The 168,925-nt window shown below is 65.0% G+C and carries 147 protein-coding genes, 1 tRNA gene and 4 pseudogenes (1 of these 152 cut by a window edge); 69 read left to right on the top strand and 83 right to left on the bottom strand.

Going from position 1 to position 168,925, the window contains the following annotated elements; genetic code table 11:
• Positions 1-46: 46 nt before the first annotated feature.
• Positions 47-667: a LysR family transcriptional regulator gene (locus ACM0PK_RS07005; RefSeq protein ID WP_414606906.1), complete on the bottom strand. Its 621-nt coding sequence runs from the start codon at positions 665-667 to the stop codon at positions 47-49.
• A 276-nt stretch (positions 668-943) separates the two neighbouring features.
• Here ACM0PK_RS07005 and ACM0PK_RS07000 point away from each other — a divergent pair, with 276 nt between their 5' ends.
• The 3 genes from ACM0PK_RS07000 to ACM0PK_RS06990 all read left to right on the top strand — a co-directional run bounded on the left by ACM0PK_RS07000 (position 944) and on the right by ACM0PK_RS06990 (position 5,016).
• A complete protein-coding gene (locus tag ACM0PK_RS07000; RefSeq protein ID WP_008266446.1) occupies positions 944-2,008 on the top strand; it encodes an SDR family oxidoreductase in 1,065 nt (354 codons plus the stop codon).
• 75 nt (positions 2,009-2,083) lie between these two features.
• Complete coding sequence (locus tag ACM0PK_RS06995) at positions 2,084-2,818, top strand: SDR family oxidoreductase (protein WP_414606907.1); 735 nt, start codon at positions 2,084-2,086, stop codon at positions 2,816-2,818.
• A gap of 146 nt (positions 2,819-2,964) precedes the next feature.
• Positions 2,965-5,016: a TonB-dependent receptor domain-containing protein gene (locus ACM0PK_RS06990; RefSeq protein ID WP_080347466.1), complete on the top strand. Its 2,052-nt coding sequence runs from the start codon at positions 2,965-2,967 to the stop codon at positions 5,014-5,016.
• A gap of 282 nt (positions 5,017-5,298) precedes the next feature.
• Here ACM0PK_RS06990 and ACM0PK_RS06985 read toward each other — a convergent pair whose 3' ends face one another.
• The 9 genes from ACM0PK_RS06985 to ACM0PK_RS06945 all read right to left on the bottom strand — a co-directional run bounded on the left by ACM0PK_RS06985 (position 5,299) and on the right by ACM0PK_RS06945 (position 14,500).
• Positions 5,299-5,544, bottom strand: a complete 246-nt coding sequence (locus ACM0PK_RS06985; protein ID WP_008267212.1) for a hypothetical protein — start codon at positions 5,542-5,544, stop codon at positions 5,299-5,301.
• A gap of 39 nt (positions 5,545-5,583) precedes the next feature.
• On the bottom strand, positions 5,584-6,225 hold the full coding sequence (locus tag ACM0PK_RS06980) for a hypothetical protein (protein WP_032961297.1): 642 nt from the start codon (positions 6,223-6,225) through the stop codon (positions 5,584-5,586).
• A gap of 16 nt (positions 6,226-6,241) precedes the next feature.
• On the bottom strand, positions 6,242-6,940 hold the full coding sequence (locus ACM0PK_RS06975; protein ID WP_008264906.1) for a HupE/UreJ family protein: 699 nt from the start codon (positions 6,938-6,940) through the stop codon (positions 6,242-6,244).
• A gap of 29 nt (positions 6,941-6,969) precedes the next feature.
• On the bottom strand, positions 6,970-10,107 hold the full coding sequence (locus tag ACM0PK_RS06970) for an efflux RND transporter permease subunit (RefSeq protein ID WP_032961302.1): 3,138 nt from the start codon (positions 10,105-10,107) through the stop codon (positions 6,970-6,972).
• A gap of 9 nt (positions 10,108-10,116) precedes the next feature.
• Entirely contained in the window at positions 10,117-11,349 is a 1,233-nt protein-coding gene (locus ACM0PK_RS06965; RefSeq protein ID WP_040006894.1) for an efflux RND transporter periplasmic adaptor subunit, read from the bottom strand.
• Positions 11,346-12,596 carry a TolC family protein gene (locus ACM0PK_RS06960; protein WP_075075812.1) on the bottom strand — a complete coding sequence of 417 codons (1,251 nt, stop codon included), beginning with the start codon at positions 12,594-12,596 and terminating at the stop codon, positions 11,346-11,348. Before ACM0PK_RS06960 ends, ACM0PK_RS06965 begins: the two co-directional genes overlap by 4 nt.
• Before the next feature lie 88 nt (positions 12,597-12,684).
• Entirely contained in the window at positions 12,685-13,050 is a 366-nt protein-coding gene (locus ACM0PK_RS06955) for a hypothetical protein (RefSeq protein WP_075075811.1), read from the bottom strand.
• A gap of 129 nt (positions 13,051-13,179) precedes the next feature.
• The gene (locus tag ACM0PK_RS06950; protein ID WP_008264806.1) at positions 13,180-13,830 is read right to left on the bottom strand and encodes a hypothetical protein; all 651 of its coding nucleotides are present in this window, start codon (positions 13,828-13,830) and stop codon (positions 13,180-13,182) included.
• 19 nt (positions 13,831-13,849) lie between these two features.
• Positions 13,850-14,500, bottom strand: coding sequence for a HupE/UreJ family protein (locus ACM0PK_RS06945; RefSeq protein ID WP_223224807.1), 651 nt, complete (start codon positions 14,498-14,500; stop codon positions 13,850-13,852).
• 379 nt (positions 14,501-14,879) lie between these two features.
• Between ACM0PK_RS06945 and ACM0PK_RS06940 the strand changes: the two genes are divergently transcribed.
• Complete coding sequence (locus ACM0PK_RS06940; RefSeq protein ID WP_008264507.1) at positions 14,880-15,203, top strand: hypothetical protein; 324 nt, start codon at positions 14,880-14,882, stop codon at positions 15,201-15,203.
• Positions 15,204-15,314: 111 nt separating this feature from the next.
• On the opposite strand, the gene ACM0PK_RS06935 is transcribed toward ACM0PK_RS06940, so the two are convergent.
• The 10 genes from ACM0PK_RS06935 to ACM0PK_RS06890 form a co-directional block, all read right to left on the bottom strand.
• Complete coding sequence (locus ACM0PK_RS06935) at positions 15,315-16,649, bottom strand: MFS transporter (RefSeq protein ID WP_008267238.1); 1,335 nt, start codon at positions 16,647-16,649, stop codon at positions 15,315-15,317.
• A gap of 97 nt (positions 16,650-16,746) precedes the next feature.
• Positions 16,747-19,992, bottom strand: coding sequence for a CusA/CzcA family heavy metal efflux RND transporter (locus tag ACM0PK_RS06930; protein ID WP_008266162.1), 3,246 nt, complete (start codon positions 19,990-19,992; stop codon positions 16,747-16,749).
• Positions 19,992-21,161 (bottom strand): efflux RND transporter periplasmic adaptor subunit, encoded by a 1,170-nt coding sequence (locus tag ACM0PK_RS06925; RefSeq protein ID WP_197573148.1) that lies wholly within the window; start codon positions 21,159-21,161, stop codon positions 19,992-19,994. The genes ACM0PK_RS06930 and ACM0PK_RS06925 overlap by 1 nt, the downstream gene beginning before the upstream one ends.
• Positions 21,162-22,385: a TolC family protein gene (locus ACM0PK_RS06920; protein ID WP_008266451.1), complete on the bottom strand. Its 1,224-nt coding sequence runs from the start codon at positions 22,383-22,385 to the stop codon at positions 21,162-21,164.
• 87 nt (positions 22,386-22,472) lie between these two features.
• Positions 22,473-23,036: an RNA polymerase sigma factor gene (locus tag ACM0PK_RS06915; protein WP_049400889.1), complete on the bottom strand. Its 564-nt coding sequence runs from the start codon at positions 23,034-23,036 to the stop codon at positions 22,473-22,475.
• 14 nt (positions 23,037-23,050) lie between these two features.
• Positions 23,051-23,479 carry a periplasmic heavy metal sensor gene (locus ACM0PK_RS06910; RefSeq protein WP_087786541.1) on the bottom strand — a complete coding sequence of 143 codons (429 nt, stop codon included), beginning with the start codon at positions 23,477-23,479 and terminating at the stop codon, positions 23,051-23,053.
• Between the two features lie 17 nt (positions 23,480-23,496).
• On the bottom strand, positions 23,497-23,784 hold the full coding sequence (locus ACM0PK_RS06905; RefSeq protein ID WP_133308083.1) for a CnrY/NccY family anti-sigma factor: 288 nt from the start codon (positions 23,782-23,784) through the stop codon (positions 23,497-23,499).
• Between the two features lie 203 nt (positions 23,785-23,987).
• Entirely contained in the window at positions 23,988-24,434 is a 447-nt protein-coding gene (locus tag ACM0PK_RS06900; RefSeq protein WP_226053690.1) for a cyclin-dependent kinase inhibitor 3 family protein, read from the bottom strand.
• Positions 24,435-24,621: 187 nt separating this feature from the next.
• Positions 24,622-25,077, bottom strand: a complete 456-nt coding sequence (locus ACM0PK_RS06895) for an NIF family HAD-type phosphatase (protein WP_032961321.1) — start codon at positions 25,075-25,077, stop codon at positions 24,622-24,624.
• A 68-nt stretch (positions 25,078-25,145) separates the two neighbouring features.
• On the bottom strand, positions 25,146-25,730 hold the full coding sequence (locus ACM0PK_RS06890) for a hypothetical protein (RefSeq protein WP_141097639.1): 585 nt from the start codon (positions 25,728-25,730) through the stop codon (positions 25,146-25,148).
• Positions 25,731-26,042: 312 nt separating this feature from the next.
• On the opposite strand from ACM0PK_RS06890, the gene ACM0PK_RS06885 reads away from it, so the two are divergent.
• The gene (locus tag ACM0PK_RS06885) at positions 26,043-26,312 is read left to right on the top strand and encodes a helix-turn-helix domain-containing protein (RefSeq protein ID WP_075075810.1); all 270 of its coding nucleotides are present in this window, start codon (positions 26,043-26,045) and stop codon (positions 26,310-26,312) included.
• Between the two features lie 174 nt (positions 26,313-26,486).
• Here ACM0PK_RS06885 and ACM0PK_RS06880 read toward each other — a convergent pair whose 3' ends face one another.
• The 3 genes and pseudogenes from ACM0PK_RS06880 to ACM0PK_RS06870 form a co-directional block, all read right to left on the bottom strand.
• The gene (locus ACM0PK_RS06880; RefSeq protein WP_414606908.1) at positions 26,487-27,656 is read right to left on the bottom strand and encodes a lytic polysaccharide monooxygenase; all 1,170 of its coding nucleotides are present in this window, start codon (positions 27,654-27,656) and stop codon (positions 26,487-26,489) included.
• A 175-nt stretch (positions 27,657-27,831) separates the two neighbouring features.
• Positions 27,832-29,001, bottom strand: coding sequence for a lytic polysaccharide monooxygenase (locus tag ACM0PK_RS06875; RefSeq protein ID WP_414606909.1), 1,170 nt, complete (start codon positions 28,999-29,001; stop codon positions 27,832-27,834).
• A 233-nt stretch (positions 29,002-29,234) separates the two neighbouring features.
• Positions 29,235-29,721, bottom strand: a pseudogene (locus ACM0PK_RS06870) (DUF1203 domain-containing protein).
• 296 nt (positions 29,722-30,017) lie between these two features.
• Here ACM0PK_RS06870 and ACM0PK_RS06865 point away from each other — a divergent pair.
• Genes ACM0PK_RS06865 through ACM0PK_RS06855 form a run of 3 tightly spaced genes read left to right on the top strand, consistent with a single transcriptional unit; the run spans position 30,018 to position 33,468 of the window.
• The gene (locus tag ACM0PK_RS06865) at positions 30,018-31,544 is read left to right on the top strand and encodes an alpha/beta hydrolase (protein WP_414606910.1); all 1,527 of its coding nucleotides are present in this window, start codon (positions 30,018-30,020) and stop codon (positions 31,542-31,544) included.
• Positions 31,541-32,287, top strand: a complete 747-nt coding sequence (locus ACM0PK_RS06860; protein ID WP_072168034.1) for an ABC transporter ATP-binding protein — start codon at positions 31,541-31,543, stop codon at positions 32,285-32,287. The genes ACM0PK_RS06865 and ACM0PK_RS06860 overlap by 4 nt, the downstream gene beginning before the upstream one ends.
• A complete protein-coding gene (locus ACM0PK_RS06855; protein WP_069138817.1) occupies positions 32,284-33,468 on the top strand; it encodes an ABC transporter permease in 1,185 nt (394 codons plus the stop codon). Before ACM0PK_RS06860 ends, ACM0PK_RS06855 begins: the two co-directional genes overlap by 4 nt.
• A gap of 72 nt (positions 33,469-33,540) precedes the next feature.
• On the opposite strand, the gene ACM0PK_RS06850 is transcribed toward ACM0PK_RS06855, so the two are convergent.
• Both ACM0PK_RS06850 and ACM0PK_RS06845 read right to left on the bottom strand, forming a co-directional pair.
• Positions 33,541-33,969, bottom strand: coding sequence for a DUF7832 domain-containing protein (locus ACM0PK_RS06850; RefSeq protein WP_414606911.1), 429 nt, complete (start codon positions 33,967-33,969; stop codon positions 33,541-33,543).
• Between the two features lie 67 nt (positions 33,970-34,036).
• Positions 34,037-34,822, bottom strand: coding sequence for an AraC family transcriptional regulator (locus ACM0PK_RS06845; RefSeq protein ID WP_414606912.1), 786 nt, complete (start codon positions 34,820-34,822; stop codon positions 34,037-34,039).
• 78 nt (positions 34,823-34,900) lie between these two features.
• Between ACM0PK_RS06845 and ACM0PK_RS06840 the strand changes: the two genes are divergently transcribed.
• Complete coding sequence (locus ACM0PK_RS06840; RefSeq protein WP_061478998.1) at positions 34,901-35,155, top strand: hypothetical protein; 255 nt, start codon at positions 34,901-34,903, stop codon at positions 35,153-35,155.
• 82 nt (positions 35,156-35,237) lie between these two features.
• Here ACM0PK_RS06840 and ACM0PK_RS06835 read toward each other — a convergent pair whose 3' ends face one another.
• Both ACM0PK_RS06835 and ACM0PK_RS06830 read right to left on the bottom strand, forming a co-directional pair.
• The gene (locus ACM0PK_RS06835) at positions 35,238-36,251 is read right to left on the bottom strand and encodes an energy transducer TonB (RefSeq protein WP_061478999.1); all 1,014 of its coding nucleotides are present in this window, start codon (positions 36,249-36,251) and stop codon (positions 35,238-35,240) included.
• Between the two features lie 200 nt (positions 36,252-36,451).
• On the bottom strand, positions 36,452-37,072 hold the full coding sequence (locus tag ACM0PK_RS06830; RefSeq protein ID WP_065177871.1) for a TIGR00645 family protein: 621 nt from the start codon (positions 37,070-37,072) through the stop codon (positions 36,452-36,454).
• 112 nt (positions 37,073-37,184) lie between these two features.
• On the opposite strand from ACM0PK_RS06830, the gene ACM0PK_RS06825 reads away from it, so the two are divergent.
• From ACM0PK_RS06825 to ACM0PK_RS06810, 4 genes are all read left to right on the top strand, one after another.
• Positions 37,185-37,874 (top strand): glutathione binding-like protein, encoded by a 690-nt coding sequence (locus tag ACM0PK_RS06825; protein ID WP_061479000.1) that lies wholly within the window; start codon positions 37,185-37,187, stop codon positions 37,872-37,874.
• Positions 37,875-38,031: 157 nt separating this feature from the next.
• Complete coding sequence (locus ACM0PK_RS06820) at positions 38,032-40,257, top strand: S9 family peptidase (protein WP_414606913.1); 2,226 nt, start codon at positions 38,032-38,034, stop codon at positions 40,255-40,257.
• A 25-nt stretch (positions 40,258-40,282) separates the two neighbouring features.
• A complete protein-coding gene (locus ACM0PK_RS06815; protein ID WP_134955886.1) occupies positions 40,283-40,798 on the top strand; it encodes a cytochrome c oxidase assembly factor Coa1 family protein in 516 nt (171 codons plus the stop codon).
• 67 nt (positions 40,799-40,865) lie between these two features.
• Positions 40,866-42,665, top strand: coding sequence for a DUF885 domain-containing protein (locus tag ACM0PK_RS06810; protein ID WP_414606914.1), 1,800 nt, complete (start codon positions 40,866-40,868; stop codon positions 42,663-42,665).
• 105 nt (positions 42,666-42,770) lie between these two features.
• Here ACM0PK_RS06810 and ACM0PK_RS06805 read toward each other — a convergent pair whose 3' ends face one another.
• Positions 42,771-43,229: a hypothetical protein gene (locus ACM0PK_RS06805; RefSeq protein ID WP_005420187.1), complete on the bottom strand. Its 459-nt coding sequence runs from the start codon at positions 43,227-43,229 to the stop codon at positions 42,771-42,773.
• A gap of 186 nt (positions 43,230-43,415) precedes the next feature.
• Here ACM0PK_RS06805 and ACM0PK_RS06800 point away from each other — a divergent pair, with 186 nt between their 5' ends.
• From ACM0PK_RS06800 to ACM0PK_RS06785, 4 genes are all read left to right on the top strand, one after another.
• Positions 43,416-43,664 carry a hypothetical protein gene (locus ACM0PK_RS06800; protein WP_005420185.1) on the top strand — a complete coding sequence of 83 codons (249 nt, stop codon included), beginning with the start codon at positions 43,416-43,418 and terminating at the stop codon, positions 43,662-43,664.
• A gap of 123 nt (positions 43,665-43,787) precedes the next feature.
• Positions 43,788-44,705, top strand: a complete 918-nt coding sequence (locus ACM0PK_RS06795) for a bestrophin family protein (RefSeq protein WP_353080475.1) — start codon at positions 43,788-43,790, stop codon at positions 44,703-44,705.
• Between the two features lie 19 nt (positions 44,706-44,724).
• Positions 44,725-45,714 carry a porphobilinogen synthase gene (hemB, locus tag ACM0PK_RS06790; RefSeq protein WP_414606915.1) on the top strand — a complete coding sequence of 330 codons (990 nt, stop codon included), beginning with the start codon at positions 44,725-44,727 and terminating at the stop codon, positions 45,712-45,714.
• Between the two features lie 32 nt (positions 45,715-45,746).
• Positions 45,747-46,016, top strand: coding sequence for a hypothetical protein (locus tag ACM0PK_RS06785; RefSeq protein ID WP_072168028.1), 270 nt, complete (start codon positions 45,747-45,749; stop codon positions 46,014-46,016).
• Positions 46,017-46,098: 82 nt separating this feature from the next.
• On the opposite strand, the gene ACM0PK_RS06780 is transcribed toward ACM0PK_RS06785, so the two are convergent.
• Entirely contained in the window at positions 46,099-46,962 is an 864-nt protein-coding gene (locus tag ACM0PK_RS06780; protein WP_414606916.1) for a TolB-like translocation protein, read from the bottom strand.
• Between the two features lie 49 nt (positions 46,963-47,011).
• Between ACM0PK_RS06780 and aroE the strand changes: the two genes are divergently transcribed.
• From aroE to dinG, 3 genes are all read left to right on the top strand, one after another.
• A complete protein-coding gene (gene aroE, locus ACM0PK_RS06775) occupies positions 47,012-47,857 on the top strand; it encodes a shikimate dehydrogenase (protein ID WP_414606917.1) in 846 nt (281 codons plus the stop codon).
• 3 nt (positions 47,858-47,860) lie between these two features.
• Positions 47,861-48,214 carry a hypothetical protein gene (locus tag ACM0PK_RS06770; RefSeq protein ID WP_069138801.1) on the top strand — a complete coding sequence of 118 codons (354 nt, stop codon included), beginning with the start codon at positions 47,861-47,863 and terminating at the stop codon, positions 48,212-48,214.
• Positions 48,215-48,369: 155 nt separating this feature from the next.
• The gene (gene dinG, locus ACM0PK_RS06765) at positions 48,370-50,472 is read left to right on the top strand and encodes an ATP-dependent DNA helicase DinG (RefSeq protein WP_180883687.1); all 2,103 of its coding nucleotides are present in this window, start codon (positions 48,370-48,372) and stop codon (positions 50,470-50,472) included.
• A 57-nt stretch (positions 50,473-50,529) separates the two neighbouring features.
• On the opposite strand, the gene ACM0PK_RS06760 is transcribed toward dinG, so the two are convergent.
• Together ACM0PK_RS06760 and ilvD are read right to left on the bottom strand one after the other, a co-directional pair.
• On the bottom strand, positions 50,530-51,138 hold the full coding sequence (locus ACM0PK_RS06760) for a hypothetical protein (RefSeq protein ID WP_058979311.1): 609 nt from the start codon (positions 51,136-51,138) through the stop codon (positions 50,530-50,532).
• Between the two features lie 139 nt (positions 51,139-51,277).
• Positions 51,278-53,116 (bottom strand): dihydroxy-acid dehydratase, encoded by a 1,839-nt coding sequence (ilvD, locus tag ACM0PK_RS06755; RefSeq protein ID WP_414606918.1) that lies wholly within the window; start codon positions 53,114-53,116, stop codon positions 51,278-51,280.
• A 462-nt stretch (positions 53,117-53,578) separates the two neighbouring features.
• On the opposite strand from ilvD, the gene ACM0PK_RS06750 reads away from it, so the two are divergent.
• From ACM0PK_RS06750 to ACM0PK_RS06740, 3 genes are read left to right on the top strand one after another with little or no spacing between them, the layout of a single operon-like run.
• Positions 53,579-54,151: a DUF1190 domain-containing protein gene (locus ACM0PK_RS06750; RefSeq protein WP_005420172.1), complete on the top strand. Its 573-nt coding sequence runs from the start codon at positions 53,579-53,581 to the stop codon at positions 54,149-54,151.
• 7 nt (positions 54,152-54,158) lie between these two features.
• Positions 54,159-55,337, top strand: a complete 1,179-nt coding sequence (locus ACM0PK_RS06745; RefSeq protein ID WP_414606919.1) for a glutathionylspermidine synthase family protein — start codon at positions 54,159-54,161, stop codon at positions 55,335-55,337.
• On the top strand, positions 55,337-55,984 hold the full coding sequence (locus ACM0PK_RS06740) for a hypothetical protein (RefSeq protein ID WP_414606920.1): 648 nt from the start codon (positions 55,337-55,339) through the stop codon (positions 55,982-55,984). Before ACM0PK_RS06745 ends, ACM0PK_RS06740 begins: the two co-directional genes overlap by 1 nt.
• An 85-nt stretch (positions 55,985-56,069) precedes the next feature.
• On the opposite strand, the gene ACM0PK_RS06735 is transcribed toward ACM0PK_RS06740, so the two are convergent.
• From ACM0PK_RS06735 to baeS, 10 genes are all read right to left on the bottom strand, one after another.
• The gene (locus ACM0PK_RS06735) at positions 56,070-57,368 is read right to left on the bottom strand and encodes a DUF58 domain-containing protein (protein ID WP_414606921.1); all 1,299 of its coding nucleotides are present in this window, start codon (positions 57,366-57,368) and stop codon (positions 56,070-56,072) included.
• On the bottom strand, positions 57,365-58,351 hold the full coding sequence (locus ACM0PK_RS06730; protein WP_414606922.1) for an AAA family ATPase: 987 nt from the start codon (positions 58,349-58,351) through the stop codon (positions 57,365-57,367). The genes ACM0PK_RS06735 and ACM0PK_RS06730 overlap by 4 nt, the downstream gene beginning before the upstream one ends.
• A complete protein-coding gene (locus ACM0PK_RS06725; protein ID WP_188241440.1) occupies positions 58,348-59,532 on the bottom strand; it encodes a DUF4350 domain-containing protein in 1,185 nt (394 codons plus the stop codon). Before ACM0PK_RS06725 ends, ACM0PK_RS06730 begins: the two co-directional genes overlap by 4 nt.
• Positions 59,529-61,145 carry a DUF4129 domain-containing protein gene (locus tag ACM0PK_RS06720; RefSeq protein WP_414606923.1) on the bottom strand — a complete coding sequence of 539 codons (1,617 nt, stop codon included), beginning with the start codon at positions 61,143-61,145 and terminating at the stop codon, positions 59,529-59,531. The genes ACM0PK_RS06725 and ACM0PK_RS06720 overlap by 4 nt, the downstream gene beginning before the upstream one ends.
• Complete coding sequence (locus ACM0PK_RS06715; RefSeq protein ID WP_065177881.1) at positions 61,135-62,127, bottom strand: stage II sporulation protein M; 993 nt, start codon at positions 62,125-62,127, stop codon at positions 61,135-61,137. The genes ACM0PK_RS06720 and ACM0PK_RS06715 overlap by 11 nt, the downstream gene beginning before the upstream one ends.
• Positions 62,124-62,813 carry an RDD family protein gene (locus ACM0PK_RS06710; protein ID WP_088497023.1) on the bottom strand — a complete coding sequence of 230 codons (690 nt, stop codon included), beginning with the start codon at positions 62,811-62,813 and terminating at the stop codon, positions 62,124-62,126. Before ACM0PK_RS06710 ends, ACM0PK_RS06715 begins: the two co-directional genes overlap by 4 nt.
• A gap of 124 nt (positions 62,814-62,937) precedes the next feature.
• Positions 62,938-63,468, bottom strand: coding sequence for a gamma carbonic anhydrase family protein (locus ACM0PK_RS06705; protein ID WP_414606924.1), 531 nt, complete (start codon positions 63,466-63,468; stop codon positions 62,938-62,940).
• A 140-nt stretch (positions 63,469-63,608) separates the two neighbouring features.
• Positions 63,609-64,430 (bottom strand): nucleotidyltransferase domain-containing protein, encoded by an 822-nt coding sequence (locus tag ACM0PK_RS06700; RefSeq protein WP_414606925.1) that lies wholly within the window; start codon positions 64,428-64,430, stop codon positions 63,609-63,611.
• Between the two features lie 131 nt (positions 64,431-64,561).
• The gene (locus ACM0PK_RS06695; protein ID WP_065196827.1) at positions 64,562-65,251 is read right to left on the bottom strand and encodes a response regulator; all 690 of its coding nucleotides are present in this window, start codon (positions 65,249-65,251) and stop codon (positions 64,562-64,564) included.
• Positions 65,248-66,639, bottom strand: coding sequence for a sensor histidine kinase efflux regulator BaeS (gene baeS, locus ACM0PK_RS06690; RefSeq protein ID WP_414606926.1), 1,392 nt, complete (start codon positions 66,637-66,639; stop codon positions 65,248-65,250). The genes ACM0PK_RS06695 and baeS overlap by 4 nt, the downstream gene beginning before the upstream one ends.
• A gap of 128 nt (positions 66,640-66,767) precedes the next feature.
• Between baeS and smeA the strand changes: the two genes are divergently transcribed.
• The 3 genes from smeA to smeC are packed head-to-tail and all read left to right on the top strand — an operon-like array spanning position 66,768 to position 72,538.
• A complete protein-coding gene (smeA, locus tag ACM0PK_RS06685; protein ID WP_065185874.1) occupies positions 66,768-67,964 on the top strand; it encodes a multidrug efflux RND transporter periplasmic adaptor subunit SmeA in 1,197 nt (398 codons plus the stop codon).
• Between the two features lie 12 nt (positions 67,965-67,976).
• Positions 67,977-71,126, top strand: coding sequence for a multidrug efflux RND transporter permease subunit SmeB (gene smeB / locus ACM0PK_RS06680; protein ID WP_414606927.1), 3,150 nt, complete (start codon positions 67,977-67,979; stop codon positions 71,124-71,126).
• Positions 71,123-72,538 carry a multidrug efflux transporter outer membrane subunit SmeC gene (smeC, locus tag ACM0PK_RS06675; RefSeq protein WP_414606928.1) on the top strand — a complete coding sequence of 472 codons (1,416 nt, stop codon included), beginning with the start codon at positions 71,123-71,125 and terminating at the stop codon, positions 72,536-72,538. The genes smeB and smeC overlap by 4 nt, the downstream gene beginning before the upstream one ends.
• Positions 72,539-72,671: 133 nt before the next feature.
• Here the strand turns inward: smeC and mnmG are convergent, their stop codons facing one another.
• The gene (gene mnmG / locus ACM0PK_RS06670; RefSeq protein ID WP_005420137.1) at positions 72,672-74,561 is read right to left on the bottom strand and encodes a tRNA uridine-5-carboxymethylaminomethyl(34) synthesis enzyme MnmG; all 1,890 of its coding nucleotides are present in this window, start codon (positions 74,559-74,561) and stop codon (positions 72,672-72,674) included.
• Between the two features lie 549 nt (positions 74,562-75,110).
• Positions 75,111-75,602 (bottom strand): hypothetical protein, encoded by a 492-nt coding sequence (locus tag ACM0PK_RS06665; protein ID WP_049415731.1) that lies wholly within the window; start codon positions 75,600-75,602, stop codon positions 75,111-75,113.
• A 160-nt stretch (positions 75,603-75,762) separates the two neighbouring features.
• Here ACM0PK_RS06665 and ACM0PK_RS06660 point away from each other — a divergent pair, with 160 nt between their 5' ends.
• Complete coding sequence (locus ACM0PK_RS06660; protein WP_235646034.1) at positions 75,763-76,725, top strand: pyridoxal-phosphate dependent enzyme; 963 nt, start codon at positions 75,763-75,765, stop codon at positions 76,723-76,725.
• Positions 76,710-77,354, top strand: coding sequence for a YdcF family protein (locus ACM0PK_RS06655; protein ID WP_414606955.1), 645 nt, complete (start codon positions 76,710-76,712; stop codon positions 77,352-77,354). The genes ACM0PK_RS06660 and ACM0PK_RS06655 overlap by 16 nt, the downstream gene beginning before the upstream one ends.
• A 110-nt stretch (positions 77,355-77,464) precedes the next feature.
• Here ACM0PK_RS06655 and bioC read toward each other — a convergent pair whose 3' ends face one another.
• From bioC to bioB, 5 genes are all read right to left on the bottom strand, one after another.
• Positions 77,465-78,349 carry a malonyl-ACP O-methyltransferase BioC gene (gene bioC / locus ACM0PK_RS06650; RefSeq protein WP_111201612.1) on the bottom strand — a complete coding sequence of 295 codons (885 nt, stop codon included), beginning with the start codon at positions 78,347-78,349 and terminating at the stop codon, positions 77,465-77,467.
• Between the two features lie 12 nt (positions 78,350-78,361).
• On the bottom strand, positions 78,362-79,141 hold the full coding sequence (locus tag ACM0PK_RS06645) for an SDR family oxidoreductase (RefSeq protein ID WP_414606929.1): 780 nt from the start codon (positions 79,139-79,141) through the stop codon (positions 78,362-78,364).
• A gap of 29 nt (positions 79,142-79,170) precedes the next feature.
• Positions 79,171-79,950, bottom strand: a complete 780-nt coding sequence (gene bioH / locus ACM0PK_RS06640) for a pimeloyl-ACP methyl ester esterase BioH (RefSeq protein WP_072168004.1) — start codon at positions 79,948-79,950, stop codon at positions 79,171-79,173.
• An 18-nt stretch (positions 79,951-79,968) separates the two neighbouring features.
• The gene (gene bioF, locus ACM0PK_RS06635; RefSeq protein WP_414606930.1) at positions 79,969-81,192 is read right to left on the bottom strand and encodes an 8-amino-7-oxononanoate synthase; all 1,224 of its coding nucleotides are present in this window, start codon (positions 81,190-81,192) and stop codon (positions 79,969-79,971) included.
• A 67-nt stretch (positions 81,193-81,259) separates the two neighbouring features.
• Entirely contained in the window at positions 81,260-82,303 is a 1,044-nt protein-coding gene (gene bioB / locus ACM0PK_RS06630; protein ID WP_414606931.1) for a biotin synthase BioB, read from the bottom strand.
• Positions 82,304-82,462: 159 nt separating this feature from the next.
• On the opposite strand from bioB, the gene ACM0PK_RS06625 reads away from it, so the two are divergent.
• The 6 genes from ACM0PK_RS06625 (at position 82,463) to ACM0PK_RS06600 (ending at position 87,586) form a co-directional block, all read left to right on the top strand.
• Positions 82,463-82,726, top strand: a complete 264-nt coding sequence (locus ACM0PK_RS06625) for a hypothetical protein (protein ID WP_414606932.1) — start codon at positions 82,463-82,465, stop codon at positions 82,724-82,726.
• A gap of 369 nt (positions 82,727-83,095) precedes the next feature.
• Positions 83,096-84,421 carry a chloride channel protein gene (locus ACM0PK_RS06620; RefSeq protein ID WP_414606933.1) on the top strand — a complete coding sequence of 442 codons (1,326 nt, stop codon included), beginning with the start codon at positions 83,096-83,098 and terminating at the stop codon, positions 84,419-84,421.
• Positions 84,422-84,567: 146 nt separating this feature from the next.
• Complete coding sequence (locus tag ACM0PK_RS06615; protein ID WP_414606934.1) at positions 84,568-85,737, top strand: L-dopachrome tautomerase-related protein; 1,170 nt, start codon at positions 84,568-84,570, stop codon at positions 85,735-85,737.
• An 88-nt stretch (positions 85,738-85,825) separates the two neighbouring features.
• Positions 85,826-86,509 (top strand): ComF family protein, encoded by a 684-nt coding sequence (locus tag ACM0PK_RS06610; protein WP_414606935.1) that lies wholly within the window; start codon positions 85,826-85,828, stop codon positions 86,507-86,509.
• Between the two features lie 58 nt (positions 86,510-86,567).
• Positions 86,568-87,119 (top strand): HdeD family acid-resistance protein, encoded by a 552-nt coding sequence (locus tag ACM0PK_RS06605; RefSeq protein ID WP_414606936.1) that lies wholly within the window; start codon positions 86,568-86,570, stop codon positions 87,117-87,119.
• On the top strand, positions 87,116-87,586 hold the full coding sequence (locus ACM0PK_RS06600) for a SecDF P1 head subdomain-containing protein (RefSeq protein WP_088496591.1): 471 nt from the start codon (positions 87,116-87,118) through the stop codon (positions 87,584-87,586). The genes ACM0PK_RS06605 and ACM0PK_RS06600 overlap by 4 nt, the downstream gene beginning before the upstream one ends.
• Before the next feature lie 52 nt (positions 87,587-87,638).
• Here the strand turns inward: ACM0PK_RS06600 and ACM0PK_RS06595 are convergent, their stop codons facing one another.
• From ACM0PK_RS06595 to ACM0PK_RS06570, 6 genes are all read right to left on the bottom strand, one after another.
• Positions 87,639-89,417, bottom strand: coding sequence for an MFS transporter (locus tag ACM0PK_RS06595; protein ID WP_072167996.1), 1,779 nt, complete (start codon positions 89,415-89,417; stop codon positions 87,639-87,641).
• Positions 89,418-89,609: 192 nt separating this feature from the next.
• Positions 89,610-90,725, bottom strand: a complete 1,116-nt coding sequence (nagA, locus tag ACM0PK_RS06590) for an N-acetylglucosamine-6-phosphate deacetylase (RefSeq protein ID WP_072167995.1) — start codon at positions 90,723-90,725, stop codon at positions 89,610-89,612.
• Complete coding sequence (locus ACM0PK_RS06585) at positions 90,722-91,498, bottom strand: DeoR family transcriptional regulator (protein WP_049417055.1); 777 nt, start codon at positions 91,496-91,498, stop codon at positions 90,722-90,724. The genes nagA and ACM0PK_RS06585 overlap by 4 nt, the downstream gene beginning before the upstream one ends.
• Positions 91,499-91,531: 33 nt before the next feature.
• Positions 91,532-92,866, bottom strand: a complete 1,335-nt coding sequence (locus ACM0PK_RS06580) for a D-tagatose-bisphosphate aldolase, class II, non-catalytic subunit (protein WP_072167994.1) — start codon at positions 92,864-92,866, stop codon at positions 91,532-91,534.
• A gap of 16 nt (positions 92,867-92,882) precedes the next feature.
• On the bottom strand, positions 92,883-93,821 hold the full coding sequence (locus tag ACM0PK_RS06575) for an ROK family protein (RefSeq protein ID WP_414606937.1): 939 nt from the start codon (positions 93,819-93,821) through the stop codon (positions 92,883-92,885).
• Positions 93,814-94,968 carry an SIS domain-containing protein gene (locus ACM0PK_RS06570; RefSeq protein ID WP_188240531.1) on the bottom strand — a complete coding sequence of 385 codons (1,155 nt, stop codon included), beginning with the start codon at positions 94,966-94,968 and terminating at the stop codon, positions 93,814-93,816. The genes ACM0PK_RS06575 and ACM0PK_RS06570 overlap by 8 nt, the downstream gene beginning before the upstream one ends.
• Positions 94,969-95,290: 322 nt before the next feature.
• On the opposite strand from ACM0PK_RS06570, the gene ACM0PK_RS06565 reads away from it, so the two are divergent.
• The 4 genes from ACM0PK_RS06565 (at position 95,291) to ACM0PK_RS06550 (ending at position 103,658) form a co-directional block, all read left to right on the top strand.
• Entirely contained in the window at positions 95,291-98,650 is a 3,360-nt protein-coding gene (locus tag ACM0PK_RS06565; protein WP_414606938.1) for a TIM-barrel domain-containing protein, read from the top strand.
• Between the two features lie 134 nt (positions 98,651-98,784).
• A complete protein-coding gene (locus ACM0PK_RS06560; RefSeq protein WP_414606939.1) occupies positions 98,785-101,760 on the top strand; it encodes a TonB-dependent receptor domain-containing protein in 2,976 nt (991 codons plus the stop codon).
• A gap of 65 nt (positions 101,761-101,825) precedes the next feature.
• On the top strand, positions 101,826-103,181 hold the full coding sequence (locus ACM0PK_RS06555) for a Gfo/Idh/MocA family protein (protein ID WP_227836788.1): 1,356 nt from the start codon (positions 101,826-101,828) through the stop codon (positions 103,179-103,181).
• A gap of 120 nt (positions 103,182-103,301) precedes the next feature.
• The gene (locus tag ACM0PK_RS06550; RefSeq protein WP_072167989.1) at positions 103,302-103,658 is read left to right on the top strand and encodes a hypothetical protein; all 357 of its coding nucleotides are present in this window, start codon (positions 103,302-103,304) and stop codon (positions 103,656-103,658) included.
• Between the two features lie 28 nt (positions 103,659-103,686).
• Here the strand turns inward: ACM0PK_RS06550 and ACM0PK_RS06545 are convergent.
• Positions 103,687-103,763: transfer RNA gene (locus ACM0PK_RS06545), tRNA-Arg, on the bottom strand.
• Positions 103,764-103,912: 149 nt separating this feature from the next.
• Here ACM0PK_RS06545 and ubiA point away from each other — a divergent pair.
• From ubiA to ACM0PK_RS06530, 3 genes are all read left to right on the top strand, one after another.
• On the top strand, positions 103,913-104,806 hold the full coding sequence (ubiA, locus tag ACM0PK_RS06540) for a 4-hydroxybenzoate octaprenyltransferase (protein WP_005411493.1): 894 nt from the start codon (positions 103,913-103,915) through the stop codon (positions 104,804-104,806).
• A 161-nt stretch (positions 104,807-104,967) separates the two neighbouring features.
• Positions 104,968-106,392 carry a short-chain fatty acid transporter gene (locus ACM0PK_RS06535; protein WP_170944951.1) on the top strand — a complete coding sequence of 475 codons (1,425 nt, stop codon included), beginning with the start codon at positions 104,968-104,970 and terminating at the stop codon, positions 106,390-106,392.
• A gap of 272 nt (positions 106,393-106,664) precedes the next feature.
• Positions 106,665-106,829 (top strand): hypothetical protein, encoded by a 165-nt coding sequence (locus ACM0PK_RS06530; protein ID WP_005414774.1) that lies wholly within the window; start codon positions 106,665-106,667, stop codon positions 106,827-106,829.
• A 54-nt stretch (positions 106,830-106,883) separates the two neighbouring features.
• On the opposite strand, the gene ACM0PK_RS06525 is transcribed toward ACM0PK_RS06530, so the two are convergent.
• Positions 106,884-107,510: a YiiX/YebB-like N1pC/P60 family cysteine hydrolase gene (locus ACM0PK_RS06525; RefSeq protein ID WP_065186583.1), complete on the bottom strand. Its 627-nt coding sequence runs from the start codon at positions 107,508-107,510 to the stop codon at positions 106,884-106,886.
• Positions 107,511-107,715: 205 nt separating this feature from the next.
• Here ACM0PK_RS06525 and ACM0PK_RS06520 point away from each other — a divergent pair, with 205 nt between their 5' ends.
• From ACM0PK_RS06520 to ACM0PK_RS06505, 4 genes are all read left to right on the top strand, one after another.
• Positions 107,716-108,240, top strand: a complete 525-nt coding sequence (locus ACM0PK_RS06520) for a hypothetical protein (RefSeq protein WP_072167986.1) — start codon at positions 107,716-107,718, stop codon at positions 108,238-108,240.
• Between the two features lie 52 nt (positions 108,241-108,292).
• Positions 108,293-108,865, top strand: a complete 573-nt coding sequence (locus ACM0PK_RS06515) for a hypothetical protein (protein ID WP_227836791.1) — start codon at positions 108,293-108,295, stop codon at positions 108,863-108,865.
• 122 nt (positions 108,866-108,987) lie between these two features.
• On the top strand, positions 108,988-110,712 hold the full coding sequence (locus tag ACM0PK_RS06510) for a peptidoglycan-binding protein (protein WP_072167985.1): 1,725 nt from the start codon (positions 108,988-108,990) through the stop codon (positions 110,710-110,712).
• A gap of 139 nt (positions 110,713-110,851) precedes the next feature.
• Entirely contained in the window at positions 110,852-112,264 is a 1,413-nt protein-coding gene (locus tag ACM0PK_RS06505; RefSeq protein WP_414606940.1) for a TPM domain-containing protein, read from the top strand.
• A 1-nt stretch (position 112,265) separates the two neighbouring features.
• Here ACM0PK_RS06505 and ACM0PK_RS06500 read toward each other — a convergent pair whose 3' ends face one another.
• Genes ACM0PK_RS06500 through ACM0PK_RS06490 form a run of 3 tightly spaced genes read right to left on the bottom strand, consistent with a single transcriptional unit; the run spans position 112,266 to position 114,912 of the window.
• Positions 112,266-112,937 (bottom strand): VOC family protein, encoded by a 672-nt coding sequence (locus ACM0PK_RS06500; protein WP_414606941.1) that lies wholly within the window; start codon positions 112,935-112,937, stop codon positions 112,266-112,268.
• 54 nt (positions 112,938-112,991) lie between these two features.
• On the bottom strand, positions 112,992-114,071 hold the full coding sequence (locus tag ACM0PK_RS06495; RefSeq protein ID WP_414606942.1) for an alpha/beta hydrolase family protein: 1,080 nt from the start codon (positions 114,069-114,071) through the stop codon (positions 112,992-112,994).
• 13 nt (positions 114,072-114,084) lie between these two features.
• Positions 114,085-114,912, bottom strand: a complete 828-nt coding sequence (locus ACM0PK_RS06490) for an AraC family transcriptional regulator (RefSeq protein ID WP_414606943.1) — start codon at positions 114,910-114,912, stop codon at positions 114,085-114,087.
• Between the two features lie 200 nt (positions 114,913-115,112).
• Here ACM0PK_RS06490 and ACM0PK_RS06485 point away from each other — a divergent pair, with 200 nt between their 5' ends.
• Positions 115,113-117,515 carry a TonB-dependent receptor plug domain-containing protein gene (locus tag ACM0PK_RS06485; RefSeq protein ID WP_414606944.1) on the top strand — a complete coding sequence of 801 codons (2,403 nt, stop codon included), beginning with the start codon at positions 115,113-115,115 and terminating at the stop codon, positions 117,513-117,515.
• A complete protein-coding gene (locus tag ACM0PK_RS06480) occupies positions 117,515-118,816 on the top strand; it encodes an aminotransferase class V-fold PLP-dependent enzyme (protein ID WP_414606945.1) in 1,302 nt (433 codons plus the stop codon). Before ACM0PK_RS06485 ends, ACM0PK_RS06480 begins: the two co-directional genes overlap by 1 nt.
• 233 nt (positions 118,817-119,049) lie before the next feature.
• On the opposite strand, the gene ACM0PK_RS06475 is transcribed toward ACM0PK_RS06480, so the two are convergent.
• Together ACM0PK_RS06475 and ACM0PK_RS06470 are read right to left on the bottom strand one after the other, a co-directional pair.
• The gene (locus ACM0PK_RS06475) at positions 119,050-119,628 is read right to left on the bottom strand and encodes a DNA breaking-rejoining protein (RefSeq protein ID WP_414606946.1); all 579 of its coding nucleotides are present in this window, start codon (positions 119,626-119,628) and stop codon (positions 119,050-119,052) included.
• Positions 119,628-121,394 carry a S8 family serine peptidase gene (locus ACM0PK_RS06470; protein WP_414606947.1) on the bottom strand — a complete coding sequence of 589 codons (1,767 nt, stop codon included), beginning with the start codon at positions 121,392-121,394 and terminating at the stop codon, positions 119,628-119,630. The genes ACM0PK_RS06475 and ACM0PK_RS06470 overlap by 1 nt, the downstream gene beginning before the upstream one ends.
• 251 nt (positions 121,395-121,645) lie before the next feature.
• On the opposite strand from ACM0PK_RS06470, the gene ACM0PK_RS06465 reads away from it, so the two are divergent.
• The 4 genes from ACM0PK_RS06465 (at position 121,646) to ACM0PK_RS06450 (ending at position 124,664) form a co-directional block, all read left to right on the top strand.
• Positions 121,646-122,056, top strand: a complete 411-nt coding sequence (locus tag ACM0PK_RS06465; RefSeq protein WP_258392233.1) for a hypothetical protein — start codon at positions 121,646-121,648, stop codon at positions 122,054-122,056.
• A 108-nt stretch (positions 122,057-122,164) separates the two neighbouring features.
• Positions 122,165-122,605 (top strand): DUF2231 domain-containing protein, encoded by a 441-nt coding sequence (locus ACM0PK_RS06460; RefSeq protein ID WP_041863928.1) that lies wholly within the window; start codon positions 122,165-122,167, stop codon positions 122,603-122,605.
• Positions 122,598-123,908 (top strand): PQQ-dependent sugar dehydrogenase, encoded by a 1,311-nt coding sequence (locus ACM0PK_RS06455; RefSeq protein WP_414606948.1) that lies wholly within the window; start codon positions 122,598-122,600, stop codon positions 123,906-123,908. Before ACM0PK_RS06460 ends, ACM0PK_RS06455 begins: the two co-directional genes overlap by 8 nt.
• Before the next feature lie 75 nt (positions 123,909-123,983).
• The gene (locus ACM0PK_RS06450) at positions 123,984-124,664 is read left to right on the top strand and encodes a PDDEXK family nuclease (protein WP_146257827.1); all 681 of its coding nucleotides are present in this window, start codon (positions 123,984-123,986) and stop codon (positions 124,662-124,664) included.
• 66 nt (positions 124,665-124,730) lie between these two features.
• Here ACM0PK_RS06450 and ACM0PK_RS06445 read toward each other — a convergent pair whose 3' ends face one another.
• Entirely contained in the window at positions 124,731-125,387 is a 657-nt protein-coding gene (locus ACM0PK_RS06445) for an exopolysaccharide biosynthesis protein (protein WP_111201392.1), read from the bottom strand.
• Positions 125,388-125,536: 149 nt separating this feature from the next.
• Between ACM0PK_RS06445 and yidA the strand changes: the two genes are divergently transcribed.
• The 4 genes from yidA (at position 125,537) to ACM0PK_RS06425 (ending at position 129,834) form a co-directional block, all read left to right on the top strand.
• Positions 125,537-126,370 (top strand): sugar-phosphatase, encoded by an 834-nt coding sequence (yidA, locus tag ACM0PK_RS06440; protein ID WP_414606949.1) that lies wholly within the window; start codon positions 125,537-125,539, stop codon positions 126,368-126,370.
• 13 nt (positions 126,371-126,383) lie between these two features.
• On the top strand, positions 126,384-126,671 hold the full coding sequence (locus ACM0PK_RS06435) for a colicin immunity domain-containing protein (RefSeq protein ID WP_065197195.1): 288 nt from the start codon (positions 126,384-126,386) through the stop codon (positions 126,669-126,671).
• A gap of 281 nt (positions 126,672-126,952) precedes the next feature.
• Complete coding sequence (locus ACM0PK_RS06430; protein ID WP_414606950.1) at positions 126,953-129,271, top strand: TonB-dependent receptor; 2,319 nt, start codon at positions 126,953-126,955, stop codon at positions 129,269-129,271.
• Between the two features lie 176 nt (positions 129,272-129,447).
• Entirely contained in the window at positions 129,448-129,834 is a 387-nt protein-coding gene (locus ACM0PK_RS06425) for a hypothetical protein (protein WP_095378955.1), read from the top strand.
• A 124-nt stretch (positions 129,835-129,958) separates the two neighbouring features.
• Here ACM0PK_RS06425 and ACM0PK_RS06420 read toward each other — a convergent pair.
• Together ACM0PK_RS06420 and ACM0PK_RS06415 are read right to left on the bottom strand one after the other, a co-directional pair.
• Positions 129,959-130,468: pseudogene (locus tag ACM0PK_RS06420) on the bottom strand (magnesium chelatase subunit ChlI family protein); the annotation flags it as partial.
• On the bottom strand, positions 130,461-130,715 hold the full coding sequence (locus tag ACM0PK_RS06415; RefSeq protein ID WP_088479528.1) for a helix-turn-helix domain-containing protein: 255 nt from the start codon (positions 130,713-130,715) through the stop codon (positions 130,461-130,463). The pseudogene ACM0PK_RS06420 and the gene ACM0PK_RS06415, both read right to left, overlap by 8 nt.
• Before the next feature lie 962 nt (positions 130,716-131,677).
• Here ACM0PK_RS06415 and ACM0PK_RS06410 point away from each other — a divergent pair.
• The 3 genes from ACM0PK_RS06410 to ACM0PK_RS06400 are packed head-to-tail and all read left to right on the top strand — an operon-like array spanning position 131,678 to position 136,645.
• Positions 131,678-134,986 (top strand): hypothetical protein, encoded by a 3,309-nt coding sequence (locus ACM0PK_RS06410; protein WP_495498519.1) that lies wholly within the window; start codon positions 131,678-131,680, stop codon positions 134,984-134,986.
• Positions 134,967-135,428 carry a response regulator transcription factor gene (locus ACM0PK_RS06405; protein WP_088479532.1) on the top strand — a complete coding sequence of 154 codons (462 nt, stop codon included), beginning with the start codon at positions 134,967-134,969 and terminating at the stop codon, positions 135,426-135,428. Before ACM0PK_RS06410 ends, ACM0PK_RS06405 begins: the two co-directional genes overlap by 20 nt.
• 5 nt (positions 135,429-135,433) lie before the next feature.
• Complete coding sequence (locus ACM0PK_RS06400; protein WP_240504234.1) at positions 135,434-136,645, top strand: phosphorylase family protein; 1,212 nt, start codon at positions 135,434-135,436, stop codon at positions 136,643-136,645.
• 1,376 nt (positions 136,646-138,021) lie between these two features.
• Here ACM0PK_RS06400 and ACM0PK_RS06395 read toward each other — a convergent pair.
• From ACM0PK_RS06395 to ACM0PK_RS06375, 5 genes are all read right to left on the bottom strand, one after another.
• On the bottom strand, positions 138,022-138,480 hold the full coding sequence (locus ACM0PK_RS06395) for a hypothetical protein (protein ID WP_141097641.1): 459 nt from the start codon (positions 138,478-138,480) through the stop codon (positions 138,022-138,024).
• A 2,179-nt stretch (positions 138,481-140,659) separates the two neighbouring features.
• Positions 140,660-142,000 (bottom strand): hypothetical protein, encoded by a 1,341-nt coding sequence (locus tag ACM0PK_RS06390; protein ID WP_141097642.1) that lies wholly within the window; start codon positions 141,998-142,000, stop codon positions 140,660-140,662.
• A gap of 429 nt (positions 142,001-142,429) precedes the next feature.
• Positions 142,430-143,521 (bottom strand): YifB family Mg chelatase-like AAA ATPase, encoded by a 1,092-nt coding sequence (locus ACM0PK_RS06385; protein WP_414606951.1) that lies wholly within the window; start codon positions 143,519-143,521, stop codon positions 142,430-142,432.
• A 642-nt stretch (positions 143,522-144,163) separates the two neighbouring features.
• Complete coding sequence (locus ACM0PK_RS06380) at positions 144,164-144,694, bottom strand: cold-shock protein (protein ID WP_111201386.1); 531 nt, start codon at positions 144,692-144,694, stop codon at positions 144,164-144,166.
• 45 nt (positions 144,695-144,739) lie between these two features.
• Positions 144,740-145,096, bottom strand: coding sequence for a hypothetical protein (locus ACM0PK_RS06375; protein ID WP_111201385.1), 357 nt, complete (start codon positions 145,094-145,096; stop codon positions 144,740-144,742).
• 648 nt (positions 145,097-145,744) lie between these two features.
• Between ACM0PK_RS06375 and ACM0PK_RS06370 the strand changes: the two genes are divergently transcribed.
• Complete coding sequence (locus ACM0PK_RS06370) at positions 145,745-146,347, top strand: DUF998 domain-containing protein (protein ID WP_111201375.1); 603 nt, start codon at positions 145,745-145,747, stop codon at positions 146,345-146,347.
• Between the two features lie 96 nt (positions 146,348-146,443).
• On the opposite strand, the gene ACM0PK_RS06365 is transcribed toward ACM0PK_RS06370, so the two are convergent.
• Positions 146,444-147,598 (bottom strand): hypothetical protein, encoded by a 1,155-nt coding sequence (locus ACM0PK_RS06365; RefSeq protein WP_414606952.1) that lies wholly within the window; start codon positions 147,596-147,598, stop codon positions 146,444-146,446.
• A 232-nt stretch (positions 147,599-147,830) separates the two neighbouring features.
• On the opposite strand from ACM0PK_RS06365, the gene ACM0PK_RS06360 reads away from it, so the two are divergent.
• The 3 genes from ACM0PK_RS06360 (at position 147,831) to ACM0PK_RS06350 (ending at position 149,295) form a co-directional block, all read left to right on the top strand.
• Positions 147,831-148,025 (top strand): hypothetical protein, encoded by a 195-nt coding sequence (locus ACM0PK_RS06360; RefSeq protein ID WP_423170726.1) that lies wholly within the window; start codon positions 147,831-147,833, stop codon positions 148,023-148,025.
• 107 nt (positions 148,026-148,132) lie between these two features.
• On the top strand, positions 148,133-148,717 hold the full coding sequence (locus tag ACM0PK_RS06355; protein WP_111201373.1) for a hypothetical protein: 585 nt from the start codon (positions 148,133-148,135) through the stop codon (positions 148,715-148,717).
• Between the two features lie 143 nt (positions 148,718-148,860).
• A complete protein-coding gene (locus ACM0PK_RS06350; protein WP_111201372.1) occupies positions 148,861-149,295 on the top strand; it encodes a DUF4279 domain-containing protein in 435 nt (144 codons plus the stop codon).
• 4 nt (positions 149,296-149,299) lie between these two features.
• Here ACM0PK_RS06350 and arr read toward each other — a convergent pair whose 3' ends face one another.
• Together arr and ubiK are read right to left on the bottom strand one after the other, a co-directional pair.
• On the bottom strand, positions 149,300-149,734 hold the full coding sequence (arr, locus tag ACM0PK_RS06345) for an NAD(+)--rifampin ADP-ribosyltransferase (protein WP_111201371.1): 435 nt from the start codon (positions 149,732-149,734) through the stop codon (positions 149,300-149,302).
• Positions 149,735-149,860: 126 nt separating this feature from the next.
• A complete protein-coding gene (gene ubiK, locus ACM0PK_RS06340) occupies positions 149,861-150,112 on the bottom strand; it encodes a ubiquinone biosynthesis accessory factor UbiK (RefSeq protein WP_005419983.1) in 252 nt (83 codons plus the stop codon).
• A gap of 155 nt (positions 150,113-150,267) precedes the next feature.
• Between ubiK and ACM0PK_RS06335 the strand changes: the two genes are divergently transcribed.
• On the top strand, positions 150,268-150,606 hold the full coding sequence (locus ACM0PK_RS06335; RefSeq protein WP_005411374.1) for a P-II family nitrogen regulator: 339 nt from the start codon (positions 150,268-150,270) through the stop codon (positions 150,604-150,606).
• A 164-nt stretch (positions 150,607-150,770) separates the two neighbouring features.
• Here ACM0PK_RS06335 and ACM0PK_RS06330 read toward each other — a convergent pair whose 3' ends face one another.
• Together ACM0PK_RS06330 and ACM0PK_RS06325 are read right to left on the bottom strand one after the other, a co-directional pair.
• On the bottom strand, positions 150,771-151,418 hold the full coding sequence (locus ACM0PK_RS06330) for a hypothetical protein (protein WP_258392232.1): 648 nt from the start codon (positions 151,416-151,418) through the stop codon (positions 150,771-150,773).
• A gap of 116 nt (positions 151,419-151,534) precedes the next feature.
• A complete protein-coding gene (locus ACM0PK_RS06325) occupies positions 151,535-152,194 on the bottom strand; it encodes a protein kinase family protein (protein ID WP_414606953.1) in 660 nt (219 codons plus the stop codon).
• A gap of 436 nt (positions 152,195-152,630) precedes the next feature.
• Between ACM0PK_RS06325 and ACM0PK_RS06320 the strand changes: the two genes are divergently transcribed.
• Complete coding sequence (locus tag ACM0PK_RS06320; protein WP_032954620.1) at positions 152,631-153,536, top strand: aspartyl/asparaginyl beta-hydroxylase domain-containing protein; 906 nt, start codon at positions 152,631-152,633, stop codon at positions 153,534-153,536.
• Positions 153,537-153,660: 124 nt separating this feature from the next.
• On the opposite strand, the gene speE is transcribed toward ACM0PK_RS06320, so the two are convergent.
• Positions 153,661-154,515, bottom strand: coding sequence for a polyamine aminopropyltransferase (speE, locus tag ACM0PK_RS06315; protein WP_414606954.1), 855 nt, complete (start codon positions 154,513-154,515; stop codon positions 153,661-153,663).
• 191 nt (positions 154,516-154,706) lie between these two features.
• On the opposite strand from speE, the gene speA reads away from it, so the two are divergent.
• Both speA and ACM0PK_RS06305 read left to right on the top strand, forming a co-directional pair.
• A complete protein-coding gene (gene speA / locus ACM0PK_RS06310; protein WP_049417051.1) occupies positions 154,707-156,596 on the top strand; it encodes an arginine decarboxylase in 1,890 nt (629 codons plus the stop codon).
• Positions 156,597-156,632: 36 nt separating this feature from the next.
• Positions 156,633-156,953: a DUF6122 family protein gene (locus ACM0PK_RS06305; protein ID WP_061480251.1), complete on the top strand. Its 321-nt coding sequence runs from the start codon at positions 156,633-156,635 to the stop codon at positions 156,951-156,953.
• A 132-nt stretch (positions 156,954-157,085) separates the two neighbouring features.
• Here ACM0PK_RS06305 and ACM0PK_RS06300 read toward each other — a convergent pair whose 3' ends face one another.
• The 3 genes from ACM0PK_RS06300 to ACM0PK_RS06290 are packed head-to-tail and all read right to left on the bottom strand — an operon-like array spanning position 157,086 to position 159,351.
• Positions 157,086-158,405 carry a sensor histidine kinase gene (locus ACM0PK_RS06300; protein WP_111201368.1) on the bottom strand — a complete coding sequence of 440 codons (1,320 nt, stop codon included), beginning with the start codon at positions 158,403-158,405 and terminating at the stop codon, positions 157,086-157,088.
• A complete protein-coding gene (locus ACM0PK_RS06295; RefSeq protein ID WP_072167932.1) occupies positions 158,402-159,061 on the bottom strand; it encodes a response regulator transcription factor in 660 nt (219 codons plus the stop codon). Before ACM0PK_RS06295 ends, ACM0PK_RS06300 begins: the two co-directional genes overlap by 4 nt.
• Positions 159,061-159,351 carry a PepSY domain-containing protein gene (locus ACM0PK_RS06290; protein WP_072167931.1) on the bottom strand — a complete coding sequence of 97 codons (291 nt, stop codon included), beginning with the start codon at positions 159,349-159,351 and terminating at the stop codon, positions 159,061-159,063. The genes ACM0PK_RS06295 and ACM0PK_RS06290 overlap by 1 nt, the downstream gene beginning before the upstream one ends.
• Before the next feature lie 155 nt (positions 159,352-159,506).
• Here ACM0PK_RS06290 and ACM0PK_RS06285 point away from each other — a divergent pair, with 155 nt between their 5' ends.
• Entirely contained in the window at positions 159,507-159,941 is a 435-nt protein-coding gene (locus ACM0PK_RS06285) for a PepSY domain-containing protein (RefSeq protein ID WP_111201367.1), read from the top strand.
• An 83-nt stretch (positions 159,942-160,024) separates the two neighbouring features.
• On the opposite strand, the gene ACM0PK_RS06280 is transcribed toward ACM0PK_RS06285, so the two are convergent.
• The 3 genes from ACM0PK_RS06280 to ACM0PK_RS06270 all read right to left on the bottom strand — a co-directional run bounded on the left by ACM0PK_RS06280 (position 160,025) and on the right by ACM0PK_RS06270 (position 162,348).
• Positions 160,025-160,507 (bottom strand): hypothetical protein, encoded by a 483-nt coding sequence (locus ACM0PK_RS06280; protein WP_061480247.1) that lies wholly within the window; start codon positions 160,505-160,507, stop codon positions 160,025-160,027.
• Positions 160,508-160,632: 125 nt separating this feature from the next.
• Entirely contained in the window at positions 160,633-161,841 is a 1,209-nt protein-coding gene (locus ACM0PK_RS06275) for an NAD(P)/FAD-dependent oxidoreductase (RefSeq protein ID WP_414608081.1), read from the bottom strand.
• A 12-nt stretch (positions 161,842-161,853) separates the two neighbouring features.
• Positions 161,854-162,348 carry a lipocalin family protein gene (locus tag ACM0PK_RS06270; RefSeq protein WP_414608082.1) on the bottom strand — a complete coding sequence of 165 codons (495 nt, stop codon included), beginning with the start codon at positions 162,346-162,348 and terminating at the stop codon, positions 161,854-161,856.
• A 182-nt stretch (positions 162,349-162,530) separates the two neighbouring features.
• On the opposite strand from ACM0PK_RS06270, the gene ACM0PK_RS06265 reads away from it, so the two are divergent.
• Both ACM0PK_RS06265 and ACM0PK_RS06260 read left to right on the top strand, forming a co-directional pair.
• Positions 162,531-162,779 (top strand): hypothetical protein, encoded by a 249-nt coding sequence (locus ACM0PK_RS06265; protein ID WP_005419952.1) that lies wholly within the window; start codon positions 162,531-162,533, stop codon positions 162,777-162,779.
• Between the two features lie 89 nt (positions 162,780-162,868).
• Positions 162,869-165,286 (top strand): DUF3772 domain-containing protein, encoded by a 2,418-nt coding sequence (locus ACM0PK_RS06260; protein ID WP_414608083.1) that lies wholly within the window; start codon positions 162,869-162,871, stop codon positions 165,284-165,286.
• A gap of 529 nt (positions 165,287-165,815) precedes the next feature.
• Here ACM0PK_RS06260 and ACM0PK_RS06255 read toward each other — a convergent pair.
• A pseudogene (locus ACM0PK_RS06255) lies at positions 165,816-167,920 on the bottom strand (phosphoglycerol transferase I).
• A gap of 244 nt (positions 167,921-168,164) precedes the next feature.
• A pseudogene (locus tag ACM0PK_RS06250) lies at positions 168,165-168,925 on the bottom strand (ABC1 kinase family protein) (its annotated part continues 886 nt past the right edge of the window); the annotation flags it as partial.

The raw sequence follows: 168,925 nt of genomic DNA, 5'->3' as shown, positions 1-168,925 counted from the left end.
GGCATGGTTCCGCTGGCGGCATGTCACCGGTAGAGTTCGAAAAGCGCTACGCGCAGAGCGGCGACTGAGTGTCTATGGAACTCTGGTCGGTCCACAGATCGCTTGGATTCTCAGGTCTCCCAGCATGTTGCAGATAGCTGGGCGCTGCCACGACCACCCACTTAAGCGGATGTGTAAGCTCCAGACCAACCATCCCCTCTGGCACTCGGTCACCGTATCGAATGCCGCCGTCAAAGCCTTCCGCTACTAAGTCCACCAGGCGTTCTTCTATCACTAGATCAAGATGGACGTTAGGCCAGCGTTGCTGAAAGCTCCACAGCACTGGCCAGAGTAGGAGGCGCGCCGCATCGTGTGATAGCGAGATCTTGAGCATCTGGATCTCTGACTGCTTCCGAGCCCGAATCGCGGCTAGACCCTCTCCAATTGTATCTAGGCCAGTGGCTACATAGCGTTCCAGTTCGCGTCCTTCAACGGTGATCGAAAGCGCACGGGTCGTACGATTAACGAGACGCACACCCAGTCGATCTTCCAGCCGCTTTAAGGCGTGACTTAGAGCTGAGGCAGATAAGCCAAGTTCGAGGGCGGCGGCGCGCATTGATCCATGCCGAGCGATCTCGATGAACGCAGCTAGATCTGAAATGCTTATTCTCTCTAGATCACCTTTCAAGACACTTCACCCGGGTATCGATTACTAAACGTGCCAATGATCCGCCGCACAAAGCATGATTTATGGATCGAACGCAGTGCAGATGCTTCCCCATTATCGCCGAGGATGGCATGGCAAGAAGCTGCGCCGTCGACGCTTTCGATCATTTCTGAATTGAAAGAACTTCAGCAATAAAATTGCTACTTGCGCATGTTCGCCGCAGTAAAGTTGCGTCTCCTCCACGGTCGCTGTACTCAAATTTGCTTGGGCCAGAGTGACCAATCAACTGGGATGAACATGTCAAATTCGAATAGTGATTTGCCTGAGCACGACGATGAAGCCACGCCGGTCATCGGCCGCAGACAGTTTATTGCGGGAAGCAGTGTGGCCATCGCCAGCGGAATTGCTGCTTCCTCGGCATTCGGTGCTGTGCCCGCTGCGGTACTCTCGGAGGCGCAGGGTCAGGGCCGCCCGCGAGCCGGCCTGATCGACCCTCGGCAGGCATATCCTCGGCCACCCTACCCGCGCCAAGAACAGCCTTGGCCGGGGCTTGCGTCGAAGATGCGTCCGCTGCCGGACCACGGTGAGAAAACCTATCGAGGCAATCGGCGCCTTGAAGGCCGCAAGGCACTGATTACGGGAGGAGACTCAGGAATCGGTCGGGCCGCTGCCATTGCATACGCCCGCGAGGGTGCCGATGTGGCCATCAACTATTTGCCTGAAGAAGAGGAAGATGCGCGTGAAGTTATTGCGCTGATACGCGCAACCGGCCGTCAGGCATACGCTTTACCTGGTGATATTCGCAGCAAAGACTTTTGCCTGGATCTTGTGCGCAAGGCGGCATCGGCCTTGGGCTCGATCGACACCTTGGTGCTGAACGCGGCGTATCAGCAGCAGGAGCCGGACATTCTAAAGATTACCGACGAACACCTCGAGAACACCTTCCTTACCAACATCAATGCAATGGTATGGATGACCCAAGAGGCACTGCGTGTGTCTCTTCCGCCTGGAAGCGTCATCATCGTTACTACGTCTGAGCAGGGCTACGATCCGTCCCCCTACCTGGTCGACTATGCGATGACGAAGAGTGCGCAGGTTAGCTACGTTCGCTCGATGGCTAAGCAGCTTGGCCCTAAGGGGATTCGGGTAAACGGAGTTGCTCCAGGTCCTATCTGGACTCCGTTGCAGATCAGTGGCGGGACTGCATCCGAGAAGATTCCGAACTTCGGGGGGGACAAGCCGCTAGGACGCGCAGGTCAGCCTGCTGAGCTGGGTTCAATCTTCGTCCAACTTGCGGCAAGCGACGCCAGTTATGCGAACGGCCAGGTGTATGGGGCCGAAGGTGGCGCTGCACGCCCCTAACTTGCGTCACAGACGACCCCAACTCCTTTCATGACTCAACTACACCTGGTCGCCAACGAACGTAGGAGATAGACCTTGACAGAAGCAAGTTACAGCCTTAGAAACCGCTGCGTTGCCATTACTGGCGCCGGTTCGGGGATCGGACTGGCAACGGCGGAGATGATCTTACGCAGTGGTGGAAGCGTTCTTGGAGGATCCAGGCGTTTAGGTGACTTCAAGCGGCTACAGGATGAGTTCGGCGCTGATCGCGCCTACTGGATGCGTCTGGATGTGCGCGATCCGGATAGCGTGGGTGCCTTCGCATCTAGCGGCATTGATCACTTTGGAAGCGTACATTCGGTAGTGGCCAACGCCGGGGTTGGCTACTACGGCGGAGTCGCTGACGCAAGCGATGATCAAGTCATCGAAATGTGTGAAATCAACTATCTCGGAACGGTCCTCACGGTACGTGCTTTCCTCCCTCATCTTCGTAGCGTTGGTGGCGGGGATATTTTGATCGTATCGAGCGTCGCAGCTCATCGCAGTGGGGCGGACGAAGCCGTCTACGCAGGTACCAAGGCCGCCCAGCTCATTTTTGCGGGCGGCTTGGACCGAGAAGTAAGGAAAGATGGGATTCGCGTGAGTGCCATCTGCCCCGCAGGTACTCATACATCTTTTGCCGTGGGTCACGGTCGCACGGCCGACGATCCCCGTTTGAGCGAATTCATGGCCGCGCAGGATGTAGCCTCGCAGATTGTCTATTGCTTGCAGCAACCGCGGACCTTGCGGACCGGCGTATGGACGACTTGGAGCATGAGCCAGTCCAGCTGAGGTGCTGCCCAGACAGCATCGGTCGGCCACAGTTTGATACCTGACCTCAAGACGCAAGCCAGCCCTCGACCCGATATGGGCGTTTTCCGGAATCAAGCGAGGCAGCCATTCCCCAGCAATAATGCCCGTTACCGGATTACCCCGAGATGTCGCACACATACCTGAAGTCACGACTTGCTCTTCCCACGCTGACAGTTGCTATTGGTCTGGCCCTTTCTTCGCATGCCAGCGCTGAAGCTTTGACGCATGCCTCCTCCGTCAAGCAGTTGGACACCTTGGTCGTTACCGCCACCGGTGCCCAGCAGTGGATCAGGGATGCGCCAGCCAGCATTAGCGTTATCAGCCGCGAGGAGATCGAGCGTAAGCCGGTCACCAGCATCGGCCAGCTGCTGAGTACCGTCCCTGGAGTGACCGGTGGCTATGCACTGTCCGGAGCGCAGTCGAAGATCCGCCTGCGTGGACTGCCCGAGCAGTACACGCTGATCCTGATCGACGGCCGCCGCCAGGGCAACTCCTCCGGCGTGAACTACCGCGACGACCTGGGTCCGCAGGATCTGAACTGGCTGTCGCCGGACATGATCGAACGAATAGAAGTGGTGCGCGGCCCGATGTCGTCGCTATACGGTTCGGATGCGATGGGCGGCGTGATCAACATCATTACCCGCAAGATTTCCGACCACTGGGGCGGCTCGGTCACCTTGAACCACAGCGTGCCCGATTCATCCACCCGCGGTGATACCACGCAGATGGGTGCCCTTTTCAGCGGCCCACTGACCGACAACCTGGGGATCCGCATCGGGGCCAACGTGACCGACCGCAAGTCCGATCGCCTTGAGGGCCAGACTCCGGGCAGCAAGGCGGAGAATGCCAACCTGCAGTTCCACTGGCGCCTCAACGATGACCACGCACTGACCATAGAAGGGTCGCGCGGCGTGCAGCGCAACACCGGCAGCGGTGATGTATATGCCTGGGGTCTGTCCAAGCTGGTACAGACCGGTTACGTGCTGGGCCATGATGGCCGTTACGGCGACTCCACCACCTCCAAGACCACCCTTGTGCGGAACGACTACCAAGACAAGGGCAGTGCGGTGGGCAACCATTCGAAGGAAACGGTGTTCGATACTGCCTTCACCACCGCTTTCCATTGGGGCTTCGAGCACAGCCTGAACGTGGGTGGTCAGTGGAAGCGCGAGCAGCTGGAAAACAGCGACACCATCGGTACCGTACCTGTGACTTGGACCGGCAGCAGCCGCATCAGCCCGACCAGTGAAGCGGACTCATGGGCCTTGTTCGCCGAAGACCACATCACCCTGCACGAGCGCTTCGTGCTGACTCTGGGCGTGCGCTGGGACAACACCGACAACTACGACGACAACGTGAGCCCGCGCATCTACGGCGTGTGGCACCCGGCAGACGCATGGACAGTACGCGGCGGTGTCTCCAAAGGGTTCCGCGCGCCCAATCTTAAGCAGGGCACCGCTGGTGCGGCCACCCAGTCTCTGGGACGCGGCTGCGGCAGCCTGACCCCGGAAGGCTGGAACAGCCGGCTGATCAACGCCGACGGCACGACCGGCTGCTACATGGCCGGTAACCCGAACCTGAAACCGGAAACCAGCACCAACTATGAGCTTGGCGTGGGCTTCGACCAGAACGGCTGGTCCGCATCGGCCACCTACTTCCTGACCAACTTCGACGACAAGATCGAACAGGTGCCGCTGCGCGAGATCCCAGGCCAGAACACTAGCTTCGTAAACGGCTTCTGGTGGACGGTGGCGCAGAACATCCAGAAGGCTCGCACGCGAGGCGTGGAAGCCAGTGTGACCGTGCCGCTGCACGAGCGACTGAGCTGGACCACCAACGCCACACGCATGTTGGAATCGAAGAACCGCACCACCGGCGCCAGCCTGCTAGTGGTGCCGAAGATCACCGCCAACACTTCGCTGAACTGGAGCGTGTCCGATGCATGGTCGCTTAACCTCAGCGCGCAACACATCGGGAAGCAGCTTGTGTCTTCGTCCAGACCTACCTTCGCCAAGGCATACACCACGGTGGATCTGGTCACCGCTCTCGATGTGAACGAAAACCTGACCTTGCGCGTCGGCGTACTGAACTTGGGTGATGTTTCCACGCTTGAAGAAGGCAATAATTACGACGGCGGCGCACGCACGCTCTTTGTGGGCGCGACCGCGCGCTTCTAAGGCGGGTTGATCAGGTCAGGAGATTGCGTTCGGTTCAGCACGTTCGATCACGTCGATGATTGCAAATGAACTTTGCCGCACTCGGGTTTGGAGAATGTAAGCCCGAGTGCGGCTCTAATCGCAATCCTCCGGTCAAACGCTAGCATTCGAGAGCGAGCCTGTTGGAAGAATGAGGGTCTAACCGAGGTCTATTTGTAGGACGACGCTGGCACTATTCGCTTGGCTCAAGGGTAAAGACGAATGGTCCGACTTCACCCAAGCCGGACCATTCGCCGCAATCAATTACTTCTTCTTCGCAGCCGACTGCGCCTGAGCGTCGCACCTGTCCTTCAGCGCCTTGGTCTGAGGATCGGCAAGATCCACCTTGAACTTCGTCCGGTCAGCCAGCTGTTCACACGTAGCAGGCTTTGCCTTAGGCGCCTCCTTCACTTCCGACTCGGCATGAAGCGCCGGATCATGTGCGAAGGCCGATGCGGACGCTGCAATGGAAGCGAAAAGGACGCTGATGAGGGCAAAACGATTCTTCATGTTGCTTCTCCTAGGTTGATTTCGGCGTTATGCCGGGTGTCACGGCTGGTAGAGGTCGGCTTGGTAGCCGGTAATTTGCACCTCGATGATCACGGGGGTGCTGCCGCGGTTCTGCCAGTACCACCCATGGGTACCTTCAAAGGGAGCAATGAACGTTCCCTCGGCCTGACGCTGGGCGCCTTCAACGGCGTAGCTGGTCCAGGGGCCCTTCACGTCGGGACGCTCGCCGTGCATGTCCACGGCAACATCAGACGTGGCCTTCCAGCTGAAAACCATCCCAGCGCCCTGAGCCATATGGGCCTTCACCTCCTGGCCCTTACCAGGGGCAAGCTCGATCGTCAGTGAGTCCTGCCGTAAAGGAGTGCTGGCGAGAGAGACAGCGGCGGGTTCGAAGGCCTGCTTGCCATTGCTCCCGAAGGCAACCTTGGCCTTCTCGAACAGCGCCGAGACGGCTTCGGCGCTGCCAGCAGATGCCGGAACTGGGGGAGCTACGGCCTCTACCTGGTCAGTGGAGGCTAGGGCGTCCAGACCCAGAACCTTACCTACGCCCGTAGGGTCGATTCCGTACTCCGCGGGAAGCACGGTGGTGAGCAGAATCACCCCTGCAACGGCAGCGGCCAGGGCGGTGGATTTCAGCAGCTTGCGAGTGCTGGGCAGCTGATTGGAAAGCGTGATGGACATGAGTACCTCTGTAGATTCAGGAAACGAAGTAGCCGGTGAGCTGCATGCCAACAAGCACGAAGCCGGCGCACATAAGGGCGGTGTTGATGCTGTACGCCTGTCGATGGAATGACGGCAAGCGGCGCCAGAAGCCCATCACGATCAAGATGCCTGCGAGCGCGAGCAGCTGTCCGATCTCGACCCCCACGTTGAAGGCGAGCATGTTTGGGACAAGCCCGTCAGGTGAGAGCGAGAAATCCTGCAGCTTTGTCGCTAGACCAAAGCCATGGAAGAAGCCAAAGATCAGCACGGCGGCTTTGGTGTTGGGCTGTACCCCAAACCAGCGCTTGAACGCGCCCATGTTGTCCAGCGCCTTGTAGACAACCGACAGGCCAATGATTGCGTCGACCAGGTACGCATTCACATGCAATCCGCCCAGGACACCTAGCAGCAAGGTGGTGCTGTGGCCGATCGCGAACAACGTCACGTAGATGCTGACATCACGCATCCGGTACAGGAAGAAGATCACCCCGAACAGAAACAGGAGGTGGTCGTATCCAGTCACCATGTGCTTGGCGCCGAGGTACGTGAACGCGATGAGCTGCAGGCCGGTACTGTCTTCCAGGAAGGCCTGGTCGCCTTCACTGACGCCATGCGCCCAAGCAACGCAAGGCAGAAGGATGGCTGCAAGCAGGTAGAGCCACGCTTGGGTTCGTTTGGAAATGGTCAACTGCATGTTCCTGGGAGGGGTTGAGATGGACGGGTTCACGCTGCGTCCTCCTTCCGCTCATCCCCTTCGCGGTGGATGAGGCGATAGAGCGCCGGCAACACCAGCAAGGTCAGCAGCGTGGAGGAGATGATTCCGCCGATAACGACCGTCGCCAGCGGGCGCTGAACTTCCGCGCCAGCCCCAACGTTTAGGGCCATTGGCAGGAAGCCCAGGCTGGCAACCAGGGCCGTCATCAGCACGGGGCGCAGCCGGGTCAGTGCACCTTCGGTTACCGCTTGGTGCAGGGGAGTGCCCTGTTCCCTAAGGCTCTTGATGAAGCTGATCATGACCAGGCCGTTGAGCACGGCGACGCCCGACAGCGCGATGAACCCCACGCCTGCAGAAATGGACAGGGGTATGTCACGCATCCACAGAGCCACCACGCCACCGGTCAACGCAAGTGGAACGCCGCTGAACACGATGGCAGCATCCTTGCCCGAGCCGAACGCCATGAAGAGCAAGCCGAAGATCATCACCAGGACGACCGGCACGACCACGGACAGCCGCTTGCTGGCAGAGATGAGCTGCTCGAAGGTACCGCCATACTCAATCCAGTAGCCTTCCGGCAACTGCACCTCCTGACCAACCTTCTCTCGCAGCTCCTCTACGAACGAACCAAGGTCGCGACCACGTACGTTGCTGGTGATGACGACGCGACGCTTGCCGTTCTCGCGACTGACCTGGTTTGGGCCTGGCGCAACTTCAACTTTAGCCAGCTGCCCCAGCGGAACGAACGCTCTCTGTTCGCCGGAACTGGCCCCGACGGCGACGGCTACCGGTAGCGATGCGAGCGTCCGGGTGTCCTGACGCAGGTTCTCGGGCAGACGAACGACGATGTCGAAGCGACGATCACCCTCAAAGACCTGACCGACCGCCTCACCGCCCAGCGCAACAGAGATGGTCTTCTGGACCTCGTCGATCGAAACGCCATAGCGGGCCAAAGCACCCAGGTCAGGCGTGATGGTCATAAGAGGCAGACCACTGATCTGCTCTAACTTCACGTCTGCGGCGCCTGGGATGGAACCTGCGGCGTCCTCGATCTGGCTGCCGATCTGCGCCAGCTGATCCAGGTCGTCACCGTACAACTTCACCGCCACCTCGGCGCGTACACCGGCAATCAGCTCGTTCATGCGCATCTGCACGGGCTGGGTGAACTCGTAGTTGTTGCCGGGAATTGCTCGGACAGCCTTCTCCAGCTCAGCAATGAGCTGCGCCTTTGGCTTGCGGGGATCAGGCCATTGGTCGCGATCCTTGAGCATGATGAAGGTGTCTGCGACCGACGGTGGCATGGGGTCGGTCGCTACCTCTGCTGTGCCGATCTTTGCGACAACCTCATCCACCTCGGGGAACTTCTTGATGGTCGCTTCAAGCTGGCGCTGCATGCCGATGGCTTGCGTCAGACTAGTGCCGGGAATGCGCAGCGCGTGAAGCGCAATATCACCTTCGTCCAGATTCGGAATGAACTCAGTGCCCATGCGACTGGCCAGAAGACCCGCCAGTACGGTGAGGACGGCTGCACCACCCACAACCAGTTTGCGAGCACTGACTGCCCGCTCCAGCATCGGGCCATACAGCTTGGTTACGCCCCGCATAGCCTTGGTTTCCTTCTCCGAGACCTTGCCCGTGACAAACTGAGCAACCGCAGCGGGAACGAACGTGAGGGACAATGCCATCGCACCAGTCAGCGCGATAACGACGGTCAGGGCCATCGGGTGGAACATCTTTCCTTCCACGCCGGAGAGCGCAAAGATCGGGATGTAGACGGCGGCAATGATGAACAAGCCGAACAAGCTGGGCTTGATCACCTCGGCACTGGCGCTGGCGGCCAAAGCAAAGCGCTCATCCCGGGTCAACAGACGCCCCAGGGCGTGCTGACGCTCGCCGAAGCGGCGCAGACAGTTCTCAACAATGATGACCGCGCCGTCGACGATCAGACCGAAGTCCAGCGCACCCAAGCTCATCAGATTTGCTGAGACACGGTTCTGGACCATGCCGGAGATGGTCAGCAGCATGGTCAAAGGAATGACCGCGGCCGTGATCAGTGCGGCGCGAAGATTTCCGAGCAGAAGGAACAGCACCGCAATGACCAGCAGGGCACCTTCCAGTAGGTTCTTCTTGACGGTTTCAATGGTGCGGTCGACCAGCTCCGTACGGTCATAGACCGCATGCGCGCGGACACCTTCTGGAAGCGTCTCGTCGATCTCCTTCAGCTTGGCAGCGGTTCGCTGAGCGACTTCGCGGCTGTTCTCACCAATGAGCATGAATGCAGTACCAAGTACCACTTCCTTGCCATCTTTGGTCGCTGCACCCGTTCGCAGTTCGGTGCCCTCGTGAACGTCTGCGAGGTCACCGACGCGAAGCGGCAGCCCCTCGCGATTGGCGACCACGATCTTGCGCAGGCCGTCCATGTCCGCCACTTGGCCAGGAACGCGCACAAGGTACTGTTCACCACTCTTTTCAATGTAGCCGGCACCCACGTTCGCATTGCTGCGCGCCACGGCCTCCATCACATCCTGCATGGTCAGCTCGTACGCCTGAAGCTTGCGCGGGTCAGGCGTGATGTGGAACTGCCGCACATAGCCACCGACGGTGTTGACCTCTGTAACACCTTTCAGATGTCGCATCTGGGGGCGTACCACCCAATCCTGGAGGGTACGAAGCGCCATCGGCGTCCAGGTCTCTTCAGCACCCTTCTCGGCTTCCACGGTGTACATGAAGATCTCACCGAGACCGGTGGCGACCGGGCCCAGCGTTGGCTTCAGCCCAGTTGGGAGCTGGGATGCGGCTTGCTGCAAGCGCTCGGCCACCTGCTGCCGCGCGAAGTAGATGTCGGTACCGTCTTCGAATACAACGGTGACCTGGGAGAGACCATAACGCGAAATGGACCGCGTGTACTCCAGCTTGGCTAAGCCGGCCAAGGCTGTCTCGACGGGGAACGTTACCCGCTGCTCTGCCTCCAGTGGAGAGTAGCCCGGTGCTTCGGTGTTGATCTGGACCTGGACATTGGTGATGTCAGGGACGGCGTCGATTGGCAGCTTGCTGTAGTTCCAGATGCCCAAGCCTGACAGCGCCAGGACCAGAAGCAGCACAAGCCATCTATGCGCGATGGACGCGCGAATGATTCGCTCTAGCATGATGGATCCTTAGTGGTCGTGGCTGGCGCCAGACTTCTCGATGTCTGCACGGATCAGATAGCTCTGCTCGGCGACGTACCGCGTTCCGGGCTTCAGTCCGCCAAGAACCTCTGCCCACTCGCCATCACGCTTTCCAAGCTCAAGCATGCGCACCTCATAGGTATCGCCCACCTGCGCAAATACGACGGTAAAGTCGCGAAATCGCTGGAGCCCTGACTCTTTGACGGCCAGTGGAACAGGTGTCTCGGCAATGATGACCTCGGCCGAGACAGCCATTCCTGGACGCCACTTGCCGTCACCATTGGGGATACTCACGCGCGCAACCACGCTTTGGCCGCTGCTTGCCAGCGGAAGCAGGCTTTGGAGCCTACCTTCAGTCTCCAAGGCACCCGTGGCGGAACGGATCCGCACTGCTTGACCTGGAGCGAGACGCTCGGCGTCAGTGCCCAGAGCTCGTAGATCGACCCAGACCTCTGACAGATCGGCAACGTCGAACAGTGTGTTGTCGGCGGCCACATCACCAACACTGGTGTTGCGCGCAAGAACGATGCCGCTGAAGGGAGCAATCACCGCGTAGGTGCGCATGCTGTCATTGCCTTCAACCGTCGCCAGCGTCTGCCCTGCGGAAACGCGTTGGCCCATCTCGACCGACACGCTGCGGACAATACCTGGGAATCGTGCTTTGACGGCGGCCTGGCGGCCAGTGTTGACCGCGATGTTCCCCATCAGCGTGACCGTATCGCGGATAGTGCCAGCGGTAGCCTCTTCCACCACCACACCCGCATCCTTGGCAGCGCTTGGCTCGATGGTGGTACGGCCCTCATAGGACTGATAGGACCAGGTGTGTGTCTTTCCTCCTACCACTGCGTCTGCCTTCACGTCGAAAGAATGAGGTTCCACGACCTCGCCGTTCCCCACGAGATAGTCGTTTTCGGCGGTGAAAGTGAAATCATTGACCTCACCGTCGAGGCGCTTCAACTGCATTGTTGCCTTCACCTCATTCGGTGAGATCGGCTTGTCATTTCGATAGGCGTAGAGGCGGAACTGAGGAGGCGTGTTGGTTTCATAGACGGTGACTTCAAGTGCGAAATCACCATCGCGGAGCATGCGACCGCGGTTGGGGCCGCGCTCGTAGTCGCCGGCCGCGGCGGTGGACTCTGCGGCTTCTTTCTCAACCGGCTTTTCACCGCCACAGGCGGCCAGTGCCAGCGGAAGCAACATAAGAAGGGCGTAACGATTCATGGGCGGATATCCTGGGCGGAGGCGGTGAGGCGATCTGCCTCGACCAGCAATCGGAGATAGAGTGCGGCGGACTCGACTTCGCGCTCACGAAGGTCGAACAGCGTCTTCTGCGCCTGGCTCAATGCGAGATAGGAGAATCGACCCTCCTCGAAGCCACGACGGCTCTGATTCATCGCCTGCTCCGCCTTGGGGAGCTGCCGCTCACGAACGGAGGTGACCTCCAACTGCGCTTGGCGCAGCTGTTGATAGACTCCGAACAGCTCCTGGTTGAGCTCCAACATTTGTGCTTCACGGCGTGACTTGAGCGCACTCAGTTCGTAGTCGACTTCGGATACCGAGTAGGCTGATCGACGCCGGGTTCCCAAGGGAACCGAGATCGACATGACCAAGCCACTGTCCTTCGTTGCTTCAAGACGGCGAAGTCCAAATCCAACACTCACGTCAGGCTTCGCGCTGGAAACGGCGACATCGCGGCGCGCGGCAAGAATTCTGGACTGGGCATCGAAGGCACGTTGCTGTGGCGCGTTCTGAAGGCGTTCGGACAGCGTCTGGTAGTCATCCAGCGGGGGGAGGATGTTTGTATCGCCGGCGACGGTGTCGAAGTCAGCGGTGAAAGAGCCCCAGGAAGACGCAAGCGCCATGCGCGATGCCTCCAACCGCTGGACTGCTTGATCACGCTTGAGCTCTGCATCGGCCAGGGCGATTTCAGCGGCCCTCAGGTCTGAGTCCGGGTTCCGTGCCGCAGAGACCCAGCGGGCCACCTCTCGCTGGAGCGCGCGGGCCATACGAATCCGCTCTTCCGCATGCTCGACATGCTCCTGCGCCGCAAGCACGTCGATGAATCGACCAGCGGTGCGTGTGGCGATGGCCACCCGGGTCACATCAGCCTCTCGCTGGGCTGCATCGACCTCCGCGCCGCCAAGCGCTTGGCGGGCCGCCCGCTTGCCACCCAGTTCCAGAATCTTGGATACCCGGAACGTTGCCTCGGCAGCGTCCATACCTCGCACGCTGCCACTACCGGCCACGTTCTCCAGTTCTCCGCCGAGCACCAACGGGGCTGCTAAGCCCTCTCGCGCCGCACGGTTCTTTGTCGCCTCTATTTGTGCGGCATCTGCCTGCACGCTTGGGTGAGTGCCAAGGGCGCGGGCAACCGCATCCTCCAGGCGCAGCACTTCGGCGGCGTGGCCAGGAAGGGCCACACCGCAGGCGCCGGCAACAGCCAGCGCCCACACACTACGGAATTTCACGGAAGCCTCCGGAAAGAAAGTCAGAACGACGCGCCGCGTCCCGCTACACGGGAGGCGCGCTCAGGCTGCTAGAGCGCAGCTAGGGTCGTCAGACGATCGGAGGTCGGAAGGGTGACGCCGGGTGCCCTGCAGGCACCCTCAGAAGTCGCAGAGCATGGACTTCACCGGCCAGCGGTAGTGAAGCCAGGTAGACGTGGGGCGTGAACAAGCTTCCAGCGAAACTCGCGTCTGCCTGATGCAGTACCGCATGAGCGCCAGTGGCGTGATCCGGGTCCAGATTGTCGCCCGCACCGCCGGCATGTGAATGGCCATGATCCACCGCTGCTGCGATGTCATGTTCCAATCCGTGCAGTTCGCTGAGCTGGATCACCATCGGCCGCGCAACGACACTCAACAGCATCAGCGCAAAGAAGCTGATCCTGAGGGCAAGGCCGTGGCGGGCGGAAAGACGCATATGGGTTAGCTTAAGCGGGGCTGGCTGGGGTTGTCGAGGGGCCGAAACTGGGCGCAGCCCATCGGAAATACCCCACATAGGGCGGTGGCCGGGCCTTAAGCGCACCCGGCCACCGCTCACCGCTGCGGTTTACATCTTCTTGATCAACTCGTACTCCCCTCCGGTGCGGAGCAGAAGCGTTACGGGCTCCTCGCCCCTGTTGCGCCAGAACCATCCGTGGTTGCCATCGAAGGCAGCCAGGAGCACCCCCTGCTTGGTGGCTTCCCCTCGACCCTTCTCATAGCTGATCGCTCGACCGCCGCCGTCTCCGTGGGTGTCGAAGTTCACGACGCCGCCTTCAACAGACCACTGGTAGCTGGCGCGCTCGCCCGCCTTCATGACGAGCTTGATCTCGGTGCCCTGGCCCGGCGTCAGGACAACCTGTTCTTCGTCCCGCCATTCGGCAGCGGTGGCCGCATTACTCGCGGCAGGCTTCTGAGCAACTTCAACGGTCTTACGGTTCTGCGTGGACACCTGCGTCAGCAGGGCGGCTGCCTCGTCTTCGGCGGCCTTTGCGTCCATCGCAGCGTCAGCTGCCGCTTCCTCGGCAAGCTGTTCCTTGATCTCCCCCATTTCCTTCAGACCAAGTACCCGACCAACACCAGTGGGATCGATTCCGTACTCAGATGGCATCACCACTCCAACCAGGAGGATGATGGCGATGCCGGCGGCAATTGCGGTGGTGCGTCCCAGCTGGCGGCTGGTGGGAAGGTCGCCTTCGGCGGGCTTACTGTTGTACATGATGTAGTTCTCTTGAAAGTCAGGAAACGAAGTAGCCAGTGAGCTGCATGCCGATCAGAATGAATCCGGCGCAGAGCATGGCGGCATTGGCGGTGTAGGCGTGCTTGAAGAAGCTGGGCGTGCGGCGCCAGTAGCCCATTGCGATCAGAATCGCGCCAAGCGAGAGGATCTGGCCGATCTCCACGCCGACGTTGAACGCAAGCAGGTTGGGCAACAGACCATCGGGTGAGATGTCGTACTCGATGATCTTGGTTGACAGACCAAAGCCGTGGAACAGGCCGAAGATCAACGTCGCAACCTTTGTGTTTGGCTGGAAGCCGAACCAACGCTGGTAGGCGCCCAGATTGTCCAAGGCCTTGTAGACCACAGACAGACCAATGATTGCGTCGATCAGGTAGCTGTTGATGCCCACGTTGAACAGCACACCCAGCAGCATCGTTGTGGAGTGCCCGATCGCGAACAGCGTCACATACAGCGCGACATGCTTCATCCGGTACAGGAAGAACACCACGCCCAGGAGGAACAGGATGTGGTCATAGCCGGTGGCCATGTGTTTCGCGCCCAGATAGGCGAATGCGATCAGATTTACTCCAGATATTTCCTGGATGTAGCCCTTGTCGCCTTCGGCGATCGCGTGAGCCAACGCCCCGTCAGCTGTGAGTAGCAGCATGAACAGGGAAAGCAGTGCGAGTAGAGTTCGCGGCCAGTGCGACAGTAGTGGGGGTTGGAGAAGGACGCGCGAGAGCGTCCCGGATTCAGAACTGGGGATCATGATGAGGATCTACGAATGCGGTCAGCGGACCTCCGCCAAAGCTATCCGCTACGACACTGGGAACCGGCGCAACGTGCTACGAGTGCGCAGAAGGCGCGCACGGCACGTCACACGGATCACTGCGCGTAAGCGGGGTCCGGGCGGGGAACGAATGAATAATTTCTTGCAGCGACGAACGTCCAGTAAGGATTGACTGGACGGGCGCTGCCAAGCCTCTGCTCAGTGCGAGCACGATGCCTGGGTCTCAGGCGATAGGAGGCCTGAACAGGGATGAGCGATGATGCTGAAGCTCTGCCGCTGGCTGGTGCCAGGGATGGATATCGCTCAGATCAACTCGAGCGGGTCCAGCAAGGCTGGCCAAGATGCCTACAGAAGCCGTCAGATCGGCCTGGTGCAACAGGCTGTGCAATCCAACCGCGTGTTCAAGATCACGGTCTGCGGCATCACTCACCCCAACATGGGGGTGACCATGTTCCACCGCAGCCTGCACGATGTGCTGCAAGCCGTGCAGCTCACCCAGATGATTCAGGACGGGTCGCACGAGCAGACTCGCCACCAGCATCATGAAGATGCAGCTGCGCAACAGCACGCTGGTTGGTAGACGAAGGGATCGCACGGGCAAAGACTAGAGGCTTGTTCTGGCAAAGTCGATATGACAACGTCGGGCGCGAGCGGTGAAAATGCCCTCTCGCGCCCCTTGTTCAAGTTTCCGTCATCCAGGCCAACGAGGGTGCACGTCGTCGATGACATACCGATGTGAATGCTTGCCGTTGGAAGAGGCGTGTTCCGCCCAGTGGGGATGGTCCGCAGCCAGATCGTCGTGACCGTGGGAAATCTCGTCCGGGTCATGGGCGGGCCAGATTCTCCAGGCGAACACGAATCCGGCGATGCCGACTACTGCCAGTGCCATGATCGCCACTGGCATTCCAAACTTCGCACCCACGGTTCCCGCCAGAGGGTAGGCAATCAGCCAACACACGTGGGAGAGAGAGAACTGCGCTGCGAACAGGAATGGCAGATCGGTGGATTCCGCTGATCGTCGCAGCAATCTGCCGCCAGGAGTCACCAGCCCCGCATAGCTCATCCCCAACAATGCCCAGCCGGCGAGCACGATGGGCCAACCTATGGAGGAGGGCGAGAGCAGCCAGGTAAGACTGAGGGTCACAAGTACAATGCACATTGCAAGGGCTGCGGAGAGCATCACACGCCTGTCAGCCACCCGATCGAGAACCTTGGGGAGGACAAGCGCCGTCAGCATCGAACCGCCACCGAAAGCTGCCAGCGCCCATGCCACCTGTGACTCTGCTCCGCCGAGAACGTTGCGCACCACGACGACAGTGTTCACGAACACCATGGCGCCGCCGGCGGCCGCACACAGATTAAGGGCAAGCAACCCTTTCAGCCTGGGCGTCTTCAGGTAGATCCGCATTCCTCGAATCGCGCGGGCGTAGGGACCGTCCTTTCTCAGGGAAGGAGCAACGAAGGGGAATGCAGTTGAGAACACCAGCATGGCGGATATCACGAAGCCTACGGACGTACCAGCGAACAGGCCGTGGAAGCTGATCAGCGTCAGCAGAGCAGCGGCCAACGCGGGACTCAGCAGGCTCTCCAGGTCATAGGCCAGGCGCGACAGGGACAGTGCTCGGGTGTAGTCGCGTTCCTCCTTCAGGATTTCCGGGATCGTCGACTGGAACAGAGGGGTGAAGCACGCCGAGGCCGACTGCAGCAAGGCAATGAGCAGGTACACCTGCCAGATCTGGTTGACGAACGGCAGACAAAGCGCCGCGCCCGCCCGCACCAGGTCGAGGGCAATAAGCACCGGTTTGCGTAGATTTGCCGGGACGATCGCTCCGGACAGAGGGGCCAACAGCACGTAGACAATCATCTTGATTGCCAGAGCCGTACCTAGCACAGCGCCCGCCTCAGCCCCCGCCAGGTCATAGGCCAAAAGAGAGAGCGCCACGGTAGCCAAGCCCGTGCCGATCAGCGCGATAACCTGCGCAGCGAACAGGTTCCTGAATGTTGGAAAGCGTAGGACCTCGATCATGGCTCACCTCTAGATGGAACAGTGGAAAGCGCCGCTGCCCTGCGGATCGTAATCCGATCCGTAGGGCAGGACGTGAAGCCGTGGAAGGGGCTTGTGCTCAATCGACTTCGGGTACCGGCAGGGGGTCTTCAATGCCCGCGGCCTTCCTGCGCGCAGTTCTTCGGAGTACCAGCCCGCACAGCGCAGGCAGCACGAACAGCGTCAGTACGGTTGCCGTGGCAAGACCCCCGATAACCACTGTAGCCAGTGGCTTCTGCACTTCGGCGCCCGTACCCGTTGCAATCGCCATCGGGACGAAGCCCAGGGAGGCAACCAGCGCGGTCATAAGAACCGGTCTGACGCGCTCCATTGCACCCAGTTCGACCGCCTCATCTGGCGGAAGCCCCTCGTGCAGGCGTTTCTTGATCGCGGAGATCAGAACCAGGCCGTTGAGCACCGCGACACCAGATACCGCGATGAAGCCCACAGCGGCTGAGATCGAGAAGGGGATTCCTCTCAACGCCAATGCGAAGAATCCACCGGCCAGAGCAAGTGGCACTGCAGTCAGTACCGTACCTGTCAGCAAACCGTTGCCAATCGCCATGTAGAGGACGGCCGCAATGAGGATGAAGCAGAGAGGCACAATGATCGCCAGTCGCTTCGTTGCTGCCTGCAGATTTTGGAACTGCCCGCCCCATTCGATCCAGGAACCGGTGGGCAACTGCACCTGCTGGCCAATAGCCGCCTTGGCGTCGTCAACGAAGCTACCCAGGTCACGCCCGACCACATTCGCTTCCACATAGATTCGACGTTTGCCATTGTCGCGGCTGACTTCGTTCAGACCCTGCGTGAAGCGGAAGCTGACCAATTCACGAAGCGGAACAGACTGACGGCCTTCCTGACTGCCTGGCGGCAGCATGACCGGAACGGCTCCCAGTACATCGAGATCGCTGCGGTCCACACGGGGCAGACGAACCACTACGTCGAAGCGCCGATCACCTTCGAAGATCTGGCCCGCCATGCGACCTGCCAGCGCAGCAGACACTGTGTCGGCCACTTCCTTGACGGTCAGTCCGTAACGGGCGATCGCGGCCCGGTCGAATGCCATGTCAAAGGTCGGGAAGCCTCCCGTTTGCGCCACACGGACATCCGATGCGCCCGGAATCTTCTTGAGGACGCTCGCAATCTTGTCAGCGCTGCCGGCAAGCGCCGTCAGGTCTTCGCCATAGATCTTGACTGCAACGTCGCTACGAACGCCGCCGATCAGCTCATTGAAGCGCATCTCGATGGGCTGGGTGGCGTCATAGTTGTTACCAACAAGAAAGGCTGTCTTCTCTCGAATCCTCTCGATCACCTGCTCTTTGGTCTTCACTCCATCCGGCCATTGGTCCTTGGGCTTGAGGATCACGTAGTTGTCGGACGCGTTGGGCGGCATGGGATCTGCGGCCAGGCTTGCGGTACCGGCCTTGGAGTACACCGTCTGTACCTCCGGCAACGTCATCAGTGCCTTCTCAAGAGGAAGGTCGATGGCGACGGACTGCTCGATCGATGTGGACGGGATGCGAACGGAGGACAGGTTGAGATTCTGCTCATCCAATGTGGGCATGAACTCCCGACCCACAAAGCCAAAGGCCACAACGCCGGCCACCAGGACGCCAAGACCACCGGCCAGGTAGGGCATGGGTTGGCGGATTGCGCTGCGAAGCATCGGCTGATAGCGGCTCTTGGTGGCAGCGACTACCCGTACTTCTTTCTCGGAAATGTGGCCCTTGAGCATGACCGCCACCATCGCCGGAACGAAAGTGAGGGAGAGCACGAATGCAGAGGCCAGCGCCAGCATCAGGGTAATTACCATCGGGGAGAACATCTTTCCCTCGACGCCCTGGAAGGTCAGGCATGGCACGAAGACCAGGAAGATGACCGCCTGCCCATACACGGTCGGGCGGACCATCTCCTTGGACGAGGCGATCGTTTCATGCAGCCGCTCCGATAGATTGAGTGGGCGCCCAAGTGCATGCTGTCGCTCTGCCAAACGGCGCAGCGCGTTCTCGACGATGATGACCGCGCCGTCGATGATCAGGCCAAAGTCGAGCGCACCCAGACTCATCAGGTTGCCAGAGATCCCGAGCTTGTTCATGCCGATCGCGGTGATCAGCAGGGACAACGGAATCACCAATGCAGCAATGACAGCAGCTCGCCAGTTTCCGAGCAATGCAAATAGGATGACCACGACTAGAAGAGCGCCTTCGGCCAGGTTCTTGGCGACGGTCTTGATCGTTGCGACAACCAGCTGGGATCGGTCCAGCGTGGGAACAATCCTCACGCCCGGCGGCATGGTCTTGCCGATCTCCTGCAGCTTGTCACCCACTGCGGCCGCCACAGTTCGGCTGTTGGCGCCAACCAGCATGAGTGCGCTGCCAACGACGGTCTCGTAGCCATTGCGGCTGGCGGCACCGCGGCGGAGCTCACCGTCAACGACCACACGTGCGACGTCTCCCACTGTTACGGGAACTCCGTTGCGATTGCCCACAACGGCACGGGCAATCTCGTCCACGGAGCGGATGCGGGCGTCTGCGCGCACCAGATAGGACTCGCCCGACCTCTGGATGTAGTCTGCTCCGACCGACAGGTTGGCATCCTGCAACGCGTCGGCTAGGTCGGTATAGGAGAACCCGTACTCTGCGAGCTTGCTCGCATTGGGCTCAACGACATACTCCTTGACGTAGCCGCCGAGGCTGTCGACGTCTGCTACGCCCGGCGTCGTGCGCAGCTGAGGCCGCACAATCCAGTCCTGGACTGTGCGCAAGTAGGCCAGACGTGCCATGTTGTCCGTCAGCCGTTCCCCCTGATCAGTCAGGAACGAACCGTCGCTTTGCCAGCCAGGCTTACCATCATTTCGCGGGGCATCTTTGCCATCTGGGTGGGTGAATTCAACGCTGTAGTGGAATACTTCGCCCAACCCGGTCGAAACCGGGCCCATCAGCGGTTCGGCACCCTCCGGCAACTGGGGCCGAGCCTGAGTCAGTCGCTCGGTGACCTGTTGGCGCATGAAGTAGAGGTCTGCGCTCTCATCGAAGATCACCGTGACCTGGCTGAAGCCGTTGCGCGAGAACGACCGGGTGTTCGCGACGCCCCGAAGTCCTGCCATTGCGGTCTCGATCGGGTAGGTAACGCGCTTCTCGACCTCCACTGGACTCAGCGTCGGGATGACGGTGTTGATCTGGACCTGCTTGTTCGTGATATCCGGAGTCACGTCGATCGGTAGCAGGTTCAGTTGCCACCCGCCGATCACCGCAATCACCAGTGTGATGAACAGAACCAGCCAGCGGTGCCGTACGGCACCCGTAAGTACTTGCTCGATCATTACTCGTCTCCGCCCGACTTTTTCATCTCGGCCTTCACCAGAAACGCATTACGGGTAGCAACCGGGGTTCCCGCAGTGACGCCAGAAAGGATCTGCGCCATACCACCGCTACGGAGGCCAATGAAGACCGGCTGTGCAGTGAACCCCTTACTGGTTCTGACGAAGAGGACGTCTTTTCCGTCGATGTTCTGGACCGCCTCTTCCGAGACAGACAGCCCCTCACCCGATCCGGAAGCGGTGACCAGCCGGACCTGCACACCGTCACCCACAACCAATCCGTTCGCCTCTGCGCTCGGGGTGATTACGACTGTGGCAGCCCTTGTCAGCCCACCTACGGCGGCAGCAACTGAACGGACCTTGCCTGAGGTGACGCTTCCGTCGGAGCGGGTAATGGACGCGCTGTCGCCGGCCTTGATCCGACCGGTGTCACCCGCACGAACGGAGGCCTGAATCTCCACGCCATTGGAACCTGTGACCCTATAGAGGGAGGCCTGCGGCTCGACGAAAGCGCCCAGAGTCACTTGCGAGCTGCTGATGGTTCCATCGATAGGGCTGATGACGTTGACGCTACCTCCTCCATCCACATTGGCGGTGCGTGCCACCAGGGCAGCGCGTTGTGCTTCTGCTTGCGCTGTGAGATAAGCGGCGCGACTCGCCTCGGCCTCTTGTCGTGCCAACACGCCCTGTGCGAGCAACGACTCATCGCGCTTGACGTTCTTTTCGGCGAGGGAGAGGCTGGCGCTGGCCACACGAAGGTCAGCCGCAATACGGGCCCCATCAGGGCTGGCTACGCGTGCCAGCACTTCGCCCTTCTTCACCTTGTCGCCCACCTGCCGGATGACATCGGTGACGTTACCGGCCGCACGTGCCACCGCGACGGCCTCACCACCGGGGATTGCCACGACCGAACCCGATGCGGTGATGTTCGCCGCTACCTGAGCGGAAGTGACGGGCTCCACCGAGATCCCCGCAGCGGCAACATACTCCTTGGGAATCGCGACTTCCTGAGCCGCCTCCGCCGGCGCACTGGCGCTGGCTTCGTCTTTCGCGGGGTCGACCACCGTCTCTGAAGGGGCGGATAAGCGTGCAATGCCAAATCCTGCGCCAAGCGCCAAGGTAGCCACGCCGATCATCGTCAGGGTGTTAACAGCCGGAATACTTCTCTTCATCTACATGTCTCCAAAGGCAATCTGACCGCTGGCCACGGCGAGCGATGCGTAGGCGGCAACGCGTGCGAGTCGTGCATCCACCACGCTCAGCCTCGCGTCCGTCAGCGTGCGACGGCTAAGCAGCAGCTCAACCAGTGGGGTTCTACCGGCCTCGTATCCCAAGCGCGCCATTCGGTAGGCTTCCGTGGCTGCTTCCTCTCCCTTGGAGGCAGCGATCAGTCCTCGCTTGGCGGCGTCAACACGCGCAAGCGCAGTCGCACGGTCCGCCTGGCTCTGGAGGCGTGCGGCATCCAATCGAGCACGGGCGGCGTCGCTCCGTGCTCGAGCCGCGCTGATCCCGCCACTGTTCCGGTCAAACAATGGGATGCTCAGAGACACGCCGACGACCAATGCGTCCCCACCGGCGGCGAAGTTGCGACGGCCTGCGGTGAGGTTCAGGTCCGGTGCCCGCTTGAAGCGTTCAGTGCGCAGAACCGCATCGCTCGCGTCGACGTCTGCCTTCGCAGACAGGACAGATGCCGAATCGACGTTCGCAATTGCGGGCGCAACCCACTCGCGCACCAGGAGTGACTCGGACGTGCCTGAGTAGGGTTCCGCTCTTCCCGCCAGTACTGACAGTTGCTCGAGAGCTGCAGCCGCCTCTGCCTCTCTTGAGGCGGCAATCGCTTCTGCTGAGCTCAAGCCTGCCTGGGCTTGTGCTACGCGCAGGCTGGCCTCCTTTCCTGCGTCAACCAGCGCCTGAGCTGCCTTCAGGTCGCCTCTGGCGCGATCAACATCTTCGGCAGCAATGTCGCGCCGTATCAGCCCAGCTTCGGAAGACGCGTAGGCAACAGCCAAGGCTGCGGCGAATTCGACTTGCGCCTGGTGCTGGCGAGCTTCGGCCGCCTGCAGCCCTTTCTCTCCCGCCTGGATTCGAGCCCCACGTTGGCCAAAGATCTCGAGTGGCTGGCTGATGGTGTAGGTCGTCTGCCGCTGGCTCGCGCCATTGCTGGGGGGAGCGTTGAGATTCTCTGCGAGGGCATCAATGGTGGGGTTACGTAGCGCTCGCGCTTGGCGGGCTTCGCCCGCAGCGGCAGCTGTGTCGAACCCCTTTTCCTGAAGGAAGGGGGATTGGGCCCTGCTCTGCTCGAGCAACGCGCTGAAGTTCGGGGCGTCCGAGGCATAGGCCGCAGAGATACTGGTCAGGGCCAGCATCACCGTCAGGGCAAGCAATGATGGTTTCATGAGGATCCGGTGCAGTGGGGCCGCAATCTCGGCCGTCTTTCTGCACTACGCGGCCTGCGCGGCCTTCCCCTCGAATCCGGCGAAAATTTATTTCCCGCGGCTCAGTGCATCTGTCAGTTTGGCCCGCGCTCTCAGGACGCGACCCTCTATCGTTTTGAGACTGATACCCAGGGCGGAAGCTGCTTCAACCTGGGAAAGGCCGACGAAGGCAGTCAGAACCAGAGCTTCACGCAGGCTCGGGTCGATCGTGTTGAGAACCCTTCTTACTTCTGCGAGCTCAAGCTGAGAACCGGCAACCTGCTCTGGCCCGGCCTGCTCGGAATGCAGGGCGCGTCCTTCCTCATCATCCAAAGGCTTGGCCCGAAACAGGAAGTGGCGGACGCGTCGAAACCGTTGCGTATCACGAACCTTGTTGATTCCAATACGCATCAGCCAAGGAAGTACCGAGCGCGTCGGATCGTACTCTGACAGGCCTCGCCAAGCGGCAACGAATGTCTCCTGCACGACATCATCGACGTCGGTTTCGGGCAGACCCATGCCTCGAACCATCTGCTTGATTGCTGGCGAGTGACGGCGGACCAGGCGAGCGAAGGCCTCAGCATCACCCGCCGCAGCTTCAACTGCCCAGTTGTTGTCGTCCTCGATGGTCACAACGTTTGTGGGGCTCAGGGAGAGTCGGTGCGAAGTGCTTCAAGGAGTGCCTTGTCGTAGGCCGGCCGGTGCTCGGGTTTCAAGCCCTCGCGCATCTCGAACACATGCTCGAGCGTGATGCGCTGGAGATCGCCCGCAGCCCGCTCCACCTCACGACTTGCACGTTCCACCTGGGGGTTCCATTTGGGGTCAGCCGCGATGGCGTCCGCCAGCTGGCGGTTGGCAATCCGCAGGCGCGCTTCGATCTCACCTCGCCTTGTTGCGAACAGCTGTTCCTTGGCCTGGAGGATCTGCTTCTCCGAGTCGTCCAGAGGCACCACGGCGTGAAGGCGTTCATGGAGATCGCTGTGCCCAGGATTGAGCGAGTGCCAGATCCAGCCGATAGCCAGCGCGCACACTACGCCAATGATGGCGCCAGCGATTGTTGCCAGCGGCAGCCTCATGAGGGGTCCGATTGCCATCAGCGTTCCACCAGTAGAGCGTATGGGGACATGGAAGCTGGGGCCGCGACCCATGTCGGGCGCGAGGGTGCCTGGGTGACAAAGAAGGCGGAGCCTACTCCTCCGCAGGTAAGCACCGCCGCGAGCGCCGCGCATGCGAGTGCCCGGCGGAACTCTCGCTTACCGGCCCATTGCGAAGGGGAAGCTTCCTGGGACAGGCGTCGGACCAGGCTATCGGTGGCCCGATCATGGCCGTCTGGCCTTGTAGCTGCCGAGGCTCTGGACAGCCAATCGTCTAGATCATTCATGTGGAGATCTCCTCATCCTTCCCTACTTATACGCCTGCCGTGGGGAGATCCCCTCAAACCTCTGATTGCTGACCTCCCCGCGGGTTCTCAGATTCACCGATGAGCACCGGGGCGAAGCTGATCCGGCACTGGGAGGTTCACAGGTCTGGACGTGATTAGTGCCGTGTCAAGAGTTCAGAACGGATGCTTCAGCGCACACGGTTCTAGAGCATCCGAGAAGCCCAGTGAAGAAGGAAGCGCTCTTGCTCCGCCGTTTCCACGGCTCCGGGACGAGCACTCCGAACTCTGGCCATAGCTTCTTCAGCGCTTAGGCATGATCTGCTCTCGAGCAGTAGCATCGAAGCCACGGTGCCCGCTCTGCCAAGCCCTCCTTTGCAATGAACGACTACTTTGTCACCGCGGAGCAAATCGTCAGTGAGGACGGGGCCTAGTCGTGTCCACTCGTCCAAGAACTGAGGATCCGGCGCTTCTCCATCACGAATCGGAAGACCATGCCAGTGCAGGCCATGAGCGCGCGCGCGTTCGGGTAGCGACCCTATCCCGAGATCGTCGAACTCCCACGGTTCAATCAAGGAAAGCAGATGGCGACATCCCCAAGCTGAGACGGACGCTAGATCGAGCTCGAGATCTCTACACCACGAGCCCGTCATTGCAACTTTCTGATGCTTACCGGGGGCAAAGGTAACGCCTATGGTTCCTCCGTTGGCACCGACGGAAAGTCCCGCAATCTGCAACGGATGAGACAAGCTAGTTCTGTGCACAGAATCCTCGAGTATTGGGGGCTGGCGGTGTCTCACTGCGGCGTCCGAAGATTGCATCCACGGCACACTCCATCCACTAAGGCCGCGCCTTGGGCTTTGTGCTGCCTGGATTGAGGCGCTCCTCAAGACGCTGGATCACCAGCTGCAGCCCCTCGTCTCCATCAGAATATGGTGCAGCGAAGAGAGGGGCTTCAATCCAGAGGAAGTGTTGGCCGGGATGCACGTAGGCCCCGTGATCATCCAGCAACAGTGCCTCGCCAAGTTCTGCCGAAACGAATCGAAGGTCCTTCGTCGGACCGTCCCATTCGATGTATGGGAGATGTTGAGACCATTCGGGAGCGCGTCCCTCCAGCACCAAGAGGGATGTAATCTCTGCAACAACCTTTTGGGGTACAGAGGTGAACATGACGATCCGATTGAAGGTGCTGCTGGCATAGTTTAGGAACTCCATCAGGCCGGGTCGGGGTATTTGACTGACGGCATTGGAGATAAGTGTTCCCTCAAGGTCCAGTGCAAGAATGATTGGACGCATCTATCAAGTCTCGTGATTCTTGGTTCAGCTGAGCCAGGGAAGTGGGTAATCGAGGGCCTCTGTTTTGACTAGATTTCGCCCAAGGATGGAGCTGCAAGCCAGTAGTCATCGCCTATCTTCAGTATGCTTTCCAGCGCTACATCGATCATCAGTGGTCGTCGCCAACCTGTGTCAGGAAGGAAGCAATAGTCGGTTCTTCGAAGTTCACCCGCGGCCGCCTTTACTACCAGCCAGCGCGTCCTCCTTCGCATCTCTCGGGAAAGCACTTCTAGTGCGGCGTCCTCGTTGCCACCGCTACTAAGGAACTGGCTCGCTGCTCCCCTTACAGATGACCAGAGCACGTATCGTTTCCGCCCCAGGCTCAGACGAGTCCACTCCTCATCCTGACTTCTCAGGATTTCATCTACGCGGTGCACTCCGATACGGTGACGGCGCAGCAATGATGTGAGATAGGCGCTTGCCTCTCGATCCGCTAGCTGGCGCCAGATCCAAAGTCTTGCGTGTTTATCAAGCGTCGGGCGCCAAGCATCAAGCATCCCCTTGAGCGCTGCATCAAGGTCATCAGGAAGAATCAGGTCATCGACGTAGGACCAACTGACCGGTTCGTAGAGAGAGCGCTTAACGGCTCCGTTGCCTGAACTGGAACCGGTCACAACACCTGCGCTTTTTAGGAATTGCAGGAGTTGCTGGGCGACAGCAGGGTCTGAGGAAACGGGCGCGCTAACGGAAGTGGAGCGTTCAAGCGCACACCAGGCGCAGGTGTAGAAAGGACCAAGCGATACGACAAGTGAGTCGAGCTCGGGCCACGAAGGAAGGAGGGTCTGTTGGCTACGGCCATAGATCACTCGATCCCCGGCAAATTAACCAGTCCGGATGCTACCAAGGCGGCACGATGTCGTCTACATGATTTTCATGTATGCCGTGCCCCGGTCATAGATTTCCATCCGCTCCTTGAGGCGGACCGGATGGCTACGAAGACGATCTATCAGAACCCGTACCTCCGTTTGGTCGGAAAGCTTCGGGAGCATCGGGAGATCTTGGGCATCAGTCAGACTCAGCTTGCTGCCCATCTGGGGTGGCCCCAACAGCGCATTTCTTCAATAGAGTCTGGATCACGTCGTCTAGACGTTCTCGAATTCTGCCAAATGGCATCTGCGCTGGGTGTCTCTCCAGCTGAGGTGTCTGATCTGATCTGCAAGGCTCTAAAGGCAGTGCGAGTCTCGAGGATCAATTGACAAGGCTCACATAAGTCGAAAGTCTTATTTCAAGCATAAGTAATTGATTTATATGCTTTAAATAATTTTTCCGTTGTTATTTGAGCTCTCAGCAGCAAGTAGGCGGGGCGTGCCGGCCGCTGGCCGGCAACCCCGCGAACCGGAGGCGGCACCCTGCCGCCCCCGGTGCCTGCCTCAGTACGCGACCCAGGCATCACGCCAGGCATAGCCGGTGCCCGGGCGATAGGCATCGGCATTGATGTTGCACCACGCGCCTTCCGGGAACGGGCGGCAGGCGTACAGCTTGCCGTCGGTGCCCTTCACCACGGTCTCGCCCGGCGTGTAGCTGCCGAGGCCGGCCGGATACACGAAGTCGAAATCGCCACCCGGCGGGTCGACCGGATCAACCGGGCCCGGCACCTGGGTTTCCAGCTGGAAGCGATTGCCCGGCTTCAGGTACACGCGGTTTTCGGTGGCCGATGCGACCGGCGTGATCACGCCGTTCTTCATCACACCGACGCGGGCGTGCTGCGCACTGGCATTGACCTTGCGGGCCAGCGCCAACGGCCACTGTGCGGGAGCGGTCTGGCCGGCCGCCAGCGTGGTCTCCACGCGCTCCAGGTCATTGCCGTTGGCATTGAACACACGCAGGGTCACGGTGCTGTCCACGTCCAGTGCACCGTTGGCGGTCACAGCGCCGGCATCCTGCCACTGCGGCGGCGGAACCACGCCATCGCCGCCTTCGAAGCGCACGTCCATGCAGGTATAGAACGCCTCCTGCGAATCCGAGCGCTGCCAGGTGTTGTAGATGATGTGCTGGCCACTGCGCTTGGGCAGCGGGCAGTCCAGCTTGTAGACACCGCCTTCGGACAGCGGCGTGTTGCCCAGCGTGCAGAATTCCTGCAGGTCGGCCCAACGCAGCGGGCTGCCCGGCTGCCAGCCATCGCGGGTGACGTAGAACTTCCATTCGCGGGTGGCGTGCGGCGCCGGCGCGCGGAACTCGAAGGTGTAACGGCCACGGGCGTCGGCGCGGATCGGCGTGGTCGGCCAGTCCGTGCGGTTCAGGTCGAGCCCGCGGTACTTGGGAATGCTGGCACTGCACAGTTCGCCATCGCGCACCAGTTCGCGATGGTTGCCATTGGCATTGCCGTGGGCAATCGCGCTCCAGTCGTAGAACGGCTGCGAACCACCGATGGCCTTGGCGGCGGCGCAGGCCGGGTTGGTCGGGTTTTCCGGATTGCCCTCGTGGCACTGCTTCACGCGGCTGAGCGGCTTGGTCATGGTGCCGTGGGCGAAGGCGCTGCCGGACAGGGCCAGGCCGGCAACGACGGACAGTGCGAGGACTGCCCGATGGAACAGGTGCATGCAGAGACTCCTTTGCGAGGTATGGGAAACCCCATGAAGTCTTCACATGCAGACAGGCCGGCAATATCGGACAAGTTTGATTTCAGTGGCTGTCGTGCCTGATCTGCAGCACGCTGCTCAAAGCACTGCGGCTCAGGCAGAAGGCGGCGCGACGCGCACCGCCTTCTACAACGGGTCAGTACGGCACCCAAGCATCGCGCCATGCACTGCCCATACCGGGGCGATATGCCTCGGCATTGACGTTGCACCACGCCCCTTCCGGGAATGGGCGGCAGGCGTACAGCTTGCCGTCGGTGCCCTTTACCACGGTCTGGCCGGGGACGTAGCCGCCAATGCCTGCGGGGTACACGTGGTCGAAATCACCGCCCGGCGACGGCGTGCCCGCGTCCGGCACCCGGGTGTCGAGCTGGAAGCGGTTGCCGTCCTTCAGGTACACCCGGTTGTCGGTGGCCGAGGCCGCCGGCGTGATCACGCCGTTGCTGAGCACGCCCACGCGTGCGTGCTGCGCACTGGCATTGACCTTGCGTGCCAGCACCAGAGGCCACTGTGCGGCGGCAGTCTGGCCGCCGGCCAGCGTGGCTTCCACGCGTTCGACATCATTGCCGTTGGCATTGAACACGCGCAGCGCCAACGTGGTGCCGACCGGCAGCTCGCCGCGCGCGGTGACCGGGCCGGCATCCTGCCACTGTGCTGCCGGTGCCGTTCCGCCGCCGCCCTGGAAGCGCACATCCATGCAGGTATAGAACGCCTCGGTCGAATCCGAGCGCTGCCAGGTGTTGTAGATCACATGCTGGCCGCTGCGCTGCGGCAATGTGCATTGCAGCTTGTAGGTGCCATCGGCCGACAGCGGTGTATTGCCCAGGGTGCAGAACTCCTGCAGGTCGGCCCAGCGCAGCGGGCTGCCCGGCTGCCAGCCTTCGCGGGTGACGAAGAAGCGCCAGTCACGGGTGGCGTGCGGTGCGGTCGCCTTGAACACGAAGGTGAACCTGCCATTGGCATCGGGCTGGATCGGCGTGGTCTGCCAGTCACTGCGGTTCACATCCAGCCCGCGGAAGGTCGGGTTGTTGCCGCTGCACAGCTTGCCGTCGGGTACCACGGCATGGTGGTTGCCATTGGCGTTGGCCTGGTTGATGCCGTTCCAGTCGTAGAACGCCTGCGAACCGCCGATGGCCTTGGCGGCGGCACAGGCCGGGTTGGTCGGGTTCTCGGGGTTGCCCTGGAAACAGGCGTAGACGCGGCTGACAGGCGTGGTCATGGTGCCGTGGGCGAACGCGTTGCCGGCCAGGCACAGGCCCGCAGCCACGAACGAGGTGGCCAGCAACAGCGGTGTGGATCGGAATGACATGGCGCATCCTTGTGGTCGTCGAAAGGGAACGGTGACCGCAGGCGCTGCGCTGCGCGGCGGACTTCCGGCGGCACCACGGCGAGTATCGAGTCGCGATGCAGGCGACGGAACCATCGAAGTGCCGATCCGTGACTGCGCATGTGAAGCCCTTCCCGCAGGCTTCACGCAGGGCTGAACGGATGCGCTGTATGTCACGTGATCGGCGTGGCATCGATCACGTCATGGAGATCACGCTACGCGGTCCCGGTACCCACCCGATCTGCCTGGCATGAGAAACAGCCATGCGCCGCGTTGTGCAGCTGGACGAACGCCACCGACGGGTCGGCAAACAGTGCATCCAGATGGTCGGCCACCTCGGTGCCCGCACAGACCTGGGCACCGCACATCAGCGCGGCGTGGTCATAGGCACGCATCGAAATCATCCGGCGCTGCACATACGGGGGGCACCTCGCCCGGCGTCAGGACGCAACGGGTCACGCCGCGCTGCACGAAGATCGGGCCGGCGGCGCGGTACGGCGACTGCAGCGGCAGGTGGACGTGGGACAGCAGGAGCAGCTCGCTGCCAGGCGCGGGATCGCTCAGGCTGATCCGGCAGGGATGTCCGCCGTTGGCGCCGGCCCAGCGACGCTGGATGCCGAGCGCGGCGAGCGCGCTGTCGCTCATCTCGAACAGGTGCAGGAAGGGGCGATGGTCGATGCCACCGAGGTACCACGTGTGCATGGGCGTCTCCTGGGTCTGCGGCGGATTCTGCGCGCGCGCCGGCGGCCGTGCTCGCCGTTTTCAGACCCCGCATCGCCGTCGGGCCGGGGCACTGGCCCATGGGGCGCTGCGGTCCGCCGCCGATGCCGCCCTGTGCCGGCCGAGGCCGAGGGGCGGGACTGCCTGGTCTGCGCGCCGTTGGCGGCGGATTCGTCATTGCCCATCGCCGTCGGCGCGCTGCCCGTGTAAGTTGGGTCACATCTTCCGCGGCAGCCCGTCGTGGTCGACAGGAACGTCCTCCAGGGGAAACGAGCACGATGCAAAGACACCACCTCGCGCTGGCCGGGATGCTGGCCAGCCTGATGCTTGCCGGGTGCAGCCAGCCGCCGCCGGCCGACGCCGGAAGCGCCAGCGATGCACCCAGCCGCCGCTTCGGCACAATCGACTTCCAGCCCTGCACGCTGTCTACCGAAGGCGCCAGCGCCAACGTGGAGGCGCAGTGCGCCACCCTGCAGGTGCCGGAGGACCGGGCCCAGCCCGGCGGTCGCCGGATCGGCCTGCGTATCGCCTGGCTGGAATCGGGCAGCAGCGGCGCCAGCCAGCCGGACCCGGTGTTCTTCCTGGCCGGCGGCCCCGGCCAGGCGGCCAGCGAGGTGGCGGTCATCGTCGACACTGCACTGCGCCAGGTGCGCAAACAGCGCGACGTGTTCCTGATCGACCAGCGCGGCACCGGCGGCTCCAACCCGCTCAGCTGCCTGGGCGCGGACGGCAAGCCGCTGCAGGTGGACGAGGATGCCGCGCCTTCCGAGGCAGCGTTGCGCGACTACGCCCAGCGCTGCGCCGCATCGCTGCAGGGGCGTGCCGATGCGCGCTTCTACACCACCACCGAGGCGATCGCCGATCTGGATGCGGTGCGTGCGGCGCTCGGTGTGGACCAGCTCAACCTGGTTGGCGGCTCCTACGGTACCCGCGTGGCCCAGCGCTATGCCGGGGCCTACCCGCAGCACACCCGCAGCATCGTCATCGATGGCGTGGTACCGAACGAGCTGGTGGTCGGTGGCGACTTCGCAACCACCTTCGAGGATGCGATCGCCCTGCAGTCGGCGCAGTGCCGCAAGGATGCCGCGTGCAGCAAGCGTTTCCCGACCGATACCCGCGCGCAGCTGCGCAGCGTGGTCGACTCCCTGCGCCGTGCACCGGTCTCGGTCGAGTATCGCGACCCGGGTACCAACGCACCCCGGCAGGATGTCCTGACGCCGGACAGCGTGGTCGGCCTTGCCTTCGCCTTCTCCTACGTGCCGCAGTATTCCTCGCTGCTGCCACTGGTGCTGGATGAAGCCGCACAGGGGCGCTATGCCCCGTTGGCATCGCTGGCGCGCGGCGCGAACCGCAGCATGGATTTCCAGATCAACCGCGGCATGCAATGGTCGGTGATCTGCAGCGAGGATGCGCCGCGCTACCACGCGCCGGCCGAAGATCCCGAACGCCTGTTCGGCAACGAGGTCGCCAGCGCGTTCTTCGTGGCCTGCCCGGTGTGGCCGCACCGTCCGGCGCCAGCAACCGATGCCGTGCCGCTGCGCAGCGACGTGCCGGCACTGCTGCTGTCCGGTGAGCTGGACCCGGTGACGCCGCCGCGCTACGCCGCACAGGTGCTCAAGGGCCTGCCCAACGGCCGTGCGCTGGTCGCCCGTGGCCAGGGCCATGGCACGTTGACCGCCGGCTGCATGCCGCGGCTGCTCGGACAGTTCATCGACAAGACCGATGCCAAGGCGCTGGATGCCGGCTGCCTGGACACGCTGAGCTACGTGCCGGCGTTCACCTCGTTCAACGGATGGGAACCATGATCGTCGCCGACAACCTGCACAAGGCCTTCGATACCCGCACGGGCCGCATCCAGGCGGTCGCCAACGTCGGCTTCCGCGCCGGGGATGGGCAGATCACCGGCCTGCTCGGCCCCAATGGTGCCGGCAAGACCACCACCATGCGCATGCTGTACACACTGATGACGCCCGACCAGGGCAGCATCACTGTCGATGGCATCGATGCCGCCCTCAATCCGGTGGAGGTGCGCCGCCACCTGGGCGTGCTGCCCGATGCGCGTGGCGTCTACAAGCGCCTGACCGCGCGCGAGAACATCGCCTACTTCGGCGAACTGCATGGCCTGTCGGCCGAGCGCATCCGCGAACGCATCGAGGTGCTGTCGCACGCGCTGGACATGGGGGACATCCTCGACCGGCAGACCGATGGCTTCTCGCAGGGCCAGCGCACCAAGACCGCGATTGCCCGCGCGCTGGTGCACGACCCCCGCAACGTCATCCTCGATGAACCGACCAATGGCCTGGACGTGATGACCACGCGCGCGCTGCGCCGCTTCCTGCTCGGCCTGCGCGAAGAGGGGCGCTGCGTGATCCTGTCCAGCCACATCATGCAGGAGGTGGGCGCGTTGTGTGACCACATCGTGATCATTGCCAAGGGCACGGTGATGGCTGCCGGCAGCGCCGACGAGCTGCGTGCGCAGGCCGGCGAAGCCAACCTGGAAGATGCGTTCGTGAAACTGATCGGCAGCGAAGAGGGCCTGCACGCATGAGCATGATGTCGACCCTGATGACGGTGATGCGCAAGGAACTGCGCGACCTGTCGCGTGACCGCCGCACGCTGCTGCTGACCCTGCTGTTCGGGCCGCTGTTGTACCCGGTGCTGCTGCTGGGCATGGGCAAGCTGGCCGAGAGCCGGGTGCGTACCCAGATCGAAGAGCCGTTGCAGATCCCGACCATCGGCGCCGGGAACGCGCCGAACCTGGTGCGCTTCCTCGCCGCACAGGGCCTTAATGCCGCACCGGCACCGAAGGACCTGGCCGAGGCCATCCGCACCCAGGACATCGATGTGGCGCTGCGCATCAGCGATGATTTCGGCAAGGACTGGGCCGAGGGCAAGCCGGCGCTGGTGGAGGTGATCAAGGACAGCACGCGTCGCGCGGCTGAAGTACCCAGTGCGCGCCTGGAGGCGGCGCTGGCCACCTACAACGGCCAGGTCGGTGCACTGCGCCTGATGGCGCGTGGCATCGACGCACAGGTGGCACGCCCGCTGGACGTGGCGCGCCAGGACCTGGCCAGTGCCGAGGCCAAGCGCGGCATGATCCTGTCGATGCTGCTGCCGGTATTGCTGACGCTGACATCGTTCATCGGTGGCGCCTACCTGGTAATGGACGCCACCGCCGGCGAGCGCGAGCGGCAGTCGCTGGAACCCCTGCTGGCCACGCCGGGCTCGCGCAGCGCGATCGTCAGTGGCAAGATCGCCGCCGCCTGCGTGGTCGGTTTCGTGTCGCTGCTGCTGACCCTGGTTGCGTTCAAGGTGAGCGCGCAGATCGCACCCGGCAATATCGGCCGCCAGTTCAACATGAACGTCGGCTCGATGCTGCAGATGCTGCTGGTGATGTTGCCGATGCTGCTGATCGGCACCTCGCTGCTGACCTTCCTGTCGGCCGCGGCCAAGAGCATGAAGGAAGCGCAGAGCCACATGACCTGGCTGATGCTGCTGCCGATGCTGCCCGGCTACGCACTGGTGGCCTATCCGCTGAAGAGCGAGCTGTGGCAGTACGCCGTGCCGTTCCTGTCGCAGAACCAGATGCTGCTGAAAGTGATCCGCCACGAGATCATCACCCCGGCGGTCTGGGCGATCTACCTCGGCGCCAGCCTCGGCCTGGCCGCCGTTCTGTGGTTCGCGGCGGTGCGTCGTTACCACAACGAACGCCTGGCGATCTCTGGTTGACCCCCACGGGTAGCGCCGGGCCATGCCCGGCGGATATGAAACGAGGCCCGGTCATTCCGGGCCTCGTTGTTTTCAGGATTGTGTTGCCTGCCAAGCGGCGAAGCGCTGGGCGATCACCGGTGCCAGTCGGTCGAAGTTTTCCCAGGTATCGGCGACGTGGTACAGCGAAAGGACCTCGGCCCCCAACTGTTCCTCATAGTCCTCGAGATACTGGCCATTCTCGAGGTCGTAGTACGAAGCAGTGAACGTGTTGGCTTCATCACTGACCAGGTCATCGACGAATTTGCCGTCGCTGCATTGAAGCAGGAACAGGCCCGGCGTCGTTCTACGTTCCCGCAGCGCCTGCAGGTCTTCTTCTGCGTCCTCGGCGAGCTCTTCGCTTGCCATGCCCTGTAGCAGCAGCCATGCCAGGTACATGCCGATGTGAGTGGCGCCGGCCTCAGCCGGAAGATCCGAAGGGAAGTCACCCCCGGAATGCCAGCTGGTGTCGTCGTACTTCATCTGTTCTCCTCCTGATTCTAGAAAATAGCTTAGGTCGCGAGGGTAGACAGCGGGAGCGTCGAATGCGTCAGCCGCTGGAATACCGCGCAGGCGTCACCCCCATCTCGCGCTTGAACACGGTGATGAACGCGCTCGGGGTGTCGTAGCCCATCGACAGCGCAACGCTGATCACCGGCTCGCCGGCCAGCAGGCGTGGCAGCGACAGCAACACGCGCAGGCGTTGCCGCCAATGGCCCAGGGTCATGCCTGTTTCGGCCTGCCACCGGCGGGCGAGGCTGCGGCTGGACAGGCCGCTGGCGGCTGCCCACGCTTCGACGCTGCGAAGGTCGTCCGGCGACCGTGCCAGCGCCGCCGCGATCCGCCGCAACCGTCGATCCTGCGGTTGTGGCAAGGCAAGCGGCAAAGGCGTGCTGGCGGCGATCTCATCGGCGATCACGCCGCCCAGGCGTGCCTGCGCAGCGTCCAGCGCCTGATGTGGCCAACTCAGTGCGCGCATCATCGCGGCCTGCAACAGCACGTTCGGCTGGAAAATACGCGGCACGGCGGGCAGCTCCAGACAGGCTTCGGCGTTGAAGTACAGGCTCCAGCCATCGAATGCCTCTGCCCCTACCAGGGCGTGAGGCAGCAAGGGTGGTATCCAGGCAACGTGCCCCGCCGGCAGCAACCAGTGCAGATCGCCGGCCTCGATCCGCAGCAGGCCGTGGTGGGCACCCAGCACTTGGCCGCGCACGTGCTGGTGGCGTGCGGTGCGGCGCCGTCCCGGCACCCGCAGCTGTGAGGCCAGGACGAGGGGACCGCCTTCGGCGTTCGCCAAAGCGGGGTCAATCAACACGGGTGATGTCTGATCTGCCATATCCAATGGCAGTTATACGGTAGAAGTGCCGCTGGCTGGGCGGCACACTGGGCTCCCGATCCCACCGGAGCATCACCCATGCAGCCACACGACATCCTTCCCGACCATCAGAACGAGGTGCAGGTGAACGGCCTCACCGTGCGCAAGGGCAGCGTCGGCGCCTTCCTCGCCAGCGTCCGTGACTGGCAGGACCCCGCCAGCGATGACGCCACCCGCGCCACCGCCGAAGCCGACCTGCGTGCGCTGCTGCCGGGCCTGCATGCGCTGGGCCTGTTCCAGGTGTTGGCCGCGCGTGATCCGGCACTGCAACGCCTGATCGACAGCCTCTCCTGAAACGAACACGGCCCGGACATGCCGGGCCGTGTGGTCATTGCGGGGCGGAAACGACTTAATCCCCTCCGTCCCCTTTTCGAGGTCAGCTGCCGCCCGGGGCGAACACCAGGGTGCGGCGGGTGGTGACCGGTGCGCTGACCGGCTCGAAGCGCCAGCGCTTGACCGCGTTCATGGCCTCGCGATCGAAGACGCGCGACGGTGTTGCGCGCAGCACACGGGCGTTGGTCACCGAACCGTCGGTGCCGACGGTGATCTCCACCAGCACCTCGCCGGAGGTGCCTGCACGCAGCGCCTCGGACGGATAGCGCGGCGCCGGTGTGCTGACCGGGCGCAGGTTGGGCGCCGCAGCGGCCGCCGGAGCTGCAGCCTGGCGTGCGGCGCTGGCCTGCTGGGCGGCAGCCTGCTGCTGCTTTTGCTCGGCTTCGCGGCGGGCCGCAGCCTGGCGCTCGGCTTCCTGGCGCTCGTTGTCGCGGCGGGCAGCGTCCTGTTGGGCAGCGATCTGCTTGGCTGCGTCGGCTTCCTTGGCACGCTGCTCGGCCAGGCGCTGCTGTTCGGTCTGCTGCTTGCTGCGGTCCTCGGCGTCCTTCTTCGCTTTCTCGGCTTCGGCCTCGGTGCGCTTGGCCGCGTTCTGCACGCCCTTGGCCAGGCCGTCCTTCAGGCGCGGCAACGCCGGCGCAGAGGCGTCCACCTTCTCGATCAGTGCCACCAGGCGCTGCGCTTCGGTGTAGTCCTCGCGGCCCAGGTGCTGTTCGGCGGCGATCAGGGTGTAGGGCAGCAGGTCGGTCAGCGCGCTCTTCACCGAGGCGTCGTCCGGCGTCTTGTCGCGCAGGGCGAGGTAGTACTCGATGGCGTTGTCGCCGGCCGGCGCGTACATGCGGTTCTCGCGCAGGGCCTGGCTGGCCGACTCACGCAGCTGCTCGGTGCCCATCGACTGCACCTTGGCGGCAACCACCGGTGCGGCCGGTGCAGCGGCGGTGGGTGCGGCGGCCGGGGCCGGTGCGGCAGTTTCCTCCTTGCCCGAGCAGGCAGCCAGTGCCAGTGCCAGGGCAACCGGCAGCCACCGGCGCGCGGCGGTGATCGTTGAGACGTGCGACATCCTGCTCCCCTCTAGAAGACGACGTGACGTAAATCATTGATATGCATGGCCGGGACCTGCGGTCCGGGCGCGGCAGGGTGACGTTTCCCGACGCCACCGCCGGCAACGGCGAGGGTGCAATCTAGCATCCCGGCCGCCGCCGCGTACAAGAGCAGTGGCCGGGATGGGCAACGGCGGCCGTGCCGTTGCCGGCGCCGACCTCAGTGGTCGTGCGCCTTGTCGTGCGACTTGCTGTGGCCGTTGGACATCAGCTTGTCGGTCCAGGCGATGCCGATCGCCGACAGGATGAACACGCAGTGGATGATGGTCTGCCACAGCACGCCTTCCTGAGTCAGCATCGAGCAGCGGGCGACACCGATGTTGGCGGCGGCCACGCTCATCTGCTCCGGCGTGCACAGCGGGATGCCATTCAGTGCGCCACTGGCGATGAAGGTCTTCAGCAGGTGGATCGAGGAGATGCCGATGATCGCCATCGCCAGCTTCACCTTCAGCACGCTGGCGTTGACGTGGCTCAGCCATTCCGGCTGGTCCGGGTGGCCTTCCAGGCGCAGGCGCGAGACGAAGGTCTCGTAGCCGCCGACGATCACCATCACCAGCAGGTTGGAGATCATCACCACGTCGATCAGGCCCAGCACGATCAGCATGATCTGCTGCTCGCCCATCGACACCGAATGCGAGATCAGGTGCCACAGTTCCTTGCCGAACAGGAACACGTAGACGCACTGCGCCACGATCAGGCCCAGGTACAGCGGCAGCTGCAGCCAGCGCGAGGCGAAGATCAGCGTGGACAACGGGGAGAGCGGCGGGCGGTTTGCACTCATGCGGGGGATGCTGCGTTTCGGGGGAGAGGCGAGGTTACCGGCCCGCCATGACGGTGCCAACCCAACTCACGCACTAGACTTCAGGTTCCTTTCCGCACCCCGAGCCGACGCCATGATCGACCTGTATTACTGGCCCACCCCGAACGGCCATAAAGTGACCCTGCTGTTGGAGGAAACCGGCCTGGAATACCGCATCCACCCGGTCAACATCGGCTCGGGCGACCAGTTCAAGCCGGAATTCCTCGCCATTTCGCCCAACAACAAGATGCCGGCCATCGTCGACCACGCCCCGGCCGACGGCGGCGCCCCGCAGAGCGTGTTCGAGTCCGGTGCGATTCTGTTGTACCTGGCCGAGAAGACCGGCCGCTTCCTGCCCAGCGATCCGCGCGGCCGCGTCACCACCCTGGAATGGCTGTTCTGGCAGATGGCGGGCCTGGGTCCGATGAGTGGCCAGATGGGGCATTTCAATGTGTATGCCCCGGAAAAGATCCCGTATGCGATCGAGCGCTATGACAACGAAGTGCGCCGCCTGCATGGGGTGATGGACAAGCGCCTGGCCCAGCACGCCTTCCTGGCCGGCGACGCGTACACCATCGCCGACATGGCCAGCTACCCGTGGGTCGGCGCCTACGACACGCTGCCGGTGGACTTCGCCGCGTTCCCGAACCTCAAGCGCTGGCACGAGGCCATCGCCGCGCGCCCGGCCACCCAGCGCGCCTATGCGCTGCGCCAGCAGGTGAACCCGAACGCCGGCAAGCCGCTCAGCGACGAAGAACGCAAGCACCTGTTCGGCCAGCGCTGACCCAGTTCGGTGGGTGCCGACCGTTGGTCGGCACTCCTTACCGGCACTCCTTATGGGCAGAAGGTCATGCTGCCTTCCCGCACGGGCTTGGTTAGGATGGGGGACGACCGTCCCGCGCCCCGCGTGGAGGCGGACCTGCCGTTTGCCGGGATCCTCCATGCGCCATCTGTTCGCTTCGCTCGCCCTCATGCTCGCAACCAGTACCGCCGCCCACGCCGAAAAGCTGACCCTGGAAGCCATCACCGGCCCGCTGCCGTTGTCCGGACCGACCCTGATGAAGCCCAAGGTGGCGCCGGACGGTTCGCAGGTCGGCTTCCTGCGCGGCAAGGACAGCGACCGCAACCAGCTGGACCTGTGGACCTACGACATCGGCAGCGGCCAGACCCGCCTGCTGGTTGATTCCAAGGTGGTGCTGCCCGGCACCGAGACCCTCAGCGATGAGGAAAAGGCCCGACGCGAGCGCCAGCGCATCGCCGCGATGACCGGCATCGTCGATTACCAGTGGTCGCCGGACGCGCAGCGCCTGCTGTTCCCGTTGGGCGGCGAACTCTACCTGTACGACCTCAAGCAGCAGGGCCAGGCGGCCGTGCGCCAGCTGACTCACGGTGAAGGCTTCGCCACCGACGCCAAGCTGTCGCCCAAGGACGGTTTCGTCAGCTTCATCCGCGGCCGCAACCTGTGGGTGATCGATCTGGCCAGTGGCAAGCAGCTGCAGCTGACCCGCGACGGCAGCACCACCATCGGCAACGGCGTGGCCGAGTTCGTCGCCGACGAGGAAATGGATCGCCATACCGGTTACTGGTGGGCGCCGGATGATTCGGCCATCGCCTTCGCCCGCATCGACGAGGCGCCGGTGCCGGTGCAGAAGCGCTACGAGGTCTACGCCGACCGCACCGATGTGATCGAACAGCGTTACCCGGCCGCCGGCGACGCCAACGTGCGCGTGCAGCTGGGCGTGATCGCACCGGCCGCCGATGCGCAGCCGCGCTGGATCGACCTGGGCAAGGAACAGGACATCTACCTGGCCCGCGTCGATTGGCGCGATGCGCAGCACCTGAGTTTCCAGCGCCAGTCGCGTGACCAGAAGCAGCTGGACCTGGTCGAAGTGGCGCTCGACTCCAACCGCCAGCGCGTGCTCGTACACGAGACCAGCCCGACCTGGGTGCCGCTGCACAACAGCCTGCGCTTCCTTGAAGATGGCAGCGTGCTGTGGTCGTCCGAGCGCACCGGCTTCCAGCACCTGTACCGCATCGACAGCAAGGGCAAGGCCACTGCGCTGACCCATGGCAACTGGCCGGTGGACGAACTGCTGGCGGTCGATGAGAAGGCCGGCAAGGCCTACTTCCGTGCTGGCATCGAGACCTCGCGCGAAAGCCAGATCTACGCGGTGTCGCTGCAGGGCGGTGAGCCGCAGCGCCTGTCGAAGGCGCCGGGCATGCACAGCGCCAGCTTCGCCCGCAATGCCAGCGTCTACGTGGACAGCTGGTCCAACAGCACCACGCCGCCGCAGATCGAACTGTTCCGCGCCAACGGCGAGAAGATCGCCACGCTGGTCGAGAACGACCTGGCCGATCCCAGGCACCCGTATGCGCGCTACCGCGATGCGCAGCGCCCGGTCGAGTTCGGCACGTTGATGGCTGCCGACGGCAAGACCCCGTTGAACTACAGCCTGATCAAGCCGGCCGGCTTCGATCCGTCCAAGCGCTACCCGGTGGCGGTGTACGTCTACGGCGGCCCGGCCAGCCAGACCGTCACCGACAGCTGGCCCGGCCGCGGCGACCATCTGTTCAACCAGTACCTGGCCCAGCAGGGCTACGTCGTGTTCTCGCTGGACAACCGCGGCACTCCGCGCCGTGGCCGCGACTTCGGTGGTGCGCTGTACGGGAAGCAGGGCACGGTGGAAGTGACCGACCAGCTGCGCGGCGTGGCCTGGCTGAAGCAGCAGCCGTGGGTGGACCCGGCGCGCATCGGCGTGCAGGGCTGGTCCAACGGCGGTTACATGACTCTGATGCTGCTGGCCAAGGCATCGAACCAGTACGCCTGTGGCGTGGCCGGCGCACCGGTCACCGATTGGGGCCTGTATGACAGCCACTACACCGAACGCTACATGGACCTGCCGGCGCGCAACGAAGCGGGGTACCGCGAAGCGCGCGTGCTGACCCATATCGACGGCCTGCGTTCGCCGTTGCTGCTGATCCACGGCATGGCCGATGACAACGTGCTGTTCACCAACTCGACCAGCCTGATGAGCGCGCTGCAGAAGCGCGGGCAGCCGTTCGAGCTGATGACCTATCCGGGTGCCAAGCATGGCCTGTCCGGCGCCGATGCCCTGCATCGCTACCGTGTGGCCGAAGCCTTCCTGGGACGCTGCCTGAAGCCCTGATGCACAAACGGGAAGGAGCCCGCCGATGACACTGCCGCCGCCGATTCCCACCCATGGCCCGAAGCCTGCCGGCTGGTGGTCCCGTCACTGGCGCTGGGCGATGCCGCTGGCCGTGCTGCTGGTGTTGGCCGGTGCCGGTGGCGTGGTGGCCTGGAGCGTGCTGCGCTGGAGCGAGGCGGCACGCGAAAGCCCACCGATGCGCGAGGCGATGCGCCGCGCCGGATGCAGCATCGAACTGGTGGAAGCCTTCGGCGAGCCGCTGCGTGCCGAATCGATGCCGCTGGGCAGCATGCAGACCGCGATCAATGGCCAGCGCGACGTCGGCCTGACCGTGGCCCTGGAAGGCCCGCGCGCGCGCGGCCGGCTGTTCGTGAAGGGCACCCGCAGCGACGACGTCTGGGACTATCCGGTGATGTATGTGCTGGGCGAGAACAAGCAGACCTTCGACCTGACCGCGCTGGATGATGACGAGGCCGCGCAGGAATGCGAGCTGCAGGCCTGCCGCGAACGCGGCGAATGCCCGCTGGCCGCGGCGTTGTGACCTCCGGCCGATTGTCGCCACAGCGCTGAGCGCGTAGGGTGCGGGCAACCCTGTCCTGGAGTGCACCATGAAGCCGATCGCGTTGGCCGTTGCCCTGGCCCTGACTGCCGCCCCGCTGATGTCCGCACCGCCGGCGCTGGCGGCACCCGCCACCAAGGCCGCTACTCCGGCCAGCCCGGCCTGGGTGACCCGCAGCAACGCACTGGCGCAGATCCTGCTCGATGCGCAGGGCCCGTTCCAACCGGAAGAAACCGGCTTCTTCGGCGTGCCCGGCTATGACGACAAGGTGGCCGACCTCGGCGCGGACAACGGCAAGCGCTACCGCGCGGCGATGGCCAAGGCGCGCGACGAACTGAAGGCGAAGCTGGCCACCGAGAAGGATCCCAACGTCCGCCAGGACCTGGAGATCATGATCCACGCCGCCAACCAGAACATCGAAGGCAGTGAGCTCAACGAGAAGTACCTGCTGCCATGGAGTGACGCGCCGCAGACCATCTTCAGCGGCCTCAACCTGCTTCTGTCCGACCAGGTGCCGGCCGAGCGCCGGGCCAAGGCGATCGACCGCCTCAAGGCCTACGCCGGGCTGCAGCCGGGTGGCACCGCGTTCACCACGCTGGCCCGCCAGCGTTACGAAGAGCGCTTGAAGGACGGCAGCCTGCTGCAGCCGACGAAGATCGAAGTGCAGCAATCGCTGGACAACGTCGAGACGTACATCACCGGCATCGAGTCGCTGCTGAAGAAGTACCAGATCGCCGGCGCCGATGAGGCAATGAAGGCCCTGGCCGGGCAGATGAAGGATTACGCCAGCTGGACGCGCACGACCGTGCTGCCAAAGGCACGCACCGACGCGCGCCTGCCGGCGCCGCTGTACGCCCACCAGCTCAAGCAGGTCGGCATCGATATCGACCCGAAGCTGCTGATGCAGCGCGCGCAGCTGGAGTTCATGGAAACCCGCTCGGCGATGCAGCAGTTGGCGCCGCTGGTGGTGCAGGACAAGGGCCTGAAGGTGGCCGACCCGAGCGACCCGGTGGCGGTGATCCGCGCGCTGAAGGCCGACAAGATCGCCGACGACCAGCTGGAAGGCCACTACCGCAAGGTGATCGATGCGATCGATCCGCTGATCCGCGAGCATGCCATCGTCGACGTGCCCAAGCGCGCCATGCAGATGCGCCTGGGTTCGGCCGCCGAGAGCGCGGCCAGCCCGGCCCCGCATTTCCTGCCGGCGCCGCTGGTCAACAACACCGGGCAGCAGGGCACCTTCGTGCTGCCGCTGGGCAACCCGGCGGCGGGCCCGGGCGCACAATACGACGATTTCAACTTCGGTGCGGCGGCGTGGACGCTGAGCGCGCATGAAGGCCGCCCCGGCCACGAGCTGCAGTTCACCGCGATGGTCGAGCGTGGTGTCTCGCTGGCGCGCACCATGTTCGCGTTCAATTCGGTGAACGTTGAAGGCTGGGCGCTGTATGCCGAGGCCGAGATGGTGCCGTACGAGCCGCTGGACGGGCAGATGATCGCCCTGCAGTTCCGCCTGCTGCGGGCCGCACGCGCAATGCTTGACCCGATGCTCAATCTCGGCCTGACCGACCGCGCCAACGGCGAGCGCGTGCTGATGGAGCAGGTCGGCCTGTCCAAGGCGATGGCCACCCAGGAACTGGACCGCTACATGGTGCGTATGCCGGGCCAGGCGGGCAGCTACTTCTATGGCTACACCCGTATCCTGGAACTGCGCATGCAGACCGAGCTGGCACTGGGCGCGAAGTTCGACCGCCTGGCCTTCAACAACTTCCTGCTCGACCAGGGCCTGCTGCCGCCGGACCAGCTGGCCGACGCGGTGAACAAGGTGTTCGTGCCGAAGTACAAGCGCTGAAGCCCTTCCGGTAGTGCCGGCTGCTGGCCGGCATTCCCCTGGCGTAGAGAGGATTCCTGAGGTTGCCGGCCAGCGGCCGGCACTACCCGCGGTGAGGCTGCCGCGTCACCGCTGCGGCGTGATCACCTGGGTCGGCAACCGTGCCGGCGGTTCCGGATTGGGTACCCAGATCGCCACACCGGCGGCGCGCTTCTGCGTGGTCGGAATACCGATGCCGACGCCCCCCCCCACATGCGAGCCGAAGGTGCCGGCACCCACCGACATGCCGACCGGCGAGCCGCTGCTGCCCACGCCCATCAGCACCACGCCATTGGCGCCCAGTGCCGCCGCTTCACGCTTCAGGCGTGCCACTGCGGCATCGGTCTGGCCCTGCGTGCCGAAGCCCACGGCAGATGCCGATTCCAGCTGCGCGATTTCCTGCGAGCCGGCCGGAGGCGTGGAATAGATCTGCACCAGTGCCGGATCGATCGGCGCGCGGGCGCGCCCCAGCATGACCTTGGAGGTGCTGGCACAACCGGCGGCGACCAGCAGGATGGCCGCCAGCGCGGCCCAACGGATGTTCATGGCACGACCCCTGTAGGACTGGTTGCGATCTTCGGTGGGCCACTCTGAATCGGCGCCAACACCCGGGCCCGGGCACCCACGGCAGCACGCTAGCACGCGTCGGGTGACAGCCCCGCCAACGGCAGTAGGCGGCGACCGCGTGAACGACTATGGTGGACAGACAGGAACCAACTGCGGGAGAGCGGAATGGGCGTGATCAGTCTGTTGTGGGGCGTACTGGCGCTGTTGTGGATGATCCTGGCGCTGATTCCGCTGCTGGGCTGGGGCAACTGGTTCCTGATCCCGTTCGCCGCCGTCGGCGCGGTGATAGCCGCGCTGGGCATCCTGTTTACCCACCCGACCAAGCGCGGTCGGGCCTGGGCCGGGCTGGTGCTGAACGGCATCGTGGTGGTGGTGGGCATCCTGCGCCTGGGCCTGGGCGGCGGCGTGATCTGAATCCCGGCGCCGGGTGCGACAGGGCGTCGCAGGTACTCGGCTGCTGGACGGGCAGGGGCGTACAATGAGCGGCTGCGCGAGCCCCCCGCGTGCCTGTGATTCCGCGCCTGGCGCGGCTGCCCGATGATCATCCGACCCCGTCCCCACGGCTGGCAACTGCTGTACATCCTGCGCGGCTCGATCGTCAAAGCGATCGCGCCGAAGGTGCTGGCCATCCTGATCCTGTCCATTGCCGTGGCGGCCGTGGTGGAACTGGCCCCGCCGACCGGCATCGAACGCGTGTCGGTCACGCCGTTCACCCTGCTCGGCCTGGTCCTGTCGATCTTCCTCAGCTTCCGCAACAGCGCCTGCTATGACCGCTGGTGGGAAGGCCGCAAGCTGTGGGGCCAGCTGGTCTACGAATCGCGTTCGCTGGCGCGCCAGGTGCACCTGCTGCTGGCCGATGACGGCGGCCGCCGTCGCCGCATCGCGTACCTCACCACCGCGTTCGCCCATGCGCTGGCCGCGCGCCTGCGTGGGCGCATCGTGGCCCTGGTCGCCTTGCCATGGCTGGACAAGCCGCAGCGCGAGCAGCTGGGCCAGCGCGAGAACGTGCCGGATGCATTGCTGTCGATGATCGCCGCCGAGCTGGCCCAGGCGCTGCGCGCCGGCGAGCTCGATCCGATCCTCTACACCCAGCTGGAGGAGCGCCTGCACGCGATGTCGTCGATCCAGGCCGGCTGCGAGCGCATTCTCACCACGCCGCTGCCGTTCGCCTACACCCTGCTGCTGCATCGCTGCGCGTGGATGTTCTGCGTGCTGCTGCCGTTCGGCCTGGCCAGTTCGCTGGGCTGGGGCACGCCGGTGCTGTCGGCGGTGCTGGCCTATGCCTTCTTCGGCCTGGACCAGCTGGGCGAAGAAATGGAAGACCCGTTCGGCCTGGAGCCGAACGACCTGCCGCTGGACGCGCTGGTGCGCACGATCGAGATCGACCAGCTCGACGCGCTCGGCGAACGCCCCTTGCCCGAACCCCTGCTGCCGCAGGGTTACCTGTTGCAATAGCCACTCCTCGGAGCCTGCCATGTCCCATCCGCTTTACCGCCCGCGCCGCATGCGCCACGACGAGTTCTCGCGCCGCCTGATGCGCGAGCACACGCTGACCACCGACGACCTGATCTACCCGGTGTTCGTGCACGAACTGGCGGGCCGCACCGCAGTGCCGTCGATGCCGGGCGTGGAGCGGCTGTCGATCGAAGAGTTGCTGAAGGTGGCCGAAGAAGCGCTGGAACTGGGCATTCCGGTGATCGACCTGTTCCCGGTGATCGACCCGTCGCTGAAGTCGCTGGACGCGTCGACGGCGTGGGCCGAGGACGGCCTGGCGCAGCGTGCGATCCGCGCGCTGAAGTCGCGCTTCCCGGAACTGGGCGTGATGACCGATGTGGCGCTGGACCCGTACACCACCCACGGCCAGGACGGCATCATCGACGACAAGGGTTACGTGCTCAACGACATCACGGTCGAAGCGCTGGTCAAGCAGTCGGTGTCGCACGCCGAGGCCGGTGTGGACATCGTCTCGCCGTCGGACATGATGGACGGCCGCATCGGCGCGATCCGCCGTGCGCTGGATGCCGACAACCACATCAACGTGCGCATCATGGCCTACTCGGCCAAGTACGCCTCGGCGTTCTACGGCCCGTTCCGTGATGCGGTGGGCAGCGCGGCCAGCCTCGGCAAGGCCGACAAGAAGACCTACCAGATGGACCCGGCCAACGGCGACGAGGCTCTGCGCGAGATCGCGCTGGACCTGGAAGAGGGCGCCGACATGGTGATGGTCAAGCCGGGCATGCCGTACCTGGACCTGGTGCGCCGGGTGAAGGAGACGTTCGGCGTGCCGACCTTTGCCTACCAGGTCAGTGGCGAGTACGCGATGATGAAGGCCGCCTTCGCCAACGGCTGGCTGGACGAGCGCGCCTGCGTGCTGGAGTCGCTGCTGGGCTTCAAGCGGGCCGGTGCCGACGGCGTGCTGACCTATTTCGCGCCGCAGGTGGCGCGATGGCTGCGCGAGCGCTGACAATAGCGCCACGATAGACGGAGGACTGCGCGATGGGACCCGAACTGGGATGGATGCAATGGCTGATCTGGGGTACCGGTGTCCTGGTGTTCGGTGCCCTCATCGTCGGTGTCTTCATCGCCGCCTGGCGGGCTGGCAAGCGCCCACCGGAGCAGCTCTCCGCCGCCCGCCACGTGGCCCGTGAGCAGGCCCTGCCGGACAGCGTGCAGGCCGAGCTGGCCGCGTTGAACCAGCGCAAGGACAACGGCCAGCTGAGCGAGATGGAGTACGAGCAGTTGCGCGCCAAGGTGCTGTCGCGCTGACGGGCGATCCCCGGGGTCGGATCCCTTTCCGCAGGAAAGGGCTCTGGCCCCTTCGCGGGCGCCATCCACGCATGGCGTGGATCTACCGCACGCACCCGGCCACCGCCGCCACCTTCGGCACCGCCAACCGGTACACGTCCACGCCACCGGCGCGCGGCGCCTTTGCCGCGCTGCTGGCCACCATCATCTCGCCGGGCTTGGCGTTGTCGATCACCGGCGCGCCGGTCCAGCCGCCGGCCTGGTTGAACGATAGTCCCAGCGGCTGCAGCGCCACACCGCTCCACGCACAGCCGCTGCTCCAGACCTGCGCGGTACTGCCGTGGCCGCGGCTGAACACCACGGCGCCGTCATGGCCCAGCCAGTCGCCGTCGGTCTCGTCGTCGGCGCTGTTCAACGCGCTCAGTGCGGTGGCCGGGCCACGCACGCCCTGCGCATCCAGCGTCGCTACGAACAGGTCCCAGCCGGCGCCATGGCCCTGCTGGCGGGCAAACAACAGCTGCTTGCCATCCGCGCTCAGGGCCGGCCCGCGCTCTTCCCGGCGCCCGCCGTCACCGGCCAGCGGCTGCGCCGGGCCCAGCCGGCCATCGGTGGCCAGCGCAGCGCGGTACAGCGCCAGCGTGCCCTCGCGACCGGCCGCGAACAGCAGCCAGCGGCCGTCACGGCTGAAGTAGGGATCGCGGGCTTCACCGGCCACGCCGACCGGCAGTGCCTGTGCCTGCTGCCAACGACCGTCGACCACGCGTGCCTCCCACAGGCCCCAGCCGGCTTCGCCGCGGCGGGCGAAAACGATGCGCTGGCCATCGGCGCTGATCGTGGCGCGGCCCTCGTCGGCGCGGGTCGAGACCACGCCCATGCCTTCGATGCCGTACTCGTTCAACGCCATCGCCACGGGGGCAGAGAGTAGACTGGCGGCAAGCACCAGCAGGGGCGGGGTGATGCGCATCATCCGGTTCCATGCACGAACAGAGCATCAGTCTAGCCAGCTTGAGGATTCCATGACCGACCGTTACGCCGTCTTCGGACACCCCGTCGCCCATTCGAAGTCGCCGCAGATCCATGCGACGTTCGGTCGCCAGGAAGGCATCGCCATCGACTATCGCGCGATCGACCTGGCCCCGGATGCGTTCCTGGCCGGCCTGGAGGCCTTCGCTGCCGAGGGCGGTGTCGGTGCGAACGTCACCCTGCCGCACAAGGAAGCCGCGTTCTCGGCATGCACCACGCTGACCGCACGGGCGCGCCGCGCCGGCTCGGTCAACACGCTGCTGCGCAAGGGCGACCGTTGGCACGGCGACACCACCGATGGCATCGGCCTGGTGCGCGACCTGACCGACCGCCACGGCCTGGACCTGCGCGGCCGCCGCGTGCTGATGATCGGTGCCGGTGGCTCGGCGCGCAGCGTCGCACCGGCGCTGCTCGATGCCGGCATCACCGAACTGGTCGTGGTCAACCGCACGCCGGAGCGCGCCGACGAACTGATCGATGCCATGGGCGAACCGGGCCGCGCGATCAGCCGCTACTGGGAAGACCTGCGCGAGCTGGGCGACTTCGAACTGATCGTCAACGCCACCTCCGCCGGGCGCGACCGCGACGTCGAGTTCAAGCTGCCGCTGTCGCTGGTCAACTCGATGACCACCGCCGTCGACCTGAACTACGGCGAGGCGGCCATCGCCTTCCTGGCCTGGGCCCGTGCGGCGCAGTGCCGTAACACCGTCGACGGCCTGGGCATGCTGGTCGAGCAGGCTGCCGAGAGCTTCCTGCAGTGGCACGGCGTACGCCCGCAAACCGACGAGGTCTACCAGGCGCTGCGCCAGGGCCCGGCGGTGTTGGCCGGCGAGGACTGATCGATGGACGGCACGACCCTGATGGTGACCGTGCTGAGCATGGTCGGAGTGCGCCTGCCGGTGCTGATCGCGCTGTGCGTCGGCCTGGTCTGGGTGGTCGGTGCGCCGCGCGATGCGACCCGTACCGGTGCGCTGGTCGGCCTGCTGCTGTTGCTGTTGTCCAGCCTGGGCGGCCTGGCCGCGGGTGTCCTGCCGATGTGGCTGGTCAGCAGTGGCAACTTCAGCGCCATCTCGGGCATGAGCGCCATCTTCGGCGTGCTGCACTTCGCGCTGGCGATGGTCGAGGCCATCGGCGTGGTGCTGCTGGTGTGGGCGCTGGTGCGCCTGCTGCGGCTGCGCGGCAACGCGGTGCAGTGACACCCCGGTGACGGCCCAGGGCCGTCGCCAGCAGCGTACGGTGTGTTCATCCAGCCGCCGGGCGTCGCCGCTGCCCCGTTCAGGCAGCCAGCGGCGGCGGACATGGCCGGCCATGCGACAATGACCGGCCCGATCCAGCTACGGTAATTCCCGGCGTGACCGAAACCGTCGCCGCTCCGCGCACGCTCGATGACCCCTTGAAGGACGCGATCCGCAAGGCGTACACGACGCTGCAGGCCAATACCCCCGGCTTCTCCACCCGCCGCTCGCAGAGCCAGATGATCGGCGTGGTGTCGCGCGCGCTGTCGAAGAGCGGCGGCGTTGGCGTGGTCGAGGCGCCGACCGGCGTCGGCAAGAGCCTGGGTTACCTCACCGCGGGCGTCCCCATTGCGCTGGCCACCAGGAAGAAGCTGGTGATCAGCACCGGCACCGTGGCGCTGCAGTCGCAGCTGGTCGAGCGGGATATCCCGAATTTCCTCAAGGCCACCGGCCTGGAAGCAACCGTGGCGCTGGCCAAGGGCCGTACCCGCTACCTGTGCACGCGCAACGCGGCCGAAGCACAGGGCGAGGGCTCGCAGGGCGGCATGTTCGAGGAGGATGCACCACTGTTCGACCGGCCGCTGGCGCCGATCGAGATGGACATCGCCAAGCGCCTGACCGATGCCTTTACCGGCGGCAGCTGGGACGGCGATATCGACAATGCGCCGGAGACCATCAGCCCCGGCCTGCGCAGCCGCATCACCACGCCGGCTTCGGGCTGCGCCGGGCGCCGTTGTGCGTATTCGGCGCAGTGCGCGGTGCTGCGTTCGCGCAATACCGTGCGCGATGCGCAGATCGTGGTCACCAACCACGCGCTGCTGCTGTCGGCGCTGTCGATCGGCGACAGCGACAACGGTCAGCCGTTGATCGCGCCGCCGTCGGACATGCTGCTGGTGCTGGATGAAGGCCATCACATCGGCAACGTGGCGATCGACCAGGGCGCGGCCAGCCTCGCGCTGGATGAAATGGCCAAGCGCACCGGCCGCCTGCAGATCCTGATTGCCGGTGCCTACCGCGCGGTCGACAAGGACCGCCTCGGCAACCTGCTGCCGAACGAAGCGATCGAGGTGGCCAGCAACGTCGCCAAGCAGCTGCGCGCGTTCCGCGATCACATCGAGCGGGTGTGGATGCCGGCGCCGGCGGACGAGGAGCCGATGTGGCGTGCGGCCAATGGACGCCTGCCCGAGGCCTGGCGCGAGCCGATCGAGGCACTGGCCGACGAGACCCGCAGCCTCTACAACTGGGCGCACGCCGCCACCGCGCAGGTGGCCAAGGGCAAGCCGGACGATGCCGCGCGCGAGCGCCTGCAGCGCAACCTGGGCATGGCGCTGGAAATGATCGAGCAACAGTACAACCTGTGGCAGGCGTGGCGCCGCGAGGACAAGGATGGCGCGCCGCCGATGGCGCGCTGGGTCACCGCCACCCGCGACGGCGACCTGGTGCTGCACGGCTCGCCGGTATCGGCCGCGCACGTGCTGCGCAAGCTGCTGTGGGATGAGGTGGACTCGGTGGTGATGACCTCGGCGACGCTGACCGGCGGTGGCGATTTCCAGTCGCTGGCGATCGACAACGGCATTCCGGAAGAGGCCGAGATGGTCTCGCTGTCGTCGCCGTTCGACCTGCCCAACCAGGCCGAGCTGATCGTGCCCAGGTTCCCGGTCACCCCCGACGACCGCGAAGGCCATCCCCGCGAAGTGGCGCGCTACCTCGACACCGAGTTGGATTGGGCCAAGGGCTCGATGGTGCTGTTCACCTCGCGCTGGAAGATGGAAAAGGTGGCCGGGCTGATGCCGGCCGCGCGGCGCAAGCAGGTGCTGGTACAGGGCGAGATGTCCAAGACCCGGCTGATCGAAGAGCACCTGCGCCGCGTCGCTGCCGGCGAAGGCTCGGTACTGTTCGGCCTGAACTCGTTCGGCGAAGGCCTCGACCTGCCCGGCGAAGCCTGCACCACGGTGGTGATCACCCAGGTACCGTTCGCGGTGCCGACCGATCCGCAGACCGCCACGCTCAGCGAATGGTTCGAAGGCCGCGGGCTCAATGCGTTCAACCTGATCGCCATTCCGCACGCGCTGCGCACGTTGACCCAGTTCGCCGGCCGCCTGATCCGCACCTCCACCGACACCGGCCGCGTGATCATCCTCGATTCGCGGCTGCTGACCCGCCGCTACGGCAAGCGCATCATCGACGCGCTGCCGCCGTTCAAGCGCGTGATCGGCTGAGACGGGGTCGGATCCCTTCCGAAGGAAGGGCTCTGACCCGACCACGCCCTCTGTCGCTCAATCGCCCTCCGGATTCCGGCAGGCCTGGTTGCCCATCGCATTGTGGTAATCGCGATCAAAGCAGCGCAGGAAGCCATCGAGCACGTCCAGGTTGGGCGGCCACGGCACATCCACCTTCTGCCCGCCGGCGGTCGTGAAATGATAACGCCCATCCTTCAGCGCCTTGGCAATCTGCTCCGGCGCAGGAATCGCAATCAACCTTGCTCGCGCTTTCTCCAGCGCCGCACGATCACGCTGCAGGAAGGCGATCGTGCCGTCCACGTAGGCGTTCCAGTAACCGGGGTCGGTGGCGGTGGGCTTGTAGGTGCGCTGCATCAGCGCCACCGCCTCCGGGTACTGGCCCGCCTCCGCACGCATCTGGCTTTCATGCCACAGAATCATGGTGTTGCCCGCAGCCTTGGGCAGCACAGCATAGGCGGCGAGCAGATCAGCGGCTTCACGGTGGCAGCCACGGTCGGCCAGCGTGCGCCAGCCACCTTCCAGGTCCTGATCGAACGCATCCGGTTCCATCGCCAGCATCGCTGCACGGTCGTAGCTGCAGTCGGGTGCTTTGGGTGGTTCTGCTGACGTGCCCATGGCAGCGGCCAGTGCAAAGAAAAGCAACATCCTCTCAACCTCCGTGTTGATGACCTCCTGGCCACCATAACGGATCACGACGGGTAGTGCCGGCCGCTGGCCGGCAACCTCAATGATGTGGGACGCGGCGTGCAGATGCCGGCCAGCGGCCGGCACTACCGCGCAGGGATCAATCGCCGAGCAGGGCAGTGTTGCGTACGGCGCCCTTGTCGGCACTGGTGGCGAGCAGGGCGTAGGCCTTCAACGCGCTGGTGACCTTGCGCGGGCGCGGTGCGCGTGGCTTCCAGCCGCGTGAATCGGCCTCGCTGCGGCGCTGGACCAGCGTGGCCTCATCCAGCAGCAGGTCGATGCGGCGGGCCGGGATGTCGATGCGGATGCGGTCGCCATCTTCCACCAGGCCGATCGCGCCGCCACTGGCCGCTTCCGGCGAAACGTGGCCGATCGACAGCCCCGAGGTGCCACCGGAGAAGCGGCCGTCGGTGAGCAGCGCGCATTGCTTGCCCAGTCCTTTCGACTTCAGGTAGCTGGTCGGGTACAGCATCTCCTGCATGCCAGGGCCGCCCTTCGGGCCCTCGTAACGGATCACCACGACGTCGCCCGGTTGTACCTCGTCGGCGAGGATGCCGGCGACGGCGGCGTCCTGGCTTTCATAGACGCGCGCGGGGCCTTCGAACACATGGATCGATTCGTCCACGCCGGCGGTTTTCACCACGCAGCCATCGACGGCCAGATTGCCGCGCAGCACAGCCAGGCCACCTTCCAGCGAATACGCATGTTGCAGCGAGCGGATGCAGCCCTCGGCGCGGTCCAGGTCCAGCGCGGGCCAGCGCGTGGCTTGGCTGAAGGCCTCCTGCGTGGGGATGCCGGCCGGACCGGCCTTGAAGAAGGTGTGCAGGGTGTCGTTGTCACTGCGCACCACGTCCCAGCGCTCCAGCGCCTCGGCCAGGCTGGCGCTGTGCACGGTCGGCACTGTGGTATCGAGCAGGCCGGCGCGATCCAGCTCCCCGAGGATGCCGAACACGCCGCCGGCGCGGTGCACGTCCTCGATGTGGTACTTCGGTGTGTTCGGCGCCACCTTGCACAGCTGCGGGACGCGTCGCGACAGCGCGTCGATGTGGGTCAGGTCGAAGTCGACCTCCGCTTCCTGCGCTGCGGCCAGCAGATGCAGGATGGTGTTGGTGGAGCCGCCCATGGCGATGTCCAGGGTCATCGCGTTGGCAAACGCGGCCTGGGTGGCGATCCCGCGCGGCAGCGCGCTCGGGTCTTCGCCGCCGTACCAGCGATGGCAGAGCTCGACGATCAGGCGGCCGGCGCGGCGGAACAGCGCCTCGCGGTCGGCATGGGTGGCCAGCGTAGTGCCGTTGCCGGGCAGCGACAGGCCCAGCGCTTCGGTCAGGCAGTTCATCGAGTTGGCGGTGAACATGCCCGAGCAGGAGCCGCAGGTGGGGCAGGCGCTGCGTTCAAAGGCCGCAACCTTCTCGTCTGAGGCGCTGTCATCGGCGGCCACCACCATCGCGTCGACCAGGTCCAGCTTGTGCTCGGACAGCTTGGTCTTGCCCGCTTCCATCGGCCCGCCGGAGACGAACACCACCGGGATGTCCAGGCGCAGCGCGGCCATCAGCATGCCGGGGGTGATCTTGTCACAGTTGCTGATGCACACCAGCGCGTCGGCGCAGTGCGCGTTGACCATGTACTCCACGGCGTCGGCGATGATCTCGCGGCTGGGCAGCGAGTACAGCATCCCGTCGTGGCCCATCGCGATGCCGTCGTCCACGGCGATGGTGTTGAATTCCTTGGCGACGCCACCGACCTGTTCGATTTCGCGTGCGACCAGCTGGCCGAGGTCCTTCAGGTGCACGTGGCCGGGCACGAACTGGGTGAAGGAGTTGGCGATGGCGATGATCGGCTTGTGGAAGTCGCCGTCCTTCATGCCGGTGGCACGCCACAGGGCGCGGGCGCCGGCCATGTTGCGGCCGGCGGTGGAGGTGCGGGAGCGGTATTCGGGCATGGCGGGCGGAACGGGCGGGCCGTACGACGTGGGGGTCAGCCGATCATGGCCAATTTTTTCGGTTGCTGCTGCAACCACCGGAGATGGTCCGGCCGGGCTGCGCCCGGCACCCGCAGAGGCAACGTCAACGTCAAAGGCGGGCATTCCGTGGGACAGCGGGGTGGGTCCGGTTGCGGGGGACGGCGCAAGTACATCCATGTAGCCTCGGTCGCGCCATCCATGGCGCTCACGCCCCCGCAACCGGACCGACCCCGCCTTCGACAGTTTGCTGCGATCTGTTGGGGCCGGCGCTCTGCCCTTGGTAGGTGTCGACCTTGGTCGACACGATGGATCCACGTCATGCGTGGCTGATGCGGAACGACGAAAATGAAATTCCGTTCATCTTTCCCACTTTGCCGATTCCGGTTGTTGGTGAGGATTTGGCATCATTGGGGCATTGATCCGTCGACAGGGCATGAGGCCATGAAACGTTCCCGCACCACCGCGCTGCTGCTGATGAGCGCTGCGCCGCTGCTGTTCACCGCCTGCCAGAAGGAGCCGGAGGTGAAGGTGCAGGAAGGCCTGTACACCTCCGTCGAGGCCTGCACCGAGGCCACCGGCGACCCGTCGTCGTGCCGCAATGCCTTTGCCGAAGCGCAGAAGCAGGCCGCCGATGCGGCGCCGAAGTACGCCAGCAAGGAAGCCTGCGAGAAGGATTACAAGCCGGAGCAGTGCGTGCAGCAGCACACCTCGGCCGGCACCTCGTTCATCGGCCCGATGATGATGGGCTTCTTCATGTCGCAGATGCTGAGCAACCGCGGCGGCCTCGCCCCGCAGGCGCCGGCGTCGGCACCGGCTTACCAGGACAAGAACGCTGGCTGGGCGCGCCCGGCACCGGGCGGCACCGGTGGCCTGAACACCGCCAGCGGCATCGGTGCCGGCAAGGCCGGCCTGGCGCCGGTCACCAGCGAGCCGAACCGTGCGGTCACTGCCAGCCGTGGTGGCTTCGGCAACACCAGCGCACGCCGCAGTACCAGCGGCAGCTACGGCGGCTGATCGACCCATGCAGCGCATCCGGATTGCCGCGCGTGCCCAGTGGCGGGCACGCGCGGAGGAAGCGGGTTTCCGTTTCCATACCATCGATGGCCAGCCCTACTGGGATGAAAGCGCGTACTACGCGTTCACCCTGCGCCAGATCGAACAGGACATCGAAGACCCCAGTGCCGAGCTGCACCAGATGGCGCTGGATCTGGTCGGTGATGTCATCGGCAGCGAGCGGTTGATGGACCAGCTGGCGATTCCGTCGCATTACCGCGACTGGATCGCCGACAGCTGGCGCCAGCGCCAGCCGCACCTTTACGGCCGCCTGGACCTGGCCTACGACGGCACCGGTCCGGCCAAGCTGTACGAGCTGAACTACGACACGCCGACCTCGCTGTTCGAGGCCAGCTTCTTCCAGTGGCAGTGGCTGGAAGACCAGCGCAACGCCGGCCGCCTGCCGCAGCATGCCGACCAGTTCAATGCGATCCATGAGGCACTGGTCGAGCGCTTCGGCGAACTGGCCACGCAGCTGCCGCCGCCGCTGTACTTCAGCGCGGTGGGAAGCTCGGAAGAAGACCGCGGCACGGTCGAGTACCTGCGCGACTGCGCGTCGCAGGCCGGCCTGCATGGCCAGGCCATCGCGATCGAGGACATCGGCCTGTCCGAGGATGGCCGCTTCACCGCGCTGGATGATTCGGTGATCGGCACGCTGTTCAAGCTGTATCCGCTGGAAGACCTGATGGCCGAGGAATTCGGCCGCGCGCTGCCCGCTTCGGGCGTGCAGCTGCTGGAGCCGGCGTGGAAGGCGGTGCTGAGCAACAAGGGCATCCTGCCGCTGCTGTGGCAGCGCAACGTGGGCCATCCGAACCTGCTGGAGGCGCACTTCGATGACGGCAGCACGCTGGCCCCGGGCTGGGTGCGCAAGCCGCTGTTCTCGCGCGAAGGTGCCAACATCGAGATGCACCTGGCCGATGGCAGCACCCAGCGCAGCGACGGTCCCTATGACGGCCCGGCGATCATCCAGCGCGCCCATCCGCTGACTCGCTTCGAAGGTGGCTACCCGCTGATCGGCAGCTGGGTGGTGGGTGACCACGCCTGCGGCATCGGCATCCGCGAGGACGACAGCGCGATCACCCGCGACAGTGCGCGGTTCGTGCCGCACGCGATCGTCGACGAGGCGCCGACGCGGATCTACGTCTGATGACGGTGCGGCGTTGGCCTGGCCGGCATGGGCGTGCCACGCCCGCGCCGGGCCGGCATTTCGATGACGGGCGCAGCCTGCAGGCCTTCGCGGACCGCGTCGCGGTGCGTTGCCACCGCTGCGATGCCCCCGGTTGGGTGATCGCCCGCTGGGAACCCTATCGATGGACCGCGCGTTTCCGCTGCACCGCTTGCAGCGCTGCATTGGGCAGCGGCGACTGGGTGGGTGCGGTCCGCATTCTGGGCCGCCAGCCCTGTGGATTCTGCGGGCATCAGTGGCTGCATGTGTGTCGGCCGATTCCCGCCGGCATCCCCGCGCCTGCCTCCTTCCCCGCCCGATGCGCACAGTGCGATCGCAGCACCGAGGTCACGGTGTTGACGCGTCCCCTGCGTGACGCCGAGCCTGCCGATCCGCATTTCGGTCTGCCGCTGCGCCTGGTCGAATCGACCCGCGCGGGCCTGCTGTGGGCCTACAACGCCGAACATCTGCAGGCACTGCACGAATACGCGGGCGCGTCGCTGCGCGAGGGTCGCGGCCATCATCGATCCATGTTCTCGCGCCTGCCGCAGTGGATGAAGCTGGCCCGCAACCGGGTGCTGCTGCAGCGTGCGGTGGAGCGGTTGCAGCGGCGCTTGCTGCAGGGGTAGGTAGTGCCGGCCGCTGGCCGGCAGCCGAGCATGGGCTCGGCGCTACAGACAACGCGATTCGTGTAGAGCCGAGCCTGCGCTCGGCTCAGAGCAGCCCTTCGCGCTTCACCGCCAGGTAGCGCTCCACCAGCGCGCCGGGCAGGGCGTCGGCGGTGACGTCCAGCACCATCACCTTCTCGCTGCGCAGCGCTTCGTGCGCCTTCGCGCGCTGCTGCAGGTACAGCGCCGCGGCACCGGCCTGGGTGGCGTCTTCCAGTGTCTGCACTTCGCCCTCCAGCACGCCGTCCAGCTCGCGCTCGCGCAGGCTGGCCACGCACACCAGGTGGCGCCGCTGCAGCAGGCGCACCGCCGCCAGCAGGTCTTCGATGTCCTCGTCGCGCACGTTGCTGACCAGCATCACCAGTGCTCGCCGGCGCTGGCGCAGCGACACCTCGGTGGCAGCGGCCAGGTAATCGGTGGCCACCGCGCGTGGCTGCAGGTCGTAGCTTGCGCGCAGCAGGTGCTCGACCGTGCCCATGCCGCGCTGCGGCGCGACCCAGCGGCGTTCGCCACCGGCAGCGAACAGGCCGGCGGCATCGCCCTGGCGCAGCGCCAGGTAGGCCACAACCAGCGAGGCATTCAAGGCATGGTCGAAGTGCGAGAGCCCGCCTTCGCTGGCCAGCATGCGCCGGCCACTGTCGAGCATCAGCAGCAACTGCTGGTTCTTCTCGTCCTGGTACTCGCGCGAGATCAGCTTGCGCGCACGCGCGGTGGCCTTCCAGTCCAGCTGGCGCAGGCTGTCGCCGACGCGATACTCGCGCATCTGGTGGAAGTCGGTGCCTTCACCACGGCGGCGCTTCACGTGTGCACCGACCAGCCGCGAGGCCTGGTCGGCACTGAACAACGCAAAGCGCGTGAGCGGCACGAAATTCGGATAGACCCGCACGTCCAGTACGGGCGGCAGCGTGCGTTGCTGCCACCACAGGCGCCACGGCGAGCGCATGCGCAGGTGCACGCCTTCGAAGCGGAAGTGCCCGCGCTGCAGCGGCTGCAGGTGATAGTGCAGCGTGGAGGCGCTACCGGCCCGCAGGCGCACGCGCTGTGGCAGCGATTCCAGCGGCCAGCCGCCGGGGACCAGGTCGAACACCTGCACCGTCATCGCTTGCTCGGCCTGCAGCCGCAGCGCCGCCTCGCGGCGCACGCCCAGCGCCAGCGCTTCGGGCAGTTCGCGCTGTACCTGAGGCGACGGACGCCGCGATTGCCGCCACAGGTCGAACAGCGCAGGCAACGCGATGGCCGCCGCGGCCAGCGCCCAGCTCCAGCGCGGCAGCAACCCGCCCAGCACCAGGCTGCCCAGGCCGGCCCAGGCCAGCAGCAGCGCCAGCAGCAGCGGGGCAGGCCTCATCGGCGCGGTGCTTCCACCTTGGCCAACAGTGCGCCCAGCACGTCGTCGGCGTCCTGGCCTTCGATCTGCAGCTCCGGGGCCAGTGCAATGCGGTGGCGCAGCGCCGGGCGTGCGATGTCGCGCACGTCGTCCGGCGTGACGAAGTCACGGCCGGCCAGCACCGCCTGCGCACGCGAGGCACGCACCAGCGCGATGCTGCCGCGTGGGCCGGCGCCGACCGCGACGCCCGGCCACTGCCGGGTCGCCGCCACAATCCGCACCGCGTAGTCGATCACTTCGTCATCGACGGTGATCGCCGCGGTCGCACGTTGCAGTTCCAGCAGCTCGCCAGCCCCCAGTACACGCGGCACCTGGCTCAGGTCGAAGTCGCTGGCGGCACGGCCACTGGTGATCGCGATCACCATGCGCTTCTCGTCCTCCAGTTGCGGGTAGTCGATCAGCACCTTCAGCAGGAAGCGGTCCAGCTGTGCCTCTGGCAGCGGGTAGGTGCCTTCCTGCTCCAGCGGGTTCTGCGTGGCCAGCGCCATGAACGGCGGCGCCAGGGTGAACGCCTTGCCTTCGATGGTCACCTGGCCTTCCTGCATCACTTCCAGCAGTGCCGACTGGGTCTTGGCCGGCGCACGGTTGATCTCGTCGGCCAACAGCAGGTTGGTGAACACCGGGCCACGGCGGATCCTGAAGCTCTCGCTCTTCGGGTCGTACACCGCATGGCCACTGACGTCGCTGGGCATCAGGTCGGGGGTGAACTGCACGCGGCCATAATCCAGCTCCAGCGCCTGCGCGAGTGCCCGCACCAGCAGGGTCTTGCCCAGCCCGGGCACGCCCTCGATCAGCACGTGGCCACCGGCCAGCAGCGCCACCAGGATCTGGTCCAGTACATCGGCCTGGCCAATGAAGGCGTGGCCGACGGCATCGCGGATGGCATCGACGCGTTCGATCAGGCGGGCGTTGGCGGCCGCCGGCAGCTCGGGGGCTTCGGTCATAGCAGGGATCTCATCTGGAGCAGCAAGCGGATGCGCTCGCGCAGGGCGGAGGAATCGTGCGGCGGAGGGGGCGTGAGCGCGCTGGCAACGCGGTCTTGCGGCCACTTCAGCAGTTCGGCGATGGCCTGTTCGCGGGGGGCGCCCTCCAGTGCTGCAGCCACCGGTGCGCGCAGGCGCAGGCGATGCAGGAACAGGGCGAGCACGGCGTGGTACAGGCGCGCGCCGTGGCCGAAGCGCAGCAGCAGCTCGCCGCTGGCCCGCACGTGTTCCAGCAGCGAGCGGCGTTCCAGCACCGGCGACGGCAGGCGGCTGCCGAAGCGTTGCGAACGGCCCCACAGCCAGCCCAGCAGGGCCAGCAGCAGCGGCGCCCACACCGGCCAGCCCTGGTAGAACAGGCGCGCCCACAGCGACGGCGGGCGGCTGGCGTAGACCAGCCAGAAAGTGCCCTTGCCGTAGTTCGGATCGAGCAGATAACGAGTCAGGTCGCGGTGCGAGAGATCGTGCAGGCCGTCGCTGGCCTTGCCCGCAGCCGACGCCAGGCGTGCTGCCGGCGAATCCACCTCGCCGCGCATGAACTCCATGTCGGCCAGCACGCTCACCTTGCCCTGCCCGTGGCGCAGTCGCGCGAACACCAGGTTGCGCTCGTTGCCCCAACGCCGTTCGGCGTGTGTACGGGCGGCAAAGCCCAGCGTGAAGCGGCGACCACCGCAGAACTCCACATGGCTGGGATCGTCGATGACGTGGAACGGCTGGCAGTCGCTCTGCTGGTACAGGCTGTCCACGCCGAGCTGGTCCAGCAGCGGTCCCTGCGTACTGCTGGCGTCGTCCTCTGCGGGTGGCGGCGTACGCACCAGCAGATGGCCACCACCATCGACCCAGGCCAGCAGGGCCCTGGCCGCCGGTGCCGGCAGTTCGCTGCTGTCCTGCAGCAGCACCACCGTATCGCGCGGACCCAGCGCCATCTGCTGCAGGTCCAGCCGCGGCCGCGAGTGCACGTCGATGCCATCGGCGCGCAGTGCCTGGCCAAGCACGTACAGCGGGTTGTAGCCAGCTTCGCCCTGCGGCGGCAGCTGCACGGTCTCGGTCACCCGCTCATGCGTGCGCAGAAAGAGGATCGTCAGCGGTACGCCGAGCAGCACCAGCCCGCCCAGCAACAGCGACCAGAACAGGCGCGGGCTCATGCCAGCCACCGGTATTGCTGGCGCAGCGTGTCGGCCAGTGCATCGAAATCGGCGCGGCTGGGCAGGCGGCCACCGTAGGCGGCGTACTGCCACATGCGCACGATGCGCGCGAACAGGTCACGGTCGGTGGCATCGGGCATGCGCCGCGAGGCGCGCAGGCATTGCGCTTCGGTGGCACCGGGCGGAAGCGCGATGCCGCTGCGCTCGCCCACGGTGCGTACACTGGCGCGGTACAGCAGGGCCAGCGCCTGACGCGGCCGGCCCTGGTCCCACAGCAGGCCGGCCTGGGTGGCCACGTCCGGCGGCAGCACGACCGGCAGCTCCACCTGTTCCTCCTCCACCTGTGGTGCAGCCTCGGCCTTGCGCCGGCCACTGCCGCGCAGCCACGGCAGCCACAGACGGGCGGTCAACAACAGCACCAGCAGCAGGACGCCCAGCAGGCCCCACAGGCCCCACTCGGCCAGGCGCGCCAGCCAGGCAATGCCGGCCTTGCGGTTGCTGCGCTCGCCCTTGCTGCTGCCGTCGCTCTGCAGCGTCTTGTCTTCCTTCTTTTTTTCCTCGGCCTGTTCGATCGGCTTCCAGCGCGTGACCTGGCGGGTCGGGCGCTGCAGCGGATCCTCATAGGCGCGGTTCACCGCCTGGCGGAAACCGGCGGTGTCCACCGGCGCCGCACCGAAGATCATCGCCGGCGTATTGGCCGGATCGTTGGCCGCAGTGGCGGGTTCTTCCGCACGTTCCTCGTCCTCTTCGGCATCGTCGGCCTGCTCAGCGACTGTCTGCGCGTCCTGCGCATGCACTGGCGCGGAGGCCAGCGGCAGGGCAAGGCACAGCAGCAGCGCCAGCGTCGATGCTGCCGGCAGCAGCCGCTCGCGCAGGCGGCGCAGGGCGATCTCCACGTCCCACGCTTCCATCTGCGTACGCCGGTTCAAGTACAGGCCGAAGCCGGCGCCGACATAGAACGGTCCGATCAGCACCGATGCCAGCCAGCACGCCAGGTTGAAGCCCAGCTGCGCCCAGGCAGGCGTGTCCTGGCCGATCATGTCCCATGCGGCACGCCATGATTCGGACATCAGCTCCAGTGGCATGAACATGAACACCGCGCCGATCGCACCGGACACCAGCACCCCTTCAAAGGCCATGCAGGCCACGGTCAGCACGACGGCGGCGCCTGCGGCACCGGCCGCCACGGCGCGGCGGCGTGCACCGCGCTGGGCCGGCGCGTTGCCTTCCAGCAGGTTCACCGGCAGGCACAGGCTGCGCAGCACGCTGAAGCGGCGCCAGCCCAGGTAGCCCCAGAAGCCTGCATTGCCCCAGCTGCGCTGCGCGCGCAGCGCTGCCAGCGCGCCCACCGGCTCACCGAAGATGCCGCGCGACAGCACGTACAGCGGTGCGCGCTCGAACAGCGGCTTGCACCACCACATCGCCAGCCAGGCCCAGCCGAACGCATCCAGCCACCAGCCCAACGCGTTGAAGATCACGAACAGCGGCGCACTGGCCAGCAGCCAGCTGCCCCATACCGCACGTGCGTGGCGGCGCGACAGGGCGCTGCCCAGCTCCATTGCTTCCCAGCCACTGCGCGCGCGCAGCACCACGTCCAGGCGGTCAATGCGCATTGCCGCCTCCGCGCCCGCCGCGCCACAGCCACAGCAGCACGCCGGCCCACAGCACGCCGGCCACGCTGAACTTGCCCCACGCCGGCACTTCGGCAATCGACGACCAGAACGCTTCGATGAACGCGGCCACCAGCAGCATGAACGCCACGCCCAGGCACAGCCGGGCCCCGATGCGGCCGCCTTCGACCAGGGCATCCAGGCGGCTGCGCCGGCCGGGGGCCAGCAGTTTCATGCCCAGCTGCAGGCCGGCACCGCCGGCGATCACGATCGCGGTCAGCTCGAACGCACCATGGCCTGCGACGAAGCGCCAGAACGGATCGCCATGGCCGATGTGCTGCAGGTGGCCGGCCACTGAACCGATGATCACGCCGTTGAACAGCAGCACCAGCAGCGTGCCCAGGCCGGCCAGCAGGCCACTGGCGAAGGTACGCAGGGCGATGCTGATGTTGTTCAGGATGTAGTGGCCGAACATCATCCAGTCCGTGCCGCTGTCACGCCCGAGGCGTTCGGCCGCTGGATCGTACATGCGCTCCATCTCGGCGATCTGGCGGTTGTCCATCACCATGTGGATCAGGTCCGGGTAGAGCTGCGCCAGCACGAAGCAGGCCACCGCCGGCAGCGCGAACATCGCCAGTGCCACCCACATGCTGCGCGCCTGGCTGCGCACCAGCAGCGGGAAGTCGGCCACCAGGAATTCAAGTGCACCGCGCCAGCGCGTCGGCGGCGTGCGGTACAGCACGCTGTGGCCCTGCTGCATCAACTGCTGCAGGCGCTGCACCAGCTGCGGGCTGTAGCCGCGCTCGCGGGCCAGTGCCAGCTGCTGGCACAGGCGCCGGTAGCGCTGCGGGAAGGCGGCGTCGTCCACTGCCAGCGCGCTGGCCTTGCGCCGCGTGCGGCGCGCAGCACCAGCACGCAGCAGCAGCCAGTGTTCCAGGTCCTGCCATTCCTGCTGGTAGCGGGCGACGAACTGTTCCTGCTTCATCGTCGCCCCAACAGCCAGTTGGCCATGGCATACAGGCGCAGTACGCCGACCTGGCCGTGGGTGCCGGTCAGCGGTTCTGCGATGCCGGCCAGTTCCTGCTGGCGGGCCGCCGACAGCCGTGGCGCGCGCTCGGCGAAGGCCATCAGCGCGGCCTGCTCTTCCGGTCGCAGCGGCTGCGGCGGGGCCAGCACGCTGTCGATGGTGGGCGGAGGCGGCAGGTACAGCACGGGCGCATGCACCACCACGGTGCCGGCCACCAGATCGCCCAGGCGACGGCCATGGGGATCGAACAGGCTGCTGATCAGGCCCAGTGCATAGCCGAACGGCAGCATGTCCACGGTGCGCAGCAGGTTGCGGGTGATGGCAGCCATCCAGCCTACCGGCGCGCCATCGCGCGCAAGCACGCGCAGGCCCAGCGCGCGCTTGCCGAGGGTACGACCCCACAGCGCTTCGCAGACGATCGGGTAGGCCCAGTACACCAGGAACATCAGCACCAGGCCGAGCCCGGAGCCGAACGAATCCAGCAGTGCCAGTGGAATCGACATCACCACCAGTACCGCGATGCGCACGCCCAGATCCACCAGCCACGCCATCGCCCGTGGCACCGGGCCGGCTGCCGGCAGCTGCAGCGGCACACCCTCCGGCGTCACCACCTCGCGGTAGGTATCGAGCATCGGTGCGGCCATCAGTGCGATAGCCTTCGTTGTGGGCGCCGGAGTCCTCTCCGGCAGGCAGCCACAGGCATGGGGGGTCTCGACAGGTCCTGGTCGGGCCCAGACTTTAGCAGAGCCGCATGGCGGCGTTGGCTGCTCAGCCCAGGTATTCGTCCTTCAGCCGCACGTAGTGGTCGGCCGAGTAGTGCAGCGACTCGATCTCCTTGTCGCTCAGCGTGCGCGCCGGGCGGGCCGGATTGCCCACCCACAGCTCGCCTTCGCCGACCACCTTGCCCGGGCCGACCACCGCACCGGCGCCGACGAAGCCATGGCGCTCGACGCGCGCACCGTCGAGGATGCAGGCGCCCATGCCGATCAGGCTGTAGTCGCCGATCGTGCAGGCATGGATGATGCAGCCGTGGCCGACGGTCACGCCTTCGCCGATCAGGGTCGGGTAGCCGGCCTTGTTGTAGGGGCTGTGGTGGCTGACGTGGATGATGGTGCCATCCTGCACGTTGGTGCGCGCGCCGATGCGCACGTGATTGACATCACCGCGGATGACCGAGCCCGGCCACACCGATACGTCCTCGGCCAGCTCCACGTCACCGATGACGGTGCAGGCAGGATCGATGTACACGCGCTCGCCGAGGACGGGCATCTTGTCGCGGAAGGGGCGCAGCGGTTTCATAGATGTCTCCGGAAATCAGGGCGTTCGCGACGATGATACCCGTGTGGTAGTGCCGGCCGCTGGCCGGCAACCACGGAAATCCAGGCGTGCCGCGCGGTTGCCGGCCAGCGGCCGGCACGACCGGAAGCAGCTGCGGCTCTTCATGCCGGGGCGTGCTTGGCCAGCACCTGCCGGAACAGCTCATCCAGCCACGCCGCATCACCGTGTCCAACGGGCAGCTGTGGCGCCTGCGCAGTCCGGGTGGCCAGCTCACGATCGATGAAATCGCTGATCGCCGCGATGCGTGGTCCGGCATTGACCTCGGCACTGGCGCGTTTCACTACCAGCAGGGCATCGATGGCTTCACGCACCGGGCCATGCGGCAGCAGTCGATCCAGCAGATCCTCGAAGGCCATCGGCGGGGGAGTCTGCTCGTGCTCGATCCACTGGCAGGCCAGCAGTGGGCGCAGCACGTACAGGTACTTCTTGGTGCGTACCGTTTCGCCACGCAGGTAACCGCGATGGTTCGAGCGCGCCATGCTGAAGTAGTGCCACCACGTGCCCAGCGGCGAATAGAAGGACTTTGCTGCCTCCCACAGCTGCGCCACGGCGGCGTCGTCCTGCCGGTACACGATCGGCGAACGCAGCCATTCGATCAGTGTCGGATTGGATTTTGAGACCAGCCGCAGTGCCTTGCGCAGGTCCCAGCCGCTGACGTCGAGCTCATCGTCGATCGGCAGTTCGATCACATCGCGCTGCGCTTCGCCGGGACCGGTGCTCTCGTTGACGCTGAGATACCACGGCTGGCGATGCACGTAGATGAAGCGTGCGTCGTAGTCGCTGTCCGGCGAGGAAAAGCCCCAGCCACGGCTACCCGACTCGCAGGCCAGCAGCACGCGTACGTCGTAGCGCTGTTCGATGTCGGCCAGGGTGGAAAGGATGGCGGCGCGCTTGTCCGGCGCGATCGGATGAATGTCGTCCATGCAGTCGTGTTCGTAATGTCGAGCGTGCTCGACTGTAACGCAGGTGCGCACGGGTAGTGCCGGCCGCTGGCCGGCAACCACGGAAATCCAGGCGTGCCACGAGGCTGCCGGCCAGCGGCCGGCACTAACGGCTAGGGTTCGTAGCTGTAGCCCATGCCATACACCGAACGGATCGGTTCGCCTTCCATGCCGGCGTCAGCCAGCTTGCGGCGCAGGTTGCGCACGTGGCTGTCGACGGTGCGGTCGACCACCACGCGGTGGTCCAGATAGAGGCGGTCGAGCAGCTCGTCGCGCGCCCAGATCCGGCCCGGCGTGGCCAGCAGCGTGCGCAGCAGGCGGTATTCGACCGGGGTCAGGTCCAGGCCCTTGCCGTTCCAGGTAGCGCGGGCTGCCGGTTCGTCGATATGCAGCCCGCTGTTGGCCCGCGCAGCGGGGTCCGGGCGGTAGCGACGCAGCACCGCCATCACCCGTGCGACCACTTCGCGCGGACTGAACGGCTTGCAGATGTAGTCGTCGGCACCGATGTCCAGGCCCAGCAGGCGGTCGATCTCTTCCACCCGTGCGGTGACCATGATCACCGGTACATCGCTGCTGGCGCGCAGTTCGCGGCACAGGTCCACGCCATCGCGCTGTGGCAGCATCAGGTCCAGCAGCACCAGGTCGGGCTGGTAGCGCGCGAAAGCGTCGATCACCTGACCGCCATCGTCCACCCATTCGCTGGTCATCCCGGCGGCGGCCAGGTAGTCGCGCAGCACCGAGGCCAGGCGTGGCTCATCCTCGACGATCAGGATCTTCGCGGACGCGGCGGGGGACGGGCTCATGCAGGCTCCGGCAGGGTGATGACCACGCGCAGCCCGCCCAGCGGCGATGGCTCGGCGTGGATGAGGCCGTGGTGGGCGAGGATGATGTTGTGGCTGATGGCCAGGCCAAGCCCGCTGCCGCCACTGGCCCGGTTGCGCGAGCTCTCCACCCGGTAGAAGCGCTCGAACAGAAGCGCGCACTTGTCGGCCGGCACGCCTGGCGCGGTGTCCTCCACGATCAGCTGCACGCCGGCAGGCACGCGCGCTGCCTGCACGCGTACGCGGCCCCCGGCGTGGGTGTAGCGCAATGCGTTCTCCAGCAGATTGGCCAGCACCTGCTGCAGGCGTCGTTCGTCACCGGATACCTGCAGCGGTGTGGCGGGCAGGTCCTCCTCCAGTGCCAGTCCCGCCGTTGAGAAGCGCACGCGCATGCCATTGAGCTCGCTGCGCAGCAGCGCCGCCAGGTCCAGCGGCGCGAAGCGGTAGGCCAGGCCGCCGGACTGGGTCATCGACAGGTCGTGCAGGTCGTCGATCAACTTGCCCAGTTGGCGGATCTCGCCCTGCAGGGCACCGAGGTTGGCGCGGTCCAGCGGGCGGATGCCGTCCTCGATGGCTTCCAGTTCGGCACGAACCACCGCCAGCGGCGTGCGCAGTTCGTGCGAGATATCGGCGATGAAGGCACGGCGGTTGCGCTCGGTGTCGTCCAGCGCCTGCGCCATCCGGTTGAAGTCGTTGACCAGTGCATCCAGCTCGTCATCGCTGGTGCGCTCGATGCGGGTGGCGTAGTCGCCAGCGGCGAGCCGGTGGGTGGCCGCCGCCAGTTTGGCAAGGCGCTGGCGCAGCGCGCGCGATACCAGCCAGGCCAGCAGCACCGTCACCAGCAGCAGCGCGATGCCGATCACCCACCACGCACGCATCTGGGTGTTGTAGAAGTTCAGGTCGTTGGTGGCGATGACGGTCTGGAACGGCACCATGCCCAGCCAGCCGACCGTGTGCCCGTCCACCTGCACGGCGTGCGGCTCGTCGTCGCTGGTGGCGTCCGGGTTGCCGGCTACGAACCGATGCTGTGCATCGAACAGGCCCAGGCGGGAGGGAACGCCGGTCTGGTCGGACAGCGGTGGCACGGGCCCCTCGTGCCCATGGGCCAGATCCGGGCGCAGCAGCCGCGCCCAGCGGTCACTGTCGCCGCGCAGGTGCTCCCAGCCGCCGTGCGCACTGTACTCGCGCTGCAGGTGCGGAATCACGCGCTGCATGCGCAGGTCGCCCTGGTCATTGAGGTAGTCCAGGAAGCCGGTCTGGAACGCCACGCGGCTGGCAATACCGTTCACTGCCAGCACCAGCAGGCAGGCGGTGAAGATCGCGAGGAAGGTCTTCGCGGTCAGGCCGAATTTGAGTCGAATCTTCGCCATCGCGGGGCCATTAGCGGCGCATGCGGCGCCGAAAGCAAGCGCCCGCTGAGCCGGTCGCACAATCTCCATATTCTCTGCACAGTTCCACGGCAGCGTGCACGGGTCAACGAAAGGCCCCCACGCCCCCCATGTCACTCCTGCGCCCGCTGTCCCGCTCCCCCCGTCCGCTGTTGCTGCCCCTGCTGCTGGCCCTGGCGGCCTGCTCGGCGGGCAGGCCCGAGGCCCCGGCCACCCCTGAAGTGGGCATCATCACTGCCAGCGTGCAGCCGCTGGCCCTGCAACAGACCCTGCCCGGTCGCGCCGTACCGTTCGAGGTGTCCGAGGTGCGCCCGCAGGTCGGTGGGCTGATCCGCCAGCGGTTGTTCACCGAAGGCCAGCAGGTCAAGGCCGGCCAGCTGCTTTACCAGATCGATCCGGCGCCGTACCAGGCCGCCTTCGATACCGCGCGTGGCCAGCTGGCGCAGGCCGAGGCCACTGTGTTGTCGGCGCAGCCGAAGGCCGAGCGCACCCGCACGCTGCTGGGCATGGATGCGGCCAGCAAGCAGGACGCCGACGATGCCACCTCGGCACTGAAGCAGGCCCAGGCCAATGTGATCGCCGCGCGCGCTGCGCTGCAGGCGGCCCGCATCAGCCTCGACTACACCCGGGTTACTGCACCGATCGATGGCCGCATCGGCACGTCCAGTGTCACCGCTGGCGCGCTGGTCGCCGCCGGCCAGGACGCGGCGCTGGCAACCATCCAGCGGTTGGACCCGGTCTATCTGGATGTCACCCAGTCCAGCACGCAGATGCTGGCGCTGCGCAAGCAGCTCGATGCCGGCCGGGTGAAAGCCATCGACGGCAAGGCACAGGTGAAGGTGCTGCTGGAGGACGGCAGCACGTACGCGCATGAAGGCACCCTGGAGTTTGTCGGCAGCGCAGTCGACCCGGGCACCGGCAACGTGGTGCTGCGCGCGGTCATTCCGAACCCGGAGGGCCTGCTGCTGCCAGGCATGTACCTGAGGGCGGTGCTGCCGATGGCCACCGATGCGCGCGCCCTGCTGGTGCCGCAGAAGGCGGTGCTGCGCAATGAACGTGGCGAGCCGCTGCTGCGCCTGCTCGACGCAAAGGACCGCGTGGTCGAGCGCCGGGTCAGCACCGGCCAGGTAGTGGGCAACCAGTGGCAGATCACGCAGGGGCTGAAGGCTGGCGATCGGGTGATCGTCAGCAACGGCAGCGCGGTAGCGCTTGGCCAGCAGGTGCAGGCGGTGGCGGCCACCACCGCGCAGCTGGCCGCAATGCCGGCGATCGACCCGACCGGCAACACCGACGAAACGTCGCACTGAGGCCTGCCGCGCATGGTTCGTTTCTTCATCGACCGGCCGATCTTCGCCTGGGTGATCGCCATCGCGGTCAGCCTGCTCGGCCTGCTCGCGATCCTGATCCTGCCGGTGGACCGCTACCCGCAGATCGCCCCACCCACCATCACCATCCGCGCCACCTACACCGGCGCCTCGTCGCAGACCGTGGAAAACGCGGTCACCCAGGTCATCGAGCAGTCCCAGCAGAGCCTGGACCACCTGATGTACATGACCTCCACCAGCGCCTCCGATGGCTCGGCGCAGGTCAACCTGGTGTTTGCCACCGGCACCAATCCGGACACCGCGCAGGTGCAGGTGCAGAACCAGCTGCAGGCGGCGATGGCGACGCTGCCGCAGGCGGTGCAGCAGAACGGCCTGACCATCACCAAGTCCAGTGGTTCGATCTTCGAGGTGCTGTCGTTCACCAGCGAGGACGGCAGCATGGACAACTTCGATGTCGCCAACTTCATGGAAGCGCGCATCGACGACCAGATCAGCCGCGTCAGTGGTGTCGGCAACATCCAGCCGATCGGCCAGGAATACGCCATGCGCATCTGGCTGGACCCGGAGAAGATGCGCCAGTACGCACTGATGCCATCGGACATCGAGACCGCACTGCAGGCGCAGAACACCGACGTTTCGGCCGGTGAGCTGGGTGGCCAGCCGGCGCTGAAGGGCCAGCAGCTGGACGCCACGGTCACCGCGCGCAGCCGCCTGCACACGCCCGAACAGTTCGCGCGGGTGGTGCTGAAAGCCGATGCCAGCGGCAGCGTGGTGCACCTGGGTGACGTGGCGACGATCGGCCTGGGCCCGGAGAGCTACGACAGCATCAGCACCTTCAACGGCAAGCCGTCGGCGTCGCTGGGCATCGAGCTCAATGCGGGTGCCAATGCCATCGCCGTGTCCAAGGCCATCGAGACCCGCCTGCAGCAGTTGCAGAAGCACTGGCCGCACGGCTACACCTACCACGTGGCGTTCACCACCACGCCGTTCGTGACGATCTCGCTGAAGGAAGTGGTGATCACCCTGATCGAGGCGGTCATCCTGGTGGTGCTGGTGATGTACCTGTTCCTGCAGAACTGGCGCGCCACCCTGATCCCGACCATCGCAGTGCCGGTGGTGCTGCTGGGCACCTTCGGCGTGCTGGCCGCGTTCGGTTATTCGATCAACACGCTGACCATGTTCGCGCTGGTATTGGCCATCGGCCTGCTGGTGGACGATGCCATCGTGGTGGTGGAGAACGTGGAGCGGGTGATGACCTTCGAAGGGCTGGCGCCGAAGCCGGCCACGTTGAAGGCGATGGGCCAGATCACCGGCGCGCTGGTGGGCATCGTGCTGGTGCTGACCGCGGTGTTCCTGCCGATGGCGTTCTTCAGCGGTGTCACCGGCGTGATCTATCGCCAGTTCTCGGTGACGATTGCCGCCGCGATGATCCTGTCGGTGCTGGTGGCGATGACCATCACCCCGGCCCTGTGCGGCAGCATCCTGCACCAGATTCCCAAGGGCGGCCATCCGCATGGCGACCACGGCGGTGAGCCGAGCCTGCTGGGCAAGTGCTTCATCTGGTTCAACCACCGTTTCGAGCGCACCTCCAACGGCCTGCGTCGCCGGGTGGATGGCTTCCTTGGCCGGCGCACGCTGGGCGTACTGTTCTACCTGGCGCTGAGCGTGGCCACCGGCCTGCTGCTGTGGCACCTGCCCGGCGCGTTCCTGCCCGACGAGGACCAGGGCATGCTCAACGCGCTGGTGAAGCTGCCGGCCGGTGCCACCCTGGAGCAGACCCGCGCGGTGATGGATCGCCTGAGTGCCGCCGCGGTGAAGGACGACGGCGTGCTGTCGATCCAGGCCACCGCTGGTTTCAGTGTCACCGGCAGCGGCCAGAACGTCGGCCAGGCCTTCATCCGCCTGAAGGACTGGGATGACCGCAAGGATGACGCCGATACCATTGCCGCGCGGTTGACCGCGGCCATGGCCAGCGTGCCCGATGCGCAGGTGTTCATCACCTCGCCACCGGCCATCCTTGGCCTGGGTGACGCGGGCGGTTTCACCCTGGAACTGCAGGACGAAGGCGGCGCCGGCCATGCCGCTGCCGTGGCCGCGCGCAACACGCTGTTGAAGGAGGCCGCCAGGGATCCGAAGCTGGTCAACGTGCGCTACGCCAGCCTGGAAGACGCGCCGGTGTATGCAGTGAAGGTGGACGACGCCAAGGCGCAGGCGATGGGCGTGAATCCGCAGGACATCAATGACACCTTGAATGCGGCCTTGGGTGGCGACTTCGTCAACAACTTCATCTACAAGGGCCGCATCAAGAAGGTGTTCATCCAGGGCACGGCCGAAGCGCGCATGCAGCCGCAGGACATCGAGCGCTGGAGCGTGCGCAACCAGGCCGGGCAGATGGTGCCGCTGTCGTCGCTGGTCAGCGCGCACTGGTCCAGCGCGCCGGCCGCGCTGCAACGCTACAACGGCATCTCGGCGATGGAGATCACCGGCCAGCCCGCGCCCGGCGTCAGTTCCGGCGAGGCGATGGCCGAGATCGCGCGCCTGGCCGACAAACTGCCGGAAGGCTTCAGCCATGCCTGGTCGGACATGGCCTACCAGGAACAGCTGTCGGGCAACCAGGCGCCGATGCTGTACGCCATCTCGCTGCTGTTCGTGTTCCTGTGCCTGGCCGCGCTGTATGAAAGCTGGGCGGTGCCGCTCGCGGTGATGCTGGCGGTGCCGGTGGGCGTGTTTGGTGCGGTGCTGATGATGAACCTGCGTGGCCTCAACAACGACGTGTACTTCCAGGTCGGCCTGCTGACCACGATTGGCCTGGCGGCCAAGAACGGCATCCTGATCGTCGAGTTCGCGCGCATCCTTGAACAGCAGGGCAGGAACACCCGCGAGGCGATCCTGCAGGCCGTCTATCTGCGCCTGCGGCCGATCGTGATGACCTCGCTGGCGTTCCTGATGGGCGTGCTGCCGCTGGTGTTCGCCACCGGCGCCGGCTCGGCCGCGCGCCACTCGCTGGGTACCGGCGTGGCCGGCGGCACGGTCGCCTCGATGGTGCTGGGCATGTTCTTCGTGCCGTTGTTCTACCTGCTGGTGCGCCGCCTGTTCCCGGGCCGCGCGCCGGCCCACGCCGCGGCCCCGGAGGCAAGCCCATGAAGCCGATGCTGCTGCGCGCCCTGGCGGCCGCAATGATCACCACGGTGCTGGGTGGTTGCGTGAGCATGGCGCCGCATTACCAGCGGCCCGAGGCACCGGTGCCGGCACAATTCGGCAATGCCGCCACGGGCGAGGCCGAGCCAGCACTGGCGGTGCCAGCCTGGCGCGAAGTCTTCCTTGAGCCACGCCTGCAGCAGGTGATCGCGCTGGCGCTGCAGAACAACCGCGACCTGCGCGTGGCCGTGCTGCAGGTGGAGAAGGAGCGGGCGCAGTACCGCATCCAGCGCGCGGCGCTGCTGCCGTCGGTGGATGCCAGCGGCAGTGTCACCCGCTCGCGGGTAAGCGATGCCAACAGCGAGACCGGTGCCACCCAGGTAACTGAATCCGATGCCGTGCAGGTGGGTATCAGCAGTTGGGAACTGGATCTGTTTGGACGCATCCGCAGCCTGAAGAACGAGACCCTGCAGAACTGGCTGGCCAGCGCCGAGAACCAGCGCGCCGCGCGCACCAGCCTGGTGGCCGAAGTGGCCGCGGCGTGGCTGGCGCTGGCAGCGGACGAGCAGTCACTGGCGTTCACCCGGCACACCTTGGACAGCCAGCAGCAGACCCTGCAGCGCACCGAGGCCCGTCATGCACAGGGGCTGGCCTCGGGGCTGGATGTCTCGCAGGTACAGACCAGCGTCGAAGCCGCGCGCGGTGCGCTGGCCAAGCTGCAGACGCAGCAGGCGCAGGATCGCGATGCATTGCAGTTGCTGGTGGGGGCGCCGCTGGATGCGGCCCTGCTGCCAACCGCGCAGGCGCTGGATGGCAGCGTGGCACTGGCGCCGCTGCCGGCCAACCTGCCGTCCAGCGTGCTGCTGCAGCGCCCGGACGTGTTGTCCGCCGAACACGCACTACAGGCGGCCAATGCCGATATCGGTGCCGCGCGCGCCGCATTCTTCCCGACGTTGACCTTGACCGCCAACTACGGCCACAGCTCCACCGCGTTGTCGACGCTGTTCTCGGCCGGCACCCGTGGCTGGTCGTTCGCGCCCAGCATCACCGCGCCGATCTTCCACGCCGGAGCGCTGAAGGCCTCGCTGGATGCCTCGAAGATCGGCAAGGACATCGGCATTGCGCAGTACGAGAAAGCGATCCAGCAGGCCTTCAGTGAAGTAGCCGATGCCCTGGCCACGCGCGATCACCTGACCGTGCAGATGGACGCACAGCGCGCGCTGGTGGCCGCCAGCCAGCGCAGCTACACGCTGGCCGATGCGCGTTACCGCACCGGGCTGGACGGCTATCTGCAGGCATTGGATGCGCAGCGCAGTCTGTTTGCCGCACAGCAGGACCTGATCGCGCTGCAGCAGCAGGAAGCGGGCAACCGGGTGACGTTGTTCAAGGTGCTGGGCGGCGGTGCCGACGCACGGTAGCGCGTTCGCCAAGGTGGGTGCGTGTTCCGCTCCGGTGGGTGCCGACCTTGGTCGGCACACATGCACGGAGTATCGCTATCGGATGATTCGTGCCGGCCGAGGCCGGCACCCACCAGAAGCGGACGGTCCCGCGTTACGCCACGCGGCCGCGGCGCGCGCGCTCCAGGTGCACCAGCAGCAGTGAGATCGCTGCCGGGGTCATGCCCGGAATACGCTGCGCCTGGCCGATGGTCTGCGGGCGCACCCGCTCCAGCTTCTGCAGTGCTTCGGCCGACAGCCCGCGCACGGTCGCATAGTCGAACGCCTCGGCGATCGGCGTGGCCTCATGCCGCTGCTGGCGCTCGATCTCCTCGCGCTGGCGGTCCAGGTAGCCGGCGTACTTCACGCCGATCTCCACCTGCTCGGCCACCTTGGCGTCGGCCACGGCCGGCCCCAGCGATGGCACCTGCATCAGCTGCGCGTAATCCAGCTCGGGGCGCTTGATCAGGTCCAGCACGTTGGTCTCGCGGCTGACCGCCACGCCCAGCGTGTCCTGCACTTCGCGGCCCAGCGCATTGGCCGGGGTTGCCCACAGCGCGCCCAGGCGTGCGCGCTCGGCAGCAACAGCGGCCTGCTTGGTCTCGAACGCACCCCAGCGACGATCATCCACCAGGCCCATCTCGCGGCCGGTCGGGGTCAGGCGCTGGTCCGCATTGTCCTCGCGCAGCTGCAGCCGGTACTCGGCGCGGCTGGTGAACATGCGGTACGGCTCGTTGGTGCCGTGGGTGATCAGGTCATCCACGAGCACGCCCAGGTAGGCCTCGTCGCGGCGCGGGCACCAGCCGTCCAGCCCACGCACCTGGCGTGCGGCGTTGAGGCCGGCCAGCAGGCCCTGCGCGGCGGCTTCTTCATAGCCGGTGGTGCCGTTGATCTGGCCAGCGAAGAACAGGCCGTTGACCAGCTTGGTCTCCAGCGACGCCTTCAGCCCGCGCGGATCGAAGAAGTCGTACTCGATGGCGTAGCCTGGGCGGGTGATGTGCGCGTTCTCGAAGCCACGGATGCTGCGCACCATCTCCAGCTGCACGTCGAACGGCAGCGAGGTGGAAATGCCGTTGGGGTAGATCTCGACGATGCCCAGGCCTTCGGGTTCGACGAAGATCTGGTGGCTGGCCTTTTCGGCGAAGCGCACCACCTTGTCCTCGATGGACGGGCAGTAGCGCGGGCCGATGCCTTCGATCTGGCCGCTGTACAGCGGCGATCGGTGCAGCGCGTCGCGGATGATCTGGTGGGTCTGCTCGGTGGTGTGGGTGATCCAGCAGCTGACCTGCTGCGGATGCTCGTCCACCGAGCCGAGGAAGGACATCACCGGCCGCGGCGAATCGCCCGGCTGCTCGTCCATCACGCTGTAGTCCAGCGAGCGGCCATCGATGCGCGGCGGCGTGCCGGTCTTCAGGCGGTCCACCTGGAAAGGACGCTCGCGCAGGCGCGCCGCCAGCGTGGTGGCCGGCGGGTCGCCCATGCGGCCGGCGGCGTACTGGGTCGGGCCGACATGGATCTTGCCGGCCAGGAAGGTGCCGGCGGTCAGCACCACGGCACCGGCGTCGAAGCGCAGGCCGGTCTGGGTCATGACCCCGCGCACGGCGTCGCCTTCAATGACCAGGTCATCGACGGCGGCCTGGAACACGGTCAGGTTGGCCTGGCCTTCGACGATGGCGCGGATCGCCATGCGATACAGGTTGCGGTCGGCCTGGCAGCGGGTGGCGCGCACGGCTGGGCCCTTGGAGGCGTTGAGCGTGCGCCACTGGATGCCGGCGCGGTCGGCGGCATGCGCCATCGCACCGCCCAGGGCGTCGATTTCCTTGACCAGATGGCCCTTGCCGATGCCGCCGATGGCCGGGTTGCAGCTCATCGCGCCCACTGTTTCGATGTTGTGGGTCAGCAGCAGGGTGCGCACGCCGGTACGGGCCGCGGCCAGCGCGGCTTCGGTGCCGGCGTGGCCACCGCCGATGACGATGACGTCGTAACGATGGAAGGACGGGTTCATGGGGCTGTTCAGCTGGGGGCGGGCGCGGCCGGGGCGGCACCGGGGTGGCGATTTTAGCGCCATTCGGGGCCGCGACGTCGGCGCCGGCCGGCTTCCGTCGAAATCAGCCCTAAAGTTGGCAGGATTTTTGCAGATAACCCAATAGCACCCACCGTGGCTGGCGCCGCAGGCGCCCGTGACCGGAATTGGAACAGGGGCCGGTACAGGCGCACGGTGGGGGAGCAGGGGGCCGGCAGTCGGGGGACTGCGCGGCCCTGTTTTTTTCTGGAGGCTATCGGGAGAGCTCCATCCACGCATGGCGTGGATCTACTGACGCTGGGGCTCTCGCCGGCGGGTGATCCGGCAAAACAAACGGCCCCGCACTGCGGGGCCGTCTGCCTTCAGAGGTGCCGACATCCGACAGGGCCGGAACAGGGGGGATCCAGATGTTCCTGTCGGATATCGACGTAGAGCTTTTTGCGGCGGCCCGTGTCGTTTTTGTCACTTTGTGACGCGGGCCGTCACTGGCCCCGTAGAGTGCGGCTTGGACCGTGTGAAATGCAAGACGGTTCAGCGCTCAACTGTGCGCTGCGTCCCACGATCCATGTTGCGCCAGGGGGAACCGTTCATTCTTGGCGCACTCGGCGCCGGAGCCGGACGGGCCGGCGGCGGGGGCGCAGAGGGCTGGATGTTCGATTGCGGCGGTCGGCGCATCGAGTCCATGTTCCGCCACGGCGAACCGCCGTTGTACGACGGCCGCGACGGCGGCGGCGGGCGGTTCTCGCCACCGTTGCCGGGTGGGCGCGGTGGCGGGCGGTGGTTGTGCGGCGGGCGGTAGATCGGGCGCGAGTAATACGGATTGCCATAGCCGCCGTAGTAGCCGCCATAGCCGCCGTAGTACGGGTAGCCGTAGTTGTAGGGATAGCCGGCGGGGTAGCGGTACTCCACCGACGGCGCACCGTGGTAGTAGCTGCCGCTGCGGCCACCGCCGACATAGTCGTAGGTGGTGCAGCCGGTCAGGGCCAGCATCAGGCCACCGGCAAGCATCAGGCGCGTTTTCATGGTGGGTCCCCCCAGAGGACGGGTTGTACAGTGAGCTTCATGCGCAGGCGTTGAATCGGCCCTTAACTTCACTGTCCAGGATGAATGGAGGTGAAGGCTGCCATGCTGGCATGACCTGTGCCGGGGTCGCCAGCAGGGAGCCATACGTTAATCTTGCGTCATGAGCGATTCACTGTTGCCCCGTGCCGATGATGTCCTGGCTGCCGCTGCGCGGATCGCGCCGCACGCCAGCGTGACCCCGGTGCTGCGCTCGCGCACGCTCGATGCGCTGGCCGGCGCGCAGCTGGCGTTCAAGGCCGAGCATCTGCAGCGCGGTGGCGCATTCAAGTTCCGCGGCGCCTGCAATGCGGTGTGGTCGCTGGATGCCGATCGCGCCGGCGCCGGCGTGGTCACCCATTCCTCCGGCAACCACGGCGCCGCCCTGGCCCTGGCCGCGCGCACCCGTGGCATTCCCTGCCACGTGGTGGTGCCCGAAGGTGCAGTGGCGGCCAAGCTGGCCAACATCGCCCGCCATGGCGCCACGCTCTGGCGCTGCCCGCCAACCATCGCCGACCGTGAGGCCACCTGCGCCAAAGTGCAGGCTGATACCGGCGCGACCTTGGTCCATCCCTATGCGGACCCGGCGGTGATGGCCGGGCAGGGCACCGCGGCACTGGAGCTGCTGCACAGCGACGGCCCGTTCGACGTGCTGGTGGTGCCGGTGGGCGGCGGTGGCCTGGCCAGCGGCACCGCGCGGGCCCTGCAGCTGGCCAGCCCGCAGACCCGGCTGGTGCTGGCCGAGCCGGCCGGCGCTGACGACACCGCGCGCTCGTTGGCCGCTGGCGAGCGCCAGGCGGCGTTCACCCCGGACACGATCTGCGATGGCCTGCGCACCCTGATCGGCGCGTCCAACTTCGAGTTGCTGCGCGCGGCCAGCGCAGAGGTGATCGTGGTCGATGACGCGGCGACGATGGCGGCGATGCGCTTGCTGTGGGAGGTCCTCAAGCAGGTGGTCGAGCCGTCATCGGCGACCGTGCTCGCCGCGGTGCTGGCGCAGCCGCAGCGTTTTGCCGGCCTGCGCGTGGGCCTGGTGCTGTCCGGCGGCAACGTCGACCTGCCGGCACTGCGCTGGGGGGCGCCGTGAGCCGCGACCGGCACCGGCATCGCACTGGCCTGCTGGGCTGGCTGTGGCGGTTGTTTGTCCTGCTGGTGATCTGGCTGCTGGGCGTGACTGCCTGGATCGTCTGGGTCGGCGAGCGTGACCAGGCAGCCAAGGCCGACGCCATCATCGTGCTCGGTGCGGCGGCCTATGACGCCAAGCCGTCGCCGGTATTCGAAGAACGCATCCGTCATGGGCTGGATCTCTATGAGGCCCGGTTCGCGCCACTGCTGATCTTCACCGGCGGCTATGGTGGTACCGGCGCGCGCTTTTCCGAGTCACAGGTGGCGCGGCGCTATGCGCTCAAGCACGGCGTGCCGGACGATGCGATCCTGATCGAGACTGCCTCGCGCAACACCGTGCAGAACCTGGTGGAAGCCAAGCGGCTGATGGACCAGCGCAACCTGCACCGCGTGATCATCGTCAGCGACCCGCTGCACATGGCGCGCGCGCTGCGCCTGAGCAAGGCGCTGGGCATCGATGCACTGGCCTCGTCCACGCCCAGCACGCGCTTCCGCAGCTTCCACACCAGCTGGCGCTTCCTGGTGCAGGAAATCTACTTCTTCCACCGCGACCTGGTGCGGCCGCCGCTGAGTTCGCCGGCCAATACCTGAGGCGGGAGCCTGATTTGGGCGGCTACCATTCGGTAGTGCCGGCCGCTGGCCGGCAGATGCCCAGCATGGAAACGTGAGGTTGCCGGCCAGCGGCCGGCACTACCAGGCGATCAGGTCTGCTTGCGCCGGATCGGAATCGCCGAAACCGGCACTGAGGCCACGTCATGCCCGCCTTCGCGGATCGGTGCGCCCGGGTCCGGTGCCCAGGCATGGGCATAGATCACTTCCCAGCTGCTGGGCAGCTTGCCGTCGGCGCGGCGCATCGGTTCATACGCTGCTGCCGCCGCAGCGAAACGGCCACGCCCGGTCAGCGTGTGGCGGCGATCCACCCGCGCATTGGTCGCGCCCATCGCGCGCAGCTCGCGCATCAACGAGGGCAGGTCGTCGTAGGTCAGGGTGAACAGATCGCGGTCCAGCACCGGGTCGCGGAAGCCCGCCATCATCAACGCATCGCCGAACTGGGCGATCTGCGCAAAGCGGCTCACGTGCGGGCGGTCATCGGCGGCGGCGAAGGCCTCGTTGAGTTCGATCAGGGTTTCCGGGCCGAAGGTGGAACACAGCAGCAGGCCACCGGGCTTGAGCACGCGACGGAAGCCAGCGAACACCGCCGGCAGATCGTCCACCCACTGCAGGCACAGGTTGCTGAAGATCACGTCCACGCTGTTGTCGGCCAGCGGCAGCGCGGCGGCGTCGCCGCACAGGCGCTGGAACGGCTTCCACCAACCGGCCTGCCGCTTGGCCTGGTCCAGCATCGGCAGTGCCACGTCCAGCGCGATCACCTGCGCCTTCGGCCAGCGCTTCTTCATCAGCGCACTGGCGTGGCCGGTTCCGGCGCCAATGTCCAGCACCACCTCGGGCTTGCGTGCTTCCAGGTAGTCCAGCGATTCCACCAGCCGCGCCTGCACCTCGCGCTGCAGGGCGGCGGCGGCGTCGTAGCTGGTGGCGGCGCGGGCGAACGCGCGGCGGACATGGCGGGCATCGAAGTGGGACGGCATTGCGAAAGTCTCTTAGAACGTACCGGGGTAGGCGCCGCCGTCGATCAGCAGGTTCTGCCCGGTGAGGTAACCGGCGTGTGCGCTGCACAGGAAGGCGCAGGCGGCGCCGAATTCGTGCGCCGTGCCGAAGCGGCCGGCGGGAATCTGCTGGCGGCGGCGTTCGGCCACTGCGCCGGCATCGCCGTCCTTGCCCGCAGCGTGGGCGAAGTTGGCGCGCAGGCGGTCGGTGTCGAACTGGCCGGGCAGCAGGTTGTTGATCGTGACGTTGTGCGCCACGGTGCGGCGCGACAGGCCGGCGACGAACCCGGTCAGGCCGCTGCGCGCGCCATTGGACAGCGCCAGGATGTCGATCGGGGCTTTCACCGCCGACGAGGTGATGTTGACGATGCGGCCGAAGCCACGCGCGATCATTGCGTCCACGGTGGCGCGGATCAGCGCGATCGGCGCCAGCATGTTGGCGTCCAGCGCGGCAATCCAGTCGTCGCGCTCGAAAGTGCGGAAGTCGCCTGGCGGCGGGCCACCGGCATTGGTGACCAGGATGTCCACCTGCGGGCACGCGGCCAGCGCCGCGGCACGACCGGCGTCGGTGGTGACGTCGGCGGCGACCGCGCGCACCTCAGCGGCACCGGGCAGGGCGCTCAGCTCTGCGGCGGCAACCTGCAGTGCCTCCTCGCCACGGGCCACGATCACCACGTTGACGCCCTCGCGCACCAGCGCACGCGCGCAGCCCAGGCCCAAGCCCTTGCTTGCGCCGCAGACCAGTGCCCAGCGGCCGTTGATACCCAGATCCATGCGTCAATCCCGTGGAATGAGGAAGGCGCTCATTGTCCGCCATCGGCCGGTGACAGGCCGGCAACGAAGTGTTGCAGGGCGCTGGCCACCTCGTCGGCATGGCCGAGGAAGGGCGCGTGGCCGCCATGGGCGATGGTCAGCGCCTGCGCACCCGGGGCCAATGCCGCAGCGGCCTGCATCGCCGCCGGAGACACCAGCCGGTCGCGCTGGCCGGCGATCCACAGGCTGGGCCTGGCCAGCGTCGGCAGTGCGCCGCGCAGGTCGGTGCTTTCCAGCAGGCGCAGGCCTTCCAGCAGAGCGCGTTCGGTGGGCGCGCCGCGCTCGACCAGGCGCTGACGCAGCGTGCGCAGCTCCTCGCGGGCGTGCGCCGAGCCCATCACGTCCAGCGCCAGGAAACGCTCCAGGGTGCCACCGAAATCGGTCGCCAGCGCGCGCCCGAACTGCTCGAACACCGCCGGCTCCACCGCATGCGGCCAGTCGTCGCCACGCACGAAGCGCGGCGTGGCCGCGATCATCGCCAGCCCGCGCACCTTCGGAAGCGTCGCGGCGGCGTGCAGTGCGAACAGGCCGCCCAGTGACCAGCCGCACCACACCGCCGGCGGCGTGGCCGCGGCAATGGCGTTGACCACGAATGGCAGGCGCAACGGTGTGGTGTCTTCGCGGCTGTGGCCATGGCCCGGCAGATCAACCAGATGCAGGGTGAACCGCTCGGCCAGGCGCTGCACCAACGGTGCGAACACACCGCCCTGCAGGGCCCAGCCATGAATCAGTACCAGGTCCGGCCCCTGGCCGGTGACGTCGATATGCATGGGAAAACGAGAGCAGGCTCAGGCAAAGACAGGCAACGGCGGTGGCGCGGCGTCACGCACCGCCAGATCCACGCGATCGCGCGCGCTGGCGATCGCGTCCACCAGGCCACGCACCTGTTCCGGCGTGTGCAGGGCGGACAGGGTGACACGCAGGCGCGCCTTGCCTTCGGGCACCGTGGGCGGACGGATCGCGCCGACCAGCCAACCGGCCTGTTCCAGTGCCTTGGACATCGCCACAGCGCGGTGATCGTCACCACACAGCAGCGGCTGGATCGGCGTTTCCGAAGCCATCAGGTCCAGGCCATGGCGGCGTGCCTCGTTGCGGAACAGCGCGATCAGGTCGGTCAGTTTCGAGCGGCGCCAGTTGTCACGGCGTGCCAGGCGCACCGCTTCCAGTGCAGCGGCGGCCAGCGGTGGCGGCATCGCCGTGGTGTAGATGTAGGGGCGTGCGGTTTCGGCCAGGTGCTCGACCAGATCGTCGCGGCCCAGCACCAGCGCGCCGGAACCGCCCAGTGCCTTGCCCAGCGTGACCAGCTGCAGCGGCACATCGTCCACGCCCAGCCCGGCGGCGGCCACGGCACCACGGCCGTCACCGACCACGCCCACGCCGTGCGCATCGTCCACATAGAACAGCGCCTGCTGCAGGCGTGCCACAAGCGACAATGCACGCAGCGGTGCGATGTCGCCATCCATGCTGAAGACACCATCGGTGGCCAGCATCGCCGCGCCGTCGGGCGCGTGCTTGAGCTGGCGCATCGCGCCTTCGGCATCAAGGTGCGGATAACGGCGCAGGCGCGCACCGGCCAGCCGCGTCGCATCGAGCAGGCTGGCGTGGTTGAGCTTGTCCTGCACGCAGACGTCGTTCTCTTCGCTCAGCAGTGCCTGCTGCACGGCCAGGTTGGCGGCGAAGCCACTACCGAACAGCAGCGCGCGCGGGTAGCCCAGCCACTCCGCCACTTCGCGCTCCAGCGCGTCATGCAGGGCGTGGTGGCCGCAGACCAGGTGCGATGCACCCGCGCCGGTGCCTTCGCGTGCGGCGGCATCCTGCAGTGCGTTGACCACGCTGAACTGCTGGGCCAGGCCCAGATAATCATTGCTGCAGAAGCCGGTCAGCCACTGGCCGTCCACTTCCAGGCGGACGCCATCACGACGGTTGACCGTGCGCCGCGTGCGGCGACGGCCCTGGGCATCGCGTAGGGCGCGCTGGGCGTGGAGGCGGGCGGTCAGGTCGGGGCGGGCCATGGCGGCTGAATGCGGCGACGGGGCGGCTAGGGTAGCGCGTTGCCGCGACGCCTGCTTGCGGCCTGTCTCAGGCCGCGTGAGCACAGCCACAGCCGGGCGCTTCGGCGCTGATATCGGCGTGCACGGTGCCACCGTGGTCGTGGCCCTCGGCGTCCACCTGCATCGCCATCGGTTGCAGGCCCAACCGCGCGAACAGGGCCAGGTCGCGCTCGCTCTCCGGGTTACCGGTGGTCAGCAGCTTGTCGCCGTAGAAGATCGAATTTGCACCGGCCAGGAAGCACAGCGCCTGCAGCTCGTCACTCATGGCTTCGCGCCCGGCCGACAGCCGCACCATCGAACGCGGCATGGTAATGCGCGCCACTGCGATCATGCGCACGAACTCGAACGGGTCCAGCTCGGCACTGCCATGCAGCGGGGTGCCCGCCACCTGCACCAGCCTGTTGATCGGCACCGAATCGGGATGGGCCGGCAGCGTGGCCAGCGCCAGCAGCAGGCCGACGCGCTGCGCGCGCGTCTCGCCCATGCCGACAATGCCGCCGCAGCAGGTCTTCAGGCCGGCCTCGCGCACGTGCTCCAGCGTGTCCAGGCGGTCCTGGTACTGGCGCGTGTGGATGATCGAATCGTAGTAGTCCGGCGCGGTGTCGAGATTGTGGTTGTAGTAGTCCAGGCCGGCGTCCTTCAGCGCACGTGCCTGTTCGCCACTGAGCATGCCCAGCGTGGCGCAGGTCTCCAGGCCCAGCGCCTTCACCCCGGCGATCATCGCCGCAACCTTGGGAATGTCGCGGTCTTTCGGTGAACGCCACGCGGCGCCCATGCAGAAACGCGACGCACCGGCGGCCTTGGCCTGGCGGGCCTTGGCCAGAACCGCATCGGTGTCCATCAGCTTCTGCGCGTTCACCCCGGTGCTGTAGCGCTGCGCCTGCGGGCAGTACGCGCAGTCTTCCGGGCAGCCTCCGGTCTTCACCGACAGCAGCGTGGAGACCTGCACCTGCGCCGGGTCGAAGTGCTCACGGTGGACCGCCGCGGCGCGGAACAGCAGCTCGGGCAACGGCAGGTCGAACAGGGCCTGCAGTTCGTCGTGTTGCCAGTCGTGGCGGATGGCAGCAGCCATGGCGGACCTTGGGTACGAGTGGAGCGAGGGCGGCAGTGTGGGTGGGCTGGTGAGCGCTGTCAACTAAATTTTATAAGGAAAGGTTTACATTGAACGGCCGCCATGAACGGGCGTTACGGTGTAAGTTCATTGCTGCATACGGACGCGCGAACACATGCCATGAACCGCTACCAGTCCTATTCGATCCGCCGCGACGCGGTGCTGGATGATCTGCGTCAGGCCGATGCGCCGGGGCAGTGGAAGAATCACACCTTCGTGACCTTCAAGGACTACCCGGCGGGGGAGCTCGATCCGGCGATGCTGCCGAAGGAGGAGCTTGAAGCATTCGGTCACTATGTCTTGGTTCGCTTGTTGGCGATAAACGGTTGCCTGCGTGATACGGACGAAGGCCCTGACAGCGATGTCCCTCTCACCGACCAGTAGCGGCAAAGCACCGCCGCGCTGACCGACGAAGGCAATCGCCCGGATCGATGCGCAACTGCGTTCCCACTGCGATGGACAGTTCCGAAACATCGCCTGCATCGAGGGGAAGGCGATGTCGCTGGACCCGCAGCGCCACCCCGGCATTGCCGATGCCTTCTACGCCCAGCGTGTGCGCGAACGGGTCGCGCGCGGCGTACTGGAAGTGCGGGGTGCAAAAGCGCCGGTGGCGGGAGCGCCTGCGCGTCCAGCGATGTACGCACGGGGCAGGCAGTCGGGACGACCCGTATCGGGGCATTTCACCGCATCCCGCAAGGCCTTCAGCCACAGTAGCCGCTGTCCGCCTTCCTCCGCAGCGTCCAAACTGCCCGCATGACCGATCTCCATCGCCTCCGCGGCCGCATCACCGCGCTGGTTCTCAGTGAGGCCTGGCGCCGCCGTGCCGCGCTCTGGGGCGGGGCTGTGGCCGTAGCGCTGGTGGCCATCCTGTTTGCCAAGGCCAGCGACGCGGCCTTCCATCTGTTCCAGCGCATCACCGCGCACTCGCCGTGGTGGGCCCTGCTGCTCACGCCCGGCATCTTCGCGTTGCTGGCCTGGCTGACCAGTGGCGTGCTGAAGCCCACGCGGGGCAGCGGCATTCCGCAGGTCATCGCTGCGCTGGACAAGGCCGATGAGCCGTTCCGGAAAACCAACCTTTCCCCAGCGGTTTCGGCCGGCAAGCTGTTGCTGACCTCGCTGTCGCTGCTCGGCGGCGCGTCGGTTGGGCGCGAAGGTCCCACGGTGCATGTGGGCGCGAGCCTGATGTATCTGTTCGGCCGCTGGTTCGGCTTCAAGGATCCACGCGAACTCTCGCACTTCCTGCTGGCGGGTGGTGCAGCGGGCATCGCCGCGGCATTCAATACACCGCTGGCGGGCATCGTGTTCGCCATCGAGGAGCTCAGTGGCCGTTTCGAACATCGCTTCTCCGGTACCCTGTTGACCGCAGTGATCGTCGGTGGCGTGGTATCGCTCGGTCTGTTGGGCAACTACACCTATTTCGGCCATGTGAGCGCGCGCCTGCCGCTCGGCCAGGGCTGGCTGGCGATCCTGCTGTGTGGCGTAGTGGCCGGATTGCTGGGCGGATTGTTCGCGCGCGCGGTGCTGGCCAGTGCGGCGGGCCGCCCCCGTTGGCTCGGGCAACTACGGCAGCGGCATCCCGTGTTGCTGGCCGCAGGCTGCGGGCTGGTGGTGGTGCTGCTGGCCCTGGCGTTCGGAGAAGGCGCATTCGGCACCGGCTACGAACAGGCGCGCAGCCTGGTGCAGGGGCAGGCGATGGTGGGCCACGAGTTCGGTCTGATGAAGCTGCTGGCGAACCTCGCATCGTACGTAGCCGGTATTCCCGGCGGCCTGTTCTCGCCGGCGCTGGCGGTCGGTGCCGGCCTTGGCCACAACCTGGCCGTACTGATGCCGGGCGTGGACCCGCGCGCGTTTGTGCTGCTGGGCATGTGCGCCTACCTGACCGGTGTGACCCAGGCGCCACTGACCTCGGCGGTGATCTCGCTGGAGCTGACCGACAGTGGTGATCTGCTGTTGCCGATCCTGGCCACGGTGCTTATCGCGCGTGGTGTGTCCGGGCTGGTGTGCAGGGTACCAATCTATCGCGGGCTGGCGGAGTTGTTGATGGCGCCGCAAGCAGAATCAGCTGATAGGCATCGCTGATTACCTTGATCGACAGGATCAATTAGGCCGCAATCTTCACTTTTGCAGTGAAGCTGATTCCGCGCTGCACCGTCTACCCGATGCCACGCGCGACGCAGAAGATGCATCGACACCGGGGCTGCACCCGGACCCGCATCGAGAGCACCATGATCAACTGCCGTATCCGCAGCCTGGCGGCTGCCCTCCTGGCTCTGACCAGTTCCCCCGCGCTGGCGATGTCCGGCGCGCCCCTGCTGCCCAGCGAGCGCAGCATCGGCACCCTCGAACCGGTGGCGCGTTTCGAAGGTGCCATGCCCACCAGCGTGGCGGTGTCCGAGACCGGGCGGATCTTCGTCAACTTCCCGCGCTGGGGCGATGAGGTGGCCTACAGCGTGGCCGAATGGCGCGACGGCCGCGCCGTGCCCTATCCGGATGCGCGCATCAACCGCAAGGATGGTCCCGATCCGGCGGCCCATTTCATCAGCGTGCAGAGCGTGGTGGCCGATGGCCAGGGCCGGTTGTGGGTGCTGGATACCGCCGCGCCCGGGTTCTCTGCGCCACAGGCCGGCGGTGCCAAACTGGTGGCGATCGACCTTGCCACCAACACCGTGGCCAAGACGCTGGTGTTCCCGGCCAACGTCATCGACGCGCGCACCTATGTCAACGATGTGCGCTTCGATTTCCGTGTTGGCCGCGAGGGCGTGGCCTACGTGACCGACTCGTCGCTGAGCGGTATCGGCGGCATCATCGTGATCGACCTCGCTACCGGTAGCGCCACCAAGCGCCTGATCGGGCATGTGTCCACGTCAGCCGACCCGACCTTCGTACCGATCGTGGAAGGGCAGCAGATGCGGCTGCGCAACGCGGATGGTTCGACGCAGCCGTTCACCGTGGCCGCCGATGGCATCGCCCTGTCGCCCGATGGTGGCACCCTGTTCTACACGCCCTTGTCCAGCCGTCATCTGTACAGCGTGCCGACCGCGCTGCTGCGCGATCCGAAGGTGAGTGAAGCGGAACTGGCGGCAGCGGTGGTCGACCTGGGCGACAAAGGCGCCTCCGATGGCATGGAGATGGACGCCAACGGGCGGTTGTATGCCAGCGACTACGAGCACAACGCCATCCATGCCCGCGACGCGCAGGGGCGATGGACGACGGTGGTGCACGACCCGCGCATCCTGTGGCCGGATACGCTGTCGATGGGGCCGGACGGCTATCTGTATTTCACCGCCAACCAGCTGCATCGACAGGCCGGCTTCAATGGTGGAGTGGATCGCCGGCAGACGCCGTACATGGTGTATCGCACCCGGGTGGATGCGAAGCCTGCGCCAACGCGGTGAAGTGCTCCGTAAACGGGTAAAGACGCCTACAGGTCAAGGAGCGTGCGTCTGATGGCCTCGGGGCAGCGGCGCGGTCACGCTGTAGCGCATGCCGACCAAGTCCACTCGCCTCCTGCAGGCGGCACTTCGCGTGCTGCTACCGCTGCGCTGCCTGGTCTGTGGCGAGCCGGGCCACGATGAACTTGACCTGTGCCGCGACTGCCTTGCCGGACTGCCCTGGGCCGGTCGTGCCTGCCTGCGCTGCGCCCTCCCGCTACCCGGGAACGCCCTGATCGTCTGCGGGATCTGTCGCGAGGAGGCGCCGCCGCAGGCCGCCACACATGCCAGCCTCCTGTACCTTCCACCCGTCGATCAGCTGCTGGTGCGTTACAAGTTCCACCAGGACTTGGCGGCCGGGCGCTTGCTTGCCCAGCTGATGCAGCGCGCACCACCGCCCTGGTCGTGCGCGCCGCTGGTGCCGGTGCCGCTGCATGGGCGGCGCCTGCGCCAGCGCGGCTACAACCAGGCCGGCGAGCTGTGCCGGTTGCTGCCGATGCCGGTCTGGCAGGGGGTGTACCGGCGGCGGCATACGGCGCCACAGTCCGAACGCACGGCCGAACAGCGCCGGGAGAACCTGTTCGATGCGTTCGATGTGCGTGGTCCGGTGCCACCCCGATTGACCGTGGTTGACGACGTGATGACCACCGGCAGTACGGTGATGGAGATTGCCGAAACGCTGCGCTGCGTGGGCGCTGAAGAGGTGCGGGTATGGGTGTGCGCGCGGGTACCGTGATCGCTGTCTTCATCGCCGGGGGCTAGGATGTGGCCGGTACTGGACTGAAGGAGTGGCCATGAATTCCCCCTTGTCTCCCTTGTTGTCGGCGGTGGGTCGCAGCTGGTGGATCCTGCTGCTGTATGGGCTGGTTGCGCTGGGCTTCGGCATCATCGCCATCGGCTGGCCGCTATCCGCCGCCATGGCATTGGCGTGGACGCTGGGCGTGATGGCCATCGTTGAAGGCGTCATCAGCCTGTTCGCACTGGTCAGCGGCGGCAGCGGCGCGTCGCGTGGCTGGCTGGCGCTGTACGCCCTCGCCTCGCTGGGCTTCGGTATCCTGGCGGTGATCAATCCGCTGGCCACCGCCAGCGTGCTGGTGCTGTTCCTGGCGGCGTGGCTGCTGGTGGCCGGCATCTATCGCATCGTGTTCGCGATCCGCGTGCGCAAGCAGATCCAGGGCGAATGGTTGCTGATCCTCAGCGGCGTGCTGGCGGTGGTGCTGGGCCTGCTGTTTGCGGCGAATCCATATGCCGGCGTGGCGGTAACTACGCTGTGGATCGGCATCGGCAGCCTGCTGTACGGCCTGCTGCAGGTGCTGGTGGCATTCAAGCTGCGGAAGCTGAAGTGAGGGCTGCGCTTCCGCTGTTGCTGGGCGTGGCCTTGACCCTGGCCGGCTGCATGCCGGGCGCCACGCCCGGTGGCTTGGCAGGGAAGGATCACGTGCCGCGCCCTGGCGTGGATGTGCGCCTGAGCGCGGTGGACGCCTCCGGCAAAGGCAAGCCGGCGCAATGGCAAGGCGAAACCCTGGCCCTGCGCGAGCCGCCGATCGCCGGCAGCGCCGACATTGCCGATGTGCGCTACGTGCTGGATCAGGACAAGCAACCTGGCCTGCAGATCCGCTTTCGACACGAAGCGCACCAGCGCATCCACGATGGCACGGAAGCACTGGTGGGCCAGCGCGCGGCGCTCAGCGTGGACGGCCGCGTGCTGATGGTGGCGACGGTGAAAGGCCCGTTCGGTGAATCGATGATGCTGAGCGGATTGCCGAGCACCCCCGAGGCGCAGGCGTTGGCGAAGCACATCACCGGTCAGTGACGGGCGCGCCAACACCAACGCGTTGCGCGCGGAGGTCGACCAAGGTCGACTGCTACCGGGCGAACCGTGCCTCGATCTCCTCCAGTGACTTGCCCTTGGTCTCCGGCAGCCAGAACGCGGCTACCAGGAAGAACACGAAGGTGCAGGCCGCCCAGAACACGAACATGCTGGCGTAGCCGTAGTGGCCCACCGTGGGCAGGAAGATGGCGGCGATGGTGGTCGACACGAACTGGTTGATCAGCAGTGCGATGCTCATGCCGTTGGAGCGGATGCGGTTCGGCATCAGTTCCGACAGTGCCAGCCACACGCACACGCCGGGGCCGACCGCGAAGAACGCGACGAATACCAGGATGCAGGCGGCCACCGCCCAGCCATGTGCAGGCGGCGGCACCGGGCCGATGCGGGCCTGTTCGATGCGCAGCGGCGCCTGCGCGGCACTGGCCGGGTCGGCGAACGGGTTCAGATGCAACTTGCGGAAGAATGCGCCGATCACGCTGTCTGGCTGTACGGTGCCGGTGCGGTCGATACGCAGTTCGCGATCAATCAGGTTGTCGCTGCGCACGGCGCGCACATTGGTGAAGTCGCCGTAGGCGTACGACACGGTCAGCTGCAGCGGCCGGCCCTCGCTGTCGATGCCAGCACCGAGGCGCTGCCACTGGGCTTCATCCAGCACAAGCTGCAGGCCACCGCCGTTGACCGCCGCCTGCAACTGCGGCTGCACATCAGCGCGACCGCGCTCGGCCTGGAAGAACAGCGTGGCCGCGGCCAGCAGGGCCACGCAGATACCACCGCTGCCGAGCATCAGCAGGAACTTGCGGCCCTTGCGGTCGACCAGCAGCAACGCGACCACGGTCATCACCGCATTCAGCAGCTTGATCGCCACGTCGGCGCCGTTGGCCACTGAACCGGACAGGCCGGCCTGATTGAGGATGTTCACCGCGTAGGCCAGTACCGAGTTGATGCCGGTGGCCTGGGTGCAGGCCAGCACGACGCAGGCGAGCAGGAACGGCACCACGTAGCGGCGGCTGAGCAGCGGGTCGCGCTTGCTGTCGCTGCTGCTCGATTCCGGCGCCTGGATCTGCGCAAGGGTGGGCTCCACATCGGCAGCGGGCAGTACGCGATGCAGGCTGCGGCGGGCTTCATCGATGCGGCCCCGGCGTACCAGCCAGCGTGGCGATTCGGACAGCCAGAAGATGCCCGCGCAGAACAGCAGGCCCGGCGCCAGGCAGGTCCAGAAGATGGTGCGCCAAGCGTGGTCCTTCACCGTGAACAGCTCCTGCGCCTGCTGTGCCAGCGGCAGCGAGCGCACGGCTTCGGCGGCGGCATCCACGGCGTGGGCGTGGTACAGGCCGATCAGGGCTGCCAGCACCAGGCCAACGGTCAGCAGCAGCTGGAACATCGCCGCGCCGCGCCCACGTCGCTCGGGGCTGAGCACTTCGGCCAGGTACAGCGGAATCACTACACCGATCAAACCGCCACTGATGCCCTGCAGCAGGCGGCCCAGCAGCAGCGGCGTGTAACCGGAGGCCAGTGCCATGATCGGAATCGAGGCGGTGAACAGCAGGCCGGCCAGCAGCATCGCGCCGCGGCGGCCGATCAGGTCGGCGATCATGCCGGCGAACAGCGAGGACAGCACGCTGCCCAGCAGTACCGCGGCCACCACGAAGCCGAGCTGCTGGCTGCTGAGCTGCCAGGCGTGGCTGGCAGTTGCTTCGAGATAGGGCAGGGCGCCGGCGATGATGCCGATGTCGATGCCGTACAGCAGGCCACCCAGCCCGCCGATGAAGAGCAGGTAGCGTACGGGCCAGCGCGGAGCGGTGCTTGGAGTCATCGGCAGTTCCTGTGGTAGCGCCGGGCCACGCCCGGCGGCGGTTCGTCGCAGAGTGCTTTCTGTAGAGCCGAGCCATGCTCGGCCGCTTTCCGTTCCGATATCGAGGTTCCCCATGCCGCGCTTCGCGCGCTGAGCCGAGCATGGCTCGGCTCTACAGGGAGCCTGCGCGGCATCCGGGCCGCATCGCGCGTGTCAGTTCAGATCGACCACGCGCCCACTCACCACCACCTGCTGCAGGCGCAGTTCGGCGTCCAGCACCACCAGGTCGGCACGGGCGTCGGGCGCGATGCGGCCGCGATCGCCCAGGCCCAGGTAGTCGGCCGGGAAGGTGGAAACACGTTGCGAAGCGTCGGCCAGCTCCAGACCCACGCGCACCAGGTTGCGCAGCGCCTGGTCCATGGTCAGGGCGCTGCCGGCCAGTGAACCGGTCGCCAGGCGCACGCAGCCGCCGCACTTGTGCACGCGCTGTTCGCCCAGGGCGTACTCGCCATCGGGCATGCCGGTGGCGGCCGTCGCGTCGGTCACTGCGTAAAGGCGTGGGATCGCGCGCGCGGCCAGGCGGATCACGCCGGGATGGATGTGCTGCAGGTCGGGAATGATCTCGGCGTACTGTGCATGCGCCAGCGCCGCCGCGGCGATGCCGGGTCGGTAATGGTCGACACCGGTCATGCCATTGAACAGATGGGTGAAGCCGGAGGCGCCGGCCTGCAGCGCGGCTACGCCTTCCTCGTAGGTGCCGGCGCTGTGGCCGAGCTGCACGCGGATGCCCATCGCCGAAAGCGCCGGAATCAGTGCGGTGTGCTCGCCGATTTCCGGTGCCAGCGTCATTACCCGGATCGGCGCCAGTGCGTGCAGTTGCTGCACCAGCGCCAGCGTCGCCTCGATCGTACGGTTGGGCTGTGCACCGAGCCGCTGCGGGCTGATGAACGGTCCTTCCAGATGCACGCCGACGATGCGGGCGGCGTCGGCATCGGGCGCCGCCATCGTCGCAGCCACCCCCTGCAGCGCGTGCTCGATCTCATCCAGGCCGGCGGTCATGGTGGTTGCCAGCAGCGTGGTGGTGCCGAAGCGCAGATGGGTGCGCGCGATGGTGCGCGCCACGTCGCCGCCCTGCATCAGGTCCACCCCGGCCGCACCGTGCACATGCAGGTCGATGAAGCCGGGCAGGATGACCGGCAGCTGCAGGTCGTCAGCACCACTGTGGTCATCCACCTGCAGCTGGCGCACGTGTGAATCGAAGTGGACCTGGCCACGCCGCCAGCCCAGCGGGGTGAGGATGCGGCCATGCAGGGAACGGATGTCGGTCATGCGGGAGGCTCGGCAATGATCACTTCGATACCCAGCCGCTGCAGCCCTTCGCGGGTTGCGTCGTCGATGCCGGCGTCGGTGATGATGGCGTGGATCTGGTCGAGGCGGGCGATGCGGTGCAGGCTGACGCGGCCGAACTTGGAGGCGTCGGTCAGCACCACGATGCGGCGCGCGCGCTCGACCATGCGGTGGTTGAGGCGGGCTTCGGCCTCGTCGTGGGTGGTCAGGCCGAACTGCAGGTCCAGGCCATCCACGCCCAGGAACAGGGTGTCGAAGCTGTACGAGTTGAGGCTGGCCTCGGCCTGGCTGCCCTGCAGCGACAGCGACTGCTGGCGCAGCAGGCCACCGGTCAGCAGCACGGTGATGCCCGCGGCATTGGCCAGTTCCCAGGCGATGTTCAGGCCATTGGTCATCACCGTCACGTCGCGATGCGCGCGCAGGTGGCGGGCCAGCGTCATCGTGGTCGAGCCGGAATCGATGATGATGTTGTCGCCCGGCTGCACCAAGCGCGCAGCGCGCGCACCGATCGATTCCTTCAACGGCAGGTTCAGCGCGTCCTTCTCATGGATGTCCTGTTCCTGCGGCGGCGTGCGCACCAGGGTGGCGCCGCCGTGGGTGCGGTTGGCCAGCCCCTGCGACTCGAAGTGGGTCAGGTCGGCACGGATGGTCACCGCCGACACGCCGAAACGCTCGACCAGATCGGCCACCTGCACCGAGCCGTGCTCGATCAGCAGCTGCAGGATCTGTTGCCGGCGGGAGCGGGTGTTGCGCATGGCCATTCTCGGTTTCGCGGGGAAAGGTAGAGATTAGCCGTTCGCAGCAACTGCGGCAGCCGAACGTGCGTTCTGCGTGCGGGTTCCGGCCTGGTTGGCGCTGCAGGCGCGCGCGTACTCGCCCAGGCACAGGCCGATGCGGTGCTGCACCAGCGCGGTGGGGGTGTTGGCCAGCGTGCCCTCACGCACGGCGCGGTACTGCTCCGGCAGGTACTGGCTGAGCAGCACCAGTGGCGGCGCGTGCTGTTCCAGGTTGGCGAACAGGGTCTGCACCGCCTGCACCAGCGCGGGCTCGCCCCAGTAGTAGCGGCAGCGGTCACTGAAGGAGTAGCTGCGCAGCAGGCGCAGCGCGGCGTCATCGCCCTGGTAATAGGACTGCCAGTACTTCGGCTGCGCCACCATCACCTCGTCCAGCACCTGCGGCAGGCGCGAGCACTGTGCCGCCGGCAGCAGTTCGGCCTCGATCGCGGCCAGCGCGAACAGCGCTTCGCGGTAGGCGAAGGTGGCCGCGGGCCCGACCTTGAGGATGGCGAAGTGGTCGCGCACCAGCGCGTGCAGGCCGCTCTCGCGCTGGTAGTCGGTGGAGTGCGCTTCGAACACGATGCGTGGCTGCTGTTCGAGGAAATCGGCCAGCGTACTGGCAGCGGCAGCGTCGTACTCGTGCACGCTGCTGTGGTCGAAGTCCACGCCCGGCTGGACCACCATCGCGATCACACGCTGCCATGCATCGCGCAGCTGCGGGGTATCGAAGGCCTGCCGGTGGATGGCCAGGGTCTGCGCGGCGGCGGCCGGCGTGGTCACCTGCAGGCCCTCGGCCAGCGAGGCTTCGCCTCCGGGAATCGGCACTTCGGTACCGATCACGTAGACCGGCGGCGGCAGGCCATGTTCGGCGGCGGTGCGTTCGGCGATTTCGGCCAGCTCGGCCGAGCGCGCAGCGACGATGGCATCGGGCAGCGGCACCGGATCATCGGCGCAGGACATGCTGCAATCCAGATGGATCTTGTGGAAACCGGCGGCGACGTAGGCTTCGATCAGCACGCGCGCGTGGGTCATCGCTTCGGCCGCCGGGCGCTTCTGCCAGGCATTCGGGCCGAGGTGGTCGCCGCCCAGCATCAGCCGCTCGCGCGGGAAGCCTTCCTCATCGGCCAGCGTGCCCACGTAGTCGCGGTACAGCGGCGGGGTCATGCCGGTGTAGCCGCCGAACTGGTCGACCTGGTTGGAGGTGGCCTCGATCAGCAGCACGGTGCCATGCGCCAGGGCGACGTGCATGGCCGCGCGCAGCACCTGCTCGTTGCTGCAGCAGACGCTGTACAGGCCGACGTTGGCGCCGGCGCGGTGGGAAGCAAGCAGGGTCTGCAACGGGGACATGGTCAGGCTCCGGAGATCAGGAAAACGAGGGTTGGCAGGCGAGCAGGGCGGCACCACGTGCGCCACCGGCATCGCCGAACCGTGGCGGCACGATCGGGGGGACCTGCACGCCATCGAACAGATGGGCGGCGATGGCGGCCGGCAGCTGCTGGTACAGCGGCGCGTACTGCGACAGGCCACCGCCGAGCACGATCACGTGGGGGTCCAGCGCCAGCACCAGCGCGGCCAGGCTGTGGCCGAGCAGGTCACGATGGATGTCCAGCGCCTTGCGTGCGCGCGCATCGCCGGCCTCGGCCAGGGCAATCACCGCGCTGGCGTTGGCGGCGCTGCCACCGAGATGGCGTTCGATCATTGCTACACCACTGCCGGAGACATAGCGCTCCACGCAGCCCTGCAGGCCGCAGCCGCAGTCCAGCAGCGGCAGGCCATGGCGCTCCAGCAGATGGCCGGGCACGCTCCAGTGGCCCCACTCGCCGGCCAGGCCGTTGAAGCCGGACAGCAGCCGGCCCTGCAGGCAGAAGCCGCCGCCGGCACCGGTGCCGAGGATGGCGCCGAACATGCTGGGATAGCCTTCGGCGGCACCGCCGTGCGCTTCCGACAGGGCAAAGCACTGCAGGTCGTTGCCGAAATGCAGCGAGCGTTGCAGCCGCGCCTGCAGATCCTGCGCCACGCACTGGCCGGTCAGTGCGGGCACGTTCGCGCTGAGCTGGCGGCCGCTGCGGCGGTCACGCACGCCGGGCAGGGCAATGCCGATGGCCGCATCATTCCGGCCCAGCGCGGCGTCGGCCTCGGCCACCAGCGTCACCACGGCCTGCAGGAAACCATCGTAGTCGCCCTGCGGCGTGGCCACGCGGCGGCGCCAGGTGACCTGCATCGCCGCATCGCACGCCACCAGCTCGATCTTGGTGCCGCCGATGTCGATGCCATAGCAGGCGTGGGCGATCAGCTCAGCCATGGTGGATGGTGACGCCCTTGACGACGCGGTTGACGGTGCCGTCCGGGAACGGGTTGTCCGGGGTCAGTCCCAGCGCGGCCGAGCGCTGCAGCGCGAACAGCTGCGCGAAGCCCAGCCACACCGGTGCCAGCCACGGATCGTCCAGCGCCGGTACGGTGAGGGTGTAATCGTCATCGGCGCCGATATCCGAATGCGGACCGATCGCCAGCACCTGCCCGGCCACGCCATCGCGGCGCAGTTCTTCCAGCAGGTCCTGCTCGTAGCGGCGCGCGAGCGGCTGCACGCTGCGCAGCACCACCACCAGGGTGTTGCCATCCAGCGTCGACTTGGGGCCGTGACGGAAGCCCAGCGGCGTGTTGGCCAGCGCCAGAACGCGGCCAGCGGTCAGCTCCAGCACCTTCAGTGCACACTCGCGGGCCAGCGCTTCCAGCGGGCCGCTGCCAAGGTAGATCACGCGGTTGAACGGGCGCTGCGCAAGCGTTGCCACTGGTGCGTCCCACTGCGCCTGCCCTTCGCGGGCCAGCGCGGCGATCTGCTTCAGGCGCGCCACGCGCGCATCCCACGGAGAGCGATCGAACACCGTCAGTGCCGCCAGCAGCATGCAGGTCAGGCTGCTGGTCATGGCGAAGGCGCGGTCGCAGCTGGCCGACGGCATCAGCAGGGTGCAGGTATCGGCACGACCGGCGCCACGGCGGGCCAGTTCGCCATCGGCGTTGCAGGTGATATCGAGGAAGCGCGCGTCGTCCACGTCGCTGCGCACGCGATCCACCGCTGCCACGCTTTCCGGGCTGGAGCCACTGCGGCCGAACGACACCAGCAGGGTCGGGCGGTCACGCTGCAGGTACAGCGCCGGGTGGGTCAGCAGGCTGGTGGTGTGCACCACGCGCACCTCGGCCGGCCACTGTGCGTTGATCGCGTCAGCCACCATCTCGGCGATGAAGCCGGAACTGCCGGCGCCGGTGAACAGCACGCGCTGGTTGGAATTGTTGAGGCTGTCGCCAAGGAAGGCCTGCAGGCGGTCGCGGGCACGCGACAGGTCCTGTGCGAGTGCTTCCCACAGCGCAGGCTGCTGGGCGATTTCGGTTGCGGTGTCGGCTCCGCCAAGGCGCTGCCAGGCGGACACATCGGAAAGCAGGGTGACGTCCATTCGGAGGTTCCAGTTGGGCCAGCGCACCATCTGCGTTTTCTTTCGAAATGTCAAACATCGAAAGTAAAAAGAAAGAAAATGGCCGAGTCGCTTTCCCAGTCGCGGCATGACCAGGAAAACGAAAGGACGGGTCAAATGCCGTATCGCACAATGCTTAACAGGCGACTGCAAGCGCTTACACAAAGTATTGCGACGCAACAACTTTCGTTTCAATGGAATATATCTTCCTTTTTCCTTTCAATTTGTTGACATCTTTCGAATCGCTGCCCTAGAGTCGGCCCAATCGCTTTCGAAACGCCCGGTGAACGGGTTGGGAGTCCGCGTGGAAAACTGCGTTCGTCGCTCGCCGCTGATGCTGGCCCTGGTGCCGGCCTTGATGCTGGCGTCCATGACGGCCCGGGCCGAGCCGGTCGGCAACCTGCGATCGGTCAGCGCCAGCGCCAGCCGCGACGGCGTGCAGGGCTGGGACCTGCAGACCGACAAGGGCGCGCGCATCCGCATTGAACTGCCGGCGACTGACATCATCCGCGTGCAGGCCGGCCGCAACGGCACGTTGACCGGCGCCGGCGACAAGGCCGCACCGATCGTTCTGCCGCAGCCCAAGGCGAACGTGCAGGCGCAGCTGGAAGAAGACGCGCAGGAAATCCGCGTGCGTACCGACGCACTGGTCCTGCATGTGCAGCGGCAACCGCTGCGCCTGCGCCTGGAACGCCTGGACAACGGCCAACCCACCGCGCTGTGGCAGGAACTGCAGCCGCTGGACCTGGAGGCCACGCAGAGCGTGCAGGTGCTGTCCTCGCAGGCCGATGAGGGCTATTTCGGGGGCGGCCAGCAGAATGGCCGTTACCAGTTCAAGGGCCGCGAGCTGGAAGTGTCCTATTCCGGCGGCTGGGAAGAGGGTGACCGCCCCAGTCCTGCACCGATGCTGCTGAGCAGCCGTGGCTGGGGCATGCTGCGCAATACGTGGAGCGATGGCAGCTACGACCTGCGCCAGCCCGACCAGGCCACGCTGCTGCATCGCGAAGACCGTTTCGACGCGTACTACTTCGTCGGCGCCGACCTGCCCAAGCTGATCGAGCGCTACACCCAGCTGACCGGCCGCCCGAACATGGTGGCGCGCTGGGCGCTGTCCTACGGCGATGCCGACTGCTACAACGACAGCGACAACAGCAAGAAGCCCGGCACCGTGCCCGAAGGCTGGAGCGACGGCCCGACCGGCACCACGCCGGATGTGATCGACAGCGTGGCCAAGCAGTACCGCGAGCACGACATGCCCGGTGGCTGGATCCTGCCCAACGATGGCTACGGCTGCGGTTACAAGAAGCTGCCGGAAACCGTGCAGGGCTTGGCCAAGTACGGCTTCCGCACCGGTCTGTGGACCGAGAACGGCGTCGACAAGATCGCCTGGGAAGTGGGCAAGGCCGGCAGCCGCGTGCAGAAGCTGGACGTGGCCTGGACCGGCAAGGGCTACCAGTTCGCGATGGACGCCAACCGCCAGGCGTTCAACGGCATCCTCGACAATTCCGATTCGCGCCCGTTCCTGTGGACGGTGATGGGCTGGGCCGGCATCCAGCGCTACGCCGTAGCGTGGACCGGCGACCAGAGCAGCAGCTGGGATTACATCCGCTGGCACGTGCCGACCCTGGTCGGTTCGGGCCTGTCCGGCATGGCCTACGCCAGTGGCGACGTCGATGCAATCTTCGGCGGCAGCGCCGAGACCTTCACCCGCGACCTGCAGTGGAAGGCGTTCACGCCGGTGCTGATGGGCATGAGCGGCTGGTCGTCGAATGCGCGCAAGCACCCGTGGTGGTACGACGAGCCGTACCGCAGCATCAACCGCGATTACCTGAAGTTGAAGATGCGCCTGACCCCGTACATGTACGGGCTGGTGCACGAGGCCGCGCAGACCGGCGCACCGCCGGTGCGGGGGCTGATGTGGGACTACCCGCGCGACCCGCATGCACAGGATGAGACCTACAAGTACCAGTTCCTGCTCGGCCGCGAACTGCTGGTGGCGCCGGTGTACCGCAGCCAGGCCGCCAGCCGTGGCTGGCGCCGCGACATCCACCTGCCGGCCGGCGGCTGGATCGACTACTGGGACGGCCGCCGCGTGCAGGCCGGTGCCGACGGCCGCCAGCTCGACCGCCAGGTGGACCTGGCCACGCTGCCGGTGTTCGTGCGTGCCGGTGCGATCCTGCCGATGTACCCGTCGATGCTGTTCGATGGCGAAAAGCCGCTCGATGAAGTGACCTTCGACCTGTACCCGCAGGGCGATTCGCAGTACACGTTGTACGAAGACGATGGCAACACGCGCCGTTACCAGCAGGGCGAGTCGAGCACGCAGCAGATCCGCGTGCAGGCGCCGGCGCAGGGCAGCGGCCCGGTGCAGGTGCAGATCGACGCGGTGCAGGGCCAGTACAACGGCCAGCTGGCGCAGCGCCGCTACGGCCTGCGCGTGCTCAGCCGGCAGGCGCCGCGTGCAGTGCAGGCCGGTGGCCGTGCGTTGCCGGCGCTGGCCGATGCCGCCGCCTTCAACAGCGCCAACGAGGGCTGGTACTTCGACGCGCGGGAGCGTCGCGGCACGCTGCATGTGCGCACCGCTGCCCAGGACATCCGCCAGCCGCTGCAGCTGCAGCTGGACTTCGCGGTGGCCGCTGCGGCCGCCGACGATGCCTATCCGGCCGCGCCGGTACTGGGCCGCGAACTGCCCGCAGACAGCCTGCTGGTGGTCAACCGCCCGGCCGAGGAGCCCGGCCATGCGCTGGAGAACGCCTTCGATGACGATCCCAACACCTGGTTCCGCAGCGTGCGCAACCAGGCCGTGCGCACTGGCGCGCACGAGTGGGTGATCGGCTTCGGCGAGCGCAGGATGATCGATGGCATCGACATCGCGCCGCGCAACGACAAGAACTGGAAGCACGGCCAGGTGCGCGATTACGAGGTGTACCTGGGCGACAGCAATGGCGAGTGGGGCGAGCCGATCGCCCGTGGCCGCCTGCAGCTGAAGGAAGGCGTGCAACGCATCGACTTCCCGGCCCATGCCGGCCGCCTGCTGCGCTTCCGCGTACTGAGCGTGCAGAACCCTGAAGGCGACGGCGCCAGCAGCACCGACCCGATGGTCACCGCCGCACAGGGCAGTGCCCGCGCCTTCGATGCGTTGCAGCCGCGCGACGTCGGCCCGATCGCACTGTCCACCTTCCACATCCTCGAACACCAGGAACCGGAGCGACCGGCCCGGCAGCGCTATCTCTCCGAGCTGCCGGTGCCGGCCGCGCTGGCCAGCCAGCTGCGTACCGACCAGTCCTTCCGTGGCGACGCCGGCATGCGCATGAACGGCCTGCAGTTCCGCCGTGGCCTGGGGGTCGGCGCCAACAGCCGCATCGACCTGCGCCTGCAGGGCGGCTGGCACCTGCTGCGTGCCGACCTCGGCATCGACGACGCCTGCCGCAACGCCGGCGGCCTGCAGTTCCAGGTATGGGGCGACAACCGCCTGCTGTACGACAGCGGCCTGGTGAAGGCGCCCGGCGTGGTCAAGCCGGAGCTGGACATCCGTGGCCTTTCCACCCTGAGCCTGCGCACGCTGGGTGCGCAGGGCAGCCAACCCGCCCAGGTCTGTGCCAACTGGGCCAACGCCGTACTGATCGGCCAGGAGGGCGACTCCGCCAGCATCGTCGCCCCATGACCCCCACGTAACACCGCTCCTCCCCCGCCCCATCCCGACTACGGCCCTCATGGCCGTGGCCCGGGAGCGTTTTGCCCGCCGAACGCCCACGCGCTCACTCAGTAGCGCCGCACCCCTGCCAGGAGAGAACCCCGATGTTGCCCGCCCGCCACCACCGCCCCCCCTGCCGCTCGATCGCTCCGCTGACGCTGGCCATTGCCGGCGCGCTGTTCTCGCTTGCCGCTCCTGCCTTCGCCCAGGAGAGCAAGGACAACGCCACCGACCTGGCCCGCATCGAGGTCACCGGCTCCAACATCCGCCGCACCGACGTTGAAACCGCCTCGCCGGTGCAGGTGATCAGCAAGCAGGACATCCAGAACATGGGTGCGCGCACGCTGCTGCAGGTGCTCGACAACCTGCCGGCCGCCCGCCCTGCGCAGCAGGACGCGCGCTCGCTGTTCACCGGTTCCGACGGTGCCTCGCAGGCCAACCTGCGTGGCTTGGGCGCGCAGGGCACACTGGTGCTGCTGAATGGTCGCCGCCTGTCGTACTACGGTGCCCCTGCCGGCTTCCAGACCCAGTTCGTCAACATCGATGCGATTCCGGCCGCGGCCATCGAGCGCATGGAAGTGCTGACCGACGGCGCCTCGGCGGTGTACGGCACCGACGCGGTGGCCGGCGTGATCAACGTGATCACCAAGCGCAACTTTCAGGGTGCCGAGATCAGCTTCACCAACGACACCTCCTCGCGCATCGATTCCTACGGTGAGCGCCAGGCCAGCATCACCGCCGGCTTCGGTGACCTGGCCGAGAACCGCTTCAACATCTACGGCGCGGTCAACATGTACCGTCGCGACGCGATTCCGCTGAGCGATTTCTACGACAAGCGTCCGGACCAGTACTACGTCAACAACCCGAACTACCTCAACAACCTACGCCTGGGCGTGGGCAGCAGGCCGGGCGAGTTCAACCCGGGCACCTACTTCGCCTTCGATCCGGTCACCGGCCGCCGCGTGCAGGAAGCTGCGCCGGGCTGCAGGAACGTGCTGACCAGTGAAGCGGCCGGCCCGCGTTGCGTCTGGGAAACCTGGATGAACAACGAGATCGATGCCGGCGCCAAGTCCGAGCGCAACACCGCCTACCTCAACGGCACCTTCCTGGTCGGTGACAACACCGAGATCTTCGCCGAGGCGACCTACACCGACATCGACCTGCGCGCCAACGGCGGCACGCCGCGCACCTATGGCACCACGACTGGCAACCCGACCAGCTGGTTCTCGCGCAACACCGGCAACACCGTCAACCAGTTCCTGTACCCGTTCCTGGGCCCGAACAACGAGTACAACCACGCCAGCCCGCAGTTGAAGGCCATGATGGGCGGCGTGGTCGGCCTGAACTACCTGCTGCAGGATGCCGGCCCGAACTACTTCGGCCAGCGCAATACCGACAAGAGCTACCGCGTGCTGGCCGGTGCGCGTGGCAACCGGGGCGACTGGAACTGGGAAACCGCATTCGCCAGCGCTGGTACCCACTCCACCACCTACCAGACGATCAACGTCAACACCAAGGGCTTCGAGAAGGCGTTCGGGCCGTACACGATCGATCCTGGTACCGGTCGGGTGATCATCTCCGACCACCCGGCGTACAAGTTCGGCGAGATCAGCGAAGCCAACGCCGCGTTGATCCGTGAAGCGTTCCCGACCTTCGACATCCAGTCGTGGACCCGCCTGCATACCCTGGACGGCAAGATCGAAGGACCGCTGTTCCAGCTGCCGGCGGGCGAAATGCGCGCCGCGTTCGGTTTCAACGCCAGCCGTGAGACCTTCTACACCCCGGGCAACGCCGATGCGGCCAATGGCCTGATCACCCAGCAGGGCGGCTCGTGGTTCGACGGCAAGCGCAACACCTACGCGCTGTTCGCCGAGACCGTGGCGCCGATCACCGACAAGCTGGAACTGGATGCGGCGGTGCGCGTGGACAAGTACCCGAACTTCAGCGCCAACATCGCGCCGAAGATCGGCTTCAAGTACCAGGCGTTCGATCAGCTGATGCTGCGCGGCACCTATTCCACCGGCTTCCGCGCACCGAGCCTGGCCGAGTCCGGCAACGGCGGCGTGTTCGCCCAGCTCGGTGGCTTCCGTGACGAACTGCGCTGCGGCGAGACCAACGCCATCGCCAACCTGCTGCTGAAGTCGCAGCGGCCGGGTGACGTCGACCTCGGCAAGAACCTGCTGAACGTCGACTGCAGCCGCACCGTGGCGCGCATGACCCAGCCGAACAAGGACCTGAAGCCGGAAAAGGCCAAGATCGCCACCCTCGGCTTCGTATACGAGCCAGCAACCTGGCTGTCGGTGTCGGCCGACTACTGGTTCATCTACCGTGACAATGAAATCGTCGCGCCGGACTACCGCCGCATGGAAGACATCATCTCGATGTCGCGCTCGCCGATCACCGACAGCGACCGTGCCAATCTTGCCCAGTTGGCGGCGATGTGCGCCGACCCGGCCAGCGGCGTGAGCTGCCCGGCCACCCTGCCGGGCTACTCCGCCGGCAACGTGGCCAGCGTGGTCGGCCAGTACAAGAACCGCGGCAAGACGCTGATCGACGGCTTCGACATCGACGCGCGCAGCCGCTTCTCGCTGGGCGACTGGGGCAACCTGAACATCGGCCTGGCCGCCACCATCGCCAACCGCAACCGCTTCTATATGGACGCGGAGAACGGCTGGTACTACGGCGACGTGGTGGGCTACTACAACAACCCGCGCCTGCGTGCCACGCTCAATGCAGACTGGACCTACAAGCAGGTGACCACCAGCATGTTCGTCAACTACGTGGGTGGCACCAAGTGGGCTACCGACCAGATCGACGAAGAGAGCAACAACAAGGAAACCTGCACCGGCGGCTACCTGGCCCTGCAGAAGAGCAAGTGCGATGGTGCACCGTCGTGGTGGACCGCCAACATGAGCGTCACCTGGCGCCCGGACGATGCGTGGAACCTGAGCTTCACCGTCAAGAACCTGTTCAACCGCCTGCCGTTCTACGATCCGAACAGCTTCCTGGGTGACTCCAGTGACTACGCCACCATCTTCGGCCGTGGTTACAGTGTGACCATCGGCTACCGGTTCAAGTAATTCCGTTTGCGTGACCTGGCGTGCCGGCTGCGGCCGGCACGCTGCCAAGAGGAGAGATGTTTGCCATGAAGCGTAGGGAATTCATCGCGGCCAGTGCCGCTGTCGCCGCCAGCAGCCTGCTGCCGCAGACCCCGGCATGGGCACGCGGGCGCAAAGTGCGCCTGGCCATGATCGGTACCGGCATGCGCGGGCTGGTGCTGCTGAAGGAGCTGGTACGTCGCGACGACGTCGAAGTGGTTGCCCTGTGCGACATCGAGCCGATCATGCTGGGCCGTGCCACAGAGATGGTGGCGAAGGCCGGCAAGCCCGCGCCGAAGACCTATGGCCAGGATCGTGATACCAACGCGTGGAAGCGCCTGCTGGAACAGAAGGGCATCGATGGCGTGATCATCGCCACGCCGTGGGAGTACCACGCACCGATGGCGATTGCCGCGATGCAGGCCGGCGTGGCCGTGGGCTGTGAAGTGGTGGCCGGCATCACCCTGCAGGACCACTGGGACGTGCTGAAGACCCAGCTGAGCACCGGCACCCCGTACATGCTGCTGGAGAACGTCTGCTACCGCCGCGACGTGATGGCGGCGTTGCAGATGGTGCGCCAGGGCCTGTTCGGCGAGCTGGTGCATCTGCAGGCCGGCTACCAGCACGACCTTCGCGGCGTGAAGTTCAATTCCGGCGATCCGAACCAGCCCTACGACAGCGGCGTGGAGTTCGGTCCCAAGGGCTGGAGCGAAGCACGCTGGCGCACCGAGCATTCGGTGCAGCGCAACGGCGAGCTGTACCCCAGCCACGGTATCGGCCCTTGCGCGATGTATACCGGCATCAACCGTGGCAACCGCTTCACCCACATCAACGCCTTCGCGACCAAGGCACGCGGCCTGCACGAATACACCGTGGCCAAGAGTGGCGGCACCACCCACCCCAGCACCCAGGTGAAGTTCAAGCTCGGCGATATCGTCACCACCACGCTGGCCTGCGAGAACGGCGAGACCATCCTGCTGCAGCACGACACCTCGCTGCCGCGCCCGTACTCGATGGGCTTCCGCGTGCAGGGCACCAAGGGCCTGTGGATGGACGTCAACCATTCGATCCACATCGAAGGCCGCAGCCCGCCGCACCAGTGGGAAGAGTTCAAGAAATACCAGGACGAGTACGAGCACCCGCTGTGGAAACAGAATGCCGACACCGCCGCCAGTGCCGGCCATGGTGGCATGGACTGGTTCGTCATCCATGCCTTTGTTGAAGCGCTGAAGGCCAAGGCACCGATGCCGATCGACATCTACGACGCGGTGACCTGGAGTGCGATTACCCCGTTGAGCGAGCAGTCGATCGCCAACAGCTTCCAGACGCTGGAGTTCCCGGACTTTACTGCTGGTGCGTGGAAGACGCGCAAGCCGATCTTCGCGTTCGACGGGAAGTACTGATCTGCTCTTGTAGAGTCGAGCCATGCTCGACTGCTTTGAAGCCAACGCCGGGCCATGCCCGGCGTTACTGCATCGGCCGTATGCTGTGGCAGCCATCAGGAAGAGGAACGGAGGCTGCGCATGCAATGGATGACCTTCAGCTGTCCGCTCTGCGGCGCTGCCGGGCAACGGTTTCCACTGCGCTCTGCAGGCAAACGCCAGGCGAGGACGGCATGCCGCGGGTGTGGCGTGGTGCTGCGCTCGGACCCACGCCTGGGCATGCATTCGCTCTATCTGCTGTACACACAGTTCATCGCCATGCTGGCTGTATTTCCCATGATCTGGGCCTACACCCTGGGTCGATGGTTCTGGCTGACGGCGATCTGGGCCCTGGTATCGGCGCTGTGCTGGCTGCCCGGCATGATCAGGCATGCACGCAGCCGGATCTGCCGCGCCACGCCGGATCCGAATCGAAGCTACGCTCGACGCAGGCCCTAGGGACCGGAACGGGGGGATAGAAAGAACATGGCGCGCCCGGAGGGATTCGAACCCCCGACCAATGGCTTCGGAAGCCACTACTCTATCCGGCTGAGCTACGGGCGCGTTGTAGAACCGCCGCGCCGTCGGCCAGTGCCGGGGCGGGCATCGCACCGCCATGAAGCGGTGCGGGAAGGGCATTCTATCCAGTTTCGCCGAACAAATCTCCCCCCACCGGCAAAGCCCTGCCAGAGGGGCAGGAGTATCCTATCGCCATGGCTGATACCCCCCTCACTTCGCCGCAGTCGCCGGCGACGCCGCGTTGGCGGCATTACTGGAGTCTGATGCGCGCTGATCGCCCGATCGGCACGTTGCTGCTGCTGTGGCCCACGTGGTGGGCGTTATGGCTGGCTGCCGGTGGCCTGCCGCCGCTGTGGACGCTGTTCGTGTTCACCGCCGGCGTGTGGCTGACCCGCTCGGCCGGTTGCGTCATCAACGACTACGCTGACCGCTGGCTCGACCCGCATGTGGAGCGCACCAAGGCGCGGCCGCTGGCCACCGGCGCGATCAGCGGCCGTGCCGCGCTGGCGTTGTTCGCCGTGCTGATGCTGGTGGCGTTCGGCCTGGTGCTGACCCTGAACGGGCTGACCATCGGCCTGAGCTTCATCGGCGTGTTCCTGGCCGCCAGCTATCCGTACCTGAAGCGCTACACCCATCTGCCGCAGGTCTACCTGGGCATGTCGTTCGGCTGGGGCATCCCGATGGCGTTCGCCGCCGTGCAGGGCGAGGTGCCGATGCTGGGCTGGCTGCTGTATGCCGGCAACATCCTGTGGTCCACCGCCTACGACACCTGGTATGCCATGGTCGACCGCGAGGACGACCTGAAGATGGGCTCGCACTCCACCGCGATCCTGTTCGGTGATCTCGATCTGGTCATCCAGGGCGTGCTGTACGCGCTGTTCCTGGCCACCATGGCGCTGGTTGGCGTGCGCGGCGGGCTGGGTGGCTACTACCTGGCCGGCGTGGCCGTGGCCACCGCGCTGGTGGTGTACGAATTCTGGATCTGCCGCAACCGCGAGCGCGGCCCGTGTTTCAAGGCGTTCCTGCACAACAACTGGGTCGGCGCCGCGCTGTTTGCCGGTATCGCCGTGGACCTGGCGCTGCGCTGACCCCAGGGGTTGGTAGAGCCGGCCGCTGGCCGGCTGCACCCGTGCGCGATCCCGAGTTTGCCGGCCAGCGGCCGGCACTACCGCCACCTACGACCAATAGGTGGCTGACAGCCCGCACCCCACCGCCCAGAATCGGTCCATCGAACCTGGGAGGGTAGGCGATGGCCTCGACGGCAGCAGTACAGGACGGCTGGATGGCGCGCGCAGCGCTGCGCTCGGCGGCCTGGGCGGAAAAGTGGTTCCCTGACGCGTACGTGTTCGCGGTGCTGGGCGTGGTCATTGTCGCGCTGGCCGCGATGGGCTTCGGTTCGACCCCGCAGGCCACCGCCAGCGCCTTCGGTGACGGCTTCTGGAGCCTGATTCCCTTCACCATGCAGATGGCCTTCGTGGTCATCGGCGGCTACGCCGTGGCGACCGCGCCGGTGGTCGCACGCTTCATCGACTTCCTGGCCCGGGTGCCGCGCACCGGTCGCGGTGCGGTGGTGTACGTGGGCCTGGTCAGCATGCTCGCCTCGCTGCTCAGCTGGGGCTTCTCGCTGGTGTTCGGTGGCCTGCTGGTCCGCGCGCTGGCCCGTCGCACCGAACTGCGCATGGACTACCGCGCCGCCGGTGCGTCGGCCTATCTCGGCCTGGGCGCAGTGTGGGCGATGGGGCTGAGCTCGTCGGCCGCACAGTTGCAGGCCAACCCGGCCAGCATGCCGCCGGGCCTGGTGGAGATCACCGGCGTATTGCCGTTCACCGAAACCATCTTTCTGTGGCAGTCGATCGCCCTGACCGCAGTGCTGATCCTTGTCTCGCTGCTGATCGCCTGGCTGACCGCGCCTGCAGCCGGCAGTGCGCGTACCGCCGAGGAATTTCCCGGCGCTGCGCAGGCCGAGCCGGAACCGCTGCAGCGACGCACGCGCCCGGGCGAATGGCTGGAATACAGCCCGCTGCTGACCGTGCTGCTCTCGCTGCTGGCGTTCGGCTGGCTGTTCAACGAGTTCGCCAACAAGCCGGTGGTCACTGCCATCGCCAACCTCAACACCTACAACTTCCTTTTCATTTCGCTGGGCCTGCTGCTGCACTGGCGCCCGCGCAGCTTCCTCAACGCGGTGGCCAAGGCGGTGCCGAGCACCACCGGCGTGCTGATCCAGTTCCCGCTGTACGGCGGTATCGCGATGATCCTCACCCACGCCGCCGGTGGTGACGGGCAGACCCTGGCGCACCGGCTGTCGAGCCTGTTCGTGCACGTGGCCAGCACCGATAGCTTCGCGCTGGTGATGGGCATCTACTCGGCGGTGCTGGGCTTCTTCGTGCCGTCCGGTGGCGGCAAGTGGATCATCGAGGCGCCGTACGTGATGCAGGCCGCCAACGAGCTGAAGGCGCACCTGGGCTGGGCAGTGCAGGTCTACAACGCGGCCGAAGCGCTGCCGAACCTGATCAACCCGTTCTGGATGCTGCCATTGCTGGGCGTGCTGGGGCTGAAGGCACGCGACATCGTGGGCTTCACCTTCATCCAGTTGCTGGTGCACATCCCGCTGGTGCTGGGCCTGTTGTGGCTGCTGGGCATGACCCTGGCGTATGTGCCGCCGGTGATGCCGTGAGTGCAGGGCTGGCGTCCGTGCGCGAGCAGGACGCCAGCTCCGTTCAGCGCGTGTTTCCAGCAGAGCACGCCATGAATGCGCGCAGTCGGGCTGACGGCATGAGCACATGCCGAACCCATATGAATCCTTCATCGGCTTGTGCCGCAAGGGGCTTTGCCCGTTCATTCACGCGCGTACACACCAATGTAGCCGCCCACCAACGCGCGATTAACTCTTCGCTGCAGACGATGACCCCGTCCACCGCATTCCGCGTGTGGCTTTGGAGATCGGACATGGCACAGCAGAACCAGAACCCGAACCAGAAGCAGCAGGGCCAGCAGAACCAGCAGGATCAGCAGCAGGGGCGTGGCCGCGACCAGCAGCAGCAACAGCAGCAGGAACAGCAGCAGCGCAACCAGCGCAACCAGCAACAGGGTGGGCAGGACGAGGAGGAGTGACTTCGGTACCCACTTCCTGTGATGCGCGAAGCCCCGCCCCGTGCGGGGCTTCGCTTATTCCAGCACGCCAATGCGTTGCAGCACCGGCGCTGCTGACATGTCGTTCGGGTTGGTGCCCGGCTGATCCTGCGGCACCTCCATGCCCATGGCGCGGTAGAGATCGACCCAGTGCCGTGCGATCTGCCCGGTCTTCGGGTTGCGGAAGTTCATCGGCTGCAGTGCGAACACATGGTGCGCACGGAACGCACGTTCGATGAAATCCGAACAGTAGTAGCTGTCCTCATTCAACACATACGACGTGTTGTAGGGCTTACCCAGCATCATGCGTGCGGTCGCGATCGCATCCTTGATGGCAGCCTGCTGCGATGCGCGCAGCCGATAGACCACGACCTGCCGCTGCTTGCCTCGGGCGTCCTCGCGGAACTGATCCAGCGTCTGCCGGCGCGAGCCTTTCTCATCCGCATGCAGTACCTCCCAGCCGTCTGGCGCCGCAGCGACCAGGGCCACGTGATCGAAGCTGGGTGCGCCCTGCTTGCCGGTGGCATCGTCGATGGCCGCGCTCAGGCCGGCATGGCCGGCGGTGACGAACAGCAGATCGCCTTCCCGGACCTCCAGCGCGGCCGCACCACCAGGCCACAGCGTTGGCAGCAACAGGGAGAGGGCAAGCAGGAATGCGCGCATGGGGCCAGGGTCGAAGCGTGTGCGGCGTAGTCTAACGGCTGCTGCGATGACGTTGATTTCAGTATTAGTGTGATATTAGTCTCAATTCAGCATGTCGGGATATTCCTGACAGCGGATGTTGAAACTGAATTGACCGAGGCATGGCTATCCTTGCCTCCCTACCGCGCCGGAACCGCGCGCGACCGCCCGGAATCAGGAGGATCCCGTGAACCAGCTCCGCCCCGTTGCCCTGCTTGCGCTTGCCCTGGGGCTTGCGCTGTCCGGCTGCAAGCCTGCGCCCCAGGCAGCCCCCGCTGACGCCGCCGTACCGGCTCCGACCAGCACAGCCGCCGCCACGGCGCCGGCCACGCCGGTTGCCGCAGTCCCGGCAGACGCGTCTGCCAGTTGCCCCCATCCGGTCTTCGACGACTTCCTCAAGCATTTCGGCAACGAGATCGCGCTGCAGGAAACGTCCACTGCCGATCCGCTGCTGGACAGCCACATCGACAGCGAAGCCGAGCCGGAGCCACGCAAGGTGGAGGAGAAGGTGCCGCTTGCCAAGGTCGAATGGCCGGTGATGCCGGACCCGGCCACGCTGCAGCGCCAGGGCCGCGAGATGCAGGTCACCCGCCTGCCCGATGGCCAGGTACAGGTGCAGATGCGCACTCCCGATACCAGCGACCAGCAGATCTACACCTTTGCCCAGAAGCCGTGCTGGCAACTGGTCAAGCGTGAGGACGAATCGATCTGACCCCTGAGCAACCGCCTGCGGGCGGTCGTGTGATTCACCCAAGGAGCCCCGCATGCGTCTGTCTCCCGTTGCCCCCGTACTGGCCCTGATGCTTGCTGCCTGCAGCGGCCCTGAGGCGGCTGCACCGGCGGCCCCTGCTTCCACTGACCCGGCAGCGACGCCGGCCGCACCTGCGGCTGCCGTTGCGGACCATTCCACCTCTCTTACGCGCGACGAGACCGGCATGCATATCGATTGCCAAGGCACCCGCCTGCACCTGGCGGCCCAGCCCACCCAAGACACGGACGCTTCCCGGCTGACCACGCTGGAAATTGAAAAGGACGGCGCACGCCAGGCCATTGCTGCGCCCAAGGAGATGGACGGCTATACCGCCGTTGGCCTGGCCTGCGTGCAGGACCGCAGCGGTACGCCGTACTTCGTCGTGCAGTACGGTGAACTGCCGTTCGGCTGCAGCTTCTGCGAGTGGTACTACCTGTACGACGCCAGTGGCCGCCAGTTGACCCACAGCACACCGCCGCTGCGCGGCGCGGAAGGCGAAGAGCAGGAGCCCAACAACGACGAGTACGAGAAGTTGATCGACTCGCTCGGCATCAAGCACCCGGAGGTGAACTACATCGAAGACTGAGCGCAGCGGCAGGACGTCGCACGCGCGCTGTGAACGCAGCACTGCAGTACCGCAGTACCAGAAGTACCAGGAGCAGTACCCCTTAAGGAAATTCCCTTTTTCATAGAATGGATAGCACAGAAATGGCAGACATCTACCAGGACATGGTCCAGCCCCGCGGGGCGGCCTACAGCAGTGACCGCATCAAATCGTGGAGCCACTACCGCGAGCCGATCGACCAGAGCGACGGCCGCCTGCATGGCAACTCCCGCCGGTGGGGCGATGCGACTCCGGAAGTACAGTCACGGGTGATCGACACGATCATCGAGTCGGCGCGCGAGAAGGGACTGACCCCACGCGAAACGGCGCACGTACTGGCCATCGCCCGCGTTGAATCGGGTTTCAACCCCGATGCCGCCGCTGGCACCACCTCGGCCTCGGGCCTGGGCCAGTTCATCGACAAGACCGGCAACCACTACCACCTCAACAACCGCAACCGCTTCGACGTCGGCGCACAGTCCGACGCACTGGTTGACCATTACATCGATAACCGCACGCTGGCGCACAAGCGCGGCCAGGGTGAGGAGTACATCTACAAGTACCATCACGACGGCCCGACCCGTGATTACGGCGGCCTCGCCCTGTCTGAAAAGAAAGTGATGCCGTACGTGGACAAGTACGAGCGGTTCGTGGAGCAGCGCCTGGGACTGACCCACGGCCAGTCCCAGGGCAGCCACGCGGCCCCCGCCGTAGCTGCGGCCACGCACGCGCAGGCCAAGCCGGCAGCGGTGCATGCCGAAGGCCAGACCCGCACCTTCGAGCAGACGATGCAGGTGATGCTGCCCCCGCAAAACGGGGTCAAGCCGCACATTACCGGTGAGTTCGGCGAACACCGCGCGCACAAGCCGCACGGTGGCACCGACTTCAACTATGTCGGCGGCCAGCACGGCCGTAATCTGCAGCACCCGACCGTCAACGCGCCGATCTCCGGAACGGTGACGTTCGTCGGTGGCGACTATGGTACGGTGAAGATCAGGGATGCACAGGGCAACTCGCACGAGATCCTGCACCTGCAGTCGACCCAGGTGAAGGAAGGCCAGCCGATCAAGGCGGGTGAGCCGATCGGTACCATGGGCGGCCGTGGCCCGGGCGGTGCGGGTCAGTATGCCCAGCACGTGCATTACCAGTTGAAGAATCCGCACGGCAAGCTGATCAGCCCGCAGGACTTCTGGGACCACGGCAAGCTGAAGGAAACCGGCAAGGGTGGCCATTCGCATGACGCCGACCACAACGGTGTGCTGCGCCAGGGGGCCAAGGGCGAGGAAGTGACTGCGCTGCAGAAGGAACTCAACCGCCTGGGCGTGCGCGACGGCCAAGGCAACCCGCTGAGCGAGGACGGCAAGTTCGGTGCCAATACCAGGGACGCACTGATCGCCTACCAGAAGCAGCACGGGCTCTCCGCCGATGGCGTGGCGGGTCCGGCGACGCTGGGCAAGCTGGCCGAAGGCCGCAGCCATGCCGAGGCGGCGCCGAAGGGGCCGCAACTGGGCGACAAGGCGCATCCGGATACGCCGCTGCACAATGCGATCCGCGGCCACATGCCGGGCATGATCTGCAACGAGATGAGCGCGCATGTGACCGCCCAGGCCAAGGCCGCCGGCATCGATTCGCCGGAAAAGCTGCAGGGCGTCACCGTGCAGGATGGCAAGGCCTTCGTCGTGGGCACCGTTCCCGGCTTCCGTACTGCGGTGGACATGACCCAGACGGCACCGAGCCTGCAGGAGACCAGCGCTGCAATGCTGGCCAAGCACGAGCCTTCGCAGCAACACGTGCAGGACGAGCAGCAGCGGGTGGCCATGGGCCGTTGACCACTGCGTGTGAAGAAGTGTGTGGTAAAGGAGGCCGGCCGGAGTAATCCGGCCGGCTTTTCCGTTCATGGGGCAAGGACATACACGGATGCCGTTTCGCATGATGCACAGCACCGCCATTGCAAGGCACGGCGTCCACATGAGCCGTGTGCTGCGGTGGCGCAACGCATGGCAGTGGGGAGGGCTGGCACTGCTGCTCTGGCTGTTGCCACTGCCAGTGCTGGCGGCGGTCCCGATTCCGGCACTGGACGACCCGGTGGTGGACACCGCCAACGCGCTGTCCGCCAGCACCCGCGCAACGCTGCGCGAGCAGGCATTGCAGCTGCAGGCACGCAAAGGCGCGCAACTGCAGGTGCTGGTGGTGCCCGGTGTTGGCGATGACGGCATCGAAGCCTATGCACAGCGTGTCTTCGACCAGTGGCAGCTGGGCCGCGCCGGTGTCGATGACGGGGTGTTGCTGCTGGTGGCGGTACAGGACAGGCGCGTACGCATCCAGACCGGCTATGGCCTGGAAGGCACCATTCCCGATGCCTATGCCGCGCGCATCATCGACAAAGCCATCGTGCCGCGCCTGCGCGAAGGAGACCTGGACCAGGGCATGCTGGACGGCAGCAAGGTGCTGGTGGCGCTGATCGATGGCGAGCCGCTGCCGCCCGAGCAGGATTCATCCGCACGCAACCTGTTGCCAGCGGATTGGCGCACAGGGGATTCGGTCGTTGCCCTGACGTTGCTGGTGGGGTTCCTGGCCGGTCTGTGGCGATCACCGCCGCGCCTGCTGGCCACCAGGACCGAGGCCGAGTCCAGCGGTAAACGCCGTGAGCGGCGGCGCAAGGCACTGGCAGCCAATGCGGCAGTGCCCAGGCCGAATTGGCCGACATTGCCTGCCTGGGGCAGGCCGTTGCTGGTAACGGCAGTGATGGCCGCTGGGTTGGTTTCGGCGACGCTGCTGCTGCCGCGGCACGTGCTGCCTGCGCTGTTCTTCGTGCTGTTACCCGCCGTACCGGTGGCGGCGCTGCTGGGGTGGTGCTGGCGTCGCAGCCGTGGTGTGCGCATCGTGCTGTGCGGCATGTTGGCCGTCAGTATCGGTTTCATTGTGGTGATGCTGGTCCGTGGTCAGTTGCCGCCCAGCCTTGCCCTGCACACGTTGCTGAACCTGGCGGTCGCCATTGCCGCCATGCTGGTGTTCTTCCTGGTGCAGGCCGGCCGCGCGCACTGGCGGAAGAACCGCAACAGCTTCGCCGTGCGCCTGGTGGTGCTGGTGCTGTTGACCGGCGGCTATGCGCTGGGCGCGTTGCTGGCCATCGACCGGGCCAGCGATGAGAACGCACGCGTGTTGGCGACGATCGTGTCCAGCGTAGGCACGCTGTTCCTGTACTTCATCTGGGTGTTCACCCTGCTGCCCGGCGAAAAAGCACGCAGCGGACGAAGGTCGTCCCAAGGCTACCGTTCCTCGTCCAGCACCTCGTCGTCGAGTTCGTCCTCGAGCAGTTCCGGCGGCTGGTCCGGTGGCGGTGGTCGCAGCGGCGGTGGCGGCGCTTCGGGCAGCTGGTAGCTCAGGCCGCCCACACCCGCCAGCCCAGCGCCGCATCGCGCAGCTCGCCGCTGCCGCTCACATCACCCATCTGCAGCTCCACGCCCTGCGCATTGGGCAGGTCTTTCTGCTCGGGGAACCAACGACGGTCGGCGGCGACGATGATCAGCAGGCCCTCGTCGTCGCCCACCGGTGCGAACTGCGGCGAAGGCGGGCTGATCGGCTGCAGGCCGAAGCGCTGGCTGGACTGTTCGCGCACCGCATCGACATCGTGGCTGGGCAGGCCAACCTCGCTCAGGCAGGTCAGCTCGCTGCCATGGAAAGCGCCTGCGCGCGTGCTGACTGGCAGACGGCGCCGGCCGATCAACTCGAGGATCAGGCCGTCGGGACCGGTGAAGTACACCGACTGCGACTGCCAGCTGCTCTCCAGCGCGAAGTAATCCAGGCCCTCAGGATTACGTTGCAGCGGGGTACGTTCGCGCAACCAGGCCATCGCCTCGCCGAAGCGGTTGTCCGGTACGTTGAAGGCCAGGTGCACGCCACCGACGGGGTGATCACCCGCCGCCTGCAGTTCGATCGTGCTCCAGCCGATGTGCACATGGTTGCCGACCACGCGCTGCTGCAGCACATCGTGGAAATACGCGGCGACGGTGGCGACGTCGGACACCGGCAGGGTGAGGTGAAGCAGGCGCATGACCGATTCTCCATGGACGCGCTCACTGTAGCGCTGGGGACTGCCCGGCGGCCACTAGCGCAGTGACTGGTTGAAGAATCGTATTGCGGCGTCCACTGCCTGCGCGTGGGTCTGCGCCTTCGGCACCGATGTGCTGCACAGGTCCTGCAGCCGCTGTTGTCCGGTCGGGGTGCATGCGGCGAGGAAATCGTAATGGCCGACACCGGGCAGCACCTGCAGTGCAGCGCCCGCAATCGCCGCACGCGCAGCCTCGCCATTGGTCTGTGGTGGCGCGACCGTGTCCGCTTGGCCCAGCACGATCGACATCGGCTGTTTCAGCGAGGAGAGCTGCTCGGGCGCAAAGGCCTGCACGATTGCCGGCGCCAGCAGGAACACCGCGCGCACGCCGGGAATGGCGCGTGCGTCGTTGGCGTGGGACATCCATGGCGATAGCTCGGGCGACGCCGCAGCGGCAACGCGCGCCTCCATCGTGTGCGTTGCCGCCTCCTGTTGGGGCCGGCAGACGCCGTCATCCGGATGTGCGGTACAGAAGTCCCGCAATCGCTGCAGGTCCGGTCGCGCACCGGCTGCCAGCAGCGCGGTGTAGCCACCGGCCGAGAAGCCGGCGACCCCCAGGCGCTCAGGATCGACATGCGGGCCCAGCACCGGATCAGCTTGCACGGCCGCCAGTGCGGCACGCAGGTCATCGGCGCGCAACCAGGTCAGAAGGCTGCCGGGCAGGGTCATGGTGTCAACGCCGTTGTTGCCTGGATGATCCACCGCAATCACCAGATATCCGGCCCGCGCCAGCGCCGTGCCCAGCCAACCCATCATGCGCGCGCTGCCGCCGTTGCCATGCGAGAGCAGCAGGGTCGGCAGGCGATCTCCCGCGACCGGCGCATCCTTGGCCGACCGGCCGACGTGGAACAGCGGCGCGTCGGGTGGACCGATGGTCAGCGCGCTTTCGCGGCTGCCGGCCTGTGCCGGATACCAGACCGTGTAGCGCAGCGCGTCGCGGTGCCCTGCGTCGCGCACGGCGGCGCTGGCCAGCGTCGTCGTGCCGTGGCGCTCGCCGGCGACGCCGCTTTCGCGGGCGGCGCCGGTGATTGTAAACGCCATCAGCATCGCTCCCAGCACAGCAGCGGTCATGCGCATCTTCAACTCCTTGTCAGTGGTGACGTTCTTCCACCGGCAGCCAGATCTCCACGCCGCCGTTGCCGCTGTGCTCGTCGAACCGGGCGTCGTAGCGCTCCAGGTCCGGCGCATCGGCAAGGCTCAGGTTGGACGCAGGGAGATAATGATCCAGCAACCAGAACCAGGTCGAGCGGATGGCCGAGATGTGTCCGCCGTGCCAAGCCACCAGGTAGCGGCGCGCCGGAATGTCCACGCGTCGCCAGTGCGCAGGCACGCTCGGCACCGTGCTTGCCGGTAGTGCCGCAATGTAGTCGAAGCCACCATCGTCATCACTGTTGCAGCACACGCCGAAGCTGATCGGCGCCGGCATCGGCCATTCGCGGTTGAGCTGCGCCCACTGGCCAGGAATCGCGCCACCACTGTCGCGGGTATGCCGCATGCCGATGCCGGCCACCTGGAACGCGGGCGTCTCAAGCAGGCGGGGCGCTTCAATGCAGGCGGACGGGGCCTCGTCCACGCGGATCGCCTGCACCAGCGCCAGCCCATCGGTGCCCTGTTCGCGTACGCGCTCCGGCGTCTGTCCGAACTGTTCGCTGAAGGCACGCGTGAAGGCTGCATGGGTGGTATAGCCGGCACCCAGCGCCACCTGCAGGATGTCGTTGGCGCCGTTGGCCAACTGCTGCGCGGCAGCGGTCAGGCGGCGCCCGCGCAGGTAGCGCACCACCGGGGTGCCGGTGCGGGCCTGGAACAGACGTGACAGATGAAACGGCGACAGGCCGGCCGCAGCGGCAATGTCGGCCAGCGCCAAGGGCTGGTCCGCATGGGTTTCGATGTACCACAACGCCTTGCCTGCCGCGCTCATCCTGCCGTTCCCCGGATCCAATGCCGGCACAGTAGCGGATCGGCAGGCGCGGCGTTTAGCAGTTCTTGCGCCTGTGCGGATTCAAGCTGTCGTACTGACGTCATGCCTCCTTCACACATCGCGCCGAGACTGCGCGCCTTGTCCAGGCCTGTTATGTGCGCACAGGTGCTGGCCCTGTCGCGTCCTCCCGGAGCCCTGCCGTGCATCGTTCGAAGCTTTCGCGTTCCATCCTCCTTGCCCTTTCCATGGCCAGCGCAGGAGGCGCGATCGCAGCGGAAGCCGATGCGGTCGATGCCGCCGGCGGCAGCCGCGCCGCGCCCACCCAGCTCGACGCGATGCTGGTCACCGGTACCCGCGCGTCCAACCGCACCCAGTTCGAAACGCTGGCGCCGGTGGACGTGTTCAGCAAGGAAGACATCACGTCCGTCGAATCCACCGACCTGAAGGACGTGCTGGCCCAGCTGGTGCCGTCGTTCGTGGTGCAGCGCCTGCCGATGGCGGACGGCCAGGTGTTCGTGCGTCCGGCCACGCTGCGTGGCCTGTCGCCGGACCAGACCCTGGTGCTGGTCAACGGTCGCCGCTTCCATCGCAGCGCGCTGCTCGGCAACCGCGGTGCGCAGGCGGCTGATCTGGCACAGATTCCCACCAGCGCGATCAAGCGCATCGAGGTGCTGCGTGATGGCGCGTCGGCGCAGTACGGCTCGGATGCCATCGCCGGTGTCATCAACATCATCCTCGAAGAGGGGCCCGGCACCGAGATCACCGCCGGCTATTCGCAGTACGCGCAGGGCGACGGTGCCTCGCGCGATTTCAGTGCGCGCACCGGCTGGTCGCTGGGCGACTATGGCAGCCTGGTGCTGTTCGCCGAATCGTCCAACTCAGACGCCACCTCGCGCACGCGCCAGCGCCCGGATGCGATCGCCTTCCAGGCTGCACATCCGGAGCTGGACGTGCCCAATCCGGTGCAGCGCTGGGGCCAGCCGGAACTGGAAAGCCGCCGCGTCGGCTTCAACGTGAAGGCCCATGCCAACGACACGCTGGAGCTGTATGCGTTCGGCCTGTACAGCCACAGCGATGGTGTCAGCGATTTCAACTGGCGCAACCCGGACACCACCACCGGCGCCTACCGCACCACGGCGATCTTCCCGGGCTGGAACCTGCGTTCGATCTATCCGGTGGGCTTCAGCCCGCAGTACGGCAACACGCAGAACGACCTGCAGCTGGTCGGCGGCCTGCGTGGCGAGATCACGCCGAAGCTACGCTGGGATGTCAGCGCGTCGTATGGCCGCAACGCCATCGACTACAGCCTGAAGAACTCCATCAACGCTTCGCTCGGCCCGGCCAGCCCGACCGCGTTCGATCTTGGCCGCCTGACCCAGACCGAAAAGAACGCCAACGCCGACTTCAACTACGAATGGGACGTGGCCGCGCTGTCCCAGCCGATCAACGTCGCCTTCGGTGGCGAGTTCCGCCAGGAGACCTATCAGGTGCGTGCCGGTGACCCCGCCTCGTACGCCGTGGGTCCTGGCGCGGCTGCAGGCCTGGAGGCAAATTCCAATGGCGCGCCCGGCTTCTCGGCCAGCCAGGCCGGGCAGTGGAGCCAGCGCAGCAGGGCCGCCTACGTGGACATGGAAGTGCCGCTGGGCGAGCGCTGGAGCATCGGTGCGGCCAGCCGCTACGAGGACTTCTCCAGCTTCGGCAGCACGCTGGACGGCAAGCTCTCGGCGCGCTTCGCGATCACCCCGGACGTGGCCCTGCGCGGCACCGTGTCCAGCGGCTTCCGTGCACCGACGCCGGCGCAGCTCAACACCACCAGCACCACCCAGGGGTTGGATACGCGCACGCTGCAGATCTTCACCAGTGGCCGCCTGTCGCCGAACGATCCGCTGGCGCAGCTGCTCGGCGCCAGGCCGCTGAAGCCGGAAGAATCGCGGACCGCGTCGCTGGGCCTGACCTGGCGCACCGACCTGGGCCTGTCCGGCTCGGTGGATGTCTACCAGATCAAGCTCAGCGACCGCTTCAGCCAGTCGGCCAGTTTCGCCATTCCGGCCGGTACGCCCAATCCGCTGGGCTATACCTCGGTGAACTATTTCACCAACGACTTCGATACCACCACCACCGGGGTGGACGTGGTCGGCAACTACCTGCGCGACCTCGGCGCCGGCCGCATGACGCTGACCCTGGCCTACAACTACAACCGCACCCGCGTGGACAACGGCAGCACCTCGGTGGCCACCAACGAGACCCAGCGCGTGCTGTTCGAGGATCGCCTGCCCGAGCACAAGGGCAGCCTGACCGGCAGCTGGGACATCGGCGCCTGGTCGCTGATGGCACGCATGCGCTACTACGGCGCCTGGACCGATTCCAGTGGCAACGCGGTGGGCGACATCTACCAGCGCTTCGGGGCGATGAGCTTCCTCGACCTGGCCGTCGGCTATCGCATCAACGAACATCACAGCCTGCGCGTGGGCGCGGACAATGTGTTCGACCGTTATCCGGACGAAGCGACCTTCCAGGCCAGTCGCGGCCTGGTCTACTCGCGCAACGCGCCGTACGACACCGACGGTGCCAACCTGTACGCGCAGTACCGGCTGACCTTCTGATGGACGCTCGTCGTCGTTCCGTGCTGCGCGCCGGTGCATTGCTGCCGGCCGCTGCGGCGCTGCCTTCACTGCCGGCCAGCGCCGCTGCGCGTTACGCTTCGCCGATGGAGATTCCCGCGACGACCGTGGCGCCGGACGTGCTGGCCCGCGATGAAAACTATTGGGCCGCCGTGGCCAGCCACTTCGACATCACCGATGAATGGAACCACCTGGAGAACGGTTACTGGGGCGCGATGGGCCGCGAAACGCTGGCCAGCTACCAGCGCCACACCGCTGAAGTGAACCGTGGCAACGCGTGGTATGGGCGTCGCGCGTTTCCGGCGCAGTACATGGCGGTGCAGCGGCAGGTAGCCGAACTGCTGGGCGTGGGCGCCGACGAGATCGCACTGACCCGCGGCGCCACCGAGGCGATGCTGGCGCTGATCGGCGGCTACAACCGCCTGCAGCCCGGAGACCAGGTGCTGTATGCCGACATCGACTACGACAGCATGATGGGCGCGATGCGCTGGCTGCAGCAGCGTCGTGGCGTACAGGTCGAGCGCATCGCGCTGCCGGCGGTGCCGGACCACGCGCAGATCCTGCAGGCGTATGAGGACGCATTCGCGCGGTTTCCGCGCCTGAAGCTGGTGCTGCTGACCCAGGTCAGCCATCGCCATGGGCTGGTGCTGCCGGTGGCCGAGATCGCCGAGCGTGCACGCGCACGGGATATCGACGTGATCGTCGATGCGGCGCATGGCTTTGGCCAGATCGACTACGCGGTGCCGCAGCTGAAGTCTGATTTCGTCGGCATCAACCTGCACAAGTGGATCGGCGCGCCGGTCGGTGTCGGCGCGATGTACGTGCGCAAGGGGCGCGTGGCGGACCTGGATCCCTATATGGGCGAGACCGACGATGGCCGTGTCGGCAGCCGCGTGCATACCGGCACGGTCAACTTCGCGGCCTACCTGGCGCTGCCGGAAGCGATCGCATTGCACCAGCGCATCGGCGTGGCCAACAAGCAGGCGCGCCTGCGCTACCTGCGCGAGCGCTGGACGCTGCCAGCGCGGCAGATGGCGCACATCGAAGTGCTGTCTTCGCCGGACCCAGCGCTGGCCAGTGCATTGGCCAGTTTCCGCCTGCGCGGCCACACCTCGGTAGAACAGAATCAGGCACTGCAGAAGCGCTTGCTGGATGAGCATCGGATCTTCACCACCCATCGCGATGGCCTGGAGTCGGGTGCCTGCGTGCGGGTGACACCGTCGGTGTTCACCCGGCCGGCGCAGATGGATGCGCTGGTGCAGGCGCTCGCGGCCCTGGTCTGACCCTGCTTTGGTAGGTGCCAACCTTGGTTGGCACATTCCAACCGCACCGGGGAATCGTCCGCCGGGCAGCGGTTACCGCTCGATCGCCGGCAGCGCGTTCGACAGCAACCGGTCAATCCTTCCGTTGATGCAGAACTGTAGTGCCGAACATCGTCTGAGCTCTACAGTCGCAACGCACACCAATCCCCCGGCCGGCCAGGAGAGCCAACCGGCCAGGGGCATCACTCAGCGCCTTACTTGGTTTCTTCCCACTGCACCACGTCCGGCTCGGTTGCGCGGATACCGGCGGTGGACAGCAGCCTGGTGGTCGCATCCAGCGCCGCGTTCACCGACTGGTACTCCACGATGGCCTGGCCTGAAGCCCTGGAGACCTTCACCACGGTACCGCCAGTGGCGGCGGCTGCGCGCTGGGCCGATGCTGCATCGGTGAAGAACACCTTGACCCGCGACGTCGCCACCACCGGCGCGCCGTCACGGGAGACCGCCGCCGCGAACTTGCCGGCACCGGCATCAGCAGGTGCCGCCGCTGCGCCATCCAGCGAATGCCTGGTACGCGAGCTGGTGGTCGCCGCCGCCTGCGGGGTGATCGTGAACTGGCCGCCGCTGGCCTGCTTCACCGTGGCCGAGGGGGACAGCTGGAAACGCGTGCCGCCTACATCGAACGCGCGGCCGGTAGCGGACGCCTTCAGTTCCTGCACATCCACGGTCGACAGGGTCCTGGCCGGAGGAGTCTGCCCCGAGCTCTGTGCCCAGGCAGGGGAGGTCATCGCCGCGAGGGCGAGCGTGCTCAACAGAATGGTGGTCTTCATCATCAGTGCCCCAGAACGCGGATCTTGAAGAATTCGAGGTTGCCGCGCGAAGCTGCGGTCGCGGCCTGCCCCATGTCGGTCACTTCCAGCGTCCAGGTGCCGCTGGCATTCTCATCCAGGAAGGCATTGCTGGACAGCAGGTCCCAGCTGGTGAAATTGCTCTGCGCGCCACCCGTGCCCGAACCGATCGCGGTGAACGCCGGCTGCACCACGCTGCGGGTGCCGCTGGGCGACACAAGCACGAACTGCAGCTGGCGCGTGTTGCGGTGGTTGACCCGGAAGCCCAGCTGCACGCTTTCGATGTTGCGCGCGCCGTTGGCCAACTGGAAGGTCAGGCGTGCGGCGGCAGCCGAGGTGTTGCCGATGGCCACGGTACGCGTCGTGTTGCGCCAGCCGCTGTCGACCAGCGGGCCCAGCGACTGGAAGTTCTCGGCCACCTGCACTGCACGCGCAGCGTTGACCACGCCGAAGCCATACCAGTTGCTGTAGGCACGGCCGGCAGCATTCACCGTCCAGCCCGGCACCAGCGTGCGCCCGTCGGCCAGCGTCACCGCCGGCTGGTTCGGGTGGTTGCGGGTGGCGGTGGTGGCCAGGATGTACTTCACATCGCGATAGGACAGGTTCGGATTGGCCTCCAGCACCAGTGCCGCCACGCCCGATACCATCGGCGCCGACGCCGAGGTGCCGTTCATCTTGGCGGTGTAGTTGCAGGTGCTGTCGATGGCCGACAGGTTGCTGTCCAGGGCGTTCTGGCGGCTGGTGTTCTTGTTGCTGCCCTGCGCGCACCCGGTCACGTCGGTGGTGACGATGGCCGGGTCGTACGCGCGCGCCACCAGGCCGGGCGCAAACTGTGCCTGCAGGCCGTACTCACCACCAAAGGCCGACACCCACAAGGCCGAGCCGGTGGAGGAGTAAGACGAGCGCACGCCATCGGCGCGCACCGCGCCTACGGTGATCACGTTGAACAGGTTGTTGCGCGGATCGCGGCCGGCCGGCACGCAGCCGGTGTTGCGGTTCTTGGTGTCGGTGGTGCAGACATCCTGGGTCTGGCTGATCGAGGCATTGTTGAAGTTGTTGCCGGCCGACTTCACGTAGATGCCGCCGCGGCCACCGCGCGTACCCGACAGCGCCTGCTCGTACGAACGTATCGTGTTCTCGCTGTACGCCAACGGCAGGTTCGGATTGCCCGGGCCGGCACCCCAGCTGTTGTTGAACACCTGCACGTCGGCCGATTCCGCGCCGTCCCACCAGGCGTACTCGATGTTGCTCTGCTGGTTGCCCAGGGCCGAGCGCGAAATCGGGTTGAAGCCCTTCAACGTCGCCGCCGGGGCTACGCCGCGCACGCCCAGGTTGTTGGCGCCCACAGCACCGGCGATACCGCCGACCATGGTGCCGTGGTTGTCGACATCGGGATTGGTCGGGGTGGGGTTGTTCGAGCCATTGGTGAAGTTCTTGCCGGCTACAGCGGCCACGTTGGCCGCCAGGTCCGGGTGCGCGATCTGCAGGCCGTCGTCGACGATGGCGATGGTGACGCCCTGGCCACGGATGCCATTGCGGAACAGGCCATCCACGTTCAGGTCGTTGCCTGCCACCGGCAGTGTGTCAGCCGGGACCGTCTGCCCGGTGTTGAGCAGGTGCCACTGGATTCCCGCCAGTGGATCGGCCTGTTGGGCCTGCGCGGTGGCGGCCAGGCTGCCCAGTACCAGCGCAGTGGCGAGGGCCAGGCGCGCGGAGCGCGGTGGCGCGTTGCGTTGCGTGTTTCGCTTCATACACGAATCCTTCTGTTGTGAATCGGCATGGCAGGACGGCGGGGCGGAACTGCCCCATCGCAACGAGCCAAACGCGACACAACGAAGAACCCCCTACCTCTTCACACCCGCAATGTGCGAATGTGCCAATTGCGTCACAAACACTTAGTACGTCAAGTTATGACGGGGCACTCGAATGCCTTCACGCCATCATCGCGTGCTTGCTTCGAGGTACGGGGAACGTGGGTAATCGCATGCAGGTGAAGTCACACATGAAGAAGGCACGCCAGCGTGCCCGTGCACGCGCGGACCAGACTCCGCTCTCGGTTGCCGTCATCCGCAAGGTGGTGCTGTCCGTGCATACGCGCAGCCACGACTATGGCGACGATGCCGATATCAGCGAGTTGCTGCCCGAGCTGGCAGCCTTCGGCATCACCACGGTGAAACCGCTGCGCCTGTTGATGAAGAAGCACCGTCGCGCGCTGCTGCAGGAGGAACGGATCGTCCTGCGACGCGCAGAGACACTGCACCTGCTGGCTGAGGATGGTCCCTGTGGCATCGATGTGCACGCCAATACCAGCTACTACGCCATCGGCGGCCTGGTCCGCACCAGCATGGAACACGAATTCGGCTTCGAGACGATGCTGCCCTTCCACGAGGTGCGCGAGGACGAATCCACTTAGCGCGGTGCCTGCGCGGAGGGTGTGGCAGCCCCGCCGGGGCATCATCGCGCGTCCTCACATCGCGCTGTGCTACTACAGCCCGTGCACCCTTCCGCACGGAGCACGATGATGGTCAATCCGCTCGCCCAGGCCCATCGCGGCCTCGGCACCACGCTGTTCAGCCTGTTGAACCCGATACCTTTCGGCTTCTTCGTCGGCGCACTGATCTTCGACGCGATCTATCTCAACAGCGCCGAGGTGATGTGGGGCAAGGCCGCTGCCTGGCTGATCACCTTCGGCCTGCTGATCGCCATCGTGCCGCGCCTGATCAACCTCTTCGCGGTCTGGCGCCGCAACGGCACCGCCACCCGCATCGACCGCATCGACTTCTTCCTCAACCTGGTCGCGGTGGTGCTGGCCATCTGGAACGCCTTCGTGCACAGCCGCGATGCGTACGCCGTTGCGGTGCCGGGCACGATCCTGTCGGCGTTGACCGTGGCCCTGATCGCCCTGGGCCTGATCCTGCTGTCACTGCAGCCGCCGGTGCTGCAGGGAGGTCGTCATGGCTAAGCACATCCTGCCCACCGTGGGCTCTCTGGCGCTGGCCGTGATGCTGTCGGCCTGCGCCGGCAAGGCTGAATACCATCCCGCCGACCAGTCGGGCCCGCAGCCGCCGCTGCCCAAGCCGGCCAACTTCCTGATGCCGCCGATGCAGGTGCCCAAGGGCGTCGGCTGGTCTGATGGACAGACCCCCACGGTGGCCGAGGGCCTGAAGATCGAGCGCATCGCCGCCAACCTGCAGCATCCGCGGCGCCTGCTGACCCTGCCCAATGGCGATGTACTGGTGGTGGAAGGCAACGGCCCCGGCGAAGAACCGGTCACCACGCCCAAGCAGTGGATTGCCGGCAAGGTCAAAGCGCGCTCGGGCAAGGCCGGCAAGGGCGGGAACCGGGTCGCCCTGCTGCGCCGCACGCCGGGAACGAGCACGTGGACCCAGCATGTCTACATCGAGGGCCTGCATTCGCCGTTCGGCATCCAGCTGATCGGCGACACGCTGTACGTGGCCAACACCGGCAACATCATGCAGTACCACTACGTGCCCGGCGAAACCCGCATGTCGGACAAGGGCCGCGAGTTCACCGACCTGCCCAGCACCATCAACCACCACTGGACCAAGGAACTGCTGGCCAGCCGTGATGGCCGCAAGCTGTATGTGGGCGTGGGCTCCAACAGCAACATCACCGAGAACGGCCTGGCCGTCGAATACCGCCGTGCAGTGGTGCTGGAAGTGGACGTGGCCACCCGCGGCAGCCGCATCTACGCCTCGGGCATCCGCAATCCGACCGGGCTGGACTGGGAGCCGAGCACCGGGAAGCTGTGGGCGGTAGCAAACGAACGCGACGAGATCGGTGCCGACCTGGTGCCTGACTACCTCACCTCGGTGAAGGAAGATGGCTTCTACGGCTGGCCCTACAGCTACTACGGGCAGCACGTGGACGAACGCGTGCAGCCGCAGCGGCCGGACCTGGTGGCCAAGGCAATCGTGCCGGACTACGCCATCGGCTCGCACGTGGCACCGCTGGGCCTGCTGTTCTACACCGGCCAGGCGCTGCCGGCGCAGTACCACGGCGGTGCCTTCATCGGCGAGCACGGCAGCTGGGACCGCTCGCCACTGAGCGGCTACGAAGTGGTCTACGTACCGTTCAAGGACGGCAAGCCGACCGGGCGCCCGCAGACCGTGGTGAGCGGCTTCGCCTCAAAGGACGAGAAGACCCTGATGGGCGCACCGGTGGGCATGGCCATGGACGCCGAGGGCGCGCTGCTGGTGGCCGACGACGTGGGCGACGTGGTGTGGCGGGTGTCGGCACGATGAAGGCCGCTGGCTTGCACCGGATGACTCGATGCTGGTCATTTCGTTACGATGCTCCCCGTCGATAGGGAGCATCGTATGAAGTTGAAACATGAAACGTCCAACGTGGCCGCGTTCAGCAGGAACCTGGAACGCGAGCTGGAGAACCTGGGGCATAGTGCCTATATCGCGCCAACCGACCATCAGGATGTTCGGCTGGGTGCGGACCTGCTTGCCTCAGATGGCCGGAGCTTCTCGCTGATAGAGTTCAAGGATCGGAAGGGTGATGCAGCCACTGAAGCAAGAAAGCCGCGCAGGAAGACGCTGTGCCGCGTCCTGGATGGGTGGTCTGACATCCATGCAAGCTGCCATCTGATCGGCTGGCGATCGACCGAAGGGGCCAACATCGAGTTTCCTGTGCGGAGCTACGGAACCTATGTCTGTACTCCCGAGATCATCCAACTTCCTCAGGCTGATATCACCTTCAGCAGCCCCATCTCCATCCAGTGCGAGACGGTCCAGGCGTTTGCACAGGCGATGGTGTCGAAGAAGGTCGGAGTCGACTTTCAGTGCTTCAGGGACTACGTGCAATGGCTGCTGTCACTGGACGATGACACCGACGATCAAGGCGAAAGTGACGATGACAACGACGTCGAACTGCTGATGTGTTGTACCGTCGGCGGTGAGCTGTACACCAAGGCGTTCGCAAACCTCGCCGAACTCAAGCACTGGATCGACAACGCGCCCGGCCCCAGCCCGCGCAGAACCTTCGGGATGTGATGTGATGTGACGTGCGCGTCCATCGTAGCGCGGCCTTGCCCGTATGCCCGACCCCGCAGCCGAGTATCAGTTTGAGTTGCCACGCAACCCGCTGAACACCGATTCGGCGGCAAATCCCACGCCGCCCAGCAGCACGCCGAAATACACCACCGTGGCCACCACGAAGCCATAACCGGCCGCCACCGCCGCGCCATCGCGCTGGATGAAACCGATGGCGAAGGACATCAGCGCCAGCGCCGGCAGCGTGTTGCTGAAGGGTATCGGCCCGGCCGGCGCCATCAGCAGCAGGGTCGCGAACACCAGCATCAGGTTGTTCAGGCGCATCATCTTCTTCGAGCGCACCATCACCGCCAGCCGCATCGGCCGCGACAGCCGCTCCATGCGGTGCACCCATTTCAGCGCACGGCCGAGGTTGGTCTTCAGCTTGTCGGTGGCGATCTCGCGGCGGGCCAGCTTCTGTGGCACCCACAGCGGGCGGTTGCGCACCCGACTCAGGCCGATCAGCAGGATCGAGGCGCCAAACACGGTGCTCAGCCCGGGAATCGACACCGGGATGATGAAGATGGCCGAGAGCAGGATCACGATCAGCAGCAGGCCCTCATCGCCCAGCGCGCTGAGCAGGGTGCCGACGCTCACCTGGTCGCCGGGCAGCTCGTCGATCATCTGCTCGATCTGCTGGGCCAGGGGCGCGCTGTCATTGGTTTCGGGGGCACGGTAGGTCATGCGTCGCAAGGTTCTCCAGGGGAGGGCGGTCAACGGGCCGTCCTGCGGTGGGGGACGCACAGGCCCCCGCAGTATCCCGGCCAACGTGGGCAAAGAGGTGAACCGGGCATGAGGGGGTAAACTGGCGTGCCCCGCACGAGTTGAACGCAATGGACATGGGCCGCCGGCAATCGACCATCGAACTGGTCGCCATCGACATGGATGGCACGCTGCTGGACACGTCGCACCAGCTCACCGCACGCGCTCGGCAGGCCATCGCGCAGGCGCGCGCACTGGGCGTGCACATCGTGCTGACCAGTGGCCGCCCGGTCCCCGGCCTGGCGCCGTACCTGCACGAGCTCGGCATCAACGGCAACGACGACTACTGCATCGCCTGCAATGGCGGCCTGGTGCAGCGGATCGGCACGCGCGAAACCGTGGTCGAATATCCGCTCAGCTTCGACGACTTCCTGTTCTGCGAGCAGGTGGCCCGCGACCTCGGCGTGCACTTCCAGGCGCTGGACAGCCAGCGCATGTACACGCCCAACCAGGACATCAGCTACTACACCGTAGCCGACTCGCATCTTTCGCGGATGCCGCTGTCGTATCGTCGCGTGGAGGACATGGATCCGTCGATGTCCTTCATCAAGCTGATGATGATCGACGCGCCGGATGTGCTGGATGCCGCCATCGCGCGCCTGCCCAGCGAGCTGACCGAACGTTTCGCGGTACTGAAGAGCGCGCCGTTCTTCCTGGAAGTGTTCGACCACCGTGCAGGCAAGGGGCCGAGCCTGCAGAAGCTGGCCGAGCACCTGGGCATCGACCGCGCCAACGTGATGGCCATCGGTGACCAGGAGAACGACCTGACCATGCTGCAGTACGCCGGCACCAGCGTGGCGATGGGCAATGCCATCGACGCGGTGAAGGCGGTCGCGCGGTTCGGGACCACCAGCAATGCCGACGAAGGCGCGGCACGTGCCATTGAGCGCTTCGTCCTGCAATGATCGGACGCACATCATGAGCTGGACTTTGATGATGTTTGCTCAGTCCTTCGCCAACGAGCGGTTGTCGGCGCAAGTTTTCTCCGAGTCCTACATCGAGCTATGGAAGATCGAGCGGGATCTCGACTTGCCGGCTTTGGATGACGTAGCGCTTTCAACGTGCCTGTCCAGCATCTTCTGTGCTGCTGACATGTATTGCGACGAAGATGTAGATCGCCATGCGTATGAGCTTGATGCCGCCCAGCTGCATGCTGCCGTTGTGGCTCTGATCGATGAGTGGAAGCAGTCCACGACTGCTCGCTAGCCTGGCTTGGATGTATACCTGCGTATAGCCCATACATCCCCATCACCATCTGCGCTGTACCACGGTGCAATGGCGGATGCGCCAGTGCGATGCAAGAATTTCGCACGTCGAAATCACGCCATCGAATCCTGCGGCAGATGATCGTCTTCGTCTGCTGACCGGCGCGCACCGCGCCGTCACCCTCTCAACGCAATCGCACCGCCAGCCAGGGCGCCGACACCGGTGCTGCAACGCGCTGGGCGTGCGCCTGCGCCGCTCTCTCCCTGCACCTGGATCTGCCCATGAACACCCCACCCACGACGCGCCTCGCCCTGGCCATCATCGCCGCCATCACCGCGCCAGCGCATGCCGCAGAAACGCACGCCACCGCGCTCGACACGCCCACCACGCTCAATGCCCTGCAGGTTATCGCCACACCGCGCGGTGCGGCCGTGGCACCGACCCAGGTGGTCGGCCCCAACCGCTACATCATCAAGGCCGAAGACCTGGACGCGATGGTCACCGGCAACAACGGCCTGGCGATGCTGAGGCAGGTACCGGGCGCCAGCTACACTGCCACCGATGGGCTGGGCCTGGATATCTCGGCCACCAGCCTGTTCGTGCGCGGCTTCCGCATGAATGAAATGGGCATCACCTTCGAAGGCGTGCCGCTGAACGACAACGGCTTCCTCTCGCTCACCGGCACCAGCGTGGTGAACGTGGGCGTGCCCGACGGCATCGGCGCTATCACGGTCAGCCCTGGCGGCGCACCGGTCAGCGTGTTCTCCAGCAGCGTCAACGGCGGCAGCCTGGAATACCGCCTGCGCGACCTGCAGGACACGCCCAGCCTGCGCGTGAAGCAGGGCGTGGGCAGCAACAGCACGTTGGTCACCACCGTATCGGGGCAGACTGGCCAGCTCGGCGAGCAGGGCCCGAAAGTGCTGGTCGACCTGCAGCGCGTGTCCGCCGACAAGTACCAGGGCGAGGGCACGCAGAACTTCCTGCGCGGCGACCTCAAGTTGCAGCAGGACGTCGCCTGGGGCGATGTCACCGTGTTCCTGTCCGACAGCAAGGCCAAGGTCTGGGGCTACAACAACATTTCCTTCGACATGATCCGCAAACTGGGCTGGAAGGCCGACATCTTCTATCCCGATTATGCGTGGGCGTGGTACGTGGCCTCGCCGGAGAATGCAGACAAGTCCTGCGGCGCCTACACCTGCGGCGAGCTTTCCGAACTGATTCCGTACGACACCGGCCAGATCACCCGCGACCGCGTGTCATCGATCAACCATCGCTTCCAGATCACCCCGGCGCTGAGTGGCAACGTGCAGCTGTACAACGCCAACAGCCACACCCAGGCCACGCTGACCGACCCGACCGTGCCATCGCCCAACGGTGCGCCATTCTCCGAACAGGTGCAGACGCCGCGCCTCAACCGGCTGGGTGGCATGGTCAGCCTGCAGTTCGAGACCGGCGCGCACACCTTCACGGCCGGCTTCTGGCAGGAGAAGAGCAAGGCTGCGGCCAAGACCGAGTGGTACCCGCAGCCGCTGCTGGGCGAGGGCCCACCGCTGAAGGCCACCGGCCCGTTCGATGTGTACGGTCCCGCGTTCAAGACCGACAACGCATCGAGCTGGGTGACCCGCTCGCGCCAGTTCTACCTGCAGGACGACATCGTGTTGAACGACACGCTGAAGCTGGGCGTTGGTTTCAAGGCCGTGGACTTCCGCACCCGCGGCGGCGGCCTCGGCGATGCCAAGGACCGGCCGGTGAACGGCACGCTGCGCGCGAAGAGCAACTTCCTGCCGCATGTCTCGCTGTTCTGGAGCCCGACCGAATCCACCGATGCCTTCATCGACCTGGCCAATACCATGAACGGATATCGCGTGGCCCAGCGCGGCAACATCGGCTACACCGCCTCGGCCTGGACCATCACCGACCAGGAAGAGTTCGACCGCGTGGCGGGTACCCTGCGTCCGGAAAAGAACTGGAACCTTACCGTGGGCGCATCGCACCGCTTCGACCGGCTGACGATCACCGGCGATGTGTTCTACAACGACATCCGCAATCGCCTGCTGTCGGCGGCCATCGGCACTCAGTTCGCGCAGATCAACACGGTGCGGCTGATGCCGAAGATGCACGTGATCGGTGCCGACCTCGGCATCACCGCCGACTTGACCGACCACTTGCAGTTCTACCAGAGCGTGGCCGTGGCCCGTTCGTACTACGACAGCGATTTCGTGGTGGGCGACACGGTGTACCCGATCAGGGGCAATGCTCAGCCGGGCTACCCGCAGATCTCGCTGGTCAGCGACCTGTCCGCCCACTTCGGTGACTGGCGCTTTGGTGCCACCAGCACCTCCTACCTGCGCCAGCCCTTCACCTACGAGAACGACATCCGCGTGCCGACCTTCTGGCAGGTCAACACCTACGCCGCCTACCGCTTCGGTGCGGACAGCGCCGTGCCCGGCCTGGAGCTGCGGCTGGACGTGAGCAACCTGTTCAACCGCCACAACATCGGCACCGCCAACATCGCCGGCTCGTCGTTCTCGGGGGATTACCAGACCCTGCAGCGCAGCGCGCCACGGCAGCTGATGTTCAGTACCTCGATGGCGTTCTGAGGCGACGAGGGCGGGGTCAGAGCCCTTTGCTGCGCAAAGGGATCCGACCCCGCAGCCATCCCGTGATCGGGGTCAGATCCCTTTGCGCAGCAAAGGGCTCTGACCCCGAAGCCCGTCCGGAAGCCCGCCTTGCGCAATCAACAGGGATTTTCTGGCGGCGACGCAAGGTTCCCACAATGTTGCTGGGTCATGCTGTCGGCATGGCTCAGTACAACCCGCGAACCCCGCTGTTCGGCATCCGAGGCCCAGGACGGCCCCGGCAGGCGCCGTCCGTGGCGCCTGTGATCGACCTGCAGGCCGAGTACCACTTCTGGCACGTCTACGAACGCGTGGTCCGCCCGCTACCCGGCGGTGGGCTGCCGCAGGCCTGGCTGGTGTGCCAGAAGGTATATCGCGACCGCTGGCAGCACCCGGAGGACAGCGACGCGGCGGGGCTGTCGCGGGTGCTGTTCGGCGACAACATGACGGCTGGCCGGGCGTCGGAGCTGGCGGAGCTGCACGCGCTGGTCAGCCGTCGGGTGGCGCTGCTGGCGAAGCGGGGACGGTTGCATTCGGCAGCCTGATGCCTGCCCTTGGTGGGGTCGACTGTTAGTCGACCGCTCTTCGCATCTACCTCTCAGAAGGCCGCGCTTCGCGCGAGAGTCGACCAACGGTCGACTCTACCAATAGCCAACCCGACCGTCATTTCTAAGGCTTTCCCCGATCCAACTGCCGATAGCCAATCGCCTCAGCCAGATGCGCCGTGTGGATCGTTTCACAACCCGCCAGATCCGCAATCGTGCGCGCCACGCGCAGAATCCGGTGCATCGCACGTGCGGAAAGCTGCAGACGCTCGATGGCCTGCTCCAGCATGTCCTGATCTGCCTCGCTGAGTCGGGTACAGGCTCGCAGCGCCGCTGGCGGCAGATGCGCATTGAGCCCGCCACGCGCCTGCTGCCGGGCATGGGCGGCTTCCACCCGTGCACGTACCGCAGCACTGGGCTCACCCAGTGGCGTGCTCTCCCGCAGCTCCACGGCATCCATGCGCGTCACACTGATATGCAGGTCGATGCGGTCCAGCAGCGGGCCAGAAACCCGCGCACGGTAGCGGTTGATGCGTTCGTCGCTGCACAGGCAGCGGTTGCTGCGGTCGCCGGCCCAGCCACAGGGGCAGGGATTCATCGCGAAAGTAGTCAAGCAAGATGCGGACCTAATAGCGGGCGGGCGACCCATCGCTGTACTGGGACTCTATTGACGTGAAGAGTTGTCCGATAGACAACTCCATACCACTCGTAACCCTTCCTAGAGTGCCCACGGTCAGGTTCGTACCGCCACGCTCAATTCTGCCGTAGTAGGCGCGGTGCATTCCTATGCTGTCCGCAAACGCTTCTTGGCTGATCCCTAATTGCGACCGTCGGGCTCTAAGGGCCTGACCAATTTTCAGGAGTAGCTCATGTTCATCCATGAGCCAAAGCTATTGACTTGATACTTTTAAGACTACGCCTTTAAAGGTAGGCTACTTAAAAGTATCAGTCAACGCCTATGCCATTCTTCCTTGTCTGCACCGATTTGGACTTCACTGTAGAGCTCGCCCTAAGCTCGGATGCTCAGTTGCGGATGCGGCAGCAGCTTATGCGTCTTCAGGACCAAGGAACCCTTGGGACGTTCGGCGGAAGGCTATCGAGAGAGTTAGCCAGAGCGATTCCGGACCTCATCGACTGGGACTTAAAGGCCCCCACGCCCGCCCAGCTGGCGTTAGCACGATCCCTCTCACTGCAGCTGTCAACTGCGATACCCGCAGCAGCAATCGAATCGAGATCAGAGATGCACAAGTTCATTGCAGAACAGCTATGTGCGCGGACCCGCAAGTCAAACGGCGAGACTGTGAAGGGCGCAAGCGATCAGTCTGAAAAAAGCTGAGCACCTACTTACCTGCCAACTTGGCCGGACTACGGCGGTGCATCCGAAAACGCAATCGATCTTCGTAGACACGAATCTTGAAGCCCCTCGAGCGGACTAACGCTACGCCGCTTGGTCTGACACCGACCGCCCTGCTGTGACTGGACACCGAGCCGGCTACCAGTCCTGGCACGACCTATCTGCCGCCCCCTTTCAACAAACTGTGCACCGCTATAGAGTAGGCGGAGGGGGCTAAGCGCGAAGGATCCGAGTTTCTCTGCCGTCCGCTTGCGCACAGCTAAAGTCAAGGCAAGGAAGATCATGGCTCGTAAAGGCAAGCGAAAACACTCACTACACCGTTCAATTGGTGCGGTGCTTAAGGGGGGCGATTTTGCGAGAGAGTCGCTTTTTCTATTAAAGGTCAACAGCTCCGCAGAAGAGTTGTTTGAGCGATTTCCTAAGCTAATTAAGGATCCGCGTCGCTTGCTTCCAGTGCATGGCGCACCATTTCCACGGACATATAAAGATATGTTTGAGGTGCAGGCCGCTGGTGCGCCCGCAGGTCCAGTTAATGAGGTAATTTGGGCTATCTCTAGATGTGTTCTGCACAGTGCTGAAATATCCCAGTACGTCGCGGATAGAAACAACTTTGAATCCTCTTTGCTGCTATCCAAGTTCGACACTGCGGCGACGATACTGGTGGAGCACGAGCAGCGATGCGGAGTGTCTCTTTGGCTCGCTCAAGCCTGGTTGACACTAGGTGACAACGCTCCACTTGCAGAACGACAGCGCGTTCAAGAGCAATTTGACGCGACGGCTCCGAAGTCAATTTCGGCCTTTCTCATCCATTACCTGTCTCGCAGGGCAGAGAGCCGAGGAGCAAAGAGATTTCTCAAGGATGAGGTGCTCGCTAAGCTAAATGACGTTTCAGACGTCTTTAGGAAGTACGCGGCGAGCAGGGTGAGCGACGTGTCTACGGCAAATCCCAGCGAACTATCGGCGTATTTGTTCTTTGAAGCTCAGGCGAGCGTCATAGACCATTACGAAGCTCTCATCGTAACCCTGCAAGATATGGCTGGGGCAGATCGACTTCCAGCATCTGTCTCGACTGCTCTCGAAAAGCCGTTCACGCTGCTCTATCGTCGAATCAGGGATCGGAGGGTCGAGCCATTGGCATTGGCATTCGGGTGTGTCGTCAAGCCTGAGGTCGACGCCAGAGCCAGATTCCGAGCGGAGATCTTTGACTCGTACTTCCAGAGTCGAAACGAGGAAGTTCTGCGAAATGGGGCAATATTCCTGACTCAGCATGACGCGACTGATGCGGCAATGCTAACGCTAGTGGCACGCGCAGCGGTCAGATCAAGTCGAGAAGTGTCGGGGCTTTCGGGCGCCCAAGCAGCTCTTTGCGCAAGCCTCATAAGTGTCCTTAGGTTAGACGAACACTCTTACGGCGAGGCGACGTCTATTTTTTCGAATGCGGATATTCACTACGGACACTCTTGGGCGCTCTATCTTCGCGGCGTTGTTCTCTCTAGTCTTCAGCAGGAGTCTGCAGTACCAGTTGTCGATCAGGTAAGAGGAATCGTTGTCTATGATCCGTGGCTGTCGCCCCTAAGTTTGGCCTGTGTAAAACCTCTTTCTCTGAAGTTGGCGGTTGCTGCTCAAGTTGAATCCGGAATATACGCAAATACTTTGGAGGCCGTTAGTCTGCTCTACTTTGGTAAGGATTCGGGGTCTGCAGTTGCGAAGATTTCCAATAGAAGACGCTTGTCATACTTGGCGCATAATCTAATGCGGACTGGTCGTTCACCAGACGCAATCGAGAACCTGGTTGCTCTAATGAAGGGCGCTCCAGTCGATGCACGCTATAGAATAACTACCGCGTTGGCCATGGCAAAGGCGATCGCCGGGAATGTGCAAGAAGCAATCGAGCTTCTAGTGGATGCGCATATTCTGAATCCTGAAGTCCCAACCTCATTGCCACTTGATCTTGTTGTAAGTGGCTTGAAGGAAGCGGAGGATTGGCCCACAACGATTGACGTTCCGCTCAGCTTCGAGCTCTTCAATGCTTTCTCCTCCGACGCAAGACTTGCAGAGCTAAGGTTCTCATTCGAGAGGTTTCAAGAGCATAAAAATATTTCTGGTCCAGCAGACGTTGTGGATGTTCTGGGCCCAGAAAATAGGGCTAGAGCCGTCCTCTATCTTGACCGCGTATGGACGCCAGAAGTAATGAGGCAAACTCTCCTCTATAACGGCACGGAGGACATAGTTGAGGCGCGTATCAACGTATGCAGGCAGCTTGCATCCATCGATCCTAAGAATGCAACAAGATACCTCGATGAAATTCGAGATAGGGTGAAGCAGCAGGAAATCTCTAAGGGAACTTCTCTCTTGGAGCAGAGCAAGGTGTACGTCGATATAGCTGCAATCAAGAGAAGCTTGAAGTCCAAGATTGGAGGACAGTACGCTCGGTACAAAGCTAATGCCGGCGCTATAAGCGATTCATCGCACGCCGTTGTTGAGCGAATAGCAGATGCTCTCATGGACATTCCGATGACCGAGAGCATTTCCATAAGTAGAACGCTCTCCAGCGTGCATCTCGTCGACGAGGCTGAAACGGAGACTGACAATCAGTTCGAGTCAATCTTTACTGAGGTGACCCATGAGTTCCTACGGGGAGATCATGGTCTAAATGCATACCTGAGTACTCGTGTCAGACATGGTGTGCTCGCTAATACGCTACGGAAGCCTCTGACGGATGATCGTTTGATAAGTACCCGGAATCCCACGGGTCAGGGCTACAAACGGAATAAGCACTGGGATGATAAGTTCGAATTCTATGATTCGGCTACGAAGGATCTGGTAGCCACAGCCTTAGCTACATTCTCTTCAGAGTTTGATCGCATTTTGCATGAGCTGCGAGACGAGCGATTGCAGATAGCCATCTCTCACGGTGTAAAGGATGTGAGGCAAGATCAGAAGGCTGCCTTCATATACCGGTCTTCCAATCTTGAAAGGCGTTTTATGCAGCGCTATGCGATCCGGTCAAGATCCATGGATGAATTTATTGATGTTTGCATTGATAATCTGTGGGAGAAAACAGACGAGAACCTCCTTGTAGTAAGGGAGCTTCTTGATAACACAATTAAGCCCGCATTCAATCATGCCTTTGAGCAGCTCACAGACAGCATTCACGGGTTACCCTATAGTCAGCCCATTGGCGATTTAAGGAACGCGATAGCGCGCGCTCGGACCCAGCTCAGGATGAAGCTCGATGAGGTTTCACTTTGGTTCCACCGAAGCCAGGTATATGACCGCCAAGACTACCAGCCAAATCTCCCGGTCGACATCGCACAGAACATGATCGCAAAGACCGCCTCTGAGTCTTCCCAGGTGCCCAGAGTTCAGGTTGGCTCATACGAAGGTGGGGTTAGGCTTCCGGGGCGCACGCTGGACGGAATGGTCGATGCATTCTACGTCGTACTTTCTAATGCTGTTGAGCACTCCGGTCTTGACGGTGAAGCACTGAACGTAAATGTGACGTTCGACATAAGCCAGACTAGGTACTCCGCTCGGATCGTTAGCTCGCTAGCTGAAAGCGTTCCTAGTCCTGCGCAGCGCGAGAACGTCTCCTCAATTAGGGATAGTCTCAGCAAGAGCGATTCGCTGCGACTTGCCCAAGTCGAAGGAGGAAGTGGATTGCGTAAACTCTGGCGATCTATCAACTCTCCTTTCTACGGGGATCCGCGCTTGGACTTTGGTTTCTCGGACGATAATTGTTTCTACGTCGAAATCTCATACAACATTCAGGCTCAGGATGAAAATTCTCTTAATTGAAGACGATGCAGATAAGTCTGTCGAAATCAGAGATTTCGTGGTTGGGCTGAATCAGGATATACAAGTTGACGAGGCTCGGTCGTTTAATTCCGCGCTCAAAGCGATATGCAACCGAAGCGTGTCATACGACGTGGTTCTCTTAGATATGAGCATGCCTAACTTCGACGTCGGCGCAGGTGAACCGTCTGGAGGAGCCCAAGAGAACTTCGCCGGCAGGGATCTTTTGATGCAGATGAAAATGCGGAAGCGGATGATGCCGACTATCATAGTAACGATGTTCGATGGGTTCGGTGAGGGTCAAAGCCGCGTGTCTATTGAAGATCTAGCCTCAGATATGGCGCAGTCTTTCCCAACGTTCTATTTAGGTCACGTCTACTACAGCCAGACTGAGGATGCCTGGAAGACGAACTTGACTAAACTTCTGGAAGGAATAATAAATTGATCAGTGTGAGAATTATTCTTGTCGACGACCAGGTCGACAAGGCATCGTCGATCGTGTCTCCGCTGAAGGAGCGTCACGGCAATGCGGTAGAAATTGTGCATGTGAGTAACGCGGTGGATGCACGTAAGCGTATGAGGCAGCAGCGTTTCGACATGGCGCTGATTGACGTGAACCTTCCAGAAAGTTTGGGCGATGCACCAAGTCCTGATTCTGGGTTTGAGCTTCTTGATATGTTGAAGGTTGACAATAAAGTCATCCTTCCAGACGAAATACTGTTCGTTACGGCACAGGAGGACTTGCAGCATGAGGCTATCGCGAAGGCGGCCTCGCGTGGCGCGTCTCTTTACTTTCATTCAGCAGAAGACAATGCTTGGATTGACATTCTCGTAGGACGTGTTGGTTACGTCCTCGATAGAAGTAAAAGGCATCGAACGCCCATTGTCGACGTAGCCATCATTACTGCGCTTAGCACTCCGGAACTTGACGCGGTGTTGAAGTTGAATTTTGGCTGGGCGCAACACATGGTTCCTGGCGACCCCACGCATTACTATTTGGGAAAGACACAGGTTGGTTCTAGAGAATTGAACTTGGTAGCTGCCTGCGCACCCCGAAAGGGTATGCCGATGTCTGCGGCACTGTCCGCAAAGGTAGCCCAGATATTCAAGCCGAAGATCCTGGCGATGGTGGGTATTTGTGCGGGAGTACGAGGGAAGGTGAATTTGGGTGACATTATCGTGGCTGATCCGACGTGGGATTGGGGAAGCGGGAAGCATGTTCAAGGAACAGACCCTCTTCCCGTATTTAGGGCTGCGCCATATCAGAGCGCGTTAAGGGGAGATATTGCGGCTATCGTCCAGGCCGAGTGCAGGGATGGGAAGCTTTGTACGGCCGTTTCCGCAGAATGGAATGGTGCGGTTCCTGCTGGACGGCTTGCGTTGCACATTGGTCCCATGGCCTCTGGTGCGTCAGTGCTGGCGCATGATGGTGCCATCGGTCCGATTGCAGATGGGCATCGTGAAGTGATCGGCGTTGAAATGGAGGCATATGCAGTGATGGCTGCGGCAGAGCTATGTAGTGCAACGCCGCTCGTTATCAAATCCGTCTGCGACTTTGCCGACTCCGAGAAGTCTGACGGCTGGCAAACGTATGCAGCATTTACAAGTGCAGCATTCTTGGCGCAGCTGCTTCCTAAGTTGGCTGCTGCAGATATCTGCTAGTCATCGAGGGCTGCTGCCGCCCGTCACGGCAATAGGTCTCCATAGCAGGCTACGAACTGTTGGTGATCATCCCCTCGTTAGGATGGGCTGCTGATGCAGCCCATTTGGGTTCGTGCTCATCCTCTCAATGTCGGCTGCCAACCCTCTGTGCATCCGTCGAGCAGTAATTTCCAAGCTGCACCTTGCTTCTTGATCTCTCACTCGCGGGTGTTTCGTAGAGGCAGCTTCAGCGCGCTGCTCAACTGTGGGTCACTCATCCTCCCAACTCATGATCTGCGACACTCCGTGACCCCGGATGTATGCCTCTTGGCTGTGTAGAGACTCGTGACCCAGGCGATTGGCTACAACTGCCGCAATATCAGTGAATGGGAGATTGAGGCCCAATCGCTTTCGCTTTTCCAGCTCAGAACTCATTGTCCTCACCGCGAAAGCCCGTCTCCAAGCATGGAGGCCTACGCCTACGGGTAGTCCTAAGGCGGTCCTCGCTCGGGCAAAGATCTTGGTCACTGCAGCTGGCGTAAGTGGCTCGCCAGTCTTATCGCTTAGGAACAGCCTTTCTGATGTGCCCCCTGTGCGCTCTATGAGCATGGCACGATGACCGGCTATGTAAGCGGCCACTCGACTCATAAGAGTGCCATCCACTGAAAAGGCTTTTGTGTAGCCGAACTTTTGCTCAGGCGGCGAGACGGACGATCCATCGAGGCATTGGCTGGAGCGGACAAACTGATCGACCTTCAGTGACAATATTGAGCCTCTCCGCCAACCAACGGAGAGCGCCAGGTCGAGAATAAGGGCATTTCTTTGAGCGATCGAGTCAGAATAAGAGTTATAGAAGTGGGCTACGAGCCTTCTTCGATCATCCTCGCTGGGTACATACCGCTGCTGATGCTTGCTTCGTTCCCCAGCAAAACGATAGGTTGCGGGGTAGTTCGTTCGGCCTCGATGCCGCCCGGGAACATTTATCGTGCTCGTGATCTGGCAGTTCGCAGGCCCGAAAAATGCCGCGGAACGATTGTAAGATGAGTTGCTCAGCCAGGCACAGAATAGGTAAACACATCTTACGATTTGATTTGTGCTCCTTCGTCTGGCTTGAGCATCACCGAAGGCGCGTCGACTTTTGCGCTCTGCATTGTCTTGAGAAAAACTGACCAGGTCAAAATCTGTAGCGTCCTCTAGGCGAAGCGAGTGATCGTTTAGATGACGGAGCCATGCTTTTAGCGCATACGCTCGGAGCTCGACTGTCTGGGCCTTCAGTCGCTGTCTATCAACACAATCAATCAGGTAATCGAGGCAGGGCCAGCAGGTTGACCCGCTGGCATCAGTCAGATGCCAGTGACAACCAGCACGCGTCAAAATTACACGATCAGTGCGCGTACTCATCTCAGAGACAACCTGCGTTCGAGAGTACTAATATGGCGCTTCAATCGTAGTATCTCGCGCTGCTGCTGCACAACTTCAGAGTTGCGAAGGCGTAGCAATGCCTCTAAATCGCGAGTGCTCGGCGTGGTAGCTCGCGCAGGCGCACCGCTCTCGGGCTGCACAGCAGATGACGCAAGTAGTTTAATCAGCGATGACGCCAAGCGTTTGAGATCTAAATTGGCATCAAGTGTGCCGCTTCCAATTCTGTGAATCACTGGCATCGCCTTGCGCATTGCTACGCTATTAAGCGACCCATCCCATGCCTTGAACTGGCGCAACGTCAGTGGCGCATACTCAAGCCTCCCTGTTGTCTCATCAACAGGAATGCCATGGGTGGCCCAGGAACGTAAAAGGTTGAGCTTAATCTCGATGTTCTGTCGCGCAGCTTGCTTCCTCTGGACTGAAATATGTGCCATTGGAACTACTCCCTTGCATCGCCAAGATTGGACAGAAGCCATCGAACATGTTTTAGCTGATGGGAAGTGTGATCGGCCTGTACAGAATGTTGGCCTACATTTTCAAGGTTGGTAGCCAGTGTTCGTTCGAGTTGACGAAGTGATCCAGTATACGCGGCAGAAGTAAAATGATATGGGCAAGAAAAACAGAGAGATGGAGAAGCCTGAGCATGCGCGAGCTGCCCGTCGTGTCTACAGTTGCCTAACGTGGACCTCCTTTGGGACGAGTGACACAGGCCGAAAGGCATTGGCTTTGTAGTGTGGCCTGATTTCGCCAGTTGTCTCGCAATTGCATCTGGACGATCATCGGGCGAGGTCGTAGCAGACGCCAGGCGATGGTATAGGCCACGCACTAGCTTGGTGAATCCCCCTGCGCTTGCTTTGCCGTCAAGACATTGTTCGACCGACTGCCTGAGTCGTTCGTATGAGACCTGTTCCAGTTCCTCGACCGGCAGTCCTCGTTCCCGTTGCGCTTCGGTTATGGGTGCGGTCACTTCAGGAAAGAATGCACCCGTATCGCTTGTGACGTAATGAATGGTATTGGATACGCTAGAATGCCGTAGGTGCTGCTGCAGGCTAAGGAGGTCAGCATTGTCGTATCTGTAGTAGTAAAGCAACGCAAAAAATCGGCGGAAGCTGTGTGACCTTACCTGCTTTAATGAGCATCGTTCGCCTGCGATTTCGAAGAAGCTCGATAGGGAACGTGTTCTCCTCTCGCAAGTTGGTGGTGAGAAGTGCAGCATCTTTCCTTCAGGAATTGACGCTCCGTTCCTGCGTCCTGCGAGAAATATGCTGCCACCAGAACTTACCTCTCTGCTCGGCGGCATAAGCACTCGCCTCAGTTCAAGTGCTGCTTTGTACGCCTTGATCGTAAGCTGGTTGACGTAGAAGGGCTCCCGGCGGAATAGTGTCTTCTCAATGTAGAAGGACATGGTTGCCATCTCAGTACTTTCACCTAGCATCTTAAGCGAGTCATCGCGCAAACCATTTCGCGGGTGGCACACCTCGCCCGATCTACGGCCATTCATAATACAGATGATAATGAACGCTGCGCCTTGAACGGCTGCAACCAGCTGATCCACGCATAGATCACTTTGCCTTCTTGTGCGACTGGGTGCCCAGACCCATCTAGTGATTCTTCGGCCCAGTAGCACCTCCAGCTCTGCTCTAGCGTCGCTGCTCGCAAGCAATTCCTGCGAGGACCGCAGATAGGATGGTCGTTTCTCAGAGAGGCGGGGATCTGAGAGCAGCCGGAGTAGCGGCGGTAGAAGCTCGTCAAGCATGAATATCGCAGACTTTAATAGTGAGCCTGCGTCAGTATGAGAAAGGATCTCTGTCTTCTGTGTGCTTCGTCGAGCTAGCCTGTGCGCGAGCTTGTTGGAGTTCATTGTTACACGGGCTGAAGGCTTATCGCAGTCTGCCGTAGTTGCGTGCCACTGATTAATGCAGGTTATTGTATTTCTAAGCGCTAGCCGGCTCGGTGGCAGGTAAGAGTCTTTACATCTCGACCACTTTACTGTTCCCAAAGTATTCGTCGCGGCTTCAATGATTGGTCGTACTTCCGCCGGGACAGGTACCGCGCCTCCCCAAGCTAGGCGCGGCCTCCAGTAGTCCTGCCGAATCGCGTCAATACGGCGCGTGCCTCGTTCCTTCTGTACGTGAAATGCCAGCTCGAGATCTTCTTCCTTAAACGTGCTTAGTGCATTTATCCAGCGTGGACCGATCTTAAGGGCGCGCGCCCAGCCTTGCTCTGCATAGTCCGAAATCATTTCGGTGAGGTGATCGGTTTGCGCTGTGCCTAGCTGCTCTATTGCGCGTTCTGCGAGCCAGTCGTACACATTGCGCAACAGATAGATCTGCCGCGTTATGGATCTGGGGGAAATAACCTCGCTACGTCGCCTGTCAATCGCCCTTTTCGCAAACGCGATAGAAGCATGTCGGGCGTGGCTCGATTGATAAACCGAGGTTGCGACGGATTGGTCTGCTGGAGATCGATAGTAGATCTTCGAAAGATCAAGCGACCATCCTTCAGCATCGCCGCCAAGTACCAAGTCGGTGTGGTCAATAGTCAGGCTGCCATGATCGTAGGTTTGGTCTTCGAACGGGAGGCGGCTCACTGCTTGGTGTTGTGATGCGCTCATTATACGTTTGCTCCTATCAGGAGGTCAGGCCTTAGGTCATGGACTATTCTCAGTAGCACCTGGATGTAGATGATCCGCGGAAGATGAAGTTCCCAGGCCGCATCGGGTTGTTGCTCAACGAGCGCTTGCCAGCAGGCTTTGTACGCGTCCAATGTCATAAGTGCATCACTTACCGACTTCTTGCTAGGACTGATTCGATAGTTGGGGCACTGCGACCCAACATGACAGCTGAAGCCCTCGCATGGAATCCTAGCTGGACCAAAGCGCGCGGAAGAGGAATCGGCACAAAAGCCGCCATCGCCAGTCGATAGCATTGAATCAACCACTGTGTCAGGCTCCATCAGCCGTTGCTCAATCTGCTGTTGGAATCTAATGATGTTGGCCTCGTTCATTTTGAAGATCACGGTTGACCTGAGGTAGGAGTCAACGCTGGCGAAGCTTTTGTGGCCTAGGATGAGCCGAACTTGATCTAAGTCTCTATTGGAAATAAACGCAATAGATACCTTAAGGGATCGCAGATCTTTAAGGCAGAACTTTGGGAGGTTGTACCTAGCGATAAACGAAGCTAGCGCGCTTCCATCGGCCGCTATCTGTCTATTGCTGTTTCGCTGGCTCCAGCCGATCCAGAGCCGCTTTTCATCCTGATTAGCGAGTTTTAGTAACTTGCCACCTTCGAGGTTGTGTAAAAGGAGTCGTATGCAGCGGATTCCGAGCTTGTCATTGCGGCTGATAATTACCGGAGGTGTGGCATCATCGGTCTTGTTCTTCCGGGACTGGAGTAAGAATCCTCCATCTGTCGTGCTAGTTATCCCATCAACGGATAGTGATGCTACGCTCTGCGGATTCCATCCTGTCCTGAGGGAAACAAGGATAAATATGGCGTGGAGCGTGGCATTGGGTAGCTTATACCTCGCCAGAAGCCAAGGGAGGGCGCTCTTTGTGATGCAATGATAGTGACCGCGAAGTGACGGGGTTAGTTTTAAGGGCGTCTTCGGGATCGTTCCTCCTGACTCGGCGCAAGAGATGAATTTCTGAAGTGCAATGGAGTGGGATGTAGATAGCTCCTCTCCGATATTTCTGCTGCATGGGGAATTTTTGAGGCCCGCTATATCGGATTTTCTGTGAATTCCTAGAAGCGTCTCTTGATCCCGTACCATGCAGTTGTAGGCATCGACTTCCTTGCGGCACGCGTCTTCGATGGCATCGTATGGCTTTCTGACTGAAGATATTGCTGATGGATTTATTTCTCCGTCCGCTATAGCGTCCCGCGGAATCGCCTCTAGTAGCGGAAGGCTGCGTGTGCGTGGAGCTCGTCGAAATCGTAGAAGTTGCTGTTCCATCCAGGAAAGAAAATCTCCTGAAATGAGCGGCGGCTCACAGTGATTAATGCATACGGCGAGAGATCTAAAGAGCTGCTGTTTGGCGCTGAGGCTGTAATCACTCCTTTCTTCCAAGTCCTTGAACGCGGACGCCAAAAGGTTGGAGAGTGGGGACGCTGAGAATGATGAGGGCGGTCTGCAAAGTAGTGACCTGGTCAGTTCGGAGGATGAGCGCAGGAAGCGTCGTAATTGGCTTACCGTCGAGCTGGACACCGTCATGGCTACTGTCGAGCGGGCCATGGCGGCTAAAGAGATGGCTATCAGACTGGTCTCTGGCGCGTCCCAGATGATCTCGGTTTCGTAGGTGCGTGTAGTGCCGAGGTGACTTCTGTGCACATGAAATATATGGCTGGTCATAGCGGTCCTATCCGGTACGTGATCCGAACAGCGTCAACGCGTCTGTATTGTGCTCTGTAGCTTCTGTATTCGGATCATGAGACAGATACTACTTTCGATCGCCGCCACCAGCTGGAATCGCGCCGGATATTGCACGCTGCGTGCCGCGCGGGCGATGCGGATGTGGCCGGATTCCAGCGGCTCTCGCAGAGTCTCCAACGCACTGCGGTTCCACTCTGGAAGCTCATCCAGGAACAGCACGCCGTGATGGGCCAGCGAGATCTCGCCGGGACAGGGTGGATTGCCGCCACCCACCAGCGCTGCCGCACTCGCACTGTGGTGCGGTGCCCGGAAGGGGCGCTGCCGCCACCGTCTTGGGTCCAGCCCTTCGCCACTCACCGACGCAATCGCGGCCAGCTGCAACGCCTCGGCTTCCTCGGTGTCCGGCAACAGGCTGGGCAGGCGCGAGGCCAACAGTGTCTTGCCGCAGCCAGGGCTACCGATCAGCAATAGATGGTGCCCACCGGCGGCCGCCACTTCCAACGCGCGCCGCGCATGCGCCTGCCCGCGCACGTCGGCCAGATCGGGCAGTGGCAACGGCGTCGTGTCCACGCGCTCCACGGGTGGTAGCAGGCGCGGATTGCCCAACCCGGCACAGCATTCCAGCAGCGTGCGGGCCACGCGCACGTCCGCGTGCTCGGCCAGCGCCGCCTCGGCGGCATTGCCCGGCGGCACCACCAGGATGCGTCCGGCATCAGCCGCCGCAATCGCCGCCGGCAGCGCGCCGGCCACCGGCCGCAGCTCGCCGGTCAGGCCAAGCTCACCCAGGAACTCGTACTGCAGCAGCGATTGCGGATCGATCTGGTCACTGGCCGCAAGAATGCCCAAGGCAATCGCCAGGTCGTAACGCCCGCCTTCCTTGGGCAGGTCAGCGGGCGCGAGGTTGAGCGTGATGCGTCGCTGCGGAAAGTCGAAGCGCGCGCAAAGAAGGGCGGCACGCACGCGCTCACGGGATTCACGCACGCTGGTCTCGGCCAGGCCGACAATCTGGGTGGCAGGCAGGCCACCGGAGAGATGCACTTCCACCCGCACCAGCGGGGCATCGACCCCGGCGCGGGCACGGCTGTGGACCAGCGCCAGGCTCATGTGTGGATTCCTACAGAAAGACGCTTGATGGTGCGGCAGGTAATCTGCGTGGGACTATCGGGAATTGCCGGCAGTGCGTCTCGGGGTATTTCTGCCTGCAAAGGGTGCAGCATTCGGATCAAGGGCAGATGTTCTGTGCAGCGCGGCTCTGCGATGGCGGTTTCGGAGGCCTTGCGTCAGAAAAGGCGTACAACAGGGCAGTACAAGGAAAGGAGCGAGCTGAAATGCAGTGCATTCGAGTACTGATGGCCCTCTCGCTCGCCATGGGCCTGCCGGGGTGCCGGGATGAGGTGGAGAGTTCAACGTATCCCATTGGTCAGACGGGAGAGACGTGCACCGCCTACAAGGGCTTTGACCGCCACCCTCCAGAAGTAGTTATGGCCGAGCTTGCCAAGCGAGGGTTGGATAGTCGCCGATTGGTGCACAGGACAGTCTGCGGCTCGATCACCAGTTGGGACATTCTCCCCGCAGGGGCGTCGATCGATCGGATACCTCCGCCAGACGCATATGTAAACGTCCACCTGCTGGATGACGGCTCGGTGTCCATCAGTACAGACCGCCCCTGACGTTGGCGCCGTCCTTGATGATCGAGCATCGGGCGGCCCCTTGCGGTGCAGGCGCAGCGCATCTGTGAGCGTCAGCCTACGAAGGCACTTCAGCGCTGAAGTCGTTGGTGGGATCGGGCTGGCGGATGCCGGGCGCCCCAAGCAGACACCGTTGCTCATCCAGCACCAGCCCATTGAAGGGCCCAAACCGCGCCTCAACCCACGAAGGCCCCGCACTTTCCACCAACAACCTTCCCCGGCTCTGGTGCAGATCCAGCCACCGCTCGAAGCTGATGCGCAGACGTTCGATGTCCGGCGCCCGCCAGCGTGCATCGGCGGGCATGCGGATCAGCACGCGCGAGGGCGCGTTCTCCACCTCCATCACCAGCACGCCCTTGCATCGGATCTCGAAGGATGTTGCGCTGGCATGGCGCGCGTGCAGTTCAAATCCCTCGTGGGCTTTCGCGCTCACGAAGCCGCGCGCATCACTGTGCAGCAGGCGGTAATCGGCCGGCTGCAGCTTCTGGTAGGCCCACACCTGATCGCCCGCGGGCTCGGGCCACTCCACCCACATCGCGCCGATCACCGCGATGCACGCCGCTGCAGCGGCAAGGCCGTGCTTCTTCATTCGTCACCCCGCACACAGGCAGAAAGGTCAGCGCCATAGGCGCGCTCAGTCCTTGGGGCGCATCCGCTCGTGGATGAAGGCGGTCAACGCCAGGTCGGCCATCACCAGCCCCTCCATCACCCGGTCGCCGACGTACTGTTCGGGCGCACCGTTCTGGCGCGTGCGCTCGGCCGCCAGCAGGATCTCCTGCACGATGCGCTGGCCGGTGAGTGCGCAGTCGGCGTCGGACAACGCCATCTGCCGGCTGCGTAGATGGTGCCGCTCGGGCCAGGGCTGGCCGTCGGCCGCAGCGCCCGCACCGATGGCGTGCAGGATGGCGATGAGGCTGTTGGGGTCCAGCGCGGGCGCGGGTGACGGCGCTTCCTGGATCGGGCGCGGGGGCGGGGAGTGCGGTGTGGTCATGGCGGGCTCCGTGCATGCAGGCGGAAGCCGCCACCGATAAAGGTGGCGGGCAGAGCGTGGCTCGAAAACCGGGCTATTAGGAAGAAACCGGCGGGCACAAGGCCCCCACGCCCCGCCCGCCATAGCCGGCAGACGGAATGCCAGCCGACACCACGCAAGGCGATGCCGGCTGGCAAGTGCAAACAACATCCTAATAGCTCGGGTTTTCGAGGCCCGGCCACCCGATTTCGGTGGCGATACCAGAGTTGCCTGACGTAGTTGGGAATGCCAAGGGGTTGGGGTCAATGCCGCCAAAACCCGAGACGCTTTTGGCATTGTCGCATAGCGCCGGAAGAGGCGAGAGCCTTGGCGTGCTAGGCGGAACGGCACTTCTGTAACGGAGTCGTCAGAACCTTTCGTCAGAGGTGTAAGGCGCGGCAAATGCGACAGCACTCGCCCATCGGGCACGTGTGATAGCTCATGCAACCGAACCGCTGCGACACCCGCTGGATGGTTTAAATGACTTCTTGCCTATTGAACCCATCGAGTGCCGCGCGCAATCTGACTACTGCTGTAGTCACTGAGGGCCGTCCTGCCCGCAGCAGGAAGGTTTTGCAGCGTTCGATTGGATTCCACCCACTGGCGCGGGCCAAACAAGGACCACTGCACGTGTCACGCCGCAGCCCACTGCTTCTCTGCGCGGGTCTGGTCCCGCTTCCGTGGTTCCTGTTCTTGACCAGCGTTGCCGCCGTGTTCGCGCCGGGCTACAACCCGCTTGCACAGCACGCCAGCGAGCTGCTGCAGGCGCCAACGCTTGCAAGCATCTGCGGCAGGATCGCCGCCATCGGCTCCGGCCTGGGCTTCGTGGCGTTCTCCATCGGGGTATGGCGGGAGTCCGGCCGCCGGATTGCCGTAGGCGCGATCTGCTGGATGATCTTTGGCATCTCCATGCTGACCAACGGGCTCTGGCCCATGGGCCATCCGATGCACGGCTTTTACACCATCGGTATCGCCAACATCATTGCACCGGCGATGTCACACATCGAGTTGAGTGCATGGTCTGCCAACCGAAGGGCGTACGCCGTGACCGCTGTGGTGAGCATCGGGGGCATCGTCTATCTCTGGTTGAACGTGGTGGGAGCGGACCCGGAGGGGTTCAGGGGATTGACCCAGCGCGTGTTTTCGTCGATCAACTCGCTGTGGCCGTTCCTGGTTGCGCTGTACCTACTGCGAAGGGATTCAAGCGCGCTGAAGGCGCAGCCGGCGCTTTGATGGAAAGGCATTCTGGTGTACGGACGGCGTGCAGCGCACTCCCCGCGAGTTCCTGGGCGGGCCCCTTAGCTGGAACCCACCCAGTACCAAAATTGATCAATTCAGTTCATAGCGCTCTTCGATTACGGCGAACAGCTGGGCAGCCTCTTCTTCGGCGCGCCTGTTCTCATCGGCTGCAAGGGGCACCAATTCGATTCCATCCTCTCCCCCAACATACGCTGGCCCGCCCACATCGTCGTCGTACGGCCCACCGTATTCGTCGATCGCTTCAAATCGATCCTGGCTCAGGTCTCGACCCAGCATACGCGAGAGATGTATCCAGACCCAAGCGCGGAACGGCGTCTCGTTGTGGTTTTCAATAAGTGTACGCATGGCAGATAGGTCTCCCGAGCGCGCGCGTACGGCCAGCCATTGATGGGCCAGCTCGGGTCGACCATTCGCATCGGCCAAGTCAGCCATTTCATATGCATCCATATCATCCGACGGCTCAAGCTCGAGCACACCGGGATCTCCGTAGCGCTCCGCTGTGAGCAACAGCGCACGCCAGTCCTTGCCCCGTGCCGCCTCAAGGAGGTGGTACCGATGCTTGGCCACGACCTGAATGAAGCTGTCTACGCCGTCGGCGATCTCTGCGAAACTCACGGGCTCGGTCGACCACTGGCCACGTCGGCGCAGCTCCCGACCGAAACGGTCGCCGTCTTCTTCTGACAGATCGCCATACGCATCGAGTACGTACGCAGTTGCCAAGTGCGCTGCGGGAACGCCCCGCGCCGCGGCTGCCTCCAATCCCTCGAGCAGCAGAGGGAGCTCGCCGCGCAGCGCATCAAAGTCTTGCAGGATGCGGCTGCTCAGGATGGTCGAGATCCAAGTGTCGACGACAGGCGACTCCCGCTCGTCGATCTCCATCCACTCCTCTTCATCGCTTGCCAGCGCTGCAATGATCTCGTCAAAACGGACCGGTGCGTAGCCGGATGCTTCGAGGAAGTTGGCTAAGCACGGGGCCACGCGCTTTGCCTCCTCGGGTGAGATCCCAAACTGCAGACATCGCTGGATGATCCTGCCTTCATCCGCCACGAGCCCGGTGTCGCGCCAAGCGACGTCGCACCATGCGGCCTGGTGATGGAAGGCTGCATGGGTAGAGAAGCCAGCGGCGGCCGCCAGCAGTTCGTGGACTTGGCTACGGGTAAGCGACGTACAGCCCTGCGCCCGAAGGTGCGCATGGACAAGAAACGCATATTGCTTGATGGTCATGACTCATCCTCGACGGCCAAGCCGATCCGGGGCTGGCGCACACGTTTAAGTCCCCGGCAGCTGGCCAGAAGTAGAGTCGATCATGGGTACGGCCTGTTTTTGCTCGTGTGCAAGCAAGGCGGGCGCCGCAGTCAGCGTATGCCCTTTGCTACAGGAATTACAAGGGCTCGCTAGAACTTCTTCGTAGGTCCCTTGAGCGAAATTCTGGGATTCCCAAGCTGGGACTGCGCCCATGACTCCAGTGGACCTACTGGCCTCTGGGGCCTATCGCGACTATCTACTCGGCTTTGACGCGTACGTGAAGAAGCAGCCCCTCAAGTATGAGGCACTGATCGAGCCGATCATCGTCCGTGTGCAGGTAATGGGGAAGGGATTGGTCGATGTCCGCATCTGTGCTGGCTTGTTAGCCGGGCGGAAGCCGGCCTAAGATCGTGGTGTATAAGGGTGGAAAGTCCCCATACGCTGCCTTGTGGGTAAGTAGCACAACCGGACCCAGGGTCCTTCTATTGGGTAGTTCACCGCCAAGGAGGAGGCGTGGCGATCAACAGAACAAGCACACTAATTCACTGGAACTACTTCCTCGCGTTGGAGGAAGACTTGGATCGGCTCGCCCGGTACGTTGATCTATCGGGCCAGAACGACGGCACCTTTTCCATTGAGATAGCTCGTCTGTTTCTGAGCGCTAGTGCCGAGGTCGACGTCGTCCTCAAGCAGATAGCCTTAAAGCACAATCCAACCTCAAAGGCTTCGAGCATCAACGCTTACTACCCGGATATCGTGCCGCATTGTCCAAATTTTATTGGCTTTAGCGTCCTTGTTCCTCGGTATGGTCTTACGCTCAACCCATGGACAAGCTGGACGGCCAATACACCGCCGTTCTGGTGGCAGGATCACAATAAGGTAAAGCATCACCGACACAACCACTTCGACAAGGCCACGTTGAAGAACTGCCTAAACTCCGTCGCAGCACTCTTTGTCAGCGTTATCCACCTATATTCTACTGAGGCCGCGCAAGGAGGATTGCTATCACTTCCTCGCATTCTTAACGTGGATGATGCGCATTTCGGTGGGACAAGCATGGGCCGCTACGGGCATAGCTTCCGTTACAACGTGACTTAGCGGCTAAAGAGCTCATTACTGCCGAAGCCGCTTCGCAGCTGGGCCTGAGCTCTGCTATTAACGATCGCTTCCGGTTGATAGCTGACCTTGCGTCGATGAGGCGTGTGGATTGGAAGAGATTCCGAAAGGACAATTGGATTCCAATGGCCGCATTCGATCATTCCCTGGTAACCCTCCGATTCTTCGGAGACGACCTCCTGCCCGAAGAAGTCAGTGCCTTGCTCGGGGCGACCCCGACCGCTTCGCATCACAAGGGCCAGGAACTCAGAGGCAACCAATCAGGTACCGTGCGCATCGCCAGGACTGGCAGCTGGCAACTTGATGCGGAGCGTCGTGAGCCTGAAGATCTGGACGCTCAGATCTTCGAAATCCTCGATCAGCTCACCGGCGTTCTCGCCGTATGGCAGTCTCTGGCACGCTTCCGACCTGATCTGTTCTGCGGTCTTTTCATGGGCAGCAGCAACGGTGGTGTCTCGCTTTCGCCTCGCGCGCTGCTCGCCTTGGGTGAGCGCGGCATTGAGCTCGGGCTGGACATCTATGAAGCCGATGAAGAGGTGTGCAACGCCCAACGCCAGTAGGTCATCAATTGATGATCTCCCCACTGCCCGAAGCAACAAACGCCTTCAACTGCCGAACGAACTCCGAGTCATACAGCTCCCACTCCACAATCTCCCCCACCACCCGCAACGGCTGCGCACTCCGATACGACCGCGTCGGGTTCCCGGGAAACTTCTTGTTGGTCACATTCGGATCGTCCTCAAACGGCCCGGTCGGCTCCACCACATACACGCGCGGCCGCCCCTCACCGCGAGCCATCTCCGCAGCCAACCGGGCGCCCTTGGCAATCGTGGTGAAGTAGATGTGGTTCATCACCACACTGTCGCGATAGTTGGAGCGGAAGCCCGCGCTCAGCAGCTCGCCCACCGCCAGATCAGCGCGGGTGCCGTGATAGAACGGCCCGGCGATCTGGTCGCAGGTGTCATGCGAAACGGGTGTCCATTCGGTGTCCTGCGCCATCGGCACTGCCCCTGCGTGTCCTGCCGGATCGACAGGCCGGCGAGTCTAGGGCGCCCGGTGGGCCTTGCTGCAAGGCCCCATCCGGGAAATAATCTGTAAACGGGAGGCGCAGTGCGCCTCCTTTTTTCATTCTGCGGCGCCGCGCCCTTCCAGCTCGCGCACGGCGGTTTCCAGTGCGTCCAGCTTCTGGCGGGTCTTCAGCAGCACGGCGCGCTGCACTTCGAACTCCTCGCGGGTGACCAGGTCGAGCTTGGCCAGGCCGGCCTGCAGTGCGCTCTTGAAGGTGGCCTGCAGTTCCTCGCGCGATTCGCGCAGGCCCGGCGGCACCAGGTCGCTGAGGCGACGGGCGAGGTCATCGATTTGGTTCAGGTCGATCATGGGGTGCTCCGTGGGGGTGGGCCCGTGCATCCGGCGCGGGCAGGCCATTCGGGCACAAGGATACTGCTGGCACCCACTGCCCGGACAGGCGGCAGCGGCTTCGCACGGGCCGCGTTCAGGCGCTATCCTCCACGCCGGAAGACAGGAGATAGACGATGAAGATGGTCATGGCGGTGATCAAGCCGTTCAAGCTCGACGACGTGCGCGAAGCGCTGGCCGAGCGTGGGGTTACCGGCATCACGGTGACGGAAGTGAAGGGCTTTGGTCGCCAGAAGGGCCACACCGAGCTGTACCGTGGCGCGGAGTATGTGGTCGATTTCCTGCCGAAGGTGAAGCTGGAAGTGGCGGTAACCGATGACCAGGTGGAGGCGGTGGTTGAGGCGATCGTGAAGGCCGCTGGTACCGGCAAGATTGGTGACGGCAAGGTGTTCGTGTACGACCTGGGCAGCGTGGTGCGTATTCGTACTGGCGAGTTGGACGCGGACGCGTTGTAAGTGGAGGTGTGGACGGCCGTCTGCGGCGCGGGATGCTGGACCGCTGCGCTGTCTGGGCGACGGGATGCTTGACCCCTCTGTCGTAGAGTCGAGCAAGCTCGACTCTACAGCCGGGATCGGGTGGTGCGAACACCCGTGTGCAATGAAGTGCCGTCCCGGTGAGATCAACCGGGCGGAATGAGGGGGGACGACCGCCACTCCGGCAGACCGAGCGCGCGGCGGGTGCGCGTCACGATGGCGCCGATCTCTGCCTCGAAGCCGCCATCAGGTTGCAGGAGTGGCGTGAGTTCGGCACAGCGTTGCTTCAGCACATCGACCCATGGCGCTGGGTGGGTCTCCGTAGCGGCCAGTGCGAAGTGCCTGCGACCCTCGTCGTAAGCGCCCGCCAGCCCGGCGGTGATGCCGGCATGGATGTGTTCGCGGATGCCTGGTTGGGGGTGATGACTCATCAATGTACGCACGTGCCCCGGGGTGGGAAAGCGGTCACGCAGCGCCAGTACCTCGGCTGCGGCCTGCTCGGCCAGTGTCTGTGCGGCCGAGGCAAACTCGGCGGTTTCGGTGAAGCGTTGGAATCCGGCAACACGGCCGCCCACGTCGAAGGACAGGTAGTCCTTTTCTTCCCAGAGCCAGCATGCGCCGACATTGAGATAGCTGCCTCTGTCCCATGCTGAAGGCTGGAATTCGACCACGCCGACCCACCAGCCCTGGTCGTCAAGCCAAGTGCGCGAACGGCCTTTCTGCACGCAGCCCAAGGGGCGCAGTATGGATCTTGCGGCTGCAGTCAGCAGGCGGGTGTGTTCAGGTGTCGGCATGCCCAGCGTCCTTGCGAGTGGCGTGCCGACGAGTATCGCAGAGCACATCGGGCGTGTGGCCCGGGGCAAATGCAGGGCAAACAGCAGTCGCGCAAGCAATGCAGGGCGAGCAGCGCTTACCGCCGCTTCGCCCACTTGTAGAACCGCTTCCAGCCCTGCCGCACCGCGGCCACCCAGCCCGGATCGGCCACCAGTGCGGCCTGCGCGGCACTCGGGGCCTGGCCGGTCAGGCGCTGGCGCATCTTCAGCAGGTTCTTCATGTCGCTGCGGCTGAGCTGGCGGCTGAGTGGGTTGCGGCGCAGCCAGCGCGGTACGCGCCAGGCCGAGGTGAAGTCCAGCAGCACCGGCACGCCTCCGCTCACCACCACGTTGGTGCCATGCAGGTGGTTGTGGGTGATGCCGGCGGCGTGCAGGCGGCTGAGCGCGTGCTGCAGCTGCTCGAACACTTCATTGCCGACGGCCTGCGCGGTGCTGAGCGTCTGGCCGGGGATGAACTCCATGCCCAGCGCCAGGCCGCCCAGGGTGCCGAGCAGTGCGGGGGCATGCTTCCAGCCGCCGAGGCGCTGCAGCATGCGTGCTTCACGGCGCACCATCAGCCGCGCGATCAGCGAAACGGGGGTGCCTCGGTAGCGGGAGTAGTCCTTGATGACCGCCTCGCGCCCGTCCAGGCAGGTGCGGTAGACATCCGGGGCCAGGAAACGCTCGCCGCGCTTGAGCAGCAGCGGGGAGGCGGCGTCATCGCCGCAGGAAGAGGATGGCAGGGCAGGAAGGTGCATGTCGGGGTCTCGGACGACCCGGTGGGTGGCGCAAAGCGTCAAGCGAACCGGTGTTACAGGGAGTTACTAAGTTTTCGTTAATTTTAGTACTCGCCAGTTCGCTATTCCACGATTTGTCGGAGAAATGTCGGGGCCGTGGCTGGAACAGTTCGTCGCGCAGAATCGGACAATTCTGTCTCACTTATTCCAGTTGGCCTTTAGTATCAACCGCTTGCGCGCTCAGCCCTGCGCCTCGTCCACAACCGGCTGAACGCGGCGCACGGGCAACTTGACCCCGGCGCACGGCCTGCCGACCATAAGCTGTTAGCCCGCGACATCGGCGGCCGCCCCCCTCCGGCACGTCCCCGTCCCCTGCCGCGTTCCCCACCGGTGCTGGCCGCCTGGCCGTGCATCGCCCCGTTTCCCGTTCCGGCCGCGGCTGGAGGAAAGTGCTTTGATCATCAAAATCGTCATTGCAGCGCTGTTCGTGGCCTGCGTGCTGTACATCCACTTCCGTGGCAAGGTCCGCGCGCGCTGGTCGCGCCAGCTGCTGGACCACTCCAGTTTCATGGCCCCGATCAACGTGGTCATGTACATGTTCTCGAAGGTGCCGACCACGCCGTTCCTGGACCCGGGCAAGGAGTTCCCGCAGCTGGAGCCGCTGCGCCAGAACTGGCAGATGATCCGCGACGAGGCGCTGGCGCTGCGCGACGCGCAGAAGATCGCCGCCTCCAGCACGTTCAACGATGCCGGCTTCAATTCGTTCTTCCGTCGTGGCTGGAAGCGCTTCTACCTGAAGTGGTACGGCCCGTCGCACCCGTCGGCGAAGACGCTGTGCCCGAAGACCACGGCGCTGATCGAGTCGATCCCGGATGTGCGTGCGGCGATGTTCGCGCAGCTGCCGCCGGGCAGTGAGCTGCGCCCGCACCGCGACCCGTTCGCCGGCTCGCTGCGCCTGCACCTGGGCCTGAGCACGCCCAACGACGATGCCTGCTACATCGAAGTGGACGGCATCAAGAAGAGCTGGCGCGACGGCGAGTGGATGATGTTCGACGAGACCTACATCCACCATGCACACAACGAGACGCAGCAGGACCGCGTGATCCTGTTCTGCGACATCGCCCGCCCGCTGCGCTTCGGCTTGCCGGGGCTGTTCAACCGCGCGGTGGCGGCCACGCTGCTGGCCGGCGGCGCCTCGCCGAACCTGCCGGGCGACCCGACCGGTGGCGTCAACAAGGCATTCGGCAGCGTCTACAAGGTGCGCCTGAAGGCCAAGGCACTGCGCGAGCGCAGCGTGGTGGCCTACCAGCTGATCAAGTGGGGCCTGGTGGTGGCGGTGATCGCGGGTATCTGGGCGCTGTAACTGTAGAGCCGAGCCCATGCTCGGCTTGGTTTACCGCAACCTGTCCGAAGAGCAGCCGAGCGTGGGCTCGGCTCTACAGAAAGCAGAAAACCCGCGCTGTCGCCAGCGCGGGTTTTTGTTTGGATCAACCCTTCAACGCCGCCTGCACGAACGGCGGGGTCACCAGCACGCCGGTATGCAGCGCGGCGGTGTAGTACAGGGTGTTGAAGGTCTTGGCGGCCGAGTCGGCCTGGCGGAAGTCGAAGCTGCTGTCGCCCTTGCGCGCCATGGTCACGCTCCACCAGCCGGTGGGGTAGCACGGCTGCGGGAACGGCAGGGTCTTGAACGAACCGAAGCCGGCCTTGCCCATCTCGGTGCGCATTTCGTTGATCAGCGCCAGCTGCATCAGCGGCGACTCGGACTGCTGCACCAGGATGCCGTCGTCCTTCAGGGCCTTGAAGCAGCTCTCGTAGAAGGCCTTGTTGAACAGGCCCTCACCCGGGCCGACCGGGTCGGTCGAATCGACGATCACCACGTCCACGCTGCCGGCCGGGCAGTTGGCCATGTAGGCCACGCCGTCGTCGAACAGCAGCTCGGCGCGGGCGTCGTCGTTGGAGTCGCACAGTTCCGGGAAGTGCTTGCGCGCCATCACGGTGACCTGCTCGTCGATATCGCACTGGGTCACGCTCTCCACGCCCTTGTGCTTGAGCACTTCGCGCAGGGTGCCGCAGTCGCCGCCACCGATGATCACCACGCGCTTGGGCGCGGCGTGGGTGAACAGCACCGGGTGGCTGATCATCTCGTGGTAGAAGAAGTTGTCCTTGCTGGTCAGCATGATGGCCCCGTCGATGGTCATCAGGTTGCCCCAGTCGGTGGTCTGGAAGATCTCGATCTTCTGGAACGGCGACTGCACCTCGTCCAGCTTGCCGGTGATGCGGTAGCCGATGGCCGAGCCGGTGCGCTCGAAGTGTTCGATGTACCAGTTGTTGCTGACAGTCATGGGAAAACAGTCCTGTTCGGAGGGGTGGAGCCGGGCTGGCGGGCGGGGCCGCGTGGCACAGATGCCACATCCGGACGGATCGGCCCGTTCAGGTTGGAACCTGTCACGGGCGCGGGCGCGCATGATAACGAACCTGTGGGCACATAGGCGTTATCATGCCCCCCCTTTTATTGCCAACAAGGCCGACTGAAATGACCGATTGGTCCCTCGACCAAGCCCGCAAGACCTACTCGATCCCGCATTGGGCGGACGGTTACTTCGACGTGGATCAGGCCGGGCACATGGTGGTGAGACCGACCGGGGCGGACGGCCCGGTGGTGTCGCTGCCCAAGGTGGTCGATGCGGCGCGCGCGGCGGGCGCCAAGCTGCCGCTGCTGGTGCGCTTCCCGGACATCCTCGGCCAGCGCCTGGGCAAGCTGCAGGCGGCCTTCGCCCAGGCCCAGCAGGACTGGGAGTACAGCGGCGGCTACACCGCCGTGTACCCGATCAAGGTCAACCAGACCCGCGGCGTGGCCGGCACCCTGGCCAGCCACCACGGCGAGGGCTTCGGCCTGGAAGCGGGCAGCAAGCCCGAGCTGATGGCCGTGCTGGCGCTGTCGCGCCCGGGCGGGCTGATCGTCTGCAACGGCTACAAGGACCGCGAGTACATCCGCCTGGCCCTGATCGGCCGCAAGCTGGGCCTGCAGACCTTCATCGTCATCGAGAAGCCGTCCGAGCTGAAGCTGGTGCTGGAAGAGTCCAAGGCGCTGGACGTGAAGCCGGGCCTGGGCGTGCGCATGCGCCTGGCCTCGCTGGGCGCCGGCAAGTGGCAGAACAGCGGTGGCGACAAGGCCAAGTTCGGCCTGTCGCCGCGCCAGCTGCTGGACCTGTGGAAGTCGCTGCGTGACACCGAGTACGCCGACTGCCTGAACCTGCTGCACTTCCACATGGGCTCGCAGATCTCCAACGTGCGCGACATCGCCAACGGCATGCGCGAAGCCACCCGCTACTTCGTGGAGCTGTCGCGCCTGGGCGCGAAGATCACCCACGTCGATGTGGGCGGTGGCCTGGGCGTGGACTATGAAGGCACCCGTTCGCGCAGCTTCTGCTCGATCAACTACGGCCTGCATTCCTACGCCAGCAACATCGTGCAGCCGTTGGCCAATGCCTGCGAAGAGTTCGGCCTGACCCCGCCGCGCATCGTCACCGAGTGCGGCCGCGCGATGACCGCGCACCACGCGGTGCTGATCGCCAATGTGTCGGAAGTGGAAGAAGCGCAGGAAGGCCGCGTGCCGGACCAGCACGACGACGAGCCGGCGGCGATCCGCCACCTGCGCGAGATCCACGACGAGCTGGACGTGCGCCCGGCGGTGGAACTGTTCCAGGAAGCCCAGCATTTCCATGCCGAAGGCCTGGCCAGTTACGCGCTGGGCCAGATCGACCTGCCGCAGCGTGCGCGCATCGACGACCTGTTCTATGCCATCGCCCACGGCGTGCGTGCGCGCCTGAGCTATGACGAGAAGAGCCATCGCCCGGTGCTGGACGAACTGAACGAGCGCCTGGTCGACAAGTACTTCGTCAACTTCAGCGTGTTCGAATCGATCCCGGACGTGTGGGCGATCGACCAGGTGTTCCCGATCGTGCCGATCGAGCGCCTGGACGAGACCCCGGACCGCCGCGGCATCATCGCTGACATGACCTGCGACTCGGACGGCATGGTGGAAACCTATGTCGAGAACGAGAGCCTGGACAGCTCGCTGCCGCTGCACAAGATGAAGCCGGGCGAGAGCTACCGCATCGGCTTCTTCATGGTCGGCGCCTACCAGGAAATCCTGGGCGACATCCATAACCTGTTCGGCGATACCGACGCGGTGGAAGTGCTGGCCGATGCCGATGGCTATGCCATTACCCAGCAGCGCCGTGGCGATACCACCGACGTGATGCTGGACTACGTGGGTTACCGCCTGGACGAACTGCGGGCGACCTATGCGCAGCGCGTGGCTGCAGCGCAGCTGTCGCCGGAACGCGCGCAGGAACTGTCCGAAGCGTTGGAAGCCGGCCTGACCGGTTACACCTACCTGTCTGACGAACCGCTGGTCTGATGGAGAGCGCCGGGCTTGCCCGGCGCTACCGTTGCGATGAGCGCGCGCGCGATCTTCCACCTGTTCCTGCATGCCGCCGTGCCAGCGTTGCTGGCATGGCTGTTCTGGCGCAAACGCTTCGCCTCGGCGTGGCTGCTGCTGTTGCTGGGCTGGATCATCGACCTGGACCACCTGTTGGCCGATCCGATCTACGCACCGAACCGCTGCAGCATCGGTTTCCACCCGCTGCACACCGCACCGGCAATTGCCGTGTATGCAGGCCTGTGCGTTCCGAAGAAAACGCGGTTGTTCGGCATTGGTCTGATCATCCACATCGCGCTGGACGCAATTGATTGCTGGTGGATGCATCACCGTTGATGCTTGATGCACGGCGACCGGTCGGATTGGCGCTTGGTAGAGCCGGCCGCTGGCCGGCTTCCGCAGGGTGTTCCTGGTGACCACGTGGTTGCCGGCCAGCGGCCGGCGCTACCCACCGTCAGGTTGGTCGTTTCACCCCACCGGCAGCCACAACGTCGCGCGCAGGCCCGGCTGTACATTCTCCAGCACCACGCGCCCTCCATAACTGGCGGCGATATCTCCCACGATCGCCAGCCCCAATCCACTGCTGCCCACGCGCTCATCCAGCCGCACGCCACGCTGGGTGACCCGTTGCAGGGCGTCTGCGGCCAGGCCGGGGCCGTCGTCGCGGACCTCAATGCGCAACTGGCCGTCGTCGGTTTCCGCGCTGACCTGGACCTGCCGCTGTGCCCAGCGCCCGGCATTGTCCAGCAGGTTGCCCAGCATCTCCTCCAGATCCGCACTGGCACCGGCGAACTGCAGCGTCGGATCGATGCCCGCCGCCGTGAACGCGATGCCACGTTCGCCATGCACGCGTGCCATCAGCCGGCACATCGCCTGTGCGACGGCCGCCACGTCGGTGCGCTGGCGATGGTCGGCGGCCAGTCCTGCAGCCAGGTAACGGTCGACGCTGGCCTGCATGCGCGCACTCTGCTCGCGCACGGTGGCCCGCCAGTCCGCGCCATCGCCGTCAGCTTCGGTGGCCAGCACGCTCAGCGGGGTTTTCAGCGCATGCGCCAGATCCTGTGCACTGGTGCGCGCACGCGCGACCATGCGTTGCTGGTGGTCCAGCAGTGCATTGAGTTCTTCCCCCAGCGGTGCGACCTCCGCGCCCAGTTCCTGCGTGTCGATGCGCAGCACATCACCGCGGCGTACCTGTTCCAGCTGCGCACCGAGGCGATGCAGTGGGCGCAGGCCGAAGTGCACCTGGCTGGCCAGCACCGCCAGCCAGGCGGCGACCAGCACGCCCAGCGCGATGGCGGTGCGCTTGCGGAATGCAGCGACATCCGCATCCAACGCACTGCGATCAGTGGCAACCACGGCCACGAACGGTTCGCTGGCGCGTGGCAGGCGCACCTGCTGCACGCGTGCGCGCAGGGATTGCTGCAGCGGCCCGGGCAGGTTGCGGGTGGCCGGCCCGGCAACCGGCGCCGGCAGGGTTTCATCCCACAGCGAGCGTGACTGCAGCAGCACGCGGCCATCGGCACCGGCGATCTGCCAGTAGGCACCGGAGAACACGCGCTGGAAGCGTGCGTCATTGGGTTCCTGGCGCAGGCGCAGCTGTCCGTCCGCATCCACTTCGGCCTGCGCCAGCAGGGTCAGCATGTCCTGCTGCAGTTCGTGGTCGAGGCGGTCGCGCGCGCTGCGCTTGAACAGCTCGCCCAGCAACGCGCTGGCCAGCAGCGAGACCAGCAGCAGGCCGACGCCGCCGGCCAGCAGCAGGCGCCGTCGCAGCGATGGTTGCCGGCTCACGGCGCGGCCAGCCGCCAGCCCTGGCCGCGCACGGTCTGGATCAGGTCGATGCCGAGCTTGCGTCGCACGCGTCCGAGCAGCACGTCCAGTGCATTGGAGTCCGGGTCGTGGCCACCGTCGAACACCTGATCGCCCAGCCGGTCGCGGCCGATCACCTGTCCGCTGTGATGGATGAAGTAGCTGAGCAGGCGGAACTCCTGCGGACTGAGCGGCAGCGCCTGCCCATCCAGCTCAAAGCGGCCGGCGTTGACGTCCAGCTGCAGCGGGCCGCAGTGCAGGCGCGGGCTGGCGTGGCCATGGCTGCGACGGATCAGTGCGCGCAGCCGCAGCACCAGTTCGTCGGCCTGGAACGGTTTGGTCAGGTAGTCGTCGGCGCCGGCATCGAAGCCAGCCAGCTTGTCGTGCCAGCGCGCCCGCGCGGTCAGCACCAGCACCGGAAAGCTGCGGCCATTGCCGCGCCAGCGCTCGATCATGCTCAGTCCGTCCAGCCCGGGCAGGCCCAAGTCGACGATGGCGGCCTGCAGGTCTTCGACCTGGCCGATCTCCTCGGCCTCGCGGCCGTCAGCGACCACCGCCACCACATAGCCGGCCTGTTCCAGCAGGGGCACCAGGCGCTGTGCCAGTGCGGCATCGTCTTCGGCCAACAGGATGCGCATCAGTCGTCGAGCTCCGTCTTCAGCAGCTTTCCGCTGCGCGCATCATAGTCCAGCTCCACTACTACGCCGTCGCCGCGCAGGATCTCCACTTCGTAGACGCCGTCGTCCAGCTCCACTTCCAGGAGCTGGCCCGGGTAGCGCTTGAGCGCATCGCGCACCACGCTTTCCAGCGGCACGTAGCGGCCCTGCTGCACGGCACGGCGCGCGACCTGCTGCGCCGGGTCCTGTACGGGCGCGGCGGCGATCGGGGAGCCGGCCAGGGCCAGCAGCAGGGGCAGGGTGGGAAGCATGCGGGTGCAGAAAGAAAGAAGGAGGGGTTCAGGCGCGAGTGTGCCGGGGATGACTAACAGCCGGCTAACAGCCACGGCTAAGGCGCTGTTAACCGAGGCATGCATCGTGGCGTTGCCGGGATGGTCCGGCCACGAACACGAACAGGAGAACCCCCATGTTGAAGTCGCTCACCCTCGCCACCGTTGCCCTGCTGGCCATTGCACCGGCCGCACAGGCCGCGCCGCTGGGCATGGCCCAGGTCGAACAGACCCTGCGCAAGGCCGGCTACACCCAGATCCACGAGATCGAACGCGATGACGGCCTGTGGGAAGCCGACGTGAGCCGCGCCGATGGCCGCTTCAGCGAAGTCTACGTGGACCCGAAGACCGGCGAGATCTTCGATGAGCACAGCGGCCGCGCGCTGCTGACCACCGAGCAGGTGCTGGCACGGGCGCAGTCGCATGGCCTGCGCGAGATCCACTCGCTGCAACGCGATGGTGCGACCTGGTCGCTGGAAGCCCGCAATGCCCGCAACCAGAAGGTGGAGGTGCGCCTGAGCGGTTACGACGGCCGCATCCTGCACAGCGAGCGCGATGGCTGGCTGGATTGACGTTGGCCTCTGTAGAGCCGAGCCCATGCTCGGCTTTGCGGCCAACCGTAGCCGAGCATGGGCTCGGCTCTACAGGGGCTGGCCTACCAGCCGTACGGCGGCGGGTAGTCCCAATAGCCCGGGCCACGGCCGTAGTAGCCGCCGTACGGGCCGAAGAAGCCCGGGCCCTTGCCCTCGCTCACATGGATGTTGAGGTTGACCCCGTGGGTCTTGCCCTCATCGGTGGTGTAGTTCTTGCTCAGGTTCAGCGTGGCCGCGTTGTAGTGGCTGTTGCCGCCGTTCTTCGAATAGCCGATGCCGGTGGTGAAGCTGCCCGACACCTTGACCTTGTCGTCGGTGACGTCGGCGATCTTCGCGTCGTCGTGCACGCGCGGGCCGCTCTTGTCGCCGTAATAGGTGCCGGGCGGGTCCTGCTGCAGGGCCGGGTCGTTGAGGTAGCGCAGCGGCGCCTGCGGCAGCGTCAGGTCCAGGCCGGCAGCCTGCGGCGCGGTAGCGCCAGCGGCGGACTGGGCCAGCACGGTTCCCGGCAGGGCCAGGCACAGCAGCAGGGTCAGGGGGCGGATCATGACGGCGCTCCAGCGGACAGGTGGCCGCGCAACACGCGGCGGTACAGGCCGACGCTAGCAGGGGTTGCTTGAATGATGCCTGTCGGCGCCGGATTGGGGTAGAGCCGGCCGCGGCCGGCTGCAGGTCACAACCGCCCGAACCCGAACAGCCCTTCCAGCGCATGCTTGCGCCGCTCGATCCGGGCCCGCAGCAGCTGGGCGCCGATCATCGAATAGGTGATGCCGTTGCCACCGTAGGCCATGGCGAAATGCACCCGCGGGCCCCACTGCGGGTGCGGGCCGAAGAAGGGCAGGCCGTCGGCGGTTTCGGCGAAGGTGCCGGCCCAGGAAAAGGCGGGCACCGGGTCCAGCCGCGGGAACCAGTGCAGGAGCTGATCCATCAGCTTTTCGGCCTTGCGCTGCACGCGCCGGTCGCGCCGCGCCGGGATATCGATGGCGTCGTCCAGCCCACCCACCAGCAGGCGGCGGTCGCCGGTGGCGCGCAGGTACAGGTACGGGCGTGCGCTCTCCCACACCATCGTGCGCTGCAGCCGGCCCAGCGTGTCCGCATCGATCGGGTCGGTGATGAAGGCGTAGCTGCTGCGGTTGCGCGCGACCCGCTGTTCAAGCCAGCGCTGGTTGGCGTAGCCCATCGCCAGGACCACGTGGCGGGCACGGACCGTGGCGCCGGCCTCGGTCATCGCGGTCACCCCCTGCGCGCCAGGCTTCAGCGTGTGCAGCACGGTGCGGTCGTGCACATGGCCGCCGCGGCGGCGCACTCGTTTGAGCAGGCCGTAGGTGAGGCAGTAGGGATCGACCCGCGCTGCCTGGCGGGTCAACAGGGCGCCGCCGGCATCCACGTCGAAGCGTTCGCGCAGGGCTTCGCGGTCCAGCCAACGCGCGTCCAGTCCAATATCACGGCGTGCAGCTCCTTCGGCCATCAGGCGCGGCACGTCGCGCCGCCGGCTGGCCAGGTACAGGCTGTCCATCGGCCGGAAGTCCACCTCCTTCAGCCCGCGTGCCACTTCGGCCAGTGCCGGGATCGCGTCGGCACAGGCAAGGTAGGCCAGGGCGGCGGCATCCTTGCCATAGCGCTCGGCCAGTTCCAGCAGATGGGTATCGATCTCATACTGCAACAGCGCGGTGCTGGCCGCCGTGCTGCCCCAGCCGATGTCGCGCTGCTCGATCACCGCCACCTCGTGGCCGTGGGCGGACAGTTCGTCGGCGATCAGCGCACCGGTGATGCCGCCACCGACCACCAGCACGTCGCAGCGCAGATCCTGCTCCAGCGGGGGAAAGGCCTGCAGCAGTCCGTTGCGCACTGCCCACCAGGGGTAGCCACTTTTCAGGTCCATGCGTGGTCGTGCTCAGGCGGTGGGGTGGCCGGTATGCGGGGTCTGGATCAGTTCGGACAGATCGAAGCCCTGCAGGCGGGCCGCGGCCAGATAATGGTCCTGCACGGTCGCGTCCAGGCGTGGCTCGCGCGCCAGCAGCCATAGGTACTTGCGATCCGGGCTGCCGACCAGCGAGACGCTGTAGTCCGGGGCGACCTGGATCACCCAATAGTCGCCCTTGGCGAACGGCAGCCAGCGCAGGCCCTTGGGCAGGAAACTGACCTCCAGGCGCGCGCTGTCGTTGTCGACGGCGCAGGCCTCGCCGGTGGCCTCTTCGATCTCGCCGTCCATGCGGCAGCGGTTGGTGACGCCGACATTGCCGTTGTCGAGCAGGGTGTAGTGCGCCGACACATCGGTGCAGCCTTCCGGCTCGTGGCGCATCGGTAGGCGCGCGATCTCGTACCAGGTGCCCAGGTAGCGCGGCAGCTTGAGGTCGGCGACGGTCTTCAGCGACGGGTGCTCGGTCATCGGTCATCGTGTCAGGGGCGGGCCTCCACGATGCCGATGGGCTCGCCATGGGCGGGTGAAGCCGGGGCGATGGCCGTGTCCAGAACGATCCGTCGCCGCTGCGACGTGCCTGTTGTCACCGGCATGGCGGTATCCTGCCGCCAGCGCCGTGTTTTCCTGATCCAACCGAGGTGGAGGTGCCGATGTACCAGGTGATCCTGTTGAAGAGTGAATCCGCGTTCGCACGCGAACAGTGGCCGCAGGTCGATGATCTGGTCGACTACGAGGGCGTCAGCTACAGCCTGCGAGCCGGCCCGCGCCAGCCACTGCCGACCGACCACGAGTGGCACCCGGTGGCGGTGTATGCGCCCGACGAGATCACCGAGGAAGAGTTCCAGGACTGGTACGCGCTGCAGCAGCCGACCGTGGAAGAGCTGCGCCTGAAGTACTGATACTGCTGCACGTCCCCCATCCGCCGTTTACCGCCTGTGCCGTATAGTCGCGCGCAGGCGCGGTGGTCCGCGCGAACCGGTGTGGCTGCGTGTCTTCTTTCCTGCGATCGATCCGTGCACGGGGGCCCTGGTGGGTCCTGCTGCTGTGCACTGCCTTCCTGCTGTCCGCGCCGGTGCTGGCACAGGAGGAGGACCCCACGCCCAAGCAGCAGCTGGCGGAGATCGATTCGCGGTTGAAGGATGTCGAGCGCAAGCGTGGCGATGCGGAAGCCACCGAGACGCTGGCGATGCTGTCCGAGAATGCCTCGCAGGCACGGCGTGACGCCGAGGCACTGGAAAAGGCACTGCAGCCCCAGCTGGATCGCATCAACGAGCAGCTGGCGCAGCTGGGGACGCCTGCCGAGGGCACCACGGAGCCGCCGGAGCTGGCAGCGCAGCGACGGGCCATAACCAGGCAGCGCGACGGCCTGGCCGCGTCGGTGGCCCAGGCCAAGGCCAGTGCCGTGCGTGCACAGCAGCTGGCGACCGACATCGAACAGCAGCGCACCGCACAACGCACGGAAGAACTGGGCCAGAAGGTCGCCTCGCCGCTGTCGCCCGCGTTGTGGAGCAAGGTGGCCGAGCGCCTGCCGATCGATATCGCGCGCGTTGCGCCGTTGGCCGAGCAGGGGCGTGACGCGCTGGTCGCCGGCATCCGCACCCATGGCTGGGGCACGCCGTTGCTGGGCCTGCTGGTCGCGCTGGTGATGATGTTCCCGCTGCGGTTGTGGCTGCGCAGGCTGGGGCGGAAGTTCGCCGCGTCCGAGCGCGCGCCTGATGGACGACTGCGCCGGTCTGGCCTGGCGATGTGGCTGCTGCTGGTGGGCACGCTGCTGCCCGGTTATGCCGTGGTGGTACTGATGGCGGCGCTGGATGCGATCGATGCGATCGCGCCGCGCCTGCAGGTGGTGGCTGACGGCCTGGAGACCGCCACCTTCCGTGCGGCCTTCATTGCCGCGCTCAGCGCCTGCCTGCTGGTGCCCAAGCGCCCATCATGGCGGCTGTTGAACCTGGACGACACCGCCGCGCTGAAGCTTCGCAAATACGCCTGGGGCGCGGCGGCGCTGGCCTGGCTGAGCACGGTGCTGGTGGCCCTCGACCAGGCTACGCGCACCAGCGATGTCACCACGGTGGCGTTGGACGGCCTGATTGCCCTGACCTACCTCGGCCTGATCATGGCCATGCTGGTGACCCTGGCGCGCCTGCATCGGCGGCAGACCGCCGAGGCCGAGGCCAAGCTGGAAGCACAGGCCGATGGCGTGGGGGCAACCACGCCCGTGCGCCGCAGCAGCTGGCTGGTACTGGCCCGGGTAGCGGGCAACATCGCGGTGGTGGCGGCCATCGTCGCCACGTTGCTGGGCTACCTGAATTTCGCCAAGTTCGTGAACCAGCAGCTGATCGGCGGCAGCATCGTAGTGCTGGCCGCAACCTTGCTGTTCAAGTTCGTCGATGACCTGAGCACCTGGATGCTCAACGCCGACAGCAAGGTCGGCCAGACCATCCTGCTCAGCACCGGCCTGAGCGTATCCCGGCTGGAACAAGCGGGCGTGCTGCTGTCGGCGGCGTTGCGCACCATCGTCGTACTGATCGCGCTGCTGGCGCTGGTGGCACCGTTCGGCAACATCGGCGCGGTGGTGGAGCGCTTCTCCTCGCTGTTCACCTCTGGATTCGACATTGGCGGAACCAAGCTGGAGCCGGTGCGCATCGTGCTGGCGGTGCTGGTGCTGCTGGCTGGCCTGGCCGTTACCCAGCTGGTACAGCGCTGGCTGACCGACACCTACCTGCCCAAGACCGAGCTGGACCTGGGCGCGCGTAATTCGGTGAGTACCGTTGCCCGCTATGTGGGCATCATCATCGCGGTGATCTGGGCGCTGAGCGCGATGGGGCTGCAGCTGAGCAAGCTGGCCCTGCTGGTCAGCGCGCTGTCGGTGGGTATCGGTTTCGGCCTGCAGGTGATCACCCAGAACTTCGTCTCCGGCCTGATCCTGCTGGCCGAGCGGCCGGTGAAGATCGGTGACTGGGTGAAGCTGGGTGACCAGGAGGGCGACATCCGCCGCATCAGCCTGCGTTCGACCGAGATCCAGGTGGGCGACAAGTCGACGTTGATCGTGCCCAACTCCGAGCTGGTCACCAAGACCGTGCGCAACATGACGATGGGCAACAACCAGGGCCGCATCCAGATCCAGTTCGCGGTGCCGCCCAGCACGGATGTCGGCAATCTGCGGCAGGCGCTGCTGGATGCGTACACCGCGCACACGAATGTGCTGAATCAGCCGGCACCGACGGTCTACATCGACAGCATTGCCGGTGGCCAGATCACCATCAACAGCTTCGCGTACGTGGCCAGCCCGCGGCAGGTGTACGCCACCCGCAGCGACCTGTACTTCAGCCTGCTGCAGATCCTGGCCGAGCGGAACATTCCGCTGTCGACCCCGACCGACATCCACATCATCCGCGATCCGCAGTAGTGCCGGCCGCTGGCCGGCAAGCTCAGCAGCAACAGCAACAGCAACAGCAACAGCAACAGCGTGCATTCCGTGGGATGGCGGGGCGGTGCCGGAGTGCGGGGACGCCGTGAATCCTTCCATGGAGGCTTGGCAGCCGCATCCATGCGGCTGACACCCCACACTCCGGCATCGCCCCGCCTTCGACAGATTTCCGCGATCTGTTGGAATTGCTTTTGGGGTCAGATCCGTTTTCCGGAGGAAAACGGATCTGACCCCATTTTGATTTTCGATAACTGACAGAGTGTGTCGACCAAGGTCGACACCCACCAACAGCACACGGAAGCTGTCAAAGGTGGGGCGGTGTGGGTTGGCAGGACCGTTGGCGCCATGGATGGCGCCATCGAGCCCCCATGGACGGGTTTACGGCGTGTCCTGCCAACCCACACCGCCCCGCCATCCCACGGAATTCCAGCTGTTGCTGTTGCTTCTGAGGTTGCCGGCCAGCGGCCGGCACTACCACGGGTGGCAGGGCGCAGCCCTGCAAATAGCCCTACCCCCGCGGTCGGCTGCGCGAGGGCACCAGTGCGAACGTATCCACCGCCAGCTTCTCGGCGTGGTTCAACCACGCGCGGATCTCCAGATCGTCCACTTCGTGATCCAGCCCGAACGACACGTTGATCTTGCCGTTGGCATCGGGCTGCACCCACTGCTGGGCCAGCACCACCTTGCGCTGCGAGGACACCGCTTCGATCCAGAAGCCGCGGTCCGGGCGCGTGCTAGCCACCAGTTGCAGCATGTACTGGCCGGCACGCGTACGGCGTCCCTTCTGGGTGATCATGTGTGCCTGGCGCACGCTCGGGCGCGGGCCCTGGAGCGTATCCAGCGGTGCATCCACCGCGATGCCACCGCGCAGGTCGTTGTCGCGGTACAGCTTGATGCCGTTGTCGCGGTTGACGAGCAGGGCGCACCAGTCGCCGTCGGCCGAGCCGTCCTCGAACGCGGTGCAACGGTCGACGTAGGCCAGGGTGTTGTCCGGGTTGGCATCATCGAACTGGCGCGAGGTGTTCTCCAGATACACGGACTTCAGGCCCCAGTCCTTGTCGTACTCCAGCAGCACCGGCGGTTGCACGTGCTGCAGGCCAATGACCACCTGATCATCGCCATCGATCTTCAGTTCGCGGGTCGGCTGGCCCAGCCACAGCGAACGGGCGAAGGCCAGGTACTGCGGGTAGTCGCGGCCATCATCGCGGCGTGCGGCCACGCTGGCGCTGGGCGCGCGCTGCGGGTCGATCAGCGAACGGCCAAAGCCCATCGTCTTCAGGTTCGGGTCCAGCAGGCTGAGCAGGGTCGCACCGGAATCCAGGGTGGTGCCAGCGTCGGCACTGAGCTGCTGCGGAGCAATGTCGTCGCCGAGGAACAGCAGCAGGTTCTCGCGCTTCTGCTTGGCCAGCACGTGGCTGAGATCGTTGGGCATCGCCAGGTGGTCGGAGGCGATCACGATCAGCGTGTCCTTCCCATACGGGCTGGCCTGGATACGCTCGACCAGCTGTGAGATCAGGCGGTCGGTGCACTTGAGTGCATTGAGCAGGCCGATGTTGCCGTACCCGCTGCGGTAGCGCTCGCCCTTGCACGACACCGGCAGGTGGCCCGCCGGGTGGTGGGTGTCCATGGTCAGCGTGGTCAGCATGAATGGTGAACCGGCGCGCGAGAGCTGCTCGAACCGCTGGTAGGCGGTGTCCAGCAGCACGTCGTCGTGCACGCCCCAGGCCGAGTAGTGGATGCGGCCGATCTTCTTCTGCTGCTTGAACCATGCCAGGTCATGCACTTCGTCAAAGCCATGGCTGGCCAGGAACTGGCCCTTGCCGGCGAACTGGCCGTTGGCGCCGCCCAGGTAATGGTTGGTGTAGCCCTGCTGCTTCAGGTAGTCGCCCAGGCACACCGCCTTGGGCAGGAAACTGCCCATGCGGTCCATGCTGTTCTCGTCGCCCTGCGAGGTGGTCAGCGGCACGCCACCATTGACGACACCAGGCCGGCGATGGTCCAGCCGCTGCCTTCGGCCGAGGCCAGGCCACGCACGTCCAGCGACTCGGACGCCAGGCGGTTGAGGTTGGGCATCAGGCCGGGAAACACGGCCTCATCCAGATAGGTGCGTTCCAGGCTTTCGCCGTAGATCCATACGATGTTGCGCGGGCGCTGCAGCGGTTGAGTCGGCACCTGGTACTCGGGGGCGATACGGGCGAAATCGACCGGGCGCAGCTGCTGGTAGAGGCGTTGGCCGTCACGGGCCAGCGGGCTGATCAGGATCGTGGCCACCCACACGGTCGCGAAGCCGGCGAACAGCGCGCCACCGTGGCCGGGCCGGCGCCAGCGCTTCACCCGCGTGGCAAACAGCGGCAGCAGCGAGACCAGCGCCAGCACGATGAAGCCGGCGATGTAGCCCTTGAAGTCGGAGACACCAGCGCCTTCCATGTCGGCGCCGAGGTGATAAAGCGTGGCGGCGTTGAGCCCATCACCGGACAGCTTGTCGATCAGCCACCACGTGCTGAGCATCAGCAACAGCAGCGAGAATGCACCGGCCTTCCACCACACCCACTTGTCGGACGCGAGGAACAGCCAGCACAGCAGCAACAACGACAACAGCAGTGTCCAGAGCATAGGCAGCTTCGGCAGTGACGGGGTGGTGGCGATGGACGTCGTACCGACGCGTGTCCATCCGACCGGCGCTGCTGCAAGCACATCCACATGACAGGCCGATGACCCGATAGTGCATGCACGAAGCTGACTGAAATGTTTGTTGAAAGGACGTGCGTGCAATCACGCCGCGAAGGTAAAACGAGCGTGAAAGGCTTCGTTGGATTGCATTAAAAACCGCATGAATACGCGGCTTTTCGCCAACGCATCAGCGGTGCCCGCGTTCCTCGCGCGCCCGCGCGCGACGATCGAACAGCAATGCACTGGTAACGATGCCCAGCCCCAGCACCACGCCGATCAACAGCAGTATCAGTGCGATGAGGGGATAGCCGAACAGGTGCCAGCCGGTGTCGATCTTCATCATCATTGCCGCAGCCATGATCAACGCGGCGCTGATGATGCCGGCCGCCACGCGGTTGGCGATCTTCTGCAGGTTCTCCATCAACCGCGATTCTTCCAGCCCGGTCACCTTCATCTGCAGGCGGTTCTCGGCCAGCAGCGCCATGATGTCCGACAGCTTGCGCGGCCCGTCGCGCAGCAGCTGCTGCAGCTCCATCGCCTCGCTGGCGATGTTGGCCGCCGACAGGGATTTCTTCAGGCGCGCGCGCATCACGTGCTGCAGCTGGCGCTCGACGATGCGGCGCGTGTCCAGCTCCGGCGCCAGCAGCCGGCACACGGTTTCCAGGTTGAGCAGGGCCTTGCCCAGCAGGCTCAGTTCCGGCGGCGTGCGCAGCCCGCAGGCAGTGGCGATGCGCACCATGTCCAGCACCACGCGGCCTTCCGAGAAGCTGCCACTGGCGGCGTAGCGCGCGATCAGCTGGCCGGTCTCGCGCAGGTAGCGCTCTTCGTCGAAGGCCTCCAGCCGCGTACTGATGCTGATCAGATCGTCGGCCACTTCTTCGCCGCGGCCATCGACGGCGGCGAACAGGATCTTCAGCAGCCGCTCGCGCAGGCGCGGCGGCATGTGCG

Origin of the sequence: Stenotrophomonas sp. FR010, assembly GCF_047520755.2 — a bacterium.
Taxonomy (GTDB): Bacteria; Pseudomonadota; Gammaproteobacteria; order Xanthomonadales; family Xanthomonadaceae; genus Stenotrophomonas; species Stenotrophomonas sepilia.
The sequence above is the reverse complement of the archived record's forward strand: the minus strand, read 5'-3'. Positions and strand labels throughout refer to the sequence as shown.

Bases quoted from the DNA above. Each gene is read 5' to 3' on its own strand.
- ACM0PK_RS07000 (WP_008266446.1), top strand. From the start codon at position 944: ATGTCAAATTCGAATAGTGATTTGCCTGAGCACGACGATGAAGCCACG.
- ACM0PK_RS06990 (WP_080347466.1), top strand. From the start codon at position 2,965: ATGTCGCACACATACCTGAAGTCACGACTTGCTCTTCCCACGCTGACA.
- ACM0PK_RS06985 (WP_008267212.1), bottom strand. From the start codon at position 5,544: ATGAAGAATCGTTTTGCCCTCATCAGCGTCCTTTTCGCTTCCATTGCA.
- ACM0PK_RS06980 (WP_032961297.1), bottom strand. From the start codon at position 6,225: ATGTCCATCACGCTTTCCAATCAGCTGCCCAGCACTCGCAAGCTGCTG.
- ACM0PK_RS06975 (WP_008264906.1), bottom strand. From the start codon at position 6,940: ATGCAGTTGACCATTTCCAAACGAACCCAAGCGTGGCTCTACCTGCTT.
- ACM0PK_RS06970 (WP_032961302.1), bottom strand. From the start codon at position 10,107: ATGCTAGAGCGAATCATTCGCGCGTCCATCGCGCATAGATGGCTTGTG.
- ACM0PK_RS06965 (WP_040006894.1), bottom strand. From the start codon at position 11,349: ATGAATCGTTACGCCCTTCTTATGTTGCTTCCGCTGGCACTGGCCGCC.
- ACM0PK_RS06955 (WP_075075811.1), bottom strand. From the start codon at position 13,050: ATGCGTCTTTCCGCCCGCCACGGCCTTGCCCTCAGGATCAGCTTCTTT.
- ACM0PK_RS06950 (WP_008264806.1), bottom strand. From the start codon at position 13,830: ATGTACAACAGTAAGCCCGCCGAAGGCGACCTTCCCACCAGCCGCCAG.
- ACM0PK_RS06945 (WP_223224807.1), bottom strand. From the start codon at position 14,500: ATGCTGCTACTCACAGCTGACGGGGCGTTGGCTCACGCGATCGCCGAA.
- ACM0PK_RS06940 (WP_008264507.1), top strand. From the start codon at position 14,880: ATGATGCTGAAGCTCTGCCGCTGGCTGGTGCCAGGGATGGATATCGCT.
- ACM0PK_RS06935 (WP_008267238.1), bottom strand. From the start codon at position 16,649: ATGATCGAGGTCCTACGCTTTCCAACATTCAGGAACCTGTTCGCTGCG.
- ACM0PK_RS06930 (WP_008266162.1), bottom strand. From the start codon at position 19,992: ATGATCGAGCAAGTACTTACGGGTGCCGTACGGCACCGCTGGCTGGTT.
- ACM0PK_RS06925 (WP_197573148.1), bottom strand. From the start codon at position 21,161: ATGAAGAGAAGTATTCCGGCTGTTAACACCCTGACGATGATCGGCGTG.
- ACM0PK_RS06920 (WP_008266451.1), bottom strand. From the start codon at position 22,385: ATGAAACCATCATTGCTTGCCCTGACGGTGATGCTGGCCCTGACCAGT.
- ACM0PK_RS06910 (WP_087786541.1), bottom strand. From the start codon at position 23,479: ATGAGGCTGCCGCTGGCAACAATCGCTGGCGCCATCATTGGCGTAGTG.
- ACM0PK_RS06905 (WP_133308083.1), bottom strand. From the start codon at position 23,784: ATGAATGATCTAGACGATTGGCTGTCCAGAGCCTCGGCAGCTACAAGG.
- ACM0PK_RS06900 (WP_226053690.1), bottom strand. From the start codon at position 24,434: ATGACGGGCTCGTGGTGTAGAGATCTCGAGCTCGATCTAGCGTCCGTC.
- ACM0PK_RS06895 (WP_032961321.1), bottom strand. From the start codon at position 25,077: ATGCGTCCAATCATTCTTGCACTGGACCTTGAGGGAACACTTATCTCC.
- ACM0PK_RS06885 (WP_075075810.1), top strand. From the start codon at position 26,043: ATGGCTACGAAGACGATCTATCAGAACCCGTACCTCCGTTTGGTCGGA.
- ACM0PK_RS06880 (WP_414606908.1), bottom strand. From the start codon at position 27,656: ATGCACCTGTTCCATCGGGCAGTCCTCGCACTGTCCGTCGTTGCCGGC.
- ACM0PK_RS06875 (WP_414606909.1), bottom strand. From the start codon at position 29,001: ATGTCATTCCGATCCACACCGCTGTTGCTGGCCACCTCGTTCGTGGCT.
- ACM0PK_RS06865 (WP_414606910.1), top strand. From the start codon at position 30,018: ATGCAAAGACACCACCTCGCGCTGGCCGGGATGCTGGCCAGCCTGATG.
- ACM0PK_RS06860 (WP_072168034.1), top strand. From the start codon at position 31,541: ATGATCGTCGCCGACAACCTGCACAAGGCCTTCGATACCCGCACGGGC.
- ACM0PK_RS06855 (WP_069138817.1), top strand. From the start codon at position 32,284: ATGAGCATGATGTCGACCCTGATGACGGTGATGCGCAAGGAACTGCGC.
- ACM0PK_RS06850 (WP_414606911.1), bottom strand. From the start codon at position 33,969: ATGAAGTACGACGACACCAGCTGGCATTCCGGGGGTGACTTCCCTTCG.
- ACM0PK_RS06845 (WP_414606912.1), bottom strand. From the start codon at position 34,822: ATGGCAGATCAGACATCACCCGTGTTGATTGACCCCGCTTTGGCGAAC.
- ACM0PK_RS06840 (WP_061478998.1), top strand. From the start codon at position 34,901: ATGCAGCCACACGACATCCTTCCCGACCATCAGAACGAGGTGCAGGTG.
- ACM0PK_RS06835 (WP_061478999.1), bottom strand. From the start codon at position 36,251: ATGTCGCACGTCTCAACGATCACCGCCGCGCGCCGGTGGCTGCCGGTT.
- ACM0PK_RS06830 (WP_065177871.1), bottom strand. From the start codon at position 37,072: ATGAGTGCAAACCGCCCGCCGCTCTCCCCGTTGTCCACGCTGATCTTC.
- ACM0PK_RS06825 (WP_061479000.1), top strand. From the start codon at position 37,185: ATGATCGACCTGTATTACTGGCCCACCCCGAACGGCCATAAAGTGACC.
- ACM0PK_RS06820 (WP_414606913.1), top strand. From the start codon at position 38,032: ATGCGCCATCTGTTCGCTTCGCTCGCCCTCATGCTCGCAACCAGTACC.
- ACM0PK_RS06815 (WP_134955886.1), top strand. From the start codon at position 40,283: ATGACACTGCCGCCGCCGATTCCCACCCATGGCCCGAAGCCTGCCGGC.
- ACM0PK_RS06810 (WP_414606914.1), top strand. From the start codon at position 40,866: ATGAAGCCGATCGCGTTGGCCGTTGCCCTGGCCCTGACTGCCGCCCCG.
- ACM0PK_RS06805 (WP_005420187.1), bottom strand. From the start codon at position 43,229: ATGAACATCCGTTGGGCCGCGCTGGCGGCCATCCTGCTGGTCGCCGCC.
- ACM0PK_RS06800 (WP_005420185.1), top strand. From the start codon at position 43,416: ATGGGCGTGATCAGTCTGTTGTGGGGCGTACTGGCGCTGTTGTGGATG.
- ACM0PK_RS06795 (WP_353080475.1), top strand. From the start codon at position 43,788: ATGATCATCCGACCCCGTCCCCACGGCTGGCAACTGCTGTACATCCTG.
- hemB (WP_414606915.1), top strand. From the start codon at position 44,725: ATGTCCCATCCGCTTTACCGCCCGCGCCGCATGCGCCACGACGAGTTC.
- ACM0PK_RS06785 (WP_072168028.1), top strand. From the start codon at position 45,747: ATGGGACCCGAACTGGGATGGATGCAATGGCTGATCTGGGGTACCGGT.
- ACM0PK_RS06780 (WP_414606916.1), bottom strand. From the start codon at position 46,962: ATGATGCGCATCACCCCGCCCCTGCTGGTGCTTGCCGCCAGTCTACTC.
- aroE (WP_414606917.1), top strand. From the start codon at position 47,012: ATGACCGACCGTTACGCCGTCTTCGGACACCCCGTCGCCCATTCGAAG.
- ACM0PK_RS06770 (WP_069138801.1), top strand. From the start codon at position 47,861: ATGGACGGCACGACCCTGATGGTGACCGTGCTGAGCATGGTCGGAGTG.
- ACM0PK_RS06760 (WP_058979311.1), bottom strand. From the start codon at position 51,138: ATGTTGCTTTTCTTTGCACTGGCCGCTGCCATGGGCACGTCAGCAGAA.
- ilvD (WP_414606918.1), bottom strand. From the start codon at position 53,116: ATGCCCGAATACCGCTCCCGCACCTCCACCGCCGGCCGCAACATGGCC.
- ACM0PK_RS06750 (WP_005420172.1), top strand. From the start codon at position 53,579: ATGAAACGTTCCCGCACCACCGCGCTGCTGCTGATGAGCGCTGCGCCG.
- ACM0PK_RS06745 (WP_414606919.1), top strand. From the start codon at position 54,159: ATGCAGCGCATCCGGATTGCCGCGCGTGCCCAGTGGCGGGCACGCGCG.
- ACM0PK_RS06740 (WP_414606920.1), top strand. From the start codon at position 55,337: ATGACGGTGCGGCGTTGGCCTGGCCGGCATGGGCGTGCCACGCCCGCG.
- ACM0PK_RS06735 (WP_414606921.1), bottom strand. From the start codon at position 57,368: ATGAGGCCTGCCCCGCTGCTGCTGGCGCTGCTGCTGGCCTGGGCCGGC.
- ACM0PK_RS06730 (WP_414606922.1), bottom strand. From the start codon at position 58,351: ATGACCGAAGCCCCCGAGCTGCCGGCGGCCGCCAACGCCCGCCTGATC.
- ACM0PK_RS06725 (WP_188241440.1), bottom strand. From the start codon at position 59,532: ATGAGCCCGCGCCTGTTCTGGTCGCTGTTGCTGGGCGGGCTGGTGCTG.
- ACM0PK_RS06720 (WP_414606923.1), bottom strand. From the start codon at position 61,145: ATGCGCATTGACCGCCTGGACGTGGTGCTGCGCGCGCGCAGTGGCTGG.
- ACM0PK_RS06715 (WP_065177881.1), bottom strand. From the start codon at position 62,127: ATGAAGCAGGAACAGTTCGTCGCCCGCTACCAGCAGGAATGGCAGGAC.
- ACM0PK_RS06710 (WP_088497023.1), bottom strand. From the start codon at position 62,813: ATGGCCGCACCGATGCTCGATACCTACCGCGAGGTGGTGACGCCGGAG.
- ACM0PK_RS06705 (WP_414606924.1), bottom strand. From the start codon at position 63,468: ATGAAACCGCTGCGCCCCTTCCGCGACAAGATGCCCGTCCTCGGCGAG.
- ACM0PK_RS06700 (WP_414606925.1), bottom strand. From the start codon at position 64,430: ATGGACGACATTCATCCGATCGCGCCGGACAAGCGCGCCGCCATCCTT.
- ACM0PK_RS06695 (WP_065196827.1), bottom strand. From the start codon at position 65,251: ATGAGCCCGTCCCCCGCCGCGTCCGCGAAGATCCTGATCGTCGAGGAT.
- baeS (WP_414606926.1), bottom strand. From the start codon at position 66,639: ATGGCGAAGATTCGACTCAAATTCGGCCTGACCGCGAAGACCTTCCTC.
- smeA (WP_065185874.1), top strand. From the start codon at position 66,768: ATGTCACTCCTGCGCCCGCTGTCCCGCTCCCCCCGTCCGCTGTTGCTG.
- smeB (WP_414606927.1), top strand. From the start codon at position 67,977: ATGGTTCGTTTCTTCATCGACCGGCCGATCTTCGCCTGGGTGATCGCC.
- smeC (WP_414606928.1), top strand. From the start codon at position 71,123: ATGAAGCCGATGCTGCTGCGCGCCCTGGCGGCCGCAATGATCACCACG.
- mnmG (WP_005420137.1), bottom strand. From the start codon at position 74,561: ATGAACCCGTCCTTCCATCGTTACGACGTCATCGTCATCGGCGGTGGC.
- ACM0PK_RS06665 (WP_049415731.1), bottom strand. From the start codon at position 75,602: ATGAAAACGCGCCTGATGCTTGCCGGTGGCCTGATGCTGGCCCTGACC.
- ACM0PK_RS06660 (WP_235646034.1), top strand. From the start codon at position 75,763: ATGAGCGATTCACTGTTGCCCCGTGCCGATGATGTCCTGGCTGCCGCT.
- bioC (WP_111201612.1), bottom strand. From the start codon at position 78,349: ATGCCGTCCCACTTCGATGCCCGCCATGTCCGCCGCGCGTTCGCCCGC.
- ACM0PK_RS06645 (WP_414606929.1), bottom strand. From the start codon at position 79,141: ATGGATCTGGGTATCAACGGCCGCTGGGCACTGGTCTGCGGCGCAAGC.
- bioH (WP_072168004.1), bottom strand. From the start codon at position 79,950: ATGCATATCGACGTCACCGGCCAGGGGCCGGACCTGGTACTGATTCAT.
- bioF (WP_414606930.1), bottom strand. From the start codon at position 81,192: ATGGCCCGCCCCGACCTGACCGCCCGCCTCCACGCCCAGCGCGCCCTA.
- bioB (WP_414606931.1), bottom strand. From the start codon at position 82,303: ATGGCTGCTGCCATCCGCCACGACTGGCAACACGACGAACTGCAGGCC.
- ACM0PK_RS06625 (WP_414606932.1), top strand. From the start codon at position 82,463: ATGAACCGCTACCAGTCCTATTCGATCCGCCGCGACGCGGTGCTGGAT.
- ACM0PK_RS06620 (WP_414606933.1), top strand. From the start codon at position 83,096: ATGACCGATCTCCATCGCCTCCGCGGCCGCATCACCGCGCTGGTTCTC.
- ACM0PK_RS06615 (WP_414606934.1), top strand. From the start codon at position 84,568: ATGATCAACTGCCGTATCCGCAGCCTGGCGGCTGCCCTCCTGGCTCTG.
- ACM0PK_RS06610 (WP_414606935.1), top strand. From the start codon at position 85,826: ATGCCGACCAAGTCCACTCGCCTCCTGCAGGCGGCACTTCGCGTGCTG.
- ACM0PK_RS06605 (WP_414606936.1), top strand. From the start codon at position 86,568: ATGAATTCCCCCTTGTCTCCCTTGTTGTCGGCGGTGGGTCGCAGCTGG.
- ACM0PK_RS06595 (WP_072167996.1), bottom strand. From the start codon at position 89,417: ATGACTCCAAGCACCGCTCCGCGCTGGCCCGTACGCTACCTGCTCTTC.
- nagA (WP_072167995.1), bottom strand. From the start codon at position 90,725: ATGACCGACATCCGTTCCCTGCATGGCCGCATCCTCACCCCGCTGGGC.
- ACM0PK_RS06585 (WP_049417055.1), bottom strand. From the start codon at position 91,498: ATGCGCAACACCCGCTCCCGCCGGCAACAGATCCTGCAGCTGCTGATC.
- ACM0PK_RS06580 (WP_072167994.1), bottom strand. From the start codon at position 92,866: ATGTCCCCGTTGCAGACCCTGCTTGCTTCCCACCGCGCCGGCGCCAAC.
- ACM0PK_RS06575 (WP_414606937.1), bottom strand. From the start codon at position 93,821: ATGGCTGAGCTGATCGCCCACGCCTGCTATGGCATCGACATCGGCGGC.
- ACM0PK_RS06570 (WP_188240531.1), bottom strand. From the start codon at position 94,968: ATGGACGTCACCCTGCTTTCCGATGTGTCCGCCTGGCAGCGCCTTGGC.
- ACM0PK_RS06560 (WP_414606939.1), top strand. From the start codon at position 98,785: ATGTTGCCCGCCCGCCACCACCGCCCCCCCTGCCGCTCGATCGCTCCG.
- ACM0PK_RS06555 (WP_227836788.1), top strand. From the start codon at position 101,826: ATGAAGCGTAGGGAATTCATCGCGGCCAGTGCCGCTGTCGCCGCCAGC.
- ACM0PK_RS06550 (WP_072167989.1), top strand. From the start codon at position 103,302: ATGCAATGGATGACCTTCAGCTGTCCGCTCTGCGGCGCTGCCGGGCAA.
- ubiA (WP_005411493.1), top strand. From the start codon at position 103,913: ATGGCTGATACCCCCCTCACTTCGCCGCAGTCGCCGGCGACGCCGCGT.
- ACM0PK_RS06535 (WP_170944951.1), top strand. From the start codon at position 104,968: ATGGCCTCGACGGCAGCAGTACAGGACGGCTGGATGGCGCGCGCAGCG.
- ACM0PK_RS06530 (WP_005414774.1), top strand. From the start codon at position 106,665: ATGGCACAGCAGAACCAGAACCCGAACCAGAAGCAGCAGGGCCAGCAG.
- ACM0PK_RS06525 (WP_065186583.1), bottom strand. From the start codon at position 107,510: ATGCGCGCATTCCTGCTTGCCCTCTCCCTGTTGCTGCCAACGCTGTGG.
- ACM0PK_RS06515 (WP_227836791.1), top strand. From the start codon at position 108,293: ATGCGTCTGTCTCCCGTTGCCCCCGTACTGGCCCTGATGCTTGCTGCC.
- ACM0PK_RS06510 (WP_072167985.1), top strand. From the start codon at position 108,988: ATGGCAGACATCTACCAGGACATGGTCCAGCCCCGCGGGGCGGCCTAC.
- ACM0PK_RS06505 (WP_414606940.1), top strand. From the start codon at position 110,852: ATGAGCCGTGTGCTGCGGTGGCGCAACGCATGGCAGTGGGGAGGGCTG.
- ACM0PK_RS06500 (WP_414606941.1), bottom strand. From the start codon at position 112,937: ATGCGCCTGCTTCACCTCACCCTGCCGGTGTCCGACGTCGCCACCGTC.
- ACM0PK_RS06495 (WP_414606942.1), bottom strand. From the start codon at position 114,071: ATGCGCATGACCGCTGCTGTGCTGGGAGCGATGCTGATGGCGTTTACA.
- ACM0PK_RS06490 (WP_414606943.1), bottom strand. From the start codon at position 114,912: ATGAGCGCGGCAGGCAAGGCGTTGTGGTACATCGAAACCCATGCGGAC.
- ACM0PK_RS06480 (WP_414606945.1), top strand. From the start codon at position 117,515: ATGGACGCTCGTCGTCGTTCCGTGCTGCGCGCCGGTGCATTGCTGCCG.
- ACM0PK_RS06475 (WP_414606946.1), bottom strand. From the start codon at position 119,628: ATGATGAAGACCACCATTCTGTTGAGCACGCTCGCCCTCGCGGCGATG.
- ACM0PK_RS06470 (WP_414606947.1), bottom strand. From the start codon at position 121,394: ATGAAGCGAAACACGCAACGCAACGCGCCACCGCGCTCCGCGCGCCTG.
- ACM0PK_RS06465 (WP_258392233.1), top strand. From the start codon at position 121,646: ATGAAGAAGGCACGCCAGCGTGCCCGTGCACGCGCGGACCAGACTCCG.
- ACM0PK_RS06460 (WP_041863928.1), top strand. From the start codon at position 122,165: ATGGTCAATCCGCTCGCCCAGGCCCATCGCGGCCTCGGCACCACGCTG.
- ACM0PK_RS06455 (WP_414606948.1), top strand. From the start codon at position 122,598: ATGGCTAAGCACATCCTGCCCACCGTGGGCTCTCTGGCGCTGGCCGTG.
- ACM0PK_RS06450 (WP_146257827.1), top strand. From the start codon at position 123,984: ATGAAGTTGAAACATGAAACGTCCAACGTGGCCGCGTTCAGCAGGAAC.
- ACM0PK_RS06445 (WP_111201392.1), bottom strand. From the start codon at position 125,387: ATGACCTACCGTGCCCCCGAAACCAATGACAGCGCGCCCCTGGCCCAG.
- yidA (WP_414606949.1), top strand. From the start codon at position 125,537: ATGGACATGGGCCGCCGGCAATCGACCATCGAACTGGTCGCCATCGAC.
- ACM0PK_RS06435 (WP_065197195.1), top strand. From the start codon at position 126,384: ATGAGCTGGACTTTGATGATGTTTGCTCAGTCCTTCGCCAACGAGCGG.
- ACM0PK_RS06430 (WP_414606950.1), top strand. From the start codon at position 126,953: ATGAACACCCCACCCACGACGCGCCTCGCCCTGGCCATCATCGCCGCC.
- ACM0PK_RS06425 (WP_095378955.1), top strand. From the start codon at position 129,448: ATGTTGCTGGGTCATGCTGTCGGCATGGCTCAGTACAACCCGCGAACC.
- ACM0PK_RS06415 (WP_088479528.1), bottom strand. From the start codon at position 130,715: ATGGATGAACATGAGCTACTCCTGAAAATTGGTCAGGCCCTTAGAGCC.
- ACM0PK_RS06410 (WP_495498519.1), top strand. From the start codon at position 131,678: ATGTTTGAGGTGCAGGCCGCTGGTGCGCCCGCAGGTCCAGTTAATGAG.
- ACM0PK_RS06405 (WP_088479532.1), top strand. From the start codon at position 134,967: ATGAAAATTCTCTTAATTGAAGACGATGCAGATAAGTCTGTCGAAATC.
- ACM0PK_RS06395 (WP_141097641.1), bottom strand. From the start codon at position 138,480: ATGGCACATATTTCAGTCCAGAGGAAGCAAGCTGCGCGACAGAACATC.
- ACM0PK_RS06390 (WP_141097642.1), bottom strand. From the start codon at position 142,000: ATGGAACAGCAACTTCTACGATTTCGACGAGCTCCACGCACACGCAGC.
- ACM0PK_RS06385 (WP_414606951.1), bottom strand. From the start codon at position 143,521: ATGAGCCTGGCGCTGGTCCACAGCCGTGCCCGCGCCGGGGTCGATGCC.
- ACM0PK_RS06380 (WP_111201386.1), bottom strand. From the start codon at position 144,694: ATGAAGAAGCACGGCCTTGCCGCTGCAGCGGCGTGCATCGCGGTGATC.
- ACM0PK_RS06375 (WP_111201385.1), bottom strand. From the start codon at position 145,096: ATGACCACACCGCACTCCCCGCCCCCGCGCCCGATCCAGGAAGCGCCG.
- ACM0PK_RS06365 (WP_414606952.1), bottom strand. From the start codon at position 147,598: ATGACCATCAAGCAATATGCGTTTCTTGTCCATGCGCACCTTCGGGCG.
- ACM0PK_RS06360 (WP_423170726.1), top strand. From the start codon at position 147,831: ATGACTCCAGTGGACCTACTGGCCTCTGGGGCCTATCGCGACTATCTA.
- ACM0PK_RS06350 (WP_111201372.1), top strand. From the start codon at position 148,861: ATGGCCGCATTCGATCATTCCCTGGTAACCCTCCGATTCTTCGGAGAC.
- arr (WP_111201371.1), bottom strand. From the start codon at position 149,734: ATGGCGCAGGACACCGAATGGACACCCGTTTCGCATGACACCTGCGAC.
- ubiK (WP_005419983.1), bottom strand. From the start codon at position 150,112: ATGATCGACCTGAACCAAATCGATGACCTCGCCCGTCGCCTCAGCGAC.
- ACM0PK_RS06335 (WP_005411374.1), top strand. From the start codon at position 150,268: ATGAAGATGGTCATGGCGGTGATCAAGCCGTTCAAGCTCGACGACGTG.
- ACM0PK_RS06330 (WP_258392232.1), bottom strand. From the start codon at position 151,418: ATGCCGACACCTGAACACACCCGCCTGCTGACTGCAGCCGCAAGATCC.
- ACM0PK_RS06325 (WP_414606953.1), bottom strand. From the start codon at position 152,194: ATGCACCTTCCTGCCCTGCCATCCTCTTCCTGCGGCGATGACGCCGCC.
- speE (WP_414606954.1), bottom strand. From the start codon at position 154,515: ATGACTGTCAGCAACAACTGGTACATCGAACACTTCGAGCGCACCGGC.
- speA (WP_049417051.1), top strand. From the start codon at position 154,707: ATGACCGATTGGTCCCTCGACCAAGCCCGCAAGACCTACTCGATCCCG.
- ACM0PK_RS06305 (WP_061480251.1), top strand. From the start codon at position 156,633: ATGAGCGCGCGCGCGATCTTCCACCTGTTCCTGCATGCCGCCGTGCCA.
- ACM0PK_RS06295 (WP_072167932.1), bottom strand. From the start codon at position 159,061: ATGCGCATCCTGTTGGCCGAAGACGATGCCGCACTGGCACAGCGCCTG.
- ACM0PK_RS06290 (WP_072167931.1), bottom strand. From the start codon at position 159,351: ATGCTTCCCACCCTGCCCCTGCTGCTGGCCCTGGCCGGCTCCCCGATC.
- ACM0PK_RS06285 (WP_111201367.1), top strand. From the start codon at position 159,507: ATGTTGAAGTCGCTCACCCTCGCCACCGTTGCCCTGCTGGCCATTGCA.
- ACM0PK_RS06280 (WP_061480247.1), bottom strand. From the start codon at position 160,507: ATGATCCGCCCCCTGACCCTGCTGCTGTGCCTGGCCCTGCCGGGAACC.
- ACM0PK_RS06275 (WP_414608081.1), bottom strand. From the start codon at position 161,841: ATGGACCTGAAAAGTGGCTACCCCTGGTGGGCAGTGCGCAACGGACTG.
- ACM0PK_RS06270 (WP_414608082.1), bottom strand. From the start codon at position 162,348: ATGACCGAGCACCCGTCGCTGAAGACCGTCGCCGACCTCAAGCTGCCG.
- ACM0PK_RS06265 (WP_005419952.1), top strand. From the start codon at position 162,531: ATGTACCAGGTGATCCTGTTGAAGAGTGAATCCGCGTTCGCACGCGAA.